A 212,300-nucleotide genomic window follows, 5' to 3' on the forward strand; every position below is an offset into this window, starting at 1 on the left:
GTCACCAACGGCGCGCAGCCCCTGGGCGGCGTGGTGGCCAGCAAGGAGATCTACGACACCTTCATGGCTGCCGGCGGCCCCGAGTACATGCTCGAATTCCCGCACGGCTACACCTACTCGGCCCACCCCGTGGCGTGCGCGGCAGGCCTTGCGGCGCTCGACATCCTGCAAAAGGAAGACATGATCGGCCGTGTGAAGGCCCTGGCGCCGTACTTCGAGCAGGCCGTGCACAGCTTGAAGGGCGCCAAGCATGTGGCCGACATCCGCAACTTCGGCCTGGCTGCTGGCTTCACCATTGCGCCGCTGCCCGGCGAACCCGCCAAACGCCCTTACGAGATCGCGATGAACTGCTGGAAGAAGGGCTTTTACGTGCGCTACGGTGGCGACACCATCCAGCTGGCGCCGCCGTTCATCAGCGAGAAGGCCGAAATCGACCGCCTGATCAACGCACTCGGTGACGCGCTGGCGGAAACGGCGTAACACACGCCTGCATCGCCCAACAATTCTCCAGCTTGCTGAAGGTTGTTTGCTATAGTAATAATAGCTATTGACGCTTTATGGGTAAGCGCTAGAGGCATTTTTTATGCGTATTGTGGCCGGTCCTGCCGAGCATCTGCCAGGCCGATGGATTTGCGCTCCCCGCAGCGCCGCTTCGATCCTTTTCGCAAACAGGTGCTTTCACCGGGCAAGCGCCCTGGCGGGTCAGGGTTTCTACCGCGCGAAGCCTACAATGCACCTCCCCCTAACAAGCTGACGGCCCGCCCGGAGCAGATCAACCGCGGACCCCGGCACTTTCTGAAAGCTGGAGACGCTTGATGCCCGAGAACACCACGGCCGATCACAACAACCTTCCCGACAAGCGCGCGCTGCTGCGCAAGGCAGCGCTGGAGTACCACGAGTTTCCCAAGCCCGGCAAGATTTCGATTGCCGCGACCAAGCAGATGGTCAACCAGCACGATCTGGCGCTGGCCTATTCGCCCGGTGTGGCCGCACCGTGCGAAGAAATCGTCAAAGACCCCAACGCCGCCTTCAAGTACACCAGCCGCGGCAACCTGGTGGGCGTGGTCACCAACGGCACCGCCGTGCTGGGCCTGGGCGACATTGGCCCGCTGGCGGGCAAGCCGGTGATGGAGGGCAAGGCGGTTCTGTTCAAGAAGTTCTCGGGCATCGATGTGTTCGACATCGAGATCAACGAGAAAGACCCTGAAAAGCTGGTCGAGATCATTGCCAGCCTGGAGCCGACCTTTGGCGGCATCAACCTCGAAGACATCAAGGCGCCCGATTGCTTTTATGTCGAGCGCAAGCTGCGCGAGCGCATGAAGATCCCGGTCTTTCACGACGACCAGCACGGCACAGCGATCACCGTGGGCGCGGCCATCCTGAACGGCCTCAAGGTGGCGGGCAAAGACCCCAAAAAGATCAAGCTCGTCACCTCGGGTGCGGGTGCCGCCGCACTGGCCTGCCTGGGCCTGCTGGTCAAGCTGGGCATTCCGCGCGAGAACATCTGGGTGACCGACCTGGCGGGCGTGGTGTACGAAGGCCGCACCGAGCTGATGGACGAGGACAAGATCCAGTTTGCGCAAAAGACCACGGCGCGCACGCTGGGCGAAGTGATTGCAGATGCCGACGTCTTCCTGGGCCTGTCGGCCGGCGGTGTGCTCAAGAAAGACATGGTGGCCAAGATGGCCGCCCGCCCGCTGATTTTTGCCCTGGCCAACCCCAACCCCGAGATCCAGCCCGAGGACGTGAAGGCCGTGCGCGATGACGCCATCATTGCCACGGGCCGCTCGGACTTCCCCAACCAGGTCAACAACGTCCTGTGCTTTCCCTACATCTTCCGGGGCGCGCTCGATTGCGGCGCCACCACCATCACGATGGAGATGGAAATCGCCGCCGTGCACGCCATCGCCGAGCTGGCGCAGGCCGAGCAGAGCGAAGTGGTGGCAGCGGCGTATGTGGGTGAGCCGCTGGCCTTCGGCCCGGAATACCTGATTCCCAAGCCGTTCGACCCGCGCCTGATGATGATGATTGCGCCGGCCGTGGCCCAGGCCGCTGCCGACAGCGGTGTGGCGCTGCGTCCGATCGCCGACATGGACGCTTACCGCGACCATCTGCAGACCTTCGTGTACGCCTCTGGCACCACCATGAAGCCCATCTTCACCGCCGCCAAGGCTGCCACCAAGAAGCGCGTGGCCTATGCCGAGGGCGAAGAAGAGCGCGTGCTGCGTGCCGCACAGATCGTGGTGGACGAAAAAATCGCCCGCCCTACGCTGATTGGCCGCCCGGCCATCATCGCGCAGCGCATCGAAAAGTTCGGCCTGCGGCTGCAGGAAGGGCGGGACTACGACATCGTCAATGTCGAGCAGGACCACCGCTACCGCGACTTCTGGCAAACCTACCACCGCATGACCGAGCGCAAGGGCGTGACCGCCCCGATCGCCAAGATCGAAATGCGCCGTCGCCTGTCGCTGATTGGTGCCATGCTGCTGCACAAGGGCGAAGTGGATGGCCTGATCGCGGGCACCTGGGGCCACACGGCGCACCACCTGAACTACATCGAACAGGTGATTGGCAAGCGCCCCGGCGTGACCACTTTTGCCTGCATGAACGGCCTGCTGTTGCCCGATCGCCAGGTGTTTCTGGTGGACACCCACGTCAACTACGACCCCACGGCTGAGCAGCTGACCGAAATCACCATGATGGCGGCCGAGGAAATGCTGCGCTTTGGCATCAAGCCCAAGGCGGCCCTGTTGTCGCACTCCAACTTTGGTTCCAGTGACCAGCCCAGCGCCGTCAAAATGCGCCGGACGCTGGAGCTGCTGCGCGTGCAGGCGCCCTGGCTCGAAGTGGATGGCGAGATGCACGGCGACGTGGCTCTGGACGGCAAGGCGCGCGCCGCGCTCATGCCCCACAGCACCCTGGCGGGCGATGCCAACTTGCTGGTGCTGCCCAACATCGATGCGGCCAACATTTCCTACAACCTGCTCAAGACAGCGGCCGGCGGCAACATTGCCATTGGCCCCGTGCTGCTGGGTGCGGCCCAGCCGGTGCATATCCTCACGGCCAGCACCACGGTGCGGCGACTCGTCAATATGACAGCCATCACCGTGGCCGACGCCAATGCAGCACGATAAGCCTCCAACAAATAGCGTGCACTAACTCTGGTGCACCACTAATGCCCTCGGCGCCTGCCCAATCTTTGTGCAGGCGCTTGCTTTTTGGGGGGCTTTGAGCGACACTAGCCCGTTGAAATTTCGGGTTAACCCGTAGTTTCTGAAAGGTGTCGTTGATGCTCAAGGCTGTAGCCACCCAAGTGCGAAAAGCAGGGGTTTTGTGTGTTGTGGGTGTTGCGTTGGTCCTGGGCCCGGTTGCCGGACATGCCCGGAAATCTCCGTCTCACGACGGTTCCATGGCTTCCATATCCGTGGCAGAGCTGCCCCCCCAGGGACGTTCGACGTATGCGCTGATCCACCATGGCGGCCCTTTTCCGTACGACAAGGACGGAACCGTGTTTGGCAACCGTGAACGGTTGTTGCCGGCCCACCAGCGCGGCTACTACCGTGAATACACCGTCAAGACCCCCGGCGCGCGCAATCGTGGCGCCCGGCGCATTGTGTGTGGAGGCAAGCCCCGGGTGCCGGACGCCTGCTATTACACCAGCGACCACTACGCCAGTTTTCGCAGGATTGTCGAATGATGTCCGAAGTGTTGTCCGCCCGCCCCAGCCGGGGCAGTGGGCAGCCAGGCCCCTTGTTTTCCCGACCCGAAACACGCATCCTGCGGTTTTGCGGTCAGCCAGAAGTTTTTGGACCTAATAAAGAAAGAGCAACGGAGATGCAGACGCCCCTTCGTAAAGACCAGGAAACGCCACTGCGTGGCGTGCGCACCAACATCGTGCAATCCATTCGCGCTTTCCGCGTGCAGGATCTGCAAGATGCGGCAGCTTCCCTCGGTCAACATTTTTTGTATGCCAACCTGGCCCATGCCCAGTCCAAACAGGATGTGCTGGACCTGATTGCCGCGCAGTTCACCTTTCCGTCGCACTTCGGCAAGAATTTCGATGCGCTTTACGACTGCATGACCGATCCCCTGCACAAATCAGGGCCGCAGCCGGGCTTCATCGTGGTGCTCGAGCAGATTCCGGCCACGGGCAAGTTCGACAAGGAAGCGCGCGAGCAGCTGCTCGATATCTTCCGCGATGCCGCAGATTTCTGGGGTGACCGCAAGATTCCGTTCCGCTGTTTCTATTCTTTTCTGTAGCCCGTTCTGCAACCACCAGCCAAGCAGAACGGGCGAACGAGGCTAAGGAAACGGTAGCGGTCCAGGGCATTGCCATCGACCCCGAAACCGCCGAGAAGATGCCCACCGACAAACTGGTCGATATCTCGCCCATGGCATTGCGCATGAGCAGCCCGTTCAATGCGGGCTACTGGCTGACCGCCGCCTGAGCCCCGCGCCGCGCAGAAAGTGCGCGCATGAAAAGCCCGCCACTCGGCGGGTTTTTTGCATCAAAACGGGCTCGGGCCCTTTTGGGGTAAGCGCTAGGTGCTATGCTTTTTGATCAAGCGACAGGGCCAGCGCCAGATATTCATGCACTGGCACTTCTTCTGCACGGCGCTGGGTGTCGAAGTTGCCGGCAAAGCCCCGGCCTTCCAGCCAGCGGCCCAGGGTGTGGCGCAGCAGTTTGCGGCGCTGGCTGAAAGCCACCTGCACCAGCTCGGACAGCAGTGCCGTGCGCACCGCCGCTGGTGCGGCATGGGGCACCATGCGCACCACGGCACTGTCCACGCGCGGCGGAGGATCAAAGCTCTCGGGTGGCACGAACAGCACGTTCTCCATGGCATAGCGCCACTGCAGCATGACCGAAAGGCGCCCGTAGTCCGAGGTGGCTGGCGACGCCACCATGCGGTCTATCACCTCTTTTTGCAGCATGAAATGCTGGTCTTCGATCACCTGCACATGCTCAAGCAGGTGGAACAGGATGGGCGTGGAGATGTTGTAAGGCAGGTTGCCGACCACCCGGATTTTGGGCACGCCCAGCGTGTGGGCCAGTTGCGTGAAATCGACCTTCAGCACGTCCGACTCGATGACATCGAGCTGCCCGTGCAGCCGCAGCCGAAAGGCCAGGTCGCGGTCGAGCTCAATTACTGTCAGGCGCCCCAGGCGCTCCACCAGTGGCTGGGTGAGGGCGGCCAGGCCAGGGCCAATTTCCACCATCGGCTGGCCGGGCAGCGGCGCGATGGCGCTCACGATGGATTCGATGATGCCGCCGTCCGCCAAAAAATGCTGGCCGAAGCGCTTGCGGGCAATGTGTTTCATGCAGTGGCCATCTTCACTGCGGTGCTTCGCGGTACTCGACGTAGGCCCGGCCCCGCAACTCCTGCATCCAGGTGGTGAGGGCTTCCTCGACCTTCTTTTCGCGCACCGTGTCGCGTGCCATGTCCCGCTGCTCGCGCTGGGTGAGCTTGGCCTCGCGGCGCTCGACCAGCTGGATCAGGTGCACGCCAAAACGCGAAACCAGGGGCTCGCTGATGTCGCCGGGCTTGAGTGCATTCACGGCCTGCTCGAACTCGGGCACGTAGCGGCCCGGATTGGCCCAGCCCAGATCGCCGCCCTGCTTGGCGCTGCCATCCTGTGAGTGCTCGCGCGCCAGTTCGGCAAAGTCTGTCTGGCCCGCAACGATGCGGCGCCGGTAATCGGCCAGCCGCGCTGCGGCGGCGCTTTCGGTGAGCTGGGGGCCCGTGCGCAGCAGGATGTGGCGCACGTGGTGTTGGGTGACCAGCGTGGGAATGCCGGTGGTGGACTTGTCTGCCAGCTTGAGCACATGAAAACCCGCCCCGGACCGCACGGGCCCGGCGATGCCGCCCACGGGCAACTGCGCCGTGGCGCTGACAAACAGTTCCGGGTAGCGGTCGGCCGGGCGCATGCCCAGCAGCCCGCCTGCCGTTTTGGCCTCGGGGGAGTCCGAGAACTCGGCGGCCACGGCCGCGAAATCCTCGCCGGCACGCACCTTGTCGGCGGCGCGCTGTGCGCGGGCCTGGCGCTCGGACACCTGGGCAGGGCTGGCGTTTTCGGGCACCGCCACCAGAATGTGGCCCAGGTTGATGTCGAGCCGGGAGGCGTCGGCACCCGATTGCTGCTCGCGCAGGTACTGGTCCACGTCCAGATCGCTCACGCGCACCCGGGACTGCACGTCGCGCTCGCGCAGGCGCTGCAGCAGCAGCTGGTTGCGCAACTCTTCGCGAAAGCGCTCCTTGCTGATGCCGTCGGCGGCCAGCCGGCGGTGCATCTCGGCCAGGCTCACGTTGTTTTGCTTGGCCACGCTCTCCTCAGCCTGGCCCACGGCAAAGTCGTCCACCTTCATGCCGACTTCGCGCGCCAGTTGCAGCTGGATTTTTTCCAGGATCAGCCGCTCCAGCACCTCGCGCGCCAGCACGTCTGCGGGCGGCAGGGCAGCGCCCTGCTGGGCCATCTGCTGTGCGATACGCGTTGCCCGGGCCCGCACCTCGTTGTTGGTGACGGGCTCTGAGTTGACCACCGCCACGATGAAATCGGCTTGGCGCAGCGCTGTGCTGGCGCCAGATGCGGGCAGGGTGAACGAAGGCGCCGCAGGCGACATGCGCGAGAGGCCAGTGCCTGCAGCCCCCGAGGGGCGCAGACCCTGCGCCGCAGCGCCCTGGGTCAAGAAAGATGCCAGGCACGCCAGGCCCAAAGCAATTGCACGGTGGTTCATGGTGTCAGGTCAGTCATAGTTGCTGAAGCGGCTGGGGGTGCTGACCTGCTCGCGCAGGTATTGGTAGCGCGGCACATTCCGCCTCAAGGTTTCCAGGGGGCTTGCGCCCAGGCTCAGGCGCGAGAAGCCCACAAATTCGATCTGGAACAGCAGCCGCGTGTTGGAGGTGGTCACGCTGCTTTGCAGGCGCTCCAGCACCACGCGGCCAATCCAGCAGCAGCTGTCGTATTCAAAGCCCACCACGGTATCGACGAGTTTGCGGTCCTGCAGGCTGTAGTTCAGGCGGCCCACGGTGTACCAGCGGCCGCTGCCTTTGCCCTGGCCTTGGGCGCGCTCAGGGCCGCTGTCTGCGCCCTGGCCGCCCCACAAGGCCGCCAGCGGCCATTGCCAGCCCACATCGATTTGCTCACTCGCACCCCGCTGCAGGCGGTAGACCGCACTCACGGTGCGATAGTCGCCAGGACTGTAGCGCGCAGCCACAGTGGAGCGGATGGAGCGCTGCGTCTTGGGGTTGTATTGCACGGTGGAATCAAAGCCCCACTGTGGCGTCCAGTTGATGCCCGCCCCCAGCAGCACATCGGACAGGCGCTCGCTGACCGGTGCACCACCGGGCAGGGTCACGTCCTGGTCCGAGAACCGCAGGCGTTGGGCGATGCCCAGGCGCACGGCCTCGGCGCCGGTTTGGGGATCGAGAAAGCGCGTGGTCACGCCCAGGGTGAGCAGGTTGTTGTCTGCCAGGCGGTCATTGCCGACGTAGGGATTTTCCGTGTAAATGGTGCCAAAGTTGAAGTCGGTGGCACCGGTGTCGTACACAGGAAGGTGGCTCTGGTCGCGAAACGGCGTGTAGGTATAGAACGCGCGCGGCTCCAGCGTCTGCGTGAATGCGCGCCCGAGCAAGCGCGCTTCGCGCTCGAATACCAGCCCGCTGTCCAGACTGAAAGTGGGCAGGGTGCGGCTGGCCGACCGCTCGCCGGTTCTGAGGGGACTGTCGAACTGGTATTGCGTGGCGTGCAGTTGCAGCTTGGGGATGACGAAGCCCCCTGGCGACAGAAAGGGGCGGCTCAGCTGCGCCTGCACATAGCTGCGCTGGCCGTCGGCCGGGTTGGGTATCGCGCGGTCCGCCTCGAAACGCGTGGTGTCGGCAGACATGCTGAAATCAATGCCCCGCCCCAGATCCTGCGGTGTATAGCGCCACAGCAGCTGGGGCATGAGGTTGTACGGCGGCACGATGGGTGACGCCACATCCTGCAGTGCCTGCCACTTGAGTGTGCGCACCTGGGCCGACATGTCGCCGGCCGCCCACGACAGGGACGCGTCGCTGGGCAGCAGGCGCTGGCGCAGCGCCAGCGCGGCACGCCCGAAATCGCGCCAGTAATTGTCATCGCTCACCCGGTTGAGGTTGAGATTCAGGCCCAGGCCACCCACCGGGGTGCTGATTTGCCCCTGGTGCTGCGCCGAATAGCCCCAGCGCATGCGGTCGCGCTGGCTGTCCGTGGGCATCAGGGTGGCATCCACCTGGCCCTGGTAGTCGTTTTCAAGATAGCGGAACTCGCCCCCGACTTCAATGCCCCGCTTGGCCATGATGGCGCCGCGCAGTGTGGCGTCCCGGTTGGGGGCGATGTTCCAGTAGTAGGGCTGGATGTATTCGAGGCCATTGCGGCTGTCCAGGCCCACCGTGGGCGGCAGCAACCCGGACTTGCGCTTGTCCGACAGCGGAAACGTGATGTGCGGGATGGGCAGCACCGACACGCCCTTGAACTCCAGCACGGCACCTTCGGCAGTGCCTACTTCTTCGACGTTGTCCAGGCGGATGGACTGGGCGCGCAGCACCCAGTCGGGTTCCCAGCTGGCGGAGTCGTCGCGCTGGCAGGTGGTGTAGGTGGCGTTGTGCACCACGGCGCGGTCGCGGTCCAGAAAATCCACCCGCGTGGCATCGCCATGGGCACCGGTCTGCAGGAAGCGGTAACGCGCGTCGCTGAAAAACCCCTTGAACGCATCCACATGCAGCGCCAGCTCCGAGCCGTCATAGGTGTTGCCGGCCCGGTTGATGTGCACCTGCCCCTGCGCCTGGGCCAGATCGTCGGGCACGGTGTACTCCAGCCGATCGGCACGGATCACGGTATCCCCGCGGCGCAGTTCGGCATTGCCGTCGATCACCGCCTTCACATCGGGCTGGCCGGTGATGCGGTCTCCCGACACAAACACCGGCAGCTGGGGGCGCACCTCTGCCGGCAGGGTCTCTTGCAGTTGCGGGCTGCGGCGCAGTGCGGGCGGGGCATCCCACGCGCTCTGTGCATCGGCCTGCGCCAGTGCAACCAGCGGCACGCCGCACCACGCCAGCGCCACGGCATACGCCAGAGGGTGCAACCCCGGCCGACGGGCGGGCGCAGCGGCTTGCGGCAACGGCCGGGAAAGGGGGTGAGATTTCTGCACGAAAGGGGGCTGGCAGCGGGGCACGTCGGGCAATATGGACAGGGCTTTGGAAACGGCCCGCGCCAGGCAGGGCGGGTTTGTAAAATGGGATTATCCATGAGCCACCCCTCCTCCCCCCCAACGCCCCTTGCCGCGGCATCGCCCGCTCCCGCCAGCCCCGTCAGCTGGCCCAATGCGGCCCGGCAAGCCGCGTTCGAACAATGGCTCGCGCCGCTGGTGCAAAGCCACCAGCTGCTGCCCGCCAGCCTGCGCCCGGCCTCGGCCGACGCCAGCTTTCGCCGCTACCTGCGCATCGACAGCGCGGTCGGCGCCAGCTGCATCGTGATGGATGCGCCGCCCGACAAGGAAAACTGCCGCCCCTTTGTGCAGGTGCAAGCGCTGATGGCAGCTGCCGGCCTGAACGTGCCACACATCCTGGCCTGGGACGAACCCGGCGGCTTCATGCTGCTGAGCGATCTGGGCAGCACCACGCTGATCGAGCTACTCACCCCCGAAAACCCCCAGGCCGCGCTGGGCTGGTATCTGCAGGCCACCGATGTGCTGCTCGATTGGCAAAAGGCCTCGAAGCCGGGCGTGCTGCCCGCCTATGACGAAGCCCTGCTGCGCCGCGAACTGGCGCTGTTCCCTGACTGGTATCTGGGCCAGCACCGCGGCATCACGCTCGATGGCAAGCAGCAGGCCACGCTGGCCAGTGCCTTCGATGCCATCGTGGCCCACAACCTGGCGGCTCCCAGCGTGTTCGTCCACCGCGATTTCATGACGCGGAACCTGATGGCCCCCACGCTCCCCGCTGCGCGTGGTTCGCTGCCCCCCGGGGGGGCGCTCGCCGCCTTGGGGCGGCCCGGCGGCGGCTCGGTGATGGCCCCCACGGTCGGCACTGGCGTGTCCTCCCTGCCCCCCGGGGGGGCGCTCGCCGCCTTGGGGCGGCCCGGCGGCGGCTCGGATGGCGCTGCCGATGCGCCCCTGGGCGTGCTGGACTTCCAGGACGCCGTATACGGCCCCATCACCTACGACATTGCCAGCCTGCTGCGCGACGCCTTCATCAGCTGGGAAGAAGAATTCATCATCGACGTGACCGTGCGCTACTGGGAAAAGGCGCGCAAGGCCGGCCTGCTGGGCGCGCACAGCGCCAGCGGCTGGGGCGACGACTTTGGCGAGTTTTACCGCGCCGTCGAATGGATGGGGCTGCAGCGCCACCTCAAGGTGGCCGGCATCTTTGCCCGCCTCACGCTGCGCGACGGCAAGCCCAAATACCTGGCCGATGCGCCGCGCTTCATGGGCTACATCCGCGCCACGGCCCACCGCTACCGGCAGCTCGGGCCGCTGCTCAAGATGCTGGACCAGATCGAAGGCACCGAACCCGTCACGGGTTTTGCCTATGGCCGCATGTAGAAGCTGAAATCGATCCCATCGCTCAATATTGAGTCAAAACAGCCATTGGCCCTTATAAATAAAGCGCTAATAGCTATATTAAAGATAGCAAATGCCCCGTTTTCATTGCCCGGCGCCCCTGGCCACCGGGGCCGAGATTGATCTGCCCCCCGGCGCCGCGCGCCATGTGCAGGTGCTGCGCCTGCAGCCGGGTGACGGCATCACGCTGTTCCATGGCGGCCAGTATGCCGACAGCCCCGGGGGCGAGTTCGATGCCACCGTGCTGCGCATGGGCCGCAGCGAGGTGCGCGTGCAGGTGGGCGCCCACCACGCCATCGAGCGCGAAGCCCCGCGCGCCGTGCACCTGCTGGCGGGCATCACCGCCAACGAGCGCATGGACTGGCTCGTGGAAAAGGCCACCGAACTGGGCGTGGCCAGCATCACGCCGCTGGTGGCCGAGCGCAGCGTGCTCAAGCTCAAGGGCGAGCGCGCCGAGAAAAAACTGGCCCACTGGCAGGCCGTGGCCGTGGCAGCGTGCGAGCAGTGCGGGCGCAACCGCGTGCCCGTGGTGCATGACGCGGTGGAACTGGCCGGCTGGCTGCGCGCCCAAGCCCCATTGCCCGCACAGGGCACACGGCTGCTGCTGTCACTGCGCACCGGCACACAAGCGCTGCGCACGGCGGCGGCGGGTGGCGGCGCGCTGATTTTTCTTTCGGGCCCCGAGGGCGGGCTGAGCAGCACCGAGGAAGACCTGGCGCTGGCCCATGGCTTCGCACCCGTCACCCTGGGCACCCGCGTGCTGCGCGCCGAAACCGCGCCACTGGCCGCGCTGGCGGCGCTCACGCTGCAATAGCTGCCGCGCCACGCGCGCTACATGCCGTAGTCGCGCTCCACACGGGCAATGCGCGTCTTGAAGCCCGCGTACCACTGCGCCCGGCCCAGGCGCTGGGCCTCCAGGTGCTCGGCATTCGCTTTCCAGGCGGCGATGGAGGCGAGGTCCGCCCAGTACGACACCGTGATGCCCAGGCCCTCGCGCGCCGACTCCACGCCCAGGAAGCCGTGTTGCTGCGCGGCCAGCTCCACCATGCGCTCGGCCATGGCGCCGTAGCCCTGGTCGCCCTCGGTGCGCAGGCTGGTGAAGATCACCGCGTAATATGGCGGCGCGGGGGTGTGGGCGAAGCCGTCCATCTCAGCGCCCAGTTCAGCGCCCACCTCATCGTCCCATCGGCACGGGCTTGATTGCGCCGCAGTTGTCCGACAGCCACTTGCCGGACTGCGCCATGTCAATCTGCTCGGGCTTGCCCTCGTTTTCGGTCTTGATCTTGAATTGACCCGTGTAGGCCGTGGGGCCCTGCATGCTGACCGTGCCCTCGCCACTGGACGGCGGCTGGCCCTGGCCGCCCTTGCAGCTGAAGGCGACTTTCATGGTGGTGGCGTTGATGCGCTGCACCTTCTGCGTGCAACCCTCCTGCTGTGGAACGGTGTCCCTGTCGGCCTGCTCCTGGGTGAGGCAGACCTTCACCGTCTGGCCCTTGGGCCCCATGCCCACGCCCTGCTGGGCCATCATCTGTTCCATCTGCTTGCGCTGTGCGGGCGGCATGCTGGCCAGGGACTTTTGCATCTCGGCCATGGCGGCTTCCATCTGGCCACTCTGGCTTTTCATCGCCATGCTGTGTTCCCACAGCCCGGGCCGCATTTTTTGCGCCTGGGCGTGGGCCAGGCCCAGGGCGCCGGGCAACAGCGCGGCAGTGGTGACGGCAATGGCAAACAGGTGCATGGCAAGGCTCTCCGGGCGGGTTGACGAAAAACCGACAGTATCCCCAAGCTGCGCAGGGCTGCCAAGGGCCGGTGCGCGGGCACACAGCGGTTTCGGCACCCCGATGCGCTGGTGTGCGGCGCTCAGGCGCTCAGGTGGGGCGGCGCGCGCAGTTGCTCGGGCGTGGTGAACCAGGCGGCCGAAGCGCCCAGGCCCGCACGCGCCTGCGCCAGCTCGTGCCGTGCCACGGTGCGCAGGTGCACCTCGTCGGGTCCGTCCATCAGCCGCAGCGCGCGACCCCAGGTCCACAAGGCCGCCAGCGGCGTGTCGGGCGACAGGCCCATGGCGCCAAAGATCTGCATGGCGCGGTCCACCACGCGCTGCTGCAGGCGCGCGGCCACCACCTTGATGGCGGCCACCTGCGCGCGCACCTGCCGGGCATCCGCCGCATCGGCTGATGCGCCCTGGTCCAGCAACCAGGCCGCCTGCAGCACCAAGAGGCGCGCCTGGTCGATCTCGATGCGCGACTCGGCAATCCACTCCTGCACGTTGGCCTGATCGGCCAGCGGCTTGCCAAACGCCGTGCGCTCCAGCGCGCGCCCAGTGGCCAGTTGCAGCGCCAGCTCGCACTGGCCGATGGTGCGCATGCAGTGGTGCACCCGCCCCGGCCCCAGGCGTGCCTGCGCCATCGCAAAGCCTGCGCCCCAGTCGCCCAGCAGGTGGCCGGCGGGCACGCGCACGCCCTGCAGCAATATCTCGCAATGCCCCTCGGGCGCATGGTGGTGCAGCACGCTGATGTTGCGCACGATCTGCACGCCCGGTGCATCCGCGGGCACCAGCACCATGCTGTGGCGGTGGTGGCTGTCGGCCCCATCCGCATCGGCGTTGCGGCACAGCACGATGAGCAACCGGCAATGCGGGTGCGCCGCGCCGGTGATGAACCACTTGCGGCCGCTGATCACCAGGTCGTCACCATCACGCCGCACCGTGGTCTGCAGGTTGGTAGGGTCGGACGAGGCCACGTCCGGCTCGCTCATGGCAAAGGCCGAGCGCATGCGCCCCTCCAGCAGCGGCGCGAGCCATGCGGTGCGCTGTGCGGGCGTGGCAAAGCGGTGCAGCAGCTCGATGTTGCCGGTGTCGGGCGCGTGGCAGTTGAACACCTCTGCCGCCCAGGGCAGCCGTCCCATGGCCTCGGCCAGCGGCGCGTAGTCGAGATTGTTCAGGCGCGTGCCCGGTTCGTCGCGCTGCAGCGTGGGCAGGAACAGGTTCCACAGTCCTTCCTCGCGCGCCAGGGCCTTGAGGTCTTGCAGAAACGGCGGCGGGTAGTCGCCCGCCTGCACCGCTGCGTGCCAGGCCGCGTTGTAGGGCAGCAGGTAGCGGTCCATGAACGCCAAGAGGCGCTCACGCAGTTGCCGGGCCAGGGGAGAAGGTGCGAAGTCCATGCAGGCATTGTGAAAAACCGCGCGGCCCGTGTCACAACGCAGGCGACATGGGGCTTGATGCACGTCACGGTTTCACGCTGGAAACGGCTGCGAAAAGGGCCCAGAAACAGGCTTCGCTCAAACCGCTTCGCTTTTCATAGCTGTCAGCGCATATCGGACAAGCGCCAGAGGCCTTTTTGACTCAAACTGCCGCGCACGCAGGTACCATGCCCCGATGAGTACCCATTACGAAACCCTGCAGCAAGCCGACACCTACCGCGAGGCGTTTGCGGTGGAGCCCCCAGCGGCCCTGGGCGAGCGCCACCTGTGGCCGCGCAAGCCAGGCTTTTTTATCGTGCATGAAGCCACGGCGGCGGCCATGGCCAATCCCTCGGCGCAGCCTTCGCAGCCGTCACAACCGCCAGAAACGCCGCCCGCGCCGCAGACCGCTCTGTCAGCGCCACCGGCGGATGCGGGCACCGAACTCACCAGCGAAGCCCCCGCGCGCCCTGCGCAGCAGCGCGTGCTGGTGCCCGCGCAGTGGGGCCTGGTGCCGCACTGGGTCAAGTCGGCGTCCGACGCCAAGCTGCGCGCGCCCAAGCTGGTCAACGCCAAGTCGGATACCGCCTCCACCGGCACCCCGTTTCGTGATGCGTGGCTCAACGGCCAGCGCTGCATCGTGCCCATGGCCGCGTTTTATGAAGACGACCTGCGCAGCGGCAAGGCCGTGCCCACCCGCGTTGCGCGCGTGGACGGCAAGCCCATGGGGGTGGCAGGCTTGTGGGCGCGCTGGCAAGGGGCCGATGGCGAAGTCATCATCAGCTATTGCCTGCTCACCGTGAACGCCAACAACCATGCCCTGTTGCACCGTTATGGTCAGCCGGGCAGCGAAAAGAGCATGCCCGCCATCCTGAACGAAGGCGCCTACGACGCCTGGCTGACGACTCGCCCCGACAAGGCCAAGGAATTCATGCGCCAGTACGCGGCCCAGTGGCTGCTGGCCAACCCCGTGGAAAAGAAGGCCGACAAGGTGCCCAAGGGGTTTCTGGGCTGAGCACGGGCTGGACGCGGGCCCGAGGACCGGGTGGCCCCGGTCGACCAAGGTGCGATGGCCGCATGAACGCCATCGAAGCCACCGGGCCTTTCACGCCTGTCAAAAGCGCAAGGCCAGGCTTGCAAAGGCTGAAAAGCGGAACGGCATGTTGCGATGCCTTACTCGGCCCGCGCCAGCCCCGCCAGACGGTGCACAAGCCAGCGCTGAAAAGCCAGGCCGGCTGCGGATCGGCTGCGCAAGGGGATGGTGTACATGGTGAACTCCTTAAACGGTTGAACGGCTGCGCACTGTTCACGCGCCCTGCAGTGCCGCAGCCTCGGCTGCATTGCGGCGGGCTGCCCGCTCCCATGCCTTTTCATGGAAGAAAAAGGCCACGGCCTGCACCGTGGGCTCCAGCAGGCTGAGCGTGAGCGATGCCCACAGGTTGCCGGTGACGGCATAAGCCACCAGAGCCGCCACACAGATGTGGATGAGGTAGTAGCTGCCCGTCTTCATCAGCATGGTCTTGTTCTGGCGGGCAGTGCGGCGGATGAGAGACATGGCGAACTCCTTGGATTCAACAGGGCCTGCAGTGAAAAGCAGGCACGGTTAAATAATAGTCATTCGCAACAAAATAGGCCAATTGATCGTGCCTAAATCGCGGATAGCCGCTGGCGCCAAGCGGTGAGGGGCCCCAAAAAAGCCCCGGTCTGCGCGGGCCGCGTTGCTATGATGGCCGCTCTTTTTGCCCTCAACCCCTCACCGCACCCTGGAGCACCGCATGGCACTCATGGACTTCATCAAGAAACAGTTCATTGACATCATCCAGTGGACCGAGGAGGGGGATGGCACCCTGGCTTGGCGCTTTCCGATGGCAGAGATGGAAATCCAGAACGGCGCCTCGCTCACGGTGCGCGAGTCGCAGATGGCGGTGTTCGTGAACGAAGGCCAGGTGGCCGACGTGTTTGGCCCCGGCACCTACAAGCTGACCACGCAGACGCTGCCGGTGCTCACCTACCTGAAGAACTGGGACAAGCTTTTTGAGTCCCCCTTCAAGAGCGATGTGTACTTCTTCAGCACGCGCCAGCAGATTGACCAGAAGTGGGGCACACCGCAGCCCATCACCATCCGCGACAAGGATTTTGGCGCCGTGCGCCTGCGCGCATTTGGCAACTACGCCTTCCGCATCGCCGACCCCAAGCTGTTCCACACCGAAATCTCGGGCACACGCGACAGCTACCCCGTGGCCGACCTCGAAGGGCAGTTGCGCGGCATGGTGCTGCAGAACATCAGCAACGCCATTGCGGGCAGCGGCCTGCCGTTTCTCGACCTGGCCGCTAACCAGGTGATGTTTGCCGAGGCGCTGGCCAAGGAGCTCGCCCCGCACTTTGCCAAGATCGGCCTAGCCATCGAGAGCCTGACGGTACAAAACGTCTCGCTGCCCGAAGAGCTGCAAAAAGTGCTCGACCAGAAGATCGGCATGGGCATGGTCGGCAACGACATGGGCAAGTTCATGCAGTACCAGACGGCGCAGGCCATCCCCAAATTCGCCGAAGGCGCGGGCAATGGCGGCAGCGGCATTGCGGGCGACGCCATGGGCTTGGGCGCGGGTGTGGCGCTGGGCCAGGTGCTGGCGCAGAACCTGCAGGCCGGCCTGCAGGGCGGCGGTGCAGCCGCACAGGCCACAGGCGCTGCTGCTGCTGCGACCGGCGTCAAACCCGAGGACGTGATGGCCACGCTGGAGAAGCTGGGCGAGCTCAAGTCCAAGGGCATCCTGACCCAGGAAGAGTTCGACGCCAAGAAGGCCGAACTGCTCAAGAAACTGGTCTGAATCCGGTCGCTATAAAAACAATAGCTGCTTGCGCTTGAGGGATAAGCGCCAGAGGCCAATTTGGCTTCAAACCGACCGTGCTGAACGGTGCAGGCAGCCCCCGCCCGATGGCCACCGACCCTACACAGCCCACCCAGCGTTATTACCGCGCGCCCTGCCCCGGCTGCGGCGCGCCGGTTGAATTCAAGAGCGCGCAGTCCACGCACGCCGTCTGCGGCTACTGCCAGAGCACCGTGGTGCGCAGCGGCGAGGTGCTCACGCGGCTGGGCAAGATGGCCGAGCTGTTCGACGACCACAGCCCGCTGCAGCTCATGGCCAGCGGGCGTATCCAGCAGGGTGGCAAGGATGTGCCCTTCACCCTGATCGGCCGCCTGCAATACAAGGGCGACGCGGGCGTCTGGACCGAATGGGCCGCCTTTTTGCAAGACGGCACGCTGGCCACGCTGGGCGAGGACAACGGCGCCTACGTCTTCACCCGGCCCATCGACCCCGGCCGCGAGATGCCCGAGGCCGCGCGCTTTCGCATCGGCACCACCACGGCCATTAACGGCAAGCCCTACAGCGTGGCCTACACGGGCCAGGCCCAGCTGATCTCGGCCCAGGGCGAGCTGCCCAAGCTGCCGCCGCTGGGGCAGCCGTTCGACATGGTCGAGCTGCGCAGCGCCGACGGCGAAGTGGTCAGCATCGACTACGGCCACACCCCGCCCAGCGTGGAGCGCGGCCGCGCCGTGCTGCTCGAAGACTTGCAGCTGCAGGGTCTGAAGGACGAATCGGCCAAGGACGAAAAAGGCCGCCAATTCAACTGCCCGCACTGCGGCGCGCCGGTGCAGGTGCAACTGGCCACCTCCAAAACCGTGACCTGCGGCTCGTGCGCCAGCATCATCAGCCTCGATAGTGGCGTGGGCGGCGAGTTGCGTTCGGCCCAGCAAGACGAGCCCGTGCAGCCCATCATCCCGCTGGGCACCAAGGGGCAACTGCAGGGCGTGCACTGGCAGGTGGTGGGCTTCCAGCACCGCATGGGCGTGGAGCCCGGCGACGACGAGCACTTTGGCTGGAGCGAATACCTGCTCTACAACCAAAAGCGCGGCTTCGCCTTTCTGGTCGATTCGGAAGAAGGCTGGAGCATGGTGCGCCCCACCACGGGCGCGCCGCAACTGGCCGCCAGCGGCCGCAGCGCCACCTATCTGGGCACCACCTACCAGCTCAAGTACCACTACGACGCCGAAACCACCTACGTGCTGGGCGAGTTTTATTGGCAGGTCGAGCGCGGCCAGAAAACCAGCAACCGCGACTTCGAAAGCAGCAAGGGTCTGCTGTCGATGGAGCAAAGCCGCAACGAGATCACCTGGTCGTCTGGCGACAAGCTGGCCAGCGACACCGTGGTCAAGGCATTCAGGCTGGAAGACAAGAAAGACGTGCTGCAGCGCGACGACCCCGGCCCCTTCGTGGCCAAGTCGGGCCTGGGCTGCGGCACCATCATCGTGATTGCGGTCATCATCCTCATCCTGCTCATCATCCTGAGCGACTGCTCGGGCTCGTCCGGCAGTGGTTACCGCAGCTCGGGCGGCTCGTTCGGCGGGTATTCATCCGGCGGCGGGCACAAATAATTTTTACCCACGGAGGTCATCATGGGAATTGAATGGCTGCGGCCTGCCGCATTTTTTGGCTCCATCCTGTTCGCCCTGGTGGGCGTGCTGGTGTTCTGGCTCAGCTTCCTCATCATCGACAAAATCACGCCCTACGACCTGTGGCGCGAAATCGTCGAAAAACAGAACAAGGCCCTGGCCATGGTGGTGGCCGCCATGAGCCTGGGTATCAGCATCATCGTGGCCGCTGCCATCCACGGCGGCTGAACCTTTTGACGGACGCGGTGCGCGGCCTTTGCCGTGGCCGCGCAGACCCGTTTGTCCTCCAGTCCATCCCCTCTTGCGCCGGCGGCCATAGCCCCCGGCGGCGCCCGCCCCATCGATATTGCCCTGCTCGCCAGCGTGTTCGTGGTGGCGGCCTGCGGCCTGCTTTACGAGCTGGCGGCGGGTGCGCTGGCGTCGTATGTGCTGGGCGACTCGGTACTGCAGTTCTCCACCATCATCGGCACCTACCTGTTTGCCATGGGCGTGGGCTCGTGGCTGTCGCGCTATTTCGAGCGGCAGTTGCCCGCGCACTTTTTGCGCATTGAGCTGCTGGTGGCGCTGATCGGCGGGCTGCTGCCGGCCACGCTGTTTCTGGCCAATGCGTATGCGCCGGGGGCGTTCCGGTTTTTGCTGTACGGCATGGTGCTGGTGGTGGGAACGCTGGTGGGGCTGGAGATTCCGCTGGTCATGCGCATCTTGAAGCGCAACGTGGCCCTGAAAGACCTGGTCTCGCAGGTGCTCACGTTCGACTACCTGGGCGCGCTGGCCGTGTCGCTGGCGTTTCCGCTGCTGCTGGTGCCTCAGCTGGGCCTCATTCGCACGGGGCTGCTGTTTGGCCTGATGAATGCGCTGGTGGCGCTGTGGGCCGTGTGGCTGTTTCGCTGGGAGCTGCGGCGCCTGCGCGCGCATGTGGCGGCCTGTGTGATGGTGCTGGGCCTGCTGCTGGCCGCGCTGGTGGGTGCCGAGAAGATCACCACCTTTGCCGAAGACAAGTTTTACCAGGACAGCATTGTTTTTACCGCGGCCTCGCCCTACCAGCGCATCGTGGTCACCAACGGCAAGCTCGGCCACCGGTTGTTCCTCAACGGCAACTTGCAGTTTGCCGAGCGCGATGAATACCGCTACCACGAGGCGCTGGTGCACCCGGCCATGGCGGCGCACGGCGCGCCCAAAAAGGTGGCGGTGCTGGGCGGCGGCGACGGCATGGCGGTGCGCGAAATTCTCAAATACCCCTCGGTCGAATCGGTCACGCTGGTCGAGCTGGACCCGGCCATGACGCAGCTGTTCAGCCAGCACGAAACGCTGACGCGCCTGAACGGCGGAGCGCTGAACAACCCCAAGGTGCACATCGTCAACACCGACGCCTTTCAGTGGCTGCAGGACGGGCAATCGAGCGCCGCCGGGCCGCCCCAAGGCGCGAGCGCCCCCCGCGCCGGTATCGCCGGGGCACCTCCCCCTGGCCCGGGCAGCGAACCACGCGCAGCGGGAAGCGTGGGGGCTCCCGATACATTTGACGTGATCGTGGTCGATTTCCCCGACCCCACCAATTTCTCCATCGGCAAGCTCTACACCAACAGCTTTTATGCCCTGCTGGAGCAGCGCCTTGCCGCCAGCGGCTACGCCGTGGTGCAGACCACTTCGCCGCTGGTGGCGCGCCAGAGCTTCTGGACGGTGGTGCAGACCATCGAATCGGTGGGCCTGCGCACCACGCCCTACCACGCGCATGTGCCCAGCTTTGGCGAGTGGGGCTTTGTCATCGCCAGCCGCCGCCCCTGGCGCCTGCCCGAGGCGCTGCCGGGCGAGCTGCGGTTTTTGAGCGCCGACACGCTGCCGCTGCTGTTCGACTTTCCGCTGGACATGGCGCGCGTGCCCGCCGAGGTGAACAGGTTGTCGAACCAGGCCTTGGTGCACACCTATGAGCGCGAATGGGGAAAACATTGAGACACCCCCCTGAGCCGCTTCGCGTCTTCCCCCCGCTCTCGCAGCGCTGCGCGCTGCGGGCAGGGGAACGCCCCCTGCGCGGCGGGGCGGCCCTTGCGCGGGGGCCGCTGGCCTGGGCCGCGCCCGTTTCATGCGTCGCGGGTGGTGCGTACACCCTGCAGAACTGACATCATGCAGCGCCGCCACTTCCTCACCGCTGCTGCCTCGGCCGCCACGGCGGTGCTTTCGTCTGGGTGCGACCCGACGCCACGCACACTGCAAGGCGGTTATGCGGGCATCGATCTGGCGCGTGGCCACCAGCTGCGCGACCTGCTGGCCCAGGGCACCCTGCCCGCGCCCGCCGTGGTGCGCCGCGCGCAGGTGGTGATTGCGGGCGGCGGTGTGGCCGGGCTGGCGGCGGCGCGCTCGCTGCGGCTGGCGGGGGTGGACGACTTCGCCCTGCTGGAGCTGGAAGACACCGCCGGTGGCAACAGCCGCGGCGGCCAGGTCAACGGCATTGCCTGCCCACTGGGCGCGCACTACCTGCCTGTGCCCGGCGACGACGCGCGCGAGGTGCAGGACCTGCTGGAAGAACTGGGCCTGCGCCAGCGTGTGGCCGGGCGCTGGCAATACGACGAGCGCCACCTGTGCCACAGCCCGCAAGAGCGCCTGTTTTTTCAGGGCGAGTGGCAAGAAGGCCTGCTGCCCGTGCAGGGCGTGGGCGAGGCCACAATGGCGCAATACCGGCGTTTTGCCGAACGGGTGCAGGCGCTGGGCAAGGCCGCGCGCTTCACCATGCCCATGCTCAAGTCTTTTGATACAAAACGGCCGCTGGCGCCCATCCATCAAGCGCTGGATGCTATGAATTTTGCTGCTTGGCTGGACCAGGATGGGCTGGATGACCCGCACCTGCGCTGGTACCTGGACTACTGCTGCCGCGACGACTACGGCGCGGGCACGGCGCGTGTGTCGGCCTGGGCCGGCATCCACTATTTCGCCAGCCGCCACGGCTTTCATGCGCCGGGCGAGGCCGCCGCCGAAGACCGCGAGGGCGTGCTCACCTGGCCCGAAGGCAATGGCTGGCTCACCCAGCGCCTGGCCGCGCCGCTGCACGACGGTGGCCAGTTGTGCACGGCCTGCAGCGTGCTGCGCATCACCGAGGGCCGCCATGGCGTGCAGGTGGACGCCTTCAACCACGCCACCGACAGCGTGGAGCGCTGGCAGGCACAGCGCTGCATCGTGGCGCTGCCGGTGTTCATGGCCGCGCGCGTGGTGCAGGGCCCGCCCGCCTTTTTGCGCGAGGCCGCGCGGCGCCTGTCGTGGGCGCCGTGGCTGGTGGCCAACATCCACATCGACGCGCCGCTGGCCGACCGCCCCGGCGCCGCGCCCGCGTGGGACAACGTGCTCTATGGCGATGCCAACCCCGGTGGCCTGGGCTATGTGGATGCCGGCCACCAGCGCCTGGACCCGCGCGCCGTGCTGGCCGGCCCCACCGTGCTGAGTTACTACCAGGCCCTGGGCGATGTGCCGCAGGCCCGCGAGCAACTGGCCACCCAGCCCTGGACGCACTGGGCCAACGCCACGCTGGCCGCCTTGAGCGTGCCCCACCCCGACCTGCCGCGCCGCGCCACCCGCGTGGACATCACCCGCTACGGCCACGCCATGTCCATCCCCACGCCGGGTGTGCTGGGGTTTTTAGGTCAAATTGGCCTCAAGCCCATATCTGATAAGCGCAAGCAGCTATCAAATGGTGAGCTAGTCGCCTGGCTTCCCACCCCCACCACCGCCCGCCTGGCGTTTGCGCACAGCGACTGGTCGGGGTATTCGGTGTTTGAAGAGGCCTTTACGCGCGGGCATGGGGCGGGACTGGCGGTGGCGCGGTAGTGCGGTAGTGCGGTAGTGCGCCACACAGCGCCAAGGCATTGCACTCTGGCGCAGGTTGGGTGCGTGGCATGCGTTGCGCATGCCACGCCGGTCTTTACCTCAGGGCAGCACCACGCCGGCCTTGGTGGTGACCCTCTGGTGCGCGTAGTCGGCTGCCTTGGGGCGGGCGATGGTGCCCTGGGCGATCACATAGTCCACGAAGCTCTGGGTGTAGAGCAGGTAGGTGTTGACGTAACGGCCTGCGGTGTAGATGGGCTTGAGCGTGGCGTAACCATCACCACCCGCGGCCACGAAGTCGTTGGTCACCAGCACATAGGTCTTGGCGGGGTCGATGGCGGTCCAGGCGCCGGTGGTCTTGTTGCGCGCCTGCACGTTGCTGAAGCGCTGGCCCTTGGCTTTGCTCATGTCCAGGTCCCAGCGCAGGCCTGCGGCGTAGGGGTGCGCGCCGTCTGATGGCACGGCCGCGTCCAGATGGGCGGCCACGCCGTCTTCCAGGGCGGCAATCACTTCCGAACCCTTGAGGTCCATCTCGACCAGCACGTTGGTGAACGGCAGCAGCGTGAAGGCCGTGTTCATGCTGAGCGAGCCGGCGGCAATCGGCGTGCGCACACCACCCGCGTTTTGCAGTGCAAAGTCGGCGCGCTTGCTGGCCCGCAGGAAGGCTTCTGCCACCACCTGGGCGGCATCGCTGCCGCGCGCCAGGGTGTTGGCGGTTTCGCAGCCTGCCACGCCGGTGTTGCGGCTGTTGGAGCCACCGGGCACGCGCATCAGGCACAGGGCTTCGCTGGCCGTACCGATGGTGATGGCCTTCTGGGCCGTGACCTGCGAGGCGTAGGTGGAAAGCGTCTGGGTTGCAGCGGCGTCGGGTGTGACGACCTTCACGTTGGCATGGGATGCCAGCTTGGCAACCAGCGCAGTGCGGTCGGCATCGGCCAGGGGTTGCCACACGCCAGCGCTGTCCTTGCGCTTGAAGCTGTCGCCAATCACCAGCTGGCTCTTGCCTGCGCAGCTGGCCACGCTGCCCTGCGCATCGAACTTCACGTTCATGAGACCGTAGGCCTTGGCGTATTCCCAGGCCTGGCCGATGCACACGGTTTCGCCCGACTTGTTCTTGACCACCGTGGGGTAGGTGCCAGTGGCAGAAGCAACCCCGACCGCCTTGAAGTCGCCCAGCAGGGTGTGCGAGTCGCCACCGATGACCACGTCCACATCGGTCAGTTGCGCGGCGATCTGCTTGTCGTTGTCGTAGCCCAGGTGCGACATCAGCACGATGTGGCGTACGCCCTTGGCCTTGAGCTCGTCGATGGCCTTCTGGGCCGCCTTTGCCTCGTCCTGGAACTGGGTGGTGGCCAGCGGGCGCGACGAGTTGGCCGTTTTGGCGGCAATGGTCACGCCCACGATGCCCACGTCCACGCCGTCGATCTTCTTGATGGTGTAGGGCTGCAGGTAGGCGGCGGCGCCGGCCGGGGCCAGCGGCGTGCCGGCCTGCGGCACGATGTTGGCCGACACGGTGGGCGTTTTGCAGTTGCCGCCGTTGGCCGGGTCGGCCAATGCATCCAGGAAGCCCTTGAAGACGCCGTCACCGTCGTCAAACTCGTGGTTGCCGGGCACGAGGGCGTCAAAGCAGATGCTGTTCATCATCTGCGCATCGGCCTTGCCCTTGAAGAAGGTGTAGTACAGCGAGCCCGTGATGGCGTCGCCCGCATGCAGCTTGAGCAGGTTGGGCGTGCCGGCAAGCGACTTGAACACCGCCGTCTGGCGTGCAAAGCCGCCCAGCTCGACCTGCGTGGCCACGCCGTCGAGCGTCAGCTCGGTGCCGGCAAACGCATCGAGCTGCGAGTGGTGGTCGTTGATGTGCGCGATGTTGAGTTCGATGGTCTTGAAGCTGGGGGCATCGTCACTGCCGCCGCAGGCCACCAGGCCCAGGGTGAGTGCGCCCATCAGGGCCAGGGCCAGCGGACGGCGGGGCAAAGAAAACGGGGCGTGCAGGTGCATGGGAGGCCTTCAGTAATGTGACGACTTGAAACAGCAAAGGCGCAGTGTTTTGCCGTTGCGTGACCGCCGTGTGACGGTGTGCCAATCCCCCTGCAAAGCCCGCACGACACTTGTGCACGGCCGGTTGCCAGTGGCGCCAGGCCACTGCGGCGCACCGCGCATGTCATCGCTGCGTCACAGCCGGTGGCTATCTTTGCGGCATTGTTTTGTTGTCTGAATGCTGTTGCCATGCCCATCCTCTCCATCCCACCCCTGAACACGACCATTGCCGCCGTGCTGACCGTGACCGCCAGTGCCTGGGGCCTGCCCGCCGCCGCGCAAGCCGCCTGATAACGCGCGTGCGTGTTGTGGGTTGGGGCCTTGCGCGCCAGGTGCATGGCGCACGGCACATGCCAAGGGCTTGAGCGCATTGCCTGACAATCCGGCGCTTGTCTATTGCAGCCTGCCGTGATGACCTTCTCTGCCACCCTCCCGCCCCCGGTTCGTTTGCGTGCGCTGGCGCACCCCGATCTGGCGGATCTTCTTGCCGTGCAGCGGGCCTGCTATGGCCCGGGCTTTGTCGAGACTGCCGAGGTGTTTGCTCGCCGTCTGGCCAGCCCGGCCAATTGCTCGCTGGTGCTGGAGGGCGATGGCCAGGTCTGCGCCTATCTGGCCGCCTACCGCTCGGCGCTGGGCAAGGTGACGCCTCTGCACGGTGATTTCGAGGCGGTGCCACAGGCCGATACCTTGTACCTGCATGACATGGCCGTGCTGCCCACCTGCGCCGGGCAGGGCTTGGCGCAGGCGCTGCTCAAATCGGTGTGGGACCATGCGGCGGCGCAAGGGCTGCGGCACACCGCGCTGGTGTCGGTGCAGGGCTCGCAAACCTATTGGGAGCGCCATGGCTACGCCCAGCAGCCGTTGGGCGACGCGGCGCAGCGCGAGCGCCTGGCCAGCTATGGGGCAGGCGCGGTGTACATGGCGCGTGCCATGGCGGTGGCAGCAAATACGCCGCCCATGCGATAAAGACATGGGTGCACCGCGCAGATCAGGCCGGGTGGCAAAATCTGCGTAACCCCTTCAGGAGTGCTGCCCGCCCCCGCAGGCCCTGCGCTCCGCAACGCACCCGGAAAGCCGCGCCACCATGTTCACAGGCATTGTTCAAGCCACCGCCACCATCGCCGCCATCCATGACCGCGCAGGCCTGCGCACCTTCACGCTCGACTTTCCCGAGGGTTTTTGCCAGGACCTGGGCCTGGGCGCCAGCGTGGCAACCGACGGCGTGTGCCTCACGGTGACGGAAATCCTCTCGCCCACGCAGGCCAACTTTGACGTGATGCTGCAGAGCCTGAGCATCACCACGCTGGGCAGCTACCAGCAGGGCGACCGCGTGAACGTGGAGCGCGCGGCCAAGGACGGCGCCGAGATCGGCGGGCACCCGCTGTCGGGCCATGTCGATTTCACCGGGACGCTGGTGCAGCGCCGCGAGTTCGACAACAACCTGGTGTGGCGCGTGGCCGTGCCGCCGGACTTTCGCAAGTATGTGTTTGCCAAGGGCTACATCGCCATTCACGGCGCCAGCCTCACGGTGGCCGAGGTCAACCGCGCCGAGGGCTGGTTTGAGGTGTGGCTGATCCCCGAAACCCGCCGCGCCACGGTGTTTGAAGACAAGAGGGCCGGCGACGTGCTCAACATCGAGATCGAGCGCAGCACCCAGGTGGTGGTGGACACCGTGCGCGAGGCCGTGCACGAAAGCCTGGGCCGCCTGCAGCCCGTGCTGGAGGCGCTGCTCAAGGAAAAAGGCCTGTCGCTGGACGACTTCGTGCAGGCCCCCGTGGTGCCGCACTGAGCGACCTGGGCGGCGCAAATACAGCGTGTTTATTCGCGCTACAGAGCGCGCCCCAGAGCGACTTCAAAGGCCCTTGCGATCCCCTGACCGGGCCCCATCAGGCGCCTGTCATGGCCCGTGGTCATAATGCGCGCCATGCCAAATCGCTGGAAACCCAACGTTACCGTGGCCGCCATCATCGAACGCGATGGCCGCTTTCTGCTGGTCGAAGAAGACACGGCCGACGGCCTGCGGCTCAACAACCCCGCCGGTCACCTGGACCCGGGCGAGTCGCCCATCGAGGCCTGCGTGCGCGAGGTGCTGGAGGAAACGGCGCACGACTTTGCGCCCGCGGCCCTGGTAGGCGTGTACCTCAATCGCTTCACGCGCACACGCACGGGTGACGACATCACCTACCTGCGTTTTGCTTTTGCGGGCACCGTGGGCACACACCACGAATGGCGCGCGCTCGACGAAGGCATTGTGCGCACCGTGTGGATGACGCTGGACGAGTTGCATGCCAGCGCTGCCCGCCACCGCAGCCCGCTGGTGCTGCAGAGCATCCAGGATTACCTGCGTGGGCAACGGGCGCCGCTGGCGCTGATCCACACCGACGCGAGCGTGCTGCAAGCAACAGCGGCCCGCTGAAGGGGCCGCTAGGTTGCTGCGAGGCCGCCGTGGCCTCGTCGGTTTGCCGTGCCGAAATCAGTCCGCCGTGAGCTTGCGCTCCTTGATGATGGCGGCCCACTGGGTCGATTCCTTCTTCATGAACGCCGTGAGCTCGGCGCGCGTGGTGGGCTGGGGGGTGAGGCCGTGCTTGTTCAGCGCATCCTTCACGCCCGGGTCGTTCAGCACCTTCACGATTTCCTGGTTCCAGCGGTCCAGCAGCGGCGCGGGGGTTTTGCCGGGCGCCACAAAGGCGTACCAGTTCAGCGCCTCAAAGCCCGGAAAACCCGACTCGGCCACGGTGGGGACGTTGGGCAGGTAGGCCGGGCGCGTCAGACCCGTGGTGGCCAGCGGGATCAGCATGCCCGACTCCACATGCGGCATGGCCGTGGGTGGCGCGGCAAAGTACGAGGTGATGCGCTCACCCAGCAGGTCTTGCAGCGCGGGCGCGCCGCCCTTGTAGGGCACATGGGTCATGTCGATGCCTGCACGCTGGTTGAACAGCTCGCCTGCCAGGTGCGATGCCGAGCCCGCGCCGGTGGAGGCAAATTCCACGCTGCCAGGTTTCTTTTTGGACAGCTGGATGAACTCGGCCAGCGTCTTGGCACCCGCAGCCTTGTGCACCACCAGCACGTTGGGGAAGTTGACGCCGCCCGAGATGGCCGCCAGGTCCTTGAACGGGTCATAGGTCAGCTTCATGAGGTGCGGCGCAATGGTCAGCGGGCCGACCGAGCCAAACAGCAGCACCGTGCCATCGGGCGCGGCATTGGCCACAAACTGGTGGGCGATATTGCCGCCCGCGCCGCCCTTGTTGTCCACCACCACGGTCTGGCCGATGTTCTCGCCCAGTTTCTTGGCGATCAGGCGCGCGGCCGCGTCGGCAGCGCCGCCTGCGGCAAAGCCCACCACCAGCGTGACGGGTTTCTTGGGCGGAAAGTCCTGCGCGCTGGCCGTGCCAGCCAGCAGCAGGGATGAAGCGACGAGCGCGGTGGCGCGCAGCAGTTGGCGTTTGTTCATGAAGGCCTCCTCGGGTTGTGGTGGTGTGGTGGGTGGGATGGGGTGGATGTCATTCCTTTTCCAAATCATTTGTGTCGAGGCGCGAAGCCGCAGGCAGTGCTGTAGCACGACAAGGCGAAGCAACAACGACACGGGTGATTTAGAAATGGAATCAGTCAGCGCCCAGACCGATGGGGTTGGGCTGGCGCTTTTCGATGGCGTGGCGCAAGAGCGATGCGGTGCGGAAAATGCCGTGCGCAAACTTGCCATAGGGCAGCGTGGCAAACAGCGCCATCACCGCGCCCAAGTGCAGGCACAGCAGCAGCGCCAGGGCGGGCGTGCTGCGCGCCAGCCAAAGCGCCAGGCCACTGGACGACACGAGGAACAGCAATGCGATGAAGCCCAGATCCATCGGCTTTTGCTGCGCGTCGCCATGCAGCGCGTGGCGCGTGCGGTTCAGGTGCCACAGGCCGGCCGTGCCCAGCATCAGCATTACGCCGCCAACGGCGCCCAGCAGCTTGGGCACGCTGGGCAGATCGTAGGGCGCCGCCCAGCCGAAGACGTAGTGGTATACCGTGGCCAGGCTGGTGGCGGCAAAGCACAGCATGAAACCGTAGAACGTGAGGTGATGAAAGCGCCGGCGCGACAGGGTGTAGGCGTCGTCCTCGTTGTGGCAGCCGTCACCGTGGCCGCCGTCCAGGTATTTGAGGCGCAGCACGGCATCGGTGGCTTCAAACGTGGCGGGCGCGGAGAGCGGCGCGCCGCTGGTGGCGGGCGTCACATCGCGCCAGAAGCGGCGCACGCCCATGGCGAGGGCAAACACCACAAACAGGAACACTGGCGCAAACAGCCCCACCAGCAAGTTGTGCGGGAACAGGTTGTAGAAGTTGGCACCCAGATTGGCGCCCCACATGGCATCCAGGCCGCCGCCTTGCAGCATGGCGCCCAGCACTAGGAACAGCGCCAGCCCCGCCGCCAGTGCCAGCGACAGCGTGAGCCCCTGGCGCTGGTACAGGGCGCCCAGCGCGGGCGGCCAGGCGTAGTCGGCATAGGTCTGGCCGCGCACCTGGGCCATGGCCTGGGGCACGTTCACCGCAAACTCGTGCGGCGGCGCATATTGGCAGGCGTGCAGGCAGGCGCCGCAGTTGTGGCACAGGTTGGCCAAAAAGTGGATGTCGGCCTTGCCGAATTCGAGCCGGCGCGTCATGGCCGGGAACACGGCGCAAAAGCCCTCGCAGTAGCGGCAGGCGTTGCAGATCTGCATCTGGCGCGCCACCTCGGATTCGGCCCCGGTGAGGGGTGCGGCGGGCACCACGTCACCGTTCGCCAGCGCCCGGGCGTCGCGCGTCAGGGCTTCAAGCGACTGCATTGTTTGCTCCTGTTTTGTCGCCGGGCCGCCCCAAGGCAAAACGCGCCCCCTCGGGGGGCAGCGCAGTACACGAAGTGACAAGCGTGGGGGTTTCATTTTTCATAGCTGTTGGCGCTTTCTGCATAAGCGCTGGAGGCCGTTTTGATGCCAAAGCCGCGTTGGTGCCCGCAATGCGGCCAAACGCCGTGCCAATGCTCATGCCCACGCCGGCCGTGTAGCCCTTGCCCAGCACGTTGCCGGCCATCATTTCGCCCGCCACAAAAAGGTTGTCGCTGGGCTGGTTGTTGAAGCGCACGGCGGCGGTGTCGTCGGTGTGCAGGCCGAGGTACGTAAAGGTCACGCCGGGTTTGAGCGCGTAGCCGTAGAACGGCGCGGTGTCGATGGGCCGCGCCCAGTGCGTCTTGGCAGGCATCACACCCTCGGTGTGGCAATCGTCCAGCGCGGTGTGGTCGAACGTGCCGACGCGGCAGGCGGCGTTGTAGCTGTCGAGCGTGCGCATAAACGTATCCACATCCAGCCCCAGCTTTTGCGCTAGCTCGGGCAGGCTGTCGGCCTTGACGCCCGGAAACACCGGCGGCATGAAGCGGCCAATGGCCTTGCTGTCGATGATCGAATAGCCAATCTGCCCCGGCTGCTGCGCCACCAGGCGCCCCCAGATGGCGTAGCGCTTGGGCCAGAAGTCCTCGCCCTCGTCGTAAAAGCGCTCGGCCTCGCGGTTGACCACCACGCCCAGCGACACGCAGTCGATGCGCGTGCAAATACCGCCGTCGTACAGCGGCGCGCGCGCGTCGATGGCCACCATGTGCGCCTGCGTCGGGTCGCCAATGCGGTCGGCGCCGTGGTCATCGAGCAGGTGTTTGAGCAGCACGCCCCGGTTGTAGGCCGTGCCCCGGATCAAAAAATTGTCTGACGGCCATTCACCGCGCTCGTTCTGGCCCCAGGCCTCGCGCAACCATTCGCGGTTCGATTCAAAACCGCCCGCGGCCAGCACGCAGCTTTTGGCGGTGATGCGTTCAGGCTTGCCGTTGACGGTGCAATGCGCGGCAATGAAACGGCCGTCCTCGATCTCGATGCGGTCCACCGGCGTTTCGTAGCGGATTTGCACGCCCAGCTTTTCCGCGCTGCGGTAATAGGCATTGACCAGCGCCTTGCCGCCCCCCATGAAGAAGGCATTGGTGCGCGCCACATGCAGCGCGCCCGACAGCGGTGGCTGAAAGTGCACACCATGGCTGCGCATCCAGTCGCGGCAGTTGCTGGAGGCGCGGATCACCAGGCGCGCCAGGTGTTCGCTGGTCAGGCCGCCCGTCACCTTGAGCAGGTCTTGCCAATATTCTTCTTCGGGGTAGGCCTCGACCAGCACATCCTGCGGCGCATCGTGCATGCAGCGCAGGTTGCGCGTGTGGGCCGAGTTGCCGCCGCGCCAGGCGCGCGGGGCCGATTCAAGCAGCAGCACGCTGGCACCGGCCTCGCGCGCCATCAGCGCGGCGCACAGGGCGGCGTTGCCACCGCCAATCACCAGGACGTCGGGGCTCATGGGCAGTTCTCTTCTTTCATGGAAGCTTGAATGTAGAAAGAATGCCCCCGCTTGCGCAGGGGTTGCGCCGGCATGGCCCCATCACAAATCGTGATGGGCTGGCCGCCAAGCCGGCTCATGCCAGTTTGCTTGCGCCCGACAACATCCGTTCGACAGGGCGCGGCCCAGGCCAGCGGCCGCCGCGCAAGGGCCGTCCCGCCGCGCTGGCGGCGTCCCCCTTAAGGGGGAAGGCGCGCAGCGCCTCAGGGGGTAGTCAAACGTGCCCCAATCCACCGGCCCGACTGCACCAGCTCGCGCACGCAGTCGCCCAGCACCACGCGCGCGGCCAGCGCGGCGGGTGAAAGCTCGTCGTCCGACAGACTGCACAGCGCAGCGGGCCGGTAGGCCGGGCCATCTTCGATTTCGGCCAGCACAAAGCGCTGCGCCGCGTCGGGGTAGCGGCCCACCGCCGCCCAGGGCTGGATGGTGCTGCCCAGGCCCATGTCCACCGCATCCATCAGCAGCGCCAGCGAATCAATTTCCATGGCCATGCGCGGCGCCACGCGCGCCTGGGCAAAGGCGGCATCCAGCCGGCTGCGCAGGCCGTGCGGGCCGGTGGGCAAAATCAGCGGCTCGTCGCCCAGCTGCGCCAGCGCCACCTTGCCCGCTGGCAGTGGCTGCTGCGCCGGGTGGTGCGCCGAGCGGATCAAAAACAGGCGCTCTTCCAGCAGCGGCAGCACGCTCCAGCGGCGCGCCGGCTGTGTGTCGAACAACACGGCCAGATCGAGCTGGCGCGCGTTGAGCATGTTCGACAGGTGCCCTGACAGGCTGCCCACCATGTGCAGGCGCACATCGGGGTAACGCTCGTGCATGGCGCGCATCAGCGGCACGCCCAGCACCGACGCCGTGGTGGGCGACAGGCCCACGCTCACGGTGCCCGTCAGGCGCGCCTGCTGCGCCGCGCGCGCGGCCTGGTCGGCATGGCGCAGCGCCAGTTGCGCCTCGCGAAAAAATGCCAGCCCCGCCTCGGTGGGCACGGCGCCCTTGGCGGTGCGCTGCAGCAGCCGGGTGCACAGCTCGCCCTCCAGGCGGCTGATCTGCTGGCTCAGCGCCGACTGCACCATGTTCAGGTCGAGCGCCGCCCGGCCCATGGAGCCGAGCTCGACGATGCGGACGAAGTAGCGGAGTTGGCGCAGTTCCATGGGGGTCCTTTTTGCCGGAGTGTTACACCCCTCGCAGCACACTGAATTCTCTGAACAGTCGCGCAGGTAGCGGAGTGTGCATTTTCCAGATGATGTTCATGGGTCGATCACCCTCGGCCGACTCCAGCGCCATGGGGCCGCAGGCGCGGTAGGCCTCACCCTTGCGCGGCCTCACGAAAAGTTGGAACTGCCAGCCATTGGTCGCACTTTCGAGGTAGCGGCGGCCAGCTGGCGTGTCCGGGCCAGCGCTGTTCTGGCTTTGCCAATGGAAGCGCTCCGCGCTGATCGCGTAGTCGTGGTACGCGATGCGGTCGTGGTAGCCCTCGCTCTTGTCGAGCGTGACGAACAACAGCTCGGTTTTGCGGATAGCAATTGGAAGCACGCCCGACACCATGGGCATACGGCGCGACGCTGTCAGCCAGCCCACTGCGGTGAGGATTTCACGCGCACCATACGCAGCGTGCAGGCACAAGGGCGTATCTTCGAGACCGGGAACCGGATGCGCGCCCAAGGTGCTGCGGGCTTGCAGTAACGCAGACAACTCCACCAGCTCGGCCGCAATGGCGGGGTGCTGCGCCACACGCGCCATGAAGGCCTCGTGCCCGCCGGCCTGCTCATGGCGCCCATCAATCTGGTAGGCCAGCATTTGCACGCCCAATGCTTCCTCTGCCGTGGGCATCTGCGAAGGATTGTGCGGCGCACCAACTGCGGCCATCACATCGAGCCGACGCGGATCATCTACGTGTAGCAGGTCGCCAAAGCGGCGGCTGAAGTAGTCCTCCTCCGGGCCAGGCTCGGCCACCATCAAGCCCGCATCGCGCTTCAGTGCCGTCCAACCACTGCGGCCTTGGCCGGTGCCAGCGCGGTAGACGTCTTCCAGCTCCAGTGCCTGGTCGTGCAGAAAATCGGCCAACTGCACGGTCGAGCGGCCACGCAGCGCGGCGTAGGTCTGCAGCTCGGTCTTCAGGCGCCGCCAGTTCTGCGATATCAAGGCCCGCAGTCCTTGCAGCACCTGCTCGCGCGTCTGGCGTTGCAGGTGAATATGGCAACCGGGCGGCAAACTGCCAAACCCGTTCTCCACACCGTCGGTCAGCTCGCGCCGCGACAAGCCGGTCAGGCTCGACAACAGGCGGTCAAACCGAAACTCCGTGCGGTGCTGGCCCACAAAGTCGAGCACCAGACAGCTTTCCTTGCCGGGAGCCAGACGCAGGCCACGGCCAATCTGCTGCTGAAACAGCACCGGGCTTTGCGTGGGCCGCAGCAACAACAGTGTGTCTACCATCGGCAGGTCAACGCCTTCGTTGTAGAGATCGACCGTCACCAGCGCGCACAACTCGCCACTCAGCAGACGCTGTGGCGCCCGGCGCCGCTCTTCACTCGCCGTCGTTCCAACCACGCAAGCAGAAGGCAGACCCGCGCGGTTGAGCCAAGCAGTCATGAACTCAGCGTGCGCCACCGAAACACAAAATACGATGGCCCTTGACTGCCTTGCGTCGGACGCCAAGCGGCGCCATTCGTTGATGACGAGTCGGGCGCGCACGTCGTTGCCGGTAACCAAGTTGTCCACCGCCTCCCGCTCTCCCGGCCGGTCCCAAGGAACTTCCGAAAAGTCGGTGGCGTCATCGCAGGCGTAGTACTCGAACGGCGCCAGCAATTGCAGGTCCAGCGCGTGCCACAGCCGCAGCTCCACCGCCGGGCTGCCGTCTGGCCGTGCATCGAAATACTGCGCGATGGGTTGGCCGTCGCTGCGCTCAGGCGTGGCTGTCAGCCCAAGCAACACGCTGGGGCGAACTGCTTTGGCAAAAGTATCAAACCGGTCAGCAGCCAAGCGGTGGCATTCATCCACCACCACCGTATGCCAATGGTTGGCGCCCACGGTGGCCACAAGATTGCGGCTGGTCAGGCTGTCGATGGTGGCGAACAGATGGTCCCAGCGTTCGGGTTGGTGGCTCCCGGTGAGCAGCTCACCGAAATCGGGGGCGCGCAGCACTTCACGGTAGGTGCGCAGGGCCTGGCGCAGGATTTCCTCGCGGTGGGCCACAAACAAAAGGCGCGGGTGCCCGCCTTCGCTGCGGCAGGTGTTGCGGTAGTCGAACGCGGCCACTACCGTCTTGCCGGTGCCGGTGGCAGCCACCAGCAGGTTGCGGGTGCGACCGTGGGCTCGTTCGTTGGCCAACTGCTCCAGCATCTCCTGCTGATAGGTCTTGGGCTGGAGGTCAAAAAAGCTGATGGCGGTCGAGGGTTCGCCACCAAACGACTCGCGGCCCAGCGCGGCGGCCAGGGCCTGCCGGTGTTCAACGTTGTCCGGGTCGTAGCGCTGAAATTCGCTGTCCGCCCATAGCGTCTCGAAATGGGCCACGGCGCGGGCAAACAACGCCTCTTGCGCGCGCTGGGTCAGTTTGACGGTCCACTCCAGCCCACCGGTCAGTGCAGCGCCCGAGAGGTTGGCGCTGCCAACATAGGCCGAACCGAAGCCGCTCTTGCGCTGGAAAAGCCAGGCCTTGGCATGCAGACGGGTGCGCCGGCCATCGAGCGACACGCGCACTTCGCACCCAGGCAGGCGTGCCAGCTCGTCCAGCGCACGCGCCTCGGTCGCGCCGGTGTAGGTGGTGGTGAGGATGCGCAGGCGGGTCTTGCGTGGCGCCTGCCCTGTTGGTTGCGCGCCCATGGCCGTGATCTGCTGCAACACGTCCTGCAACTTGCGCACGCCGGAGACGGTGATGAAGCTGACCAGAATATCTACCTGGTCGCTGGATGCCAGCTCTCGGCGGATTTCCTGCAGCAGCGAAGGCGAGCCTTTTCCGGCGGTAAAGAGCCAGGGCACCCCCAGACCAATCTCCGGCGACGCCGGGAACTGCTGGTCACGCTGGACCGCCCGCAGGACCCGCAACGGAGAGGCAATCAGGTCAATCACATCCGCGGATGGACCAGTGCCCACCTCACCAACACCACCCACGAGCCGCTGCCGCAGCATCACCAGAAGCCCGTTGACCAGCTCCAGTTGCGCTTTAACTTTGTCCGCATCCTCGCCGGGCAGGTCGTCGAGGAGTGCCCCAAGTTGCCGCGTAATGGCATCGGTTAGAAATTCAGTCGCTCCGCCCTTCAAGGGCGACACATCTGCGCGAGACGGAGTCAGCTCAGCGAGCGAACGGGCCAGACCCTCGGTCAACAGCAAGTCGTACAAACCATCGGGCAATGCCATCGTCGTCCTTGTTAGGGGGTGCGGTGGCCTGGATTGTCCTGGCAACGCACACGACCAGAAAGCAAATGAGAGATGAATTGCAAAAGCCTGTTCGGCGCCCCAGCATCGACTGCCCTCGAAGGCATGGATAAAAGGTTACTGGGTTTTTGTAAAAAATAGGGTTTGGCCTTTAATCATCAAGCGTCAATAGCTACATATTCAATAGCAGTTGTCTTGGGTAACACGGCGATAGCCGGATAATCCCGTCCATGAAAAAGCAACGCGTTGTCGTGGGCCTGAGCGGCGGGGTGGATTCCGCCGTCACCGCCCACCTATTGAAACAACAAGGCCACGAGGTGGTCGGCATCTTCATGAAAAACTGGGAAGATGACGACGACAGCGAATACTGCTCGTCCAACATCGACTTCGTGGACGCCGCCGCCGTGGCCGATGTGATCGGCATCGAGATCGAGCACGTCAACTTCGCGGCCGACTACAAGGACCGGGTGTTTGCCGAGTTTTTGCGCGAGTACCAGGCCGGGCGCACGCCCAACCCCGATGTGCTGTGCAATGCCGAGATCAAGTTCAAGGCCTTTCTCGACCACGCCATGCGTCTGGGCGCTGAGAAGATTGCCACCGGTCACTATGCGCGGGTGCGCCAGAACGCTGCCACGGGCCTGTTCGAGCTGCTCAAGGGGCTGGACCCGGGCAAGGACCAGAGCTATTTTCTGCACCGGCTGAACCAAGCGCAGCTGTCCAAAACGTTGTTCCCCGTGGGCGAGCTGCACAAGACCGAGGTGCGCCGCATTGCCGAAGAAATTGGCCTGCCCAACGCCAAGAAGAAGGATTCCACCGGCATCTGCTTCATTGGCGAGCGGCCGTTTCGCGAGTTTTTGAACCGCTACATCAGCCACGCGCCCGGCCCCATTCAGGACGACCGGGGCCGCACGCTGGGCAAGCATGTGGGCCTGAGTTTCTATACGCTGGGCCAGCGCCAGGGCCTGGGCATTGGCGGCGTGAAGGCCAAGGGCGCCGAGCTGAAGGCGGCCCAGGAGCGCGGCCAGCGCGGCGTGGGTGAGCACGAACCCTGGTTTGTGGCGCGCAAGGATCTGGAAAAAAACGTGCTGCGCGTGGTGCAGGGGCACGACCACCCCTGGCTGCTGTCGCACCGGCTCGATGCCCAGGATGCCAGCTGGTGCGCGGGCCATGCGCCCGCGCCGGGCCAATATGCCGCCAAGACGCGTTACCGCCAGCAGGATGCGGCCTGCACCGTGGTGAGCGCGGCGGGAGTCGACTTCCGTCTGGAGTTTCCCGAGGCGCAGTGGGCCGTTACGCCGGGGCAAAGCGCCGTGCTGTATGACGGCGAGCTGTGCCTGGGCGGTGGGGTGATTGCGGCGGTGGACCCGTCGGCCTGAACGTTTTGATGAAAATGGCCGCTGGCGCTTGATGGATAAGCGCTAGTAGCTATCAATTTTGATGTATTGCTCGGGACGAGGTGCTCAAAGGCTTGTGCCGCCGCAACGGTTCAGGCCACGCGCTGGTTGCCCAACAAAAAAGCCTGCCAACACGAAGTTGGCAGGCTTTTTTGTTCGCCGAATCGTTGGCTGTCAAAACGGAATGTCGTCATCCATGTCATCAAAACCCGAGGCAGCGCGTGGAGCCTGCGCTGGAGGGGCGGGCGCGGGCCGGGGGGCGGGTGCTGCGGGGCGTTGTTGCATGGGGGCGGGCGCGGGCGCTGCGCGGCGCGGGGCCTGGTCGTAGCCGCCGCCGGCGTCTCCGCCATAGCCGCCGCCGTCGTCATGGCCGCCACCCTGGCCGCCCATGCCCTGACGGCCACCCAGCATCTGCATCTGGTCGGCGCGGATTTCGGTGCTGTATTTTTCAACGCCGGCCTGATCGGTCCACTTGCGGGTGCGCAGGCTGCCTTCGACATACACCTGCGAGCCCTTGCGCAGGTACTGGCCCACGATTTCGGCCAGGCGGCCGTTAAAGACCACGCGGTGCCACTCGGTGGCTTCCTTCATTTCGCCGGTCTGCTTGTCTTTCCACTTGTCGGTGGTGGCAATGGTCACGTTGGCCACCTGGTCGCCACTGGGGAAGGTGCGCATTTCAGGGTCGCGGCCCAGGTTGCCGACGATGATGACTTTGTTGATGGATGCCATGGTGGTGTCTTTGCCTTAAAGGGATAAAAGCGCCGGATGTGAGGGAATTCCAGGCGCCAAAACGTGCATTGTGCCGCAACCGGGGGTGGCGCTCACCCCCTGCGGCAGTGCAATCTTTCAGTGCCCGCCGCCGGCGTTGCGGCCCACGGGCTGCAAGGGCCAGGTCAGCACCAGCCACAGCGCGGTCAGCACGGCGGTGGTGGCAAAAAGACCGGGGGCGCCCGCCCATTTGACCAGTGCGCCGCCCAGTGCGCCGCCGGCAAACAGCCCCAGCGACTGCAGCGTGTTGTAGCTGCCCAGCGCAGCCCCGCGCACCGGCGCCGGTGCCATGCGCGACACCAGGCTGGGCTGGCTGGCTTCAAGTGCATTGAAGCCGCAAAAGAACAAAAACATCAGCGGCCCCAGCACCCACAGCGTGGGGGCAGCGCCGCTGGCCGAGAGCAGCCCCAGGCCTACCTGCACCAGCAGCACCAGGGCAATGGCGCCCAGCAGGGCGCCGCGCAGGCGACCGCGCCGTTCCAGCGCAAACAGGCCGCCCATGGCCACAAAAGACAGCACCACGGCCGGCAGATACACCTGCCAGTGGTGGTCTTTGGTCAGGCCCGCCTGTACCAGCATGGCGGGCACGGCCACCCACATCGACAACTGCACGGTGTGCAGCACGAACACGCCCAGGTTCAGGCGCAGCAGATCGGGGTTGCGCCACACATCGGCCACGCTGCCGCGCGGGGCGTTGCGGTGCTGGGCCGACTCGGCCGGCACCCACCACAGCACCACGGCAACGCCCGCCAGCGCCAGTGCGCAGGTCAGGCCAAACAGGCCGGCCAGGCCGATATGGGCCGTCAGCAGCGGGGCGGCCACCAGCGCCACGGCAAACATCAGGCCAATGCTGCCACCCACCAGCGCCATGGCCTTGGTGCGCACGGCGTCGCGCGTCTGGTCGGCCAGCAGGGCCGTTACGGCGGCCGACACGGCCCCGGCGCCCTGCAGCGCGCGGCCCACCAGCAGCCCGGTCAGCGAATCGGCCAATGCCGCCAGCAGGCTGCCGGCCGCAAACACCAGCAGGCCCAGCACGATGACGCGTTTGCGCCCAAAGCGGTCAGAGGCCATGCCCAGGGGCAGTTGCAACACAGCCTGGGTGAGGCCATAGATGCCCATGGCCAGGCCCACCAGCGCGGGGTCGTCGCCGCCGGGGTATTTGCCCGCTTCGAGAGCAAACACCGGTAGCACGAGGAACAGGCCCAGCATGCGCAGCGCAAAGATCAGCGCCAGGCTGATGCTGGAGCGGCGCTCCAGCGGCGTCATGGCCGTAGAAGCGGGGGCAACGGTGGGTGTTGGGGTTGGGGGGGGCACGGTAGTGTCTGACACGCTCAAAAAGGGGCCGTTGGGTCTGTTGGTAGGGCCTGCTGAAACTCGAACCGTTCGCCCCGGGCTGGTCGAGGGGCTTCGACCAGCACAGTCTGAACGGTGGTGGAGACTTTAAAGGGCCGGAACAACAGGCAACTGAAGCGATAAAGCGCCTGATTGTCCGCGATCTGTGCAAGGGGTGCCCGGGCGCTTGCCCACGCGAAATGCCCTGCGTCACTATCATGGTGAGTTTTTCTGCTTTTCTGGCGTGCGCCCACTGTGAACCCTTCCTTGCCCCAACGACCTGCTGATGATCAGCCCTCTGGCCCCTCGGGTCGCTACCTGGGGCACGCCCTGGCGCAGCAGCGCATCAGCATTCGCGGCGCGCGCACGCACAACCTCAAAAACATCGACCTCGACATTCCGCGCAACCAGCTGGTGGTGATCACCGGGCTGTCGGGCTCGGGCAAATCCAGCCTGGCGTTCGACACGCTGTATGCCGAGGGCCAGCGCCGCTATGTGGAGAGCCTGTCGGCCTATGCGCGCCAGTTCCTGGGGCGGCTGGACAAGCCCGATGTCGACCTGATCGAGGGCCTGTCGCCCGCAATCAGCATCGAGCAGAAGGCCACCAGCCACAACCCGCGCTCCACCGTGGGCACGGTGACCGAGATCCACGATTACCTGCGCCTGTTGTACGCCCGCGCGGGCACCCCGTTTTGCCCCGACCACGGCCTGCCGCTGGCCGCGCAGACCGTGAGCCAGATGGTGGACGCCGTGCTGGCCTTGCCCGAAGACACCAAGCTGATGATTCTCGCCCCGGTGGCGCGCGAGAAAAAGGGCGAGTTCACCGAGCTGTTTGCCCAGATGCAGGCGCTGGGCTATGTGCGCTTTCGGGTGGATGGCCAGACTTACGAGCACGAAAATCTGCCCGCGCTGAAAAAGACCGAGAAGCACAACATCGACGTGGTGATCGACCGCGTGAAAGTGCGGGCCGACCTGCAGCAGCGCCTGGCCGAGAGCATTGAAGCCGCCCTGCGCGTGGGTGGCCACGAGGGCAACGGCCGCGTGCTGGCGCTGGAGATGGACACGGGGCAAGAGCACCTGTTCAGCAGCAAGTTCGCCTGCCCGGTGTGCAGCTATTCGCTGGCCGAGCTGGAGCCGCGCCTGTTCTCCTTCAACTCGCCCATGGGCGCGTGCCCCGCGTGCGACGGCATCGGCCAGCGCGAGGTGTTCGACCCGGCGCGCGTGGTGGCCTTCCCCACGCTCAGCCTGGCCAGTGGCGCCATCAAGGGCTGGGACCGGCGCAATGGCTACTACTTTGCCATGCTGGAAAGCCTGGCGCGGCACTACGCGTTCGACATTGATGCGCCGTTCGAGTCGCTGCCCGCGCCGGTGCAGCACGCCATCCTGCACGGCTCGGGCGAGGAAGAAATCGCCTTCAGCTACATCATGGACAGTGGCGCCTCCAAGGGCAAAGCGGTCGTCAAAAAGCATGTGTTCGAGGGCATCCTGCCCAACATGGCGCGCCGCTACCGCGAGACCGATTCGGTGGTGGTGCGCGAAGACCTGGCCCGCTACCGCAGCACCCAGCCCTGCCCCGAATGCCACGGCGTGCGCCTGCGCCGCGAGGCCCGCCATGTGAAACTGGGCGAGGGCGAACAGGCCCGCGCCATTTATGAAGTGAGCCACGCCACGCTCAGTGATGCGCACGCCTGGTTCAATGACCTCAAGCTCACCGGCGCCAAGGCCGAGATCGCCGACAAGGTGGTGCGCGAGATCGCCACACGCCTGCAGTTCCTGAACGACGTGGGCCTGAGCTATCTGAGCCTGGACCGCAGCGCAGAGACCCTCTCCGGGGGCGAGGCGCAGCGCATCCGCCTCGCGTCACAAATCGGCTCGGGCCTCACGGGCGTGATGTATGTGCTCGACGAGCCCAGCATCGGCCTGCACCAGCGCGACAACGACCGCCTGATCGCCACGCTGCAGCACCTGCGCGACATCGGCAACAGCGTGATCGTGGTCGAGCACGACGAAGACATGATGCGCGCCGCCGACCATGTGATCGACATGGGCCCCGGCGCAGGCGTGCACGGTGGGCGCGTGATGGCGCAGGGCACTTACGACGAGGTGCGCGCCAATGCGCAGTCGCTCACGGGCCAGTACCTGTCGGGCGCGCGCTCCATTGCCGTGCCCAAGCGCCGCACCCCCTGGCTGCCGGTGCTGGAGCAGGCCGCGTCGGTGGTGGAGGCCAAGGCCAAATCGCGCTTTCCGCAAACCGAAGCCAGCAAGCGCCGCGCCGAGCGCATGGCAGAGCACCACGCGCGCCAGGGCGCCGTGCAGGCGCTGCGCGTGGCGGGCGCCACGGGCAACAACCTGAAGGGCGTGACGGTGGACTTCCCCGTGGGCCTGCTGACCTGCGTGACGGGTGTTTCGGGCTCGGGCAAAAGCACGCTGGTCAACGACACGCTGTACGCCGCGGTGGCGCGCCAGCTCTACCGCGCGCACGACGAACCGGCCGCGCACGATGAGATCGTGGGCATCGAATACTTCGACAAGGTCATCAACGTGGACCAGAGCCCCATCGGCCGCACGCCGCGCAGCAACCCCGCCACCTATACCGGCCTGTTCACACCCATCCGCGAGTTGATGGCCGAGGTCAACACCGCCAAGGAACGCGGCTACGGCCCGGGGCGCTTCAGCTTCAACGTGGCCGGTGGCCGCTGCGAGGCCTGCCAGGGCGACGGCGTGGTGAAGGTGGAGATGCACTTTTTGCCCGACGTGTACGTGCCCTGCGACATCTGCCACGGCCAGCGCTACAACCGCGAGACGCTGGAAGTGCTGTGGAAGGGCAAGAACATCGCGCAGATTCTGGAGCTGACAGTGGAAGACGCTGCTGCCTTCTTCAAGGACGTGCCCACCATCGCGCGCAAGCTGCAGACGCTGCTGGATGTGGGCCTGTCGTACCTCCGCCTGGGCCAGGCTGCCACCACGCTGTCGGGCGGCGAGGCGCAGCGCGTGAAGCTGGCGCAGGAGCTTTCCAAGCGCGACACCGGCCGCACGCTCTACATCCTGGACGAGCCCACCACCGGCCTGCACTTTGCCGACATTGATTTGCTGCTCAAAGTGCTGCACCAGCTGCGCGATGCGGGCAACACCATCGTCATCATCGAACACAACCTCGACGTGATCAAAACCGCCGATTGGCTCATCGACATGGGGCCGGAGGGTGGTGCGGGCGGTGGCACCGTGGTGGGCGTGGGCACGCCCGAGGAGCTGGCGGCCAACCCGGCCAGCCACACGGGGCAATACCTCGCGCGCTATCTGGCGTAGGGGGCTCGTAGCGAGAGAGAGGTCGTTGCATCGGCCCCACCCGCAAGGCGCCAGTGGGTTGGAGTGATTTTATGGACAAAACGGCCTCAAGCGCTTATCTATTAAGCGCAAGCAGCTATTATATTGATAGCCAATCAGTGCGCACGAGCCGCCAGCTTGCGGTACAGCGTCTGCCGGCTGATACCGAGCTGGCGTGCGGCCTGCGACATGTTGCCGCGTGCAGCTTGCAGGGCCTGGTCGATGGCGGCGGTGGACAGTTGCTGCAGGCTCAGCGCTGCAGGTGCCGTGGGCGTGTCTGGAGTGTCTGGCGGGTGGCCGAATGCCGATGGCGCCACCTTCAATGCCTGCACCAGGTCGTCGGGCATGTGCTCCCAGTGCAGGGTGTCTTCGCCCTCGACCAGCATGGCGCAGGCGGTCCGCAGCACGCTGGCCAGCTGGCGCAGGTTGCCGGGCCAAGGGTAGGCGGCCAGGCGGGCCAGCAGGTCGGGGGCCACTTCCACGTCCACAGGCAGGCCTTGTTCGGTGGCCAGGTCGGACAGCAGCCGCCGCAGCAGCGCCACGAAGTCGCTGCGCTCGCGCAGCGCAGGCAGCTGCACCGTGAGGCCGTTGATGCGGTAGTACAGGTCTTGCCGAAAGCGCCCCTGCTCTGCGGCTTGCATGAGTTGGTTGTGGGTGGCGCAGACCAGTGCAAAGTCTACCGGCACGGCCTTGCTGGCGCCCACGGGTGTCACGCTGCGCTCTTGCAGCACGCGCAGCAGGCGGGTTTGCAGGGCCAGGGGCATGTCGCCGATTTCATCGAGGAACAGCGTGCCGCCATGGGCCTCGCGCAGGCGGCCGAGGTGGCCCTCCTTGCGTGCGCCGGTGAACGCACCGGCCACATGGCCAAACAGCTCGGATTCGATGAGGTTCTCGGGGATGGCGGCGCAGTTGATGGCCACAAAAGGCGCATCGCACCGGGGGCCGCTGGCGTGCAGGGCACGCGCAAACACCTCTTTGCCCACGCCTGATTCGCCCTGGATGAGCACCGGGATGGGCTTGGCCACCACACGGCGGGCCTTGTCGGCTGCGGTGCGCCAGCGGGCGTCGCCGGTGTCCAGCAGCGCCAGTGCGTCTTGCGTCGGTGCAGCGCGGGCAGCCGTGTTGGACTGCGACGGGGTCACCCACGCGGCGGCATCCATCTGCACTTGGGCAAACAGCAGCCCACTGATGCCGTTCAGGCCCAGCACCCGCAAGGCCTGGGGCTGCTGGGGGCGGCGTTTGTGGTGCGAAAGCAGGTCATCGAGCCGCACATCCAGCACACGCTCCAGCAAGGTGGCGCCCACGTCGCCCGCGTGCAGGCCCAGCTGCACCAGGCCCACGCGATTGGCGCCCACGATCCAGCCGTCGGCGGACACCGCCACGATGCCTTCGGCCACACTGCCAATGCCCTCGGGCGCGCTGTGCAGGTGCAGGCGGATGTTGCGTTTGCAGGTGGCGGCCAGCAGGCGGTTTTCGATCATGCGCGCTGCGGTGCTGACCAGGCCCAGCGTGTGGGCGTGGCCGTTGCGATAGTCGCCCGAGATGTCGAGGATGCCCAGCAGCTCGCCGGTGGCCGACAGGATGGGCGAGGCCGCGCAGGTCAGAAAACTGTTGCGCTCCAGAAAATGCTCGCCGCCATGCACCTCCACAGCACTGCATTCGGCCAACGCGGTGCCGATGGCGTTGGTTCCCCGGTGCGCCTCGTGCCACGAGGCGCCGCTGGTCAGCGCCACGCGCTCGGCCTTGTCCACAAAGTAGGGGTCGCCCAGCGTGTGCATGAGCATGCCGCGCCGGTCGGCCAGCACCACCACGCTCTGGCTGTGGCGCACCTGCTCGAACAGGTATTCCATGACGGGGCGCGAATGCGCGAGCAGCTCGGGGTTGCTGGCCAGCACATGGCGCAAGGTGCCGCTGCTGGGGTGGTCGATGGACTGGGGCCGCCCGGTGGGCATCAGGCCGGCCGCCATGCTGCGCGACCAGGAGCGGGCCAGGCGCTCGTCCACCAGGCCGCTGGGGCACTGGCCGGATTCCAGCAGGTGCTGGCGGGCCTGTCGCAGGGCGACGGGGGTGGTGAGGGGGCGCACGCTTTGTCTCCGTGCAGGGTCATGGTGCCCTGCTTTGAATGGGTTTGCGGGAGTATGGCGGGCTGCGCCGCCGGGGGCAAGGGCATGGCCACCGGGGTCGTGCCAACTGTTCCATTTCGTGACAGGTGTCGCGTTCCAGCACAGCGCGGATGTTGTCCGCTGCAACAGCAGCAACACCTGATCGGCAAAAAATCCCAATGAAATCAATGGTCCACGCGCCCTGCAACGCTGGCATGGGTCTTGAGTAGAGAGTTGGCATCGGAACGGCCCACAGGGCGGTCCGATAGCCACAACAACCTCAGGAGACAACACCATGACTGTTTACGCAGCCCCCGGCGCCGCTGGCGCCAAGATCGCCTACAAGCCCCAGTACAACAATTTCATCGGAGGCCAATTCGTGCCCCCGGTCAAGGGCCAATACTTTGATGTGGTCTCGCCGGTCAATGGCAAGGTCTACACCCAGGCCGCGCGTTCTACCGCCGAAGACATCGAGCTGGCGCTGGATGCCGCCCACGCCGCTGCCGACGCCTGGGGCAAGACCGACGCCGCCACACGCGGCAACATCTTGCTGAAGATTGCCGACCGCATCGAGCAAAACCTGGAGTTGCTGGCCTATGCTGAAACGGTGGACAACGGAAAGGCGATCCGCGAAACGCTGAACGCCGACATTCCGCTCACGGTGGACCACTTCCGCTACTTTGCGGGCTGCGTGCGCGCGCAAGAAGGCGCCCTGTCGAACATCGACGAGAACACCGTGGCGTACCACATCCAGGAGCCGCTGGGCGTGGTGGGCCAGATCATTCCTTGGAACTTCCCCATCCTGATGGCCGCGTGGAAGCTGGCGCCCGCCATTGGCGCGGGCAACTGCGTGGTGCTCAAGCCCGCAGAGTCCACGCCGATCTCCATCCTCATCCTCGCCGAGCTGATTGCCGACCTGCTGCCGCCGGGCGTGCTCAACATCGTCAACGGCTACGGCCGCGAAGCCGGCATGCCGCTGGCCACCAGCAAGCGCATTGCAAAAATCGCCTTCACCGGCTCCACCACCACCGGCCGCGTGATTGCGCAGGCGGCCGCCAACAACCTGATTCCCGCCACGCTGGAGCTGGGCGGCAAGAGCCCCAACGTGTTCTTTGCCGACATCATGGACAAGGACGACGCGTTTCTGGACAAGGCGGTGGAAGGCCTGGTGCTGTTTGCGTTCAACCAGGGCGAGGTCTGCACCTGCCCATCGCGTGCGCTGATCCAGGAAAGCATCTACGACCAATTCATGGAGCGCGTCTTGAAGCGCGTGGCCGCCATCCAGCATAAAAACCCGCTGGACACCGACAGCATGATGGGCGCGCAGGCCAGCAAAGAGCAGCTCACCAAGATCCTGTCGTACCTGGACCTGGGCAAGCAGGAGGGCGCTGAGGTGCTGGCCGGCGGTGGCCAGGCCCACCTGGGCGGCGACCTGGAAGGCGGCTACTACGTGCAGCCCACGCTGTTCAAGGGCCACAACAAGATGCGCATCTTCCAGGAAGAAATCTTCGGCCCCGTGCTGGCCGTGACCACCTTCAAGGACGAGGCCGAAGCGCTGGCCATTGCCAACGACACGCTGTATGGCCTGGGCGCCGGCGTGTGGAGCCGCAACGGCAACGTGGCCTACCGCATGGGCCGCGCCATCAAGGCCGGGCGCGTGTGGACCAACTGCTACCACGCGTACCCCGCGCACGCGGCGTTTGGGGGCTACAAGGAGTCGGGCATCGGGCGCGAGACGCACAAGATGATGCTGGACCACTATCAGCAAACGAAAAATCTGCTGGTTTCGTACTCAGAAAACAAGCTGGGTTTCTTCTGATGGGGGTGGCGGTCCACAGACCGTCCCTGGCGTCGTTGCTCCGTCTTGCCGTAGCGTTGCTACTGTCTGCGAAGGAGGCGCCTAGCCAGGAACGGTTTGTGAACCGCTGGAAACATTTCTACTGACGCGGCTCGTTGTTCCAACTTGCCGCGTTTTTTGCATCGCTCGCTGGAGACACCCCATGGTCGATAAAGTCATCGCCACCCCTGCCGCGCTGGAGCTGGTGGCCTTTCTGCAAGCCAAATACGGACCCGATCTGATGTTCCACCAGTCAGGCGGCTGCTGCGACAACAGCGCGGCCAACTGCTATCTGCCCGGCGAGATCACCATGGGTGCGGGCGATGTGTACCTGGGTGACATCGGCGGCTGCCCGTTCTACATCGGGCGCTCGCAGTACGAGACCTGGAAACACACGCAGCTCATCATCGACGTGATTGAAGGCACCGGCGGCACCTTCTCGCTGGAGGGGCCTGAGGGCAAGGCCTTCCACACCCGCTCTCGCGTGTTCACCGCGGTGGAGCTGGCGGAGCTGGCAGTGCAAGAAGACCGGGGCGCTACACCGTCACCGCTGTGAAACGGCGAAAAATAGTGCTAAAACAGCCTCAAGCGCTTACCCAGTAAGCGCAAGCAGCTATTGAATTTGTAGCGATTGGCGTGTACGCTGCAGCGATGCCTGACCCAGGTGGCTGCCGCCTTCGTCTTCTAGTTGGAACACCGACACCACCTGCACCAGGTCTTCGGCCTGGCTCTTGAGGCTGCTGGCGGCGGCGGCCATTTCTTCGACCAGCGCGGCGTTTTGCTGCGTGACCTGGTCCATCTGCGTCACGGCCTCGCCCACCTGGGCCACGCCCAGCGACTGCTCGTGGCTGGCCGCGCTGATCTCGCCGACGATGTCGGTCACGCGGCGGATGGAGGCCACCACTTCGCTCATGGTGGCGCCGGCGCGGTCTACCAGGGCGCTGCCTTGGGCCACGCGCTCCACGCTGGCGCTGATGAGCGACTTGATCTCGCGCGCTGCTTCGGCACTGCGCCCGGCCAGGCTGCGCACCTCGCTGGCCACCACCGCAAAGCCCCGGCCCTGCTCGCCCGCGCGGGCGGCTTCCACGGCGGCATTGAGCGCAAGGATGTTGGTCTGGAAGGCAATCGAATCGATCACGCCGATGATGTCGGAGATTTTTTGCGACGACGCGTTGATGCCGTGCATGGTGTCCACCACTTGCGCCACCACCTCGCCGCCCTGCACGGCCACGGTGCTGGCGCTGGCGGCCAGCTGGCTGGCCTGCTGCGCGCTGTCGGCGTTTTGCCGCACGGTGGCGTTGAGTTGCTCCATGGATGCTGCGGTTTCCTCCAGCGCGCTGGCCTGGCTTTCGGTGCGGGCCGACAGGTCGATATTGCCCTGGGCGATCTGCACGCTGGCCGTGGCCACGCTTTCAGACCCACCGCGCACATTGCGCACCACATCGGTGAGCTGCCGGCGCATCTGCAGCAAGGCCTCGAGCAACTGGCCGACCTCGTTGGTGCCGTGGGCGATGGGGCCACCGCTGAGGTCGCCCTGGGCCACGGCGCGCGACAGCTGCACGGCCTGCGCAAGCGGTTGCGTCATGGAGCGCACAAACACCAGGGCCACGCCGGTGGTGAGCGACAGTGTCGCCACCAGTGCCACCGCCACCCACAGCAGGCTTTGCTGCAGGTTGGAGACGCGGTTGTCCAGGGCCTGTGTCAGGTTGCCTGCGGCCTGGGCGTTGAGGGCGTACAGCGCTTCGATGGTGCGGGTGAAATGGTCGAAATAGTCCTTGGCCGGCAGCTTGAATTCGGTGGCGTTGATCACCTCGCTCTCCAGCAGTTGAAGCGACTGCGTGATCAGGCCCTGGATTTCCTGGGTCTTGCTGCCCATCGATTGGCGAAACTGCGGGTTGCGTTCCAGCGCCCGGTCGAAGCTGCGCAGGGTTTCTGCCTGCAACTCGGTGACGCGCTGGCGCAGCACCACCAGCTGCCCCTTGTCTTGCGGGGGCAGCTCGCCGCGCCCCAGAAACCCCGAGCCCTGCGCCCGCAAAACGCCCAATTTTTCACCCAACATCGGGGCATGGACCAGCGATGCCTGGATCAGCGCATTGGTGTCGGTGTCAGGGTCGGTTTGCAGGTCATAGGCGTGCAGCAGGCCCTCGTTGATCAACATGATCGAGGCAATCAGCTGGGTGTGCTGCGCCGTGCTTTGTGCAGTCTGCAGGCTGCGTGCGGCCACGGCCTGCTCCAGGGTCTTCCAGGTCTGCTGGGCTTGTGTCCATGCGCTGTTCTGCGCGGCGGGCACCTGCGCTGCGGCAAAGCTGGCCGCCACTTCTGCCATGGCTTTTTCCAGGGCGTCGCGGGCCGCGGGCCGGCGCGCCGCCAGCGCCTCGTCTCCGCCCAGCATGCCGGCCGACAGACCCCGATGCACCTGCATCAACTGCACCACCTTGTTCACCACCAGTGCGGGCACGGCACCCACCGATTCATGCCGCGCTGCCGCGATGGAGCGCAGTGAATCGCTCACATAAAGGTACGTGGGCAGGGCGCTCATCATCAACCCGATCGTGCCCAAGATCATGAATTTCTGAAGCAGGCCAAGGCGATGGAGGATGGACATGGCAATAAGCGCACACATGCGCAGGTCGTGGAAACACAAAGACCGAAGCGTGTTGTCGGCCACAAGAAGTCTGCAGGCCCATGGCGGGTATTGCAAGCTGTAACGTAATGTACGGAGATTGGCATCGGACCGGGTTGACGCATATCAAGTCAAGACGCTGTCGGCGGACCATGACAGGGCCCTCCAGGTCGTTGGAGGGGCGCCGTCCCCGGGTTGGGCTGGCGCAGCCGATCCGGGCGCTGGTGAATAATGTCCTGACTGTCCCAACTGCGGAGAATTCCCGGCATGCATTCCATCACCTTGCGTTTCATGGCCGCATCCGGCGAGCCATCGGCCTTGGGCCGCATTCAGGGTGGGGCCGTGTTGCTGTGGGTGGACGAAGCCGGGCTGGCCTGCGCCAGCGCCTGGGCGCACTGCGCCTGCGTGACGGCCTTTATGGGCGGTGCCAGCTTTCTGCGGCCCGTTCGCTCCGGGGATCTGGTGGAGGTGGAGGCCCGCCTGGCCTACACCGGCAGCAGCAGCATGAGCATGGCGGTGGAGGTGCGGGCGGGCAGCATCCAGGACAGGGACCTGCAGCCCGTGACCCACTGTGTGGTGGTGTATGCCGCCGTGGATGACGATGGACAGCCTCGAGCCGTGGACGCCTGGACCCCCGAAACCCCCGGCGACATCGCGCTGGCCCAGCGCGTCAAGGCCCATATCGACGCTGCGCGCGCAGCGCAGTAAGGCAGCGAATGACCACTGCGCCGGGGCCGATGCGGGCCCGCGATCTTCTGGCTGCGCTCGCGGTGGTTGTGCTGTGGGGCGTGAACTTCGTGGCCATGAAGTGGGGCCTGCGCAGCTTTACGCCATTTCAGCTGGGCGCCTTGCGCTACCTGTGCGCGGCCCTGCCCCTGGTGCTGCTGGTGCAGGCACCCCGCCTGCATTGGCGCTGGGTGCTGCTGTTTGGCGCTTTCCAGGGCGTGGGGCAGTTCGGCTTTTTGTTTGTGGCACTGCAAATGGGCATGACGGCGGCGTTGGCCAGCGTGCTGCTGCAAACCCAGGTGTTCTTTACCGCGCTGTTCGGTTTTGGTGTGCTGCACGAGCGCCCGGGCCGGCCGCTGGTGCTGGGGCTGGCGCTGGCGGGGCTGGGGCTGCTGTGTTTTGCCATGAACCATCTGCAGCCAGGCGCTGCCACGGCCGGCACCACGTTGGCGGGCCTGCTGCTGACACTGTGCGCGGCGGCTTCGTGGGCGGCATCGAACATCGTCTCGCGCCTGGCACAGCAAGCCTCGCCGGGCTACAACCCCCTGTCTTTCGTGATCTGGAGCAGCCTGGTGCCCGTGCTGCCCTTCATCCTGCTGTCGCTCTGGTTCGATCCGGACGCGGGCCGCTGGATTGATCCCGCCGCCTGGGCCGCCGTGCCGCTGGTGGCCTGGCTGTCGTTGGCCTATCTGGGCTGGGCGGCCACGGTGCTGGGCTACGGCATGTGGACCAGCCTGCTCAAGCGCTACCCGGCCAACCGCGTGGCGCCCTTCAGCCTGGGCGTGCCGCTGGTGGGCATGGCGGCGGGTCTGTGGGTGCTGAACGAAGTCGTCACCGCCTGGCAATGGGCGGGTGTGGCCTGCGTGGTGCTGGCCCTGGTGTGCGTAGTGCTGGGGCCAAGATTAGGCATGAAATAACCATGTAGCGCTTATCTGGAAAGCGCTGATAGCTATCTATTTAATAGTGGGCAGTGGCTGGCCGCACCCCGGTGCCGGGGGTGGGGGCGGGGGCATCACAGCAACCGACGGCGTGCGTAGCGCACCACGGTAACGCCAGCGCGGGCCTGGCGCGTAGAGGGCATCACCAGCACGCAGTCATCGTAGGGCGTGGCGACGGGTTCGCCATCGTTTTCGCCTATCACGGTGCCTGCCTGCGCGATCACTTCCAGTCCGGTGAAGGGTGCGTTGAAGCGGAAGGCGCTGCTGTGGGCGACTACGGGGCCCGTGACCTCAAGCGCCCACTGGCGGGGTGCATCGGCCAGGCGCCAGCCGGGCAGCCTGCGGTCCAGCTCCGCCGTTTGGACCACGCCGGCAGCTTCGAGAAAGCGCACGCACTGGTCCTGTGCGACGGCGCGGCTGGCGGGGTCGCCGTGGAAGCCGCACTCGATCAGCAGCGAACGCGAATCGCCGCCCTGCCCCGGGGCCTCGCCATCGGGCAGGCCAAAGCGCCCATAGTCGCGCATGCGTACGCCGTCTTTGTGCCCGGCATCGATCACGATGTGCTCGGGCGAGCGCATGGCGCGCGCCAGTTGCAGGTTGCGTGGCTGGACCCCGGTGAGCAGCAGCGGGGCCGAGGGCTCATGCATGGAATGGATGTCGAGCAGCCAGTCGGCCTGCGCTACCCACGGACGCAGCGCGGCGGCGCGGCGGCGCTCGTTGGTTTCCGCGGCGTCGATGCGCTCGTCCAGCCATTGGCGGTTCAGGTCTTCGTCGGTGAAGCGCGAGGCGTCGTGGTTGCCGGCGTCAAAGCGGTCGAACGCATCCAGGTTGCAAAAGGCCAGGGTCAGCCGACCTTTCTGCGGGCGCAGCGCTGCCTCCAGCAAACCCTTGAGGGCCCAGGCGCCGCACAGTTCATTGCCATGCACCAGGGCGCTGATCATCACGTGGCGCCCGGGCACACCCGAGTCGAAGTGCCACACGCCTGGCGTGCCGGTGTTGCCTGTACGCCAGGCGCTCAGGTCTGGTGCGGGCAACGTGAAGGTGAGGGCCGTTGGGGGTGGGAGGACGCTGCTCATTCTTCGATCTTGGCAAATTCAACAATCTGTTTGTACTTGGCCACTTCGGCGGCCAAAAACTTGTCGATGTTCACGCTGGGCGACGACACGGTAGAGCCGCTGCTCTCCAGCTTCTTGCGCAGTTCGGGAGCCTGCAGCGCTTCGTTCAGCGCTTTCTTGAGTTTGTCGAACACCGGTTTGGGCAGATGCGCGGGGGCCATGAGCGCGAACCAGACGCCAATGGCCACGTTCTTGTACTGGGCCGATTCAGAGATTGCCGGGATATCGGGCGTGGCGGCCGAGCGATTGGCTTCGGTGGTGCCCAGCGCGATCACCTTGCCGCTCTTGATGTGCGGCAGACCGCTGGAGAGCACGAACACCCCGTACTCGAGGTTGTTGCCCATCAGGTCGTTGGTGAGCGGCGCCACGCCGCGGTAGGGGATATGCGTCATGAACAGCTTGCCCTGTTCCTTGACCATCTCGCCCGCCAAGTGCAGCGAGGTGCCCACGCCCGAGCTGCCGTAGCTGAACTTGCCGGGGTTCTTGGAGACTTTCTGCGTGAACTCTGCCAGGTTCTTCACCCCGGAGCCGGTGGACGCCACCAGCACCAGGGGTTGCGAGGCGATCAGGCCAATGGCTGTGAAGTCCTTGATGTCGTATTTGACCTTCTTGGTCACCAGCTTGTTGATGGCGATCTCGTTGCTCGCCCCCACCAGCAGGGTGTAGCCGTCCGGTGCGGCGCTGGCCACTTTTTGCGCGCCAATGGCACCGCCGGCACCGCCAATGTTCTCTATCACCACCGGCACGCCCAGGCGGTTGCCCAGCTCGGTGGCCACCACCCGGCCCGTCAGGTCGGTGCTGCCGCCCGGCGGATAACCCACCACGATCGTGATGGGCTTGCTGGGATACGAGGCTTCCTGGGCGACTGCCGGGGCGCTGGCCAGCACGGCCAGACTGCAGGCCAGGGCGGCGCGGCGAGAGAGATGGAGGGTGTGCATGGCAGGTTGTCCTTGTGGTGGGGTTTGCCCATTGTGGGAACGCGCACAGGCTTCGTTGGTGCCGAAACGGCACCAGTTGGTGCGTAGTTGGGCCAAGTGCTGGCGCTGTTGCTGTCAGCGCAGCGTCACGGTCTGCCACAAGGCTTCGGCGAGCGGGCCCAGGCGGCGCTTGGGCCGGTACAGGCGCACGTCAAAGCGCACTTCCATTTGCTCGCTACCCGCGCGTGCGAGGCGGCCGCTCTTGCAGTCGGCATGCACCATCGACCAAGGAAGCCAGGCCACACCGAGCCCCTTTTGCACGTATTCGTAATGGGCGTCTGCCGAGTCGCATTCCACCAGGCGCTGCAGGCGCGGTGCATGGGGGTTGTGCGCCAAGTGGTCCTCGACCAGGCGCCCCAGCGCCAATTGGGGCGCGTAGGCCAAATACGGCACGGGTTGCCCTTGCGCAAAGGCGTGCAGCGCCAGCCCTTGCGGCGTGGCGCGGGATACGGGCACCAGGCGATCCGTGGCCATGGTGACATGCATGAACTGCCGAGCGTCCAGCCCAATGGCCAATGCCGGGTGGTGGTACACGAGCGAGAAGTCGGCCTCGCCGCGCTCCAGCATGGCGACGGTGTCCGCCAGTGCGCGCGTCAGGATGTGCAATTGCCCGTCTTGCAGAACCGGGCGCAGGCGCACCAGCCAGTCAGCCACCACGGTGCGTGCCAGGGTGCGGCCCGTGGTCAGCGTCACGGTGCGGCCCTGGCGCCCGGCCAGGCTTTGCAGCTCTTCGTGCGATTGCGCCAGGTTGCGCGCCAGTTCCGCGGCGGTTTCCAGAAAACTGGCACCCGCCGCGGTCAGTGTGACGGGACCGCCTCCGCGCTGTACCAAGGGTGTTCCAGCCCAGGCCTCAAGGGCGCGGATGCGACGCCCGAATGCGGGGTGGGTGACGTGGCGCAACTCGGCCGCACGCGTAAAGCTGCGCTCCTGCGCCAGCGTAATGAAATCCTCCAGCCACTTCAGCTGCATGGTCCGGCAGGCAGTGGATGCATGGGTTCACCAAACCCTCTATCCCTGCTGCCCATTCCTGTTGGCTGCACGCGGGGTTGGCACGGCGAGGCGTTGCCATGCGTGGCCTGGTCCCGGGTGGTTTCACCGCACTGCAACACAGCTGGTGTCTCCACGGTTGTCGGGCGTGTTAGCCGCACGCCGCCTGCAGCACAGCGCGGGTGCGCAGGGCCTCATGGCGGGCGGCGGCGGCAAAGTCGTCCCCGCCCGATGCATACAGAATGGCCCGCGACGAGTTCACGATGATGGGGCCGTCAGGGCGCAGACCGGCGCGCACGGTGGCCACGGCATCGCCACCCTGCGCCCCCACGCCGGGGATCAGCAAGGGCAGCGTGGGCGCAATGCTGCGCACGCGTTCAATTTCCTGGGGGTAAGTGGCGCCCACCACCAGGCCGAGCTGGCCGTTGCGGTTCCAGGGGCCTTGCGCGAGGCGCGCCAAATGTTCATACAACAGGGGCTGGCCCTCGATGCTGGCCAGACGCTGGTTTTGCAGGTCGTCGCCGCCGGGGTTGGAGGTGCGGCACAGCAAAAAGGCGCCCTTGCCGTGGTAGGCCAGGTAGGGCTCGATCGAATCAAACCCCATGAACGGCGAGAGCGTGACGGCGTCGGCGCCATAGCGCTCAAAGGCCTCTTTGGCGTACTGCTCGGCGGTGGAGCCGATGTCGCCGCGCTTGGCGTCGAGAATCACCGGCACCTGGGGCGCATTGCAGCGCATGTGCTGCATCAGCCGCTCTAGCTGGTCCTCGGCGCCGTGGGCCGCAAAGTAGGCAATCTGGGGCTTGAAGGCGCACGCCACATCCGCCGTGCTGTCCACGATGGCGGCGCAAAAGTCATAGATCTTGCGCGGATCGCCGCGCATGCCTGCGGGAAACCGGTTGGGTTCGGGGTCCAGCCCCACGCAGAGCATCGAGTTGTTCTGGGTGGAAGCACTGCGCAGCATGTCGAGAAATGTCATGGGGTGTAATTTTAGGCGGCACCATGGCGGATGTGACAAGCTTCCCGGCGGCGCAGTGTGGGCGTTTGGCACAGACCCGCCCCGGTGGGCCACTTCCCCGAAGCGCTGCGCCCATAAAAAATGGCCGTTGATCGGCCATTTTTCTTTCAAGGCCCCCTGAGGGCGAAAGCGGTCAGCGCGGTACGGTCAGCAGGCGCTGGACGTCGCGGTCATTGGGCAACGCGCAGTTCTGCCCGGGCACGATGCGGCTGTCTTCGGTGCGCACCAGTTTCATGGTCATCACCTTCATGTGATTGGCCAGCCGCCCTGCCAGGCGCCGCTCATCCCTTCACCAGTCCGCCATCCACGATCAGGTTTTGCCCGGTCACCGCGCGCGACCAGGGTGAGAGGAAGAACAGCACGGCGTCGGCAAACTCGGCCGGTGTGGTCACGCGGCGCAGCGGGGTCAGGCTGGCGATGAGTTCGAACACCGCCTCGGGCGTGGCGCTGCTGGCGTCGGTGCTGCGCAGCAGGCCGCCCGAAACCATGTTCACGGTGATGCCGTGCGGCCCCAGGTCGTTGGCCGCCGTGCGTGTGAGCGACAACAGCGCTGCCTTGGCGGCGGTGTAGTCGTGGTACGGCACCACGGGGTTCTGAAACAGGTTGGTGCCCACGTTCACGATGCGGCCAAAGCCCTGCGCACGCATTCCGGGCAACGCCGCCTGCAAGGTGTTGAGCGCACCCTTCACGGCGCCTTCGATCTGCTGGTTGAAGCGCTGCCATGCAATGTCGCCAATCTGTGGGCGCGCGTCGCCGTCGAACTGAAAGCCCACCAGTGCGTTGTTCACCACGCTGCTGATGGGCTGGCCGGTGCGCTCATGGGCCTGCGCAAACAGTGTGTGCACAGCGGCGGTATCGGTCACATCGGCCTGCAGAGCCATGGCGCGCGGGCCCAGTTCTTCGGCCAGCGCGGCGGCGGCCTTGTCGCTGTGGTGGTAGTTGATGACCACGCCCGCGCCTTCGCGCGCCAGCGCCCGTGTGATGGACTGGCCCAGACCACGGGCGCCACCGGTCACCAAAACCCATTGTTCCGCTATCAGCATGTCGATTCCCAAAATGGAGGCAAGCGCAGATTGTGGCGGCAAATAGTGCCCTGCCAGCTGCCTTGTCCCGGCGCGGTGGACGGCCAGCACGGGTCTGGGCAAGTGGCTGGATTTGCCACCGTTGCAGCGGAAAACCCGGTGGGAGAGCAGGAACCCGTGGGGGCGTTGATTGGGAGTCTGACCCCGATTTTTAGGAGTCTGACCCCGATTTTTACCCCGGCTGTTCCATGCCCCCGTTCATTCGCACAACCGTTCAACCTATGCGGCGGGGCGGTGCAGGGCGCACAGCTTGTTGCCGTCCGGGTCGCGCAGATAGGCCAGGTAGAGCTTGCCGCCAGGGCTTTCGCGCCAGCCCGGCGGGTCTTCGCAGGTGGTGCAGCCATTGGCCACGCCGGCTGCGTGGAAGGCATCGGCCTGCTCGGGCGACTGCATCGCAAAACCGATGGTGCTGCCGTTGCCAATCGTGGCGGGCTCGCCATTGATGGGCGTGGAAATGCCAAACGTGCCTTGGGGGCTGCGGAAAAAATAACGGTTCTTGTTGGCCACCGCGGGGTTGATACCCATCGTGGCAAACAGCGCGTCATAAAACTTTCTGGACTGCTCCAGGTCACTCACACCGACCATCACATGACTGAACATGGCATTTGTCTCCTTATTTGAGGCCCCCGGCGGGGCGGTTGACAGGCGACGGAATGGTACTTGTTGCCACGCCGCCCCGGGCTGCGCCGACGTAAAACACCTTGCACACCGGCGCGACCGGCCGGCGGGAGGCGCACGTCACGCCCGACATCCGCGGTGTAGTAGCAAACTTCAGGTCAAAATAGCCCCTGGCGCTTATGCTGAAAGCGCTAATAGCTATAAAAATAAGAGCAAAATAGGGGGCGGGATGGTCATCTCAACCGTGTCAGCCAAGTCCCCATCCCCTGTCCTGGCCCACTTGTCCACCCACCGTTGCGCTACCCCATGCCACCCAACCCGCACTTCACCCCCGTCCCGCTGGACAAGGCCTACCGCCTGCTCAACCACGGCCCCACCGTGCTCGTCTCGGCCAGCCATGCGGGCGAGGACAACGCCATGGCCGCCGCCTGGGCCTGCGCGCTGGACTTTGCCCCGCCCAAGGTCACGGTGGTGCTCGACAAGGCCACGCGCACGCGCCAACTGGTAGAGGCCAGCGGGCACTTTGCCTTGCAACTGCCCACCCGGGCCATGGCCGCGCTCACGGTGGGCATCGGCACCGACAGCGCCAAGACCCACCCCGACAAGCTGCAGCAGCACGGCGTGCAGCTCTTTCACGCGCCCGGCCACGCCACGCCCTTGGTGCAGGGCTGCGCCGCCTGGCTGCTGTGCCGCGTCATCCCCGAGCCGCACAACCAGCAGACGTATGACCTCTTCATCGGCGAAGTGCTGGCCGCTTGGGCCGACGAGCGGGTGTTTCGCAACGGCCACTGGGAGTTCGACACCGCACCGGACGAGCTGCGCACGCTGCACTACGTGGCGGGTGGGCAGTTCTATGCCACGGGGGCGTCGGTGACGGTGTAATTTTGGTAGCAGTGCGCGGCGCCGGGTGTTGATCCCTCGCCCCTTGCGGAAGAGGGCACATTACTCCCCATCCGAAATCTCCAACTGCTTGAGGTCCGCAAACTTGGCCGCCATCGTCGGGTTGCCGCGGGTCAGCTTCTTGATCGTCAGATCTTCGGCCTTGTCGTTGGCCAGGCGCAAATTGTTGGCCGACTTGTGCAGCGCTTCCTTGGTCTTCTCCAGGTCCTTGATCGCCTCATCAATGCGCTTGATAGCCTCCTCGAACCCGTCCGACGCCAGGCGCCAGTTGCGCCCAAACGCGCCCTTGAACTCCTCCAGTTGCGATTCGAACTTGGTGATGTCCAGGTTCTGCGCCTTCACCAGCGCCAGCTCTGACTTGTACTGCAACGACTTCATCGAGGCGTTGCGCAGCAGCGTGATGATGGGAATGAAAAACTGCGGCCGCACCACGTACATCTTGGGGTAGCGGTAGAACATGTCCACGATGCCGGTGTTGTACAGCTCGCTCTCGGGCTCCAGCAGCGACACCAGCACCGCGTATTCGCAGCCTTTTTCACTGCGGTCTTTGTCCAGCTCTTTCAAGAAGTCTTCGTTGCGCTTTTTGGTGGCGGTCTCGTCGTTTTCGTTCTTCATCTCGAACATGATCGAGACGATCTCGTTGCCCGACTCATCCAGGTCGCGAAAGATGTAGTCGCCCTTGCTGCCACTGCGCGCGTCGTTGTCCTTCTCGAAATACGCGCGCGCAAACGCGGTGGCGCGGATGCGGTTGAACTCCGTCTCGCAGTGCTGCTCCAGCGTCTCGCCCACCATCTTGGTTGACAGGCGCGCCTTCATGTCCCGCAGCCGCGCAATCTCGCCGTCGCGGTCACGCAACTGCAAGGCGTACTGCTCTTTGATGGCGGCCTCCTCCAGCTGCTTTTTCATCACCACCAGGTTCAGATCGTTCTTGAATTCATCGCGCTCGCGGGCCACCACGGTGACCGCCTCGGACACCGCCAGCCTGCGCACCACCTCGCCCGCCTCCAGTTGTGATTTGAGCTGCTGAATCTCTGCATCCTTCTTGGCAGCCACGCCCTGCAGCTCTTGCGCCAGCCGCGCTTGTGCCAACTGCTCCGCCGCCTGCTGCGCCTGCCGCGCACGCTCCAGCTCATTCGCCAACGCATCGCGCTGCTTCTCCACCGCGCTCAGAGCCTGCGCCACCGCCAGGTCGCGCTCCACACCACCCGCATCCAGCTGCGCCTTCAGGGCTTGAATCTCGGCATCTTTGGCCGCTGCCGCCTTCTGCAACTCGTTGGCCACCTGGGCCTGCGCCAGCGCCACCGCATTGCGCTTGTCCTGCTCGGCCAGTTCCAGCCGCTCATGCAACTGCGCATGGAAATCCGCATCGCGCACCTGCTTGAGGATGTCGGCGTAGCCGGATTCGTCCACCTTGAAGGCTTTGTGGCAGTGGGGGCAGATGATGTCGTGCATGGCGGTCGCTGTGTGTTGTGTTTGGTTGGGTGGGGAGCATAGCGGGCACCAAGCAAAGCAATGGGGTGCGCTGCACGCGCGCTAGGGATGTCCTGACATGGACGTCTCCAGAAGAGCAAGATTCGGCAGCGACAGTTGTGCGGCGAAAAGCACGTTTATTCACCGCATATTTTGCGGCGAATAACCCGCATAATCACCGCATGCGTCCCCACCGCCCCACCCGCACGCCCCGCTACCTCTGGCAATTGCCCGATTGGCCGAACCTGACTTTTGATGCCGCAGCCCTGGCCGCGCCACTTGCGCAGGTGCATCGCGCACAGGGCATGCTGGCCGGGCGCATGGCAGCGCTGGGGCTGGCGCAGCGCGACCAGGCCACCCTGCAGGTGCTGACGCAAGAAGTCATCACCACCAGCGCCATTGAAGGCGAGCGGCTGGACCTGGACGCCGTGCGCTCCTCCGTGGCCCGCAAGCTGGGGCTCGATATTGGAGCCCTGGCACCCAGCGACCGGCATGTGGACGGCGTGGTGGACGTGGTGCTGGACGCCACCCGCCACTTTGACCAACCCCTGACCCCCGAGCGCCTGTTTGGCTGGCACGCGGCACTGTTCCCTACCGGCTACAGCGGGCGCACGCGCATCACCGTGGCCGGGTGGCGCACCGATGCCAGCGGCCCCATGCAGGTCGTGTCTGGCCCTGTGGGGCGGGAGAAAGTGCACTTTGAAGCCCCACCCGCCGCCACCCTGCCCGCGCAAACCCAGGCTTTTTTTGACTGGTTTGAAGCCGCCCCGGTGGGCGACGCCATCATCAAAGCGGGCCTGGCCCACCTGTGGCTGGTCACCTTGCACCCTTTTGACGACGGCAACGGCCGCCTGAGCCGCGCCGTGGGCGACATGGCTCTGGCCCGGGCAGAGGGAACGCACCAGCGGTTCTACAGCTTCAGCGCCCAGATACAGCGCGAGCGCAAAGACTATTACGACCAGCTAGAGGCCACCCAAAAAGGCCCGCTGGACGTGACCCCGTGGCTGCATTGGTTTCTGGGGTGCCTGCTGCGCGCCGTGCAGGGCGCAGACGCCACACTGGCGGGCGTGCTGGACAAAGCCCAGTTCTGGCAGCGCTGGGCAGGCACGCCCATGAATGCGCGGCAAACCCTGGTGCTGAACCGCGTGCTGGACGGCATGGAAGGCAAGCTGACCAACGCCAAGTGGGCGGCGATAGCCAAGTGCTCGCCTGATACGGCGCTGCGCGACATCAACGACCTGTTGACCCTGGGCGTGCTGGCGCGGCTGGAAGGTGGCGGGCGGAATACCGCCTACATCTTGGTCAAATAAGCCGCTAGCGCTTTATCAATAAGCGCCAGCAGCTATCAAATCAGAAGCAATTCACGGCCTGGCGACGCCACAAATCCCCACCGCCCTATCCCTGCGCATACCGCGCCAGCCGCTGCGCCAGCGTGCCGGTGTGCAGTTCAAACAGGTGGTTGTCAAAGTCGTAAAAGTACAGCGACTGCCCCTCGCCCTCCACCCGTGGGCGGGGCGGCTTCACCTCCGCGCCCAGCGCCCGCAGCCGCGCCTCGCAAGCGGACAGGTCTTCGTCAGCCACGGCAAAGGCGACATGGCGGTAGGTGCGCTCTGCCGGTGGCTCGCCCTCCATGAACGCCAGCCACAGCCCACCCAGCAGCACAAACTTTTCGCGGGAGAGGGAGAAATTGCGGCCCTGGCTGTCGTACACCTCTTGCGCGCCCAGGCCTTCGCAGAAAAGGTGGGCGGTGCGGTCTACGTCGCGCACGATGAAGGTGAGGTGGCTGAGGCCGAGGATGGGAGCGGTTGCCATGGGGGAGCCTGTACTCATCAATGTGCTGAGGGGTGGGTTGTAGCGCATTCGCGCCGCCTATGGGCGCATGCAAGCTGACCCCATAGAAAAATGAACCGAAAAAATTAACTTAACTTATTGTCAATATTCACTTTTCGGTAAAAAATCTAAAAACACAAAATATACCGAAATGCTCGAACTCAGCCCTACCATCACCCGCCAGTACATAGACGCCGTTGCCGTGTTTGACGCGCTGACCGAAGCCACCGAAGAAGCCGCCCAGGTGCGCGGCGGCATGTACTGGCACGCGGGGCCTGCGTCGTCACCGCAAGCGCAATACCTGGTGCGTACCTCGCCCGCCGGGGCCGAAACCAGCCTGGGGCCCCGCACCCCCGAGACACAGGCCATCTACGACAAATTCATGCAAAGAAAGCAGGCCAGCGCCGAACGGCTCACCGGCCTGAAAGCCGCGCTGGAGCAGCAACAGCGCATGAACCGCGCCCTGCGGGTTGGCAGGGTAGACCCGCTGGTGGTGGCGCTGCTCAACCGCCTGGCCAGCACCCACCTGAGCGAGCACTTTCGGGTGGTGGGCACCCACGCCCTCTACGCCTACGAGGCCGCCGCCGGGGTGCGGCTGGAGGCCGACACACTGGCCACCCGCGACATTGATTTGCTGTGGGACACCCGCAAACGCATCATTTTTTCTACCCAGCTTGCACGGGTGGATAGCTCCATGCTGGGGGTGCTGAAAAAAGTAGACCCCACCTTTCGTATCAGGCAAAGCCAGAAGTACACCGCCGTGAACAAAGACGGTTTTGAGGTGGACATCATCCGCCGCGAGCGCACCGGCGACGACCCCCACCCCATCAAGCTCAGCGACGCCGACGAACACTTCTGGGTGGCCCAGGCCCGCCGCGCCAGCGTGCTGCTGGACTCACCGGGCTTCTCTGCCGTCATCGTCGCCACCAACGGCACCATGGCACGCATGAACACGGTGCACCCGGCTACGTTTGTAGCCTTCAAGCGGTGGATGGCGGGGCAGCCAGACCGTGACCCGCTGAAGCGACGGCGGGATGTATTGCAGGCCGATGCGGTGCAGGTGCTGTTGGAGCAGTATTTGCCGCAGGTTTGAGTATCAAATCGGCCTCTAGCGCAATCAGGATAGGCGCAAGCAGCTATCAAAAACGTAGCAAAAAACGCTTTTGCATCCGCACCTACCCCTGCGCATACTGCGCCAGCCGCTGCGCCAGCGTGCCGGTGAGGCTGCGGCACCCGAGCCCACAGAACCGACGCATACACTCGCACCATGTCTGAAAAGCCGCTCTCTACCCCCCTGTTCCACGCCCCCAGCCCCGCCGCGCACAAGCTGGAACTGCTGCGCCAACTCTTCCCCCAAGCCGTGCAAACCGACCCCGACGGCAGCGTGCGGGTGGATGCGGCGCAAATCCAGCGTGCGCTGGACCCCGCCAACGCCCAAGGCATTCGGGTGGAAGAAACCGGGTACGAGCTGCGCTGGGTGGGCAAGCAAGAGGCCTACCACACCGCCTTTGCGCGCACCGACAAAATCGTGGCCCCTGTGCCTGCCGACAGCAAAGCGTGGGACAGCACGGGCAACCTGCTCATCAAGGGCGACAACCTGGATGCCCTGAAGCTCCTGCGCCAAAGCTACTTTGGCCAAGTCAAGCTCATCTACATCGACCCGCCCTACAACACGAAGAGCGACGAGTTCATCTACCGCGACGACTTCACCGCCCGCCAGACCGATATCCTGGCCCAGCTGGGCTACAGCGCCGACAACGTGGAGTACATCCAGAACATTTATGGCGCCCGCACGCACAGCGGCTGGCTGTCGTTCATGTACCCACGCCTGCTGCTGGCCAAAGACCTGCTGCGCGACGATGGGGTGATCTTTATCAGCATTGACGACAACGAGCAAGCGCAACTGAAGATGTTGTGTGACGAGGTGTTTGGGCAGGATAACTTTGTCAACACCATCGTTTGGGAAAAGCGCTACAGCCCACAAAATGCTGTGAAATGGTTTTCTGAATCACACGACTTTGTTTTGGCAATTGCAAAGAACAAATTGAATTGGATTCCAAACCTATTAGTGCGATCAGACGAGATGAATGATCGCTACAAAAACCCTGACAACGATCCGCGCGGAGTTTGGAAACCAGTGGACTCCACTGCGCAAGGGGGTCACGGGACCCAAAGCCAGTTTTATGAATTGATTGCCCCAAATGGCAAGCGGCACAAAGTGCCAAACGGTCGCTGCTGGCTCTACACCGAGTCCGTTTTCAAAACACTGATCGCCGATAACCGAATCTGGTTTGGTGCAGACGGCAACAATGTACCGGCGATCAAACGATTTCTTACTGAAGTCAAGCAAGGAACTGCGTGCCAAACGATATGGAAATATGCAGATGTAGGGCACAGCCAAGAAGCAAAGAAGGAGGTCAATGACCTGTTCCCAGAAGGTACCGTCTTTGACACGCCAAAGCCAATCCAATTAATCAAACGCATTCTTCAAGTTGCTACCGACAAAACTAGTATCGCGTTAGACTTCTTCGCTGGCAGTGGCACCACCGGCGAAGCCGTCATGCGCCTCAATGCCGAAGACGGTGGCCAGCGCCAGTTCATCCTGGTGCAAATCCCCCAGCCCATCGACCCCAAAAAGCAGAAAGAAGCCCACAGCTTTGTGACGCAAACGCTGGGCAAGCCCGAGGCGACGATTTTCGAGATCACCGCCGAGCGCCTGCGCCGTGCGGGCGACAAGATCAACGCAGCGCAGCGCAGCCAAGGCAAGCCCGAGGTGGATGCAGGCTTTCGTGTGTACACGCTGGCCGACGACCCGCATGCCCTGGTGCACCGCACCCCGCTGGACCAGGCCACCCAGGCCGATGTGGCCGCGCTGCAAACCGCCATTGCCACGCCCCAGCCCGAACAGCGCCCCGTGGTGCTGGCCAACCTGCTGCTGACCGAGGGCCTGCCCCTGTCGGCCACGCTCACGCCGCTGACTGCGGGCGGCGTGGCCGATGCCCTGTGGCAAGCGCAAGACACCTTGCTGGTGCTGGACGCTGTGCCGCTGGACGCTTTGATTGACCTGCTGCGCCAGCGCAAGGCGGCGGGCACTCCGGTGCACCATGTCAGCGTGTATGCCCCGTGGGTGCACGACGACAACTTTTTGCAAGGCGTGCAAACCTTGCTGGAGGCCGAGGGCTTTAGCGCGGACCGCTTGCGGCTGCGGGGGTGATGAACATGGCCAAAACAACCCTCACACCCCGGTTACCCCAGCTACCCCAGTTTCAGTACACCCGGCTCGAACACCAAACCCAGGCGGTGGACAGCATTGCCAGGGTGTTTGACAACGTGCCCTTTGTGGCCGCCACCGCCAGCCACGCCAACCCCACCTGGGTGCCCGCGCGCGCGGGCGACACCATTGAGGCCAACCTGCGCAGCATCCGGGCGGGCAACCAGGTGACGGCGGGGGCGGTGATGGTGCCCTACACCGCAACGCCTGCGCTGAACCTGGATGTGCTGATGGAAACAGGCACGGGCAAGACCTTCACGTTCATCGAAACGATGCACCGGCTGCACCAGCGCTACAGGCTGTCCAAATTCATTGTGCTGGTGCCCACCAACGCCATTCGCCAAGGCACGCTCAAGAGTTTGCAGACCACGGCGGCGTTTTTTGCACGCGAGTACAACAACCAAAAGATCAATGTGTTCGACTACTCCGAACGCACGGTGGCCGGGTTTGTGAATGCGGCCAATGCGGGCATCAGCGTGCTGGTGGCAACGTTTGGCTCGTTCAACAAGCAAAAAAACGTCATCAACAAACGGGGCGTAGAGGCCAACCTTTTTGGCCAGGCCAAAAGCTACATGGAAGGGCTGGCCGCGTTGCGCCCGGTGCTCATCATTGACGAGCCGCACCGCGCGGAGGGCGAAAAAACCCAGGAGTATTTGCCCAAGTTCAATCCGCTGCTGACCATCCGGTTTGGTGCCACCTTCAAGAACAAGGAATACAAAAACCTGGTGTACGCGCTGGACAGCGTGCAGGCGTTTCGCAAGCGCTTGGTCAAGGGCATCACGGTGGACACGGTGGGCGCCGGGCAGGCCGCCATGCATGCGCTGGTGCTGAACCGGGTGAGCGGCACGGCCAGCGCCCGCGTGGCGCACCTGGCCTACCAACGGCCCGATGGCAAAGCGGCCAGTGTGGAGCTGGCCAAAGGCGACAACCTGGGCGAGAAAACGGCGCTGGGCTACTTGCGCGGCCATGTGGTGGAGGCGGTGACGGCCAAGGAGCTGCGGTTTACCAACGGCTTTTCGGTGCTGCTGGGCGAGCCGACTAACTATGGCGTGCTGGCCGATGAGGTGCAGCAGCTCATCATCCGCACCACCATTGCCAACCACTTTGAGCGCGAAGAGGCGCTGTTTAGGCGCGGTATCAAGGCGCTGAGTTTGTTTTTCATCGACTCGGTGGGCAAGTATTTGCCCGAAGGGGGCAAGCCTGCGGTGCTGCGCGATGTGTTTGAGCGTGAGTACGCAGCGCAGTTGGCGCAGGTGCTAGCAAAAGACGATCTGGACACGGACTACCGCGCCTACCTGGAGCGCACCCAAAGCCGCGTGCAGGATGTGCACAAGGGTTACTTCGCCCGCTCGCTGACCGAGAAGGGACAGGAAGAAGCGGTGCAGCTCATCTTGAAGGACAAGGAGCGGCTGCTGTCGTTTGACACGGATTTGCGCTTTATCTTTTCGATGTGGGCGCTGCAGGAGGGTTGGGACAACCCCAACATCTTCACGCTGTGCAAGCTGGCCCCCAGCGATTCGAGCATTACCAAGCTGCAGCAAATTGGGCGTGGGCTGCGCTTGGCGGTGAACCAGCAGCTAGAGCGCATTGAAAGCGACGACGCCACCTTTGACGAAGTGAATGAGCTGGTGGTGGTGGTGCCGCAGAGTGAGGGCGATTTCGTCAAGTCCATTCAGGACGAGATCAAAGAACACAGCGTGGGTAGCGTGGCCGCTGAGTTTGATGACGTGACATTGCAGGCGTTTGGGGCTGCGCCCAGCACGCGGGTGGCAGGCAAGGTGCTGGACTTGCTGGTGGAGATGAAGGCCATTGATTTGGACGAGGTGTCGGGCCAAGCCACTTTGCGATGGACCGAAGCTGAGTTTGCAGCGCGGCGGGACAAGCTCCAACACGAGTGCCTGAAGGTGGCAGGCATGACCGCAGCGCATGCCAGCAGGGTGCTGGAGTATTTCGACCAGTATTTCGGTAGCAGTGGCCGCATCAAGCACAAAACCAAGCGCCCGGTGCAGGTGCTTACGCCACGTGCTGACCAGTTCGCCAAGTTCAAGCACCTGTGGCAAGAGTTGAACCGCGAGGCGGTACTGAAGTACGAACTGAACACACCGCTCTTGATTGACAACATCGTGGCGGCGATTGCCAAAGATTTCAACGTGCGGGCGTTGACGCTGGATGTGACCCGCACTGAGCACGCGCAAGAGGTGAATCTGGCGCGCAGCACACAGGCCAGCTACACGATGAAGCCGCACACGATTTATTCGCTGAGCGAGTTTGTGCGGGAGCTGAGCCAAGGCACCAAGCTGTCTATGACCACCGTGTGCGCGGTGCTGCAGCGCATGCCCGCCGAAAAATTTGCGTTGATCGCGAAAAACGAAAACCGTGCCCTGGCTGCACTCAAAGATATTTGTCTGCACTGTGTGTACGACACCATCATCAACAAGCTGAGCTACGAGCTGCGCGAGGTACGCATCAAGACCGGGCTGACAGACGCCAAGGGCAACCTTTTGCCCGAGGTGGCTGTGAGCGAGATGGGTAAAGAGCTTTATGCCATCGCAAACCCAGCGGCGGCAGAACGATCCCTGTACGCAGAACCCCAGATACCTTTGGACAGCACGATTGAACGCACCACAGTGGACGAGAGCCACCACCGGGCTGTGCAGGTTTTTGCCAAACTGCCGCGCATTCGCATCCCCACGCCGGCGGGGGAATACAACCCCGACTTTGGCTATGTGGTGCAGCGCGATGGCAAAGCGCAGGACCTGTATCTGGTGGTGGAAACCAAGGGGTACGACCAGCAAAGCGGAATTGCGGCCCGAGAGCAGCTCAAGATTGATGCGGCCAAACGCTTCTTTCAGGCATTGGCAGATAGTGGGGTGCCTGTCACGTTTGAGACCAAGCTGAACCAGGAAAAATTGGCGGAATTGATCGAACAGCTGGGCCAACCCTGAATCAGCGAATCCCCCCCCATTTTGGGGCTGGGCCTGAGGATATGCATCACAGGCTCAGCCCCAACTCCTTGCAAGACTCAAGAGCGCTGATCAGTACCCAGCACCAACCTCTGCGTAGCCCTCGTCGCCGCCACATACAACACCCGCGCCGCATCCCTGCGCGCCTGCGCCTCGGCCTCTGACAGCGCCTGCGCACCCTCTCCCGGCTCGGTGGCCTCCGCCCCCATGTGCTCCAGCCGCTCCACCCCCGGTATCGCCACCACCGGGAATTCCAGCCCCTTGCTGACCTTCATGGTCATGATCTTCACGCTGTTGGCCAGCGGGTCATAGTCGCCCGGCCCCAGGCGGTTTTGCTCGGGCACGCCGCGTTTGGCGAGGGTGCTGGCGCACAGGTCGCGCGCCTTGGCGTCGCGGCACAGCACGGCCATGTCGCCCCAGGCAAAGCCATCCGCATGTGCGCCTTGCAGCAGCTCGGCGATCTTGGCGGCCTGTTCGGGCAGGGTGGGCAAGTTGATGACGATGGGCTCGGGGCCGTCGCGGCCGCAGCTCACGGGTTTGACGAGGGGGATGCCGTCGTCGTCGCGGTCTTCGGCGGTGAGCAGGTCGCCCGCGATGGCGTTGGCGGTTTGCAAAATCTGCCGCGTGTTGCGGTAGTTGATCTTGAGGATGGTGGTGCGGCCCTGCGCCTGGATGCCCACGCTTTTAAAGCTGAAGTTCTTTTGGCGGCCGCGCTCGTAGATGCTTTGCGCGTCGTCGTACAGCACCAGCAGGCTGTTGGTGGTGGGGTCCACCATTTGGGTGACGAGCTTGAGCCATTCGGGCGCAAAGTCGTGGCCTTCGTCGATGAGCACGGCCAGGTATTGGCCGGTGGGGATGTGGCCCCGGTCCACACCGGTGATGACGCGCTGGACCATGTCGGCGAAGAAGGCGTCTTGCGACTGGTTGTTAGCGGGCAAGGCTTGCCCGTAGGCCACCAGTTGGGCGCGGGCCCATTTGTGGAAGTGGACGCAGTGCACGCGCTCGCTCAGGCCCTTGGCGGCCATGGTGGCGGCGAGTTTGACGGCCAGCGGCTCGTTGTCGCAAAGCACCAGCACGGGCTTGCCTGCGGCGTGGGCGCGGGCCAGGTATTCGGCGCGGTAGCCCAGCACCATGGTTTTGCCGGAGCCCGCCACGCCGTGGATAACACGGTGGCCGTCGCCCAGGCTGCGGGCCAGCTGCTCTTGCTGCAGGTCCATCACACGCATGATGTCGGGCAGCTGGGCGTCGGCATCGTTGTCGTCAAACAAGGTGCCCTGGGTTTGCACGCGCACCTGGGGGAACATGATCCAGCGCACCCGGTCGAGCTGCGGCAGGGTGATGGCGCCGCCGAAGCGGTGGGCAAACATGTTCCACAGCCGCTGTTGAAATTCTTCGGGGTCGGCGTGTTCGAGCATTTCGTCCTGGCAGATGACGTAATGCGGGTCGATGGTTTCGGCCAGGCCCGAGGTTTCAAACTCTTTGCGGGTGATGCGGGTGAACACCACGCCGTGCCCCCACGGAAAGGCCAGTTTGCCTTTGTGCGGCCCTTCGGCATGCACGAGTTGCGGGTCGCGCTCTAGCGCGTTGACCACCTGGATGGCGCAGTGGCGGGCTTGGGCCAGGGGATTGATGACGACTTTGGGGCGCCCGTTGTCCAGAATGGTCCACGCCTGCCGGGTGGCGTTTTGCACGGTTTGCAGGCGCCAGTCCTTCGTCTCCAGCACCAGCAAGCCCCTGCGCGCGTGCAGCACCACAAAGTCGGGGTGGGTTTGTTTGGGGCCGATGGGCACGTTGTGCCACAGCAGGTAGTCGGCATCGAGCTTTTGCTCCAGCCGCTCGGCCAAGCGACGCTCGCCCGTGGAATCAAATGCGGACGAGCCTATCGCCGGTATCAATGTCGCCATGCTGCTGGTCGCCCCTATGTTGTGCGCTGCATATGTTTATATGCAGTTGTTAATGCACTGTAGGGGGTGTGGTGGCGAGGCGCAACCTTTGAAGATAAGCCGCATGAATAGAGCGAGCCCACGCGAGGCAATGGATTGCGGTGCATAACCCCTCGCAGGTTTAAGTCAAATTGGCCTCTAGCGCTTATGCAGAAAGCGTTAACAGCTATGAATTGGTGAGCAAACATCGAGCTGGCGCTGAAGGCCCGCTGTGTTGGGCTGGCTCAGCGCCCGCTAGCCCAAATGCCCGCACGCCGGCGATCCGCTGCGCCGCGATAAGGCAAAAGCGATGCGGCAAGGCCGTGCCAAAAACCAGTTTGGCAGTGCGTGCAGACTTGTAGTGCGCACATCGGTGCGACACGCGCCACCATCAAACGGCCACGCCATCGGCGCCCTCACCCGCGCAATCGCGTCACACCGCCTGCAGATAGCGCCCTGCCAGCTCGTTCTGCGCTGCGGCATCCACGCCCAGCACGTCCACCAGATAGGTTTGCAGGCCGCCAAAGTCGTTGTCCACCATGTGCAGGGCGGCGTCCAGAAACTCTTCTTGCACGCGCCACAGCACGCGCAGCACTTCTTCGGGCGCGTGGCTGCCCATGCCGGGCGGGCGCTGGTAGAGCGTGTTGGTGAGCAGGTAGTCGTGCATGACCACGTCGCGCGGCACGCCCAGGGCGAGCAGGATGAGGGCGGCGGCAAAGCCGGTGCGGTCTTTGCCGGCGGTGCAGTGAAACACGGTGGGCGCATCGCTGGCCAGCAGCAGGCGGAACAGCTCGGCAAAGCGCGGCGCGTTGGCGTGCACAAAGCCCCGGTAAGTTTCCTGCATCAGCGCCACGGCGTCTTGTGCGGTGAGCTGGCGGCCGGTGCGCTGCAATTCCAGCGCACGCTGCACCACGGTGGGCTCGATGGCCAGCAGGTGGTAGGCCACGCCAGGCAGTGCGTAGGCATACGCGGCGCTTTCGGCCTGTCCGCGAAAGTCCACCGCGCGGGCCACGCCCAGATCGGCCAGCAGGGCCTGGTCCTGCGGCGTGAGCGCGGCCAGGTGGTCAGAGCGGAAGATGCGCCGCCACTTCACCTGCTGCCCGCGGTGGCCGATGTAGCCGCCCAGGTCGCGGAAGTTGGTGGCCCCGGTGAGCGGGAGCGAGCGCGTGGGGCGGGCGGAAGGCGCGTGGGGTAGTTGCTGCATGGTCAGGGCGTGGTGGGCGGCGCGAATGCGCAGGGGTTCAGCTTATCCCAGGCAGGTGACATGCCGTGTCTCGCAGTGGCACAGAGCCCTCCTGCGCGCCCCGGCGGTCTGAATGTCAGCGCGGCAGCGAGGTCAACGCGCCGTCCACCGCCTGCTCCTGGCTGCCCGGGGGGCAGAGCCGGTCGGTGTAGATGGTGCGACCGTCCTTGAGGCATTTGCGCGGAGGACGGGCCACGGGCACTGAGGCGCCGGATTGCGCTGCGCCCGCCTGGGCGGGGCGCTTCTCGGGTGGCAGGGTGTCGGGGCCGGGGCGGGTGATTTTCTTCCAGGCCTGCCGGGTCCACGGCCCGGCATGGGGCACCCACTGGTCGGCGGTCCACCAGGCTGCCGCGGCAGCGGCCACGAAGGCCACTGCCAGTGCAGTGAGAAGGGCGCGTTCGGCTGGGCTGCGCATGGTGCGGGCGGATGCTTGCGACGGTTACCGCTTTTGAGTGGTGTCGTGATCAGGCAGCCGGTCAGCCCAGGTGGTTGCCCAGAATGCCCGCCAGTTCGAACATGCCCGCGCTGTCCTTGCCGAACACGGCGCGCAGCTTGTCGTCGGCGATGATGGTGCGCTTGTCCTTGGGGTCCTGCAGGTTGTGGGCCTTGATGTACTCCCACATCTTCTTCACCGCCTCGGGCCGTGCCACGGGCTCGGCGCCGATCACGGCAGCCAGGGCGGCGCTGGGGGCCTTGCCTGCGGCGGGCTTGCGTGGGGCCTTGGTGGCCGGGGCTTTCTTGGCAGCGGCCGGTTTAGCAGTTTTTTTGGCGGCGGCGGTGGTCTTGCCTGCCTTGGCAGCGGCTGTTTTGGCAGCAGCGCCCGGGCGTGGCGGGAACTTGCTCGGCGCAAATTCAAAGTTGACCTTGCCCGCCTCCTTGTCCCACGCCAGGTGGGCCTTGAAGGCGCGGCGGGTGCGCATGCTCACAAACTTGTCGAGCAGGTCGGTCTTGCCAGTGGCCAGCAGCTTTTGCATTTGCTCGCGCTCCACGGGCTGCTGCAGGATGATCTTGCCGCTCTTGAAGGTGCAGCTCGGTGTGGGCTGCGCGGCCGTGGGCACGGCCTTGCTGCACACGTAGTTGCTGCCGTGCTCGTGCACGTCTGAGCCACAGATGGGGCAGGCGCCCAGGGAGGCGTCTTCAAATTCGACGATCTCGCCGGATTCTTCGCCCTTCTTGTCGTCGCCAAAGTCGAACTCGAGCTTGTAGTTGTGCGCCTCGTCGTCGTATTTGATGACGATCTCGGACGTGAAGGGCCAGCCCGCCTTGGAGCGAAAGCCCTCCAGCGGGCCGATCTTCTTGTCGCGCAGCAGGGCATTGGCCTCGGCGGTTTCAAAGGTGCGGCCTGCGGGCGATTTGCCAAAGCTGAAGCCGCAACCTTCTGCACCGGGTTTACCGACGCAGGCAAAGCGGCGGTAGTTTTCCTTCACCACGCCGCCGCAGTTGGGGCAGGGGGATTCGAGCGTGGCGTAGTCGCCGGGGATGGTGTCGCGGTCGTATTCCTTGGCCTTTTGGACCATGCGCTCGGTCATGCTGGCAATGCCGGCCATGAAAGATTCGCGGCTGAGCAAGCCCTTTTCCATTTGCGAGAGCTTGAACTCCCATTCGCCGGTCAGGTCGGCGCGGCACAGCTCTTCCACCTCCAGGCCGCGCAGCAGCGTCATGAGCTGGAAGGCCTTGGCCGTGGGGATGATTTCACGCCCTTCGCGCAGCATGTACTTTTCGGTCAGCAGACCTTCGATGGTGGCTGCGCGCGTGGCGGGCGTGCCCAGGCCTTTTTCCTGCATGGCCGAGCGCAACTCTTCGTCGTCGATCTGCTTGCCGGCGCTTTCCATGGCGCCGAGCAGCGTGGCTTCGGAGTAGCGGGCGGGCGGCTTGGTCTTGAGGCCCTTGGGGTCCACCGCCACGGTGTTGACCATTTCGCCAGGCTTCACAGGCACCAGGTTCTGGCCCTTGTCGCCCTCTTTGCCGCCTTCCACTTCTTCAGCGGCTTCCTTGCCATAAATGGCCAGCCAGCCCGGCTTGACCAGCACCTTGCCTTCGGTCTTGAAACTGTGCGGGGCCACGGTCGAAATGCGCGTCGTCACCGTGTATTCAGCACTCGGGAAGAACACCGCCATGAAGCGATGCACCACCAGGTCGTACAGCTTCTGCTCGGCTTCAGACAGGCCCGATGGTGCCTGCAGCGTGGGGATGATGGCAAAGTGATCACTCACCTTGCTGTTGTCAAAGATGCGCTTGGACGGGCGCACGTAGTTGTTGTTCAGCGCCGTGAGCGCGTGTGGCGCGAGGTGCCGCATGCCGCTGTCGGCCAGCATCTCGAAGGTCTGCTTGGCCACGGGCACATAGTCTTCGGGCAGCGCACGCGAGTCGGTACGCGGGTAGGTCAGGGCCTTGTGGCGCTCGTACAGGCTTTGCGCCAGCGCCAGCGTGGTCTTCGCGCTAAAGCCGAACTTGCCGTTGGCTTCGCGCTGCAGGCTGGTCAGGTCGAACAGCAGCGGCGACGCTTGCGTGGTGGGCTTGCTTTCTTCGGTGACCGTGGCCTGCTTGCCGCGCACGGCGTTGGCAATCGCCGTGGCTTCAGCGGCAGACCAGACGCGGTCCGCGCGGGCTTCGACGTCTTCGGATTTCTTCCACTTCGGGTCGAACCACTTGGCGGGGTATTCACCGGCCTGCGCGCCAAAGGTGGCGTGGATTTCCCAGTAGTCGCGGCTGATGAACTTGCGGATTTTTTCCTCACGCTCCACCACCAGCGACAGCGTCGGTGTCTGCACCCGGCCCACGGTGGTCAAAAAGAAGCCGCCATCGCGCGAGTTGAACGCCGTCATGGCGCGCGTGCCGTTGATGCCCACCAGCCAGTCGGCCTCGCTGCGGCTGCGCGCGGCGCTGGCCAGGCCCGCCATCTGCTGCTCGGTGCGCAGGGCGTCAAAGCCGTCGCGGATGGCCTGCGGCGTCATGGACTGCAGCCACAGGCGCTTGACAGGCTTGCCCAGCGGCTTGCTGCCACCCGCGTATTGCTCGATCAAACGGAAGATCAGCTCGCCCTCGCGGCCCGCGTCGCAGGCGTTAATGAGGTCGGTCACGTCCTTGCGCTTGGCCTGCTTGACCACCGCGTTCAGGCGGCTCTTGGTCTTGTCCACGGGCTTGAGGTCAAAGTACGGCGGGATGACGGGCAGGTGGGCAAAGCTCCACTTGCCGCGCTTCACGTCAAACTCTTCCGGCGCCTGGATCTCCACCAGGTGGCCCACGGCGCTGGTGACTACATAGCGGTCGTTCTCGAAGTGGTCGTCGTGCTTGTCAAACTTGCCGGCCACGGGGGTCAGTGCGCGCACGATGTCTTGCGCGACGGAGGGTTTTTCTGCAATTACCAGGGTCTTGGTCATTTTGGGGCTCTCGCCAGTCATTCTGGTTGCCCGGGTTGCGGGCGCTTCTACAATTCGGGTCTCACGCGCATGCACACGCATGTACGCGCACGCACACACATGTGTGCACCATCAAGTTAACAGAGTTTTTGCCATGCCCCGCTCCGCATCGCCCGCCGCCCCCACTGTTGCACCGGGCCGCCGTATCCAGACCCGGCGCTCGGGCGTGCATGGCAAGGGCGTGTTTGCCGTGCAGGACATTGCCGAGGGCGAGGTGCTGGTGGAATACACCGGCCAGGTCATCGGCTGGCAGGAAGCGCAGGACCGGCACCCGCACGACCCCCTGCAACCCAACCACACGTTTTACTTTCATGTGGATGAAGACCGCGTGATCGATGCAAAGTTCGGCGGCAACTCCTCGCGCTGGATCAACCACAGCTGCAACCCCAACTGCTACGCCGATGAGCGGGACGGCCGCATTTTCATCACCGCGCTGCGCAACATCCAGGCGGGCGAGGAGCTCAACTACGACTACGGCCTGATCATCGAAGAGCGCTACACACCCAAGCTCAAGGCCGAATACCCCTGCTGGTGTGGCAGCAAGAACTGCCGGGGCACGCTGCTGGCCCCCAAGCGTGGCTGGGCGCCGCCCGTGCCGCTGCCGCCTTCAAAGCAAAAGGCCCAGGCCAAAACAAAGGCAAAAACGAAGGCCAAAGACGCTGCTCCCAAAAAAGCCAAGGCAGCCAACGAGGCGAAGAAAACCAGGGCGCCCGCCCCGCCTGCGGCCCCCCAACCCCGCCGCAACCGCCCGCAGTGATGCCGCAGCAGAAAAGTCCCATTCGCTGGCCCGCCGAGGCCGTCTGGGAGGCCGTGGCGCCGCTGCTGCCCGGCTTCACGGTCGAGGTGCTGCCCAGCATCGACTCCACCAACACCGAGCTCATGCGCCGCGCACGCGCCGGCCAGTGCGAGCCCACGCTGCTGGTGGCCGAGCAGCAAACAGCAGGGCGCGGGCGGCTGGGGCGCGTGTGGCAAAGCGATGCGGGGGCGTCTTTGATGATGTCCCTGGGCCTGCCACTGGCGCCTGCCGACTGGTCTGGCTTGTCATTGGCTGTGGGCGTGAGCGTGGCCGAGAGCCTGCAACCCGTGTTGCCCGCCCTGGGTGATGGCCATGCGGCGCGCATTGGCCTCAAGTGGCCCAACGACCTGTGGTTGGACGGCGCAGCGGGCGAGCGCAAGCTGGGCGGCATTTTGGTGGAGACCGCGAGTTTTGTTGCGCCCCAGGCGCCTGCTGCCACCCGCGCACCCGCCGCCCGCTATGTGGTGGTGGGCATTGGCATCAATGTGCTGCCACGCAGCCCCGAGGGCCTGAGCATGCCGCCCGGCAGCCTGCAGGATGTGGAACCCGGCCTGGACGCCCCCACCGTCCTGCTGCGCATCGCTGCGCCCCTGGTCGCCATGCTGCAGTCGTTTGAAGGCTATGGCTTTGCGCCCATGCAGGCGCGATTTGCCGCGCGCGACGTGCTGCAGGGCCGGGCCGTGACGCTGAGCGACGGGCAGGCCGGCACAGCGCATGGCGTGGCCGAGGACGGTGCGCTGCTGGTGCACACCGCGCAAGGCATGCAGGCCATCACCAGCGCTGAAATCAGCGTGCGGCCCGCAGCCGCCCGCGCCCTCTGAAAGACCTGCCCATGCTGCGACTTGCTGTCATCGTCCTGCTGCTGGCCAATGCCGGCTATTACGCGTGGTCGCACGGCTGGCTGCGCTCGTGGGGGCTGGCGCCGGTCGAACAGTCCGAGCCGCAACGCATGGCGCAGCAAATCCGCCCCGAAACGCTGCGCATTCTGCGAGCCCGCGAAACCCCGCCGGTGGCGCCATCCGTCGCCAGCGAGGCCCCGGCTTCCGCCCCACCCGCCCCCGCACCCGCACCCGCCGCGATGGCGGCTTCCGCGCCTGCCACGGTGTGCCTGCAGGCCGGCACGCTGGACCAGCGCCAGGCCGACGCCGTGCGCACCGCTGCCGCGGCCCTGCCGCAGGGCAGCTGGAGCCTCGAATCCACGCCCATTCCCGGGCGCTGGATGGTTTACATGGGCCGCTTTGCCGATGACGAGGCGCTTGACAAGAAGCGCGCCGAGCTGCGCGCCCGCAAGGTGCCCTTTGACCGCCCCAACAACCCGACGCTGGAGCCGGGCCTGTCGCTGGGCCGTTTTGCCTCGGAAGAAGCCGCCCAGCGGGCGCTGACCACGCTGGGCAACCAGGGCGTGCGCACCGCACGCGTGGTGGTAGAGCGGGCCGAGGCCCCAGGTTTCACGCTGCGCCTGCCCGCCCTCGACAGCGCCACGCGCGCGCAGGTCGAAACGCAGCTGCGTCCGGCCTTGGGCGAAAAGACACTGCGCACCTGCCCTTGATATTTGAGGCAAAAACGGCTGCAGCGCTTGATGGGTAAGCGCAACATGCTTCTGTTTTAATAGCATTCAGGCCCTGCTGTTCGTACACGACCGCAAGGGCCTGCCGTGGCGCATGCGCGCCCGGGCCGGGCTTATCCCTGTGGCGCGTCGGTGTCCGGCATGCGGGCGGCAAAGCGCACCGTGAAACGTGCGCCCGGTGGCTGCTGGCCGGGGTTGGCGTCTTCCAGCGTCACCTCGGCCTCATGCTGGCGCGCAATCTCCATCACGATGGGCAGACCCAGGCCCGAGCCGTCGGCCTCGCTTCCCAACGCCCGGTAAAAGGGTTGAAAAACCAGTTCGCGCTCGGCCTCGGGCACGCCGGGGCCCGAGTCTTCCACCTGCAGCAGCAGTACATGGCCAAAGGTGTCGGCCAGCACGCGGGCCGTAACCACGCCGGGCTTGTCGGGGGACGAGGGGGTGTAGTTGATGGCGTTGTCCACCAGGTTGCGCACCAGCTCCTTGAGCAATGTGGGGTTGCCGTCCATCCAGACGCCGGGGGTGCCCGGCTGGGCACCGTCGTAGCCCAGGTCGATGTGCTTGTCGAGCGCGCGCGGCACCGAGTCGCGCACCACCTCGATGGTGAGTTTGGCCAGATCGCACGGCACGCGCGCAATGCCCACGCCGCTGCCTTCGGCGCGCGCCAGCGCCAGCAACTGGTTGACGGTGTGCGTGGCGCGGATGCTGGAGCGGCCAATCTGTTGCAGTGAGCGCTTGAGCTCTTCGGTGCTGGTGCCTTCGCGCTGGGCCAGGTCGGCCTGCATGCGCAGGCCGGCCAGCGGCGTCTTGAGCTGGTGCGCCGCATCGGCCAGAAAGCGCTTTTGCGTGGCCAGCGAATCGCCCAGGCGCGTGAGCAGGTCATTCACGGACGACACCAGTGGCGCCACCTCCAGCGGCACGGTGCGGTCGTCCAGCGGCGAGAGGTCGTCGGGGCTGCGCTCGCGGATGCGCTGCTCCAGCTGGTTCAGTGGCTGGATGCCGCGCGCCAGCGCCAGCCACACCAGCAGAACCGCCAGCGGCAGGATGACGAACTGCGGCAGCATCACGCCCTTGATGATTTCGGTGGCCAGCACGCTGCGCTTTTCGCGCGTTTCGGCCACCTGCACCAGGGCCAGCGGCGCATCGGGCAGCGCCAGCCGCACCCAGATGTAGGCCACGCGAATCTCCACGCCGCGCAGCTCGGCATCGCGCAGGCGCACTTCGCCGGGCGCAGTGTGATCGTCATCGTCGGGCAGGGGCAAATCGCGTTCGCCCGAGAGAAATTTGCGCCCCGGCCCGGTCACCTGGTAATAAACGATGTCGGAGTCGTCGGCGCGCAGGATCTCGCTGGCAGGCTGGGGCAGGTTGAACTGCACCTTGCTGTGCTGCACCGTCACCAGCTGCGCCAGCGCATGGGCGTTGTATTCCAGGGCGCGGTCAAACGGCTTGTTGGCCAGGCCCTGCGCCACCAGCCAGGTCAGCGCCAGGCTGACGGGCCACAGCAGCAGCAGCGGCGTGAGCATCCAGTCCAGGATCTCGCCGAACAGCGAGCGCTGCTCGCGCTGGAAAATCTTCACTGCGCCCCCGGTTTGTAATGAAATAAGGCTATAGCGCTTATTGGATAAGCGCTAACAGCTATTAATTTCATAGTGAATGCAGCCTGGATGGATGCGGCTAGCCGGGGATTTTTTCCAGGCAGTAGCCCAGCCCGCGCACGGTGGCAATGCGGATCGGGCCCTTCTCGATCTTTTTGCGCAGGCGGTGGATGTACACCTCGATGGCGTTGTTGCTCACCTCTTCGCCCCACTCGCACAGGCGCTCCACCAGCTGCTCCTTGCTCACCAGGCGGCCGGCACGCTGCAGCAGCACTTCGAGCAGCCCCAGCTCGCGCGCCGATAGCTCGACCATCTTGCCGTCGATGGTGGCCACGCGGCCGGCCTGGTCGTACACCAGCGGGCCGTGCTTGATGGCGCTGCTGGTGCCGCCCATGCCCCGGCGCGTGAGGGCGCGCACACGGGCTTCCAGCTCTTGCAGTGAAAACGGCTTGGCCATGTAGTCGTCGGCGCCGTAGTCCAGGCCCTTCACGCGCTCTTCCACGCTGTCGGCGGCGGTGAGGATGAGCACCGGAAGGGCCGTTCCCCGGCTGCGCAGGCGCTTGAGCACCTCCAGGCCGTGCATCTTGGGCAGACCCAGGTCCAGGATGAGCAGGTCGAACTCGTTGTTGGTCAGCAGGGCGGCATCGGCTTCGCTGCCGCTGGCCACATGGTCCACCACCGCCCCCGAGGCGCGCAGCGTGCGCAGCAGGCCATCGGCCAGCACCTGGTCGTCTTCGGCAATAAGAATGCGCATGCGGGAGTCTCCTGGTGGGAGGCGGCGGTCTGGTGCCGCGCCTGTGCCACGATTTTAGGCGGCGCCGCGCCGCAGTGCAGGCGCTTTGCAGCGAGGGCGGGGGTGGCGGGCCCACCCCGGCGCAGCCAAGGCCCTTCAGCGTGGGTCGGTCACCAGCAGCTTGTGCACCAGCGCCTGCAGGTCGGCCTGCAGGCGGGCCATGCCCTCGGGGTGCTGCTCCAGGGTGGTTTCGTCCATGTAGAGCTTGCGGTTGATCTCGACCTGGATGCTGTGGCGGTGCTGCGCCGGGTTGCCGTAGCGGCGCACCAGCTCCACGCCCTTGTAGGGGTGGTTGTATTCCACGCTGTAGCCACAGCCGCGCAGGTGCTCGCAGATCAGGGCCGACAGCGCCGGGCTGGCGGTGCTGCCATCGCGGTCGCCCACCACGAAGTCGGCATGCACCATGCCCGGAAACTCGGTGGCATGGCTGGCGGCCACGGCGGGCATCGAATGGCAGTTGATGTGGATGCTGTAGCCATGGCGTGCATGGGCCGCGTCAATGGCCTGCGCCACGGCGCCGTGGTAGGGGCGCCAGCAGCGGTCAATGCGCGCGCGCACCTCGGCCACCGAGAGCAGGCGGTTGTAGATGGGCTCGCCTTCGTCCGTGAACTTCCAGATCAGGCCCTTGCCCAGACGCACCTTGCTCAGCACCTTGGGGTCGGTCGAGATGGGGTCGGTCCATTCACCATCGAGCAGCGTGGTGTCGAGCTCGGTGGTGTCGCGGTTGGCATCGAGGTAGATGCGCGGGAAATGCGCCTCGACCCAGGCCACGCCCAATGCGGGGGCAAAGGCGTAGATTTTTTCGACGTGGGTGTCTTCCGCACGGCGCAGCGTGGGCAGATCGCAAACCGCGCCAAAATCGTGTGGGTAGAACGTGCCGCTGTGCGGCGAGTCCAGCACCAGCGGGGTGGTGCCGGGCTGTTGCGACACCATGCTGACGGGGGGCGCGGCAACGCCGGGCGTGCCGGTGGCACCGGGATCAGGTTGTTGAAAGCGGTGGTTGATCAGTTTCAAGGCTGCATGCATAGGCAAAGTGTGCGCAATTTGGGGCGGCCGGCCTAGCCGCCCAGACCCGAAAGACCCTGTGGTTATCCCTGAGTCTTTCTGGTTGTGGCCGTCGGGCCCGCAGGCCCGCTGCTGAAATCAGTCGAGGCTGACCTTGGCGAATGCCGCCACGCCTTTCATCTTGTCGATTTCGCGGGCGATTTGGGCCGTGAATGCCTTGGGCGTGGTGCCCGAGGGGTACAGGCCCTGCCCGGCCAGCCGCTCGCGCACGGCGGGTTCCTGCAGGGCCTGGGCCACGGCCTGCTGGATGCGATCCACCGCCGCAGCCGGCGTGCCGGCAGGTGCCACCAGGCCAAACCACGACGGATCGTTGTTGGCGGCATGGCCCAGCTCGCCATAGGTGGGCACATCGGGCAGCACGTCCAGCCGCTGGGGCCACGAAACGGCCAGCGCCTTGACCTTGCCCGACTTGATGTGCGGCAGCGACGAAGCCACCTGGTCAAAGTACACCGCCACCTGTCCCGCCAGCACATCGTTGATGGCCGGGCCTGCACCACGGTAGGGGATGTGCACCATCGAGGTGCCGGTGCTGCTCTTGAACAGCTCGCCCCACATGTGGCCGATGGTGCCGTTGCCCGGCGTGGCATACGACACCTTGCCGGGGTTGGCCTTGAGGTATTTCACCAGGTCGGCAAAGTCCTTGACCGGCAGTGCCTTGGGGTTGACCACGATGACGCCCGGCGCTTTGACGATCTCGGTCACGCCCACGAAATCCTTGGTGGGGTGGTAGGGCAGTTTGCTGTACACGGCGGGGTTGACCCCGTGGGTGGACAGCGTGGCCACGCCAATGGTCAGGCCGTCTGCAGGGGCGCGGGCCACTTCGGCCATGCCGATGGAGCCACCCGCGCCGCCGCGGTTTTCCAGCACCACGGGTTGCTTGAGGATGCGGGCCATGGCGTCCTGCAGCGTGCGTGCAGTGATGTCGGTAGCGCCCCCCGGCGGGAAGGGCACGATCATGCGTAATGGCTTGCCCTCTTGGGCAAAAGACATTCCAGGCACGAAAGACACAGCAGCCAATGAGGCAAGCAGTTGACGGCGTTGCATAGGTTCATTCTCCTTTGGGATGCACTGAGGTTATCGAAGCTGACGCCTTCTACCAAGCAACGGTTATGCCTGATAACATTCCATTTTGGAATGTATTGAGTGCAACCTGCCATGTCATTGCGCCGCCTCGCCCCACCTTTGCACCTGCTGCGCGCGTTCTCCACCGTGGCCCGGTTCGGCGGTGTTTCACGCGCTGCCGAAGCGCTGCACCTCACGCAAAGTGCTGTGAGCAAGCAGATCAAGGACCTGGAAACCTGGGTGGCGGTGCCGCTGTTCGAGCGCACCCGCAAGCGCCTGGCGCTCACCCCTGCCGGGGAGCGCTATGAGAAAGCCGTGCAGGCCGTGCTGCTGCAACTGGAAGCCGCCACACTGGAGCTCATCACCAGCGACGACGGCGGCGGCGCACTGCACCTGTCGAGCCTGCCCACCTTTGGCGCCAAATGGCTCATTCCACGGCTGCCGCAGTTCCAGCTGCAGCACCCGCAGGTCACGCTGCATTTCGTGCCGTATGTGCACAGCTACAACTTCGAGCGGCCCGAGCTCGACTGCGCCATCCTCTTCGGGGACGGCCACTGGCCCGGTGCCCACGCCCACTACATCACGGGCAACGATGTGGCGCTGATCGCTCCACGTGCCAAGGTAGCCGACTGGCCCATCCACACCCCGCGCGACGTGGCGCGCCACACGTTGCTGCGCCATGTGACCGTGCCCGAGGCTTGGCTGCGTTGGAGCGAAACGCACGGCGTGCAGGGCAGCATCGACCCGTTGGCCGGCCCGCAGTTCGATCAGTTCCAGACCATGATCCGTGCCGTGATGGCGGGCATGGGCCTGGCGCTGGTGCCGCGCTGCCTGGTGCAGGACGAGATCGCCGCAGGCGTGGTGCGCGAGCCCTTGGCCGATGCCGCCCGGCGCGGCGGCTACCAAAGCGATGTGGGCTACTGGTTTTGCTACCCCGAAGGGCGCACGCAGCTGCACGCGCTGCAGTGCTTTCGGCAATGGCTGCTGGCCTGCGCGGAGCCCGTGGACGCTATGGACGCAGCAGCGGCGCTTCAACCACCCGCTGCCCCGGCATAAGCCTCCAGCCCAATGGCCACCACCGTGGCCACGTCCTGCCCCACCTCTTCACGAAACTCTGCTTCTGCCTGCGCCACGGCGTCGCGAAACGCCTGCAGCCAGGCCAGGCCCGTGGGCGTAAAGCACACGCGCCGCGCGCGCGCATCCAGCGGGTCGGCCGCGCGCGTGACCAGGCCCCAGGCCTCGCACTGGTCCACCAGGTTGGCCATGGCCTGCTTGGTCATGCCCGCGCGCTGGGCCAGGTCGGTCAGCCGGTCGCCCTGCAATGCCAAGTGCCGGGTGATGTGCACATGGGCTGCCGTGACCTGATCGCGCGCCGCCAGGTTGGACAGCGCCAGCGGCACCTCGACATTGCGCGCCATGAGCTGCAGCACCCGGGCATCGAAGCGGCGCAGCGCACTGCCCATCAGGCGGCCCAGGTGGGTCTGGCGCCAGCGGTCGTCGGGCGTCGAAATGGCCGGGATGGGGGGCGTGATGGAGAGGGTCGCAGGTGAAAAATCATCCATGCCACATTGTCAGGCAAACTGACTAAAAATTGCTTTATCTCGATTCCATTGCTCGCATAAACTACTGTTCAAGCATCCAGCCTGTGATTAACCGCAGAGCGATGCCAGCATCCAACCTGTTGTTTTTCAAGGAGTTTCTCATGGACGTCGCAGTCAAAGGCACCAACCCCGCATTGCCAGTGAACACCGAAAAGGCCAAGGCCCTGGCCGCCGCGCTCGCCCAGATCGAGAAGCAGTTTGGCAAGGGCACCATCATGCGTCTGGGCGAAGGCGAGGTGATCGAGGACATCCAGGTCGTCTCCACCGGCTCGCTGGGCCTGGATGTCGCCCTGGGCGTGGGCGGCCTGCCGCGTGGCCGTGTGGTCGAGATCTATGGCCCCGAATCGTCGGGCAAGACCACCCTCACGCTGCAGGTGATTGCCGAGATGCAAAAGCAGGGCGGCACCTGCGCATTTGTCGATGCCGAGCACGCCCTGGATGTGCAATACGCCCAGAAACTCGGCGTGCAGCTCTCCGACCTGCTCATCAGCCAGCCAGACACCGGCGAGCAGGCGCTCGAAATCGTGGACAGCCTGGTGCGCTCGGGCGCCGTGGACCTGATCGTCATCGACTCGGTGGCCGCCCTCACCCCCAAGGCCGAAATCGAAGGCGAAATGGGCGACAGCCTGCCCGGCCTGCAGGCCCGCCTGATGAGCCAGGCGCTGCGCAAGCTCACCTCCACCATCAAAAAGACCAACTGCATGGTCATCTTCATTAACCAGATCCGCATGAAGATTGGCGTGATGTTCGGCAGCCCCGAGACGACCACCGGCGGCAATGCGCTCAAGTTCTACGCCTCGGTGCGCCTGGACATTCGCCGCACCGGCACCATCAAGAAGGGTGACGAAGCCATCGGCAACGAAACCAAGGTCAAGGTGGTCAAGAACAAGGTGTCGCCCCCGTTCAAGACGGCCGAGTTCGACATCCTGTTTGGCGAGGGCATCAGCCGCGAAGGCGAGATCATCGACATGGGCGTGAACGCCAAGATCGTTGAAAAAGCCGGTGCCTGGTATGCCTACAACGGCGAGAAAATCGGCCAGGGCCGCGACAACGCCCGCGAGTTCCTGCGCGAGAACCCCGACCTCGCCCGCGAGATCGAAAACAAGGTGCGCGAAAGCCTGGGCATTGCCCTGCTGCCCGCCGCCCTGGAAGCTGCCCCCGCCACCAAGCCAGCCAAGGCCGAGAAGGGTGAGAAGGAAGACAAGTAAGCGCGGTAGCAAGAGCGGCAGCGGGCGCCTTTCATGCAAGGCGCACCGGCTACTTTTTTTTGAGGTCAAATAGGCTGCTGGCGCTTACCCAATAAGCGCCAGCAGCTATTAATAATATAGCAACAATATCGCCATGGCCTTTGGCACCCTCTCCCTCAAGGGCCGCGCGCTGCGGCTGCTGTCCCAGCGCGAACATTCGCGCACCGAGCTGGCGACCAAGCTGGCGCGGCACGTGCAGGAGGGCGACGACCTCAACGCCGTGCTCGATGACCTGCAGGCCAAGGATTTCATCAACGCCAACCGCGTGGCCGAATCGCTGGTGCACCGCCGCGCTGCGCGCCTGGGCACGCAGCGCCTGGTGCAGGAGCTGCGCAGCAAGGGGCTCGATGATGATCTGGTGCGCGCCACGGCCGAGCGCCTGCGCGCCACCGAGCACGAGCGTGCCCAGGCCGTGTGGCGCCAGCGCTTTGGCAGTGTGGCCACCGATGCACAAGAGCGTGCGCGGCAAATGCGCTTTCTGGCCGCACGCGGGTTCTCGGGCGACGTGGTGCGCCGTGTGGTGCGCGACGGCAGCCCCGACGACGAGCCCACGTGAAAGATGGGGCCACTGCCAGGGAACTGGATTGCCGGTAATTTTGGATAAAAAAGGCCCTCAGCCCTTTATCCATGAGCGCAACAAGCTATCAAATACGAAGCATTTCAACTGCCAGCCAAGCCAGTCGGCTGCGTCAGGCCCCGCTGTCGCAGGGCCTGCCCATTCACAAACCTAGCATCAACTGCAGGTTTTGCACTGCCGCACCGCTGGCGCCCTTGCCCAGGTTATCCAGGCGCGCCACCAGCACGGCGTGGCGGTAGGTTTCGTTGGCGAACACCCGCAACTCCAGCTTGTTGGTGTCGTTGAGCGCGGTGGGCTCCAACTTGCCGTCTTCGGTGGGCGGCAGCACGCTTACCCACTGCGCGGGCGTGTTGCTCTGGGCGTAGTGCGATGCCAGCGCGTCGTGCAGATCGGCCGCCTTGGGCTGGCCCGGCAACAGATCAAGGTGCAAGGGCAATTGCACCAGCATGCCCTGGCGGAAATTGCCGACGGCGGGCACAAAAATGGGCCGGCGTGTGAGCCCGGTGTATTTCAGGATCTCGGGCAGGTGCTTGTGCGACAGGCCCAGTGCATACAGCTCAAACGGTGCGGCCTGGCCTTGCTCATAAGCTTCGATCATGGTGCGGCCGCCGCCCGAATAGCCACTGACCGAAGGCAGCGCGAGCGGAAAATCCTTGGGCACCAGGCCTGCATCCACCAGCGGTCGCAGCAGGGCAATCGCGCCGGTGGCGTAGCAGCCGGGGTTGGAGACGCGCAGCGCCTCACGCACGGCCTGCGCCTGCCCTGCGGCCAGCTCGGGAAAACCAAACACCCAGCCGGGCGCCGTGCGGTGCGCGGTGCTGGCGTCAATCACCTTGACTTGGCGGCCAGTGGTCTTTTCGATGTCGTCGACCATGGCCACGGTCTCGCGTGCCGCGTCGTCGTGCAGGCACAGCACCACCAGGTCCACGCCCGCAATCAATTCGCGCTTGGCGGCAGGGTCCTTGCGCAACTCGGGCGCAATGCTCACCAGCTCGATCTGGGGCATGGCCTGCAGGCGTTCGCGGATCTGCAGACCCGTGGTGCCGGCTTCGCCATCAATAAAGATTCTGGACATGTGAATGCTCCTGCAAGGGGGATCGCGTTCTGGCCACCCCTGTAAGCTTGGCACAAGGGATGGTGCATTGCAGCATGATACATTCACAGGCTGCCATGTCCCGAGCCCGCGGCCAGACATTCTTTGTCCATGGTAAACGGGTAAATACCACCCTTCCCTGAGAGAGACCTCATGAAGATTCACGAATACCAAGGCAAGGAAATCTTGCGCAATTTTGGTGTGCCCGTTCCGCGTGGCATTCCCGCATTCACGGTGCAAGAAGCCGTGGAAGCAGCACAAAAACTTGGCGGCCCCGTGTGGGTTGTCAAGGCCCAGATCCACGCCGGTGGACGCGGCAAGGGCGGCGGCGTGAAGGTTGCCAAGACCATCGAAGACGTCAAGCGCATCGCGGGCGAAATCCTGGGCATGCAGCTCAAGACGCACCAGACCGGCCCCGAAGGCCAGAAGGTCCGCCGCCTGTACATCGAAGACGGCGCCGACATCAAGAACGAGCTGTATGTATCGCTGGTCACCGACCGCGCTACGCAGAAGGTGGCCCTGATCGCTTCGTCCGAGGGCGGCATGGACATTGAGGAAGTGGCCCACTCCACGCCCGAGAAGATCATCACCGAGATGATCGACCCCCTGACTGGCATCACCGCCGAGCAGAGCAAGAAGGTGGCCGCAGCCATCGGCCTGACTGGCGCTTCCATCGACCAAGCTGTAGACATCTTCGCCAAGATCTACAAGTGCTATATGGAAACCGACGCGTCGCTGGTGGAAATCAACCCCCTTAACTGCGACTCCAAGGGCAACCTGATGGCGCTGGACGCAAAGTTCAACTTTGATCCCAACGCGCTGTTCCGCCACCCGGAAATCGTGGCCTTCCGCGATCTGGACGAAGAAGATCCCGCCGAAGTCGAAGCCTCCAAGTTCGACCTGGCCTATATCAGCCTCGATGGCAACATCGGCTGCCTGGTGAACGGTGCCGGCCTGGCCATGGCCACCATGGACACCATCAAGCTGTTTGGCGGCGAGCCAGCCAACTTCCTGGACGTGGGCGGTGGCGCCACCGCCGAGAAGGTCACCGAAGCTTTCAAGATCATGCTGAGCAACCCCAAGGTGGAAGGCATTCTGGTCAACATCTTCGGCGGCATCATGAAATGCGACACCATCGCCAACGGCGTGATCACTGCCTGCAAGGCCGTGAACCTGTCGGTACCGCTGGTGGTGCGCATGAAGGGCACCAACGAAGAGCTGGGCAAGAAGCTGCTGGCCGAATCCGGCCTGCCCATCATCGCGGCCGACACCATGGCCGAAGCCGCGACGAAGATCGTCGCTGCCGTCAAGTAATGACCCGACCAGAACGCTAGGACACGCACATGTCGATCTACATCAACAAAGACACCAAGGTCATCACCCAGGGCATCACGGGCAAGACTGGCCAGTTCCACACCGAAAAGTGCCAGGAATACGCGAACGGCAAGAACGCCTTCGTGGCCGGCGTGAACCCCAAGAAGGCCGGCGAGTCGATCTTCAACATCCCGATCTACGCCTCCGTCAAGGAAGCCGCGCAACAGACCGGCGCCACCGTGTCCGTGATCTACGTGCCGCCTGCAGGCGCTGCTGCCGCCATCTGGGAGGCCGTGGAAGCCGACCTGGACATGGCCATCTGCATCACCGAAGGCATCCCCGTGCGCGACATGCTCGAAGTGCGCAACAAGATGAAGGCCAAGGAAGCCGCCGGTGGCAAGAAGACGCTGCTGCTGGGCCCCAACTGCCCCGGCATCATCACGCCCGACGAAATCAAGATCGGCATCATGCCCGGCCACATCCACCGCAAGGGCCGCATCGGCGTGGTGAGCCGTTCGGGCACGCTGACGTACGAAGCCGTGGCCATGCTGACCGAAGTGGGCCTGGGCCAGTCGACCGCCGTGGGCATTGGTGGCGATCCCATCAATGGCCTCAAGCACATCGACGTGATGCGCGCCTTCAACGATGACCCCGACACCGATGCCGTCATCATGATTGGCGAAATCGGCGGCCCCGATGAAGCCGAAGCCGCCCAGTGGTGCAAGGCCAACATGAAGAAGCCCATTGTTGGTTTCATCGCGGGTGTGACCGCCCCGGCCGGCAAGCGCATGGGCCATGCAGGCGCGCTGATCTCCGGCGGTGCCGACACGGCCGATGCCAAGCTCGCCATCATGGAAGAGTGCGGCTTTATCGTCACGCGCAACCCTTCGGAACTGGGCAAGCTGCTCAAGGCCCAACTGAAGTAATTCGGCCAGCGAGTGACTGGCGCCGTGGGCGCCACCGCAAGATAGCGGGAACCGTCAAAAACAGAAGCGCCCGAAACCCTGGTTTCGGGCGCTTTTTGCATCCAGGCTGTCTTGGTTGGATGCAACGGCCAGGCAGCCCAATGCAGTCAAGGCGGTGACAAAAATGACACTCTGTTGTCTCTCTGTCGCCAGCAGTGTCAGAGGCATGCCGTTGTTGAGTGGCCATGACCTGAAAACATGTGCCGAATGCGGCCCGAACGCCGCGTTCTGAGCGGGCGTAAAAATTGCTGTTCTCTGGACAGAGCAACCTGTGAGGTGGAGAGTTTTTCGATCATGCAAGCCCATCGCAATCAATGACGCCAGGCATTGCTACGCCTGCCACCGCACCAGTGCTGCCCAGCCAAGCACTCGTCTATGATGCGAGTCGCGATGCAAATGGGCCTGACATGGCAGCTTTCCCGCCAAGCGTGATAAAGCTTCCCGCTGTCCGGAACTCGGTACTTCCACCGTGTTCGGCTGCCTGACGACGCACGCGGCAACCTCCATGATCTACGAATTTTTCGCCCGCACCGACCGCGGACGGGTGCGCAACAACAACGAAGACTCCGTGGCCTTCGACCGCGATGCGCAAATTGCCGTTCTGGCGGATGGCATGGGTGGCTACAACGCCGGCGAAGTGGCCAGCGCCATGGCCACCACCTTCATTCGTACGGAAATGGCGCGCTGGCTCGCACAAGCCGGCCAGAATGCGCAGAGCGCCGATGTCCGAAGGGCGCTTGAAATCTGCGTGGAAAACGCCAACCACGCCGTGCTGGGCGCCTCACTCTCCAATCCCCAATATGCAGGCATGGGCACCACGCTGGTTGTGGGCGTCTTTCGGGGCGACCGGCTTATTCTGGGGCACATCGGCGACTCGCGCTGCTACCGACTGCGCGATGGCGTTTTGCAGCAAATCACGCGCGACCATTCCTGGCTGCAGGAACAAGTGGATGCCGGCTTGATGACCCCCCAGCAAGCCGCCGTGTCCACCAATGGCAATCTGGTCACCCGTGCCCTGGGGGTCGAGCCCCATGTGCAAATGGAAGTGAACGAATTCCAGGTGGCGCCGAACGATTTGTTCCTCCTGTGCTCCGACGGCCTGACCGACATGGTGCCCGACGCCGATGTGGCGGACATGGTGCGCGCATCCCTGTCGCTGGAAGAAAAAACCAACCTGCTCGTCGATACCGCCAACGCACAGGGCGGGCGCGACAACATCAGTGTGCTGCTGGTGCAAACGGCGGCAGCGGGCGGCAAAAAACGAGGTTTCATGTCCCGATTGATCCGGGCTGCATGATGCCGCTCAACCCCACAACAATTCAACACACCAGGAGTGGATCATGCCCAGAATGATCGTTTCGATCGACAGCGTCGTCATCAAAGAGGTCGAGTTGACCAAGGAGCGCACCACGCTGGGCCGGCGCCCCTACAACGACATCGTCATCGACAACCTTGCCGTCAGCGGTGAGCACGCCGTCATCCACATGGCCGACGATGGGGTGGAAATCGAAGACGTGGGCAGCACCAACGGCACCTATGTCAACGCCAAGGCCGTCACACGCCAAGAGCTGCGCAACGGCGACATTATCGAAGTGGGCAAATACAAGATCCGCTTCTTGCAAGAGGCCGAGGGCGAAAATTTCGAGAAAACCATGCTCTTCAAGCCCGGCATGGTTCCCCCGTCCATGGGGTTGCCCCGTGCCGCCGCCGCGGCAGCACCAACCCCGCCAGCAGCTGCGTTGCCCTCGGCGGTCATTCGCGTGATGTCGGGCGCGGCGGCCGGGCGCGAGGTGGCGCTGTCAAAGGTGGTCACCACCATCGGCAAGCCCGGTGTGGCTGTGGCCTCCATCACCAAACGCCACCAGGGCCATGTGCTGGCGCACGTCGAAGGGCCCGACAGGCCCCTGCTCAACGGCACCCCCATGGGAGAGGCCCCCGTGCCCCTCAAGCATGGCGACTGCATCACCCTGGCAGGCACCGAGATGCAGTTCGAGCAAGGCTGATTCCCCGCGGAAAATCGCTGCGCGGACAGGACGTTTGGGGTGTTACCCTTCGGGGCTCAGCGGGCGGCATTGACATAGCCTGCTTCAACTCCTGACAAGGCGGTGGCATGAAGGTTCGCGTGTTGGGATGCTCGGGTGCCATTGCGCAAGGTTGCCGCACCACCGCTTTTCTGATTGAGGGGCGTGTACTCATCGACGCAGGCACCGGCGTGGGCAACCTCACCCTCGAAGAAATGCGCCAGATCGACCATGTGTTGCTCACGCATTCGCATCTGGACCATGTGGCAGCCCTGCCCCTGATGCTGGACGCCGTGTCGTCCCTGCGCAGCACCCCGGTGCAGGTGCACGCCCTGCCCGCCACCATCGCCGCGCTGCAGGCCCATGTTTTCAACAACGTCATCTGGCCGGATTTCAGCCGCATCCCCAGTGCCGCAGCGCCTTTCCTGATCTACAAAGAGCTCGAAACCGCGCAAACGGTGCACCTCGCCGGCCTCGATATTGAGGTGCTGCCCGCCATCCACACCGTGCCCGCCGTGGGCTATGCCGTGCGCGGGCGCAGCGGCTGGTGGGTCTACAGCGGCGACACCGGGCCAAACCCCGCCTTCTGGCAACGCATCAACCAGTTGCCCGTGGCCATGCTGGTCATAGAAACCGCTTTTAGCAACCACGAAAGCGCCCTGGCGCAGCGCAGCCAGCACCTGGCACCCCACACCCTGGCGCAAGAACTGGCGCAACTCAACCCCGGCAGGCCATGCCCCATCTACATCACCCACACCAAGCCGTCCGAAACGCAATTGATTGTGGAACAAGTGCGCCGCTTCGACGCCGTCACGCACCCGGGCAGTGGTGAGCCGCATGACATTTCGTGGTTGCAGGCGGGGCAAGAGTTTGAGGTGTAGGGTGCCTTCATTCACTCTTGCGCTGTTTCATGGGGCCGGTGTTTGCGCACACCGAGAATGGTGGTTATCGTTGGTGTTTACCAGTTTCTGGAGGTGCGCCGTGGAAACCGCTCGTCTCTTTCAGTCAGGCCGCTGCCAAGCGGTGAGGCTACCCAAGGAATTCCGGTTCACCGGCACCGATGTCGGAGTGCGTCACTTTGGCAACGGTGTGTTGCTGCTGCCGCTGAACAACCCCTGGGATACCTTCGAAGCAGCCTTGTCTGCTTTTGATCCCGATTTCATTTTGGTGCGCGAACAACCGCCAGAGCAGGCGCGCCCCGAGATTTCTGGATGACCCTGCTTGATACCTACATCTACATCATCAACGCCAAACCGCCCGAAGTGCTGGTGCGGTTTCGCCAATACCGCCTTGGCGAGGTTGGCCTGTGCAGCGTGGTGGCTGCAGAGCTGGCTTATGGGGTGGCCAAAAGCCGCTCAGCGCGCAACAAGGCGGCACTGGAGATGTTTCTGGCGCCGCTGGAAATACTGCCCTTCGACACCAAAGCGCTTTGGGCATATGGCGACTTGCGTGCAAATCTTGAGCGCCAAGGCCAGCCCATCGGTGCCCTGGACACCATGATTGCTGCCCATGCACTGAGCCTCGACGCGCCTCTGGTCACGCACAACACGCGCGAGTTCGAGCGGGTGCCCGGCCTGCGGCTGGAGAACTGGGTGCAGTCGCCATAGGCCCTTGCGCCGCGGTCGCCGCAGGCAGCAAAAATTGTAGTCTGACCCCGATTGCTCTTTTGTAAAACAAGGATGCACTTTGCGACACATTCGGTTCGACAAAATTGTCATCATTGCACTGCGCAAGGAGGTTGGCGTGGCAATCCCCAGAGAATGCCCTAGCAACACGCCAAATCAAGACACGTCTTGATGCAATTAAAGCCTGGCACGAAAGCTGCTGCTACAACTGCGAACCTGGAGAATCCTTCTGCAGGTTTTTCATTGCAATTGACCTCCTAGGAGTTTTTATGAAACGTAATCTGCAAAAGGGTTTCACCCTGATCGAATTGATGATCGTTGTGGCGATCATCGGTATTTTGGCTGCTGTGGCGCTGCCTGCTTATCAAGACTACACCGTGCGTTCAAAAGTTTCGGAGGTGGTTTTAGCTGCGTCTGCTTGCCGGACGACTGTAACTGAGGCTGTGCAAAGCGCCTCTGCTACGATGACGACTGCAACATTCCCCTGCGATGGTGGCGCCGCCTCGGGTACAAATGTGTCTAAGTATGTTAAGAGCATTAGCGTTGATGCAAATGGGAAGATCACCGTTACCGCTGACGAGGTGGCACTTCCGCAACTCACTAGCACAACAAACGTTCTGACTTTGGTTCCCCAAAAGAACACTAGCAGCACAATCGCTGATCTTGCCGCTGCAGACTTTGGTAAAACGATTCACTCCTGGGTTTGCGGAAGTTCCGCAAAAAGTACGACTATTCCCTCTAAGTACCTGCCAGGTTCTTGCCGCGGTTAATGTTTGACCGCACCTGAAAAGCGCTCCTTCGGGAGCGCTTTTGTTTATGCCGAATCGTTTTTTAACTGGAGCATGGGGGAGCGTATTGCTGCTCGGCTTTCTCATGCCCAGTCACTTCCCGCCCTGGATGAGCTGGCACAGCGAAGCCTTGGCGTTTGTGGCCGCAATGGTCCTGGCGTGGCAGGCGACAGCGCTGAAAACTTTCTCGCCTTCAGAAGGAGGCTTTTTCTGTCTGCCTCTTGTGGTGCTGGCACCTGTGGCGTTTGGAGGGATTGCCGTTCTGCAGTGGTGGGTTGGGCGGTTGACCTTTGGCGGAAATGCCATGGTCATTCTTTTTTACGCATTTCTTAGTGCAGCCAGTTTGTCCTTGGGGTTTGCACAATGCTCCACGACGGCCGCGGGGGCTGCCGATCAGCAATCCCCCGATTTGCTCTTGGCGTTAGCGTGGTGCTTGCTCGCCGCAGCGGTCTGCTCTGCATTCATTGGTTTTTGCCAGGTCTTCCAACTGTGGGAAACCGCGGAGGTGATCGCGCGAATGGGGAGCTTGCGCCGGCCCGGCGGAAACCTGGGTCAGACCAACCACTTGGCAACCCTGCTTGTCATGGGCATGGCCAGCGCGGGTTACCTTCAACTGCGACAGCAATGGACTTCGGGCACCATGGCTTTCATCGCTCTGTTTCTGGGCGCAGGGCTCGCCGCCACGGAGTCGCGCACGGGGTTGCTCAGTCTATTGGCCTTGTCCGCATGGTGGCTCTGGAAGCAGCCTTTCATAGCACCCCATATGCCACGCAGCGGCGCAATAGGTTTTACCGCTGCAGTGGTGGCTATGTTTTTGGTTTGGCCGCCTCTGTTCAATGCGGTTCACATGATGGGCGACAGCGCCATCGAAAGCCGATTGAGTGCATCGAATGACGCGCGCTTGAGCATCTGGGTTCAACTGGGGGAGGCGGCACTGCTGAAGCCCTGGTGGGGTTGGGGTATCAACCAGACCGCACAGGCCCACCACGCAGTGGCCCACCTGAATGGCGCCAGCGCACCCTTTACGTTCGCCCATAACCTGCTGCTGGACCTGGCGCTGTGGGTGGGCTTGCCACTCACCGGGGTGTTTACGGCGCTGGCTGTAACTTGGGCATGGCGCCGAACTACAGCAACACGCGCCTTGACACCATGGTATGGACTGGCCGTTGCCCTGCCAGTGGCAGTGCATTCCATGCTCGAATACCCGTTTGCGTATGCCTATTTTCTGGTTCCGATGATGCTAGGTATCGGGGTTGCGGAGGGAGCCTTGGGCGGTCGTGTCTGGTTGCGTTTACGCCCCAGGACCGCTGGATGCTTGCTGCTGGTGACGACATCGCTCATGACATGGTCGGTGGCCGAATACATCAAAGCAGAAGAGGATTACCGTGTGGCCCGCTTTGAAATGTTGCGAATCGGGGCCACCCCATCTGCGTATGAGCGCCCAAACATTGTCATGCTGACCCAACTCGGCGCATTGCTGGAGGGGATTCGCTTGCCGCTGACGTCAGACATGCCCGCATCCGATCTGGAATTGCTGCGCACGGTCGCACTCAGTAACCCTCTGCCCACGGTGAAATACCGGTACGCCATGGCGTTGGCTTTGAACAAGCGCCCTGCGGAAGCCACTCGCCAACTGCAAGTGCTGCGCGCGCAGCACGGTGAAATAGATACGGCCTATTTTTGTGACCAGTTGCGCCACATCCTGCAAGCGGAAATTGCTTGGCAACCCGAGTGCGCTTTAGCTGTGCCATAGGCACTATGAAGTGGCCCACAGGGTCTAGTACTGGTGCGCCACAAAACTCCCCGACTTCCCCCCATGCTTTTCCACCACGCGCACATCGTGGATGGACATGCCCCGGTCCACGGCCTTGCACATGTCGTAGATGGTGAGCAGGGCCACCTGCACGGCGGTGAGGGCTTCCATCTCGACGCCGGTGGGGCCGACGGTTTCCACGGTTGCGGCACAAAATATGCCTGTAGCGCTTGGCTGTCGTGCGCTAGCAGCTTCAAATTCAATAGCAACGCGGGTCAGCGCCAGCGGGTGGCACAGCGGGATGAGGTCGCTGGTTTTCTTGGCCGCCATGATGCCAGCAATGCGGGCGATGCCCAGCACATCGCCTTTTTTGGCGGTGCCGGCTTCGATGAGGGTCAAAGTGGCGGGCAGCATTTCGATGCGGCCACTGGCGATGGCGATGCGGTGCGCGGAAATCACTCGGCCATGGGGTTGGGGCTGCCATGGGGTCATGGGTCCAATGGATTGCAGTGAAATGCCAGCAGTGGGCCATTGAACTACACTTGCTCTATGCAATTCGAATGGGATGAAGTGAAAAGCGAGGCGTGCTTTCGCCAGCGCGGCTTTAAAATAATTGGGGTCAAAATCCAATTAATCCATCTGCACTGCGCAACCCAATCGACTTCACGGGCCCCAAGCTTGGCAAAGAGGATTGCATTTAAGGTCCATCTCAGCTGTTGCATGTAACGGGCCTTGCAGCCAAAAAATTGGGGGCAGACTTCGATTAATTGATTGCATGCACGAGTGGGTTTTGGGCGTTATTGAAACCGTGCACAGAAACCCCGGGGCATCAGGATGCTGGATGGGCCGGGTTGATGGCCTGCGAGGGCAACAGGTGCGGCAGCATTTCTTCAACCAACTGCGCCACGGCCTGTGCTTGCAGCGCATCGCGTGATTTTTTCAGAGGGTCGCGCGTAGGGTTGGTGGCCAGGGCCTGCTTGAGTCGGCTAAAAGTGGCGGGGTGCAGTGTGGTCATAAGTGCCATGTGGCCTGATGCCGACACCACCATTTGCGCAAAGCGTTGTGCAGAGGCCATTTGCGCGCCGCTGCCCACCTGCACCACCCAGAAATCGCGCTCCGCCGAAGTGGCTTGCAGCGGATGGGGGTCACGGTGGGTGGCCATGCGCCGGATCACGTCCACTTCAAAACCATTGGCGTTGACGGCGGTGTAAAGCTGGTCGTCGCGCAGGTCGAAGGTGGCATCCACTTTCTGCAGTGTCGACAGCAGCGATTCACTGCGTTCCTCCAGGGTGGACGCCAGCAGCAGGTGCTTTTGCGTGTCCATCAGCAGGTCGATGTCCTGCGTGGTGGTTGCTTCATCGACAAAGCGCACGCCGCAAGCGCTTTCATAGGCAAAAAGAGCGTGCGTGCCTACGGTAATAAAGTGCTCGCCAATGCCCGATTTGTGCAGTTGATTGAGGATTTGCACGACGATTTCAGGCGTGCGACCCACGCGGTGCGCACGGTTGAGCTTCTGGTGCAGTTGCAATGCCTGGCGCAGGCCCGCCACGCGTTCGCTCGACATTTTTTTGCGCGCCATGAATTTGTCGTACACCGCCTCGGTGTCGGCATTGCGCGGGCCGAGTGACTTTTGCGAGTTGTCGGCATTGGTGCGGATCAGGTAAGTCTTGCCGTTTACCTGGCGCCACAGCATGGAGCCGCGCACCGCCTGGGCGGCCTTTTGGGCGTCGCGCAGGGCCATGAACACCGATTCGGCGTCGATGTATTGCTTCTTTTGCAGATCACTGAGTTCGTGCCAGTACATTTTTTCAGTATAAATTCAAAGAATTCGTTTTCATACTGAAAACTTTGTCCATGGCGTGCACTGGTGAAGGCAATTGGGGTCAGAGTCCAATTAATTTTCGTGCTTTTCAGGCTGCCCGGTCTCCCAGGCGAGGTAAGCCGGGCATTAAATTGTGGTTTGGGCCGGGGATGGTCATGGCGGCATCTCCTGGCTGGGTGTGGTCTTTTGTCGCAGGGCCGGGGGCTGGGGGCTGACGCGGGTTCATTTGAGTGAAATCAGCCTCTGGCGCTTGTGGGGTAAGCGAAAGCAGCTATCAATTGAATGATTTGCTGCCCCTTGGCAGGACTCCTGTTTCAACCCCATTCCATGTGGCTACAGGATGATCAAATGCTCCGCGGTCGCGCCGGGTACGGCTTGCAGGTTCAGCCGCGCATCAAAGCTGACAAAACGGCATTGGTGGCGCACCGCCAAGCCCAGCAGATAGCTGTCGGTAATTTGTCGATGGCCCAGCAGGTGTGGCCAATGCACCTGGTTGGCATCCAGCATGCTGTAGTCGTCGGCCAGAAAAGCGTGTGCGTGGTGCGCGGCGGCCTGGGCCAGACGGCTGGCGACTGCGGCCAGTGGCAGGGCCTGGGGGTAGGCGGGCTGGGCCATGATGCGCAAGCAGCCGTTTTGCGTCAGCGGGCAGGAGGCCCAGCCGTTGGCTATCTGTTGCTGCAGCCACTGGGTGGCTCGGGTGTGGTGCATGTGCGCCGCATCCAGCAGTGCGATCAAGACATTGACGTCCAACAGGGCACGCATGGCCTAAATACCGTCGGCATCGCGCAAGCGATTGATGAGCTCGTTGCTGACCACAACGCCGCGCGACTCAAATGGCACAAATCCCGTGGCCGTGGCGGGCAGGCTTGTGGTGGCCTGCGGTGCTGACCCCCCCGTAAGCGCCTGGCGCACCAGGCGCGAGATGACTTTGCCAAGGCTGGTGTTTTCCGCGCGGGCAATTTCCTTGGCTGCGATCAAGGTGTCGTATTCCAAATCAATGGTGGTACGCATGGTCTGCCTCTTTCTTTTGCGGTGAGGGAGTACATTGATTCTACTGCATCATGATGCGATTGCATCACCGGAAACCATCAGGAGTAATGGGGGTCAGAGCCCCATTCATTGCCTAAAACACGGCGGATTCAAAAGTGAAATGCCAGCAGTGGGCCATTGAACTACACCTGCCCCATGCTGTTCGAATAGGTTGAAGTGAAAAGCGAGGCGTGCTTTCGCCAGCGCGGCTTTGATTTCGTTTACGCGGCGCGGGCCTTTTTCGATCCAGATCGCCTGGTGCAGGCGGACCCCCGGGGTCTTGAAAATCGGGGTCAGATTCTAATCAACTTTGTAACTTTGCAACTCAGCCCATGGGAAGCGTCTTCGGGGGCCGTGCCGCAGCAGCACAGCAAACTGCACACGCAAGGTCATTGGTCGTTTGTATTTGAGTGGGCGTGGGTGCGTCATAAAATGACAAAGACTGACATAACGAAGGGCTCTCATCATGTCGCTGAACATCTCACTGCCTGCCGAGCTTGAAAACCGTGTGCGAGACCATGTTGCATCTGGCCTGTATGGCTCCGCGAGTGAAGTCATTCGTGAAGCGCTGCGTCTGTTTGAAACCTATCAGGCCGTACAGGCCGCCAGTTTTTCTGCGCTGAAAGCGGACATTGCGCAGGGTGTGGCCGATGTCCATGCCGGTCGGGTCAGTGCAATGGATATGGCGGCGATCAAGGCACAGGGGCGGGCCGCACTGCGGTCTAAAACGGGTTCCGACTGATGGCTCGCGTCATGCTCGCACAGAGTGCGCAGACCGATTTGCTGGAGGCTTGGCTGTACATCGCCGAAGAAAACCAGCCAGCGGCCGACCGCGTGTTGGACGCCATCGATGAAGAGGCCCATGCGCTTTTGCTTCAACCGCTGATGGGTCGAGCACGTCCAGAATTGGCTGATGGCGTACGCAGTTGGCCTACTTCAACACCCTACATCCTGTTCTATCTGGCAGACAATGAAGGCATCACAGTGCTGCGTGTCTTGCATCATGCCCAGGATGTGCGGCAGGTTGTCTTTTGAATAGCTGGGGTTATAGGAACCAAAGGCGCCCACTTATTACGGAGTAAATCGGGGTGGAATTCGGGGTCAGAGCCCCGTTCCGGGTGGAATGGTTTTGTGGCGCTTATGCCGCAAGCCTTGGCCACGATGGAAAGGGATGCCATCCTGGCTGCTCGTGCACTTTAGCCGCCCGGCGCCTTCCCCCCCACAAAACTCCCCGACTTCCCCCCATGCTTTTCCACCACGCGCACGTCGTGGATGGACATGCCGCGGTCCACGGCCTTGCACATGTCGTAGATGGTGAGCAGGGCAATTTGCACGGCGGTGAGGGCTTCCATTTCCACGCCGGTGGGGCCTACGGTTTCCACGGTTGCCGCGCAAAAGAACTAAATGGGGTCAGACTCCAATTAATCTATCTGAACTGCACAACCAGATCGGCGTCACGGGGCCCCAGTTTGGTAAAGATGGTCGCATTCCAGGTCCATCACAGCTGTTGCATGTCACGGACCTTGCGTGCTACAGTGCTACATGTAACGATTTTCCAGGAGAATTCATGGCTTCATCCGTTGCAGCACGGGTTCAAAAGCGGCGTTTGGCGATGCGCATGGCGGGGCTTCGCCCTGTCCAAATCTGGGTGCCTGATACGCGCCAACCAGGTTTTGCACAAGAGTGCCGCCGCCAATCGCAAATAGCCTCTCAAGTCGACGTGGCCGACGCGGACATGGAACGCTTCATGGATGCGGCCTTGGCAGATGTGGACGGCTGGACGGACTGATGCGGGGCGACTTTGTGACCATCGCCATGCAGGGCGACTTTGGCAAACCGCGGCCCGCCCTGGTGATTCAGGCCGATCCCTTCAGCGAGCATGCTACCGTGACGGTGTTACCAGTGACGAGCACCTTGGCTGTCGCGCCACTGCTGCGCGTCACCGTCCAGCCAGGCCTTGGGAGCGGCTTGCAAAAGCCTTCTCAGGTGATGGTGGACAAGGCAGTGACCGTGAAGCGCGACAAGGTGGGGCCAGCCTTTGGACGCATCGAAGCCGAGACGCTGGTGGAGGTTGAGCGTTGCCTGGCGGTGTTTCTAGGAATCGTTAAATAACAACCATGGGGGATGGAACCTATTAGGTGCTCCGTTTCAGGGCGTAATGGTGTTGTGTCAACGGCCACTCACCCCGCCGCACCCGCCACAAAACTCCCCGACTTCCCCCCATGCTTTTCCAGCACGCGCACGTCGTGGATCGACATACCGCGGTCCACGGCCTTGCACATGTCGTAGATGGTGAGCAGGGCCACCTGCACGGCGGTGAGGGCTTCCATCTCCACGCCGGTGGGGCCGACGGTTTCCACCGTTGCAGCACAAAATATGCCTGTAGCGCCTGGCTGTCGTGCGCTGGCAGCTTCAAATTCAATAGCAATCCGGGCCAGCGCCAGCTCGCGGCACAGCGGGAGGAGGTCGTTGGTTTTCTTTGCCACCATGATGCCGTCAATGTCGTCAATGCGGGCAATGCCCAGCACATCGCCTTTTTTGGCGGTGCCGGCTTCGACGAGGGCCAGGGTGGCGGGCAGCATTTCGAAGCGGCCGCTGGCGATGGGGATGCGGTGCGCGGAAATCACTCGGCCATGGGGTCGGGACTGCCATGGGGTCATGCGTCCAATGGATTGCAGTGAAATGCCAGCAGTGGGCCATTGAACTACACTTGCTCTATGCAATTCGAATGGGATGTAGTGAAAAGCGAGGCGTGCTTTCGCCAGCGCGGCTTTGATTTCGCTTACGCAGCGCGGGCCTTTTTCGATCCAGATCGCTTGGTACACGCTGACACCCGGCGTCTTTATGGCGAAGACAGGTATCAATTGCTGGGCACGATAGAGCAGCGTCTCTTCGTGGTGGTCTATACGCCACGCAAAGATGCCATGCGCATCATCTCAGCACGCAAAGCCAACCAAAGAGAGGTAGCACACTATGGAAACAAAGACAGTTCGCATCACCCTTGACCCTGGCATACCAGCATCGCAATTGCCAGGCCGGCTGGATGTTGGGCGGGTGGATGCCACGACCGATGCAGATATTGCGGCGCAGCATGCGGCAGATGAGGCCGCCGCCATGCAAGATGCGGCCCAATTCGCCCGGCGTGTGCGCAGGCGCCTGGGATTGAGCCAGGCCGAGTTGGCTGCGCGCATCCAGGTCTCGCTCGACACCATTCGTAACTGGGAACAAGGCAAGCGCAGCCCGACGGGCGCGGCCAAAGCTTTGCTCAAGGTGCTGGACAAGGCGCCGGAAGCGGCTTTGGCGGCGTTGCACTGATGCTCTGAGGTGGCCAGTGCCCCATTGATTGCCCTGCCTTCGAGTGCAGTTTGCTGCACATACAACCGCTTAGCCCGCCGCCCCCGCCACAAAACTCCCCGACTTCCCCCCGTGCTTTTCCACCACGCGCACGTCGTGGATGGACATGCCGCGGTCCACGGCCTTGCACATGTCGTAGATGGTGAGTAGGGCCACTTGCACGGCGGTGAGGGCTTCCATCTCGACGCCGGTGGGGCCGACGGTTTCGACGGTTGCAGCACAAAATATGCCTGTGGCCCCCGGCTGGCGTGCGCTGGCAGCTTCAAATTCAATAGCAACGCGGGTCAGTGCCAGCGGGTGGCACAGCGGGATGAGGTCGCTGGTTTTCTTGGCGGCCATGATGCCGGCGATGCGGGCGATGCCCAGCACGTCGCCTTTTTTGGCGGTGCCGGCTTCGATGAGGGCTAGGGTGGCGGGCAGCATTTCGATGCGGCCGCTGGCGATGGCGATGCGGTGCGTGGCGGCCTTGGCGGCCACGTCGACCATGTGGGCTTGGCCCTGGGCGTCAAAGTGGGTGAGTGCGGACATGGCGGGGTAACCAGGTGAATCGGTGGGGAACATTCGGGCAAAGGGGCATCATACGTGCATGTGGAATAGCCAATGCACCCCTTCCAGGCCGTGGGCCGATGTCTCTGCAGCAGCACAGAACATCAAGCCAAATATGCCCTTGGCGCATGCTGGACGTGCGCTAGTAGCTTCTTTATTGATAGCAATGGGCGCGGGTGCCGCGCTGCCCGCCGTAGCCCAGCCCAGCTTGCCCACCCTGGGCGATGGCAGCGCCCTCACCACGGGCGAAGAGCGCCGGCTGGGCGACCGCATCATCCGCGAGCTGTACCGCGACCCGGACTACATTGATGACCCGGTGCTGGTGGAATATGTGCAGGGGCTGTGGCAGGCGTTGCTGGCGGCTGCGCGGGCGCGCGGCGAGCTCTCGCCCGAGCTGGACGAGCGCTTTGCCTGGGAGGTGCTGCTGGGGCGCGATCGCACGGTGAATGCCTTTGCGCTGCCCGGTGGCTACCTGGGTGTGCACCTGGGCCTGATTGGCGTGGTGGCCACGCGTGACGAGCTCGCATCGGTGCTGGCACATGAGTTGAGCCATGTTACCCAGCGCCATATTTCGCGCCTGATCGCGCAGCAAAGCCGCCAGACGCCGCTGTTGGTGGGTGCCATGGTGCTGGCCGCGCTGGCCGCCAGCAAGAACCCGGGGGCCGCCCAGGCCATGATGGTGGGCGGCCAGGCGGTTGCCATCCAGAACCAGCTCAATTTTTCGCGCGACATGGAGCGCGAGGCCGACCGCATCGGTTACGGGTTGATGGAGCCGTCGGGGTTCGCGCCCCAGGGCTTTGTGAGCATGTTCGACAAGCTGCAGCAGGCCAACCGACTCAACGACAACGGCTCGTGGCCCTATTTGCGCAGCCACCCGCTGACCACCCAGCGCATGGCCGACATGCAGTCGCGGCTACCGCCCGGCGGCGCGGTGCAGCCTGTGGCACCTAGCCTGGAGCACGCCATGGTGGCCGCACGGGCCCGCGTGTTGTCAAACCCCGGGGTGGATGCATTGCGGCTGTGGATTGCCGAGCCCCAGAGCACCGGCTTTGCCAGCCAGCCCGCCGCCCGCCGTGCTGCGGCCTGGTACACCGCCGCGCTGGCCAGCAGCCAGCTGCGGGATTTTGCGGCGGCACGCACGGCCCAGGCGAAGCTGGACGAGGTGGTGCGGGGCGATGCCGTCGCCCAGCGCCAATCGCAGCGGCTGGCGGCCGAGATCGAGTTGGCCGCCGGGCTGCCCGAAGCGGCGCTTCAGCGGCTGCCCCAAGAGGCAGGCAGGCCCGAGCTGGTGCTGCGCACGCAAGCCCTGCTGCGCGTGGGCCGACCGGCCGAGGTGACGGGGGCCCTGCAGACCTGGGTGGTCACGCATCCGCACGATGCTGCCGCATGGCAGCTGCTGGCAAGTGCGTGGCAGGCGCAGGGGCAGCCACTGCGGGCCGTGCGCGCCGAGGCTGAATCGCACGCCGCTCGTTACGACTATGCGGCAGCGGTAGACCGCTTCAAGGCCGGGCAGGACCTGGCGCGCAAAAGCAGCAGTGCTGCCGACTACATCGAGGCGTCCATCATCGACACGCGATTGCGCGCGATGGAGCTACTTCTTAAAGAGCAGGCCGCCGAGCGCTGATTCGATCAGCAAACCCAGCACCGAATAGATCAGCGAGCCCAGCAGCGCGGCGCCAAAGCCCGTGACATGAAAGCCGTCCAGCACCCCCGCTGCGGCCCAGAACATGAAGGCGTTGATCACAAAGAGAAACAGGCCCACGGTGACGATGGTCACCGGCAGCGTCAGCACCACCAGCACGGGGCGCAACACGGCGTTGAACAGGCCAATGACAAACGCCGCAATCAGCGCCGAGGTGAAGCTTTGCACTTGCACGCCGCTGTAGAGGTAAGCCACCAGCAGCAGCGCCGCAGCGCTGAGCAGCCATTTGAGTAGGAGTTTCATGCGCGCAGAATAGCACCGCGCGGGCGGTGGCGGCTTTCATCTAACGCGGAGCCACAGGCTGTTCGGGAGGAGTCCTTGAGCGGGCTTTGGACAGGCCCATCGAAGCCAAGGCGACTGGATCGGGGAATGCACAGCGCCCGCACAGTGCCCAGCCGGGTCCGCAGGCCAGGTAAGGTGCCCGGATACGGCTGTCGGCATGGCGCCGTGGTCGCAGCGCCAGGAGCGGTCGGATCGGCGGCAGCATCCGGCCTTCCGGGCCGCCAACTGTCCGCCACGAGGGCAGATCTGCCGCACATGGGCTGCGTCGTCCGCCCACACAACGAAGTCCACTCCACCTTCGATATTGGAGGGGCCAATGACAAAGGGAGCGCAAGGCCCCCTTTGTGTCACTCAGTGCGCCGGATGGCGCGCAGGTTAGGTGTCAGAGATCGCCATCAGCCCTGAGCGGGCGCAGCGGCTGCGCGGCGCGCCAGAATGGCGCGGCCCGCCAGCAACACCAGCAGGGCACCTGCCACGCTGGCTGCGTAGCGGATGGTGTCGGTTTGCGCGATCTTGAACATCCACTGCCACTTGTCGGGGTTGGCAAAAACGGGGTCGGTTACCAGCATGCCGCCCGCAATCCAGCCCAGCAGCATGCCGCCCAGCGTGATGATCATGGGGAAACGCTCCATGAGCTTGATGACCAGCTGGCTGCCCCAGACGATGATCGGGATCGAGATCAGCAGGCCCAGCACCACCAGCAGGAACTGGTGCTCACCAGCGTTCTGCGCGGCACCGGCAATGGCGATCACGTTGTCCACGCTCATCACCAGGTCGGCCACGATGATGGTCTTGATGGCCGCCAGCAGCTTGTCGCTGGTCTGGATGTCGCCATGGCCGTCTTCATCGGGGGCCAGCAGCTTCACGCCAATCCACACCAGCAGCAGCGCGCCCACAAACTTGAGGAACGGCAGGGCCAGCAGCGTCATGGCAAACGCGATCAGGATCACGCGCAGCACGATGGCGCCTGCCGTGCCCCAGATGATGCCCTTGGCACGCTGGGCCGGCGGCAGTTTGCGGCAGGCCAGGGCAATGACTACCGCGTTGTCGCCACCCAGCAGGATGTCGATGATGATGATCTGGCCGAGTGCGAGCCAGAATTCGGGCGATGCCAAAAAGTCCATAAATTCCTCAATAACAATAGGCAAAAGGACGACCTGGCAGCCACTGTAGCGCCGAGACCATCCAGGGGATAGGGGGGCCGTGGTGGGCGGATCAAGGGCGCTGCGCAAACAGCAGGGTTGTGACGGGACGCCTTGATCAGCCCACGATGGGCCCATCAAAGGTCTTGCTCGGCCTCACACCCTGGTGGGTGCCAAACCCGGACCGCCGGAAGCGATGCTTCGTGATGACGACGGTTCCGATGCCATGCCCACGATCGCCATTGACTGCCACGGCCGGAACGCATGTCGGGAGCTACTCCCCTTCGAAGCGGCGATTGGAACACAGGCAGCGCCGCGCGTGCAAGCCAGAGGCCATGGCAGCGCCCGCTTTTTTTCAAGGAAAATTGGCCTCAAGTGCTTGATGGATAAGCGCAAGCAGCTATTAAAAAAGGAGTTCACAAAGCCCGGCCGGCCACCCCGCGCCGTTACTGAACTGTTGCTGCACCGTCCCTGCACCGCGCAGGGCCACCGGCGCGGCACCCTGCCCACTGCGCCCGGCGCCACTATCATCCACGCCCTGTTGCCCTTATTGCAACTGCACGCCATGGCCGCCATCCACATCACCGACATCGAAGCCGCCATCAACCACTGGCGCGAGCGCGCGCCCGCCAGTGGCGGGGCAGTGCTGGCGCCCGAGATCAGCGCACTGGGTGAGGTGTATGCGCTCATGGTGTACCGCCACCAAGACGAAACCGATGAGCAAAGCCTGCCTGCGCCAGCGCGGGCCGCCTGGCTGGCCTGGTACGACACCACGCCCGACACGCCATGCATTGCCATCTGCTCCACCAGCCAGGGCGACGACTGGTGCAAGGGCTGCGGGCGCAGCTTTGACGAAGTGCAGTTCTGGCCGGCCATGGGCCCCGCAGAAAAACGGGCGGTGTGGCGCCGCATCACGCAGGAGCACACCGCCTGGCGCTTCAACCGCTATGCCGAGCGCGCGGCAGAGGGGCGCACCGGCGCAGCGCCGGGCGCCATCGGCGCTGCCGCAACATCGTCATGATGCCGTCCTGACGCCGCATCCAGGCCTGGCGGCACCTATCGCGCACAACCCGGCCCTGTACGCCCCGCCCACAAAGCGCTATGGTGGGGCCATGCTGCGTCTTACCCAGGCCCCCAACATCGCCATTGCCACGCTGTGGGCCGACCTGCTGTGCGAGGCGGGCATGACGGCGTCGGTGCAGCGGCAATACCTGGGCGCCGCCGCCGGACACCTGCCGCCCGACCAGTGTTTGCCCGAAATCTGGCTGCAATACGACGAACACGCCACCCGCGCCCGCGCCTTGCTGCAGGATCTGCAAGACCTGCCCCAGCGCCGCTGGCATTGTCGCTGCGGCGAAATGGTGGAAGGTGGCTTCGAGCAATGCTGGCAGTGCGGCGCCCTCATGCCGCGCGAATAAGGGACACCCCCCTGAGCGGCTGCGCCGCTTCCCCCCCCCGCTCTCGCAGCGCTGCGCACTGCGGGCAGGGGGACGACGCCCTCGCTGCGGGGCGGCCCTTGCTCGGCGTCCCTGGCCTTGGGCGCGCCAGTTGCGTAAGCCGCTGCGCTATGGGCAGTGTTGTCGCGTCACTTCCAGCGCACGGGCTCCACATGCACGCTGCCCTGCGTGCTGCTCAGGGTGATGGCGCCTTCCTGCACGGTGGCCTGCAACTGCATGCTGCGCTCGGCCAGTTGCGCCAGTGCCTGCGAGGCCTCGGTGGGAATGCGCCAGACTTGCAGTTTCTCCAGCCGTGAGAGCTTGGTTTCAATGCCCTTCCACCAGATCTCGGCGGCGTGGTTGAAGCAGTACACGATCACCGAATCGGCCTTGCTGCACGCCTTGGTGAGCGGTTTGTCCTCGGGCTGGCCCACCTCGATCCACACGCGCTTGCGCCCGGTGAAATCGGTCAGCGAGGCGTCCGGATCATCCGGGTCCGACAGCCCCGCGCCAAAGGCCAGGGTGCCGTCGCCATTGCACAGGTCATTGAGCTGGTGCGCCTGGATGGCCAAGGCGGCCAGCCGCACCATCATGCGCTCGTCGGTCTCGCTGGGGTGGCGGGCCAGCGTGAGGGCGTGGTCGGCGTAGTAGCCGTGGTCGATGTCGGCGATTTGCAGGTTCGCCTTGAAGATGGTGGATTTGATGGCCATGCAGCCTCACTATGAAATAGATAGCTGCTAGCGCTGATCCTGTAAGCGCTAGAGGCCGAAAAAGTTGAGAAACTACGATACGTCCGTGTGAGCTCGTAGACGCTTGAAACCGTCGCGGCCCGGGCCGGTCCACCGGGTGCGTCCCCCTGTGGGGGAAGGCGCGAAGCGCCTCAGGGGGGGTCACACCCTTCGCGCCAGCTCGGCGGCTTTGCCGGTGTAGCTGCCCGGCGTCATGGCCAGCAGGCGGTCTTTTTCGGCCTGGGGGATTTCCAGCGAGCGGATCAGGCCGTGCAGCGCCTCGGCCGTCACCACCTGGCCGCGCGTGACTTCCTTGAGCTTTTCGTAGGCGCCCTGCACGCCATAGCGGCGCATCACGGTCTGGATGGGCTCGGCCAGCACTTCCCAGCTCGCGTCCAGGTCCACCGCCAAAGCTTCCTCGTTCAGTTCCAGCTTGTTCAGGCCAGTCAGCAGCGAGGCATAGGCCAGCGCGGCATAACCCAGGGCCACGCCCATGTTGCGCAGCACGGTGCTGTCGGTCAGGTCGCGCTGCCAGCGGCTGATGGGCAGTTTTTCAGACAGGTGCTTGAGCAGTGCGTTGGCCAGGCCCAGGTTGCCTTCGGCGTTCTCGAAGTCGATGGGGTTGACCTTGTGCGGCATGGTGCTGGAGCCAATCTCGCCGGCCTTCAGGCGCTGCTTGAAATAGCCCAGGCTCACATAGCCCCAGATGTCGCGCGAGAGGTCTACCAAAATGGTGTTGGCGCGCGCCACGGCATCAAACAGCTCGGCCATGTAGTCGTGCGGCTCGATCTGGATGCTGTAGGGCTGGAACGTGAGGCCCAGGCCCAGGGGCTCGGGCGTTTCGATGACCTTCTTGCTGAAGGCTTCCCAGTCAAAGTCGGGCCAGGCCGAGAGGTGGGCGTTGTAGTTGCCCACGGCGCCGTTCATCTTGCCCAGGATCTTGACGGCGGCAATGCGCTCGCTGGCGGCCTGCAGGCGCATGAGCACGTTGGCCATTTCCTTGCCCACGGTGGTGGGGCTGGCGGTCTGGCCGTGCGTGCGGCTGAGCATGGGCACGTCGGCAAAGGCGTGGGACATTTCGCGCAGTTTGAGGATGATGCGGTCCAGCCCCGGCAGCACCACCTGGTCGCGGCCCGAGCGCAGTTGCAGGGCGTGGCTGGTGTTGTTGATGTCTTCGCTGGTGCAGGCAAAGTGCACGAATTCCGATGCTTTTTCGAGTTCGGGGCGCGCTTCAAACTTGGCCTTGATCCAGTATTCGACGGCTTTCACGTCGTGGTTGGTGGTTTTCTCGATCTCCTTGATGGCAGCCGAATCGGCCTCGGAGAAGTTCTTGATCAAGCCCAGCAAATAGGCGCGGGCGCCGGTGGTCAGCGGCTTGAACTCGGCAAAGCCGGCATCCGACAGCGCGATGAACCAGGCCACCTCCACCTGCACACGGCGCTGCATGTAGCCGTGCTCGCTCATGATGGGCCGCAGTGCGGCAAGTTTGGTGGCGTAACGGCCGTCAAGCGGCGACAGGGCGGTGATGGTGGACAGGCTCATGGCGCAAGATTGTAGGCCGCGCACCACCGTGGGTTTCCGGGGGCGGCTGCCGATAGAATCCAACGCATATGGACCAGCCCACCCCGCGCAATGGAAGAAACATGAAACTGATCGGTTCCAACGCCAGCCCCTACGTACGCAAGGTACGCATCGTGATGGCAGAAAAGAAGCTCGACTACCAGTTCGTGCAGGAAAACGTCTGGGCTGATGACACCGGCATTTCCAAATCCAACCCGCTGGGCAAGGTGCCCTGTCTGGTGATGGAGGGCGGCGAGGCGGTGTTTGATTCCCGTGTGATCGTGGAATATCTGGACACGCTGTCGCCCGTGGGCAAGCTGATTCCTGCGCAGGGACGCGAACGCGCCGAGGTCAAGACCTGGGAAGCGCTGGCCGACGGATTGGTGGACGCAGCGATTCTTGCGCGCCTGGAGGCCACCTGGGCGGGCCGCCAGGACAGCGAGCGCAGCCAGGCGTGGATCGACCGCCAGCTGGGCAAGGTGCAGGCCAGCCTCAAGTCCATGGGCCAGGGCCTGGGCGACAAGCCGTTTTGCAGCGGCATCCACCTGAGCCTGTCGGACATCGCTGTGGGCTGCGCGCTGGGCTGGCTGGAGTTCCGGTTCCCCCAGATCGACTGGCGCAGCGAGCATCCCAACCTGGGCAAGCTGCTCGACAAGCTGATGCAGCGCGCAAGCTTTGCGGACACCAAGCCGGTCTGAGCGCCAACGGGGCTCGATGCCACCCCAAAAGATGCCGGCGCAAGCCGGCATTCTTGTTTTTGAGACTGGCGCAAAGCGCTATTGCGCCGCGCGTCGCCGCAGCCAGCGCATCAGCGCGCCCACCACGGGCAATTTTTCGTACAGCTCTTCGGCGGCATCCCAATAGTCGCGGTGCAGCACGATCAGGCCCTGAGGGTCCAGCACCAGGTGCGAGGCGCCGCGCACCGTCTGGGTTTCACCGCGGTGATAGTTCTTGAATGCAAACAAGAAATCCCAGGTCAAAAAACATTGCTGCCCCTGCACCACGCGGCCGGTGACCACAAAGCGGGGCTGGTCGAGCGCCACATACATGTGCTCAAAAATCTGCTGAATGGGCTGGACGCCGCAAACCTCGTTGAACGGGTCTTTAAAGCGTGCATCGGGCGCATAAATGCGGTCAATGGCTGCCAGGTTGGCGGGCGTGATGTGCTCAAAGAAGGCCACCACGCGGGTAACGGCGTCTTCCATGCTGGGGGAGTCGGGGTGTGGCATCAAAGTCCCGTAAAGCGGCGCACTGCCGGAAAATACCACCGGTACGGTAACACCCGCAGCAGTTTCATCACGCGCGTAAAGCGTTTGGGGAAGTGGATGTCGAAATGCCCCCGCTCCCAGCCCTGCACGATGGCGGCGGCGGCGGCCTCGGGTGAGATGAGCGCGGGCATGGTGAAGTCGTTGCCTGCCGTGAGCGGCGTGGCCACAAAGCCGGGGTTGATCACGCTCACGCCCATGCCCAGGTCGTGCAGATCCAGGTACAGTGCTTCGGCCAGGTTGATGAGCGCGGCCTTGGTGGGCCCGTAGGCCAAGCTTTTGGGCAGGCCCCGAAAGCCCGCCACGCTGCTGATCACGCTGACATGCCCGGGGCGCCCGGCCTGTGCCGCCGTCAGCATGGGCGGCAACACGGCGGCCAGCACATGCAGCACGCCGTTGTAGTTGATCTGCTCGTGGCGCAGCATCACGGCCAGATCGAAATCGGTGGCGCGCATGTCGCGGTAGTAGCCCGCGCAGTAGCACACCAGGTCGGGCGCGCCGCCGGCCAGCACCTGGGCCGCGGCGGCCTGCACCTGTTCGGGCTCTGCCGTGTCCATCGGCATGGCCATGCTGCCGGGGTGCTGGGCGACAAAGGCATTGAGCGCATCACCGTTGCGCGCTGACACGATGACCTGCGCACCGCGCGCATGCAGCGCGGCGGCCGTGGCCCGGCCAATGCCGCTGCTGGCCCCGATCAGCCAGGCACGGCGGCCACGCCAGTCGCGCAGGGGGGGGTTGAGGCTCATGCTGCGCGTTTGGTGAAGGACAGTGTGATCTCGCCCAGCCGGAATCCGAGCTTGCTCATGGTGGCGCGGTTGAGCATCACGTGGTCGTCAATGAGGTACATCCAGTCGTCCAGATCGACGTTGTAGACCTTGCCATCCACGGGCAACGCCAGCGTGTAGGTCCAGCGAAAGGCGTTGCCGCGCGTTTGCCCGTTGGCCGTGCCCACCACGTCGTCGGCGGTGCCGGTGTAGCGGCCGTCAGCGTGCTTTGTCAGGCGCCAGATGCGCCGCTGCGTGGTGCCGTCCGAGTAGGTGAAGGCCTCGTCCAGTACGCCCTGGTTGCCCTTCCACTCGCAGTCCATGACCACGGTGAAGCGTTTGACGATGCGGCCGCCACGGTCCTGGAAAATTCCATGCGCGTCGATGGTGCCGTTGAAATACTGCGCAAGGTCCAGCACCGGTTTTTCGCTGGCATAGCCGTCAATGCTCTGGCTGGCGCAGCCAGACAGGACCACGGGCGCAGCCACAGCGGCCGAAAGAAGGAGGCGTCGTTGCATCATGGTGGGGTGCCTTGGGGTCGGTTCGTACAAAGGGTTGGCGTGGCCTGCAGGGGCCGAAGGATGAGCGCATACAGTGCTGCCGCCGCCATCAGCTTGAGCAGGCAGGGCAGCACCGCATAGGCCAGGCCCAGGGTCTGCAGGCCGTCTTCGCTGCGGGTGCCGGGCGTGTAGCCCAGCCAGCCCAGCAGCGGTAGCGCCAGGCCTGCGGCCAGCGCCAGGTTGAGCTTGGTCGCAAAGTTCCACCAGCCAAAATAGGCGCCTTCGTGCTGGCCGCTATCGCCCTCGGCAGCAATCACGCCGGCCAACAGGGCGCTGGGCAGGGCCAGGTCGGTGCCAAGCGCCACGCCGGACAGCGCACAGACCACCAGGAACGGCAGGGTGTCGCCCGCCCCCAGAAAGGCGGTCCACACAAACACCGCAATCGCGAGCAACATGCCGGCCAGCCAGGTGCGCGCCAGACCAAAGCGGCCCACGGCGTGCAACCACAGCGGGATGGACAGTGCGGCGCAGACGAAATACGCCGCCAGGAACATGGGCTCTTGTGCGGGCGGGGCCTGCAGCCGGTCCTGGATGAAAAACAGCACCAGCGTGGCCGGGATGGCGCTGGCAATGCCATTGAGCATGAACACCGCCAGCAGGCGGCGGAACGCGGGGCGCCCCCACGGCCGCCACAGGCTGGCGCGTTGCGGCGGTCGATAGACCCCGGCCACGGCGCCCCCATGGGCCGCAGGGCGCGGCGCCTGCGTCCAGGCCCACCAGCCCAGCAGCAAGGTGATGGCAAACACCGCCAGCATGACCGGCAGGCCCAGCAGCGCGGGCAACACCGAGGCCAGCACCACCCCCACCAGCGCAGCGCCCTCGCGCCAGGCCACGATGCGGCCGCGCTGCAGCTCGTCGCCACCCAGGCGCGCCCCCCACGACTGGTGCGCAATGCTCAGCTGGCTGTAGGCGGTGTAAGTGATGAGCAGCGCGATGAGCGCCCAAGCCACGAGCGCATCGGGGCCGCGCACCGCCGGAAAGAACAGGCTGATCAACCCGAGCGCCAGCACCCCGGCCGACAGCGCGCCCACACCCAGCACCGCCCGCACCGAGCGACCAAACAGGTGGTCGGACAGGCGGCCCAGCAGCGGGTCGGAGATGGCATCGAACAGTCGCGCCGCCAGCAGCACCGCGCCCAGCGTGGCCAGCGGCATGCCGAACTCGCGTGCGTAGTGGTTGGGCAGCAGCACATACAGCGGCAGCGCCACAAACGCCAGCGGCAGGCCCAGCAGCCCATAGGCCAGGCCTGCGCCGGCGCGGATGGGCTGCGTGCCGGTCATGGCTTCCCTGCGGTGCGCGTCATGGCGATGAGCTGCTGGCGCAGCCCGGGCTCTGAGGTTTGGGGCGAGAGCCAGATGCCAAAGAACAGGCGGGAAAACTCGGCATCGGGCACCTCGCCCACCACCCGCCCGCCCATCTTGAACACGGCGCCCGCGCCCGGTTGGTACAAGCCCAAAAGGCGGTCGCCCGGCTTCACATCCGGCAGCGCCGCCTGCAGCGCCTGCTGCCAGCCCGTGGCTTGCTGCGGCGTGAAGCTGCCCACGCGGCGCATCTCCTCGATGGAGCGCTTGGCGATGGCCTCGGCGGTGAAGTTGCGCTGGTAGGTAAGCTCCAGCGCCAGCGGCTGGGCGGTGTAGTTGTCGGCATCAAAGCCGGGTGGCACCCACAGGCGCGCACGGTAGATCTCGAAGCCCAAAAACCGCAGAACCCCCTCGCCTGCCATGCGGGTGCCCGCCAGGGGGGACGCACTGGCCGTGGCCACCTGTGCCAAAGCAAGATTTGAATGAAAAGTGGCTGTAGCGCTTATCAATAAAGCGGTAATAGCTATTTTTTTCATAGTGAAATCACGCCTTGACCAAGGTGTACTGCACGAGGTCGATGTTGCGCATGGCAAACGCGGCTTCGCAGTAGGCCAGGTAGAACTCCCAGATGTGCATGAAGCGCTGGTCAAACCCGAGCTGCAGGATCTGCGTGCGCTGCGCCAGAAAGCGCTCGCGCCAGCGTTTGAGGGTTTCGGCGTAGTCCTGGCCAAACGCAAACTCGTCCACCACGCGCAGGCCCGCCGCCTCGGCCTCGCGCCGGAACTCGCGCGGGCAGGGCAGGCAGCCGCCCGGAAAGATGTACTGCTGGATGAAGTCGGTGGAACTGATGTAGCGCGCAAACAGGCTGTCGTCGATGACGATGCTCTGGATGCAGGCCTTGCCACCGGGCTTGAGCAGGCGGTTGACCGACTGGAAATAGGTGGGCCAGTATTCGCGGCCCACGGCCTCGACCATTTCGATGGAGCAGACCGCGTCGTAGGGGCCGTCGTCGATGTCGCGGTAGTCCTGCAGCCGCAAATCGGCCTTGTTCTCCACCCCATGCGCCGCCATGCGCTTTTGCGCAAACGCGAGCTGCTCGGTCGAAAGCGTCACGCCCGTGAGGGATGCCCCAAACTCGGTGGTCGCCATCTCGGCCAGGGCGCCCCAGCCGCAGCCGATCTCCAGCACCCGGTCACCGGCCTTTACGCCCGCCATGCGCAATGAGCGGCGCACCTTGGCGTGCTGGGCCACGCGCATGTCGCCGCCCGCATCGCCTTCGAACCAGGCGGACGAATAGTTCATCGTGTCGTCCAGCCACAGCGCGTAAAACGCGTTGCCCAGGTCGTAGTGGGCATGGATGTTTTTCTGGCTGTTGGCGCGCGTGTTGCGGTTGAGCAGGTGCTTGATGCGGTACAGCAGCCGCCCGGCCCAGGTGCCGTAGATCACGCCTTCGACCTGCTGGCGGTTGGCGATGAAAAGCTTGAGCAGGTCGGTGAGGTGCGGTGTGGTCCAGTCGCCCGCAATGTAGCTTTCGGCAAACCCGATATCGCCCGACCGGAGCGCGGCGCTGCACACGTTCCAGTTCTTGAACGTGATCGCGGCCGATGGGCCGTTGCCGTGCCCGAAATGCTGCAGCGTGCCATCGGGCAGCTGCACGGTGAGGTGGCCATGCTGCAGCCGCTGCAAAAGCCTGAGGGCCGTGCGCGCCGCAGCGGGTGTGCCCGCAGGCAGGGCCTGGGCAGAGCGGGGAGCGGTGGTGGTGTTCATGGCGGTCTCGCGGGACTGGGGCGACATGGAGATCAACGGGTCACGGTGGAGGCGGGTGCCTCGGGTTTGCGATGGAACCGCACGCGCTTGAGCCAAAGGCGCAGCGCATGCCAGTGAATACGGGCCACAACGGCCAGCGTCATGGCGGGGTAGCCCCACAGCGCATGGCGCAGGGTCTGGGCGGTGATGGCGTGCAGGGTGCCGCTCACGCTGGTCTGGATCAGCGGGCCGGTGTCGTCGTCGTGGTCGATGCGCACCACGGTGCGGCCTGCGTCGGCCGCGCTGGCGGGCGTGCGCATGAAGCGAAACCGGTAGCCCCCGCTCACCTCGCAAAACGGCGACACATGGAACACCTTGCGCGCCTGCAGTTCCACGCCGTATTGCGGCGCATCGAGCAGGTAGCAGTGGCGCTCGCCAAAGGTGTTGTTGACCTCCACCACGATGGCGCGCAGGCTGCCATCGCTGCGGTGGCAGTACCAGAAGCTCACCGGCTTGAAGGTGTAGCCCAGCACACGCGGGTAGCAGTGCAGCCAGACCTCGCCGGTGGCGTCGGTGATGCCTTCGGTGCGCAGCAGCTCGTCGAGCCAGGCCAGCGCCCCGCCCTGTGCGGCGCTGCGGCCGTCGCCATGGTCCACGTCATGAAAGCTGATGGCGCCACGCCGGTTCACCGCCAGCCTGCCGTGCGCGCTGGGTGCTCCGGCCAAGCTGCGCATCGGCAGCATGAGGAAGAACGTGCGGTAGGCAAACGCGTGTTTCTTGGGCCGCAGCCGCGTGTGACGCACCTGGCCAAAGCCGATCAGGGGCAAGGTGGGCGTGGCGGGCGCTGTCATGCGGCCTCCGCCAGCGTGGCGGGCATGGCTGCCAGCAGTTGCTGCGCCACGGTCAGGCCCGATTTGAGACCGTCTTCGTGAAAGCCATAGCCGGTCCAGGCACCGCAGTACCAGGTATGCTGCTGCCCCTGGATGTTGCCCACCTGCTGCTGTGCGCGGATGGCGGCCATGTCGAACACCGGGTGGGCGTATTCGTAGCTGCCGATCACGTGCTCGGGTGCTATGTCGCGCACCGGGTTGAGCGACACCACCACGGGCTGGGCAAAGGGCACGGGCTGCAGCTGGTTGATGAGGTAGTGCAGGCAGACGCGGGCCGACTCGCGGCTTGTCTGCTGGGCGCGCTCGTAGTTCCATGCAGCCCACGCGGCGCGGCGCCGGGGCAGCACGGACGTGTCGGTGTGCAGCACGGCGCGGTTGGCCTGGTAGCGGATGGCGCCGAGCACGGCGCGCTCCTGCGTCGTGGGCTGGGCCAGCAGCGCCAGCGACTGGTCCGAATGCGTGGCCAGCACCACCTTGTCGAAGTATTCGGTGTGGCCTGCGGTCACCACACGCACACCGGCGGCATCGCGCTCGATGCGGCGCACGGGGGTGTTCAGGCGCTTGTCGGCAATGCCCGCCACGATCTTGTCCACATAGTGGCGCGCGCCGCCAGACACCGTCCACCACTGTGGGCGGTTGCTCACCTGGATCAGGCCGTGGTTGTGGCAGAACCGGATCATGGTGGCCACGGGGAACTTCAGCATCTGGTCGGTGGGGCAGCTCCAGATGCAGCCCAGCATGGGCAAAAAGTACCAGTCGCGGAACGCATCGCCAAAGCGGTGGTCTTTGAGAAAGTCACCCAGGGGCTGCATCAGCGCGGCCTCGGCCTGTTTTTCGGCAATGCGCGTGCACAGTTGGTTGAAGCGCAGCAGGTCGCGCAGCATGCCCAGAAAGCGCGGATTGACCAGGTTGGAACGCTGGGCAAACACGGTGCTGAGGTTGGTGCCGCTCCACTCCAGCGTGCGGCCGCCGCCCGAGCCACCCAAGGCGCCCGGCACCTGCACCGAGAAGGACATGTCCGACTTGGCGGTCTCCACGCCCAGATCGGCCAGCAAACGGATCAGGTGCGGGTAGGTGCGCTCGTTGAACACCAGAAATCCGGTGTCCACGCCGTGCGTGACGGGGGCGCCCGACGCATCCGGCAGCGTGACGTCCACGGTGTGGGTGTGGCCACCGAAATAGTCGCCCGCTTCATACAGGGTGATGTCGGCCTGGCCGCGCAGCTGGTGCGCGACAGAGAGGCCGGAGATGCCAGAGCCAATGATGGCGATTTTCACGGCCGGCCCCCTCTGGCCGGCGCCTGGAATAAAAGCGTTGCGAAGCGTCCCGAAACGAATAAGAGAGGGAGGGAGGAGAAGCGCTTCAGGAGGTCAGTCGGAACCCGGAGGGCCGAAAGGCTTCGCAACGTCAAAACGGTAAGGCGCTCAATGCGTCCTTGCAATAGACAGAATGGGGTTGTACCTCCAAAGTTCCAGCCCCGGGGGTGAAAAATATCAGAAAAACGTAACGAGGTCATGGAAATCACTTGGGTTGGGTTGCTGCCAGCTGCTGTTCGATGGCGCGCACCAGGCCCTTGCTGTCGGGCGCCGTCAGGCTCGAATAGCTGTCCACCAGCTGGCCGTTGCGCCCCAAAAGGTATTTGTGGAAATTCCAGCGTGGCCCCGTGCCCGACAACTGCGCGAGCTGGCGGTACAAAGGCGAGGCCTCTGGGCCCTTGACGCTGCTTTTGGCAAACATCGGAAATTTCACGCCAAAGGTGTTCTCGCAGAAGTCGGCAATCTGCTGATTGCTGCTGCTTTCCTGGGAGAAATCGTTGGATGGGAACCCGAGCACCACCAGCCCCTTGTCCTTGTAGCGGGCATACAGATCTTCCAGCCCCTTGTACTGGCCTGTGAAGCCGCAGTAGCTGGCGGTGTTGACGATCAGCACCACCTTGCCGCTGTACTGGCACAGCGACTGCGGCTTTTCGTCCTGCAGCCGGTCAAAGGTGTGCTGCAGTGTTGCCGGGCAGGCCTGCACCTCGCCAGCGTAAGCCGCACCACCGGTCAGCATCAACCCGGCCACGCCCGCAATGCGAAGGGCCATGGAAAGGCGAGAGAGGGATTTCATAGCGGGTTTCATGGTCGATTTCCTGATGGTTTGACTATTTCATCACAAATTGCCCCGTTTGGTATTTATTTATACCAAATAGTATGCGTGGCCGGGGTGCCATTGCCGTGGATTTTTTGCCCACGCTGTTTTTGTGGGGCCTGCGCTGCCGCGCAGTGGAGTCACATCGAGACGGGATTCACGACGCCAAAGCGGCGAGGAATGCGCCAGAGGGGCGGCGTGGGCGAACCGCGGCCGTGCGCGCGCACGTGGTGTGACGTTTTCCGGTAAGGGGCTGAGAACGGGGCGCACAGGAAAGGGCCCCTGCACGGTGGGCTACACCAGTGCCAGCAAGCGGTCCAGGGGGAGTTGCACCCGGATATCCCGGTAGGCCACCACGCCGGTGATCTTCCAGGCAGCTTGCGAGGTATCGCGTGGAATCATCTCGCCCGTGGGCATTCCGTCGCGGTTCATCACCACCGCCACGCGGGGCGTTGTGGCCGTTGCGCCCCGGCGGAGCACCACCGCCACTTCCTGGGTGGCCAGCCGGACAAAGGCCCCGGGTGGATAGACGCCCAGCGTCTTCACCAGCGCGGCGCCGGCCTCGTCCACGCGGTGCTCTTCGTCGTAGTAGCTGGCCTGCATGGCGGCCGTAACTGGCATGGGCGAACGTGCCACGCGGGGCGCCAGTCGCGCACCAAAGATGTCGGCGCGCTGCACCAGCCGCGCCATTTGCTGGGCCTCGGACTTCTTCGCCAGTGGGCCGGGCGAGCGGTGGTGGTGGCATAGCACTGCCTCCAGCCACACGGGGTCGGCCACCCCCAGGCGCCGAAGCAACTGCTCTGACCGACTGGCATGGTCTTCCACGGCCACGATCTGCTGGGACGTGAGCGGCTGCGATTGCTGGGCCAGCTGGTCCTGCAACTCGGTCATCGCGATGTTCATGGTGAGCGCCGCGCTGCCCACTTGCAGTACCCGCGCATCGGGCCAGCGCAGCATTTCACGGGCCACCACCATGCAGACGCAACCCACCAACATGGCGTGGGTGGCGCTGTACATGCGGGTTTCCTGTGCCGAAAGATAGATCAGGGCCAGCAGCGTGGCATCGGGCGTTTGCTCGCAGTTGCGGGCCAGCTCGCTGTGCAAGGATTGAAAACGGCCTTCGAAATCGACAGCCAGCGGTGAGCGCAGCAACTGGGTGGCGCGCAACTGCAATTCCGACCAGTCCGGCACATACTTGCCACCGCGCTCCCGGCCTGCCTGCGCACCTGCCTGCATCGTCATCGCGGCAATCTGCCCCAGGGAGGTGTCGGACATCAGCATTTTTTGCAGCTGTGCCAGATACGCGCGGTGGCTTTCGCCCGACTCATCTGTGTCCACGCACAGCTTCAAGCCGCGCGACACCAGCGAATCCAGCTCGGCGCGGGTGCGAATGACATAGCCCTTTTGTGCCAGCAACGTTCCATCCGCACCGCGCAGCACAAATGGCAACGGGTGACCCAACTGGATGCTGTCGATGTTCAGTGCAACAAGGTTCATGGTGCTCGTTACATTATCTAACAATCATGCCCGCAGGCAAGTGGGAACAACCCCCGGTCACCGGAGCGCTGTTCAACGGGCCGATATGCGGGCCGGAGCCCTCACCCCGGTCTGCCCTCGCCTTGGCATCGCCTGCAGAAAGGCCCCCGGCGAATGCCCTGCCCGGCCTGCGCAGCGCGCGAATCCAGGGGAGCACCACCCCCGTAAATTGCCACGCGTCGCTGGCCGTCACGCGTGAGCTTCTCACGGCCCAAAGAGTGAGAAGCTCACGCCTTTGCGGAAACTGCGGAGTTCTCGCCAAAAACCGCGTGCCAGAGGTCCAGCACAGCATGTTGTTCTGCCTGCAATGCCGGTGGCGTTACCTCGGTGGGCACTTCATCGAGCCGTGCACGGTGCTGCACGCGGCGCAGCTCGCGGTAGGCGTCAGCCGCCGCGTGGCCCACACCGGCAGGCAACAAGCCCACCTGCTCGGCACGTTGCAGCAGCGCGATGTTGCCCACGTTGCCCACCAGTTCCGGATGGCTTGCGGAATTCGCCAGCACCAGGTATTGCACGGCAAATTCGGCATCCACCATGCCGCCCGGGCTGTGTTTCACATCAAACTGCCCGTCGCGTGTGCGGTGGGCAGAGCGCACGCGCTCACGCATGGCCACAATCTCCGCACGCAGCGCCGCAGGGTCTCGCGGCGAGGTGATCACAGCCTCTCGCACCGCATCAAACCGCGCCTGCAGGGCCGCACTGCCCAAAACAAAGCGCGCCCGCGTCATCGCCTGGTGTTCCCAGGTCCATGCCGTGTTGCTGCCGCGTTGCTGCTGGTAGGCCGCGTAGGCATCGAAACTGGTGACCAGCAGGCCGGAGCTGCCATTGGGGCGCAGGGCAGTGTCGATTTCGTACAGATCGCCCTCGCCGGTCTTCACGGTGAGCCAGTTGATCAGCTTGCGCACAAACGCCGCATAGATCTCGGGGGCGCGTTCATCGTCATCGTCAAACACGAAAACGATGTCGAGGTCGCTGCCATAACCCAGCTCCTTGCCCCCCAGCTTGCCGTAGCCAATGATGGCAAATTGCGGTGTTTCGCGGTGCCGGTTCTTGAGGCGGCTCCAGCACCACTGTGCAGAGATGCGCAGCACGCTGTCGGCCAGGGCGCTGAGGTCGTCGGCCACCTGTTCGACCGTGATCCGGTGCTCCACGTCGCGTGCCAGCGTGCGAAAGGTTTCCGCGTGCTGAGCGCGGCGCAGCAGGTTCAGCAGGGTTTCGTCGTCGTCCTCGCCGGTGGACCGCAGCGCGGCCAGTCGCAGGGTGAGCTCGCGTTCGAAATCGGCCACCACAAAGCGCTCGGCCAGCAGCGCGTCGCCTACCAGTTCATCGATGACGCCGGGGTGTTGCAACAGGTAGCGTGCGGGCCACCGAGCTGCGCCCAGAAGGTGCAGCAGCTGCTCGTGCACCGAGGGGCGTTCCAGCAACAAGGCCAGATAACTTTCGCGGCGCAGCAGGGGTTCGAGCCAGTTCACGAGGCGCACGGCTGCTTCTTCGGTGACGCGGCCTTCGCCCAGCCACTGCGCCGTGCGCTGGATCAGCCGGAACAGCCGAGCGCGTGCTTCGTCGCGCAGCGCCGTCACGCGGGGGTGCGTGCGCCACTCGGCCACGCGCTCGCGAAAGCCGGGAGGCAGCTGTTCTAGCAAGCCTTCCAGCTCGGGCGGAGGTGCGGCAACTGCGCGCGGCCCGCCGCATCCACCGCCGTTGCATTCCTTTTTGCCATTGCCGCCCAGCAGGGTGTCGAACTCTTGCGCCACCAGTTCACGATGGGCATCGAGCGCATGCAGAAAACCGCAGCAGTCGGTGTGGCCCATGGTGCGGGCAATCCAGGCCAGGTCGTCATCGCACGTGGGCAGCACATGGGTCTGCTGGTCGTCGAGGTACTGGATACGGTGCTCCACACGGCGCAAAAACACATACGCCCGCGCCAGTGCATCGGCCGTCTCCTGGGGCATGAGCCCCGCCTGGACGAGGCGTTGCAGCGCATCCAGCGTGGGCCGGCGACGCAATTCGGGGAACTGCCCGCCGCGCACCACCTGCAGCAGTTGCACGGTGAACTCGATTTCGCGGATGCCGCCGCGCGACAGCTTCACATCGTTAGCGCGCTCCGGATGTCCGGCGCTGCGCTTGGCGGCGTGCTCGCGGATCTGCCGGTGCAAGGTGCGCAGCGCGTCAAACACGCTGTAGTCCAGATAACGGCGGAACACGAACGGCAGCACCACGCTGCGCAGCGCCAGCACTTCTGCGCTGCCGATAGCGCTTTGCGGCGCCACCACCCGGCTCTTGAGCCAGGCAAAACGCTCCCATTCGCGGCCCTGTACCTGCAGGTATTCCTCCAGCGCCGCCAGCGACACCGCTGCGGGGCCGGAATTGCCATGGGGCCGCAGGGCCAGGTCCACCCGGAAGACAAAACCATGTTCGGTGGTGTCGCCGACCAGGCTGTAGATGATCTTCACCGCATGGGCAAAGTACTCATGGTTGGAAATGCGGCCGCGCCCCTCGGGGTTGCCGGCCGTTTCTCCGTCCTGTGCATACACATAGATCAGGTCGATGTCGCTGGACACATTGAGCTCGCGCGCACCGAGCTTGCCCATGCCGATCACCCACAGGGGCACGGGCTGTCCGTCGGGCGAGAGCGGTGCGCCGTGGCGGCTGTCCAGCTCGCGGCGGGCGTGAAGGCACGACTGGTCCAGCGCGAACTCTGCCAGTTCGGTGACCGCGCGGGTAATGTCTGACAACGGGGCCTGGGCATCGCAATCGAGCCGGATGAGCCGCTCCATGACCAGTTGGCGCAGGACGCGCAAGGCGGTGGCGGTGTCGGATCCTCGTGCCTGTAGTGCGGCAAACGCCTGCGTCATCGCCGCTTTGTCCGGCGCACCGGGCGGCAGCAAGACCAGGTCTTGCGCGTACCGGCGTTGCAGGCGCTGAAAAAACCGCGAATACCCGGCCTCACCGATCGGGGGGGCGCAAGTGCCGGAGGGCTCAGCGGGAGAATGGGTCATGGCAGAGGGAGCGGCAAGTTGCCATATACATAAGGACACCGGTTTTGACTGAACCCACCCTTTGGTCGCGGGTCATAATTCCTGCCACATTCAACCCCGTCAATGATCGAACCATTAAATCGCCCCACACGCCTGCTGCGCTTCGTCGCCGGGTTGGCGCGATGGTCGCTGGGATGCCTGCTGGCCTTGTGGCTGCTGCTGGCCGTCGCGTGGGGGGCACTGCATGGCTGGATTGTGCCGCGTATTGGTGAATTTCGCCCGCAACTGGAGGCGCAGGCCGCACGGGCGCTGGGGTTGCCTGTGCGCATCGGGGCCATCTCGGCGCGGTCTGAGGGGCTGATCCCCACCATTGAGCTTCTGGATGTCGCGCTGCTGGATGCCCAGGGGCGGGTTGCGCTGCTGCTGCCGCGCGTGGTGGTGGCACCTTCCCCGCGCTCGCTGCTGAACTGGGGTTTTGAGCAGCTTTACATCGAACACCCCGATCTGGATATCCGCAGACAGGCCGACGGCCGCATTGCGGTGGCGGGCCTCACCTTTTCTGAGACCGCGGGCGAGAACAATGCAGCAGCAGACTGGCTTTTCTCCCAGGGCGAAGTCGTCGTCAAGGGTGGCAGGCTGCGCTGGACCGACGAATTGCGCGGTGCCCCCGAACTGGCGCTGGAAAATGTTGATGTGCTGTTGCGTAATGGCAGCTGGCAACACAACATGCACTTTGCGGCCACACCGCCGCCGACTTGGGGCGACCGGTTCACGCTGACCGGGCGGTTTCGTGCGCCACTGCTGCGTGCACGCGACGGCAACTGGCAGCACTGGAGCGGCCAGCTGTTTGCCGATTTCTCGCGTGTGGATGTCTCCCGGCTGCGCCACCATGCCGACCTGGGTGTGGAGGTGGCGCAAGGCCGGGGCGCCGTGCGCGCATGGGCCGACGTGCAGCGTGGCCAGATCGTGGGCGGCACGGCCGACCTGGCACTGACGGAAGTCAACGCCACGCTGGGCCCGCAACTCAAGGCCCTGGTGCTGCCGTCCATTCAGGGGCGGATGGGTGGCCGGCGGCTGGCAGGCGGCTTCGAGTTCTACACCCAGGGGTTGCAGTTTCAAACCGACGATGGCCTGGTGTGGCCCGGCGGGAACCTGCGCCTGCAGCACACGGGTGCTGCAGGCAAGGCGCCCGCCCAGGGCGACCTGCGAGCGGACCGCCTGGACCTTGCCGCGCTGGCCCAGATCGGCAGCCGTCTGCCACTGGGGGCGGCGGCCCACAGCGCACTACAAACCTACACCCCCCAGGGCCTGGTCAATGAGGTGCATGCCACCTGGCGCGGCCCGCTGGAGACGCTGCAGCAATACCAAGTGCGCGGCAAGGTGACGGGGCTGGCCCTGGCTGCCGGGGCGCGGGAGGCGGGCAACACGCTTCCCGGCCTGAGCGGTGCGAGTGTGGACGTCGAAATGACCCAGGCCGGTGGCAAAGCCAGCCTGGCCATCGCGTCGGGGGGGCTGGTCTTGCCGGGGGTTTTTGAAGAACCTGTCCTGCCGCTGGACCAGCTGAGCGCAGAGGTGCGCTGGCAGGTGGATGGGCCACGCCTGGCGGTACAGGCCAGCAATGTCCGGTTTTCCAACGCGGATGCGCAGGGCGAATTGCGCGCCAGCTGGCGCACCAGCGACGCCGGCCAGGGCCCCCGTTTTTCGCGCTTTCCCGGTGTGATGGACCTTGCGGGAACGCTGGTGCGTGCCGACGGAACCCGCGTGCACCGTTATCTCCCACTGTCCCTTCCGGCCGAATCGCGCCACTATGTGCGCGACGCCATCCTGAGCGGCAGTGCCAGCGACGTGCAGTTTCGGGTGAAGGGTGATCTGCGCGACCTGCCCTTCAATGACCCCAGCCAGGGAGATTTCCGCATTGCAGCCCGCGTCAGGGACGTGACGTACGCCTATGTTCCGCCCCGGTTGCAGCCCACCGGCGCGCTGCCCTGGCCGGCGTTGACGCAACTGGCGGGTGAGCTGATTTTCGAGCGCTCGTCCATGCAGGTGCGCGGCGCTACCGGCGGCTTTGCCGGCACGCCGGGCGTGCGGCTGGCCAAGGTGGAGGCGCAGATTCCCGACCTGTCCCACACCGTGGTAGCGGTCAATGCCGATGCGCGCGGGCCGCTGACCGAGCTGCTGACCATCATGCGCACCTCCCCGCTTGCGCGCATGACGGGTCAGGCCCTGGACCAAGCCAGCGGCACGGGCAATGCCGATTTGCAACTGCGATTGAGCCTGCCGATCAACGATATCGAAAAATCGAAAGTGCAGGGCAGCGTGGTGCTTGCGGGCAACGATGTGCATATCACCCCGGAAACGCCCCCGCTGTCACGCGCCCGCGGCACTGTGCAATTTACCGACACCGGTTTTTCGGTGAACGGCGTGCAGGCGCGCGCGCTGGGGGGCGACCTGCGCCTGGAGGGCGGAATGCGCGCCCTGCCCTCCGGTGCCGGTCCCGTCGAGTCCGCCATACAACTGCGGGCGCAAGGCACGGCCACCGCCGAGGGGCTTCAGCAGGCACGGCAACTGGGCATGCTTTCGCAGCTGGCCCGCAGCGCCACGGGCAGCACGCCCTACACGCTGGCGCTGGCGTTTCGCAGGGGTGTCCCCGAGATCCTGGTTGCCACCAACTTGCAGGGACTGGGGCTCGCGCTGCCCGCGCCGCTGGCCAAGACCGCCGACGCACTCCTGCCGGTGCGCTTTGAAACCCGGGTCGCCCAGGAGTCCCTGGCCGCGGTGCCCGCAGGTGCGGCCCCCCCGCCCTTGCGCGACCAGATGACACTGGACCTCGGATCGCTGGGATCGGCCAGCTTTCAGCGCGAGCACCAGGGCAACCAGACGCGCGTGTTGCGCGGCGCCATCGGCATCGGTCTTGGCGTGGGGGAGGTCGCGCCCATGCCGGTGGACGGCGTGGCGGCGAACATTCGTGCAGAGCAGATGGATGTGGATGCCTGGGAAAAGGTGTTGACACAGGCCGCCATCGCCGAAGCAGCCCCTGCCGCCTCCGCCGTCGCTGTCGGGCCAGACCGCACGACGGCGGGCGTGGCGCAAGACTATCTGCCCACCGCCGTTGCCGTGCGTGCCCAGGCGCTCACCGTGCAGGGGCGCACATTGCACAACGTTGTGGTGGGGGGCTCGCGCGACGGTTCCACCTGGCGTGCCAACCTGGACGCCAGCGAACTCAATGGCTATGTCGAATACCGGCAGGCAGGTACCCGCGACAACCCGTCGGGCCGTCTGTTTGCCCGTCTGGCGCGCATGAAACTGCCCCAGAGTGCCGCCACGCAGTTTGAGACCCTGCTGGACGAGCAGCCCGGTACCCTTCCCGCACTGGACATCGTGGTGGACGATTTCGAACTGCGTGATCGCAAACTAGGGCGAGTGGAAATCGAAGCGCAAAACCGGGGCGGCGAGACGGTCCAGCGCGAGTGGCGGCTGAGCAAGTTCAACATCGTGGCCCCCGAAGCCACCTTCACCGGCACGGGCAATTGGGCGCTGCTGGCTGGCAGCGAAAAATCGATGCGCCGCCGCACGGTGATGAACTTCCAGCTGGACATCCGCGACTCGGGCGACCTGCTTGCCCGTTTTGGCATGGAAAATGTGGTGCGCCGCGGCAAAGGGCGCATGCAGGGACAGGTGGCGTGGATGGGCGCGCCCATGAGCCCGGACTACCGCTCCATGAGCGGGCAGATCAATCTGAACGTGGAATCGGGCCAGTTCCTCAAGGCAGATCCGGGGCTGGCCAAGCTGCTCGGTGTGCTGAGCCTGCAATCCCTGCCGCGGCGCCTGACCCTGGATTTCCGCGATGTGTTCAGCGCGGGGTTCGCGTTCGACTTTGTGCGCGGCGACGTGCGCATTGAGCAGGGTGTTGCCATCACCAACAATCTGCAGATGAAGGGCGTCAATGCAGCCGTGCTGATGGAAGGCAGTGCCGATATCGACCAGGAAACCCAGGATCTGCATGTGGTGGTGGTTCCGGAAATCAACGCCCTGACCGCCTCGCTGGTGGCCACGGCCATCAACCCGGTCGTTGGACTGGGCAGCTTTCTGGCCCAGGTGTTTCTGCGCGGCCCCCTGATAGAGGCCGCCACCCAGGAGTTTCACGTGGATGGCACCTGGACGGATCCGCACATCGAGCGCATTCCCCGCCGCAGCCGGGAATCGGGCAGCGCCCCTTCGCCCTCGGGGGCTGCGCAAGTGCCCGGCACACCGCCTTTGTCCGCAGGAGAGCCCTCATGAAGGTTGCAGCCTTGCAGATGGTCTCTGGCACGCAACGCAGCGACAACCTGGCCATGGCCCGCCGCCTGCTGGAGCAGGCCGCAGAGGCAGGCGCCGAGCTGGCCGTGCTGCCTGAGTACTTTTGTGCCATGGGGCTGCGAGACACCGACAAGCTGGCATTGCGCGAAACCCCCGGCGAGGGCGTTGTACAGGCGTTTCTCGCCCGCGCTGCACAGGAGCTTCAGTTGTGGGTGGTGGGCGGCACGCTGCCCATGCAAACCGCAGATCCGGCGCGCGTGCGCAACACCACACTGGTGTATGCACCGTCGGGCGAATGCGCTGCCCGTTACGACAAGATTCACCTCTTCCGGTTTGACAACGGGCGCGAACATTTTGACGAGGGCCGGGTGATCGAGGCGGGGGCTGAGCCGGTGCAGTTTGACCTGCCATCGCGCAGCGGCCACACCTGGCGCATCGGGTTGAGCGTTTGCTACGACCTGCGGTTTCCCGAGCTCTATCGCCAGCATGCCCGAGCAGGTGCCGACCTGCTGCTGGTGCCGAGCGCCTTCACCCACACCACCGGGCAGGCCCACTGGGAACTGCTGTTGCGTGCACGCGCGGTGGAAAACCTGGCCTATGTGCTGGCGCCCGCGCAGGGCGGAGTGCATGAAAACGGGCGCCAGACATGGGGGCACAGCATGCTGGTCGATCCCTGGGGCGATATCGTCAATGCACTGGCGCAAGGCCCCGGCGTGGTGCTGGGCGAACTCGATGCCGGGCGCGTGCGCCAGGTTCGCGCACAACTGCCCGCACTGGAACATCGCGTCCTGTGATGATGCCACCGCGTCATCGCACTCCCTGGCAGCGCTGGCGCAGCGCATGGCGCCGGTGGTCGCTGTGGACCTTGCTGGTGGTCCTGGTGGTGTCCATGCTGGTCACCCTGGTATGGCTGGCCGGGCGCTACGAAGCCAGCCAGGTGCAGTCCCGGCTGGAGCGGGATGCCGCCGACGCGGGCTCCGACATCCGCTCCGCGCTCTCGCGCAATGTGCAGAGTCTGCAGGCACTTCAGGCGGGCGACCCTGGTCTGCTGGCCTGGGAAGTCAATGCGGCCGAACTGCTGCGCCAGCGCCGTGAACTGGTACGCATCGAGTGGCGGGATGGCAACCTGCGTCTGCGCGCCTATGCCCAGACGCCCTACCGTCCCGTGTCGTGGGACAACGCCAGCCGGGAGGGATCGCATTCCGATGCGGCCCTGGCCTGCACCAACGCGCGCCGGCTGAGCGCACCCGCCTATTCGGGCAGCTATTTTCAGCCCCATGGCGACGGTCTGGGCTCGGAGATGATGGAGCTGTGCCTGCCCCTCACCAATGCCGGGCGCCCCGCGGGTTTTCTGGTAGCCACCTATGCCCTGCAGGAGATGCTGGTGGACCTGGTAGGGCACAACCTGACCCGCAGCCAGGAGGCCTCGTTCACCGAGGCAGATGGCACCCGGCTGGCAGTGCTGGGCGCCGCCCGGCGCGGCACGCGCATGTTCACGGCACAGCAGCTGCTCGACCTGCCGGGCACCACGCTGGTGTTGCGCATGGACCGCTGGCACGGCGCCCCCAACCTTTTCCCCAACGTGCTGACTGCGCTGGTCACCGCCATGTCGATTGCCTTGGTGACCGTGATGGTGGTGCTGGTGCGGGACAACCGCCGAAGGCTGCGCGCAGAGCGTGACCTGGCGGACGCCCTGGCCTTTCGCAAGGCCATGGAAGACTCTCTGGTGACCGGTTTGCGCGCCCGCGACCTGCAGGGGCGCATCACCTACGTCAACCCCGCGTTCTGCGCCATGGTGGGGTTCAGCCCGCAAGAACTGCTCGGGCAAAGCACGTCCGCACCCTACTGGCCGCCGGAACTCTCCGAAGAATACCGGCAGCGCCAGGCCAAGCGCTTTGCCGGTGGCATGCCCCCGCGCGAGGGCTTCGAATCGGTCTTCATGCGCAAGGACGGCACGCGGTTTCCGGTGCTGATCATCGAGGCCCCGCTGATCAATGCCTACGGGCTGCACACCGGTTGGATGAGTGCCTTCCTGGACATCAGCGAACAGCGCCGCATCGAGGAACTCTCGCGCGCCTCGCAAGAGCGCCTGCAGGCCACGGCGCGACTTGCCACCGTGGGCGAAATGGCCTCGCTGCTGAGCCACGAACTCAATCAGCCCCTGGCAGCCATATCCAGCTATGCCACCGGGTCGCTGAACCTGCTCGATTCCAACGCCCCCGGCACCGCCCATGCGGGCGACCTGCAGGATGTGCGCATGGCGATGCAGCACATTGCCCGGCAGGCCGAGCGCGCAGGGCGCGTGATCAAGAGCGTGCATGATTTTGTGCGCCGCCGCGACCAGACGCGCGAAGCCGTGCCGCCCCAGGAGCTGCTCGATGCCATCCTCCCGCTCATCAGCCTGCAGGCACGCAAGCTGGGCGTGCGCGTGCAGACCACGGTGGAAGCCCAGCTGCCTTATGCGCTGTGCGACCGCACCATGGTCGAGCAGGTGCTGCTGAACCTGGCCCGCAATGCCATGCAGGCGATGGACGACCCCGCCATCGAGCCGCGCATCCTGGACATCCGGGTGCGGCGGGGCGCGTCCAACGCCTACAGCAGCTGGCTGGAGTTTTCTGTGACGGACTGCGGCGTGGGCATTGCGCCCGAGGTGGCGCAGCAGCTGTTCACGCCGTTTTTCACCACGCGCGCCGAGGGCATGGGGCTGGGTCTGAGCATGTGTCGCACGGTGGTCGAGCAGCACGGTGGCGTGCTTGCCTACGAGCCCCACGCGCCGCGTGGTACGGTATTCACCTTCACCTTGCCCGTCTGTCAACCGGCCTCACCCTGATGGAACCCGTATCCAACGCCATTGTGTACATCGTGGACGACGACGCTGGCGTGCGCGAAGCGCTCGCCTGGTTGCTGCGCTCACGCCGACTGCTCAGCGAGTCGTTTGACAGCGCCGAAGCTTTTGACGCGATGCTGAAGGCGCAAGCCGCACCGTGCCGACCCTGCTGTCTATTGCTGGATGTGCGCATGCCGGGCATGAGCGGCCTGGCACTGTTCGACCTGCTGCTGGCGCGGGGCGAACTGGCCGCCATGCCCGTGATCTTCCTGACCGGCCATGCCGACGTTCCCACGGCGGTCGATGCGGTCAAGCGCGGGGCTTTTGACTTTTACGAAAAACCATTTTCCGACAACGCTCTGGTCGATCGCATCGAGCAGGCGCTGGCGCAGTCTGGCGCCCACCTGGAGCAATTGCGCCAGCGCAGTAGTCTGCAGGTGCGACTGCACGATCTGACCGAGCGCGATGTCATGGACCTGGTGGTGGCCGGCTTGCCCAACAAGCTGATTGCCGACCAGCTGGAGATCAGCGTGCGCACCGTCGAAGTGCACCGCGCACGCGTGTTCGACAAGATGCAGGTGAAGTCAGCGGTGGAGCTGGCCAACCTGCTGCGCGCCAGCCCCTGAAGCTGCAGGGGCGCGGTGCGCAGGGTTTACGGTTTAGCCGCGGGGGCGCTCACCTACATAAATTTCGACCCGGCGGTTGCGGCTGCGGCCTTGTGCCGTGTCGTTGGTGGCAATGGGCTGGCGTTCGCCCATGCCTTCGATTGCAATGCGGCGCCCGTCGACGCCACGGCCCGTAAGGTAATTTCGCGTGCTGGCAGCGCGCTCCAGCGACAACGGGTTGTTCACGGCATCGCTGCCGGTGTTGTCGGTGTGGCCGATGATGCGAACGTCGGTGTTCGGGTTGTTGCGCAAGCCTTCGGCAAACCGGTCAAGCACTGGCGCGAAGTTGGACTGGATGTCCGAGCGGCCCACGGCAAAGGAAATGTCGCTCGGGATGTCCAGCTTGAGCTGGTTGTCTTGCGTTTGCGTCACGGCAATGCCCGTGCCCTGGGTAGCCTGCTCCATCTCGCGCTTTTGGCGCTCCATGTTTTGCGACCAGATGTAGGTGCCCAGTGCGCCCACACCCGCACCCACCACGGCACCCGTACCTGCGCGACCGCCGGTGGCCGAACTGAGCACGGCACCTGCCAGTGCACCCACGCCCGCGCCGGTGGCGGTGCGGCGCTGGGTATCGCTCATTTCGGCACACCCGGTGGCCAGAATGACAACGGCGGCAACGCCGGTAATGAGGTATTTGCGCATGGCTAGGCTCCTTGTAAATGATGGGACGGAATGAAAATCCGATGTTGAGTCGGGAGTGTCCACTCTACGCCTTCACAAGGGTATAGGCCAGTCGGCAGGCGCCTTGTAGGACGAAACCTTGCAAACGTCGGGCCCGCCCTCAGTGCGTGGGCGGTTCGGTATTTTTGTCCGGCGGCGGCGCCTTCAGCTCGCCGCCCTTGCGCCCGGAAAACATCGTCCACCAAACGATCAACCCCAGCACCACCAGCGCCAGCAGCGCTTCAAGCAAAATCAGCCCCATGAAATTGACACTCCTGCGCCTTGTGATGACGGCGCTGATTGTAGGAACGCTGGCCGCCTGCTCCACCCCACCCACGCCAAGCCCCGCGCAGCCAGGGGCCATCGCGCCGACGCCGACCACCGCCGGAGCGGCCATGACGGGCGACACCGGGCCGCTGCCGTCCTCCATGTCGCAGCCCAAGAGCCGCTGGATTGCGGTGCGCTGGGCCGAGCTGCCGGGCTTTGCCGACGACGCGTTGCACGAGGCCTGGAATGCCTGGATCAAGGGCTGCGAGCGCCCGGCGCCTGCCTTTGCCCCCCTGTGCAGCGAAGTGCGCCAGCTCAGCATTGCCAGCGGTGACGAGCAGCGCGCCTGGATGGTGCGGCGCCTGCAGCCCTACCGCGTTGAAGCTGCCGACGGCAACGCCGAGGGCCTGCTGACCAGCTACTACGAGCCCATGATCGACGCCGCCCGGCAGCCCGGCAACGGCTACACCGTGCCGGTTTACGGCCTGCCCGCCGGGCACGGCAGCCGCAAGCCCTGGTACACGCGCCAGCAGATCGACACCCTGCCCGAGGCGCAGGCGGCGCTGCAGGGGCGGGCGATTGCCTGGCTGCGCGACCCGGTCGAATCCCTGGTGTTGCACATCCAGGGCTCGGGACGCCTGCAGATCACCGAGGCCGACGGCCGCGTTACCACCGCGCGGGTAGCCTATGCGGGCACCAACGACCAGCCCTATCAGAGCGTGGGCCGTTGGCTGCTGGACCAAGGCGCAACGCGCGATGCCACCTGGCCCGGCATCCGCGCCTGGCTGGCGCAAAACCCGCAGCGCACCAACGAGTTGCTGTGGAGCAACCCGCGCTACGTGTTCTTTCGCGAAGAGCCCTTGAGCCCGCTGGATGCTCAGTTTGGCCCGCGTGGCGCGCAGGGCGTACCGCTCACGCCTGGCCGGTCGATCGCCGTGGACCGCCAGAGCATTCCGTATGGCACGCCGGTGTGGCTGGCCTCCACGGGTCCGCAGGTGTCGATGCAGCGCCTGGTGATGGCACAGGACACCGGCAGCGCCATCGTGGGCGCGGTGCGGGCCGACTATTTCGCCGGCTGGGGTGCCGAAGCGGGCGAGCTGGCCGGGCGGCTCAAGCAGGGCCTGCGGTTGTGGGCCCTGTGGCCGCGTTGAGCGGGGTACACCGGGGCCTTGCCACTGCCTGGCATTACACGCTGTTTTTATATCAAAACAGTCTCTAGTGCTTGCTGCATAAGCGCTTATAGCTATTATTTAAGGAGCTATTCAATGGCGCGGAAACGGACGCCTCCGAAGGATCAGCGCTCCACGAGGTAGCGCACCACCGCGGGCGGCGATTCGCCTCGGTGGAAGGCCAGCTTGCGCTCGCGCAGTGCCACATCGGACGCGGTCACCCGGTCAAAGCGGCGCAGGTGCTCGGTCCATGACTCGTCCACGATCTGCTCCACATAGCGCGCCGGATCGGCCAGGTCGTGCAGCAAATCGCACGACAGCGCCCCCTGGCGCAGGCGGCTGCGGCGGCTTTCCTGCATCAGGGTGCGAAATTCTGCGGCGCGCGCCGGGTCGATGGTGTATTCGATGGTGACCACCACGCGTCCGGCCTGCGGCGGCGTGGTTGTCACCGGTGCCTTGAAGGCCTGCGAGGGGCTCAGGTCTTCTTCCATGTGGCGATCGGTCACCAGGCGCTGCACCAGTGCCATGGCCATCACGCCCGTCAGCGCGGCCAGCGCCAGGCTCAGGTGCACCGACGTCACCGTGGCCACCTGCCCCCACACGGCAGCGCCCAGCGCGGTGGCACCCATGATGGACATCTGAAAGATGGACATGCCGCGCGCGCGCACCCAGTTGGGCAACGCCAGCTGGGCCGACACGCTGAGCGAATTGGCCGTGGTGATCCAGGCCATGCCCGCCAGCACCATGGCCGGCACGGCCACATAGATATTGGGCGCAATGGCCATCACCGCCATGGCGGCCGCCTGCAGCAGCGTGCCGCGCAGCACCAGCACATCGCGCGCCATGGCCTGGCGCAGGCGCGGCAAGAACATGGCGGCAACGATGGCACCCGCCCCCATGCTGGCCAGCAGCAGCGTGAACATGCCCGCGCCGCCGCCGTCAAGCCCCCTGGCCACCAGCGGCAGCAGGGCCATCAGCGCCGTGGCGTGCAGAAAAAACACGGCAATGCGCCACAGCACGGCCCGCAGGCGTGGCGACTGGCGCACAAACTGCAGGCCCACCCGCATCGCGCTGGGCAGCTTTTCGCGCCCCAGCGGGCTGGGCACATGGGTGCGCTTCCAGCGCATGATGACGAGACCCGAGATGACCGACAGCACCGCGTTGAGCACAAACACCCAGGCGCTGCCCGCGCTGGCGATGATGGCGCCAGCTACCAGCGGGCCGATGATGCGCGAGGCGTTCATGGCCACGCCGTTGAGCGCCAGGGCCGCAGGCAACTGCGGGCGGCTGACCAGCTCGGGCACGATGGCGGCAAACACCGGCCAGCGCATGGCCAGGCCGATGCCGTTGGCAAAGGTGAGCGCCAGCAGCAGCGGCGCCGTCATGCCGCCGGCCAGGATGGCCACGCACAGCACCAGCGCCACGGCCGCCACCCAGAACTGCGTGGCAATGAAATACCTGCGGCGGTCCAGTATGTCGGCCAGCGCGCCACTGGGCAGGCCCAGCAAAAACACCGGCAGCGTGGAGGCCGACTGCACCAGCGCCACCAGAATGGGCGAGGTGGTGAGCGTGGTCATGAGCCAGGCGGCCGCCACGTCGTTCATCCACATGCAGGTGTTGGCGGCCACCCAGGTCAGCCAGAGCATGCGGAACACGGGGACAGACAAGGGGGCCAGCGGCGAGAGGGAGACGGCTGCGGTGGCTGCCGGCGCGCCTTCTTCCAGCTTTGCGGTCACGGATGTCTCTGTGCCGTGGGCGAGGGCGGCGCGGTCTGCGGCCGCATCAGACTGCGGCGGGGTGCCAGGGTTCTGCGTGGACGGGTCCTGCAAGGGCGGGGGTGCAACGCTGCGCGTGCTTTCGTGGGACGGCAATGGGGGCATGTCCGCCGATTGTGCGACGGCTTGCCGCGCGGCGCAGCGGCACCCTGGCGCGACCCGTACCCGGTCATGGCCATGACTTGCACAGTAAAAAATATGGGTAAAAACAGGCTCTAGCGCTTATCCATAAAGCGCCGAAAGCTATGAATTAAATAGCATTTACAGGCGCGGCCGTGCCAGGTGGGTGAGCGGCAGGGCGCTGCTGGCCTTCACCTCGCCCAGCGAAAAGCTGGTGTGCATGTCTTTCACATTCGGCAGGTTCAGCAGCACGTCGCGCGCAAACAGCGAAAAGCTGTCCAGGTCGCGTGCCACCACCTGCAGCTCGAAGGTGCCAGTGCCGCTGATGTAGTGGCATGTCACCACTTCCGGAATCTGGCGGATGGCCTCTTCCATGGCACGGGTCAGGTTGCCGGTGCTGCGGTCGGCGTCCAGCCGCACAAAGGCCAGTACCCCCAGGCCAATCTTGTGCCGGTCGATCTCTGCGCGGTAGCCCTTGATGAAGCCGTGCTCCTCCAGCGCACGCACACGGCGCCAGCACGGCGCAGCCGACAGGCCGACGCGCTGGGCCAGTTCGGCGTTCGTCAGGCGCGCGTCGGTTTGCAACTCGCTCAGGATGGCGATGTCGAATTTGTCCAAATCATTCATGATTTACCGATTCTAAGAAAGATCCTTTCTAAATCGAGGGTAAACGCGGCATGAAAACGCAAGCACATAGCGCGGCACAGTGCATAAACTGCCCGCAGCCACCCATGACGTTGCCCGCCACCGCCCCCCAGGCGGCGGCGATGCGCGCCCCACCACTGGAATCAGCCATGAACGCCCCATTGCCCGAACACATCCGCAAGGCCCTCGAAACCGTGAGCCTTGAAGACAAATACACCCTGGGCGAAGGCCGCGCCTTCATGAGCGGCGTGCAGGCCCTGGTGCGCCTGCCCATGCTGCAGCGCCAGCGGGACGCGGCGGCAGGTCTGAACACGGCGGGTTTCATCAGCGGCTACCGGGGCAGCCCGCTGGGCACCTACGACCAGGCGCTGTGGGCGGCCAAGAAGCACTTGGCCCAAAACCACATCGTCTTCCAGCCCGGCGTGAACGAGGAACTGGGCGCCACGGCCGTGTGGGGCACGCAGCAGCTCGACCTGTACCCCGACAAGAAGAAGTACGACGGCGTGTTTGGCATCTGGTATGGCAAGGGGCCGGGCGTGGACCGCTGCTCGGACGTGTTCAAGCACGCCAACATGGCGGGCACTGCCAAGCACGGGGGCGTGATCGCCATTGCGGGTGACGACCACATCAGCAAGAGCAGCACCGCGCCGCACCAGAGTGACCACATTTTCAAGGCCTGCGGCACGCCGGTGTTCTTTCCGAGCAGCGTGCAGGACATCCTCGACATGGGCCTGCACGCCTTCGCCATGAGCCGTTTTTCAGGCGTGTGGTCGGGCATGAAGACCATCCAGGAGGTAGTGGAGTCGTCCTGCAGTGTGAGCCTCGACCCCGACCGCGTGAAGATCGTGATGCCCGAGGACTTTGCCATGCCGCCGGGCGGCCTGCACATCCGCTGGCCCGACGCGCCGCTGGAGCAGGAGGCGCGCCTGATGGACTACAAGTGGTACGCGGCCCTGGCCTACGTGCGCGCCAACAAGCTCAACTACAACGTGATCGAGGGCCAGAACGACCGCTTCGGCATCATCGCCAGCGGCAAGGCCTATAACGACACGCGCCAGGCGCTGGTGGACCTGGGGCTCGATGACGACACTTGCCGCCAGCTGGGAATTCGGGTGCACAAGGTCAACGTGGTGTGGCCGCTCGAAGCCACCATCACGCGCAGTTTTGCCCAGGGGCTGCAGGAGATCCTGGTGGTGGAAGAGAAACGCCAGGTCATCGAATACCAGTTGAAAGAAGAGCTGTACAACTGGCGTGCCGATGTGCGCCCGCATGTGCTGGGCAAGTTCGACGAACCTGAAGGCGACATCTCGGGTGGCGAGTGGTCCATGCCCAACCCCAGCCAGAACTGGCTGCTGCGTGCCAAGGCCGACCTCACGCCCGCCCTCATCGCCAAGGCGATTGCCAAGCGGCTGAAGAAGCTCGGTGTCTCGGCAGACATCGTGGCCCGCATGGACGCGCGCCTTGCCATCATTGAAGCCAGCGAACGCGCCATGACCGAGCTCAAGGCCGACACCGGCGAGCGCGCTCCGTGGTTTTGTAGCGGCTGCCCACACAACACCAGCACGCGCGTGCCCGAGGGCTCCCGCGCCGTGGCGGGCATCGGCTGCCACTACATGACGGTGTGGATGGACCGCAGCACCTCCACCTTCACGCAGATGGGCGGTGAGGGCGTGTCGTGGGTGGGGCAGTTCCCGTTCACCGAGGACAAGCATGTGTTCGCCAACCTGGGTGATGGCACCTACTTCCACAGCGGCTTGCTGGCCATTCGCCAGAGCATTGCTGCCGGGGTGAACATCACCTACAAGATCCTCTACAACGACGCCGTGGCCATGACCGGCGGCCAGCAGATCGGCGAGCGCCCCGAGGGGCACTCGGTGCTGCAGATCATGCACAGCGTCCAATCCGAAGGCGCTGTGAAGATTGTCATCGTGACCGATGAACCCCAGAAGTACGACGGCGTGCCGCTGGCTGATGGCGTGACGGTGCACCACCGCGACGAACTTGACCGCATCCAGCGCGAGCTGCGCGAAGTCAAGGGCTGCACCGTGCTGATCTACGACCAGACCTGTGCCACCGAGAAGCGCCGCCGCAGGAAGCGCGGCAAGCTCGCCACGCCCGACAAGACGGTCATCATCAACGAACTGGTGTGCGAAGGCTGTGGCGACTGTTCGGTCAAGTCCAACTGCCTGAGCGTCGAGCCGGTCGAGACGGAATTTGGCCGCAAACGCCGCATCAACCAGAGTACCTGCAACAAGGACTACTCCTGCGTCAACGGCTTCTGCCCGAGCTTCGTCACCATCGAGGGCGGCAAGCTCAAGAAGCCAAATAAAGAGAAAAAGGGCGACCTCTCCAGCCTGCCGCCCCTTCCCGAGCCGGTGCTGCCCGTGGCCGAGCAGGCCTGGGGCATCGTGGTTGGCGGTGTGGGCGGCACGGGTGTCATCACCATCGGTTCGTTGCTGGGCATGGCCGCGCACCTGGACGGCAAGGGCGTGGTCACGCAGGACGCGGGCGGCCTGGCGCAAAAGGGTGGCGCCACCTGGAGCCATATCCAGATCGCCAACCGGCAGGAAGCCATCTACACCACCAAGGTCGATACCGCCAAGGCCGACCTGGTGATCGGCTGCGACTCCATCGTGGCCGCGAACAAGGTCACGCTGGCCGTGATGCAGCCGGGCCGCACCTTCGTGGCACTGAACACCCATGGCACGCCAACGGCCTCGTTTGTCACCAACCCCAACTGGCAGTTCCCGGGCGGCAACTGCGAGAGCGCCGTCACGGCGGCGGTGGGCGCGGAGCTGGTGGGCAGTTTTGACGCCGAACAGGTGGCCGTGCAGCTGCTGGGCGACAGCATCTACACCAACCCCTTGCTGCTGGGCTTTGCCTGGCAAAAGGGCCGCGTGCCGCTGTCACACGCCGCGCTGATGCGCGCCATGGAGCTCAACGGCGTGCAGATCGACAACAACAAGGCAGCCTTTGAGTGGGGCCGGCGCTGCGCGCACGACTTGGCGGCGGTGCAGTCACTGTTTGCCGCCGCCCAGGTCATTGAGTTCGTCAAGAAGCCCGGGTTGACCGAGATGGTGGTCAAGCGGGTGGAGTTCCTCACGGGCTACCAGGATGCCGCCTATGCGGCGCAGTACCGCGCCTTCGTCGACAAAGTGCAGGCCGCCGAGGCCCGGCTGGGCGGCAGCACGCGCCTGGCCGAGGCCGTGGCGCGCTATCTGTTCAAACTCATGGCCTACAAAGACGAATACGAAGTGGCCCGCCTGCACACCGACAAGGCCTTCACCGACAAGATCGCCGCGATGTTCGAGGGCGACTACCGAATCGTGCACCACATGGCGCCACCCCTCATGGCCAAGCGCAACGAGAAGGGCGAGCTGGTCAAGCAGTCATTCGGCCCCTGGCTGCGGCGCGCCCTGGGCGTGCTCGGCGGGCTCAAGGGCCTGCGCGGCGGCGCGCTGGACCTCTTTGGCAAGACGGCCGAGCGCCAGATGGAGCGTGCGCTGATTCAGGATTACCGCGCCTGTATCGAGGAACTGCTCGCCGGCCTGACACCCGAGCGGCTGGCGCTGGCGGTGGAGATTGCGCGCATCCCCGAAAACATCCGGGGCTATGGCCACGTGAAAGAGCGCCACCTCAAGGCCGCGCGCGCCCAATGGGACGGCCTGATGGCCCAGTGGCGTGGCAGTCCGACAGCCGAGCCCCGGCGCCAGGCGGCCTGAGCCGTGGCGCAGGTGCCACGGTTCGCCTGCAGTGCCAGCATTCGCGTGGGTGTGTTTGCTATATAAATAATAGCTATTTACGCTTACTCATAAAGCGCTAGAGGCATATTTGACCTGTTTTTTCCGGTGACCGGACGCCGATTGGTCCTGCGCGGCAAACACCCGGCGCCGGCCTGGGTCTTGGTACTTTGGCGCGGCGCAGGGGGCCGCATACAATGATCCGTTTCGCCACGGCACGGCGGGTATTGCGTGCCGGTGGTGGGTTGTGTGTGTTTTGACCATCCTTTGTGGAGTTCTGTCCGTGTTTATTTCTTCTGCTATTGCCCAGACCGCACCCGCCGCTGCCACTGGCGGCGGCGACATGATGTCCTCGCTCACGGGCATGTTGCCCCTGGTGCTGATGTTCGTGGTGCTGTATTTCGTCATGATCCGCCCTCAGATGAAGCGCCAGAAAGAACACCGCGCCATGATCGACGCCATCGCCAAGGGCGATGAGGTGGCTACGGCCGGCGGCATCATCGGCCGGGTCACGCGCCTGTCCGAAGGTTTTCTGCACGTTGAAATTGCCAGCGGTGTGGAAGTGCAGGTCCAGCGCAGCGCCGTGGCGCAGGTGCTGCCCAAGGGCACGGTCAAGTAAGTTTGCAAGTCCAATGCATGGCGGTGGCAGGCCTTGCGTCTGCCACCCGTTGAAGCTGTCTGTGAGATAAGAGCGCGATCATGAACCGTTATCCGGTCTGGAAGTATGCGATCCTGGTGATCGTGCTACTGGTGGGGGTTTTGTACACCCTGCCCAATTTTTTTGGTGAAGCGCCTGCCGTGCAGGTTTCGTCGGTCAAGACCACCGTCAAGGTCGATGCGGCCGTGCAGCAGCAGGTGGAAGAAGTGCTCAAGTCCGCCGGCCTGACGCCCGACCTCGTCACGCTGGATGGTGGCTCGGTGCGCGCGCGCCTGGACACCCCCGACAACCAGCTCAAGGCCCGGGACGCCCTCCAGAAGGCCCTGGTGCCCGACCCCGCGAATCCCTCCTACATCGTGGCCCTGAATCTGGTGTCGCGCTCGCCGGCCTGGCTTACGGCCCTGCATGCGCGCCCCATGTACCTGGGGCTGGACCTGCGTGGCGGCGTGCACTTCATGCTGCAGGTGGACATGCAGGCCGCGCTGACCAAGAAGGCCGAGTCTTATGCGGGCGACATTCGCACCGCCCTGCGTGACAAGAGCATTCGCCATGGCGGCATCAGCCGCGATGGCCAGAACATCGATATCAAGGTGCGCGACGAAGCCACGCAGACGGCGGCGCGCAACCTGATCGCCGACCAGTTCGCCGACCTGCAGACCGTCAGCACGCCCGATGGCAACGAGTTCCGGCTGCGCGCTACCATCAAGCCCGAGGCCACGCGCCGCGTGCAGGAGCAGGCGCTCAAGCAGAACATCGTGACGCTGCACAACCGTATCAACGAGCTGGGCGTGGCCGAGCCCGTCATCCAGCAGCAAGGGCTGGATCGCATCGTGGTGCAGCTGCCCGGCGTGCAGGACACCGCCAAGGCCAAGGACATTCTGGGCCGCACTGCCACGCTGGAAGTGCGACTGGTGGACGAAGGCACCGAAGCACGCGCAGCAGAATCCGGCCGGGGCCCGGTGCCGTTTGGCTCCGAGCGCTACCTGGAGCGCAGCGGCCAGCCCGTCATCGTGAAAAAGCAGGTCATCCTGACCGGCGAAAACCTCACCGATGCCCAGCCCGGCTTTGACGGTCAGACCCAGGAACCGACCGTCAACCTCACGCTCGATGCCAAGGGCTCGCGCATCTTCCGCGACATCACCCGCGAGAACATCGGCAAACGCATGGCCATCGTGTTGTTTGAAAAGGGCAAGGGCGAGGTGGTCACGGCCCCCGTGATCCGCAGTGAAATCGGCGGTGGCCGCGTGCAGATCTCCGGCCGCATGACCACGGCCGAGGCCAACGACACCGCACTGCTGCTGCGCGCCGGATCGCTGGCCGCACCGATGGAAATCATCGAAGAATTCACCATCGGCCCGAGCCTGGGCGCTGACAACATCGAGCGTGGTGTGAACAGCGTGGTGTGGGGCCTGGTCGCCATTGCGATTTTCATGTGCGCCTACTACATGCTCTTTGGCGTGTTTTCCAGCATTGCATTGGGCATGAATGTGCTGCTGCTGCTGGCCGTTTTGTCGATGCTGCAGGCCACCCTGACGCTGCCCGGCATTGCGGCCATGGCGCTGGCGATTGGTGTGGCCATTGACTCCAATGTGCTCATCAACGAACGCATCCGCGAAGAGCTGCGCGCGGGCGTCAGCCCGCAGGCAGCCATCCACACAGGCTACGAGCGCGCCTGGGCAACCATTCTGGACTCCAACGTGACCACGCTGATCGCTGGCCTGGCGCTGCTGGCGTTTGGCTCGGGTCCGGTGCGCGGGTTTGCCGTGGTGCATTGCATCGGCATCCTGACCAGCATGTTCTCGGCCGTGTTCTTCTCGCGCGGCCTGGTGAATCTGTGGTACGGGCGCCAGAAGAAACTCAAGAGTGTTTCGATCGGTACGGTCTGGAAGCCAGATGGCGGCACCGACGTGGCCAAGACGAACTAATGGACAGCGGCCATGCAATTTGTTCTTCCGGTATCCCATGCGCATTGCGCATATGCGCCTCCTCTGAAAACTCCAAATAAGGAATAGAGATCATGGAGTTTTTCCGCATCAAAAAAGACATTCCCTTCATGAAGCACGCGTTGGTCTTCAACGCGATTTCCTTCATTACCTTCGCGCTTGCCGTGTTTTTTCTGCTGACCCGCGGACTGCACCTGTCGGTGGAGTTCACGGGCGGCACGGTCATGGAAGTGGCTTACAGCCAACCTGCCGAGCTGGCCAAGGTGCGCGAGACGGTCTCTGGCCTGGGCTACGCCGACGTGCAGGTGCAAAATTTTGGCACCGCCCGCGACGTGATGATTCGCTTGCCCGTGCAAAAGGGCGTGACCTCTGCCCAGCAAAGCGAACAGGTTCTGGGTGCGCTCAAGGCGGTCGACCCCGCGGTGACGCTGCGTCGCACCGAGTTCGTTGGCCCGCAAGTCGGCGAGGAGCTGGTGCAAGGGGGCCTCATGGCCCTGGCCATGGTGGTGGTGGGTATCGTGATCTACCTTGCCATGCGGTTTGAGTGGAAGTTCGGCGTGGCCGCCATCATCGCCAACCTGCACGACGTGGTGATCATCCTGGGGTTCTTTGCGTTCTTCCAGTGGGAGTTTTCGCTGTCGGTGCTGGCTTGACCGGATCCGAGAGGCCTTCCGCAAGTACCGCAAGATGACCACCCATGAGGTGATTGACCACGCCATCACCAGCACGATGAGCCGCACGATCATCACCCATGCATCAACCGAGGCCATGGTGCTCTCGATGTTGCTGTTTGGTGGCCCCAGCCTGCATTATTTTGCGCTGGCGCTCACTATCGGCATCCTGTTCGGCATTTACTCGTCGGTGTTCGTGGCAGCCGCCATCGCCATGTGGCTCGGCGTGAAACGCGAAGACCTGGTCAAGACAGTCAAAAAAGAGGATGAGGATCCGAACGATCCCAACGCAGGGGCCACGGTCTGACCCGCTACCATTAAGGTATGCCTACACCGCCTCCTTCAGTTCCGCAGCGTCGCCTGGCTCGCCAGGCGCGTCAGAAATTTGTGGAAGGAATCTGCGCAGGACTGCCTGAGGTGGACAAGACGGTACTGGACTTTCTGTCCCAGCTGATGTCCCAGACCGGCACGCAACGCGAAATGCATTCGCGGCGCGATGCCTGGCAGTTGTACCAGCAGCACCACACCGACTGGATTGCACGCACGGACCGAAGCCTGCGTGAAGCGCTGGCGCCGCACATCAGCACCACACGCGGCACCCAGATGGGCGGCGGTCATTTCGAGTTGCTCAGCGACGATGTGGTGGAAAACAAGATCGCAGCCTCCCGCATGGCGCTCACGATCACCGAACAGGTCAGCCATCAGCTCGACACGGTGCGGCTGCGAACGCAGTCGCTCGAAGGCCAGGAGCTCGACAGCAATGACATTCTTCGCCCCGAGGCCGTCTGTCTGATCGCCGTTGAGCAGTGGGTCGAATCCGGCCTGCCGCGCACCGACCTGCTGACCGTGGTGGGCCCCCTGCAGCGCGAGTTGGCCAACCTGCTGCAAAAGCAGTACCAGGCGGTGAACGTGTTTTATGTGGAGCAGGGCATCACGCCGCAAAACGACCTGCGGTCACGCGTGCGCCGGACCGAGGGCGGTGCGGTGGCCAGCCGGGACTCTGGCGCAAGCGGACTTGCATCGCAGGCGTTGACGCAAACCCGGGAGGCCATGGCCGCCGGGCGCGCCGCACCACCGCGACAGGGCCAGCCCCAGGGGATGGCTCCAGTCTTTGCCACAGGCATGACGCCACTGTCGCGCGCACGCCAGCGCGCGCAGGGTGTCATGGGGCAGCTGCGCCGGCTGTTGACCCAGCCCGCCACCGGCTTTGATCTGGTCAACGCGCCACCCGCATCGGCGGCGCTGGCGCATGCCCTCACGGCCCACCGCGTCCAGGCCGACACCTACTACAGCGGTGTCGCCACGCTCATCGAAGACTACAGCCCCGCCGCCGTGGTGCAGCTGGCTGGCGCGGTACGGGAGCGTTTCACCGAATTGAAGAAAAAGGCCTCCACGGCTGGCGAGAAGGCCATCATCGAGGTGGTGGCGCTGATGTTCCAGAGCATTCTGGCCGAAGACCGTATTCCCCCGGCCGTGCGCGTCTGGTTTGCGCGGTTGCAGGTGCCCGTGCTGCGCGTGGCCCTGGCAGAGCCCGAGTTCTTCAGCAACATCGCCCACCCGGCCCGCCAGCTCATTGACCGCATGGGGGCGTGCGTCATGGGATTTGATGCGACGTCGATCAATGGCAGCGCCCTGGAGGCGGAGATTCGCCGCGTGGTGCAGGTGATCGAGCAATACCCTGAGACTGGGCGGCGGGTTTTTCAGCTGGTGTACGACGAGTTCGAAAAATTCCTGTCGAAGTTCCTCACCGAAAAGCAGGCCACCTCGCGCCTGGTCAGCGTGGCGCAGCAGGTGGAGCAGCGGGAAACGCTGGCCATCCAGTACACGATCGAGCTGCGCACCATGCTGCGCGACATGCCGGTGCGCGACGAAATCCGGGAGTTTCTCTTCAAGACCTGGGCCGAGGTGCTGGCCCTCTCGGCTGTGCGCGATGGCCCTCAGCATGCCGATACCATCACCTTCAAGCGCACGGCCGCCGATCTGGTGTGGGCAGCCAGCGCCAAACCCCATCGCAGCGACCGGGCACTGGTGATCCAGAGCCTGCCCGGCCTGCTGCAACGCCTGCGCCAGGGGCTGGCGCTGATGGGGATCGCCGCTGCCGCGCAGGATGCGCAGATCAAGGTGCTGACCGACACCCTGGCCGATGCCTTCCTGTCCAAGACGGCATCCATTCCGCAGGCGCATATCGAAGCCATGGCCAAGCGGCTGGCCAACCTCGAAGACTTCATCGGGGACGCCACGCTGGGAGACATGCCGCTCAATGCCGACAACATCGAGATGATGCTGGGCATTGATGCCTCGTCCATCCATGTGATTGCGGACAACGGGGCGCCGGTGGACGAAGCCATGGTGGCCTGGGCTCAAGAGCTGCAACGGGGCACGTGGTTCACCTTGGACCACAACGGATCGTCGGCCCAGGTGCAATACGCCTGGCAGAGCCAGCGCAAGCAATTGCACCTTTTTGCCGCCACGGACGGCAGCAGCTACCTCATTCAGCTGCGCCGCCTGGCGGCGTATCTGCAATCCGGGCTGCTGGTGCCGCAGGACGAAGAGGGTCTGACGTTGCGCGCCACGCGCGATGCCCTGGCCAAGCTGGACGCCAACCCCGAGCGGCTGCTGGACTGACTCATACGCCCGGCGGTGCCGGCCGCCTGGGGGGGCATTCCTGCGCGGTTGCTGTCAGCGCGATAAACAAAGCCAAGCAGCGCAGTGAGGGCTTGTTTGTGACTCTGGCTCAGGCGTTGCCCATGCGCTGAAACAGGCCCCCCGGAAGGCGTGCCACCACGCCTGCCAGCTCCAGTTCGAGCAACTCCACCTGCATGGCGGCGGTGTCCATGCCGGTGCGTGCCATCAAGGCATCCAGCCCCACAGGGTCAAATCCCATCGCCTGGAGCAGTGCGCTTTCGGGTGGAGCGGCGGGGGCGCTGTCAGTGGGGCTCAGGCCGCAGGAGGCGGGTTGCGATGCAGCGCCTGGAACGGGAAGGTGCAGTTCTTCCAGCACATCCTGTGCAGATTCCACCAGCTTGGCGCCTTGCCGTATCAGGGCATGGCATCCGCGCGACTGGGGAGCATGGATGGAGCCAGGAATGGCAAATACTTCACGCCCCTGCTCCACCGCCAGCCGGGCCGTGATCAACGAGCCGGATGCCAATGCGGCCTCCACTACCAGTGTGCCCTGCGACAGTCCCGCAATGATGCGGTTGCGCTTGGGGAAATTGGCCGCCAGGGGCGGTGTGCCGAGGGGGTATTCGCTGATCAGGATGCCGTGGGCGGCAATGCGCCGCGCAAGTCCCAGGTTCTGACGGGGGTACACCCTGTCAAGTCCCGTGCCCACCACTGCAATCGTGGCGGGAGCGTTGACATGGGCCAACGCGCTGTCCAAGGCTCCTTCGTGTGCGGCGGCGTCCACGCCCAGTGCCAGCCCGGACACGATGGTCAGACCGGCTGCATGCAATGCACGCGCAAACTGGCGCGCGTTGTCCGCGCCCTGGGCGGTGGGGTTGCGGCTGCCCACGATGGCCAGGCAACGCCCGGCGGGAAAAGGATTGGCCGCCCACATTGCTGAAGGGCCGATGCCATACAGCGCCAAGGGAGGGTCTTCCGTGTCGAGCAGTGCCTGCGGGTAACGCCCATCGCCCAGCGTCAGAAAAACCCGAGCGGGCCCGTCCGGCACCGTGTCCTGCAGCCACGCCCAGGTGGTCTCCAGTTGCTGTGCCAGACCGTCCGGAACCAATCGCAGTGCACGCGCCTGTGAGGGCGTCACGCACTGCGTCAGCGCAACCTCCGGTTGCTCGAAGATGGCCTCCGGAAGACCAAAGGCCGCCAGAAGGCGGCGGGCGGTGCCGTTGCCTACGCCCGGGGTCAGGGTCAGTCGCAACCAGCCGGCGAGTTCATCGCGGTCCATGGATGGGGTGGGGTCGAGGCGCGCTTGCAGACGAAACGACTGCGCGGCCTCCGGTTCCGTACTTAGTCGGGATTGACCAGACGGTCACCCACTCGCACGCCGGTGCTGATTTCCAGAATCAATGCGTAGGAAACACGGTCAAACGTGCGGAACACCATGACGTGGCCATTGCGCTCGCTGGGCAGTTTGATCACGGTCTTTGCCTCGTCCGTGCTGTCCTTGATGCGGTCGCCCATCGTCATGATGTGGAGAACCTGGCCGGCCTCCATGCCGTCCTGCGTGCCCCGGTTGATCGCAATGACCTGGTTCTGCGCCGCATAGGTCACCGAACTGCCGCCATAAATCGAGACCACCCGTGCATCGACTTCCATCTGGGGTGCGCGCGGTGTGTAGCTGACAAAGGCGCGCGCCGGCGCTGGCAGCAGCCGGTCGCCCGCACGAACCTCTTGTTTGGTGGCGGTCAGCTCGACCGTGGCGGGTACGTACTCGACCACTTTGCCACCTTTGCCATCGGCCGTTTCTTCCAGCGACTCGCCCCGCACCAGTTCGGCTTTTCCGACGTATTGCGCTTCGTAGCCCAGGATTTCACCCGTCACCGGATCTTTGAGTGCAATGGCGTCCCGGAAAATCCGGTAGTGGCGGGGCGCACCTGGCTCCATGCGCAGCGGAGTGGCGGCATCGCCACGGGCATAGGCCCGGTCGCCGGTCGCCATCAGAACGCGGTGATCCACCGTGGCCACGATGCGTGGCGCGCGTTCCAGCACCTCGGCATCCACCACCAGCGGCTCTACCAGGAAGGGCTCGATGAGGTGGGGCTTGAGTGTGGGCAGGGCGGTGTCGGAAAGGCTGTCGCTGCGCGTACGCGGAGACACCCGCACCGTGTCAGGCTCGCCACGGGCGCTGGTGCGAAGACGTGCATAGCCGCCATCCTTTTCCAGGTACAGCGTCTGTCCCGGAAAAATCAGATGCGGGTTGGGCAGGGCCTTGAGATTCATGCCCCACAACTCGGGCCAGCGCCAAGGGCGCTTGAGGTACATGCCGGAAATGCCCCAAAGGGTGTCACCACGTTTCACTACATAAGTGTCGGGAGCACCCGGAGCCAGCTCGGAAAGAGGAACCCCACGTTCGGCCACCTGCTGCGCCGTTGCCCGCTGGCCACTGGAAATCGGGAAGTTCTGCGCTTGGGCCGGAGCGACAAGCAAGGCGCCGGCAAATACTGTCAACGCGCCCAAGGCGTTTTGCCGCACGCGGGTGAATGCCGTCATGTTGTTCCTTTTTTGATGCATTGTGAAACGCCCCCTCACTGGCGCCGCGGTCGATTGCGTCATGCAAGCCGCCGGGCAGATACGTTACAAACGATCTGAGATTCTCTGCTCAAGCCCTTGATTGGGCAACGAATATTGCGGTCAGGGGCTGCAGCGGGCGCCAAAAGTGGCGAAAATAGCGACAGCTTTCACCTTCATTCATGGCAATTCTTCCCATTCTCTGTTACCCGGATCCTCGTCTTCACAAGGTTGCACAGCCGGTTCAGGCCGTCGATGCACGCGTCCAGACGCTGGTTGAGGACATGCTCGCCACGATGTACGACGCCCACGGCATCGGCCTGGCGGCCACGCAAATCGACGTGCACGAGCGCATCGTGGTCATCGATGTCTCCGAAGAGCGCAACGAACCGCTGGTGCTGATCAATCCCGAAATCGTCTGGGCCAGCCCGGAAAAGCATGTGGGCGACGAGGGCTGCCTGTCGGTGCCGGGCATCTACGACGGCGTCGAACGCGCTGCTGCAGTGCATGTGCGCGCCCTGGACGCCCAGGGGCAATCGCGCACCCTCGAAGCCGAGGGACTGCTGGCGGTCTGCGTCCAGCACGAGATGGACCACCTCATGGGCAAGGTGTTTGTGGAATACCTCTCCCCCCTCAAGCGCAACCGCATCAAGACCAAGCTGCTCAAGCAGCAGCGGGACGCGCGCGAGTGAGCACCTGGAGGCGACGCCTTGGTATCGGCGCTGTTGCGCTGGTCGCCGGGGTGTTGCTGTCGGCCTGCGCATCGCCCGACCTGGAAAAGCCGGGAGCCCGGCGAGCAGATGTGCTGGCGCGGCTGGGCGCACCGCACAGCACGACTGCCCTGGAGGGCAACCGGGAGCGCCTGCTGTATTCCACCCTGCCCGCAGGCCGCCGGGTATTTCATCTCGACTTTGATGGCGCCGGGCGTCTTGAACGCGTCGAGCAGGTGCTGACCTTGGCCCGCTTTTCGGGCGTTGCACTGAACACATGGACCCAGGCCGATGTCGAGCGCACCTTCGGCCCGCCGATGCTGGTCGAACGGGTTGCCCGTTTTGACGGCGACATCTGGACCTACCGGTTCATGGACGACTACGAACCGCGCATGGCGCACATCCACATCGACCGCGCCGGCACCGTGCGCCAACTGGTTTTCTCCGATGACCAGCCGCCGGGTGACGACAGGGATTTCTGACAGCCGCCACCGGGCCCTTCTTCATGAAAATCATTTTTGCCGGAACCCCTGAATTCGCCCGTGTCGCATTGCAGCGCCTGCTGAGCGCCGGGTTCACCGTGCCCCTCGTTCTCACGCAGCCCGACCGGCCCGCAGGCCGGGGCATGAAGCTGCAGGCCTCGCCCGTCAAGCAATGCGCGCTCGAGCAGGGCATTGCCGTGGCCCAGCCCCGCAGCCTGCGCCTGGACGGCAAATTCCCCGAAGACGCTGCTGCCGCCCGTTCGGCGCTGCTGGCCGCCCAGGCCGATGCCATGGTGGTGGCGGCCTACGGCCTGATCCTGCCGCAGTGGGTGCTGGACCTCCCGGCCAGGGGTTGCCTCAACATTCACGCCAGCCTGCTCCCGCGCTGGCGCGGCGCCGCACCCATCCACCGTGCCATTCAGGCGGGCGACACCGAGACGGGCGTCACCATCATGCAGATGGATGCGGGGCTGGACACGGGCGCCATGCTGCTGACCGAAAAGCTGCCCATTGGTCCCCGCGACACCACCGCCTCGCTGCACGACCGGCTGGCCGACATGGGTGGCCGCCTGATCGTGGAGGCCCTTGAGCTGGCCGCCTGCGGTGGTCTGCAGCCTGTCCCGCAACCGGAGCAGGGCGTGACCTATGCCCACAAGATCGAGAAATCCGAGAGCGCAGTGGACTGGTCGCTGCCAGCGCACGTGATTGGCCGGCAGATCCGGGCTTTCGATCCGTTTCCCGGGGCGAGCACCACGCTGGGCACCGAGACCGTCAAGCTGTGGGGCTACGAAATTAATAGCTATCAGCGCTTGTCAGATAAGCGCTGCGGGCAGATTTTATCGATAGACAGCACCGGCGTGCTCGTGGCCTGCGGTGAAGATGCCCTGCGCCTGACCACCTTGCAGCGGGCCGGAGGCAAGCGGTTGCCGGCCTCCGAGTTTCTGCGTGGCTTTCCGCTGCAGCCCGGCATGGTGCTGGGGGAGGCGCAGGCACCCGGCACCCCCGGCGCGCCGACAGCGCCATGAGCCTGCAGGCGGTCGGCCAGACCGTGCGCCACCCGGCGTTTCGCCTGGCCATCACCGACATGGCGGGCACCTCGCTGGGCATCGCCGCCTGGGGCATGGTGACCGGTGTGGCCATGGTCAAAAGCGGCATGTCGGTATCGCTGGCCATTTTCATGTCGCTGCTGGTGTATGCAGGCAGCGCCCAGCTGGCCGTGATTCCGCTGCTGGCCACCGGAGCGCCGCTGTGGGTGGTGTGGCTCACGGCGTCGTGTGTGAACCTGCGCTTCGTGATTTTCAGCAGCCTGTGGCGCAGCTACTTTGTGCACCTGCCGTTGCGCCAGCGGCTGGCCATTGGCTACTTCAGCGGCGACGTGATCTTTGTCGCCTTCATGAAGCGCTTTCCCGAGCCACGCCCCGCGCCCGAGCAGGTGCCCTACTTCTGGGGCGCCGCCACCACCAACTGGCTGGCCTGGCAGGTGCCTTCGATTGCCGGCATCCTGCTGGCCAACGCCGTGCCGCTGTCGTGGGGGCTCGGGTTTGCGGGTGTGCTGGCGCTGTTGGGGGTGTTGCTGTCGCTGCTGTTCGACCGCGCCACCTGGCTTGCTACGGGCGTGGCCGCTACGGCCGCCATTGCTGCTTTTGCCCTGCCGCTCAAGCTCAACATTCTGGTGGCCATTGCCGCCGCGATCGCGGTGGGCCTGCTGATCGAGGCCGTGGACCGGCGCCGCCACCGCCCCGAGGTGCTACTGGTGCCGGCCGACAGCATGATCCCGGCCGACGAGCTCGAACAGGTCGAGGCCGGTGACGCGGTGGCGCTGCGCGAAGAGTTGCATCCATGAGCTGGGACTGGCTCGAACCCGTCATCGTGGTGGTCGGTCTGGCCCTCATCACCGTGGTGACGCGCACTTTCTTCATGATCCCCGAGCGCGAGCTGCCCTTGCCCGACTGGCTCAAGCGCGGGCTCAAATACGCGCCCCTCGCCGCGCTCACGGCCGTCATTGCGCCCGAAATCTTCATGTCACACGGCGAGTTCATCACCACGCTGAAGGACGCGCGCCTGCCCGCCGTGCTGTGCGCCAGCGCCTACTACTTCTGGCGCCGGGGCATTCTGGGCACCATCGTGGTGGGGATGCTGGTGTACCTGCCCCTGCACATCGGCTGGGGCTGGTGAACATCGTGCTCCCCCTGAGCCGCTGCGCGGCTTCCCCCTGAGGGGGACGCCGCCAGTGGCCTGGCAAAGCCAGTTCCACGGCGCCCGCTGGCCTCGGGCACGCCAGTTCGAAAGGCTCGCTCACTAAAATGGTGGCCCTCATTCCATTCCCTCCCAACCGCTGACGCCTTCCTCCATGAACATCCTTCGTTTTTCCGATCTGTGCGCCCAGGGCAAGGCCCGCAACCAGCGCGTCTTCATCCGTGCCGACCTGAACGTCCCGCTGGACACCGCCGGTCACATTACCGAAGACACCCGCATCCGCGCCTCGATTCCGTGCATCCGCATGGCCCTAGACGCGGGCGCCGCCGTGATGGTGACCAGCCACCTGGGCCGCCCCACAGAAGGCGCGTTCAAGCCCGAAGACTCGCTCGCTCCCGTGGCCCAGCGCCTGTCCGAGCTGCTGGGCCGCGACGTGCCGCTGCTCGCCGACTGGGTGGACGGCGTTACCGTGGCCCCGGGGCAGGTGGTGCTGCTGGAAAACTGCCGCGTCAACGTCGGTGAGAAGAAGAACAAGGAAGAACTGGCCCGCAAGTTGGCCGCCCTGTGCGACATCTTCGTGAACGACGCCTTTGGCACGGCCCACCGCGCCGAAGGCACCACCTACGGCATCGCGCAATACGCCCCCATCGCGTGCGCTGGCCCGTTGCTGTCGGCCGAAATCGACGCCCTGACCAAGGCCCTGGCCCACCCCCAGCGTCCACTCGCCGCCATCGTGGCCGGCTCCAAGGTGTCCACCAAGCTCACCATCCTGCAAAGCCTGGCCGACAAGGTGGACCAGCTCATTGTGGGCGGCGGCATTGCCAACACCTTCATGCTGGCAGCAGGCCTGCCCATCGGCAAAAGCCTGGCCGAACCCGATCTGCTGGACGCGGCCAGGTCCGTGATGGCCGCCATGAAGGCGCGCGGCGCCGAGGTGCCGATTCCTACCGACGTGGTTACCGCCAAAACCTTTGCCGCCGACGCCCCCGCCACCATCAAGGCCGCCACCGATGTGGCCGAGGACGACCTCATTCTGGACATCGGCCCCGACACCGCCGCACGGCTGGCGGCGCAGCTCAAATCGGCTGGCACCATCGTCTGGAACGGGCCCGTGGGCGTTTTCGAGTTTCCTGCCTTTGAAAACGGCACGCGCGTGATTGCGGAGGCCATTGCCCAGTCGCCCGCATTCAGCATTGCCGGCGGCGGCGACACCCTGGCGGCCATTGCCAAATATGGCATCGAGCAGCAGGTGGGCTACATCTCCACCGGCGGTGGCGCGTTTCTGGAGGTGCTTGAAGGCAAGACACTGCCCGCGTTCGAGATTCTTGAAAAACGGGCTGCCGCGCAATCCTGAGTGCACGGGTTTTCGACGCCGCGGTGGCTGGCACGCCCGCCCGCGTGCCCGTTGGGGGCCAGCGCGCCGACAGCGCAAGCGCGGCATTGACTCACTCTGCTGCCCGATACTTGGGCACACACGGTAGGCGGCGCTGCCTGCACCGGCATTCCGGCGCAGGCGTAGTGCACCCCATGGTTGAAGGAATGGCGCGTGAAATCTGCAAGTGATACCTGGTTCGACGAGGCCTACTACCAGCGTTACTACTTCGACAAGAAAACCAGCGTGATTGACCCCGAACACGCCGAGCGGCTGGGCGCCTTTGTGTGCAGCTACCTGCAGTACCTGCGCGTGCCGGTGAAGCGGGTGCTGGATGTGGGCTGCGGCATCGGCCTGTGGCGTGCGGCGGTGGCGCGGCACTTTCCCGATGCCAGCTACCACGGCGTGGAGTTCAGCGACTACCTGTGCGGGCGCTTTGGCTGGGAGCGTGGCTCGGTGGTGGACTACCAGGCCCATGACCCGGCCGAGCCGTTCGATCTGGTGATCTGCCAGGGCGTTTTGCCCTACCTGAACCCGTCCGACCTGAAACTGGCCCTGCGCAACCTGGGCCGGTTGAGCCGGGGCGCGCTGTATGTCGAAGCCGTCACGCGCGAGGACTATGAGCGCGACATCCTCGACGAAGACCTGACCGACCCGCGCCTGTTTCGCCACCGGGCCGAGCTGTACCGGCGCGGCCTGCAGGAGGGCTTTACCGAGCTGGGCGGCGGCGTGTGGCTGAGCCGCCAGTCCGAGGTGCCGCTGTTCGAGCTCGAATGCGCAGGTGGCCGATGACCGTGGCTATGGCGCCTGTGATTCCCCATGCCGTCTCGCGCCAGCGCACCGAGCGCCTGGCGCGCAGTTCCAAGCCCTTTCTGGCGCGCGGTGGCCCGCGCGGCGAGCGCTGCACAGGCTGCCGCCTGCTGCCCAGCCACTGCCTGTGCGCCTTGCGCCCGGCCGTGCCCACGCGCGCGGGCGTGTGCCTGCTGATGGGCGATGTCGAGGCGCTCAAGCCCAGCAACACCGGCTGGCTGATCGCCGATGTGGTGGCCGACACCTTTGCCTTTGGCTGGGCGCGCACCGCCGTGCACCCGGATTTGCTGGCCCTGCTGGCCGACCCGCAGTGGCAGCCGGTGGTGGTGTTTCCGGGTGACGACGTGGCACCTGAGCGGGTGCTGACCGGCCTTGCCTGCAACGCAGGCCCCGTTGCCCCGCACAGCGCCAGCGGCAAGCGCCCGCTGTTTGTGTTGCTCGATGGCACCTGGCCCGAGGCGCGCCGCATGTTTCGCAAAAGCCCTTATCTGGACCGCCTGCCCGTGCTCACCCTGCAGCCGGGGCAACGCTCGCGCTACCGCCTGCGCCATGCGCTGCACGATGACCACCTGTGCACCTCCGAGGTGGCCGCCCTGTGCCTGGAACTGGCGGGCGAGACCCGCGCGGCGCAAACCCTGGAGGCTTACCTCGACGTGTTCACGCACCACTATCTGCAGGCCAAAAACCAGCTGCCCGTGGATGAAAACGATGCGCTGCACCAACGCCTGCGCGATCTGGGCGCGCAGGCCTGAGATCGTGAACACGTTCTGAGCCACGTCCCACCCGGCACCAGCACCCGGTGCCGCGCCAGGGGATTGCGCCCCGGGCGCAAAATGCACCCATGAAAGCACCCCCCCGCCTGCAGTCCCTCATTGAGGAAGGCCTGATCGACACCGTGGTTCGGCAACTCATGAGTGGCAAGGAAGCCATGGTTTTTGTGGTGCGCAGCGGCGATGAAACCCGCTGCGCCAAAATCTACAAAGAGGCCAACAACCGCAGCTTCCGCCAGGCCGTTGATTACACCGAAAACCGCAAGGTCAAAAACTCGCGCTCGGCCCGCGCCATGGCCAAGGGCAGCAAGTTTGGCCGCCAAGAACAAGAAGCCGCCTGGCAAAGCGCCGAGGTCGATGCGCTCTACCGCCTGGCCGCCGCTGGCGTGCGCGTGCCGCAGCCCTATAACTTTCACGACGGCGTGCTGCTGATGGAGCTGGTGACCGATGTCCACGGTGACGCCGCCCCGCGCCTGAACGATGTGAGCTTTACGCCCGAAGACGCCCGCACACACCATGCCACCCTGGTGGCCGAGGTGGTGCGCATGCTGTGTGCGGGTGTGGTGCACGGCGATCTGTCGGAGTTCAACATCCTGCTGGCGCACTTGCCGGGCGTGGATGGCGCAGAAGATGCGGATGGCCCCGTCATCATCGACCTGCCCCAGGCGGTGGACGCCGCAGGCAACAACCACGCCCAGCGCATGTTGCTGCGCGACGTGGCCAACCTGCGCGATTTTTTCGGCCAGTTCGCGCCCGAGCTGCGCACCACGCAATACGGCCCCGAAATCTGGAGCCTGTACCAAAGCGGCCTGCTGAGCAACGAAACCCCTTTGACCGGCCGCTACGCGCCAGACCATGTCGACGTGGACATGCAGGCCGTGCTGCGCGAGATTGACGATGCCCGCGACGAAGACGCGGCGCGCAGGCTGCGCATGGCCACCACGGTCTGAGGGCGCGGGGGCCTGCCAGCAGGCCTTTGTGCACAGGGCATCGCACCCGTGCTTTACAGTAGCCGCCCCGCAGCATGCAAACCAACACACCAGCCCACGATGGCTGCACCCTCTATGACCAAAGACCTGGCCCGACAGAACGAACTCAAACCCATGGCGCTGTGCGAGCCCTGCCAGGGCATCCAGCGCAACTGGCGCAAGGCGCCCGGCCACGCCGAGCTGGTGCAGCGCGGCAACCGCAAGGAAGACCGTGAACAGGGCCCCGTCACCATCACCCGCTATGTGTGCGACCGCTGCGGCACGGCGTGGGAGTATGAGAACGACAAGGACAACCAGAAAGCAGGCTGGTCCGTGGTGGGCCGGTAGTTGCACGGCAACGCGTTGCTATCAAAATTGATAGCTATCAGCGCTTGATGGATAAGCGCTAGAGGCCATTTTTGCCTTAACCGTTGGCCGCACAAGCCGATGGACCGTGTCCATCGCCTCGGCTAAGCGCTACGCCTGCGGCTTTGCGAGCAAGCCGGGCGCATGGTGGGTGAATGGATCAGCCCATCAAATCGCCCATGAATCAACAGCTTGCACCGTTGCGTGAATGGATACACCGCCACGGCCCGCAGATGCGGCACCTTTTCACCTGGCCCGTGTCCCACCTCCGTTCAAGGAGATATTCCCCATGCTGCATCGCAGACGATTTCTGACCACCACCTCCAGTGGCTTGGCCCTGGGCGCAGTGGCGCTGCTGCTGGGGCGTGGCGCGCTGGCGCAGCCCAGCTACACCGTGCCGTTGGCGCAGTTGCAGGAGATGGTGGCGCCCAAGTTTCCGCGCAGCGTGCCCGTGCAGGGCTTGTTTGACCTGACCCTGCAGGTGCCGCTGCTGCGCCTGCTGCCCGAGGTGAATCGCCTGGGCGCAACCATGGCGGTGGATGCCGCAGGCCCGGCCCTGCGGCGCAGCCATGCAGGCCTGTTCGACGTGGAATTTGCGCTGCGCTACGAGGCCAGCGACCGCACCCTGCGCGCCCACCAGATCCGGCTGGGGCGGCTGGATTTTCCGACCCTCAAGCCCGCTGTTGCGCAGCTCCTCAATGTCTACGCCCCCGTGCTGGCCGAGCAATCGCTGCGCGAAGTCACCCTGCACCAGCTGCGCCCGCAGGACACGGCCATGTTCGACGGCCTGGGCCTGCAGCCGGGGCCGATCACGGTGACGGCCAAGGGGCTGACGGTGGCTTTTGTGGGCAAGCCGCCTTGAGGTGGATTTTTAATCAAAAACAATAGCTGTATGCGCTTGCCGTATAAGCGCTTGAGGCTGTTTTGGCTTGAATTTCGCCGCCAGGGCTGTGCGTGAGATGGCGGGCGTTGTCACAGGGCCATGCGCCACTGTCCTGCGCCTTGCACTGCACTGTTCCACGCAGCGACCTTTTGTGCGGCGTCGCAGGCCTTATCTTTGACAGACGCGCTGCCCGATCGCGGATGGCGCAAATCCAAGGAGCCCCCCATGCCGTCCACCCCCGTGTCTTTGTCTGCCGCCCAGCCCATCGTGCAAGCCCAGGCGCTGGGCCCGCTGTGGCCCACGATGGACCCGTTTTTGTTCTGCGCCCACCACGACGATGCCTACCCCGCAGGCAACACGGCGTTCGGACCGGCCGTGCCCATCGATGATCGCCAGATCGGCAGCGACTTCAGCCGCAAAGACGGCTGGAGCATGTACCACGGCGACACCGTGCCGGGCTTTCCGGGCCACCCGCACCGCGGCTTTGAAACCGTGACGCTGGTGCGCAAGGGGCTCATCGACCACTCGGATTCGCTGGGCGCGGCCGCGCGCTTTGGTGGCGGTGATGTGCAGTGGGTCACCGCCGGCAAGGGCATCGTGCACTCCGAGATGTTCCCGCTGCTCAACGCCACCGAGCCCAATCCGCTCGAACTCTTTCAGATCTGGTTGAACCTGCCTGCCAAGAGCAAGATGGTGGAGCCCCACTTCACCATGCTCTGGAACGAGCGCATTCCGCGCCTGGTGCGGCATGACGCGGCAGGCCGCACCACCACGGTGACCGTGGTGGCCGGTGCCTTGCCGGGCGCCGCTGCACCGCTGGCGCCGCCCCCCGAATCGTGGGCTTCGCAGCCTGAGGGCGATGTGGCCATCTGGACCTTGCACATGGAGCCTGGCGCACAGTGGACGCTGCCGGCCGCACAAGGCCAGGGCACACGCCGCATGCTGTATTTCTTTGGGGGTGACAGCCTGCGTGTGGGCCCGCAGGACGTGGGACAGCACGCCGCGCTGGAGCTGGTGGCAGGGCAGGACTGGCCATTGACCAACACCGGCGCAGCGCCCGTGGAATGCCTGCTGCTGCAAGGCCAGCCCATTGGCGAATCCGTGGCGCAGTACGGCCCGTTTGTGATGAACACGCAGGCCGAAATCATACAGGCCATGAACGACTACCGCCGCACCCAGTTTGGCGGCTGGCCCTGGGCCGAGCAGGACCCGGTGCATGGCACCGAGGCGCGGCGGTTTGCGCGCTACCCGGGGCAGACGGACGAAGAACGCCCTGCTCAGTCCGTGGCTGCCGGGTAGGTCCACCTGCTTTCGGCCCCACAGTCAGCGTGTTTTGGGGCCCGGGCGGCGCCTCGTGGACAATCCACGCTTTCCATGCACGCGCGGGTGCCGGGGTTGATCCTGCTGCACCGCCGCGCCGCTTCCCCGACCGAAACCGCAAACACCACCATGGCCACCATCACCAAAGACACCGCTGTCACCATCACCTACAAAGTCACCACGCCCCAGGGCAAGCCGCTGGACGGCGGCAGCCTGTCGTACCTGCATGGTGGCTATGAAAACATTTTTCCCAAGGTGGAAGCGGCCCTCGAAGGGCAGGCTGTGGGCTTCAGCACCGCGCTGGACCTGGCCGTGGAAGACGCCTTTGGGGCCCGCGATGAAAGCCTGGTGCGCACGATCCCCAAAGCCGAGTTCCCGCCCGGCGTGAAGGTCGGCGGCCAGTTGCAGGGCGTGGGCGCTGACGGCCAGCCGGCCGTGTTCAACGTGGTCAAGATCAAGGGCCCCGAAGTGCACCTGGACGGCAACCACCCGCTGGCAGGCCAGGCGTTGAAATTCAGCTGCAAGGTGACCGAAGTGCGCGCCGCCAGCGCCGAAGAAATTGCGCACCGCCATGTGCATGGGGCGCACGGCCACCAGCACTGAAGCGCTGCGGGGTTCTCCCTGGGCCTGTCGGCGGCCGCTGCAGCAGCGCTGGAGGCCCCAGCCGGTGCCCAAGCCGTGCTGCCGCGCCGCCTGCACCTGCCCGTCGGCGTGCCCGTCGCCACCTACCCGCCCTTCGCCCGCTGTTTCCCCAACCCGGACCACCACCGTCTCGCCACCAGGAGCTTTTCATGCACCGCACCATATTGGAAGAGAACGCCATCCACCCCGCCATTCGGGCGCAAGTGGCAGCGCTCCACCGCGAGTTGATCGACGAGGTGCAGACCACCGTCCGCGCCCATGCGGTGGTGGTGATCGGCATGTCGGGCAACCCGTTTGTGGGCAAGGCGCGCAAGGCGCTGGATGCCGCCGGGGTGCCGCATGAATACCGGGAGTTTGGCAGCTACCTCTCGCAATGGCGCCGTCGCAACGCCCTCAAGATGTGGACCGGCTGGCCCACGTTTCCCATGGTGTTCGTGCGCGGCGTGCTGGTGGGCGGGTGTGACGATGTGCGGGCGCTCATCGCCTCGGGCGAGCTGGCCAAGTTGCTTGCCGCTTGAGTCCGCTGGTGTGCCCCGGCTGCCGGGTAACGGCGAACGGCGGGGCGTTTTGCCGGGCGGGCTGGTGCAGCCTAGCCTCTGCCTGGCTGATCTGTCCGAAGGTCGGGAGCGCAGCATTTCGCCCGATGAACCGTCCGCATTGACGCGTAACCCCGTCGACACGCGAAGGCACGAGGTGAAGTGGTGCCTGGGGTTTTTGTGGGGGCTGCGCACCGAATAGCCTGCGGGCTGCTCCAATCGCTCCCATGCAACTTCACGACGACATGACCCTGCGGGTGACCGCACTGCCTGCCGATGCCCAGTGGGCGCCCTCGCCCCTGGCGGGCGTCGAGCGCCGCATGCTCGACCGATCGGGTGGCGAGGTGGCGCGGGCCACCAGCATCGTGCGCTATGCACCCGGTGCGCGCTTTGACCGCCATGTTCACGGCGGCGGCGAGGAAATTCTGGTGCTGGAAGGTGTGTTCTCCGACGAGTCGGGTGACCACCCGGCGGGGACCTACCTGCGCAACCCGCCGGGCAGCGCCCATGCCCCGTTTTCGCGCGAGGGCTGTGTGTTGTTTGTGAAGCTGTGGCAGTTCACCGCGGGTGACACGGCACCGCTGCGCCTGGACACCCGCGCGGGAGAGTGGCGGCAGGGCCTGGTGCCCGGCCTGACCGTACTGCCGCTGCATTCGCATGACGGCATTGACACCGCGCTGGTGCGCTGGGCGCCCCACACCCGGTTTCAACCCCACACCCATCCGGGCGGCGAAGAGATTCTGGTGCTGCAAGGGGTTTTTTCTGACGAATGGGGCCACTACCCGCAGGGCAGCTGGCTGCGCAGCCCGCGCTGGAGCCAGCACGCGCCGTTCACCGAGGCCGAGGGCGCGCTGATTCTGGTGAAGGTGGGGCACCTGGGCGTGACGTTTCTGGCACCCTGAGGTGCGGTAGTGCATTGCCGCCGTGGTGGTGGCAACCTCTTCGCCAGTCCCCCCTCTCGTTGTTGTTGTAGAAGTCTCCGTGGCCGTCGCAACTGTGGTGGCTGGTTTGCTGCGCAGGCCTGGCGGCCGGTGCCCCTGCAATCCGCCGCTGGGGCACGGTGGTCATGGCAGCCACCATCTGGGCGCTGCGCTGGTGCGCGGTTTGGGTCAATGCGCTGATCCGGGCCGCCTCGGGCAGATTGCGCCAGTAGCGCGTGGGCATCTCTTCTTTTCACCATGTTCGGCTTGGGCCGCTCGGGGGTGAAGAGGTGGCAGTAGTCGGTGAGCCACACAGCGCGGGCCATGTGGTGCGCCTGCAGGCGGGCGGCGTGCAGCGGGTCGTGGCGCAATCAGCGGCAGTGCGCGCGCCGCGTCGGGCTTGGGCGCTTGAGGTTCAGGGCGGCCTCGGTGCTTGGCTGCGGCTTGCACGCAATGGCAGGGATGAAGTGCAATTCACTCCCACGAGGTGTGACTATCGGCGGGCGCAGTCTGCGCCGCATCGGCGCGCATTTCAGACCGGTCCGTCGGCCCGCTATGGCGCGGCCGTCTTGTCTCTGCGCAACGCACTGCGCAGCAGCCTCGTCGCCCGATCCCGTAGCCCCGCAGGCTGGTCCCGCCGCGCCAGCGGGTTCGCCTTGGCTTGTGCACACGCCGCCAGAAAGTCGTTGAGGATGGCAGTGTCGTCCAGCGTGTCCGAACCGGCCCGGTGGAACTCGGGGTGCCACTGCGTGGCCGCGATGTAGCCGCGCCCCGGCGCTGGTTTGAGGCGAATCGCTTCGGGCACGCCGTCGGGCTCGCTCAGCGCCTCCACCACAAAGTCGGGCGCCACGCGCTTGATGCCCTGGTGGTGGATGCTGTTCACGCGCGCGCGCGGTGTGTTGGGGTAAAGCTTTGCCAGATGCGAGTCGGCCACGATGTGGATATCGTGGAAGTGCTGGTCGTACGTGGTGGCATTGCGGTGCTGCAGTGCACCGGGGTGCTGGGTCTGCAGGTCCTGGTAGAGCGCGCCGCCAAACGCCACGTTGATGAGTTGCAGGCCCCGGCAGACACCGAAAATGGGTTTGCCCACTTCGGCAAACGCTTTCACCACGGCCAGGTCGTAGAGGTCGCGCACACGGTCGCCCAACCACTCCTCGCGCAGGGCCTCCTCACCGTAATTGCCGGGCCACACGTCAGCGCCACCGTGCATGACCACACCGTCCAGCCACTGGGCATAGTGCGCCAGCGTCACATCACCGCGCGCGGTCTCGCCCGTGGGGCAGGGCACCATGACCACCATGGCCCCGGCGGACATGATCCAGTGCGCAATGGACTGCTCGACATACTGCAGGGTCTTGCCAGTGAACAGCGGGCGCGCGGGGTCGGCGTGCTGGAAGCAGGCTGAAAGACCAATCTTGAGGCGGCGGGAGGCGGGCATGAAGAAGCTCCGAAGGGGACGCAGGGCGGTTTGCACCAAGTCCCGGTGGGGGAATCGTGCAATTGTCTTTGTAGCACTACCGGCCCCACCACGTCTGTAGGAAAGTGCCGCACATGCCCAGCGCAGTGCCAGCCCGGACGCTCGGTGTGGTGTTTGCCACGAAATCGCCTAGACGCGACGGCCGTTTCTCTGGCTTCGACATGCGGCGGTCAGCGCGTTGCTGCGCCATGGCGTCTTGATCCCTGTTGGCTGGTGTGCCATTGACTGTCATCAAGCTCCAGAATCCGGTTGCGTGCATGATGCACACATACCGATGGCCGTGATTGCGTTGCCATGTCGTTGCAATTTCACAAGGAGAGCTCAATGCAAGTACAAGTACACACCGATGACCATATCCATGGCGGAGAGTCCCTGGCGCAATGGATTCAAGACGAGTCTGGCACCCGGCTTGCGCGTTTTCGCGAAAACATCACGCGCCTGGAGGTGTTTCTGACCGATGTGGATGCAGGCAAGTCCGGGGCAGAAGACAAACGCTGCCGTATCGAGGCCCGCGTGGCCGGCCGCCAGCCGGTGGCCGTGACGGCCGAGGCCGACAAGATGGCCACTGCGTTCATCAGTGCGGTGGACAAACTCACGCGCGCACTGGATGCCGACCTGGGCCGGGTGAAAGATCGCCACGGGCGCGACACCATCCGTGACGCACAGGAATAAGCCACAGGCCCCTGCACGCTGAGCCCGGTCTGCCGGGGTCAGGCACAAAAAAACGCGCCCTGGGGCGCGTTTTTTTGTGGGGGATCGCCGTGCTTACTTGGCCGTCACCACGCGCACCATTTCCAGGCACTTGTTCGAATAGCCCCACTCGTTGTCGTACCAGCTCACGACTTTCAGGAAGGTGCCATCCAGGGCAATGCCGGCGTCGGCGTCAAAGATCGACGTGCGGGTGTCGCCACGGAAGTCGGTGGCCACCACCTTGTCTTCGGTATAGCCCAGCACGCCCTTCAAGGCGCCTTCGGACTGGGCCTTCATCTCGGCCTTGATTTCTTCGTAGGTGGCAGCCTTTTCCAGCTCCACCGTCAGGTCGACCACCGACACGTCCGACGTGGGCACGCGGAACGACATGCCGGTCAGCTTCTTGTTGAGGGCCGGAATCACCACGCCCACGGCCTTGGCTGCGCCAGTGCTCGAAGGGATGATGTTCTCCAGAATGCCGCGGCCACCGCGCCAGTCCTTGTTGCTGGGGCTGTCCACGGTCTTTTGCGTGGCGGTGGCTGCGTGCACGGTGGTCATCAGGCCGCGCTTGATGCCCCACTTGTCATTGAGCACCTTGGCCACGGGGGCCAGACAGTTGGTGGTGCACGAGGCGTTGGACACGATGGCCTGGCCTGCGTAGGTGTCGTGGTTCACGCCAAACACGAACATGGGGGTGTCGTCTTTGGAGGGGGCCGACAGGATGACCTTCTTGGCGCCGGCATCAATGTGCTTCTGGGCCGAAACCTTGTCCAGGAACAGGCCGGTGGATTCGATCACCACGTCGGCGCCGACTTCGTTCCACTTCAGGTTGGCCGGGTCGCGCTCTTGTGTCAGGCGGATCTTCTTGCCGTTGACGATCAGGGTGTTGCCCTCGACCGACACGGTGCCCTGGAAGCGGCCGTGCACCGAGTCGTACTGCAGCATGTACGCAAGGTACTCAGGTTCCAGCAGGTCGTTGATGCCAACGACTTCGATGTCGCTGAAGTTCTGAACAGCCGAGCGCAACACGTTGCGGCCGATGCGGCCGAAGCCGTTGATACCAATCTTGATCGTCATAGCCTGAGTTTCTCCAAAGTTGATAGCGGAACCAATATGTCTTACTTGCGCTTGAGCGCCGCGAGCACCGTGGCCGCAACGTTCTCTTCGGTGAAGCCGAAGTGTTTGAACAGCACGGGTGCGGGCGCCGACTCGCCGTAGGTGTCGATGCCCACCACGGCGGCGCAGCCGTATTTCCACCAGCCGTCGGTCACGCCCATTTCCACGGCAACGCGCGGGAGGCCCGTGGGCAGCACGGCTTTTTTGTACTTGGTGTCTTCGCGGTCGAACGTGGTGGTGCTGGGCATGGACACCACGCGCACGGCCACCTTCTTGTCGGCCAGCAGGCGCTGGGCCTTCAGGGCCAGCTGCACTTCGGAGCCGGTGGCAATGATCACGGCCACGGGCTTTTTCTTGAGGCCCACGTCCGCAGGGTCGGACAGCACATAGGCGCCGCGCGAGATGTCGCCCAGGTCGCGCTTGGGTGCATAGGGCAGGTTCTGGCGCGACAGGGCCAGCACGGTGGGCTTGTCGCGGTTGGACAGGGCCACGCTCCAGGCCACGGCGGTTTCGGCGGTGTCGGCGGGGCGCCAGACATCGAGGTTGGGGATCAGGCGCAGGCTGGCAACGTGTTCGATGGACTGGTGCGTGGGGCCGTCTTCACCGAGGCCGATGGAGTCGTGCGTGAACACATGGATCACGCGCTGCTTCATCAGCGCGGCCATGCGGATGGCGTTGCGGCTGTAGTCGCTGAAGGTCAGGAAGGTGCCGCCGTAGGGGATGAAACCGCCATGCAGCGCAATGCCGTTCATGATGGCGGCCATGCCGAACTCGCGCACGCCGTAGTTGATGTGGCGGCCACCCACGCCGGCCTCGTTCTTGACCACGGCGCCCTGCGCGTCAAAGCGCAGGTTAGGAGTGCTCTTGGTGTTGGTGAGGTTGGAGCCGGTCAGGTCGGCGCTGCCACCCAGCAGCTCGGGCAATGCGGCGGTGAAGGCTTCCAGCGCCAGCTGGCTGGCCTTGCGGCTGGCCACGGTCTCGCCCTTGGTGTGGGCGGCGACCACGGTGTCCACGGCCACCTGGGCAAAGTTGGCTGGCAGGTTGCCTTCCATGCGGCGCTTGAACTCGGCGGCCAGCTCTGGGAACGCCTTGCTGTAGGCGTCAAAGCGCTCGTTCCAGACGGACTCAAAACCTTCGCCATTGGCCTTGGCATCCCAGTCGGCGTACACGTCTTCAGGAATCACGAAAGGCTCGCTCGTCCAGCCCAAGGCTTCGCGGGTGAGTGCAATTTCTTCCGCGCCCAGCGGCTCGCCGTGGGCCTTGGCCGTGTTGGCGCGGTTGGGGCTGCCCTGGCCGATGTGCGTCTTGCAAACGATGAGGGTGGGGCGCTCGGACTGTTGTTTGGCTTCTTCGATGGCGGCGTCCACCTTGTCGGCGTCGTGGCCGTCGATGGGGCCGATCACGTTCCAGCCGCTGGCCACGAAGCGCAGGGGGGTGTTGTCGGCAAACCAGGGAGCGACCTGGCCATCGATGCTGATGCCGTTGTCGTCGTACAGCGCGATCAGCTTGTTGAGCTTCCAGGCGCCGGCCAGCGACACGGCTTCGTGGCTGATGCCTTCCATCAGGCAGCCATCGCCCAGGAAGGTGTAGGTGTGGTGGTCCACCACGGTGTGGCCTTCACGGTTGAACTCGGCCGCCAGCAGTTTTTCTGCCAGCGCAAAGCCCACTGCGTTGGTGATGCCCTGGCCCAGTGGGCCGGTGGTGGTTTCGACGCCGGGCGTGTGGCCGACTTCGGGGTGGCCCGCCGTGCGGGAGCCGAGCTGGCGGAAGTTCTTGAGCTCCTGCATGGGCAGGTCGTAGCCCGTGAGGTGCAGCAGCGCATACAGCAGCATCGAACCGTGGCCATTGCTCAGCACAAAACGGTCGCGGTCAAACCACTGGGGGTTGGCCGGGTTGTGCTTGAGGTGGCGGCCCCACAGCGCCACGGCCATGTCGGCCATGCCCATGGGGGCGCCGGGGTGACCGGAATTGGCTTGTTGAACTGCGTCCATGGCCAACGCGCGGATTGCGTTGGCCATCTGGTGGGATTGCTGGGTGTTGGCCATGGGATGGGCGGCTCCGGGTGGGAGGTTCAGGGGAAACCCGGCATTTTACCGGTGCGGCCAGCTGGGGGGCTTGCGGGCACCCGCGCACGCCGTCGCGTCGCGGCCAATGCACTACAGTTCCGGCCATGCAAGGACTGCATCTCACTGCCGATCTGCGTGGCTGCCGCTGCGCTCCCCAGCGCATGCTGGATGCCGCCGCACTGTCCCTGGCCTGTACGGATGCCGTGCGCGCTGCGGGTTTGCAGGCGGTGGACCAGCTGTTTCATACCTTCCCGTCCACAGCCCAAGGCCCGGGCGGTGTCACTGCCACGGTGCTGCTGGCCGAGTCGCACCTGTGCGTGCACACCTGGCCCGAGCAAAACGCCGTCACGCTGGATGTGTACGTGTGCAATTTCGGTGCCGATCATTCGGTAAAGGCGCAGGCCCTGATGGATGCGCTGCTGGCCCTCTTTGACCCCGCCGGGGTGCAGCGCCATGCCCTGCAGCGCGGCGCCGTGGAGTCAGCCACTGGGGCCGTGCGATGACGCCGCCCGCCTTTGTTCAGCTGCCCGTGCAGGTGCCTGCGCTGGTGCTGGCGGCAGGCCGCGGCGAGCGCATGCGGCCCCTCACCGACTCCACCCCGAAACCCCTGCTGCAGGTGCAGGGCCGGCCGCTGCTGCAGTGGCATTTGCAGGCCCTGGCCAATGCTGGAGTCTCGCGCGTGGTGATCAACACCGCCTGGCTGGGAGAGCAGATACCTGCCTATTTTTCAGATAAAAATGGCGTTAAACCAATATGGGATAAGCGCAAGCAGCTATCAATTTCATACTCGCAAGAAAGTGTGGATTTTGGTGGTGCGCTGGAAACGGCGGGAGGCATTGCCCGTGCCCTGCCGCAGTTGGGGCCCGTTTTTTGGCTGGCTGCGGGCGATGTGTTCGCGCCCGATTTTGTGTTCGACAGCGCCGCTGTGCAGGCTTTTGCCGCCAGCGACCAGCTCGCACATCTGTGGCTGGTGCCCAACCCGGCGCACAACCCGCGCGGCGACTTCGGCCTGTCGTCCCAAGGCCTGGCGCTGAACCTGCCCGCAGACGACCCCGCGCCGCGCTACACCTACAGCACCATCGCGTTGCTGCGGGCCGAGCTGTTCGCGCCGCCGTGGTGCGACATTGCGCCAGGCAACCCACTGGGCGTCAAAGCCCCTCTGGCCCCGCTGCTGCGACGTGCGATGGACGCAGGCCGTGTGTCCGCCTCACTTTATGGCGGCCGCTGGACTGACGTCGGTACGCCCGAGCGGCTTGCAGAACTCAACCGCTGAGCCTAACGGGGCGCCGCCGCAACGGGGCTTTTGCCGGGCGCCGGTTCCAGGGCGATTGCCGGACCAGCTTCGCACTTGCGAAACAGCCATTGGCTGGGCAGAAACCGTGCCTGTGGCCCATCGGGTGCGGGTTTGCCCAGTTCGGCCTGAATGTCATGCGCAATGTGCGGCACGTGGAACAAGGCGATCTGGCCCTTCTTGCAAGTCAGTGCGGACACCACGGTGTTGGGCACCCAGCTTTGGCTGGCGCTGTCGAAGCGGTAGAACGGGCCGATGCGCTGGTCATGCGCCAACTCCACACGCATGGGCACCGTCTGCATTGCGCTGGCCCAAACACCCGCCAACTGCACCGGCTGCGAGAACCTCACGGCTTCCAGCCCATGCAGCGCCAGCGGGCGGGTGGGTTCACCTTTGTCGAACGGGTCCCGGCGGTTGATGAGGCTGCCTGCAGGGATGGTGAGTTCGCCATACAGATAGTCGTGGGGCAGCACAAACCGCTCACGACCCAGACGGATGGACGCGCCGTCCTGCCAAGCCTGCTGCGCGCCGTGTGAAAGATAGAGCCGTAAACCCAGCCAGGCGTTGCACAGCACGGCCACTGCCAGCAGTATTTGCACGGTGCGCGGTGTCAGCAGCCACTTGCGGGGTATGTCTATCCAGCGCACATACACACCGTAGACGAGCAGTGAGGTCGCCAACACGAGACCGAGCAGTGGGATGAAGGTCACCAGGAGGAAATGCAGCGGTGACGTGAACAGAGCAGACATGTTTGCAAATAACGGATGGGACGAATGGGAGCCTGCCCGACGCTGCGCAGAAAGGCCGGAAAATGAAAGCAGATTCGCAGGCATGAGGGCCGTCCATCGCCAGATGGCCTCAAAATGTGCGGATGAGTCTACAGACATCCATCCATGCCCAGCGGCGTGCCCGCCTTGCCTCGATGCTCGGTGAAGGCGGTATCGCGATCATCCCCACGGCGCCAGAACGCCAGCGCAACCGGGACAGCGATTTTCTCTTTCGCCACGACAGCTATTTTTATTACCTGACCGGGTTCACCGAGCCGGGCGCCTGCCTGGTGATCACGGCTGACGGGCGCAGCACGCTGTTTTGTCAGCCCAAAGACCTGGAGCGCGAGATCTGGGATGGCTACCGCCTGGGGCCGGTGGCTGCGCCTGCCGCGCTGGCCGTGGATGCCGCACATTCGATCTCAGAGCTGGATGCCAAGCTGCCCCGCCTGCTCGAAAACAGCGGCGCGGTCTGGTACCCGTTCGCCACCCACAACGGCCTGGCTGCCCGGGTGGAAGGATGGCTGAATGCCGTGCGCGCCCGTGCGCGCTATGGCGCGCTGTGCCCCGCAGTGCAAAACGACCTGTGCACGCTGCTCGATGAAATGCGCCTGATCAAGGATGCGCACGAGCAGGCCATCATGCGCCGTGCCAGCGCCATCAGTGCGGGGGCGCACATCCGTGCCATGCAACGCTCGGCCCGCATGCTGCGTGCCGGCGAAGAGGTGCGTGAATACCACCTGGATGCCGAGCTGCTGCACGAGTTTCGCCAGCAGGGTTCGCAATACCCCGCCTACGGCTCCATCGTGGCGGCGGGCGCCAATGCCTGCGTGCTGCATTACCGCGCCGACACCGCGCCCGTGCGCGATGGCGAGCTGGTGCTGATCGATGCCGGGTGTGAGCTCGACGGCTATGCCAGCGACATCACGCGCACCTTTCCGGCCAATGGCCGTTTCACCGGGCCGCAGCGCGCGCTGTATGACCTGGTGCTCGCCAGCCAGGAAGCTGCCGTGGCCGCCACGCGGGCTGGGGCCCGCTTTACCGACCCGCACGATGCCACCGTGGCCGTGCTGGCGCAGGGCATGCTGGACTTGGGGCTGCTCGACAAAAGCAAGGCCGGTACGGCGCAGGACGTGATCGAGCAGCGCGCATATTTTCAGTTTTACATGCACCGCACCGGGCACTGGCTGGGCATGGATGTGCACGACTGCGGCAGCTACGTGGAGCCCGGTGAGGTGGGCCAGGTGAGCCAGCGCACAGACCCGCTATCGGGCGAGCTCATCACCAACCGCCCCAGCCGTGTGCTGCGCCCGGGCATGGTGCTCACCATCGAGCCGGGCATCTACGTGCGGCCCGCTCCTGGCGTGCCCGAGGCATTCCACAACATCGGTATCCGCATCGAGGACGACGCCATCGTCACAGAATCGGGCTGTGAATTGATCACGCGCGGTGTGCCGGTAGAGGCCGACGAAATTGAAGCCCTGATGCGCGCCTGAGGGGGCGACAAGCTGCACATGAAGGCCATCCACCTGTGCGCGAGGGCGGTGCCCAGCGCAACAGCGGGAAACGGTTGCGCACGGTGCGGAGGGCGTGTGCTGCGCAGGGGTCGATGGTTTTCTGGGTGTAACTGCTTCCGTGTAAAAATAGAAACTTAATTACACGTTTAGTGAAAGAGGCACACCCATGTCCACCCGCCGCGCCACCAAAATTGTTGCCACCCTGGGCCCCGCATCGAGCGACCCGGCGCTGCTGGAGGCCATGATCCGCGCTGGCGTCAATGTGGTGCGCCTCAACTTCAGCCACGGCAAGGCGCAAGACCATATCGACCGTGCCACGGCAGTGCGTGCTGCCGCCCAGCGGGCCGGGCGCGAGGTGGCGATCATGGCGGACCTGCAGGGCCCGAAGATCCGGGTCGGCAAGTTTGCCGAAGGCAAGGTGCAGCTGGTGCAGGGCGCCCCGTTTGTGCTGGATGCCTCGCGCACCGAGCCGGGCGACCTGGCCGGTGTGGGGCTGGATTACAAGGAATTGCCGCGCGATGTGAAGCCGGGCGATGTTCTGTTGCTCAACGACGGCCTCATCGTTCTCACGGTGGACGCAGTGCGCGGCGAGGCGGTGCACACCACGGTGAAAATTGGTGGCGAGCTGTCCAACAACAAGGGCATCAACAAGCAGGGCGGCGGCCTTACAGCGCCCGCCCTCACCGCCAAGGACATGGACGACATCCGCACGGCCATGGGTTTTCAGGCCGACTATGTGGCCGTGAGCTTCCCCAAGAATGCGACCGACATGGAGATGGCGCGCCAGCTGTGCAACGTGGCAGCAGCGGAATACCGCCACAAGCCGGGGCTGATTGCAAAAATCGAACGTGCGGAGGCCATTCCGCACCTGGAGGCCATCCTGCGCGTCAGCGACGGCATCATGGTGGCGCGCGGCGATCTGGCTGTGGAAGTGGGCAACGCGGCCGTGCCGGCCTTGCAGAAAAAGATGATCCGCATGGCGCGGGATCTCGACAAAGTGGTCATCACTGCCACGCAGATGATGGAAAGCATGATCACCAACCCTGTGCCCACCCGTGCCGAGGTGAGCGACGTGGCCAACGCCGTGCTCGACGGCACCGATGCGGTGATGCTCAGCGCCGAGACGGCTGCGGGCAAATACCCCCTGGAAACCGTGGAAGAGATGGCCAAGATCTGCGCCGCTGCCGAGGCGGCCGAGGACCACCGGCTGGATGCCGACTTTACGGGCCGTACCTTTGGCCGCATCGACCAGTCCATTGCCATGGGGGCGCTGTTCACGGCCCACCACCTGGAGGCCAAGGCCATCGTGGCCATGACCGACAGCGGCGCCACCGCCCTGTGGATGAGTCGCCACCGCAGCCATATCCCAATCTACGCGCTGACACCCAAGGTGGCCACGCAGCGCAAGATGGCCATGTACCGCAATGTGCGGCCCTTGCTCATGGACACCAGCGCCGACCGTGACACGGCACTGGCGCAGGCCGAAGGCCACCTCAAGAGCCGCGGCATTGTGCAAAGCGGTGATGTGTATGCCATCACCTGCGGCGAGCCCATGGGCGCGCCCGGCGGCACCAATATGCTGAAAATCTGCCGCGCCGGTTGATGTCGTTCATCGCGTAAAAGACGACCCGGTTACGTGGCTGCAGGGGGCCGTGGGGCTGGTGGCAACGGGGTGTTGGTCAACGCAAAACGCTGGCGTAGTGCACCCGCAGTCAGGTCGCACAGCCATCCGGTGGTCCAGCACAGCCAGCCTGTCCAGAGGGTGTGGCTCATGAAGTGGGCCCCGCGGACCTGCTGGGCGGCTCCCAGAATCAGGCCAGCGGCCAGCGAGGCCGCCAGCCACAGGCGCGCGGCACGCGGCTGGCGGCGGCGCAGGGCAAAGTAGCCGCCCACAAACGCAAACCCCGCCGAGGCATGGCCCGCCGGAAAGCAGCGCCCGCCTCCGCCATCAACGACGCCCAGGGCCCAGTGCGAGGCATAGCGGGCTACACCACCGAATTCGGCCAGATCCCAGGGGCAGCTGGTGGCGTTCAAGCTTTTCAGGCTGCTCACCACGCCCAGTGCCACCAGGACACTTATGGCCAGCTGCAGTCGCTCCCCCAGGTCGATGCGCCGTAGCAGGCCTATCGGCCACCACACCCCCAGTGCCACCAGCAGCATCAAAAGCCAGCCCACCCGGCGGGCGCCCTCGTGCAGAACCTGTGAGAACAGCCAATGCTCCCGCATCGGGAAGCCGCTGCCCGTGCCAAAGGCATGGGCCAGCGCCCGGTCTTGCCCCAGGGCGTCCCAGGCCAGCAGGCACACCAGGACGCCAAGGGTCCAGGCCAGGGTGGTGCGCAGGCAATGGCGAGAAAAGGAAGACGGAACATGCGAATGGGGCATGTTTGGCACCATAGGTGTCGGTGCTTAACGGCGTCTTAATCTTTTCCGTGGCGTCGGTCGCGGTGACAATGGGACGATGCGAATCCTTGTGGTCGAAGACGATGCAGGTATTGCCGACGGGCTGCGCACCAATCTGCAGCAACGCGGCTATGCCGTGGATGTGTGCGATGGCGTTGCCGCGGCCTGGGGTGCTCTGCGCGCCGAGTCTTTCGACGCCGTGCTACTGGACCTGGGGCTGGCGGACGGCGAGGGCAGCGAACTGCTGCACCGTCTGCGCACGAGCCCGCCCCGTGGGGATGCGACGGGTGCACCGGCGCTGCCCGACCCCGCCACGCCGGTGCTGATCGTGACGGCCCGCGATCAGGTCAGCCAGCGCATTGCCGGCCTCGACCAGGGCGCCGACGACTATCTGGTCAAACCCTTTGATGTCGATGAACTCGACGCACGCTTGCGTGCGCTGCTGCGCCGTGCCGCGGGACGGGCGTCTCCGACGATCCGCTACGGTGACATCGAGGTAGACCCGGCTGCGCGCACGGTGGTGCAGGGTGGCAAGCCGGTAGAGATGTCACCCCGGGAGTTTTCGGTGCTGTTGGTGCTGTTGCAGGCCCGGGGCCGCGTGCTTTCTCGCCAGCAGCTCGAAGAGCGCTTGTACAGCTGGCAATCGGCCATTGAAAGCAACGCGGTCGAAGTGCACATCCACCATCTGCGCCGCAAGCTGGGCAGCGGGTGCATCCAGACCATGCGGGGCGTGGGCTATTTCATGCCCCAGGAGGCCGCTTGATTCCGGCATCGGGCACTGCTGTCCCGCCCGCCCTGCGCATGGGACGCCATTCGCTGACCCGGCATCTGATGCTGTGGTCGTTGGGCGCGCTGGTGCTCGTGTGGGGCAGCTTTGTGTTCATGGGATACCGGACGGGCGTGCATGAAGCGGATGAACTGACCGATGGCCACCTGGCCAGTGTGGCGGCGCTGCTCATCAATCTGCGTGCTGCCCAGGCGGTGGACCCACACGTCACCACACCGCGTGCGATGGCACCTTGGCTCAAATCGCATGACTACCAGCAATCCATCAGCGTGGTGCAGTGGGATTCCACGGGGCGTGTGCTGGCGCAAAGCGGCAGCGCCCCATTGCCTGCCTTTGGTGACTCCGAGGGGTTTGCCGATCTGCGTCTTGGGCCGCAGGCTGTGGTCTGGCGCAGTTTTTCACAATGGGATGCGCCAAAAAGCCGCAAGGTCATGGTGCTGCTGGAGGTGCGCGAGCGCGACGAGCTGGCACAGGACATCGCAGAGCAGATGGTCGAGCCCGGGCTGTGGCTGCTGCCCGTCGTGGCGCTGGCCCTCGGGCTGGCCTTGCGGCGGGGCTTGCGGCCCTTGTACGCCCTGTCTGCGGACGTGGCCGCGCTGGACCCCGCCAGCACGCAGCGTCTGGCGTCGCGCCATGCCTGGAGCGAATTCGAATTGGTGGTGGCCTCCATCAACACCTTGCTGGACCGGCAGCAGGACGCACTGGTGCGCGAGCGGCGGCTGGCCAATGAAGTGGCCCACGAGTTGCGCACACCGCTGTCTTCCATTGCGTTGCAGGCCAGTGCCCTGGGAGGGGGGCTGGACCCGCAGGCGCAGGCGCAGGCTGTGACCCAGATCGGGCAGGACGCCCTGCGTGCGGGCCATGTGCTGAACCAGTTGCTGGCGTTGGCACGGGCCAGCCGCGCGCAGTTGCACGAAGCCAAGGCGCCGGTGGACCTGGCTGCCACGGCGCGCGCGGTATGCGCCGACTACGCGCAGGCAGCATGGAAGCGGGGGGGCGAGATTGCCCTGGTGGCGCCCGACACGCTGGAACTGACGGGGCACGCTGTGCTGCTGGACCTGGCGGTGCGCAATCTGGTCGAAAACGCCCTCAAGCACACCCCTCCTGGAACCCGGATTTCCGTGCAGATCGGGCAGTCCGACACCGGGGCGGCCTGGCTGCAGGTGTGTGACGACGGCCGCCGCGTCCAGGCGGCCGGGGGCAACGCGAAGGTGGCCCGCCCGGTGGACAGCCTGCACCTGGGGCACGAAATCGTGCTGCGCGTGGCGCAAATGCATGGCGGCGACTTTGGCGCAGCTGCCGCGCCAGCGCCATTCACCACCTGCTTCCGTCTGGATTTTCCGCCGCCTGTCGCTGCGCAGGCCGGGTAAAATCCGAGTTACCACGCGGTTACCACCGCAGCGGCTGCCTGTCAGCACCCCATCAACCCTGAACGGACTTCACGACCATGCCCCTCGTCTCGATGCGCGAACTGCTCGACCATGCAGCCACCAATGGCTATGGCATTCCTGCCTTCAACGTCAACAATCTGGAGCAGGTGCAGGCCGTGATGGCCGCTGCCGACGAGGTGGGCGCTCCGGTGATCCTCCAGGCCAGCGCCGGTGCCCGCAAATACGCGGGCGAGGCCTTTATCAAGCACCTGATCCAGGCCGCGGCCGAAATGTATCCCCACATCCCCCTGGTGATGCACCAGGACCACGGCACATCGCCCAAGGTGTGCCAGGGCGCCATCGACCTGGGCTTTGGCTCGGTGATGATGGACGGTTCGCTGATGGAAGACGGCAAAACCCCCTCATCGTTCGACTACAACGTCGAAGTGACCCGCAAGGTGGTGGAGATGGCGCACAAGGTGGGCGTCACCGTGGAGGGTGAACTGGGCTGCCTGGGCAACCTGGAAACCGGTGAAGCCGGCGAGGAAGACGGCATTGGCGCCGAGGGCAAGCTCGACCACAGCCAGATGCTGACCGACCCCGAGGAAGCCGCCACCTTCGTCAAGGCCACGCAGCTTGATGCGCTGGCCATTGCGATTGGCACCAGCCATGGCGCTTACAAGTTCAGCCGCAAGCCCACGGGCGATATCCTGGCCATCAGCCGTGTCAAGGAAATCCACCAGCGCATTCCCAACACCCACCTGGTGATGCATGGCTCCTCGTCGGTGCCGGCCGATTTGCTGGCCATCATCAACCAGTACGGCGGCAAGATGAAGGAAACCTACGGCGTGCCCGTTGAAGAGATCCAGGAAGCCATCAAGCACGGTGTGCGCAAGATCAACATCGACACCGACATCCGTCTGGCCATGACCGGTGCAGTGCGCAAGTTCCTGTTCGAAAACCCCGAGAAATTCGATGCCCGCGAATGGCTCAAGCCCGCGCGGGAAGCCGCCAAGGCCATTTGCAAACAGCGCTATATCGAGTTTGGCTGTGAAGGCCAGGGTGGCAAAATCAAGGGCCACAGCCTGCAGGTGGTGGCGGGTCAATACGCCTCGGGTGCGTTGGCACAACGGGTGAATTGATCTCCGATGCAGGGCCGCAGCGTGCGGCCCCGGAAAAGAGCCGGTGAACTGTGTGTCATCGGCTTTTTTTTGCGGCTGGAATGTGCAGGGGAGTCTTCCTCGTATGGTGTGAATGCGACAGGCATTCGCGTTTCTTCATGTAAGCTCGTGGTCAGTTTGCCCGGGGTGGGTGCCCTGCGAAATGTCTGATACCAAGTCGCCTTCAAAAATTGCCCGCTTGGTCATTTCGCTGTCCTGGTTTCCTGCGCCCCTTTCCAGTCACCCGCGCACGCCAGTCCCCTTGTATAGCGGCCTGGCATAACGATTACGAAATTTGAGGAGAACTCTGATGCAGACAAGCCCAGTCCAGCAGCCGCAGCGTATCGGCGTGCCGAGGGAAACCTTCCCCGGCGAAAAGCGCGTGGCCACCGTGCCCGATGTGGTGGAGAAGCTGATCAAGCTGGGCTTCACCGTCGCTGTGGAGTCTGGGGCGGGGGATGCCGCCAATTTCAGCGACGACGCCTACCGCGCCGCCGGGGCCCAGATCGTTGGGGACGCTGCCGCGCTGTGGGCTGCTTCAGACATTGTCTTCAAGGTGCGCCCCCCCAGCAGCGACGAAGTCGCGCTCATGCGCGAGGGCACGACGCTCATCGACTTCATCTGGCCCGCCCAGAACCCCGAGTTGATGCAGCAGCTGTCCGCCCGCAAGGCCACGGTGCTGGCCATAGACTGCCTGCCGCGCACCCTGAGCCGGGCCCAGAAGATGGACGCGCTGACGTCCACCGCAGGCGTTTCAGGCTACCGCGCTGTCATCGAGGCGGCCAATGCCTTCGGCCGCTTCTTTAACGGCCAGATCACGGCTGCGGGCAAGGTGCCGCCGGCGAAGGTGTTCATCGCGGGCGCTGGTGTGGCGGGTCTCGCCGCCATTGGCACGGCGGCCAACCTGGGCGCCATCGTGCGCGCCAATGACACGCGCGCCGAGGTGGCCGACCAGGTCAAGTCGCTGGGCGGCGAGTTTGTCAAGGTGGACTACGAAGAGGAAGGCTCGGGCGGCGGCGGGTACGCCAAGGTCATGAGCGAGGGTTTCCAGGCCGCGCAGCGCAAGATGTACGCCGAGCAGGCCAAGGACGCCGACATCATCATCACGACCGCGCTGATCCCCGGCAAACCAGCCCCCAAGCTGATCACCGCCGAGATGGTGCAAAGCATGAAGCCCGGCAGCGTGATCGTGGACATGGCTGCCGAGCAGGGTGGCAATTGCGAGCTGACCGTGCCTGGCCAGGCCGTAGTGCACCATGGCGTGACCATCGTCGGCTACACCGACCTGCCTTCGCGCCTGGCCAAGCAATCTTCCACCCTGTATGCCACCAACCTGCTTCGTCTCACAGAAGAACTGTGCAAGGCCAAGGACGGTGTGGCCGTGGTCAACATGGAAGACGACGCGATCCGCGGGCTCACGGTGGTGAAAGAAGGCACCATCACCTGGCCTGCGCCACCGCTCAAGCAGGCGCCGGCACCGGCGCCCAAGGCTGCGGCGGCACCCGTGGCCACCAAAAAATCCAGCCATGGCCCGGGGGCACCCATGTCGGCCAAGACGCTGACCATCGTCTTTGCCGTGCTGGCCGTGCTGTTCTGGGCCATCGGCGCCTATGCGCCCGTGGCCTTCCTGGGGCACTTCACGGTGTTCGTGCTGGCCTGCTTCATCGGCTACATGGTGGTGTGGAACGTCACGCCCGCGCTGCACACGCCGCTGATGAGTGTGACCAACGCCATCTCCAGCATCATCGCCATCGGCGCGCTGGTGCAGATCGCTCCCCCCGATGCAGGCATCAATGGGCGCCCGGATGGATTGATTCTTTGGCTGGCCTTCGCCGCACTGGTGCTCACGGCAGTCAACATGTTCGGCGGCTTTGCCGTGACGCGTCGCATGCTCGCCATGTTCCGTAAATAACAACGACAAAGACAAGGAAAGACGAACATGTCCCAAAGTCTCGCTACCGTTGCCTACCTGGGCGCGGCCATTTTGTTCATCCTCAGTCTGGGTGGCCTGTCCAATCCTGAAACCTCACGCCGCGGCAACCTGTTCGGCATGGTCGGCATGGCGCTGGCCGTGCTGGCCACGGTGTTCGGCCCGCGCGTCAGCCCCATGGGCGTCGCATGGATCGTTGGTGCATTGGTGATTGGCGGCGGCATCGGACTGTACGCCGCCAAGGTCGTCAAGATGACCCAGATGCCCGAGCTGGTCGCGCTCATGCACAGCCTGGTGGGCCTGGCGGCCTGCCTCGTGGGGTTTGCAAGTTATGTGGACACCTCGATCCAGCTGCAGGGCGTAGAGAAAACCATCCATGAGGTGGAAATCTATGTCGGTATCCTGATCGGCGCTGTCACGTTCTCGGGCTCGCTCATCGCCTTTGGCAAGCTCAACGGCAAGATCGGCGGCAAGCCGCTGTTGCTGCCTGGGCGCCACTGGCTCAACCTCGCCGGGCTGCTGATCGTGATCTGGTTTGGCCGGGAGTTTCTGCAGGCCGAAACAATAGAGCAGGGCATGCTGCCGCTGGTCGTGATGACGGTCATCGCACTGCTGTTCGGCATCCACATGGTCATGGCCATTGGTGGCGCCGACATGCCGGTGGTGGTGTCCATGCTCAACAGCTATTCGGGCTGGGCGGCGGCGGCCACGGGCTTCATGCTTTCTAACGACCTGCTCATCGTCACTGGCGCGCTGGTGGGCTCCTCGGGCGCCATCCTGTCCTACATCATGTGCAACGCGATGAATCGCAACTTCATCAGCGTGATCGCGGGTGGTTTCGGCTCGGGGTCTGGCACGCCTGCCAAGAAGGGCGAGGCTGCCGAGCCACAAGGCGAGGTGGTGCCTGTCAGCTCTGCCGAAACGGCCGATCTGCTGCGCGATGCCAAGAGCGTCATCATCGTGCCCGGCTACGGCATGGCCGTGGCCCAGGCACAGCACACGGTGTACGAGATCACCAAGACCCTGCGCGAAAAGGGCGTGAATGTGCGCTTTGCCATTCACCCGGTGGCGGGCCGCATGCCGGGCCACATGAACGTGCTGCTGGCCGAGGCCAAGGTGCCCTACGACATCGTGATGGAGATGGACGAGATCAACGAGGACTTCCCAGACACCGACGTGGCCATCGTCATTGGCGCCAACGACATCGTGAACCCCAGTGCCCTTGACGATCCATCCAGCCCCATTGCGGGCATGCCGGTGCTCGAAGTGTGGAAGGCCAAGACCTCGATCGTGATGAAGCGGTCCATGGCCTCGGGCTATGCGGGGGTGGACAACCCGCTGTTCTACAAGGAAAACAACCGCATGCTGTTCGGCGATGCCAAGAAAATGCTCGACGAAGTCCTCACCGCGCTTAAAGGCTGACGGGCATAATCCCCTCGCGGAAAAAGCACGATCGTGCTGAGAAACATCAGCGTGCTTTTGTGATCACAATGAACCTTATCAGGAGACAATGAAAATGACCGACCGCCCCTGGCTGGCCGCCTATCCGCAAGGCGTTCCCGCTGATGTTGACCTGTCCAAATACCCATCCCTCGTCGCCCTCATGGACGAGGCATTCACCAAGTACGCCGACCACATTGCCTACAGCTTCATGGGCAAGGACGTCACGTATGCCCAGACCGATTCGCTGAGCAACGCCTTCGCGGCCTACCTGCAGGGCCTGGGCCTGGTCAAGGGCGACCGCGTGGCCATCATGATGCCCAACGTGCCGCAGTACCCCGTCACGGTGGCGGCCATCCTGCGAGCCGGCTTTGTGGTGGTGAATGTGAACCCGCTGTACACACCGCGCGAGCTGGAGCACCAGCTCAAGGATTCGGGTGCCAAGGCCATCGTGATCATCGAGAACTTTGCCACCACGCTGGAGCAATGCCTGGTCCACACACCCGTCAAGCATGTGGTGCTGTGCTCCATGGGAGACCAGCTGGGCATACTCAAAGGCACGCTGGTCAACTACGTGGTGCGCAACGTCAAAAAGATGGTGCCCGCCTTCAACCTGCCAGGCGCCGTGCGTTTCAATGATGCAGTGGCGCAGGGCGCACGCGGTGCGTTCAAGAAACCCGACATCAAGCCCGACGACATTGCGCTGCTGCAATACACCGGCGGCACCACTGGCGTGAGCAAGGGCGCCATCCTGCTGCACCGCAACGTGATCGCCAATGTGCTGCAGTCAGAGGCCTGGAACGACCCGGTGATGACCAAGGTGCCCGAGGGTGAGCAACCCACCAGCATCTGCGCGCTGCCGCTGTACCACATCTTCGCGTTCACCGTGAACATGATGCTGTCCATGCGCACGGGCGGCAAAACCATCCTGATCCCCAATCCGCGCGATCTGCCTGCCGTGCTCAAAGAGCTGTCCAAGCACACCTTCCACAGCTTTCCGGCTGTGAACACGCTGTTCAACGGGCTGGCCAACCACCCCGACTTCAACACCGTCAACTGGAAGAACCTCAAGGTTTCCGTGGGCGGGGGCATGGCCGTGCAAGGTGCGGTGGCCAAACTGTGGCTCGAAAAAACGGGCTGCCCGATCTGCGAGGGCTACGGTCTGTCGGAAACCAGCCCCTCGGCCAGTTGCAACCCGGTGACCGCCAAAGAGTTCACCGGCACCATCGGTGTGCCCTTGCCCAACACCTACATGAAGCTGCTCGATGACGAAGGCCACGAGGTCACCACCCTCGGTCAGCCCGGCGAAATTGCCATCAAGGGACCCCAGGTGATGGCGGGCTACTGGCAGCGCCCCGATGAAACCGCCAAGGTCATGACCGAAGACGGCTATTTCAAGTCGGGCGACATCGGCGTTGTGGACGAGCGCGGCTACTTCAAGATCGTTGACCGCAAAAAGGACATGGTGCTGGTCAGCGGCTTCAACGTGTATCCGAACGAGGTCGAAGAGGTGGTGGCCAACTGCCCTGGCGTTCTGGAATGCGCCGTAGTGGGCGTGCCCGACGAAAAATCGGGCGAGGCCGTCAAGCTGGTGATCGTCAAGAGGTCGGAAGACCTCACCGAAGCCGATGTGCGCGAATACTGCCGCCATGAACTCACGGGCTACAAGCAGCCCAAGGTGATCGAGTTCCGTACCGAGCTGCCCAAGACTCCCGTCGGGAAAATCCTGCGGCGCGAACTGCGCGACAAGAAGTAACGCGTTTTTGCCGCCAGCCAACGCGAGGAGGTCTGCGTGATCTTCCCGCGTCGCCTGTTTGCAGGCCACCACGCTCACGGCGTGGATGGCGTGCACAACGGGAACTGAGTTTTTCTGGCCGCTTCGTGCGGCCGCCAGACCCTGGTGCCTGACAGCCCAGGGTTTTTTTATGCAGAAATAATGGGGCCTATGACCACCGCCATCCTCAGCGCTCTTCCCGAAGAACAATCCAGCCTTGTCGCCCTGTTGCAGGCGCCGCAGCGCAGGGTGCACGCGGGGCGTGTTTTCTGGGCGGGGATGCTGCACGGCAAAAGCGTGGTGCTGGCGCTCTCGGGCATCGGCAAGGTGGCGGCCGCCACCACGGCCACGGCGCTGATCGAGCGGTTTGGTGCGGCCCGCATCGTGTTCACCGGTGTGGCCGGTGGCGTGGGTGATGGTGTGCGCGTGGGCGATGTGGTGGTGGCGCAGGACTATGTGCAGCACGACATGGACGCCTCGCCGCTGTTCCCGCGCTGGGAGCTGCCGGGCTACGCGCGTGCACGGCTGGCCTGCGATGTGGCTTTGTCTGCTCTTCTTTTGGAAGCTGCTCGCGCTTGTTTGGTAAGCGCTGAGGGCCTATTTGATCCAAATAATGGCCACACTGCCCAGCAGGTGCACCATGGCCTGATGGCCAGCGGCGACCGCTTTGTCTCGGCCGCGCACGAGTCCGACCGGCTGCGCACCGCGCTGCGCGAAGCGGGCCACGACGTGCTGGCCGTAGAAATGGAGGGCGCCGCCGTGGCCCAGGTGTGCCTGGACTATGGCGTGCCGTTTGCGGCAGTGCGCACCATCTCCGACCGCGCCGACGACGCCGCGCATGGCGACTTTGCGCTGTTTGTGCAGACCGTGGCCAGCCGCTACGCCGATCACATGGTGCAGACGTTTCTACAAAAACTATGAAATTAATAGCTGTCAGCGCTTTGCTGATAAGCGCTAGCGGCCTATTTGGCTAGTATTTGACTGGCAGGCGCCTCAGATCACTGGAGCACGACCGTTGAAAGTGATGACCACCAGCGCGTGATCAATAAACGCCATCAGCAAAGCTGACTGCCCGTAAAAACTGGCGGACCCTAGGCCAGCGCCACCGCGGAACCGGCTTCGCCGGGCCGCTGGAGGCGTCCCCCCTCGGGGGGGAAGGCGCGCAGCGCCACAGGGGGGCTACTTCAACCAGCCGCGCTTGCGGAAGTACCACATGGGGCCCAGCGCGCTGGCCAGCATCAGCAGCAGCGCGTAGGGGTAGCCCCACTCCTTGGCCAGCTCGGGCATGTGCTGAAAGTTCATGCCGTACACGCTGGCAATCAGCGTGGGCGGCAGCAGCGCCACACTGGCCACCGAGAAGATCTTGATGATCTTGTTCTGGTTGATGTTGATGAAACCGACCGTGGCGTCCATCAAAAAGTTGATCTTGTCGAACAAAAAGGCCGTGTGGCTGTCCAGCGACTCGATGTCGCGCAGAATCTGCCGCGCTTCCTCGAACTGGTTGGAGTTGAGCATCTTGCTGCGCATCATGAAGCTGACGGCGCGGCGCGTGTCCATCACGTTGCGGCGGATGCGGCCGTTCAAGTCTTCCTGGCGGGCGATGGCGCCCAGCACTTCACCGGCGCGGGTGTCGGTCACGTCACCGGCCAGCACCTGCTTGCTCACCTTTTCCAGTTCGTCGTAGATGTTTTCCAGCGTGTCGGCTGAATATTCTGCGTCGGCATCGAACAGCGCGAGCAGCACTTCCTTGGCATCCTCGATCAGGCCCGGCGCCCGGCGTGCGCGCATGCGCAGCAGGCGGAACACGGGCACGTCTTCATCGTGAATGGAGAACAGGACGCCCTTGCTTTTCAGGTCCGAGTTGGTCAGGTTCAGGATGAAGGCCACGCGCACCGAGCGCGGCTGCTCGTTGTCGTCGATCAGAAAGTCGCTGCGGATGTGCAGGTCGCCGTTGTCTTCTTCGTAGAAGCGGGCGGATTCCTCAATGTCCTCGTCCATCGCGTCTTCGGGGATGGACAGGCCGTAGTGCTGTTTGATCCAGCGCTTTTCTTCGACCGTGGGGTTTTCCAGATCCACCCAGATGGGCTGGAAGCGGGTCAGCTCCTCCAGCGATTCGATCTCTTCCTGAAACAGCCGGCCATTGGCAAGCGTGAAGATGTTGAGCATGGGCTCACTCCCTTGTTATGTGGCGTCTGCAATGGGTATGGGGTGCTTTCACCCCCACGGCAGGCCGGGAGCTGAAAGCTACCAACTCGGGTAGGTTTCCAAGGAACTGTCTCCGTCAAAAGTTCACGCCGCGGATTATGCATTGCGTTGAAGACACCCGCGCGCTGCGGGCCATGGCGCCGGGCGGGCGTCAGGGGCGGGCGGTGGCGGCGTGCGCCAGTGACAGCGCGCGGCACAGATCGGCCCAGGCGGCCCCCTTGTAGCCCTGGGAGCGCAGCAAAAAGGCAGGGTCGTAGGTGACGATGGCCGGGCAGCCCGCCAGTTGGTGCAGCTCGGCGCGCAGGCGACCCAGGGGTTCGGTGCGCCCCAGCGCCGCACGGGCCGCCACATGGCCCAGCACCAGCACCATGGTGGGGCGCAGGATGGCCACCATCTCATTCAATGCGGGGGCGATCTCGAGGGCATCGGTTGCGTTGCCGGCCTGCGGGCGCTCCAGCGCTGCCAGAAACACGCGGGGGTGGCGGTGCAGTTGCATCGCCCGCAGCATGTTGTCCAGCAGGCGGCCCGCTTCGCCCGCCAGGGGCTCCGTGGGCGAGAGGCTCTCGGCAACCACCAGCCAGCCGGCGCCCAGCCCGGCAGGCGTCTGGGCGGGATCGGCCGTGGGGTACAGCGCCTGCGCTGCGTGCAGGACCAATGCGGGCGTGGGGCTGCCGTCCTGGGGTGCTGGCGGCCTGGGTGCGGGGGCGCCGCCCGGAGCGGCTGCGCGTTGTTCCCGCACGGCACGCGGTGTCGCCGCATTGTCGGCCCCCGCAGCCGCCAAGGCGGGGGCGGGCGTGGGGGGCTCGGCTGCTGTCCCCTGGCTGCGGGCGGCATCGTTCACGGGCGCTGGGGCCGCAGACACTTGGGCGGGCGCCCAGATGGTGACGCCCATCTCTTGCAGCATGGCGCGCTGGCGCGCATCGAGGTGAAGGCTCATAAAGACAGGTTCATAACGGCAGGCACAGGGCGGTCGGTGGGTTCACAGGGGCAGGCTCATGACGACGGCGTCTTCGCGCTGGCCTGCGGGGGCCGGGTAGTAGCGCTTGCGTTCTCCCACGCGACGAAAGCCATGGGCCTGGTAGACATGCAGGGCGCGCTCGTTGCTCACGCGCACTTCAAGCCAGAGCCACTGGGCGCCCCGCCCACGCGCCCACAGCGCCAGGGCGTCCAGCAGCACGCGGGCCCAGCCCTGCTTCTGGTAGGCCGGGGCTACGGTGATATTGAGCAAATGCACCTCGTCCACACCCATCATGGCCACGAAGTAGCCCAACAAGTGGTCGCCCGCCACCAGCAACTGGGTCTGGTAACCCGAGGCCATGGCGTCGGTGAAATTGCCCCGCGTCCAGGGGTGGGAATACGCGGTGAATTCGACGTCCAGCACGTCGTCCAGCCGCGCCAGCGTGAGCGGCTCAAAGCGTGCCTCGGGGGCGCTGGCGAGGGGCGAGACGACGGCGTTCATGGTGCAAGTGGGTGGCTTATGTGGCTTGTGCAGCGGATGCGGCCTGGGCTGCACGCAGGGCGGCCCGCTCGGCGGTGGTTTGCGCCACTTTATCGCGGATGTAGCGGGGCAGCGCCTCGCTGGCAGGCACGGCGCCGCCTGCGGCGAGCAAGGCCGGTGCCAGGCGCAACAGGGCCGTGGCGGTGGGCAGCGCGCTGGCGTGCAGGGCGCTGGGGGCCAGGCGTTCTGCATAGGCGGCCTGGGCGTTGCCGGCCAGTGTCCAGCCTGTGGGCACCTGCACGGCCTCAGGGGCGCACAGGCCGAAATCCCCGTCGGTGCGCCAATGGCCGGCAGTGCCGCCCTGGGCCGGCAGCCATTCGCAGTGCGCCACGTACACCTCGTCCATGCGTGCATCCAGCACCGCCACCACCTGCGTGCAGCCATGCTGGTGACGGGCTTCTTCGGCCACCGCGAGCAGGGTGTCTACCGGTAGCACCGGCACGCCCGCGCCGCCGCGCGCACCAAAGGCCAATCCCTGGGCCACCGCGCAGGCCGTGCGCAAGCCGGTAAATGACCCCGGGCCGCGGCCAAAAACAATGGCATCCAGTGTGGAAAACGACATCCCGGCCTGCGCCAGCAGGCTGCGAATGGCCGGAATCAGCGTGGCCGAGGCCTGCGAGCCACCCGGCCCGGTGTGTTGCCACACGGCGTCTCCCGCCTGTACGGCAATGGAGACGGTGTCGGTGCTGGTGTCAAAGGCAAGCAGGTTCATGGGGCCGGGAGGGTCTGGGTTCGGAGGGCAATTATCAGGGGCACGCTGCTGCGGGCGCCAGGCTTGCCACCAGGCGAGAGTGCCCCGGCGATAGACTTGGCCGATGATGTTTGTTCCTGTGGGCTGCCGCGCAGCCGTTGTGCGCTGGTGTTTTGGGTGCCTACTCCTCGTTGGCGGTGCAGTCCCGGCGCAAGTGCTGGTGCCACTGCCCCCCGAGGTGGAGGCCGCACTGGCGCGAGCCCGCTTGCCCCGTGACGCCCTGTCGGTGCTGGTGGTGGACGCGCAGGGCGGCCGCCAGGCGCCCAGGCTGGCGCACCGCGCGCAGGTGGCCATGAACCCCGCCTCGGTCATGAAGCTTGTGACCACCTATGCAGCGCTCGACCTGCTGGGCCCCGCCCACACCTGGAGCACACCGGTGTATGTGGACGGCGTGGTGCAGGGCGGCAGCCTCAAGGGCAACGTCCATATCCAGGGGCAGGGTGACCCCAAGCTGGTCATGGAGCGCCTGTGGCTGTTGCTGCGTCGCCTGCAGGGCCAGGGTATCCAGGTCATCGTGGGCGATATCGTGCTGGACCGCACCGCCTTTGACGTGCCCGAGCACGATGCAGCCCGCTTCGATGGCGAACCGCTGCGCCCCTACAACGCGGCGCCCGACGCTTTGCTGATGAACTACAACGCGGTGGCCATGACTTTGGTGCCCGATGTGGCCGCCGGGCTGGCGCGCATCCAGTACGACCCGCCGCTTGCCGGTGTGCAGCGCCAGGCCACGGTGCCGCTGGCGACGCCTGGCACCGCGTGCGGTGACTGGCGCGCCGCCCTGCGGGCCGAGCTGTCCGATCCGGCGCGCGTCGCATTTCAGGGTGTCTATCCGGCCAGTTGTGGCGAGCGCGTGTGGGCGGCGGCGTACCCTGATGCCAAGAGCTTTGCCGCACGCGCCGTAGAGGGCATGTGGCGCGAGTTGGGCGGCAAGCTCACGGGCAGCGTGCGTGATGGCAAGGTGCCTGCGGGGCTCAAGCCCGTGTTTGTGGCCACATCGCCCGCTCTGGCCGAGGTGGTGCGCGACGTGAACAAATACAGCAACAACGTGATGGCGCAGCAACTCTTTCTCACACTGGCACTGCGCCAAAATGGCGTGGCCACGTTCGACGGTGCGCGCGCTGCATTGCGCCAGTGGTGGCAGGCCCGGCTGGGCGATGCCGAACCGCCAGCGCCCGAAAACGGCGCGGGCCTGAGCCGCGACGCACGCATCAGCGCCCAGGCCTTGGCGCGCATGTTGCAGCTGGCCTGGCAGTCGCCGGTGATGCCCGAACTGGTGTCGTCCTTGCCGATTGCCGGCGTGGACGGCACGCTGCGCCGCAGCCAGAGCCGTGCAGGCACTGCCCACCTCAAAACCGGCAGCCTGCGCGACGTGATGGCCGTTGCGGGCTATGTGCATGCCGCCAGCGGCCGCCGCTATGTGCTGGTGGCCATCGTCAACCACCCCCAGGCGGGCGGCGCGCGGCCAGTGCTTGATGCGCTGGTGGACTGGACTGCGCGCGATCAATAGCCCCGGATGCCCACACCACCATGCCCCTCCACGACCTCATCGGCTACCTGGCTGCGGCCCTGACCACCTGCAGCTTTTTGCCGCAGGCGCTGCACACGTTCCGCACCCGCGATGTCAGCGGTATCTCGCTGGGCATGTACAGCACCTTCACGCTGGGGGTGGCGTTGTGGCTGGCTTACGGGGTGGCGCTGGCTGCCTGGCCCATCGTGGTGGCCAATGCCATCACACTGGCGCTGGCGGGTGCCATCCTTGGCATGAAGCTGCGCTACGGCGCGCGCCGCCGGGCCTGAAGCTCCCCCCCCAGGGTGTCGCCCAGGCGTCTTTGCAAGGGTGCGGTCGGCGTAATTCCCTAAGGATGCTGCAGTGCAGGTGCGCGCACGATGCGTCGCTGTTCTTACTCCAAGGGATTTCTTCATGACGTATTTCCGCCTCACTGTGTTGCCACCGCTGCGGTGTTGCTTGTTGCCTGCGGGGGCTCGGACGGCCCCCAGCGTGGGGATCTGGTGGATGCGCCCGCCACGTTGGCCACGCTGACTGCCGCGCAGATCGATGCCGCGACCGCAGGCAGCGGCCTGCAGGCCATCAGCGGCAAGGCCAAATGCGATGTCAAGGTGGTGGGGTTGAACTACTCCACGGTGGGCGAACGGGCCGGTGAACAAACCAATTCATCGGGCGTCGTGCTGGTGCCCGCGGGCAGCTGCACGGGCGCTGCGGCCCTGGTGGCCTATGCCAAGGGCACCGATGTGCAAAAGACCCGCACCCTGGCCAATCCGCAAGACAGCGAAACCTTTCTGCTGGCGGCCATGTATGCCGCCCAGGGCTATGCGGTGGTGGCCACGGATTACCTTGGTTTTGCCAAGTCCACCTACAGTTACCACCCCTATCTGCACGCAGACTCCGAAGCCACGACGGTGCTGGACTCGGTTCGCGCCGCGCGGGCGGCCGCGTCCAGTGTGGGTGCCAACCTGTCGGGCAAAGTGATGTTCACCGGCTATTCGCAAGGCGGGCACGCGTCCATGGCGGCGCAGCGCGCAGCCGAGCGGGACTACGGCACCGAATTCAACGTGGTGGCCGGTGCCCATCTGGCAGGGCCTTACAACTTGTCGGGCTCGTTGCGCGTGCCCGACGCGATTGCCGGGGTGCAGTTCTTCGTGCCTTACCTGGTGACCTCATGGCAAAAGGTGTACGGCACGGTGTACACGGGTGTGAAGACGGCTTTCAAGACGCCATATTCCGACTACATCGAGAGCCTGCTGCCCAACCCCACGCTGAACTACACCACGCTGGTCACCACCGGCAAGCTGCCCGGCGGCCCCGGTGTCACGCCCAACCAGGCCCGGGACCTCGTGTTCCAGCCCGAATTCCTGGCTGCAGCCCAGGCGGGTGGCTCCAACCCGTTGTTCGTGGCGGCCCAAAAGAACGACCTGCTGGGCTGGAACCCCAAGGCCCGGGTGCTCCTGTGCGGAGGCGCGGGTGATCCCACCGTGCCGCCTGCCATCCACCAGCGGGCCATGAAGGCCGACTTTGACAGCCGGGGACTGACCAATGTGGCCTCGGTGGATGTCGATGCTCTGGTTCAGGCCACGTATGGACCAGGCGGCAAAGCGCCCACCGACCCCGCATCGGCGGCCTTTGCCACGTATTACGGCAATTACCACGGCACCTACGAGCCGCCGTTCTGTCACGCCCAGGCGCGCGCAGTGTTTGATGCCGTCAAATAAGCGGCTTGCGCTTTGGGCATGAAAAAAGCCGACCTCAGGGTCGGCTTTTTTGTGTGCGGTGTGGCTGCGGCTTACCAGCGGGCCCGCAGGCGGTCGTACGCGTAGTCGCCCAGCTGGCGGTGGGCTGATGGCGTCAGGTAGACCGCGTCGGCAAACACATACTTGTTCTGGTTGGCACTGGGGAGCAAGGTGGCGGTGGTGCACAAGGCCGAGTTGACCTGGCCGGTGCCGATGCCAATGCCGTTGCCGGCATCCACCGAGGTGCATACCGGGGTGGTGGCGTTGTCAAAACTGTACGAACCGGGCGAGCTGGTGTACAGATTGACGTAGTAGGCCGCATCGACATACAGCACATTCGCGCCCAGATCGACGATGTTCACCAGCAGCCCCTCGTTGAATCGGCTGCTGGCATCGTTGAGCAGGCTGGTCTGGCTGATGGCCGTGGCCCATGGCGTCTTGCCCAGGTCGTAGGTGCCGGTCACCACCACATGCTTGGCCCCGGCGTTGACGAGGCGGCGCACCTGCGTGGCCAGTTCCTGGCCTGCCTTGCGTGCTGACGCCACCATGTCGGCGGGGGTGGTGGTGCCGGCGCGCACGGCAGCCATGCCTGCGATCAGGTCACTGGCACCGGCGTTGATGAACACCACGTCGTTGGCGCCAAAGGCGCCGCCGGCCAGAAAGCGGTCAATCTGTTCGGTGACAGTGAGGGTGGTCGCATCGCCAGCCACGTCGGGCTTGGCGGTGATGCGTGCGTTGCCCGCTGCGTAGCTCAGGCCACCCGATGCCACGGGCGTGATCGTCTTGCCGTAGCGCGAGGCGAGCTGCTGCGTCCAGTTGCTGACGGAGCCATCGTTGACGGTGTAGCGCGATCCCTTTTGCCCCACATCGGTGAAGGCATCGCCAAAGGCAATGAAGCGGTCGGGCGTGAGTTCCGAATCCGTGGTGCTGGAACCACAGGCCGCGAGCAATGCTGCCGACGCACATGCGGCGACCATCACGGTGCGGCGCATCCAATTTGTTGCCATGTATTTCTCCAGATAAGTGGGGGTTAGTTTAACGACGCACAGCCAGCGCATGTAAAGCAAACAGGCAGGCAAGCCGGCTCAGGCCGCGGCCGCGCGCTGCAGCCGGTCGCTCACGCCTTCCCAGTCGGGGGTGGCGGGGGGGATCTCGATCCAGATCAGTTTCACGGCCTGGTCATCAAAGCCACGCAGCACGGCAAAAAGTTGCTGGGCGGTGGCGCTGGCGTCATCGGGCATGCGCCGCACGACCAGCTTTGACGAGCGGGTGCGCAGTGCGCTTCGGGCATAGACGGCGATGTGGGCAGCGTCAGCGCCCAGCAGGTCCAGCGCGGTTTGCAGCGCCTTGGCGTCCATCAGGCGCACCTTGGCAGCGGGGGCGTAATGGGCCTCCAGCGTGCCCGACGCGCGCGGGGTCAGCGCGGGAAGCTCTTCTTTCGATAGCGGTTGCATGCCGCAAACCGCGGCAATCTGTTCCCGCGAGATGGCCCCCGGGCGCAGCAGCACCGGCACGCCGCGCGTGCAGTCCACGATGGTGGATTCAATGCCCACATCGCAGGGCCCGCCATCGAGCACCAGCAGATCGGCGCCCAGTTCGTCCTGCACATGCTGTGCCGTGGTGGGGCTCACGCGGCCGAAGCGGTTGGCGCTGGGCGCGGCCAGCCCCCACACCGGCGGCCCGCCGAGTTCGGGGCCATCACCAGTTGCGGAGCAGGCCTGCAGCACCGCATGGGCCACCGGGTGGGCGGGGCAGCGCAGGCCCACGCTGTCCTGGCCGCCGGTGGCGGCCGTGGCCACACCGGGCCGGCGCGGCAGGATGAGGGTGAGCGGGCCGGGCCAGTAGGCATCGACCAGCTTTTGCGCAAAGCCGGGCACTTCACGAGCGAAGTGCCCGATGCCCGTGGCATCGGCTACATGCACGATGAGCGGATGGTCGCTGGGGCGGCCCTTGGCGGCAAAGATCTGCGCCACGGCGGCGTCGCTGCTGGCGTCGGCGGCCAGGCCATAAACGGTTTCGGTGGGCAGGCCCAGCAGCGCGCCGCTGCGCACGGCCCGCGCTGCGGCAGCGATGGATTCGGGCAGGGTGCCGTCAAGAATCATGGTCAGAATGGCGCGATGCCTAGCAGGGCCGCCGCCTTCAGTGCCGTTGCGCGTGCCGTTTCGGGGGTGGCTGCGGTGATGTTGAGGTGCCCCATCTTGCGGCCCCGTTTGGCTTCGCGCTTGCCATACAGGTGCAGGTGCGCGCCGGGCAGGGCCAGCACGGCAGCCCACGGGGGCGTCTGCTCGGCATCGCCCTGCGCAAACCACAAGTCGCCCAGCAGGTTGAGCATGACGGCAGCGCTGTGCTGGCGCGGCTGCACCAGAGGCAGGCCCGCCATGGTGCGCACCTGCAGCTCAAACTGCGACACGTCGCAGGCGTTCTGGCTGTAGTGGCCGCTGTTGTGCGGGCGCGGGGCGATTTCGTTCACCACCAGGCTGCCGTCTTGCAGCACAAAGAACTCCACACACAGCACGCCCACATACCGCAAGCCGTTTGCTATCGAAATTGCAGCTGCTACCGCTTGCTGGATAAGCGCTTGAGGCATATTTTGCTCATAAACCTCGGTCACGGCCAGAATGCCGTCGCGGTGCAGGTTGCGCTGTACGGGCAGGTGCACGGTGGCGCCGTCGGCACCGCGCGCCACGATCACGGAGCATTCCAGCGCCAGCGGCAGCATTTTTTCGAGCACGCAAGGCACGGAGCCGACCGACGCCCAGGCAGCGGCCAACTCGGCGGCGGTTTTCACGCGCACCTGGCCCTTGCCGTCGTAGCCCATGCGGGCGGTTTTCAGAATCCCCGGCAGCAGATCGGGCGCCACGGCGGCCAGTTGCGCTGCCGTCTCGATCACGGCATAGGGCGCACAGGGCACGCCGCAGGCGACGAAGTGGGCTTTCTCCTGCGCACGGTCCTGCGCCACAGCCACTGCGCTGGCAGCGGGCGACACGGGGCGCAGCGCGGCCAGGGTGGCCAGGGCGGCCGCAGGCACGTTCTCGAATTCGGTGGTCACCGCATCCGACAGGCGGGCGAGCTCGGCCAGCCCGGCAGCGTCTTCATAACCCGTCTGAATGTGGTGATGGCTCACCAGCCCGGCGGGGCTGGTCGGGTCGGCGTCAAGCACGGCGGTGAAGTAGCCCATGGCCTGCGCCTGGTGCACAAACATGCGGCCCAGCTGGCCGCCGCCGAGCACGCCCAGGGTCGAGCCGGGCAGCAATGGTGCCCCCACGCTTGCCACTGCGTGTGCGGCGCTGCCCCCCAGGGGGGCCTTCGCGCCTTCGGGCGGCCGTGCGGCGCTCAATGGCTTGTCAGAGTCGTTCATGCGGTGGGCGGCAAGGTCATGTTGCGGGCGACTTCGGTCTGCTCGGCGCGGAAGGCTTCGAGGCGCTGGCGCAGCTCGGGGCTCTCGTTGGCGAGCAGGGCCACGGCAAACAGGGCGGCATTGGCCGCGCCCGCCGTGCCAATGGCGAATGTGGCCACGGGGATGCCCTTGGGCATCTGCACGATGGAATGCAGTGAATCCACGCCCTGCAGGTGGCGGCTGGCCACCGGCACGCCCAGCACGGGCACGGGGGTCTTGGCCGCGATCATGCCCGGCAGATGGGCAGCGCCCCCGGCCCCGGCGATGATGGCCTTGAGGCCCCGGCCTGCGGCGGCCTCGGCATACGCAAACATGTCGTCGGGCATGCGGTGGGCCGAGACCACGCGGGCCTCATGTCCGATGCCGAACTGTTCAAGAATCTGCACTGCATGCTGCATGGTGTCCCAGTCGCTGCTGGAACCCATGACCACGCCGATCTGGATGGGTTTCATGGTGTTGGGGTGCTGGGTGGGGCAGGCTGCGCCTGCTGCACCGCTGTAGGTGGAACCCGTGATTTTACTTTTTGCGCTTCCCTTGCTGGCGTGGGGCTGTTTCGTTGGGCCAAAATAGCGCGAAATCGCTTCACAGGCCCATGGCCCACACCATCATGATTGACGTCACCGTAGAGAACTTTGAAGCCGAGGTGGTTGCCGCCTCGATGAACGTGCCCGTGCTGGTGGACTTCTGGGCGCCCTGGTGCGGCCCCTGCAAGTCGCTGGGCCCGATCCTCGAAAAGCTCGAAACCGACTACGCGGGCCGCTTCAAGCTGGTCAAGATCGACTCCGATCAGGAGCAGCAACTGGCGGGCATGTTCGGCATCCGCAGCATCCCCACCTGCGTGCTGCTGATGAACGGCCAGCCGGTAGATGGCTTCATGGGCGCGCTGCCCGAGGGCCAGGTGCGCGAATTTCTCGACAAGCATGTGCCATCAGCAGAAGAAGTGGTGGCAGAGGCCGAGGAAGAAGAGGCGCTGGATGCGCTGGCCGAAGGCGACACCGACACCGCCCTGGAAAAGCTGCAGCACGCCGTGGCCACCGACCCTGCCAACGACGACGCACGGTTTGATTACGTCAAGCTGCTGCTGCAACTGGGCCGCGACGACGACGCCAAGGTGGCCTTTGCCCCCGTGATTGCCAAGGCCGCAACCTCGCGCAAGCTCGGGGCCCTCAAGTGCTGGATGGATGCTATTGATTATGTAGCTGTAAGCGCTTATGGGGAAAGCGTTGGAGCCGAATTTGATGAAAAAATCACCGCCAACAAGCGCGACTTTGACACCCGCTTTGCCCGCGCTCGCTGGCTCATGGCGCAGCAGCGTTGGACCGACGCCATGGACGAGCTGCTCGAAATCCTCATGCGTGACAAGGCCTGGAACGACGAGACTGCCCGCAAGACCTATGTGGCCATCCTGGAAATCATTGAGCAGCCCAAGGTAAAGGTGGCGGAAGGCCAGATTCCCCCTGAAGACCCCGTGGTGGCCACCTACCGCCGACGGCTGTCGAGTGTGGTGCTGAGCTGAAGAGCAGCCACCAAGAATCCCAGGAGCCGAGATGGCCGGGATCAGGCCGCCTGGCGCGGACAGGGGTGCGTGGCTGACCGCGCATGCTCCGTGGCCAGCACGCGGCCGGGGTTGAGGCTGCGGATCGGGATCGAACGGTCCTGCGGAATGCCGCCCGACAGCTGCAGCGCCAGGTAGCGCCCGCAGCACACGCGCAGAAACGATGCAAAGTTGTCCACGCTGCCCCGTTCGGCCAGCAATTCATCGTGCAGGCGGGCGCAAAGCTGCGGCACGCTCATGCCGTCGCGCGCGGCAATTTCTTCCAGCACCTGCCAGAACAGGTTCTCCAGCCGAATGCTGGTGGCCACCCCATGCAGACGCACCGAGCGGGCGCGGCAGGTGTAGAGGGCGGGGTCGGCACTGATAAAGACATGGCACATGGCGGGCGTCTCCGGGGTGGGCAGAAAACAGGCCCCATGGTGCGCGCCCGCACAGGGGCGCGCAAGCGGGCAAGCCCGGGGGCGCCTCGCTCAGTGCGTGATGCGCGTGCCCAGCACCGCCAGAAACTGCGCGATCCAGTCCGGGTGTGCGGGCCAGGCCGGGGCGCTGACCAGGTTGCCGTCGGTGTGGGCTTTGTCCACGGCAATGTCGGCATACCGGCCGCCGGCCAGCTCCACCTCGGCGCGGCAGGCCGGGTAGGCCGAACAGCTGCGCCCCTTGAGCACGCCTGCGCCCGCCAGCAATTGCGCGGCATGGCAGATGGCAGCCACGGGTTTGTTGGCCTCGAAGAAGTGCTGCACCGCCGCGACGACAGCCGGGTTGGTGCGCAGGTATTCGGGTCCGCGCCCGCCGGGCAGCACCAGGGCGTCGTAGTCCTGGGGTTTGACGTCGGCAAAGCTTGCGTTGAGCGCGAAGTTGTGCCCCGGCTTCTCGCTGTAGGTCTGGGCGCCTTCAAAGTCGTGGATCGCGGTCTTGATGTGCTCGCCCGCCTTCTTGTCGGGGCACACGGCGTGTACCTGGTGGCCTACGGCCAGCAGCGCCTGAAAGGGCACCATGGTCTCGTAGTCCTCGCAGTAGTCGCCACAGATCATCAGAATCTTTTTTCCGGCCATGCGTGTCTCCTGGGTTGTGAATCGGCAGCACCCATTCTTCCGGCAGACGGGCCGGGCGTGGTGTTAGCCGGTTACTACAGCCAGGATTCAGGCTTTCAGCGCACGATGCTGCGCTGCCGCAAGCGATCAGCCCGTCAGCCGCTCCAGCGCCTCGCGGTACTTGGCGGCGGTTTTCTCGATCACGGCCTGGGGCAGGCGCGGGGAGGGCGGCGTTTTGTCCCAGGGCTTGCCGTTGACCTGGGCCTGCTCCAGCCAGTCGCGCACAAACTGCTTGTCGTAGCTGGGCGGGTTTTCGCCCTTGGCAAGGGCTTCGGCATAGCCTTCCACCGGCCAGTAGCGCGAGCTGTCGGGCGTGAGCACTTCGTCCATCAGTACCAGTGTCCCATCCGGGGCCAGGCCGAATTCGAACTTGGTGTCGGCAATGATCATGCCTTTGGTGAGCGCGATCTCTGCGGCGGCCTTGTAGATGGCGATGCTCAGGTCGCGGATTTTGGTGGCCAGCTCCAGGCCGATCATCTCGACCGTGCGCTCGAAGGTGATGTTTTCGTCGTGCTCACCCGCTGCCGCCTTTGCTGCAGGGGTGTAGATGGGTTCGGGCAGCTTGGCGGCGTTGGTCAGGCCGGCGGGCAGCGGCACGCCACACACCGATTGCGATTCCTGGTATTCCTTCCAGCCGCTGCCGGCCAGGTAGCCACGCACCACAGCTTCGACCGGGATGGGCTGCAGGCGCTGCACCAGCATCGAGCGGCCGCGCACCTGCGGCACCTCGGCGGCGCTCACCACGCTTTCGGGCGCTTCGCCCGTGAGGTGGTTGGGGCAGATGTGGCCGAGCTTGTCGAACCAGAACAGTGCCATCTGCGTAAGCAGCTCGCCCTTGCCGGGGATGGGCTCGCCCATGATCACGTCAAACGCCGACAGGCGGTCGCTGGCCACCATCAGGATGCGGTCATCTCCCACGGCGTAGTTGTCGCGCACCTTGCCACGGGCCAGCAGGGGCAGGGAGGTGAGGGCCGAAGTGTGCAGGGCTTGGGGGCTGGGCTGGGTCATGGTGGTAGTGCGGGCAGGCGGAGCGTGAAGAGGGTTCCGTGCCAGGAAAGTGTTAAGGATTGCGGGCGATCAGGGCTGCTTCGAACCGTTTGATTTTACGCAGCAGCGCACCGGGTGGGGCCCCGGCTCTGGGCGGCTGCGCGCAAGGCCGTGGCAATGCAGGGGGTGCCTTGCAAGGCGGGCAACTGCCGCGTTGGTGGGGCACGCACTGGGGGGCGTTTTGGGGACTTTGCCCACAGCCGACCCATTGTGCGCGTTTTTTTTCGCCGTGGCACCTTCACCGACATAACCCGCCCGCCGAGGGCGGTATGGGATTGCTTTTGGCATTGCGCGGGGGCATAGTGAATTAGCGTCGACGCATGTATCCGAGTTAGCCGGGCCGTTCCTTTGATCCAGAGCGGCATTTTTGTCAAAGAGCCACAGGAGACTTACTTATGAACTTGACGATCAGCGGTCACCACCTCGAAGTTACCCCCGCCTTGCGCAATTACGTCACGACCAAGCTCGACCGGATCACGCGCCATTTCGATCAGGTAGTGGACGTCAAGGTGCTGCTGACAGTAGAGAAACAGAAGGAAAAAGAGAAACGGCAGCGAGCGGAATGCAACATCCACGTCAAGGGAAGCGACCTGTTTGCAGAAAGCTCCCATTTCGACCTGTATGCCGCTGTGGACGAGCTCGTGGACAAGATGGATCGCCAGGTCGTGCGCCATAAAGACCGCATCCAGGACCACTACGACGCATCCAAACGCGAGATGCTCGCGTAAGCCATGCAGATGCGCTGCCTGTCGGCCGCAGCCGCCCCCCCGGGGCGGTTTTTTTGTGGCTTGCGGGTTTTGATCAGGGTTTCTGCCAATGTGTGCATAATTGTTTCCTTGACCATGAACCGACTCGCATCCATCCTGCCCTCCGCTCAAGTGCTCGTGAGCGTTGACGCCACCAGCAAGAAGCGTGCTTTCGAAGAAGCGGGTCTCCTGTTTGAAGGCCAGCACGGTCTTTCGCGGGCGCTGATCACCGACAGCCTCTTTGCGCGTGAGCGACTAGGCTCCACGGGCCTGGGACACGGCGTGGCCATTCCGCATGGCCGCATCAAGGGCCTCAAGGCGCCGATGGCGGCGGTGTTTCAACTCGCGCAGCCGATTGGTTTCGATGCGCCCGACGAAATGCCGGTTGGGTTGCTCATTTTTCTGCTCGTACCCGAAGCCGCGACCCAGAAGCACCTGGAAATCCTCTCCGAAATTGCCGAGCTGCTGAGCGACTCGGTGCTGCGCGAGAGGCTCAAGGCGTGTGACGACGCCGCGGTGCTGCACGGCATGATCGCCGGTTGGCAGTCCACCCAGGCCGCCTGATTTTTTCTTCGCCTTCGCGGGACTGTCTTGAAGCCCAACGTCGTCAGTGCCGATGTCCTGTTTGAGGAATTCCGGGGCACCCTGAAATGGGAATGGGTGGCCGGCCTTGGTGCTTCCGAGCGGCGCTTTGACGAAGTGGCTGTGCGTGCGGCACGCTCGGGCGCCGATCTGGTGGGGTATCTCAACTACATCCACCCCTATCGGGTGCAGATTATGGGCGAGCGAGAAATCGCCTACCTCGTCAATGCCACCCCCGAAGACTGCCAGCGCCGCATCGCGCGCATTGTGACGCTGGAGCCGCCCGTGCTGGTGCTGGCCGATGGCCAGGTTGCGCCGGATGCGCTGCTGTCCATGTGCGAGCGGGCGCAGATTCCGATGTTCGCCACGCACGAGTCGTCGGCGTTCGTCATTGATGTGCTGCGTGCCTACCTGTCCAAGCACTTTGCCGACCGCACCACGATGCACGGCGTGTTCATGGACATTCTGGGCCTGGGGGTGATGATCACGGGTGAATCCGGCCTGGGCAAAAGTGAGCTGGGGCTGGAGCTAATCTCGCGCGGCAACGGTCTGGTGGCCGACGATGCTGTTGACCTGTTTCGCATCAACCAGACCACCATTGAGGGCAAGTGCCCCGAGCTGCTGCAGAACCTGCTGGAAGTGCGCGGCATTGGCCTCCTGGACATCCGCGCCATCTTTGGTGAAACCGCCGTGCGCCGCAAGATGCGCCTCAAGCTCATCGTGCACCTGGTGCGCAAGGAAACGCTGGAGCGCGAATACGAGCGCCTGCCCTACGAGCCGCTCACGCAGGACGTGCTGGGCGTGCCGGTGCTCAAGGTGGTGATCCAGGTGGTGGCGGGGCGCAATATTGCCGTGCTCGTGGAGGCGGCCGTGCGCAACACCATCTTGCAGTTGCGCGGCATCGACACTTATCAGGAATTTGTGGAGCGGCATCGCCGCGCCATGGAACGCGACACCGGGGGCTGATCCGCAGGTCGGGCAACAGGCTCGGCAACCGTTCCAGGCAATTGTGTGCGCGCTGTCCGCAGGCCCAAGAGCCCGTCGCGGCCAAGCCGGCGGCCGCCGCGCAAGGGCCGCCCCGCCGCGCTGGCGGCGCCCCCCTTCAGGGGGAAGGCGCGCAGCGCCTCAGGGGGGGGGCTTCATTTGGCGGCGCAGTGGGCGCACTGGCCATACAGGGCCATCGTGTGGTCCTGCACCACCCAGCCCTTGGCCTTGGCAATGATCTGCTGGCGCTTTTCGATCTCGGGGTCGTAGAACTCTTCCACCTTGCCGCACGACGTGCACACGAAATGGTCGTGGTGTTGGCCTTCGTCGAGTTCGTAAACCGCCTTGCCGCTTTCGAAGTTGCTGCGGATCAGAATGCCCGCCTGCTCGAACTGCGTGAGCACGCGATAGACCGTGGCCAGCCCTATGTCCGAGCGTTCTTCCAGCAGGACGCGAAAGACATCTTCGGCCGTCATGTGGCGCTGTGCGCCCTTCTGGAAAATCTCCAGAATCTTCAGGCGCGGCAAGGTTGCTTTGAGGCCTGTGCTTTTGAGTTCGTCGATATTCGTCATGACCCTGTCTTTCGTGCGTCGGCGGGCTCGACCAGGCCCGCAGGACCAGCCGCTACAATGGATCGATCATAGCCTTACGACTCTTTTCCATGCCCGCCAAAGCCCATCGCAGTGCCCGTCTGGGCGTGACATTGTTCATCGGTGCCTGCCTCACTGCCGTGGCCGGCTGCAGCAGCCTGGACAGTGCCAGCAATCGCCTGGCCAGCGTGGTGACGCCTTACCGACTCGATGTGGTGCAGGGCAATTTCGTGTCGCGCGAGCAGGTCGAAGCGCTTGCGCCGGGCATGAGCCGCCAGCAGGTGCGCGACATTCTCGGCACGCCCCTGGTCACCAGCCTGTTCCACGCAGAGCGCTGGGAATACGTGTTCACCATCAAACGCCCCGATGAAGACATCCAGACGCGCAAACTCACCGTGTTCTTCCAGGGAGACCTGCTGCAGCGTTTCGAGGGCGACCCCATGCCCTCCGAAACCGAGTTTGTGGCTACTCTCGGGTCGCGCTCCACCAAGGGCAAGGTGCCCGTGCTGGAAGCCACCGATGCCCAGTTGGCGCGTTTCCCGGCACCCGAGCGCGCGGCCAGGACACCGGCGGCGGTGCCTGCCCAGCCGGTTACCACCACCTCTTACCCTCCGCTCGAAGCGCCTGCGCGCTAAGGCCTGCGATTGGGGGTGCCGGCACCCGGCATGGCCCTCCGCATTCATAGAAACAGGAACGACATGACAGGCAACTCTTTGCCCTCCCAACCCGCCTCCAGAGTCCTGCGCGTCGCGGTGGCTGGGGCATCTGGCCGCATGGGCCGCATGCTGATCGAAGCCCTGCGCGCCAGCGACGACATGGTGCTGGCTGGTGCGCTGGATGTTGCGGCCAGCCCCGCCATCGGCTCGGACGCCACGGCTTTTTTGGGCCACGCAAGTGGCGTGGCCATCACGGCAGACCTGCGCACGGGCCTGAAAGATGCTGATGTGCTGATTGATTTCACCCGCCCCGAAGGCACGCTGGCCCATCTGGCCCTGTGCTGCGAGCTGGGCGTGAAAGCCGTCATCGGCACCACGGGGTTCACTGAACCGCAGAAGGCCGAGATTGCGGCCTGCGCCCAGCGCACGGCGATCGTGATGGCGCCCAACATGAGCGTGGGCGTCAACGTCACGCTCAAGCTGCTGCAGATGGCCGCCAAGGCCATGGCCACTGGCTACGACATCGAGATCATCGAAGCCCACCACCGCCACAAGGTCGATGCGCCCTCCGGCACCGCACTGAAGATGGGAGAAGTGATTGCCGATGCGCTGGGGCGTGACCTCAAGGACTGCGCCGTGTATGCGCGTGAAGGCGTCACGGGGGAACGCGATCCGTCGAGCATCGGCTTTGCCACTATCCGAGGTGGCGACATCGTGGGCGACCACACCGTGCTGTTTGCCGGCATTGGCGAGCGCATCGAGATTACGCACAAATCGTCCAGCCGCGCCACCTATGCCCAGGGCAGCCTGCGCGCCGTGCGCTTTCTCGCAGACCGCAAGACCGGCATGTTCGACATGTTCGACGTGCTGGGTCTGAACTAGCGCCCCCGGCGAGCCGCCATGGACGCACTTCACTGGTGGCGCCAAGGGGATGCCGTGACGCAGGGCACGGCCCTGCTGCTGCTCGCCATGTCAGTGGCCAGCTGGGTGGTGATTTTGTGGAAGGCGCGCGTCATGCGCCGGGCCTTGGCCGACGTGGCGCGGTGCACAGCGGCTTTCTGGCAGGCGCCATCGCTGGACGTTGCGGTGCAGCGTTTGCAGTCTTTTGATCGCGAGGCGCTTGTTCTGTCTATGGTTGTTGCTACAAAATCAATAGCGACACGTCCTGATTCAGCTGAGCAGGCCACGCTGGCGACTTCCGGCAGCCTGTCGCAGCAACTCACCCGCGTGCTGCGGGACGCCCTGCACGGCGCGCTGGGCAGGCTGCAATGGGGCCAGGTGCTTCTGGCAACAGTCGGGTCCACCGCCCCTTTCGTTGGCTTGCTCGGCACAGTCTGGGGCATCTACCACGCCCTCAGCGCCATGGCGGGAGCCGGGCAGATCACCATCGACCGCGTGGCCGGTCCCGTGGGCGAGGCCCTGGTGATGACGGCTGCGGGTCTGGCGGTGGCCATTCCGGCGGTGCTGGCTTACAACGTGTTCGGGCGCTTCATTGGCCGCATCGAGGCTGACCTGGAAGGTTTTGCGCGCGACCTGCGCGAACTCCTTGTCGACACCGCGCCCCCCAAGGTCGTGTCGGCATGACGGAGCGCGTGGAAACATGAGTTTCGGCCGGCTGGAGCGCACCCCCGGGCCGCAGCCCATGAGCGACATCAACATGACGCCGCTGGTGGATGTGATGCTGGTGCTGGTGGTCATCTTCATTCTCACGGCGCCATTGATGGCCAGTTCGATCCGGCTGGATCTGCCGCGCACCGAGGGTGCCACGCCGGGCGCCGCACCGCAGTCCATCACGCTGGTGGTGGATGCGACGGGCCAGGCCTTTCTGGAGGACCAGCCGCTTTCGCAGGCAGCCCTGGCCGAGCGGCTGCAGCGCATCGGTGCGGCCCGTCCCGATACGGAAGTGCAGTTGCGTGCCGATGCCGCCGTGCCATACGGCCGCGTGGTCGAAGTCATGGGTGCGGCCCACAGCGCCGGGCTCCAGCGCATCGGGTTTGTTGCCGAACAGCCCGCTGCGGCGCGCTGAGCCCCTGACGGCAAGCCCAGACCCCGCACCGGGTGCGGCGCACGGCCGGGCGCGTTCCCCGTGACCGCCTAAAATCTGGCAAAGCAGCAGCCCAGCGGCTGCATTCCTCTCATCCAGCAGAGCTCCCATGCAAGAAAAATACTCCCACCAAGACGTCGAGCGCGCCGCGCACGACCACTGGACCGCCACCGACGCCTACCGCGTGACGGAAGACACGAGCAAGAAAAAGTTCTACGCCTGCTCGATGCTGCCTTACCCCAGCGGCAAGTTGCACATGGGCCATGTGCGCAACTACACCATCAACGACATGCTCACGCGCCAGCTGCGCATGAACGGCTACAACGTGCTCATGCCCATGGGCTGGGACGCTTTCGGCCTGCCTGCCGAGAATGCCGCCCTGAAGAACGGAGTGCCACCGGCGAAGTGGACCTACGAAAACATCGCCTACATGAAAAAGCAGATGCAGGCGATGGGACTGGCCATCGACTGGAGCCGCGAGGTCGCCACCTGCGACCCCGAGTACTACAAGTGGAACCAGTGGCTGTTCCTGAAGATGCTGGAAAAGGGCATCGCCTACCGCAAGACCCAGGTGGTGAACTGGGACCCGGTGGACCAGACCGTGCTGGCCAACGAGCAAGTGATCGACGGCAAGGGCTGGCGCACGGGCGCCACCGTGGAAAAGCGCGAGATTCCGGGCTACTACCTCAAGATCACCGACTACGCCGAAGAGCTGCTCGACTTTGTGACCGGTGACAAGCTGCCCGGTTGGCCCGAGCGTGTGAAGCTGATGCAGGAGAACTGGATTGGCAAATCGGAGGGCGTGCGTTTTGCCTTCACACACGAGATTGCAGGGGATGACGGTGCGCTGATTGGCGACGGCAAGATGTACGTGTTCACCACGCGCGCCGACACCATCATGGGCGTGACCTTCTGCGCCGTGGCGCCCGAGCACCCGCTGGCCGCGCACGCTGCCAAGACCAACCCCACGCTCAAGGCCTTCATTGAAGAATGCAAGAGCGGCGGCACCACCGAAGCCGAGCTGGCCACGCAAGAGAAGAAGGGCGTGCCCACGGGCCTGTTCGTCGCGCACCCGCTCACGGGCCTGCCGGTGGAGGTGTGGGTGGGCAACTACGTGCTCATCGGCTATGGCGACGGCGCCGTGATGGGCGTGCCCGCCCACGACGAGCGCGACTTTGCGTTTGCCCTCAAATACGGCATCGAGATCAAGCAGGTGGTGCTGGTGGATGGCGAGCACTTCGACTACCACCAGTGGCATGACTGGTACGCTGACAAACAGCGCGGCGTCACCATCAACTCTGACAACTTCAGCGGCCTCTCTTACAAGGACGCCGTGGCCGCCGTGGCCCATGCGCTGGCGCAAAAAGGCCTGGGCGAACTCAAAACCACCTGGCGCCTGCGCGACTGGGGCGTGAGCCGCCAGCGCTACTGGGGCACGCCGATCCCAATCATTCACTGCGACGAACACGGCGCCGTGCCGGTGCCCGAAAAAGACCTGCCCGTGGTGCTGCCTGCCGACTGCGTGCCCGATGGCTCGGGCAACCCGCTGCATAAGCACGAGGGCTTTCATGCCGGCGTGACCTGCCCCGTGTGCGGCAAGGCCGCCCGCCGCGAGACCGACACCATGGACACCTTCGTGGACAGTTCGTGGTACTTCATGCGGTATTGCGACCCGAAGAATGCCGACGCCATGGTTGCCGAGGGCGCCGATTACTGGATGCCGATGGACCAGTACATCGGCGGTATTGAGCACGCCATCCTGCACCTTCTGTACGCGCGCTTCTGGACCAAGGTCATGCGCGACCTGGGCCTCGTGAAAGTGGACGAGCCCTTCACCAAGCTGCTCACACAGGGCATGGTGCTCAACCACATCTACAGCCGCCGCACCGCCAAGGGTGGCAAGGACTATTTCTGGCCGCACGATGTGGAGCATGTGCTGGGCGATGACGGCAAGATCATCGGTGCCAAGCTCAAGAACGAAGCCACCAGTGGTGACGGCCTGCTGCCTGTGGGCACGCCCATCGACTACGAGGGCGTGGGCACCATGTCCAAGTCCAAGAACAACGGTGTCGATCCGCAGGACCTGATCGAGAAGTACGGCGCCGACACCGCCCGCCTGTACACCATGTTCACCGCCCCGCCCGAAGCCACGCTGGAGTGGAACGACGCGGCCGTGGAAGGCAGCTACCGGTTCCTGCGCCGCGTGTGGAACTTTGGCGTCAAACTTTCTGCTATGGATATGGGAGCTGCTACCGCAAGCGTGGCAAGCGCCAGCAGCCTGAAAGACGTTGAATTTGGCAAGGAAGCCAAGACACTGCGCCTGGAGATCCACACCGTGCTCAAGCAGGTGGACTACGACTACCAGCGCATGCAGTACAACACGGTGGTCTCGGGCGCGATGAAGATGATCAACGCGCTCGAAGACTTCAAGGCGCTGGAGTGCGCGGGCGCCCAGGTGGCACTGATCGAAGGCTTTGGCATTTTGCTGCGCTGCCTGTACCCCGCCACGCCGCATGTGGCGCACAGCCTGTGGTCGCAACTGGGTTACGCCGGGCACCTGGGCGATCTGCTCGATGCCCCCTGGCCTCAGGTCGACCCCGATGCGCTGGTGCAGGACGAGATCGAGCTCATGCTGCAGGTCAACGGCAAGCTGCGCGGCTCCATCCATGTGCCCGCCCAGGCCGACAAGGCCGAGATCGAGCGCATCGCGCTGGCCAGCGAGGCCTTCATTGCCCAGGCCGCTGGCGCAGCACCCAAGCGGGTGATCGTGGTGCCCGGCCGCCTGGTGAACGTGGTGGTCTGACCATGATGAACAAGCGCACGCTGCTCTCCCTTGCCCCTGTGGCCCTGCTGACCGCCTGCGGTTTTCGCCTGCGGGGGGTGCCCGAATTTTCCTTTGCATCGTTGTATGTGGCGGCCCCCCAAGGCTCGCCACTGGCGCGGGAGCTGACGCGTACACTGGAGGGATCGGGCAGCAAGCTGCAGGTGCTGCGCGACCCGGCCGCGCTGCCAACGGCACAGGCCGTGCTCGATCTGCTGTCGGAGCAGCACGAACGCGCGGTGGTGGGCCTCAACGCCTCGGGGCAGGTGCGTGAACTGGAGCTGCGCCTGCGTGTGCGTTTCAAGCTGCGCACGCCGGCAGGCGATGAGCTGATTCCCGACACCGAGCTGCTCCAGCAGCGCGAGATCAGCTACAACGAAGCCATCGCCCTGGCCAAGGAGGCGGAAGAGGCCCTGCTGTTTCGCAACATGCAGACCGACATCGTGCAGCAGTTGCTGCGCCGGCTGGCGGTGGCCAGGCGCTGAGGCCGCTGCAGCGGCCTGGTCTTCAGGCAGGCACCCGCATCAGCGTGCTTTTGCCAAAGAGCGATTCCACCAGGTCCACGGCCAGCAGCGCGGTCTGGTTGCGCACATCGAGCGCCGGATTGAGTTCCACCACGTCGAGCGAGGCCAGCCGTCCGCTGTCGGCAATCATCTCCATGCACAGCTGCGCTTCGCGGTAGGTGGGGCCACCGGGCACCGTGGTGCCCACGCCGGGCGCAATGTCGGGGTCCAGAAAATCGACATCGAAGCTCACATGCAGGTGCGTTTCGTCGTCCAGCCCCGCCAGCGCCTGCTGCATGGTCTGGCGCATGCCCACTTCGTCGATGAAACGCATGTCGAACACCTCCAGCCCCTGTTCGTGCACAAAGCGCTTTTCGCCCGCGTCCACGCTGCGAATGCCGATCTGCCGAATCTGATCTGCCTGCAATGCCGGCCCCCCGCCGGGCATGCGGGCCAGCCCCGTCAGCTCTTTTGGGCCAAAGCCGCACAGGCAGGCCACTGGCATGCCATGCACATTGCCGCTGGGCGTGAGCGCGCTGGTGTTGAAGTCGGCGTGGGCATCGAGCCACAGCACGCGCAGTTTTTTGCCCGCCTCCACACAATGGCGCGCCACCGCGCTGATGCTGCCCAGGCCCAGGCTGTGGTCGCCGCCCAGCAAGATGGGCAGGTGGCCCTGCTGCAATTGGGCCAACACCGCATCGAACACGCGCTGGTTCCACTGCACCACCTCCGGCAGGTGGCGGTAGCCGTGCACAGGTGGCAGCCAGGGGTTGGCTGGGCCGCTCAGGTTGCCCAGGTCGCACACCTGCAGGCCCCGGCTTTCCAGGGCCTGCTGCAGCCCCGCCACGCGCAGCGCCTCGGGGCCCATGGAGGCGCCGCGTGCGCCGGCACCGATGTCGGTGGGCGCGCCAATCAGGCGGACTGAGCGGGTGGGTGCAGCGGGATGGGCGGTGGTGGTGTTCATGCGGTGGGGGTCTGGCAAGGCAAAGGGTGCGGCCGCCGGGCGGTGCGGCATTCTCTTGCGCCACGGCTGCAACGAAAAGGCGGGCAACGCCGTGATCTTAGTGCGCCAACCATCTGCCCCCCGCCCATGTGCTCAATCTGAGCAGCACATGGCGCCCGTGAGAGAGGGCTGGTGCAGGAGCCCTCGACAGGCGCCAAGCTCCGCGGCCCCCAGGCGCGCTGCCCCGGGGCGATAAACTTTGCCCATGCAAGTCGCCCTGGCCCAACTTTCCCAACATCTTCAACGTGGCCTGTCGGCGCTGTACGTGCTGCACGGCGACGAGCCGCTGCTGCAGCAGGAGGCGGCCGATGCGATTCGCACCACGGCCCGCGCCCAGGGCTATGCCGAGCGCAGCTCGTACACCGTGGCGGGCGCCCACTTCGACTGGAGCGCGGTGCTGGCCGCAGGCGGCAGTTTGAGCCTGTTTGCCGACAAGCAGATCGTCGAAATCCGCATCCCCTCGGGCAAGCCAGGCAAAGAAGGCAGCGTGGCACTGCAGCAGTTGGCTGAATCGGCGCGGGGCAACGACAGCACGCTCACGCTGGTGATGCTGCCGCGCCTGGATAAAGCCACGCGCACCGGCGCATGGTTTGCGGCGCTCGAATCCTGCGGCACCTCGATCCAGATCGACCCCATCGAGCGCGGCGCACTGCCGCAGTGGATTGCCCAGCGCCTGGCCGCACAGGGCCAGCGCGTGGCAGCGGGCGAGGAGGGGCAGCGCACCTTGCAGTTTTTTGCCGACCGGGTGGAGGGCAACTTGCTGGCCGCCCACCAGGAGATCCAGAAGCTGGCACTGCTGCACCCGGCGGGCGAACTGTCGCTGGCCCAGGTGGAGGCCGCCGTGCTCAACGTGGCACGTTACGACGTGTTCAAGCTGTCCGAGGCGGTGCTGGCCGGGCAAATGGCACGCGTGCAGCGCATGCTCGACGGCCTGCAGGCCGAGGGCGAAGCAGAGGTGCTGGTGCACTGGGCGCTGTCCGAAGATATTCGGGCGCTCAAGCGGGTGAAAGACGCCATGAATGCGGGGCGCCCGCTGCCCATGGCTTTGCGCGAAAACCGCGTGTGGGGGGCCAAGGAGCGACTGTTCGAACGCATCCTGCCCAAGGCCAGCGACGCCGCACTGGCCCAGCTGCTGCAATCGGCCCACACGGTGGATGGCATCGTCAAGGGCCTGAAAGTGCCCGACTGGCCCACCAATGGCTGGCAGGCCCTGCAGCGGCTGGCGCTGCAGTTGGGTCGCGTCTGCGCGGGCCTGCCCCGGCGCGGATAAGGCGCGCCCAGGGGCTGCTTTTGCGCAGCGCGGGCAGATTATTTGTCGTCGAGGACGAAGGTGACCTGCATGTTCACCCGGTAACTGACGATGCGGCCGCCCTCGATGGACACCTTCTGTTCCTTGATCCATGCGCCGCGCACGTTGGCGATGGTGTCGCAGGCGCGGGCAATGCCCTGGTTGATGGCATCTTCAAAGCTGGTGGTGCTGGAAGCACTGACTTCAATGACTTTTGCGACGCTCATGGCGGTCTCCGGTAGGTGGGGAAGCGCTCATGCTAGGAGGGGTGCTAGCACGCCGGTGTCGGACAAACGCGCCTGCTGCCGTAGTCGGCGGGTCGGTTTGGCGCTCTCCGTGGCAAGGGCAGCAGGGCGCTGGGGATTCGGCAGGGGCGCATCTGCGGCAAAATCGCGCCATGAATGCCCTCAACGTCACCGAATACACCCACACCCTCGGTTTACAGGCAAAAACGGCCTCAGCCCTTATGGCGCGTGCGCCAGCAGCTATTAAAAACAAAGCACTCAAGGCGCTTGCCCGGCTGCTGCGTGAAAGCACGGCCGCCCTGCAGATCGACAACGCCCGCGATCTGGAGCGCGCCCGCGCCGCCGGCCTGGCCGAGCCCATGGTGGATCGCCTGCAGCTCAGCCCCAAGGTGCTGGAAACCTGCGCCCAGGGCTGCGAGCAGCTGGCCGCCATGCCCGACGTCATTGGCGAAATCATGGGCATGAAGCAGCAACCCAGCGGTATTCGCGTGGGCCAGATGCGCGTGCCCATCGGCGTGTTCGGCATGATCTACGAGAGCCGGCCCAATGTGACCATCGAGGCCGCCAGCCTCAGCATCAAGAGCGGCAACGCCTGCATCCTGCGCGGCGGCTCCGAGGCGATCGAATCGAACAAGGCACTGGCCAGGCTGGTGCAGCAAGCGCTGGCCGAGGCCGGTCTGCCGCAAGATGCGGTGCAACTGGTGCAGACCACCGACCGCGAGGCCGTGGGCCAGCTCATTGCCATGCCGCAGTATGTGGATGTGATCATTCCGCGCGGCGGCAAGGGCCTCATCGAGCGCATCAGCCGCGATGCCAAGGTGCCCGTCATCAAGCACCTCGATGGCAACTGCCACACCTATGTGGACGACCCCTGCGACATCGCCATGGCGGTGAAGGTGGCCGACAACGCCAAGACCAGCAAATACAGCCCCTGCAACGCGAGCGAAGGCCTGCTGGTGGCGCGCGGTGTGGCGGCACAGTTCTTGCCCAGGATTGGCGCGGTGTATGCCGCCAAGGGCGTGGAGATGCGCGGCTGCCCCGAGTCGCTGGCGATTCTGCAATCGGTGGCGGGTGCCAAGCTGGTGCCTGCGACTGAGCAGGATTGGTCCGAGGAATACCTGGCCCCCATCATCAGCGTGAAGGTGGTGGCAGATGTGGACGAGGCCATCGCCCACATCAACCGTTATTCCAGCCACCACACCGACGCCATCCTCACCACCAACCACCTGCACGCCCAGCGCTTTTTGCGCGAGGTGGACTCGGCCAGCGTGATGGTGAACGCCAGCACGCGGTTTGCCGATGGTTTCGAGTTTGGCCTGGGGGCAGAAATCGGCATCAGCACCGACAAGTTCCACGCCCGCGGGCCTGTAGGGCTTGAAGGACTCACCTCGCTCAAGTACGTGGTGCTGGGCGAAGGCGAGGTTCGGGTCTGATTCGCTCCTGTATTCATAGCTGGTAGCGCTTGATAGTATTGCTCTGAAGGCCAATACCACATGAAAATCATCATCCTCGGAGCGGGCCGCGTGGGCCAAAGCGTGGCCGACAGCCTGGTGTCGGAGCGCAACGACATCACCGTCATCGACACCGACGCTGAACGCCTGCGCGATCTGGAGTCGCGGTTCGATTTGCGCGGCGTGGTCGGCAACGGTATCGAGCCGGCCGTTCTGGCCGAGGCGGGCGCGCAAGACACCGACCTGCTGATCGCCTGTGCCGCGCAGGACGAAACCAACCTGGTGTGCTGCAAGGTGGCGCAGCTGATGTTCAACATCCCCAAGCGCATTGCCCGCGTGCGCTCCACCGGGTTTCAGCGCGATGAACGTCTGGTAGGCCCCGAGGGCTTTGCGGTGGACCGCATCATCTGCCCCGAGGAATCCCTCACCCACTACATCGGCAAGCTCATCGACTACCCCGAGGCCATGCAGGTGCGTGAGTTTGCGGGCGGCCGGGCCTGCCTGGTGTCGGTGCGGGCGCGGGCTGGCGCGCCCATGGTGGGCCACACCGTGGCCGAGATGCGCAACAGCACGCCCGATGTGGCGGTGCGCCTGGTGGCGATTTACCGCCGTTTTCCGGAAGAGCCCGACCGCTTTGTGGCCTGCGCTGGCGAAACCCGCATCGAGCCCGGTGACGAGGTTTTTGTGCTGGCCGCGCGCGAGCACATCGCCCATGTGCTGGCCACCTTGCACCGCCGCGACGCCACACCGGTGCGGCCGGTGCGCCGCATCATGATCGCCGGAGGTGGCCGCGTGGGCCTGCACCTGGCGCTGGAACTGGGCAAGGAGCCGGGGCGCTTTCTTGTGAAGATCATCGAGGACGACAGCGCGCGCTGCATCGAGCTGGCCTCGCGCCTGCCGTCGGATGTGCTGGTGCTGCAGGGTGATACCACGGACGAAAACCTGCTCGGGGACGAGAGCATCGACGAGATCGATCTTTTTCTGGCCCTCACCGACGACGACGAGGACAACATCATGTCCTGCCTGCTGGCCAAGCGCCTGGGCGCGCGCCGCGTGCTGGCGCTCATCAACCGCCGCAGCTATGCCGACCTGATGCATGGCACGCAGATCGACATTGCCCTGTCGCCTGCACAGGCCATGCTGGGCGAGTTGCTGGCTTACGTGCGCCAGGGTGACGTGCAGGCCGTGCACAGCTTGCGCCGTGGCGTGGCCGAGGCGCTGGAGATCGTGGTGCGCGGGGACCGTAAAACGTCGCGCGTGGTGGGCCGCAAGGTCAGCGATCTGGCCCTGCCGCGCGATGTGCACATTGGCCTGATCGTGCGGGGCCTGCCCGATTCGCCCGACGTGTCGGCCGATGAGTTGCGCGAGCCGCAGGTGATCATTCCACGCAGCGCCACGGCGCTGGAGAGCGGCGACCATGTGGTGTTTTTCCTGCCGCACAAGCGGCTGGTGCGCGATGTGGAAAAGCTCTTCCGCGTGAGCCCCACCTTCTTCTGACACGAAACCCGCAAGAACACCATGGTGGACATGTTTCCCGTCCTGCGTGTGCTGGGCATCCTCGTCATGATCTTTTCGCTGTCCATGGGGCTGCCGCTGGCGGTATCTCTGTGGACCGGAGACGGGGTGTGGCATGTCTACCCGCTGGCCATGGCAGGCACGCTGGCGGCGGGCGCCTGGCTCTGGTGGCGCCTGCGCCTGTTCCGGCAAGAACTGCAGCCGCGCCATGGCGTGATGCTGGTGTCGCTGGTGTGGATGCTGCTGCCGCTGTTCTCCACCGTGCCATTGATGCTGGCGGCGCACCACATCGGGCGGCCCATGTCGTTCACGCATGCCTACTTTGAGGCCGTGTCGGGCCTTACCACCACGGGCTCCACAGTGCTGGTGGGCCTGGATACGCTGCCTGTCTCGGTGAACGTGTGGCGCACCTTTTTGCAGTGGATGGGTGGCATGGGCATTCTGATTCTGGCGGTGGCCGTGCTGCCACTGCTCGGGGTGGGCGGCAGCCAGCTGTTCAAGGCCGAGGCGGCGGGGCCACTGAAGGACACCAAGCTCACGCCGCGCATGACCGGCACCGCCAAAGGGCTGTGGGGCGTGTATGCCCTGTTTTCCACGTTGTGCGGCGTGGCCTACTGGGCGGCTGGGATGGCGCCGCTTGATGCGCTGATGCACATGTTCTCCACCGTGAGCCTGGGCGGGCTGTCGTCGCATGACCAGAGCTTCGGGTATTTTCAGTCGCCCTTGCTGGAAGCCATCTGCATCGTCTTCATGCTGGTGGCCAGTTGCAACTTTGCACTGTATTTCGTGGCCATTCGCAAGGGCCACTGGCATGGTTTCTGGCACGACCCGGAGCTGCGCGCCACCTTGTTCACCCTGGTGGGTGGGGGGCTGCTGGTGGCCGTGCTGCTGTGGGTGAAGGGCGTGTATGCGCCACTCGATGCCCTGCGCCACGGCATGTTCAACCTGGTGTCGCTGGCCTCCACCACGGGCTATGCCACGGTGGACTACCTGGCCTGGCCGGTGTTTGCGCCGGTGTTCATGCTGCTGCTGTCGGGTGTGGCCACCAGTGCGGGGTCGACGGGCTGCGGCATCAAGATGGTGCGCATGCTGATCTTGCTCAAGCAGGCGCGCCGGGAGATGAACCGCTTGGTGCACCCGCGCGCCGTGCAGCCGGTGCGGCTGGGCGATGCGGTGGTAGACAACCGCGTGATCTTCTCGGTGCTGGCCTTCATGCTGGTGTATGGCGCCACCATCTTCGGGCTGAGCATGGTGTTGCTGCTGACCGATCTGGACCCGGTGACGGCGTTCTCGGCGGTGCTCGCCAGTGTCAACTGCGCCGGGCCTGGCCTGGGTGCGGTGGGCCCCTCCTCCAATTTTGCGGTCCTGACCGATTTTCAGATATGGGTGTGCACGCTGGCCATGCTGCTGGGGCGACTTGAAATCTTGAGCTTCATGGCCTTGCTCACCCCGGCATTCTGGCGACGCTAGCGGGCGGATGGCTGCCCACGCCGCTGCCTTGCGAATCCCGGGCCCGATCCCAAATCCCTACAATCCATCGCAATCGCTTCCAGAGGGCATCTATGGTTCCGCATCTCATCACGGCCCTCACGGGGCCTATCAACGAACTCGAACAGCGCATTCTCGACTCGATGCCCGCCATCGAACGCTGGTTCCGGCTGGAATGGATGGAGCACACGCCGCCGTTCTACACCTCGGTCGATATTCGCAACGCGGGCTTCAAGCTGGCGCCGGTGGACACCAACCTGTTCCCCGGTGGCTGGAACAATCTCACCAAAGAGATGCTGCCGCTGGCCGTGCAGGCCGCCATGGCCGCCATCGAGAAGATCTGCCCCGAGGCGCGCAACCTGCTGATCATTCCCGAGAACCACACGCGCAACACGTTTTATCTGGCCAACGTGGTGCAGTTGCAGCGCATCTTCAACATGGCGGGTCTGAATGTGCGGGTGGGCTCCATCAGTCCCGAGATCAAAAAATCCACCCTGATCGAGTTGCCTAACGGCGATTCGGTCATGCTCGAACCCGTGATCCGCACCAAGGGGCGGCTGGGGCTCAAGGATTTTGACCCCTGCACCATCCTGCTCAACAACGACCTGTCTGCGGGCGCGCCCGGCATTCTGGAAGACATCCACGAGCAACACCTGCTGCCGCCGCTGCATGCCGGCTGGAGCGTGCGTCGCAAGAGCACGCATTTCAAGAACTATGAAGAGGTGGCCAAGCGCTTCGGCAAGATGCTGGGCATCGCCCCTTGGCTGATCAACCCGATGTTCAGCCAGTGTGGCGACGTGGATTTTGCCGAAGACAAGGGCATGGACGCCTTGCAAACTTCAGTGGACGCGCTGCTGGGCAAGGTGCGGCGCAAGTACAAGGAATATGGCATCCACGAAAAGCCCTTCGTGATCGTCAAGGCCAACAACGGCACCTACGGCATGGGCATCATGACCGTGCGCGACGCCAAGGAGCTCGATGCCCTGAACCGCAAGACCAAGAACAAGATGGCCGTCATCAAGGACGGCCAGCCGGTCAGCGATGTGATCATCCAGGAGGGGGTGCTCACGCAGGAGCGCGTGCACGAGGCCGTGGCCGAGCCCGTGGTCTACATGATGGACCGCTATGTGGTGGGCGGCTTTTACCGCATGCATGCCGAGCGCGGCGTGGATGAAAACCTCAATGCCCCCGGTGCCAGCTTTGTGCCGCTGGCGTTCGAGCACAGCACCCACCTGCCCCAGCCAGGCGTGCGCCCTGGCGTGAGTGCGCCGAACCGCTTTTACATGTATGGCGTGGTGGCGCGCCTGGCCATGCTGGCCGCCAGCTACGAGCTGGAAGCCACCAACCCCGACGCAGAGATCTACGACTGACCGGTTTGATTCTCCTGCCACGCCCTGAGCACCGAGGCCAGAGGGTAGTTGCTGCACTGCAACAGGCTCTCTGGCGCAACGGCGCGAACCAGGGGGCAGGGGCACAATAGCGTTCCCAAAAGTTACGGAACCCTGTCTTGCCCAGTGCAGCGGGGGGTGTCAGTGCAAAGCTCCAAATCATCGCTCGCAGCGCTCACGCTGGGCGCCATCGGTGTTGTCTATGGCGATATCGGCACCAGCGTGCTGTACGCGGTCAAGGAGGTGTTTGGCTCGGGCCACGTGCCGTTCACGCCAGACAATATCTACGGCATCCTGTCCATTTTCTTCTGGACCCTCACGGTCATCGTCTCCCTCAAATACGTGGTGCTGGTACTGCGCGCCGACAACAATGGCGAGGGCGGGCTCATTGCCATGCTGGCGCTGGCCTCGCAGGCGGTGAAAGACAAGCCCCGGCTGCGCAAGGTGCTGCTGGCGGTGGGCATTTTCGGCACCTCGCTGTTTTATGGCGACGGCGTCATTACCCCGGCCATCTCGGTGCTGTCCGCGGTGGAGGGGCTGGAGGTGGTTTCGCCCCATTTCAAGCAGTACGTGATTCCGCTCACGCTGGTGGTGCTGTTTTGCCTGTTTGCCGTGCAAAAGCGGGGCACCAGCGGCATTGGCAAGTTCTTCGGCCCGGTCACGCTCATCTGGTTTTTGACGATTGCCGTGCTGGGCGTTTCGCACATCGTCACCCACCCTGAAATCCTCTGGGCCATGAGCCCGCACCACGCGGTGGGGTTCATGTGGGCCCATCCGGGCATCAGCTTCATCATCCTGGGCGCCGTGGTGCTGTGCGTCACCGGGGCCGAGGCGCTGTATGCCGACCTGGGGCATTTTGGCAAACGCCCCATTCGTCTGGCCTGGTTTGGTGTGGCCATGCCGGCGCTCACGCTCAATTATTTTGGCCAGGGAGCGCTGCTGCTGGCCGAACCCGAGGCGGTGAAGAATCCATTTTTCATGATGGCACCCGATTGGGCCCTGGTGCCGCTGGTGGTCATGGCGACGCTGGCCACGGTCATTGCGTCGCAGGCGCTCATCACGGGCGCCTTCAGCGTCACCAAGCAGGTCATCCAGCTCGGTTATCTGCCGCGCCTGAACATCCTGCACACCAGCGTGCGGGACACGGGGCAGATCTACATTCCGCTGGTCAACTGGGGGCTGTTCGTGGCCATTGTGCTGGCGGTGGTGATGTTCCGCTCGTCCAGCAACTTGGCAGCGGCTTACGGTATCGCCGTCACGCTGGACATGCTGATCACCACCATCTTGACGTTCTTTGTCATCCGCTTTGGCTGGGGCTATCCGCTGGCGCTGTGTGTTGCGGCCACTGGCTTTTTCTTTGTGGTGGACCTGGCTTTCTTCGCATCCAATCTGCTCAAGTTGTTCCAGGGTGGCTGGTTCCCGCTCATGATTGGCGGGGGCGTGTTCATGCTGATGATGACCTGGAAGCAAGGGCGCAGCCTGCTCAATGACAAGCTGCGGGCCGATGCCATCGACCTCAAGGATTTCCTGGAGTCGGTGTTCTTGAGCCCGCCCACGCGCGTGGATGGTACGGCCGTGTTTCTGACGGCCGAGCCGGGAGCCGTGCCCAACGCACTGCTGCACAATCTGAAGCACAACAAGGTGCTGCACCGCCAGAACCTGTTCGTCACCGTCCGCAACCATGAGGTGCCCTGGATCGGACGGGACAAGCGCCTGCAGGTGGAGCCCCTGGGCCACGATTGCTGGCAGGTGGTGGTGCAATACGGCTTCAAGGACGATCCCGACATCCCCAGTGCCTTGCACCAGTTGCGGGTGCAGGGCTGTGATGTGGAACCCATGACCACCAGTTACTTCCTTTCGCGGGACACCATCATCCCCACCATCGGCAGCGGCATGGCGCCCTGGCGCGAAAAGCTGTTTGCCCAGATGCACCACAACGCCAGTGGCGCCGCCGATTTCCTGCACCTGCCCAGCAACGCCGTGGTCGAGCTGGGTTCCAAGATCGAAATTTAATCTATTTATAGTGTTTTAGGCCTCTAGCCCTTATGGATTAAGCGCCATAAGCTATTAAAATTATAGTAAATTGGCTCGCGCAGGGGGCGTGTCAGGCAGACAGGCCTGGCCGGATGCGGTGCCAGAATGCCCCACATGCAATTCTTCAAAGACTTGAGCCTGTCGGCCTTTACGGCCGGCTTTGTCGCGGTGCTGGTGGGCTTCACGAGTTCCGTGGCCATTGTTTTCCAGGCGGCGCAAGCCTTTCAGGCCACACCGGCGCAAATCACCTCTTGGATGTGGGCTCTCGGGCTGGGCATGGGGCTGTGTTCCCTGGTGCCATCGTTGTTGCTGCGCAAGCCGGTGATGGTGGCCTGGTCCACACCGGGGGCCGCCGTGCTGGCGAGCGCCGGGCTGTCCGGGGGCTTCAGCATGGCCGAGGCCGTGGGCGCCTTCATGGTGTGCGCTGTGCTGATCACGCTGGCGGGCGTCACGCGCTGGTTCGAGCGGGTCATGAACCGCATTCCCACGGAGATTGCCGCTGCGCTGCTGGCGGGGGTGCTGGCGCGCTTTGGCATGCAGGCCTTTGCGGCGGCAGAAACTGCGCTGCCCCTGGTCTTGCTGATGCTGGGGGCTTATCTGGTGGCACGCCGGTTGATCCCGCGCTATGCCGTGGTCATCACGCTGGCGCTGGCGATAGCATTTGTCGCGCTGCGTGGGGAGATGTCCTGGTCGGCCATTCGCTTCGAGTTGGCCATGCCCGTGTTTACGGCGCCGCAGTTCACCTGGTCTGCAGCCATCAGCCTAGCGCTTCCCCTGTTTGTCGTCACCATGGCTTCGCAAAACCTGCCGGGCGTGGCGGTGATCCGCGCCACGGGGTATGACCTGCCGGTCTCCCGTCTCATCACCATGACCGGGCTCGCGACGTTGGTGCTCGCACCTTTTGGTGGCTATGCGCTGAATTTCAGCGCCATCACCGCCGCCATCTGCATGGGCCCGGAAGCCCACCCGGACCGCGACAAACGCTACACGGCGGCGGTGTCCTGCGGTTTGCTGTATGTGGTGATCGGTATTTTTGGCGCGGTCGTCACCGGCCTGCTGACAGCGTTCCCCAAAGAACTGGTGGTGGCCATTGCAGGCCTTGCGCTGCTGGGCACCATCGGCAGTGGCCTGGCCGCCGCGCTGCGCGACGAGCCGCACCGCGAGGCGGCACTGATCACTTTCCTGGTCACCCTGAGCGGCGTGGTGGTGGCGGGCGTGGGATCTGCCTTCTGGGGCGTGGTCGCCGGCAGCCTTGCGCTATTTGTGCAACAGTACAGGCGTTCCCACGTCGGCAGTGTCTGACTTGGATCCGATGCATCGAATACGGCAATGCCCCCCAAGGCGGCCACCTGTTCGCCCTGTCGACCTACTCGGCGCGGCCCTTTTTCCTGAGAAACCATGAAACTACTGTTCATCACCGATCCGCTGGAAAGCTTCAAGATCTACAAAGACACCACCTTTGCCATGATGCGCGAAGCACAGCGGCGAGGCCACACAGTGGCGGTCTGCCTGCCGCAGGATCTGGTCTGGCAGCGCGGCAGCCAAGTGACTGCACGGGTGCGGGACATTGTCCTCACGGGTGATTCCACCAACTGGTTTCAGGCGCAGCCCCTGCGCAGTGCAGCGCTCACGGCGTTCGATGCCGTGCTCATGCGCAAAGACCCGCCCTTCGACAGCGAATATTTTTATGCCACCCACTTGCTTGAACAGGCCGAACGGGAGGGTGCCCGCGTCTTCAACAAGCCGCGCGCCCTGCGCGATCACCCGGAAAAGCTGGCGATCATGGAATTTTCGCAGTTCATCGGTCCCACGCTGGTGACGCGTGATCCGCGCGACATCCAGCGTTTCCATGCCGAACACGGGGACATCATCCTCAAACCGCTCGATGGCATGGGCGGCATGGGCATTTTCCGGGTTGGCCCAGACGGCCTCAATCTCGGCAGCATCACGGAGACCCTCAATCGTCATGGGGCCCAAAGCGTGATGGTTCAGAAATTCCTTCCCGAGATCACAGAGGGCGACAAGCGCGTCCTCGTCATCGGCGGCAAGCCCGTGCCTTTCTGTCTGGCGCGAATCCCACAAGGCAGTGAAGTCCGGGGCAATCTTGCGGCCGGGGGCAAGGGGGTGGCGCGCCCGCTGTCTGCGCGCGACTGGGAGATCGCCGAAGCGCTGGGCCCCGTCTTGCACAGCCGTGGGTTGCTGCTGGCAGGGGTGGACGTCATCGGAGATTGCGTTACCGAGATCAATGTCACCAGCCCCACCTGTTTCCAGGAGATCTATGACCAGACCGGCTGCAACGTGGCCTTCCTGTTCGTGGACGCACTGGAGGAGGCGGTGGCAGCGCGCGCTTGAAGTTCTGTACAACCCGTCTTGAATGCCATCAAATTTCCATGCTATAGTCACAGGCTTCGCTGTTCAGAGGCGTCCCTGTTGGGAAGATCTGGGTGGTGGAGAAGAAGGTTTGCAAAAAGGTGTGATTTTGGGTTTGATTGGGTAAAAACCCGGTATATAATTCAAGGCTG

General features: G+C 64.9%; 188 protein-coding genes and 3 pseudogenes (1 of these 191 running past the window's edge). 109 read left to right on the plus strand and 82 right to left on the minus strand.

Annotated features, from left to right (window positions below; all coding sequences use genetic code 11):
* The 4 genes from B7Y64_RS01315 to B7Y64_RS01330 form a co-directional block, all read left to right on the plus strand.
* Window positions 1-480 carry the 3' portion of an aspartate aminotransferase family protein gene (locus B7Y64_RS01315; RefSeq protein WP_291324483.1) on the plus strand. The gene continues 879 nt to the left of window position 1, outside the view, so 480 of the gene's 1,359 nt are visible here — the last part of the coding sequence; its start codon lies off the left edge, out of view; the stop codon is at window positions 478-480.
* 335 nt (window positions 481-815) lie between these two features.
* Window positions 816-3,134 carry an NADP-dependent malic enzyme gene (locus tag B7Y64_RS01320; protein ID WP_114655775.1) on the plus strand — a complete coding sequence of 773 codons (2,319 nt, stop codon included), beginning with the start codon at window positions 816-818 and terminating at the stop codon, window positions 3,132-3,134.
* 155 nt (window positions 3,135-3,289) lie between these two features.
* A complete protein-coding gene (locus B7Y64_RS01325; RefSeq protein ID WP_024813458.1) occupies window positions 3,290-3,697 on the plus strand; it encodes a ribonuclease domain-containing protein in 408 nt (135 codons plus the stop codon).
* Window positions 3,698-3,834: 137 nt separating this feature from the next.
* Entirely contained in the window at window positions 3,835-4,260 is a 426-nt protein-coding gene (locus B7Y64_RS01330; RefSeq protein ID WP_024813457.1) for a barstar family protein, read from the plus strand.
* A 288-nt stretch (window positions 4,261-4,548) separates the two neighbouring features.
* Here the strand turns inward: B7Y64_RS01330 and rsmA are convergent, their stop codons facing one another.
* Genes rsmA through B7Y64_RS01345 form a run of 3 tightly spaced genes read right to left on the minus strand, consistent with a single transcriptional unit; the run spans window position 4,549 to window position 9,100 of the window.
* Window positions 4,549-5,319: a 16S rRNA (adenine(1518)-N(6)/adenine(1519)-N(6))-dimethyltransferase RsmA gene (gene rsmA, locus B7Y64_RS01335; protein ID WP_291324482.1), complete on the minus strand. Its 771-nt coding sequence runs from the start codon at window positions 5,317-5,319 to the stop codon at window positions 4,549-4,551.
* A gap of 13 nt (window positions 5,320-5,332) precedes the next feature.
* Window positions 5,333-6,733, minus strand: a complete 1,401-nt coding sequence (locus B7Y64_RS01340) for a peptidylprolyl isomerase (RefSeq protein WP_291324481.1) — start codon at window positions 6,731-6,733, stop codon at window positions 5,333-5,335.
* Between the two features lie 9 nt (window positions 6,734-6,742).
* Window positions 6,743-9,100 (minus strand): LPS-assembly protein LptD, encoded by a 2,358-nt coding sequence (locus B7Y64_RS01345; RefSeq protein WP_366444392.1) that lies wholly within the window; start codon window positions 9,098-9,100, stop codon window positions 6,743-6,745.
* A 162-nt stretch (window positions 9,101-9,262) separates the two neighbouring features.
* Between B7Y64_RS01345 and B7Y64_RS01350 the strand changes: the two genes are divergently transcribed.
* A complete protein-coding gene (locus B7Y64_RS01350) occupies window positions 9,263-10,558 on the plus strand; it encodes a phosphotransferase (RefSeq protein WP_291324480.1) in 1,296 nt (431 codons plus the stop codon).
* 91 nt (window positions 10,559-10,649) lie between these two features.
* On the plus strand, window positions 10,650-11,390 hold the full coding sequence (locus tag B7Y64_RS01355; RefSeq protein WP_291324479.1) for a 16S rRNA (uracil(1498)-N(3))-methyltransferase: 741 nt from the start codon (window positions 10,650-10,652) through the stop codon (window positions 11,388-11,390).
* A 17-nt stretch (window positions 11,391-11,407) separates the two neighbouring features.
* Here B7Y64_RS01355 and B7Y64_RS01360 read toward each other — a convergent pair whose 3' ends face one another.
* The 3 genes from B7Y64_RS01360 to B7Y64_RS01370 all read right to left on the minus strand — a co-directional run bounded on the left by B7Y64_RS01360 (window position 11,408) and on the right by B7Y64_RS01370 (window position 13,735).
* Window positions 11,408-11,725 (minus strand): antibiotic biosynthesis monooxygenase, encoded by a 318-nt coding sequence (locus tag B7Y64_RS01360; protein WP_291324478.1) that lies wholly within the window; start codon window positions 11,723-11,725, stop codon window positions 11,408-11,410.
* A gap of 25 nt (window positions 11,726-11,750) precedes the next feature.
* Window positions 11,751-12,314: a DUF3617 domain-containing protein gene (locus tag B7Y64_RS01365; RefSeq protein ID WP_291328204.1), complete on the minus strand. Its 564-nt coding sequence runs from the start codon at window positions 12,312-12,314 to the stop codon at window positions 11,751-11,753.
* 122 nt (window positions 12,315-12,436) lie between these two features.
* Window positions 12,437-13,735 carry an acyl-CoA dehydrogenase family protein gene (locus B7Y64_RS01370; RefSeq protein WP_291328207.1) on the minus strand — a complete coding sequence of 433 codons (1,299 nt, stop codon included), beginning with the start codon at window positions 13,733-13,735 and terminating at the stop codon, window positions 12,437-12,439.
* Window positions 13,736-13,949: 214 nt separating this feature from the next.
* On the opposite strand from B7Y64_RS01370, the gene B7Y64_RS01375 reads away from it, so the two are divergent.
* Window positions 13,950-14,768 (plus strand): SOS response-associated peptidase family protein, encoded by an 819-nt coding sequence (locus B7Y64_RS01375; protein ID WP_291325680.1) that lies wholly within the window; start codon window positions 13,950-13,952, stop codon window positions 14,766-14,768.
* A 291-nt stretch (window positions 14,769-15,059) separates the two neighbouring features.
* On the opposite strand, the gene B7Y64_RS01380 is transcribed toward B7Y64_RS01375, so the two are convergent.
* Window positions 15,060-15,308 (minus strand): DUF2061 domain-containing protein, encoded by a 249-nt coding sequence (locus B7Y64_RS01380; RefSeq protein WP_291325678.1) that lies wholly within the window; start codon window positions 15,306-15,308, stop codon window positions 15,060-15,062.
* A 220-nt stretch (window positions 15,309-15,528) separates the two neighbouring features.
* On the opposite strand from B7Y64_RS01380, the gene B7Y64_RS01385 reads away from it, so the two are divergent.
* The 5 genes from B7Y64_RS01385 to B7Y64_RS01405 all read left to right on the plus strand — a co-directional run bounded on the left by B7Y64_RS01385 (window position 15,529) and on the right by B7Y64_RS01405 (window position 22,013).
* Window positions 15,529-16,578 (plus strand): SPFH domain-containing protein, encoded by a 1,050-nt coding sequence (locus tag B7Y64_RS01385; protein ID WP_291325677.1) that lies wholly within the window; start codon window positions 15,529-15,531, stop codon window positions 16,576-16,578.
* A 107-nt stretch (window positions 16,579-16,685) separates the two neighbouring features.
* Complete coding sequence (locus B7Y64_RS01390) at window positions 16,686-18,185, plus strand: DUF4178 domain-containing protein (protein ID WP_291325686.1); 1,500 nt, start codon at window positions 16,686-16,688, stop codon at window positions 18,183-18,185.
* 21 nt (window positions 18,186-18,206) lie between these two features.
* Entirely contained in the window at window positions 18,207-18,431 is a 225-nt protein-coding gene (locus B7Y64_RS01395; protein ID WP_087747989.1) for a DUF350 domain-containing protein, read from the plus strand.
* Between the two features lie 51 nt (window positions 18,432-18,482).
* Entirely contained in the window at window positions 18,483-20,150 is a 1,668-nt protein-coding gene (locus B7Y64_RS01400; RefSeq protein ID WP_291325684.1) for a polyamine aminopropyltransferase, read from the plus strand.
* 171 nt (window positions 20,151-20,321) lie between these two features.
* The gene (locus B7Y64_RS01405) at window positions 20,322-22,013 is read left to right on the plus strand and encodes an FAD-dependent oxidoreductase (protein WP_291325675.1); all 1,692 of its coding nucleotides are present in this window, start codon (window positions 20,322-20,324) and stop codon (window positions 22,011-22,013) included.
* A gap of 99 nt (window positions 22,014-22,112) precedes the next feature.
* Here B7Y64_RS01405 and B7Y64_RS01410 read toward each other — a convergent pair whose 3' ends face one another.
* Window positions 22,113-24,008, minus strand: coding sequence for a 5'-nucleotidase C-terminal domain-containing protein (locus tag B7Y64_RS01410; RefSeq protein ID WP_291325673.1), 1,896 nt, complete (start codon window positions 24,006-24,008; stop codon window positions 22,113-22,115).
* 450 nt (window positions 24,009-24,458) lie between these two features.
* On the opposite strand from B7Y64_RS01410, the gene B7Y64_RS01415 reads away from it, so the two are divergent.
* The 3 genes from B7Y64_RS01415 (at window position 24,459) to B7Y64_RS01425 (ending at window position 26,463) form a co-directional block, all read left to right on the plus strand.
* Entirely contained in the window at window positions 24,459-25,013 is a 555-nt protein-coding gene (locus B7Y64_RS01415; RefSeq protein ID WP_291325682.1) for a GNAT family N-acetyltransferase, read from the plus strand.
* A gap of 118 nt (window positions 25,014-25,131) precedes the next feature.
* Window positions 25,132-25,836, plus strand: a complete 705-nt coding sequence (locus B7Y64_RS01420) for a riboflavin synthase subunit alpha (protein ID WP_291325672.1) — start codon at window positions 25,132-25,134, stop codon at window positions 25,834-25,836.
* Between the two features lie 135 nt (window positions 25,837-25,971).
* Window positions 25,972-26,463, plus strand: coding sequence for an NUDIX hydrolase (locus B7Y64_RS01425; RefSeq protein ID WP_291328209.1), 492 nt, complete (start codon window positions 25,972-25,974; stop codon window positions 26,461-26,463).
* A 57-nt stretch (window positions 26,464-26,520) separates the two neighbouring features.
* Here the strand turns inward: B7Y64_RS01425 and B7Y64_RS01430 are convergent, their stop codons facing one another.
* The 5 genes and pseudogenes from B7Y64_RS01430 to B7Y64_RS01450 all read right to left on the minus strand — a co-directional run bounded on the left by B7Y64_RS01430 (window position 26,521) and on the right by B7Y64_RS01450 (window position 34,763).
* Window positions 26,521-27,498: a tripartite tricarboxylate transporter substrate binding protein gene (locus B7Y64_RS01430; RefSeq protein WP_291328211.1), complete on the minus strand. Its 978-nt coding sequence runs from the start codon at window positions 27,496-27,498 to the stop codon at window positions 26,521-26,523.
* Between the two features lie 151 nt (window positions 27,499-27,649).
* Window positions 27,650-28,846, minus strand: coding sequence for a tricarballylate utilization 4Fe-4S protein TcuB (gene tcuB, locus B7Y64_RS01435; protein WP_291324060.1), 1,197 nt, complete (start codon window positions 28,844-28,846; stop codon window positions 27,650-27,652).
* Between the two features lie 142 nt (window positions 28,847-28,988).
* Window positions 28,989-30,380 (minus strand): annotated as a pseudogene (gene tcuA / locus B7Y64_RS01440) (FAD-dependent tricarballylate dehydrogenase TcuA); the annotation flags it as partial.
* A gap of 242 nt (window positions 30,381-30,622) precedes the next feature.
* Entirely contained in the window at window positions 30,623-31,561 is a 939-nt protein-coding gene (locus B7Y64_RS01445) for a LysR substrate-binding domain-containing protein (RefSeq protein WP_291324062.1), read from the minus strand.
* Window positions 31,562-31,583: 22 nt separating this feature from the next.
* A complete protein-coding gene (locus B7Y64_RS01450) occupies window positions 31,584-34,763 on the minus strand; it encodes a DEAD/DEAH box helicase (protein ID WP_291324063.1) in 3,180 nt (1,059 codons plus the stop codon).
* A gap of 248 nt (window positions 34,764-35,011) precedes the next feature.
* On the opposite strand from B7Y64_RS01450, the gene mnmA reads away from it, so the two are divergent.
* Window positions 35,012-36,157 carry a tRNA 2-thiouridine(34) synthase MnmA gene (mnmA, locus tag B7Y64_RS01455; RefSeq protein ID WP_291324064.1) on the plus strand — a complete coding sequence of 382 codons (1,146 nt, stop codon included), beginning with the start codon at window positions 35,012-35,014 and terminating at the stop codon, window positions 36,155-36,157.
* Window positions 36,158-36,349: 192 nt separating this feature from the next.
* Here mnmA and ssb read toward each other — a convergent pair whose 3' ends face one another.
* Together ssb and B7Y64_RS01465 are read right to left on the minus strand one after the other, a co-directional pair.
* Window positions 36,350-36,904: a single-stranded DNA-binding protein gene (gene ssb, locus B7Y64_RS01460; protein ID WP_291324065.1), complete on the minus strand. Its 555-nt coding sequence runs from the start codon at window positions 36,902-36,904 to the stop codon at window positions 36,350-36,352.
* Between the two features lie 117 nt (window positions 36,905-37,021).
* On the minus strand, window positions 37,022-38,209 hold the full coding sequence (locus tag B7Y64_RS01465) for an MFS transporter (RefSeq protein WP_291324073.1): 1,188 nt from the start codon (window positions 38,207-38,209) through the stop codon (window positions 37,022-37,024).
* A gap of 384 nt (window positions 38,210-38,593) precedes the next feature.
* On the opposite strand from B7Y64_RS01465, the gene uvrA reads away from it, so the two are divergent.
* A complete protein-coding gene (gene uvrA / locus B7Y64_RS01470) occupies window positions 38,594-41,581 on the plus strand; it encodes an excinuclease ABC subunit UvrA (RefSeq protein ID WP_291324074.1) in 2,988 nt (995 codons plus the stop codon).
* A 134-nt stretch (window positions 41,582-41,715) separates the two neighbouring features.
* Here the strand turns inward: uvrA and B7Y64_RS01475 are convergent, their stop codons facing one another.
* The gene (locus tag B7Y64_RS01475; protein ID WP_291328213.1) at window positions 41,716-43,683 is read right to left on the minus strand and encodes a sigma-54-dependent Fis family transcriptional regulator; all 1,968 of its coding nucleotides are present in this window, start codon (window positions 43,681-43,683) and stop codon (window positions 41,716-41,718) included.
* A gap of 313 nt (window positions 43,684-43,996) precedes the next feature.
* Here B7Y64_RS01475 and B7Y64_RS01480 point away from each other — a divergent pair, with 313 nt between their 5' ends.
* Window positions 43,997-45,520, plus strand: coding sequence for an aldehyde dehydrogenase family protein (locus tag B7Y64_RS01480; RefSeq protein ID WP_024813424.1), 1,524 nt, complete (start codon window positions 43,997-43,999; stop codon window positions 45,518-45,520).
* Window positions 45,521-45,701: 181 nt separating this feature from the next.
* The gene (locus B7Y64_RS01485; protein WP_291324067.1) at window positions 45,702-46,094 is read left to right on the plus strand and encodes a DUF779 domain-containing protein; all 393 of its coding nucleotides are present in this window, start codon (window positions 45,702-45,704) and stop codon (window positions 46,092-46,094) included.
* 57 nt (window positions 46,095-46,151) lie between these two features.
* On the opposite strand, the gene B7Y64_RS01490 is transcribed toward B7Y64_RS01485, so the two are convergent.
* Complete coding sequence (locus B7Y64_RS01490; protein ID WP_291324068.1) at window positions 46,152-48,143, minus strand: methyl-accepting chemotaxis protein; 1,992 nt, start codon at window positions 48,141-48,143, stop codon at window positions 46,152-46,154.
* Between the two features lie 285 nt (window positions 48,144-48,428).
* On the opposite strand from B7Y64_RS01490, the gene B7Y64_RS01495 reads away from it, so the two are divergent.
* Entirely contained in the window at window positions 48,429-48,869 is a 441-nt protein-coding gene (locus B7Y64_RS01495) for a hotdog domain-containing protein (RefSeq protein ID WP_291324069.1), read from the plus strand.
* Window positions 48,870-48,877: 8 nt separating this feature from the next.
* On the plus strand, window positions 48,878-49,804 hold the full coding sequence (locus B7Y64_RS01500) for an EamA family transporter (protein WP_291324070.1): 927 nt from the start codon (window positions 48,878-48,880) through the stop codon (window positions 49,802-49,804).
* Between the two features lie 95 nt (window positions 49,805-49,899).
* On the opposite strand, the gene B7Y64_RS01505 is transcribed toward B7Y64_RS01500, so the two are convergent.
* The 6 genes from B7Y64_RS01505 to B7Y64_RS01530 all read right to left on the minus strand — a co-directional run bounded on the left by B7Y64_RS01505 (window position 49,900) and on the right by B7Y64_RS01530 (window position 55,601).
* Complete coding sequence (locus tag B7Y64_RS01505) at window positions 49,900-50,901, minus strand: succinylglutamate desuccinylase/aspartoacylase family protein (protein WP_291324071.1); 1,002 nt, start codon at window positions 50,899-50,901, stop codon at window positions 49,900-49,902.
* Window positions 50,898-51,878, minus strand: a complete 981-nt coding sequence (locus B7Y64_RS01510; RefSeq protein ID WP_291324072.1) for a tripartite tricarboxylate transporter substrate-binding protein — start codon at window positions 51,876-51,878, stop codon at window positions 50,898-50,900. Before B7Y64_RS01510 ends, B7Y64_RS01505 begins: the two co-directional genes overlap by 4 nt.
* A 114-nt stretch (window positions 51,879-51,992) precedes the next feature.
* Complete coding sequence (locus B7Y64_RS01515; RefSeq protein ID WP_291328215.1) at window positions 51,993-52,886, minus strand: LysR family transcriptional regulator; 894 nt, start codon at window positions 52,884-52,886, stop codon at window positions 51,993-51,995.
* A 169-nt stretch (window positions 52,887-53,055) separates the two neighbouring features.
* Window positions 53,056-53,880 carry an orotidine-5'-phosphate decarboxylase gene (gene pyrF, locus B7Y64_RS01520; RefSeq protein ID WP_291326065.1) on the minus strand — a complete coding sequence of 275 codons (825 nt, stop codon included), beginning with the start codon at window positions 53,878-53,880 and terminating at the stop codon, window positions 53,056-53,058.
* A 320-nt stretch (window positions 53,881-54,200) separates the two neighbouring features.
* Entirely contained in the window at window positions 54,201-54,962 is a 762-nt protein-coding gene (locus B7Y64_RS01525; protein ID WP_291326067.1) for a 3-oxoacyl-ACP reductase, read from the minus strand.
* Between the two features lie 258 nt (window positions 54,963-55,220).
* Window positions 55,221-55,601, minus strand: coding sequence for a VOC family protein (locus tag B7Y64_RS01530; protein ID WP_291326069.1), 381 nt, complete (start codon window positions 55,599-55,601; stop codon window positions 55,221-55,223).
* A 324-nt stretch (window positions 55,602-55,925) separates the two neighbouring features.
* Here B7Y64_RS01530 and B7Y64_RS01535 point away from each other — a divergent pair, with 324 nt between their 5' ends.
* Complete coding sequence (locus tag B7Y64_RS01535; RefSeq protein ID WP_114656086.1) at window positions 55,926-56,501, plus strand: flavin reductase family protein; 576 nt, start codon at window positions 55,926-55,928, stop codon at window positions 56,499-56,501.
* Window positions 56,502-56,561: 60 nt separating this feature from the next.
* On the opposite strand, the gene B7Y64_RS01540 is transcribed toward B7Y64_RS01535, so the two are convergent.
* Window positions 56,562-57,971, minus strand: a complete 1,410-nt coding sequence (locus B7Y64_RS01540) for a DUF2130 domain-containing protein (protein ID WP_291328217.1) — start codon at window positions 57,969-57,971, stop codon at window positions 56,562-56,564.
* Window positions 57,972-58,171: 200 nt separating this feature from the next.
* Here B7Y64_RS01540 and B7Y64_RS01545 point away from each other — a divergent pair, with 200 nt between their 5' ends.
* Window positions 58,172-59,299, plus strand: a complete 1,128-nt coding sequence (locus B7Y64_RS01545) for a Fic family protein (protein WP_291328219.1) — start codon at window positions 58,172-58,174, stop codon at window positions 59,297-59,299.
* 85 nt (window positions 59,300-59,384) lie between these two features.
* Here the strand turns inward: B7Y64_RS01545 and fosX are convergent, their stop codons facing one another.
* Window positions 59,385-59,801 (minus strand): FosX/FosE/FosI family fosfomycin resistance hydrolase, encoded by a 417-nt coding sequence (fosX, locus tag B7Y64_RS01550; RefSeq protein WP_291326071.1) that lies wholly within the window; start codon window positions 59,799-59,801, stop codon window positions 59,385-59,387.
* Window positions 59,802-59,970: 169 nt separating this feature from the next.
* Between fosX and B7Y64_RS01555 the strand changes: the two genes are divergently transcribed.
* The 3 genes from B7Y64_RS01555 (at window position 59,971) to B7Y64_RS01565 (ending at window position 66,035) form a co-directional block, all read left to right on the plus strand.
* Window positions 59,971-60,912, plus strand: a complete 942-nt coding sequence (locus B7Y64_RS01555) for a GSU2403 family nucleotidyltransferase fold protein (RefSeq protein ID WP_291326073.1) — start codon at window positions 59,971-59,973, stop codon at window positions 60,910-60,912.
* Between the two features lie 174 nt (window positions 60,913-61,086).
* Complete coding sequence (locus B7Y64_RS01560; protein ID WP_291326075.1) at window positions 61,087-63,033, plus strand: site-specific DNA-methyltransferase; 1,947 nt, start codon at window positions 61,087-61,089, stop codon at window positions 63,031-63,033.
* Between the two features lie 5 nt (window positions 63,034-63,038).
* Window positions 63,039-66,035 (plus strand): DEAD/DEAH box helicase family protein, encoded by a 2,997-nt coding sequence (locus B7Y64_RS01565; RefSeq protein WP_291326077.1) that lies wholly within the window; start codon window positions 63,039-63,041, stop codon window positions 66,033-66,035.
* 77 nt (window positions 66,036-66,112) lie between these two features.
* Here B7Y64_RS01565 and B7Y64_RS01570 read toward each other — a convergent pair whose 3' ends face one another.
* The 4 genes from B7Y64_RS01570 to B7Y64_RS01585 all read right to left on the minus strand — a co-directional run bounded on the left by B7Y64_RS01570 (window position 66,113) and on the right by B7Y64_RS01585 (window position 72,598).
* Entirely contained in the window at window positions 66,113-67,957 is a 1,845-nt protein-coding gene (locus B7Y64_RS01570; protein WP_291326079.1) for a 3'-5' exonuclease, read from the minus strand.
* 451 nt (window positions 67,958-68,408) lie between these two features.
* Window positions 68,409-69,179 (minus strand): tyrosine-protein phosphatase, encoded by a 771-nt coding sequence (locus B7Y64_RS01575; RefSeq protein WP_291326081.1) that lies wholly within the window; start codon window positions 69,177-69,179, stop codon window positions 68,409-68,411.
* 115 nt (window positions 69,180-69,294) lie between these two features.
* On the minus strand, window positions 69,295-69,633 hold the full coding sequence (locus B7Y64_RS01580) for a DUF4124 domain-containing protein (RefSeq protein ID WP_291326083.1): 339 nt from the start codon (window positions 69,631-69,633) through the stop codon (window positions 69,295-69,297).
* A gap of 61 nt (window positions 69,634-69,694) precedes the next feature.
* Entirely contained in the window at window positions 69,695-72,598 is a 2,904-nt protein-coding gene (locus B7Y64_RS01585) for a DNA topoisomerase III (RefSeq protein ID WP_291328222.1), read from the minus strand.
* A gap of 133 nt (window positions 72,599-72,731) precedes the next feature.
* Between B7Y64_RS01585 and B7Y64_RS01590 the strand changes: the two genes are divergently transcribed.
* Genes B7Y64_RS01590 through B7Y64_RS01600 form a run of 3 tightly spaced genes read left to right on the plus strand, consistent with a single transcriptional unit; the run spans window position 72,732 to window position 74,982 of the window.
* On the plus strand, window positions 72,732-73,394 hold the full coding sequence (locus B7Y64_RS01590) for an SET domain-containing protein-lysine N-methyltransferase (protein WP_024813404.1): 663 nt from the start codon (window positions 72,732-72,734) through the stop codon (window positions 73,392-73,394).
* On the plus strand, window positions 73,394-74,254 hold the full coding sequence (locus B7Y64_RS01595; protein ID WP_291325772.1) for a biotin--[acetyl-CoA-carboxylase] ligase: 861 nt from the start codon (window positions 73,394-73,396) through the stop codon (window positions 74,252-74,254). Before B7Y64_RS01590 ends, B7Y64_RS01595 begins: the two co-directional genes overlap by 1 nt.
* An 11-nt stretch (window positions 74,255-74,265) precedes the next feature.
* Window positions 74,266-74,982 carry an SPOR domain-containing protein gene (locus B7Y64_RS01600; protein ID WP_291325774.1) on the plus strand — a complete coding sequence of 239 codons (717 nt, stop codon included), beginning with the start codon at window positions 74,266-74,268 and terminating at the stop codon, window positions 74,980-74,982.
* Between the two features lie 131 nt (window positions 74,983-75,113).
* On the opposite strand, the gene B7Y64_RS01605 is transcribed toward B7Y64_RS01600, so the two are convergent.
* The 4 genes from B7Y64_RS01605 to B7Y64_RS01620 all read right to left on the minus strand — a co-directional run bounded on the left by B7Y64_RS01605 (window position 75,114) and on the right by B7Y64_RS01620 (window position 79,494).
* Window positions 75,114-76,574 carry a sensor histidine kinase gene (locus tag B7Y64_RS01605; protein WP_291325776.1) on the minus strand — a complete coding sequence of 487 codons (1,461 nt, stop codon included), beginning with the start codon at window positions 76,572-76,574 and terminating at the stop codon, window positions 75,114-75,116.
* Between the two features lie 97 nt (window positions 76,575-76,671).
* Window positions 76,672-77,346, minus strand: a complete 675-nt coding sequence (locus B7Y64_RS01610) for a response regulator transcription factor (protein WP_024813400.1) — start codon at window positions 77,344-77,346, stop codon at window positions 76,672-76,674.
* A gap of 135 nt (window positions 77,347-77,481) precedes the next feature.
* Window positions 77,482-78,411 carry an N-formylglutamate amidohydrolase gene (locus tag B7Y64_RS01615; RefSeq protein ID WP_111865268.1) on the minus strand — a complete coding sequence of 310 codons (930 nt, stop codon included), beginning with the start codon at window positions 78,409-78,411 and terminating at the stop codon, window positions 77,482-77,484.
* A 117-nt stretch (window positions 78,412-78,528) separates the two neighbouring features.
* Entirely contained in the window at window positions 78,529-79,494 is a 966-nt protein-coding gene (locus B7Y64_RS01620) for a tripartite tricarboxylate transporter substrate binding protein BugE (RefSeq protein WP_291325778.1), read from the minus strand.
* A 111-nt stretch (window positions 79,495-79,605) separates the two neighbouring features.
* Between B7Y64_RS01620 and B7Y64_RS01625 the strand changes: the two genes are divergently transcribed.
* Window positions 79,606-80,568 carry a LysR substrate-binding domain-containing protein gene (locus tag B7Y64_RS01625; RefSeq protein ID WP_291325780.1) on the plus strand — a complete coding sequence of 321 codons (963 nt, stop codon included), beginning with the start codon at window positions 79,606-79,608 and terminating at the stop codon, window positions 80,566-80,568.
* Here the strand turns inward: B7Y64_RS01625 and B7Y64_RS01630 are convergent.
* Complete coding sequence (locus tag B7Y64_RS01630; RefSeq protein ID WP_291325782.1) at window positions 80,544-81,074, minus strand: MarR family winged helix-turn-helix transcriptional regulator; 531 nt, start codon at window positions 81,072-81,074, stop codon at window positions 80,544-80,546. The two genes, B7Y64_RS01625 and B7Y64_RS01630, sit on opposite strands and share 25 nt — an antisense overlap.
* A gap of 140 nt (window positions 81,075-81,214) precedes the next feature.
* Here B7Y64_RS01630 and recA point away from each other — a divergent pair, with 140 nt between their 5' ends.
* Window positions 81,215-82,321 (plus strand): recombinase RecA, encoded by a 1,107-nt coding sequence (gene recA / locus B7Y64_RS01635; protein ID WP_024813395.1) that lies wholly within the window; start codon window positions 81,215-81,217, stop codon window positions 82,319-82,321.
* A 133-nt stretch (window positions 82,322-82,454) separates the two neighbouring features.
* Window positions 82,455-82,916, plus strand: a complete 462-nt coding sequence (gene recX / locus B7Y64_RS01640) for a recombination regulator RecX (RefSeq protein ID WP_291325784.1) — start codon at window positions 82,455-82,457, stop codon at window positions 82,914-82,916.
* Between the two features lie 163 nt (window positions 82,917-83,079).
* Here recX and argC read toward each other — a convergent pair whose 3' ends face one another.
* Window positions 83,080-84,012, minus strand: a complete 933-nt coding sequence (argC, locus tag B7Y64_RS01645; RefSeq protein ID WP_114656220.1) for an N-acetyl-gamma-glutamyl-phosphate reductase — start codon at window positions 84,010-84,012, stop codon at window positions 83,080-83,082.
* Between the two features lie 171 nt (window positions 84,013-84,183).
* On the opposite strand from argC, the gene sucC reads away from it, so the two are divergent.
* From sucC to B7Y64_RS01690, 9 genes are all read left to right on the plus strand, one after another.
* A complete protein-coding gene (gene sucC / locus B7Y64_RS01650) occupies window positions 84,184-85,344 on the plus strand; it encodes an ADP-forming succinate--CoA ligase subunit beta (protein ID WP_024813392.1) in 1,161 nt (386 codons plus the stop codon).
* A 29-nt stretch (window positions 85,345-85,373) separates the two neighbouring features.
* Complete coding sequence (gene sucD, locus B7Y64_RS01655; protein WP_291328224.1) at window positions 85,374-86,270, plus strand: succinate--CoA ligase subunit alpha; 897 nt, start codon at window positions 85,374-85,376, stop codon at window positions 86,268-86,270.
* A 544-nt stretch (window positions 86,271-86,814) separates the two neighbouring features.
* Complete coding sequence (locus B7Y64_RS01660) at window positions 86,815-87,606, plus strand: Stp1/IreP family PP2C-type Ser/Thr phosphatase (RefSeq protein WP_291325786.1); 792 nt, start codon at window positions 86,815-86,817, stop codon at window positions 87,604-87,606.
* A 43-nt stretch (window positions 87,607-87,649) separates the two neighbouring features.
* Window positions 87,650-88,312 (plus strand): FHA domain-containing protein, encoded by a 663-nt coding sequence (locus tag B7Y64_RS01665; RefSeq protein ID WP_291325788.1) that lies wholly within the window; start codon window positions 87,650-87,652, stop codon window positions 88,310-88,312.
* Between the two features lie 107 nt (window positions 88,313-88,419).
* Entirely contained in the window at window positions 88,420-89,211 is a 792-nt protein-coding gene (locus B7Y64_RS01670; protein ID WP_291325790.1) for a 3',5'-cyclic-nucleotide phosphodiesterase, read from the plus strand.
* 100 nt (window positions 89,212-89,311) lie between these two features.
* Window positions 89,312-89,545 (plus strand): antitoxin, encoded by a 234-nt coding sequence (vapB, locus tag B7Y64_RS01675; RefSeq protein WP_291325791.1) that lies wholly within the window; start codon window positions 89,312-89,314, stop codon window positions 89,543-89,545.
* Complete coding sequence (locus tag B7Y64_RS01680) at window positions 89,542-89,937, plus strand: type II toxin-antitoxin system VapC family toxin (RefSeq protein WP_291328226.1); 396 nt, start codon at window positions 89,542-89,544, stop codon at window positions 89,935-89,937. Before vapB ends, B7Y64_RS01680 begins: the two co-directional genes overlap by 4 nt.
* A gap of 287 nt (window positions 89,938-90,224) precedes the next feature.
* Window positions 90,225-90,725 (plus strand): pilin, encoded by a 501-nt coding sequence (locus tag B7Y64_RS01685; protein WP_291325795.1) that lies wholly within the window; start codon window positions 90,225-90,227, stop codon window positions 90,723-90,725.
* Between the two features lie 46 nt (window positions 90,726-90,771).
* The gene (locus B7Y64_RS01690) at window positions 90,772-92,496 is read left to right on the plus strand and encodes an O-antigen ligase family protein (RefSeq protein ID WP_291328228.1); all 1,725 of its coding nucleotides are present in this window, start codon (window positions 90,772-90,774) and stop codon (window positions 92,494-92,496) included.
* 24 nt (window positions 92,497-92,520) lie between these two features.
* On the opposite strand, the gene moaC (B7Y64_RS01695) is transcribed toward B7Y64_RS01690, so the two are convergent.
* The 4 genes from moaC (B7Y64_RS01695) to B7Y64_RS01710 form a co-directional block, all read right to left on the minus strand.
* Window positions 92,521-92,988, minus strand: a complete 468-nt coding sequence (moaC, locus tag B7Y64_RS01695; RefSeq protein ID WP_291328230.1) for a cyclic pyranopterin monophosphate synthase MoaC — start codon at window positions 92,986-92,988, stop codon at window positions 92,521-92,523.
* 337 nt (window positions 92,989-93,325) lie between these two features.
* Window positions 93,326-94,300, minus strand: coding sequence for a GSU2403 family nucleotidyltransferase fold protein (locus tag B7Y64_RS01700; protein ID WP_291326372.1), 975 nt, complete (start codon window positions 94,298-94,300; stop codon window positions 93,326-93,328).
* Window positions 94,301-94,651: 351 nt separating this feature from the next.
* Window positions 94,652-95,080, minus strand: a complete 429-nt coding sequence (locus B7Y64_RS01705; RefSeq protein WP_291326374.1) for a TA system VapC family ribonuclease toxin — start codon at window positions 95,078-95,080, stop codon at window positions 94,652-94,654.
* A gap of 3 nt (window positions 95,081-95,083) precedes the next feature.
* Complete coding sequence (locus B7Y64_RS01710) at window positions 95,084-95,329, minus strand: hypothetical protein (RefSeq protein ID WP_291326376.1); 246 nt, start codon at window positions 95,327-95,329, stop codon at window positions 95,084-95,086.
* A gap of 484 nt (window positions 95,330-95,813) precedes the next feature.
* Here B7Y64_RS01710 and B7Y64_RS01715 point away from each other — a divergent pair, with 484 nt between their 5' ends.
* Window positions 95,814-96,089, plus strand: coding sequence for a type II toxin-antitoxin system ParD family antitoxin (locus tag B7Y64_RS01715; RefSeq protein WP_291326378.1), 276 nt, complete (start codon window positions 95,814-95,816; stop codon window positions 96,087-96,089).
* 11 nt (window positions 96,090-96,100) lie between these two features.
* Window positions 96,101-96,382, plus strand: a complete 282-nt coding sequence (locus B7Y64_RS01720; RefSeq protein WP_291326380.1) for a type II toxin-antitoxin system RelE/ParE family toxin — start codon at window positions 96,101-96,103, stop codon at window positions 96,380-96,382.
* Between the two features lie 161 nt (window positions 96,383-96,543).
* Here B7Y64_RS01720 and B7Y64_RS01725 read toward each other — a convergent pair.
* Window positions 96,544-96,735, minus strand: a pseudogene (locus tag B7Y64_RS01725) (cyclic pyranopterin monophosphate synthase MoaC); the annotation flags it as partial.
* A 179-nt stretch (window positions 96,736-96,914) separates the two neighbouring features.
* Between B7Y64_RS01725 and B7Y64_RS01730 the strand changes: the two are divergent.
* Window positions 96,915-97,136 (plus strand): antitoxin MazE family protein, encoded by a 222-nt coding sequence (locus B7Y64_RS01730; RefSeq protein ID WP_291326382.1) that lies wholly within the window; start codon window positions 96,915-96,917, stop codon window positions 97,134-97,136.
* Window positions 97,133-97,459, plus strand: a complete 327-nt coding sequence (locus B7Y64_RS01735) for a type II toxin-antitoxin system PemK/MazF family toxin (RefSeq protein WP_291326390.1) — start codon at window positions 97,133-97,135, stop codon at window positions 97,457-97,459. The genes B7Y64_RS01730 and B7Y64_RS01735 overlap by 4 nt, the downstream gene beginning before the upstream one ends.
* Before the next feature lie 68 nt (window positions 97,460-97,527).
* Here the strand turns inward: B7Y64_RS01735 and B7Y64_RS01740 are convergent, their stop codons facing one another.
* Window positions 97,528-97,974: a cyclic pyranopterin monophosphate synthase MoaC gene (locus B7Y64_RS01740; RefSeq protein WP_291328232.1), complete on the minus strand. Its 447-nt coding sequence runs from the start codon at window positions 97,972-97,974 to the stop codon at window positions 97,528-97,530.
* Between the two features lie 90 nt (window positions 97,975-98,064).
* On the opposite strand from B7Y64_RS01740, the gene B7Y64_RS01745 reads away from it, so the two are divergent.
* Together B7Y64_RS01745 and B7Y64_RS01750 are read left to right on the plus strand one after the other, a co-directional pair.
* On the plus strand, window positions 98,065-98,352 hold the full coding sequence (locus tag B7Y64_RS01745; RefSeq protein ID WP_291326386.1) for a BrnT family toxin: 288 nt from the start codon (window positions 98,065-98,067) through the stop codon (window positions 98,350-98,352).
* Window positions 98,321-98,662 (plus strand): helix-turn-helix domain-containing protein, encoded by a 342-nt coding sequence (locus B7Y64_RS01750; protein WP_114656209.1) that lies wholly within the window; start codon window positions 98,321-98,323, stop codon window positions 98,660-98,662. The genes B7Y64_RS01745 and B7Y64_RS01750 overlap by 32 nt, the downstream gene beginning before the upstream one ends.
* A 69-nt stretch (window positions 98,663-98,731) precedes the next feature.
* Here B7Y64_RS01750 and moaC (B7Y64_RS01755) read toward each other — a convergent pair whose 3' ends face one another.
* The gene (gene moaC / locus B7Y64_RS01755; protein ID WP_291328234.1) at window positions 98,732-99,229 is read right to left on the minus strand and encodes a cyclic pyranopterin monophosphate synthase MoaC; all 498 of its coding nucleotides are present in this window, start codon (window positions 99,227-99,229) and stop codon (window positions 98,732-98,734) included.
* A 184-nt stretch (window positions 99,230-99,413) separates the two neighbouring features.
* On the opposite strand from moaC (B7Y64_RS01755), the gene B7Y64_RS01760 reads away from it, so the two are divergent.
* Window positions 99,414-100,871: a M48 family metalloprotease gene (locus tag B7Y64_RS01760; protein WP_291328236.1), complete on the plus strand. Its 1,458-nt coding sequence runs from the start codon at window positions 99,414-99,416 to the stop codon at window positions 100,869-100,871.
* On the opposite strand, the gene B7Y64_RS01765 is transcribed toward B7Y64_RS01760, so the two are convergent.
* Complete coding sequence (locus B7Y64_RS01765) at window positions 100,839-101,192, minus strand: phage holin family protein (RefSeq protein WP_024813380.1); 354 nt, start codon at window positions 101,190-101,192, stop codon at window positions 100,839-100,841. The genes B7Y64_RS01760 and B7Y64_RS01765 overlap by 33 nt on opposite strands.
* A gap of 434 nt (window positions 101,193-101,626) precedes the next feature.
* Window positions 101,627-102,355 (minus strand): TerC family protein, encoded by a 729-nt coding sequence (locus B7Y64_RS01770; RefSeq protein WP_024813379.1) that lies wholly within the window; start codon window positions 102,353-102,355, stop codon window positions 101,627-101,629.
* Window positions 102,356-102,938: 583 nt separating this feature from the next.
* Here B7Y64_RS01770 and B7Y64_RS01775 point away from each other — a divergent pair.
* Both B7Y64_RS01775 and B7Y64_RS01780 read left to right on the plus strand, forming a co-directional pair.
* Window positions 102,939-103,394 (plus strand): DUF3717 domain-containing protein, encoded by a 456-nt coding sequence (locus B7Y64_RS01775; RefSeq protein WP_291326391.1) that lies wholly within the window; start codon window positions 102,939-102,941, stop codon window positions 103,392-103,394.
* A 91-nt stretch (window positions 103,395-103,485) separates the two neighbouring features.
* Window positions 103,486-103,791, plus strand: coding sequence for a hypothetical protein (locus B7Y64_RS01780; protein WP_024813376.1), 306 nt, complete (start codon window positions 103,486-103,488; stop codon window positions 103,789-103,791).
* A 167-nt stretch (window positions 103,792-103,958) separates the two neighbouring features.
* On the opposite strand, the gene B7Y64_RS01785 is transcribed toward B7Y64_RS01780, so the two are convergent.
* A complete protein-coding gene (locus tag B7Y64_RS01785) occupies window positions 103,959-104,519 on the minus strand; it encodes a YaeQ family protein (RefSeq protein WP_024813375.1) in 561 nt (186 codons plus the stop codon).
* Window positions 104,520-104,699: 180 nt separating this feature from the next.
* Window positions 104,700-106,079, minus strand: coding sequence for an adenylosuccinate lyase (gene purB, locus B7Y64_RS01790; protein ID WP_291326041.1), 1,380 nt, complete (start codon window positions 106,077-106,079; stop codon window positions 104,700-104,702).
* A gap of 101 nt (window positions 106,080-106,180) precedes the next feature.
* Here purB and B7Y64_RS01795 point away from each other — a divergent pair, with 101 nt between their 5' ends.
* On the plus strand, window positions 106,181-106,795 hold the full coding sequence (locus B7Y64_RS01795) for a glutathione S-transferase N-terminal domain-containing protein (protein WP_291328238.1): 615 nt from the start codon (window positions 106,181-106,183) through the stop codon (window positions 106,793-106,795).
* Window positions 106,796-106,873: 78 nt separating this feature from the next.
* On the opposite strand, the gene B7Y64_RS01800 is transcribed toward B7Y64_RS01795, so the two are convergent.
* From B7Y64_RS01800 to glnE, 11 genes are all read right to left on the minus strand, one after another.
* Window positions 106,874-107,302, minus strand: coding sequence for a nuclear transport factor 2 family protein (locus tag B7Y64_RS01800; RefSeq protein ID WP_291328240.1), 429 nt, complete (start codon window positions 107,300-107,302; stop codon window positions 106,874-106,876).
* 23 nt (window positions 107,303-107,325) lie between these two features.
* A complete protein-coding gene (locus B7Y64_RS01805) occupies window positions 107,326-108,108 on the minus strand; it encodes an SDR family NAD(P)-dependent oxidoreductase (RefSeq protein WP_111867616.1) in 783 nt (260 codons plus the stop codon).
* Window positions 108,105-108,647 carry a DUF3833 domain-containing protein gene (locus B7Y64_RS01810; RefSeq protein ID WP_291326035.1) on the minus strand — a complete coding sequence of 181 codons (543 nt, stop codon included), beginning with the start codon at window positions 108,645-108,647 and terminating at the stop codon, window positions 108,105-108,107. Before B7Y64_RS01810 ends, B7Y64_RS01805 begins: the two co-directional genes overlap by 4 nt.
* Window positions 108,644-109,966, minus strand: a complete 1,323-nt coding sequence (locus tag B7Y64_RS01815) for an MFS transporter (RefSeq protein WP_291326033.1) — start codon at window positions 109,964-109,966, stop codon at window positions 108,644-108,646. Before B7Y64_RS01815 ends, B7Y64_RS01810 begins: the two co-directional genes overlap by 4 nt.
* Window positions 109,963-110,523 carry a chalcone isomerase family protein gene (locus B7Y64_RS01820; RefSeq protein WP_291328242.1) on the minus strand — a complete coding sequence of 187 codons (561 nt, stop codon included), beginning with the start codon at window positions 110,521-110,523 and terminating at the stop codon, window positions 109,963-109,965. Before B7Y64_RS01820 ends, B7Y64_RS01815 begins: the two co-directional genes overlap by 4 nt.
* A gap of 7 nt (window positions 110,524-110,530) precedes the next feature.
* The gene (locus tag B7Y64_RS01825) at window positions 110,531-111,754 is read right to left on the minus strand and encodes a cyclopropane-fatty-acyl-phospholipid synthase family protein (RefSeq protein ID WP_291326045.1); all 1,224 of its coding nucleotides are present in this window, start codon (window positions 111,752-111,754) and stop codon (window positions 110,531-110,533) included.
* Between the two features lie 32 nt (window positions 111,755-111,786).
* On the minus strand, window positions 111,787-112,584 hold the full coding sequence (locus B7Y64_RS01830) for a DUF1365 domain-containing protein (protein ID WP_291326011.1): 798 nt from the start codon (window positions 112,582-112,584) through the stop codon (window positions 111,787-111,789).
* Window positions 112,581-113,900, minus strand: coding sequence for an FAD-dependent oxidoreductase (locus B7Y64_RS01835; RefSeq protein WP_291326009.1), 1,320 nt, complete (start codon window positions 113,898-113,900; stop codon window positions 112,581-112,583). The genes B7Y64_RS01830 and B7Y64_RS01835 overlap by 4 nt, the downstream gene beginning before the upstream one ends.
* A gap of 244 nt (window positions 113,901-114,144) precedes the next feature.
* The gene (locus B7Y64_RS01840; protein ID WP_291326043.1) at window positions 114,145-114,675 is read right to left on the minus strand and encodes a glutathione peroxidase; all 531 of its coding nucleotides are present in this window, start codon (window positions 114,673-114,675) and stop codon (window positions 114,145-114,147) included.
* Window positions 114,676-115,047: 372 nt separating this feature from the next.
* Window positions 115,048-116,250 (minus strand): HD-GYP domain-containing protein, encoded by a 1,203-nt coding sequence (locus B7Y64_RS01845; protein WP_111867628.1) that lies wholly within the window; start codon window positions 116,248-116,250, stop codon window positions 115,048-115,050.
* A 266-nt stretch (window positions 116,251-116,516) separates the two neighbouring features.
* Window positions 116,517-119,288, minus strand: a complete 2,772-nt coding sequence (gene glnE / locus B7Y64_RS01850; protein WP_291328246.1) for a bifunctional [glutamate--ammonia ligase]-adenylyl-L-tyrosine phosphorylase/[glutamate--ammonia-ligase] adenylyltransferase — start codon at window positions 119,286-119,288, stop codon at window positions 116,517-116,519.
* A 102-nt stretch (window positions 119,289-119,390) separates the two neighbouring features.
* On the opposite strand from glnE, the gene B7Y64_RS01855 reads away from it, so the two are divergent.
* The 4 genes from B7Y64_RS01855 to B7Y64_RS01870 are packed head-to-tail and all read left to right on the plus strand — an operon-like array spanning window position 119,391 to window position 127,016.
* Window positions 119,391-123,545: a YhdP family protein gene (locus B7Y64_RS01855; protein ID WP_291324335.1), complete on the plus strand. Its 4,155-nt coding sequence runs from the start codon at window positions 119,391-119,393 to the stop codon at window positions 123,543-123,545.
* The gene (locus tag B7Y64_RS01860) at window positions 123,542-124,357 is read left to right on the plus strand and encodes a carbon-nitrogen hydrolase family protein (RefSeq protein WP_024813360.1); all 816 of its coding nucleotides are present in this window, start codon (window positions 123,542-123,544) and stop codon (window positions 124,355-124,357) included. Before B7Y64_RS01855 ends, B7Y64_RS01860 begins: the two co-directional genes overlap by 4 nt.
* Entirely contained in the window at window positions 124,357-126,393 is a 2,037-nt protein-coding gene (locus B7Y64_RS01865) for an ATP-binding protein (RefSeq protein ID WP_291324336.1), read from the plus strand. The genes B7Y64_RS01860 and B7Y64_RS01865 overlap by 1 nt, the downstream gene beginning before the upstream one ends.
* Complete coding sequence (locus B7Y64_RS01870; RefSeq protein ID WP_291324337.1) at window positions 126,393-127,016, plus strand: response regulator; 624 nt, start codon at window positions 126,393-126,395, stop codon at window positions 127,014-127,016. The genes B7Y64_RS01865 and B7Y64_RS01870 overlap by 1 nt, the downstream gene beginning before the upstream one ends.
* A 33-nt stretch (window positions 127,017-127,049) precedes the next feature.
* On the opposite strand, the gene B7Y64_RS01875 is transcribed toward B7Y64_RS01870, so the two are convergent.
* Both B7Y64_RS01875 and B7Y64_RS01880 read right to left on the minus strand, forming a co-directional pair.
* Window positions 127,050-127,697 carry an OmpA family protein gene (locus B7Y64_RS01875; protein WP_024813357.1) on the minus strand — a complete coding sequence of 216 codons (648 nt, stop codon included), beginning with the start codon at window positions 127,695-127,697 and terminating at the stop codon, window positions 127,050-127,052.
* A gap of 139 nt (window positions 127,698-127,836) precedes the next feature.
* Window positions 127,837-127,977, minus strand: a complete 141-nt coding sequence (locus B7Y64_RS01880; protein ID WP_162150969.1) for a hypothetical protein — start codon at window positions 127,975-127,977, stop codon at window positions 127,837-127,839.
* Between B7Y64_RS01880 and B7Y64_RS01885 the strand changes: the two genes are divergently transcribed.
* Entirely contained in the window at window positions 127,910-129,133 is a 1,224-nt protein-coding gene (locus B7Y64_RS01885) for an MltA domain-containing protein (RefSeq protein WP_111867690.1), read from the plus strand. The genes B7Y64_RS01880 and B7Y64_RS01885 overlap by 68 nt on opposite strands.
* 143 nt (window positions 129,134-129,276) lie before the next feature.
* Here B7Y64_RS01885 and B7Y64_RS01890 read toward each other — a convergent pair whose 3' ends face one another.
* Complete coding sequence (locus B7Y64_RS01890) at window positions 129,277-131,031, minus strand: MFS transporter (protein WP_024813355.1); 1,755 nt, start codon at window positions 131,029-131,031, stop codon at window positions 129,277-129,279.
* A 156-nt stretch (window positions 131,032-131,187) separates the two neighbouring features.
* Window positions 131,188-131,673 (minus strand): Lrp/AsnC family transcriptional regulator, encoded by a 486-nt coding sequence (locus B7Y64_RS01895; protein ID WP_024813354.1) that lies wholly within the window; start codon window positions 131,671-131,673, stop codon window positions 131,188-131,190.
* A 167-nt stretch (window positions 131,674-131,840) separates the two neighbouring features.
* Here B7Y64_RS01895 and B7Y64_RS01900 point away from each other — a divergent pair, with 167 nt between their 5' ends.
* From B7Y64_RS01900 to B7Y64_RS01920, 5 genes and pseudogenes are all read left to right on the plus strand, one after another.
* A complete protein-coding gene (locus tag B7Y64_RS01900) occupies window positions 131,841-135,413 on the plus strand; it encodes an indolepyruvate ferredoxin oxidoreductase family protein (protein WP_291324338.1) in 3,573 nt (1,190 codons plus the stop codon).
* A 301-nt stretch (window positions 135,414-135,714) separates the two neighbouring features.
* Entirely contained in the window at window positions 135,715-136,050 is a 336-nt protein-coding gene (yajC, locus tag B7Y64_RS01905) for a preprotein translocase subunit YajC (protein ID WP_024813352.1), read from the plus strand.
* Window positions 136,051-136,130: 80 nt separating this feature from the next.
* Window positions 136,131-138,014 (plus strand): protein translocase subunit SecD, encoded by a 1,884-nt coding sequence (gene secD / locus B7Y64_RS01910; protein ID WP_291324339.1) that lies wholly within the window; start codon window positions 136,131-136,133, stop codon window positions 138,012-138,014.
* A gap of 92 nt (window positions 138,015-138,106) precedes the next feature.
* Window positions 138,107-139,010: pseudogene (gene secF / locus B7Y64_RS01915) on the plus strand (protein translocase subunit SecF).
* A gap of 17 nt (window positions 139,011-139,027) precedes the next feature.
* Window positions 139,028-141,328, plus strand: a complete 2,301-nt coding sequence (locus B7Y64_RS01920) for a DUF1631 domain-containing protein (RefSeq protein ID WP_291324341.1) — start codon at window positions 139,028-139,030, stop codon at window positions 141,326-141,328.
* A gap of 109 nt (window positions 141,329-141,437) precedes the next feature.
* Here B7Y64_RS01920 and dprA read toward each other — a convergent pair whose 3' ends face one another.
* Together dprA and B7Y64_RS01930 are read right to left on the minus strand one after the other, a co-directional pair.
* On the minus strand, window positions 141,438-142,607 hold the full coding sequence (gene dprA, locus B7Y64_RS01925) for a DNA-processing protein DprA (protein ID WP_291324342.1): 1,170 nt from the start codon (window positions 142,605-142,607) through the stop codon (window positions 141,438-141,440).
* A gap of 62 nt (window positions 142,608-142,669) precedes the next feature.
* Entirely contained in the window at window positions 142,670-143,872 is a 1,203-nt protein-coding gene (locus tag B7Y64_RS01930; protein WP_291324343.1) for a LysM domain-containing protein, read from the minus strand.
* Between the two features lie 200 nt (window positions 143,873-144,072).
* Between B7Y64_RS01930 and def the strand changes: the two genes are divergently transcribed.
* The 15 genes from def to B7Y64_RS02005 all read left to right on the plus strand — a co-directional run bounded on the left by def (window position 144,073) and on the right by B7Y64_RS02005 (window position 155,847).
* Window positions 144,073-144,582, plus strand: a complete 510-nt coding sequence (gene def, locus B7Y64_RS01935) for a peptide deformylase (RefSeq protein ID WP_111867650.1) — start codon at window positions 144,073-144,075, stop codon at window positions 144,580-144,582.
* Window positions 144,579-145,082 (plus strand): hypothetical protein, encoded by a 504-nt coding sequence (locus B7Y64_RS01940; protein ID WP_291324344.1) that lies wholly within the window; start codon window positions 144,579-144,581, stop codon window positions 145,080-145,082. The genes def and B7Y64_RS01940 overlap by 4 nt, the downstream gene beginning before the upstream one ends.
* A 23-nt stretch (window positions 145,083-145,105) precedes the next feature.
* Entirely contained in the window at window positions 145,106-146,107 is a 1,002-nt protein-coding gene (fmt, locus tag B7Y64_RS01945; RefSeq protein WP_114655212.1) for a methionyl-tRNA formyltransferase, read from the plus strand.
* Window positions 146,104-146,925, plus strand: coding sequence for an AzlC family ABC transporter permease (locus tag B7Y64_RS01950; protein WP_291324345.1), 822 nt, complete (start codon window positions 146,104-146,106; stop codon window positions 146,923-146,925). Before fmt ends, B7Y64_RS01950 begins: the two co-directional genes overlap by 4 nt.
* Complete coding sequence (locus B7Y64_RS01955) at window positions 146,922-147,257, plus strand: AzlD domain-containing protein (protein ID WP_291324346.1); 336 nt, start codon at window positions 146,922-146,924, stop codon at window positions 147,255-147,257. The genes B7Y64_RS01950 and B7Y64_RS01955 overlap by 4 nt, the downstream gene beginning before the upstream one ends.
* 175 nt (window positions 147,258-147,432) lie before the next feature.
* Window positions 147,433-148,632 carry a phosphoglycerate kinase gene (locus B7Y64_RS01960; protein WP_291324347.1) on the plus strand — a complete coding sequence of 400 codons (1,200 nt, stop codon included), beginning with the start codon at window positions 147,433-147,435 and terminating at the stop codon, window positions 148,630-148,632.
* Between the two features lie 192 nt (window positions 148,633-148,824).
* Window positions 148,825-149,442 carry a class I SAM-dependent methyltransferase gene (locus B7Y64_RS01965; RefSeq protein ID WP_024813340.1) on the plus strand — a complete coding sequence of 206 codons (618 nt, stop codon included), beginning with the start codon at window positions 148,825-148,827 and terminating at the stop codon, window positions 149,440-149,442.
* 8 nt (window positions 149,443-149,450) lie between these two features.
* A complete protein-coding gene (locus B7Y64_RS01970) occupies window positions 149,451-150,212 on the plus strand; it encodes a tRNA-uridine aminocarboxypropyltransferase (protein WP_291328250.1) in 762 nt (253 codons plus the stop codon).
* Window positions 150,213-150,301: 89 nt separating this feature from the next.
* Window positions 150,302-151,180 carry a PA4780 family RIO1-like protein kinase gene (locus B7Y64_RS01975; RefSeq protein WP_291324349.1) on the plus strand — a complete coding sequence of 293 codons (879 nt, stop codon included), beginning with the start codon at window positions 150,302-150,304 and terminating at the stop codon, window positions 151,178-151,180.
* A 114-nt stretch (window positions 151,181-151,294) separates the two neighbouring features.
* Window positions 151,295-151,546, plus strand: coding sequence for a hypothetical protein (locus B7Y64_RS01980; RefSeq protein ID WP_111867660.1), 252 nt, complete (start codon window positions 151,295-151,297; stop codon window positions 151,544-151,546).
* A gap of 307 nt (window positions 151,547-151,853) precedes the next feature.
* A complete protein-coding gene (locus B7Y64_RS01985) occupies window positions 151,854-152,426 on the plus strand; it encodes a DUF1439 domain-containing protein (protein WP_111867661.1) in 573 nt (190 codons plus the stop codon).
* A 246-nt stretch (window positions 152,427-152,672) separates the two neighbouring features.
* On the plus strand, window positions 152,673-153,746 hold the full coding sequence (locus tag B7Y64_RS01990) for a pirin family protein (protein ID WP_291324350.1): 1,074 nt from the start codon (window positions 152,673-152,675) through the stop codon (window positions 153,744-153,746).
* 150 nt (window positions 153,747-153,896) lie between these two features.
* Window positions 153,897-154,370 carry a peptidylprolyl isomerase gene (locus B7Y64_RS01995; RefSeq protein ID WP_024813334.1) on the plus strand — a complete coding sequence of 158 codons (474 nt, stop codon included), beginning with the start codon at window positions 153,897-153,899 and terminating at the stop codon, window positions 154,368-154,370.
* Window positions 154,371-154,558: 188 nt separating this feature from the next.
* Window positions 154,559-154,927 carry a glutaredoxin domain-containing protein gene (locus B7Y64_RS02000; protein ID WP_114655205.1) on the plus strand — a complete coding sequence of 123 codons (369 nt, stop codon included), beginning with the start codon at window positions 154,559-154,561 and terminating at the stop codon, window positions 154,925-154,927.
* 245 nt (window positions 154,928-155,172) lie between these two features.
* Entirely contained in the window at window positions 155,173-155,847 is a 675-nt protein-coding gene (locus B7Y64_RS02005) for a cupin domain-containing protein (RefSeq protein WP_114655204.1), read from the plus strand.
* Window positions 155,848-156,418: 571 nt separating this feature from the next.
* Here B7Y64_RS02005 and B7Y64_RS02015 read toward each other — a convergent pair.
* Complete coding sequence (locus B7Y64_RS02015) at window positions 156,419-157,303, minus strand: gamma-glutamyl-gamma-aminobutyrate hydrolase family protein (protein ID WP_291324351.1); 885 nt, start codon at window positions 157,301-157,303, stop codon at window positions 156,419-156,421.
* A 363-nt stretch (window positions 157,304-157,666) separates the two neighbouring features.
* Between B7Y64_RS02015 and B7Y64_RS02020 the strand changes: the two genes are divergently transcribed.
* A complete protein-coding gene (locus B7Y64_RS02020) occupies window positions 157,667-158,014 on the plus strand; it encodes an HPF/RaiA family ribosome-associated protein (RefSeq protein WP_024813330.1) in 348 nt (115 codons plus the stop codon).
* 93 nt (window positions 158,015-158,107) lie between these two features.
* Here B7Y64_RS02020 and gap read toward each other — a convergent pair whose 3' ends face one another.
* A complete protein-coding gene (gap, locus tag B7Y64_RS02025) occupies window positions 158,108-159,109 on the minus strand; it encodes a type I glyceraldehyde-3-phosphate dehydrogenase (protein ID WP_024813329.1) in 1,002 nt (333 codons plus the stop codon).
* A gap of 41 nt (window positions 159,110-159,150) precedes the next feature.
* Window positions 159,151-161,193: a transketolase gene (gene tkt / locus B7Y64_RS02030; protein ID WP_291328252.1), complete on the minus strand. Its 2,043-nt coding sequence runs from the start codon at window positions 161,191-161,193 to the stop codon at window positions 159,151-159,153.
* A gap of 125 nt (window positions 161,194-161,318) precedes the next feature.
* Here tkt and speD point away from each other — a divergent pair, with 125 nt between their 5' ends.
* Together speD and B7Y64_RS02040 are read left to right on the plus strand one after the other, a co-directional pair.
* Complete coding sequence (gene speD / locus B7Y64_RS02035) at window positions 161,319-161,717, plus strand: adenosylmethionine decarboxylase (protein ID WP_111867695.1); 399 nt, start codon at window positions 161,319-161,321, stop codon at window positions 161,715-161,717.
* Window positions 161,714-162,487, plus strand: a complete 774-nt coding sequence (locus tag B7Y64_RS02040) for a nucleotidyltransferase family protein (protein ID WP_291324352.1) — start codon at window positions 161,714-161,716, stop codon at window positions 162,485-162,487. The genes speD and B7Y64_RS02040 overlap by 4 nt, the downstream gene beginning before the upstream one ends.
* Window positions 162,488-162,489: 2 nt before the next feature.
* Here B7Y64_RS02040 and B7Y64_RS02045 read toward each other — a convergent pair whose 3' ends face one another.
* Window positions 162,490-163,254, minus strand: coding sequence for a hypothetical protein (locus tag B7Y64_RS02045; RefSeq protein WP_291324353.1), 765 nt, complete (start codon window positions 163,252-163,254; stop codon window positions 162,490-162,492).
* 122 nt (window positions 163,255-163,376) lie between these two features.
* Between B7Y64_RS02045 and B7Y64_RS02050 the strand changes: the two genes are divergently transcribed.
* Both B7Y64_RS02050 and pyk read left to right on the plus strand, forming a co-directional pair.
* A complete protein-coding gene (locus B7Y64_RS02050) occupies window positions 163,377-164,768 on the plus strand; it encodes an aminopeptidase P N-terminal domain-containing protein (RefSeq protein ID WP_291324354.1) in 1,392 nt (463 codons plus the stop codon).
* Between the two features lie 187 nt (window positions 164,769-164,955).
* Window positions 164,956-166,392 carry a pyruvate kinase gene (gene pyk, locus B7Y64_RS02055; RefSeq protein WP_111867671.1) on the plus strand — a complete coding sequence of 479 codons (1,437 nt, stop codon included), beginning with the start codon at window positions 164,956-164,958 and terminating at the stop codon, window positions 166,390-166,392.
* 29 nt (window positions 166,393-166,421) lie between these two features.
* Here the strand turns inward: pyk and B7Y64_RS02060 are convergent, their stop codons facing one another.
* Window positions 166,422-167,171, minus strand: a complete 750-nt coding sequence (locus B7Y64_RS02060; RefSeq protein WP_291328254.1) for a phosphatase PAP2 family protein — start codon at window positions 167,169-167,171, stop codon at window positions 166,422-166,424.
* A gap of 76 nt (window positions 167,172-167,247) precedes the next feature.
* Between B7Y64_RS02060 and B7Y64_RS02065 the strand changes: the two genes are divergently transcribed.
* From B7Y64_RS02065 to B7Y64_RS02095, 7 genes are all read left to right on the plus strand, one after another.
* A complete protein-coding gene (locus B7Y64_RS02065) occupies window positions 167,248-167,952 on the plus strand; it encodes a response regulator transcription factor (RefSeq protein WP_291328256.1) in 705 nt (234 codons plus the stop codon).
* Window positions 167,953-167,990: 38 nt separating this feature from the next.
* Window positions 167,991-169,346: a histidine kinase dimerization/phospho-acceptor domain-containing protein gene (locus B7Y64_RS02070; protein ID WP_291325005.1), complete on the plus strand. Its 1,356-nt coding sequence runs from the start codon at window positions 167,991-167,993 to the stop codon at window positions 169,344-169,346.
* A gap of 77 nt (window positions 169,347-169,423) precedes the next feature.
* The gene (fba, locus tag B7Y64_RS02075; RefSeq protein ID WP_114656592.1) at window positions 169,424-170,488 is read left to right on the plus strand and encodes a class II fructose-bisphosphate aldolase; all 1,065 of its coding nucleotides are present in this window, start codon (window positions 169,424-169,426) and stop codon (window positions 170,486-170,488) included.
* 328 nt (window positions 170,489-170,816) lie between these two features.
* On the plus strand, window positions 170,817-172,418 hold the full coding sequence (locus B7Y64_RS02080) for a Re/Si-specific NAD(P)(+) transhydrogenase subunit alpha (RefSeq protein ID WP_291328258.1): 1,602 nt from the start codon (window positions 170,817-170,819) through the stop codon (window positions 172,416-172,418).
* A 27-nt stretch (window positions 172,419-172,445) separates the two neighbouring features.
* Window positions 172,446-173,858, plus strand: a complete 1,413-nt coding sequence (gene pntB / locus B7Y64_RS02085; protein ID WP_024813317.1) for a Re/Si-specific NAD(P)(+) transhydrogenase subunit beta — start codon at window positions 172,446-172,448, stop codon at window positions 173,856-173,858.
* A gap of 94 nt (window positions 173,859-173,952) precedes the next feature.
* Window positions 173,953-175,632, plus strand: coding sequence for a long-chain-fatty-acid--CoA ligase (locus B7Y64_RS02090; protein ID WP_291324997.1), 1,680 nt, complete (start codon window positions 173,953-173,955; stop codon window positions 175,630-175,632).
* Between the two features lie 189 nt (window positions 175,633-175,821).
* Window positions 175,822-176,571 carry a 5'-methylthioadenosine/adenosylhomocysteine nucleosidase gene (locus tag B7Y64_RS02095; RefSeq protein WP_291324995.1) on the plus strand — a complete coding sequence of 250 codons (750 nt, stop codon included), beginning with the start codon at window positions 175,822-175,824 and terminating at the stop codon, window positions 176,569-176,571.
* Window positions 176,572-176,829: 258 nt separating this feature from the next.
* On the opposite strand, the gene corA is transcribed toward B7Y64_RS02095, so the two are convergent.
* The 4 genes from corA to tsaB all read right to left on the minus strand — a co-directional run bounded on the left by corA (window position 176,830) and on the right by tsaB (window position 180,065).
* Entirely contained in the window at window positions 176,830-177,816 is a 987-nt protein-coding gene (gene corA / locus B7Y64_RS02100) for a magnesium/cobalt transporter CorA (protein WP_024813314.1), read from the minus strand.
* Window positions 177,817-178,006: 190 nt separating this feature from the next.
* Complete coding sequence (locus B7Y64_RS02105) at window positions 178,007-178,792, minus strand: uracil-DNA glycosylase family protein (protein WP_291324994.1); 786 nt, start codon at window positions 178,790-178,792, stop codon at window positions 178,007-178,009.
* Window positions 178,793-178,834: 42 nt separating this feature from the next.
* Entirely contained in the window at window positions 178,835-179,314 is a 480-nt protein-coding gene (gene rimI / locus B7Y64_RS02110) for a ribosomal protein S18-alanine N-acetyltransferase (RefSeq protein ID WP_024813312.1), read from the minus strand.
* A 16-nt stretch (window positions 179,315-179,330) separates the two neighbouring features.
* Window positions 179,331-180,065, minus strand: a complete 735-nt coding sequence (gene tsaB / locus B7Y64_RS02115) for a tRNA (adenosine(37)-N6)-threonylcarbamoyltransferase complex dimerization subunit type 1 TsaB (RefSeq protein ID WP_291324993.1) — start codon at window positions 180,063-180,065, stop codon at window positions 179,331-179,333.
* A 106-nt stretch (window positions 180,066-180,171) separates the two neighbouring features.
* Here tsaB and dacB point away from each other — a divergent pair, with 106 nt between their 5' ends.
* From dacB to B7Y64_RS02130, 3 genes are all read left to right on the plus strand, one after another.
* Complete coding sequence (gene dacB, locus B7Y64_RS02120; protein WP_291325003.1) at window positions 180,172-181,611, plus strand: D-alanyl-D-alanine carboxypeptidase/D-alanyl-D-alanine-endopeptidase; 1,440 nt, start codon at window positions 180,172-180,174, stop codon at window positions 181,609-181,611.
* 20 nt (window positions 181,612-181,631) lie between these two features.
* A complete protein-coding gene (locus B7Y64_RS02125; protein WP_111868369.1) occupies window positions 181,632-181,901 on the plus strand; it encodes a SemiSWEET transporter in 270 nt (89 codons plus the stop codon).
* Window positions 181,902-182,063: 162 nt separating this feature from the next.
* Entirely contained in the window at window positions 182,064-183,332 is a 1,269-nt protein-coding gene (locus tag B7Y64_RS02130; protein ID WP_291324992.1) for a lipase family protein, read from the plus strand.
* Between the two features lie 71 nt (window positions 183,333-183,403).
* Here the strand turns inward: B7Y64_RS02130 and B7Y64_RS02135 are convergent, their stop codons facing one another.
* The 4 genes from B7Y64_RS02135 to purE form a co-directional block, all read right to left on the minus strand.
* Window positions 183,404-184,357 carry an SGNH/GDSL hydrolase family protein gene (locus B7Y64_RS02135; protein WP_291328261.1) on the minus strand — a complete coding sequence of 318 codons (954 nt, stop codon included), beginning with the start codon at window positions 184,355-184,357 and terminating at the stop codon, window positions 183,404-183,406.
* 78 nt (window positions 184,358-184,435) lie between these two features.
* Window positions 184,436-185,452, minus strand: a complete 1,017-nt coding sequence (locus B7Y64_RS02140) for an L-threonylcarbamoyladenylate synthase (RefSeq protein WP_291324990.1) — start codon at window positions 185,450-185,452, stop codon at window positions 184,436-184,438.
* A gap of 2 nt (window positions 185,453-185,454) precedes the next feature.
* Window positions 185,455-186,708, minus strand: coding sequence for a 5-(carboxyamino)imidazole ribonucleotide synthase (locus B7Y64_RS02145; protein ID WP_291324988.1), 1,254 nt, complete (start codon window positions 186,706-186,708; stop codon window positions 185,455-185,457).
* Window positions 186,705-187,199 (minus strand): 5-(carboxyamino)imidazole ribonucleotide mutase, encoded by a 495-nt coding sequence (gene purE, locus B7Y64_RS02150; protein WP_114656780.1) that lies wholly within the window; start codon window positions 187,197-187,199, stop codon window positions 186,705-186,707. The genes B7Y64_RS02145 and purE overlap by 4 nt, the downstream gene beginning before the upstream one ends.
* A gap of 155 nt (window positions 187,200-187,354) precedes the next feature.
* Here purE and trxA point away from each other — a divergent pair, with 155 nt between their 5' ends.
* Window positions 187,355-188,263 carry a thioredoxin gene (gene trxA / locus B7Y64_RS02155; protein ID WP_291324987.1) on the plus strand — a complete coding sequence of 303 codons (909 nt, stop codon included), beginning with the start codon at window positions 187,355-187,357 and terminating at the stop codon, window positions 188,261-188,263.
* Between the two features lie 41 nt (window positions 188,264-188,304).
* On the opposite strand, the gene B7Y64_RS02160 is transcribed toward trxA, so the two are convergent.
* The 3 genes from B7Y64_RS02160 to B7Y64_RS02170 form a co-directional block, all read right to left on the minus strand.
* Window positions 188,305-188,682: a ribbon-helix-helix domain-containing protein gene (locus B7Y64_RS02160; RefSeq protein ID WP_291324985.1), complete on the minus strand. Its 378-nt coding sequence runs from the start codon at window positions 188,680-188,682 to the stop codon at window positions 188,305-188,307.
* Between the two features lie 90 nt (window positions 188,683-188,772).
* Window positions 188,773-189,354 carry a DJ-1/PfpI family protein gene (locus tag B7Y64_RS02165; RefSeq protein WP_291324983.1) on the minus strand — a complete coding sequence of 194 codons (582 nt, stop codon included), beginning with the start codon at window positions 189,352-189,354 and terminating at the stop codon, window positions 188,773-188,775.
* A 126-nt stretch (window positions 189,355-189,480) separates the two neighbouring features.
* The gene (locus B7Y64_RS02170; RefSeq protein WP_291328263.1) at window positions 189,481-190,401 is read right to left on the minus strand and encodes a phosphoribosylaminoimidazolesuccinocarboxamide synthase; all 921 of its coding nucleotides are present in this window, start codon (window positions 190,399-190,401) and stop codon (window positions 189,481-189,483) included.
* 434 nt (window positions 190,402-190,835) lie between these two features.
* Between B7Y64_RS02170 and raiA the strand changes: the two genes are divergently transcribed.
* The 3 genes from raiA to hprK all read left to right on the plus strand — a co-directional run bounded on the left by raiA (window position 190,836) and on the right by hprK (window position 192,734).
* The gene (raiA, locus tag B7Y64_RS02175) at window positions 190,836-191,168 is read left to right on the plus strand and encodes a ribosome-associated translation inhibitor RaiA (RefSeq protein ID WP_024813299.1); all 333 of its coding nucleotides are present in this window, start codon (window positions 190,836-190,838) and stop codon (window positions 191,166-191,168) included.
* Between the two features lie 114 nt (window positions 191,169-191,282).
* Window positions 191,283-191,750 carry a PTS sugar transporter subunit IIA gene (locus B7Y64_RS02180; RefSeq protein WP_024813298.1) on the plus strand — a complete coding sequence of 156 codons (468 nt, stop codon included), beginning with the start codon at window positions 191,283-191,285 and terminating at the stop codon, window positions 191,748-191,750.
* Between the two features lie 27 nt (window positions 191,751-191,777).
* Window positions 191,778-192,734, plus strand: a complete 957-nt coding sequence (gene hprK / locus B7Y64_RS02185) for an HPr(Ser) kinase/phosphatase (RefSeq protein WP_291324981.1) — start codon at window positions 191,778-191,780, stop codon at window positions 192,732-192,734.
* Between the two features lie 173 nt (window positions 192,735-192,907).
* On the opposite strand, the gene fur is transcribed toward hprK, so the two are convergent.
* Window positions 192,908-193,324, minus strand: coding sequence for a ferric iron uptake transcriptional regulator (gene fur, locus B7Y64_RS02190; RefSeq protein WP_024813296.1), 417 nt, complete (start codon window positions 193,322-193,324; stop codon window positions 192,908-192,910).
* Window positions 193,325-193,413: 89 nt separating this feature from the next.
* Here fur and B7Y64_RS02195 point away from each other — a divergent pair, with 89 nt between their 5' ends.
* The 6 genes from B7Y64_RS02195 to lptE all read left to right on the plus strand — a co-directional run bounded on the left by B7Y64_RS02195 (window position 193,414) and on the right by lptE (window position 199,348).
* Window positions 193,414-193,977: an outer membrane protein assembly factor BamE gene (locus tag B7Y64_RS02195; protein WP_291324980.1), complete on the plus strand. Its 564-nt coding sequence runs from the start codon at window positions 193,414-193,416 to the stop codon at window positions 193,975-193,977.
* A 63-nt stretch (window positions 193,978-194,040) separates the two neighbouring features.
* Window positions 194,041-194,880: a 4-hydroxy-tetrahydrodipicolinate reductase gene (gene dapB / locus B7Y64_RS02200; protein ID WP_024813294.1), complete on the plus strand. Its 840-nt coding sequence runs from the start codon at window positions 194,041-194,043 to the stop codon at window positions 194,878-194,880.
* A gap of 18 nt (window positions 194,881-194,898) precedes the next feature.
* A complete protein-coding gene (locus B7Y64_RS02205) occupies window positions 194,899-195,582 on the plus strand; it encodes a MotA/TolQ/ExbB proton channel family protein (RefSeq protein ID WP_114656866.1) in 684 nt (227 codons plus the stop codon).
* 16 nt (window positions 195,583-195,598) lie between these two features.
* Window positions 195,599-196,024, plus strand: a complete 426-nt coding sequence (locus tag B7Y64_RS02210) for a biopolymer transporter ExbD (RefSeq protein WP_114656867.1) — start codon at window positions 195,599-195,601, stop codon at window positions 196,022-196,024.
* Between the two features lie 127 nt (window positions 196,025-196,151).
* Complete coding sequence (gene leuS, locus B7Y64_RS02215) at window positions 196,152-198,845, plus strand: leucine--tRNA ligase (protein WP_291324979.1); 2,694 nt, start codon at window positions 196,152-196,154, stop codon at window positions 198,843-198,845.
* A gap of 5 nt (window positions 198,846-198,850) precedes the next feature.
* A complete protein-coding gene (lptE, locus tag B7Y64_RS02220) occupies window positions 198,851-199,348 on the plus strand; it encodes an LPS assembly lipoprotein LptE (RefSeq protein WP_024813290.1) in 498 nt (165 codons plus the stop codon).
* A gap of 22 nt (window positions 199,349-199,370) precedes the next feature.
* Here lptE and rocF read toward each other — a convergent pair whose 3' ends face one another.
* Complete coding sequence (rocF, locus tag B7Y64_RS02225) at window positions 199,371-200,330, minus strand: arginase (RefSeq protein ID WP_291324978.1); 960 nt, start codon at window positions 200,328-200,330, stop codon at window positions 199,371-199,373.
* A gap of 244 nt (window positions 200,331-200,574) precedes the next feature.
* On the opposite strand from rocF, the gene holA reads away from it, so the two are divergent.
* Complete coding sequence (gene holA, locus B7Y64_RS02230; RefSeq protein WP_291324977.1) at window positions 200,575-201,639, plus strand: DNA polymerase III subunit delta; 1,065 nt, start codon at window positions 200,575-200,577, stop codon at window positions 201,637-201,639.
* A gap of 38 nt (window positions 201,640-201,677) precedes the next feature.
* Here holA and B7Y64_RS02235 read toward each other — a convergent pair whose 3' ends face one another.
* Window positions 201,678-201,884, minus strand: a complete 207-nt coding sequence (locus tag B7Y64_RS02235; RefSeq protein ID WP_024813287.1) for a dodecin family protein — start codon at window positions 201,882-201,884, stop codon at window positions 201,678-201,680.
* 170 nt (window positions 201,885-202,054) lie between these two features.
* Between B7Y64_RS02235 and B7Y64_RS02240 the strand changes: the two genes are divergently transcribed.
* The 7 genes from B7Y64_RS02240 (at window position 202,055) to gshB (ending at window position 212,130) form a co-directional block, all read left to right on the plus strand.
* Window positions 202,055-203,335: a glutamate-5-semialdehyde dehydrogenase gene (locus B7Y64_RS02240; protein ID WP_291324975.1), complete on the plus strand. Its 1,281-nt coding sequence runs from the start codon at window positions 202,055-202,057 to the stop codon at window positions 203,333-203,335.
* A 60-nt stretch (window positions 203,336-203,395) separates the two neighbouring features.
* Window positions 203,396-204,850 (plus strand): Trk system potassium transporter TrkA, encoded by a 1,455-nt coding sequence (gene trkA, locus B7Y64_RS02245; protein ID WP_291324974.1) that lies wholly within the window; start codon window positions 203,396-203,398, stop codon window positions 204,848-204,850.
* A gap of 21 nt (window positions 204,851-204,871) precedes the next feature.
* Complete coding sequence (locus tag B7Y64_RS02250) at window positions 204,872-206,338, plus strand: potassium transporter TrkG (RefSeq protein WP_291324973.1); 1,467 nt, start codon at window positions 204,872-204,874, stop codon at window positions 206,336-206,338.
* A 92-nt stretch (window positions 206,339-206,430) separates the two neighbouring features.
* Window positions 206,431-207,726: a glutamate--cysteine ligase gene (gene gshA / locus B7Y64_RS02255; RefSeq protein ID WP_291324972.1), complete on the plus strand. Its 1,296-nt coding sequence runs from the start codon at window positions 206,431-206,433 to the stop codon at window positions 207,724-207,726.
* A 162-nt stretch (window positions 207,727-207,888) separates the two neighbouring features.
* Window positions 207,889-209,757 carry a potassium transporter Kup gene (locus B7Y64_RS02260; RefSeq protein WP_291324970.1) on the plus strand — a complete coding sequence of 623 codons (1,869 nt, stop codon included), beginning with the start codon at window positions 207,889-207,891 and terminating at the stop codon, window positions 209,755-209,757.
* Window positions 209,758-209,892: 135 nt separating this feature from the next.
* Window positions 209,893-211,080: a benzoate/H(+) symporter BenE family transporter gene (locus B7Y64_RS02265; protein WP_291328266.1), complete on the plus strand. Its 1,188-nt coding sequence runs from the start codon at window positions 209,893-209,895 to the stop codon at window positions 211,078-211,080.
* A 96-nt stretch (window positions 211,081-211,176) separates the two neighbouring features.
* Window positions 211,177-212,130, plus strand: coding sequence for a glutathione synthase (gshB, locus tag B7Y64_RS02270; RefSeq protein WP_291328268.1), 954 nt, complete (start codon window positions 211,177-211,179; stop codon window positions 212,128-212,130).
* Window positions 212,131-212,300 lie beyond the last annotated feature (170 nt).

Source organism: Acidovorax sp. 35-64-16, assembly GCF_002281195.1.
Classification (GTDB): domain Bacteria; phylum Pseudomonadota; class Gammaproteobacteria; order Burkholderiales; family Burkholderiaceae_C; genus Acidovorax; species Acidovorax defluvii.

Bases quoted from the DNA above. Each gene is read 5' to 3' on its own strand.
- B7Y64_RS01425 (WP_291328209.1), top strand. From the start codon at position 25,972: ATGCCAAATCGCTGGAAACCCAACGTTACCGTGGCCGCCATCATCGAA.
- B7Y64_RS01370 (WP_291328207.1), bottom strand. From the start codon at position 13,735: ATGGACTTCGCACCTTCTCCCCTGGCCCGGCAACTGCGTGAGCGCCTC.
- B7Y64_RS01485 (WP_291324067.1), top strand. From the start codon at position 45,702: ATGGTCGATAAAGTCATCGCCACCCCTGCCGCGCTGGAGCTGGTGGCC.
- B7Y64_RS02145 (WP_291324988.1), bottom strand. From the start codon at position 186,708: ATGAACGACTCTGACAAGCCATTGAGCGCCGCACGGCCGCCCGAAGGC.
- B7Y64_RS01855 (WP_291324335.1), top strand. From the start codon at position 119,391: ATGATCGAACCATTAAATCGCCCCACACGCCTGCTGCGCTTCGTCGCC.
- B7Y64_RS01795 (WP_291328238.1), top strand. From the start codon at position 106,181: ATGAAACTGATCGGTTCCAACGCCAGCCCCTACGTACGCAAGGTACGC.
- B7Y64_RS02205 (WP_114656866.1), top strand. From the start codon at position 194,899: ATGGACGCACTTCACTGGTGGCGCCAAGGGGATGCCGTGACGCAGGGC.
- B7Y64_RS01615 (WP_111865268.1), bottom strand. From the start codon at position 78,411: ATGCATGCAGCCTTGAAACTGATCAACCACCGCTTTCAACAACCTGAT.
- B7Y64_RS01390 (WP_291325686.1), top strand. From the start codon at position 16,686: ATGGCCACCGACCCTACACAGCCCACCCAGCGTTATTACCGCGCGCCC.
- B7Y64_RS01380 (WP_291325678.1), bottom strand. From the start codon at position 15,308: ATGTCTCTCATCCGCCGCACTGCCCGCCAGAACAAGACCATGCTGATG.
- B7Y64_RS01880 (WP_162150969.1), bottom strand. From the start codon at position 127,977: ATGGGGCTGATTTTGCTTGAAGCGCTGCTGGCGCTGGTGGTGCTGGGG.
- fba (WP_114656592.1), top strand. From the start codon at position 169,424: ATGCCCCTCGTCTCGATGCGCGAACTGCTCGACCATGCAGCCACCAAT.
- fmt (WP_114655212.1), top strand. From the start codon at position 145,106: ATGAAAATCATTTTTGCCGGAACCCCTGAATTCGCCCGTGTCGCATTG.
- B7Y64_RS01480 (WP_024813424.1), top strand. From the start codon at position 43,997: ATGACTGTTTACGCAGCCCCCGGCGCCGCTGGCGCCAAGATCGCCTAC.
- B7Y64_RS01765 (WP_024813380.1), bottom strand. From the start codon at position 101,192: ATGAAACTCCTACTCAAATGGCTGCTCAGCGCTGCGGCGCTGCTGCTG.
- dprA (WP_291324342.1), bottom strand. From the start codon at position 142,607: ATGGACCGCGATGAACTCGCCGGCTGGTTGCGACTGACCCTGACCCCG.
- B7Y64_RS02105 (WP_291324994.1), bottom strand. From the start codon at position 178,792: ATGAGCCTTCACCTCGATGCGCGCCAGCGCGCCATGCTGCAAGAGATG.
- B7Y64_RS01545 (WP_291328219.1), top strand. From the start codon at position 58,172: ATGCGTCCCCACCGCCCCACCCGCACGCCCCGCTACCTCTGGCAATTG.
- recX (WP_291325784.1), top strand. From the start codon at position 82,455: ATGGCCTTTGGCACCCTCTCCCTCAAGGGCCGCGCGCTGCGGCTGCTG.
- B7Y64_RS01845 (WP_111867628.1), bottom strand. From the start codon at position 116,250: ATGAACCTTGTTGCACTGAACATCGACAGCATCCAGTTGGGTCACCCG.
- glnE (WP_291328246.1), bottom strand. From the start codon at position 119,288: ATGACCCATTCTCCCGCTGAGCCCTCCGGCACTTGCGCCCCCCCGATC.
- B7Y64_RS01450 (WP_291324063.1), bottom strand. From the start codon at position 34,763: ATGGCATTGCCCGATGGTTTGTACGACTTGCTGTTGACCGAGGGTCTG.
- B7Y64_RS01595 (WP_291325772.1), top strand. From the start codon at position 73,394: ATGCCGCAGCAGAAAAGTCCCATTCGCTGGCCCGCCGAGGCCGTCTGG.
- B7Y64_RS01995 (WP_024813334.1), top strand. From the start codon at position 153,897: ATGGCCACCATCACCAAAGACACCGCTGTCACCATCACCTACAAAGTC.
- B7Y64_RS01840 (WP_291326043.1), bottom strand. From the start codon at position 114,675: ATGCTGACCGGTGGTGCGGCTTACGCTGGCGAGGTGCAGGCCTGCCCG.
- B7Y64_RS01555 (WP_291326073.1), top strand. From the start codon at position 59,971: ATGCTCGAACTCAGCCCTACCATCACCCGCCAGTACATAGACGCCGTT.
- B7Y64_RS02015 (WP_291324351.1), bottom strand. From the start codon at position 157,303: ATGCCCGCCTCCCGCCGCCTCAAGATTGGTCTTTCAGCCTGCTTCCAG.
- B7Y64_RS01375 (WP_291325680.1), top strand. From the start codon at position 13,950: ATGAGTACCCATTACGAAACCCTGCAGCAAGCCGACACCTACCGCGAG.
- B7Y64_RS01715 (WP_291326378.1), top strand. From the start codon at position 95,814: ATGTCGCTGAACATCTCACTGCCTGCCGAGCTTGAAAACCGTGTGCGA.
- B7Y64_RS01690 (WP_291328228.1), top strand. From the start codon at position 90,772: ATGCCGAATCGTTTTTTAACTGGAGCATGGGGGAGCGTATTGCTGCTC.
- B7Y64_RS01525 (WP_291326067.1), bottom strand. From the start codon at position 54,962: ATGCTGATAGCGGAACAATGGGTTTTGGTGACCGGTGGCGCCCGTGGT.
- B7Y64_RS01700 (WP_291326372.1), bottom strand. From the start codon at position 94,300: ATGTACTGGCACGAACTCAGTGATCTGCAAAAGAAGCAATACATCGAC.
- fur (WP_024813296.1), bottom strand. From the start codon at position 193,324: ATGACGAATATCGACGAACTCAAAAGCACAGGCCTCAAAGCAACCTTG.
- B7Y64_RS02070 (WP_291325005.1), top strand. From the start codon at position 167,991: ATGGGACGCCATTCGCTGACCCGGCATCTGATGCTGTGGTCGTTGGGC.
- B7Y64_RS02135 (WP_291328261.1), bottom strand. From the start codon at position 184,357: ATGGCAACAAATTGGATGCGCCGCACCGTGATGGTCGCCGCATGTGCG.
- B7Y64_RS01420 (WP_291325672.1), top strand. From the start codon at position 25,132: ATGTTCACAGGCATTGTTCAAGCCACCGCCACCATCGCCGCCATCCAT.
- B7Y64_RS01405 (WP_291325675.1), top strand. From the start codon at position 20,322: ATGCAGCGCCGCCACTTCCTCACCGCTGCTGCCTCGGCCGCCACGGCG.
- B7Y64_RS02020 (WP_024813330.1), top strand. From the start codon at position 157,667: ATGCAAGTACAAGTACACACCGATGACCATATCCATGGCGGAGAGTCC.
- B7Y64_RS01410 (WP_291325673.1), bottom strand. From the start codon at position 24,008: ATGCACCTGCACGCCCCGTTTTCTTTGCCCCGCCGTCCGCTGGCCCTG.
- recA (WP_024813395.1), top strand. From the start codon at position 81,215: ATGGACGTCGCAGTCAAAGGCACCAACCCCGCATTGCCAGTGAACACC.
- B7Y64_RS01730 (WP_291326382.1), top strand. From the start codon at position 96,915: ATGGCTTCATCCGTTGCAGCACGGGTTCAAAAGCGGCGTTTGGCGATG.
- B7Y64_RS01360 (WP_291324478.1), bottom strand. From the start codon at position 11,725: ATGGACGGCTTCGCCCACACCCCCGCGCCGCCATATTACGCGGTGATC.
- moaC (WP_291328230.1), bottom strand. From the start codon at position 92,988: ATGACCCCATGGCAGCCCCAACCCCATGGCCGAGTGATTTCCGCGCAC.
- B7Y64_RS01580 (WP_291326083.1), bottom strand. From the start codon at position 69,633: ATGCGCAGCCCAGCCGAACGCGCCCTTCTCACTGCACTGGCAGTGGCC.
- B7Y64_RS01510 (WP_291324072.1), bottom strand. From the start codon at position 51,878: ATGCACACCCTCCATCTCTCTCGCCGCGCCGCCCTGGCCTGCAGTCTG.
- B7Y64_RS02080 (WP_291328258.1), top strand. From the start codon at position 170,817: ATGCAGACAAGCCCAGTCCAGCAGCCGCAGCGTATCGGCGTGCCGAGG.
- tsaB (WP_291324993.1), bottom strand. From the start codon at position 180,065: ATGAACCTGCTTGCCTTTGACACCAGCACCGACACCGTCTCCATTGCC.
- B7Y64_RS01445 (WP_291324062.1), bottom strand. From the start codon at position 31,561: ATGGAACTGCGCCAACTCCGCTACTTCGTCCGCATCGTCGAGCTCGGC.
- B7Y64_RS01775 (WP_291326391.1), top strand. From the start codon at position 102,939: ATGGCCGCCATCCACATCACCGACATCGAAGCCGCCATCAACCACTGG.
- moaC (WP_291328234.1), bottom strand. From the start codon at position 99,229: ATGTCCGCACTCACCCACTTTGACGCCCAGGGCCAAGCCCACATGGTC.
- B7Y64_RS01330 (WP_024813457.1), top strand. From the start codon at position 3,835: ATGCAGACGCCCCTTCGTAAAGACCAGGAAACGCCACTGCGTGGCGTG.
- B7Y64_RS01585 (WP_291328222.1), bottom strand. From the start codon at position 72,598: ATGACCAAGACCCTGGTAATTGCAGAAAAACCCTCCGTCGCGCAAGAC.
- B7Y64_RS01955 (WP_291324346.1), top strand. From the start codon at position 146,922: ATGAGCTGGGACTGGCTCGAACCCGTCATCGTGGTGGTCGGTCTGGCC.
- sucC (WP_024813392.1), top strand. From the start codon at position 84,184: ATGAAGATTCACGAATACCAAGGCAAGGAAATCTTGCGCAATTTTGGT.
- pntB (WP_024813317.1), top strand. From the start codon at position 172,446: ATGTCCCAAAGTCTCGCTACCGTTGCCTACCTGGGCGCGGCCATTTTG.
- sucD (WP_291328224.1), top strand. From the start codon at position 85,374: ATGTCGATCTACATCAACAAAGACACCAAGGTCATCACCCAGGGCATC.
- B7Y64_RS01610 (WP_024813400.1), bottom strand. From the start codon at position 77,346: ATGCGCATTCTTATTGCCGAAGACGACCAGGTGCTGGCCGATGGCCTG.
- B7Y64_RS02050 (WP_291324354.1), top strand. From the start codon at position 163,377: ATGAGTCTACAGACATCCATCCATGCCCAGCGGCGTGCCCGCCTTGCC.
- B7Y64_RS01540 (WP_291328217.1), bottom strand. From the start codon at position 57,971: ATGCACGACATCATCTGCCCCCACTGCCACAAAGCCTTCAAGGTGGAC.
- B7Y64_RS01415 (WP_291325682.1), top strand. From the start codon at position 24,459: ATGACCTTCTCTGCCACCCTCCCGCCCCCGGTTCGTTTGCGTGCGCTG.
- B7Y64_RS01430 (WP_291328211.1), bottom strand. From the start codon at position 27,498: ATGAACAAACGCCAACTGCTGCGCGCCACCGCGCTCGTCGCTTCATCC.
- B7Y64_RS01490 (WP_291324068.1), bottom strand. From the start codon at position 48,143: ATGTCCATCCTCCATCGCCTTGGCCTGCTTCAGAAATTCATGATCTTG.
- B7Y64_RS01785 (WP_024813375.1), bottom strand. From the start codon at position 104,519: ATGGCCATCAAATCCACCATCTTCAAGGCGAACCTGCAAATCGCCGAC.
- B7Y64_RS01970 (WP_291328250.1), top strand. From the start codon at position 149,451: ATGGCGCCTGTGATTCCCCATGCCGTCTCGCGCCAGCGCACCGAGCGC.
- B7Y64_RS02210 (WP_114656867.1), top strand. From the start codon at position 195,599: ATGAGTTTCGGCCGGCTGGAGCGCACCCCCGGGCCGCAGCCCATGAGC.
- B7Y64_RS01505 (WP_291324071.1), bottom strand. From the start codon at position 50,901: ATGAGCAGCGTCCTCCCACCCCCAACGGCCCTCACCTTCACGTTGCCC.
- B7Y64_RS01560 (WP_291326075.1), top strand. From the start codon at position 61,087: ATGTCTGAAAAGCCGCTCTCTACCCCCCTGTTCCACGCCCCCAGCCCC.
- B7Y64_RS01570 (WP_291326079.1), bottom strand. From the start codon at position 67,957: ATGGCGACATTGATACCGGCGATAGGCTCGTCCGCATTTGATTCCACG.
- B7Y64_RS01385 (WP_291325677.1), top strand. From the start codon at position 15,529: ATGGCACTCATGGACTTCATCAAGAAACAGTTCATTGACATCATCCAG.
- B7Y64_RS01875 (WP_024813357.1), bottom strand. From the start codon at position 127,697: ATGCGCAAATACCTCATTACCGGCGTTGCCGCCGTTGTCATTCTGGCC.
- B7Y64_RS01760 (WP_291328236.1), top strand. From the start codon at position 99,414: ATGGGCGCGGGTGCCGCGCTGCCCGCCGTAGCCCAGCCCAGCTTGCCC.
- B7Y64_RS01575 (WP_291326081.1), bottom strand. From the start codon at position 69,179: ATGCAGCAACTACCCCACGCGCCTTCCGCCCGCCCCACGCGCTCGCTC.
- holA (WP_291324977.1), top strand. From the start codon at position 200,575: ATGCAAGTCGCCCTGGCCCAACTTTCCCAACATCTTCAACGTGGCCTG.
- rsmA (WP_291324482.1), bottom strand. From the start codon at position 5,319: ATGAAACACATTGCCCGCAAGCGCTTCGGCCAGCATTTTTTGGCGGAC.
- B7Y64_RS01720 (WP_291326380.1), top strand. From the start codon at position 96,101: ATGCTCGCACAGAGTGCGCAGACCGATTTGCTGGAGGCTTGGCTGTAC.
- B7Y64_RS01465 (WP_291324073.1), bottom strand. From the start codon at position 38,209: ATGACGCCGCTGGAGCGCCGCTCCAGCATCAGCCTGGCGCTGATCTTT.
- B7Y64_RS02125 (WP_111868369.1), top strand. From the start codon at position 181,632: ATGCCCCTCCACGACCTCATCGGCTACCTGGCTGCGGCCCTGACCACC.
- B7Y64_RS01930 (WP_291324343.1), bottom strand. From the start codon at position 143,872: ATGACGGCATTCACCCGCGTGCGGCAAAACGCCTTGGGCGCGTTGACA.
- B7Y64_RS02040 (WP_291324352.1), top strand. From the start codon at position 161,714: ATGACGCCGCCCGCCTTTGTTCAGCTGCCCGTGCAGGTGCCTGCGCTG.
- B7Y64_RS01950 (WP_291324345.1), top strand. From the start codon at position 146,104: ATGAGCCTGCAGGCGGTCGGCCAGACCGTGCGCCACCCGGCGTTTCGC.
- mnmA (WP_291324064.1), top strand. From the start codon at position 35,012: ATGAAAAAGCAACGCGTTGTCGTGGGCCTGAGCGGCGGGGTGGATTCC.
- trxA (WP_291324987.1), top strand. From the start codon at position 187,355: ATGATTGACGTCACCGTAGAGAACTTTGAAGCCGAGGTGGTTGCCGCC.
- argC (WP_114656220.1), bottom strand. From the start codon at position 84,012: ATGTCCAGAATCTTTATTGATGGCGAAGCCGGCACCACGGGTCTGCAG.
- dacB (WP_291325003.1), top strand. From the start codon at position 180,172: ATGTTTGTTCCTGTGGGCTGCCGCGCAGCCGTTGTGCGCTGGTGTTTT.
- B7Y64_RS01865 (WP_291324336.1), top strand. From the start codon at position 124,357: ATGATGCCACCGCGTCATCGCACTCCCTGGCAGCGCTGGCGCAGCGCA.
- raiA (WP_024813299.1), top strand. From the start codon at position 190,836: ATGAACTTGACGATCAGCGGTCACCACCTCGAAGTTACCCCCGCCTTG.
- secD (WP_291324339.1), top strand. From the start codon at position 136,131: ATGAACCGTTATCCGGTCTGGAAGTATGCGATCCTGGTGATCGTGCTA.
- rimI (WP_024813312.1), bottom strand. From the start codon at position 179,314: ATGAACGCCGTCGTCTCGCCCCTCGCCAGCGCCCCCGAGGCACGCTTT.
- B7Y64_RS01830 (WP_291326011.1), bottom strand. From the start codon at position 112,584: ATGACAGCGCCCGCCACGCCCACCTTGCCCCTGATCGGCTTTGGCCAG.
- B7Y64_RS01630 (WP_291325782.1), bottom strand. From the start codon at position 81,074: ATGGATGATTTTTCACCTGCGACCCTCTCCATCACGCCCCCCATCCCG.
- def (WP_111867650.1), top strand. From the start codon at position 144,073: ATGGCAATTCTTCCCATTCTCTGTTACCCGGATCCTCGTCTTCACAAG.
- B7Y64_RS02170 (WP_291328263.1), bottom strand. From the start codon at position 190,401: ATGACCCAGCCCAGCCCCCAAGCCCTGCACACTTCGGCCCTCACCTCC.
- rocF (WP_291324978.1), bottom strand. From the start codon at position 200,330: ATGAACACCACCACCGCCCATCCCGCTGCACCCACCCGCTCAGTCCGC.
- B7Y64_RS01750 (WP_114656209.1), top strand. From the start codon at position 98,321: ATGGAAACAAAGACAGTTCGCATCACCCTTGACCCTGGCATACCAGCA.
- B7Y64_RS01960 (WP_291324347.1), top strand. From the start codon at position 147,433: ATGAACATCCTTCGTTTTTCCGATCTGTGCGCCCAGGGCAAGGCCCGC.
- speD (WP_111867695.1), top strand. From the start codon at position 161,319: ATGCAAGGACTGCATCTCACTGCCGATCTGCGTGGCTGCCGCTGCGCT.
- B7Y64_RS01680 (WP_291328226.1), top strand. From the start codon at position 89,542: ATGACCCTGCTTGATACCTACATCTACATCATCAACGCCAAACCGCCC.
- B7Y64_RS01770 (WP_024813379.1), bottom strand. From the start codon at position 102,355: ATGGACTTTTTGGCATCGCCCGAATTCTGGCTCGCACTCGGCCAGATC.
- purE (WP_114656780.1), bottom strand. From the start codon at position 187,199: ATGAAACCCATCCAGATCGGCGTGGTCATGGGTTCCAGCAGCGACTGG.
- B7Y64_RS01805 (WP_111867616.1), bottom strand. From the start codon at position 108,108: ATGAGCCTCAACCCCCCCCTGCGCGACTGGCGTGGCCGCCGTGCCTGG.
- B7Y64_RS01500 (WP_291324070.1), top strand. From the start codon at position 48,878: ATGACCACTGCGCCGGGGCCGATGCGGGCCCGCGATCTTCTGGCTGCG.
- B7Y64_RS01710 (WP_291326376.1), bottom strand. From the start codon at position 95,329: ATGCGTACCACCATTGATTTGGAATACGACACCTTGATCGCAGCCAAG.
- B7Y64_RS02045 (WP_291324353.1), bottom strand. From the start codon at position 163,254: ATGTCTGCTCTGTTCACGTCACCGCTGCATTTCCTCCTGGTGACCTTC.
- B7Y64_RS01320 (WP_114655775.1), top strand. From the start codon at position 816: ATGCCCGAGAACACCACGGCCGATCACAACAACCTTCCCGACAAGCGC.
- B7Y64_RS01565 (WP_291326077.1), top strand. From the start codon at position 63,039: ATGGCCAAAACAACCCTCACACCCCGGTTACCCCAGCTACCCCAGTTT.
- B7Y64_RS02095 (WP_291324995.1), top strand. From the start codon at position 175,822: ATGACCACCGCCATCCTCAGCGCTCTTCCCGAAGAACAATCCAGCCTT.
- B7Y64_RS01705 (WP_291326374.1), bottom strand. From the start codon at position 95,080: ATGCGTGCCCTGTTGGACGTCAATGTCTTGATCGCACTGCTGGATGCG.
- B7Y64_RS01815 (WP_291326033.1), bottom strand. From the start codon at position 109,966: ATGACCGGCACGCAGCCCATCCGCGCCGGCGCAGGCCTGGCCTATGGG.
- B7Y64_RS01745 (WP_291326386.1), top strand. From the start codon at position 98,065: ATGCAATTCGAATGGGATGTAGTGAAAAGCGAGGCGTGCTTTCGCCAG.
- B7Y64_RS02240 (WP_291324975.1), top strand. From the start codon at position 202,055: ATGAATGCCCTCAACGTCACCGAATACACCCACACCCTCGGTTTACAG.
- B7Y64_RS01665 (WP_291325788.1), top strand. From the start codon at position 87,650: ATGCCCAGAATGATCGTTTCGATCGACAGCGTCGTCATCAAAGAGGTC.
- pyk (WP_111867671.1), top strand. From the start codon at position 164,956: ATGTCCACCCGCCGCGCCACCAAAATTGTTGCCACCCTGGGCCCCGCA.
- B7Y64_RS02195 (WP_291324980.1), top strand. From the start codon at position 193,414: ATGCCCGCCAAAGCCCATCGCAGTGCCCGTCTGGGCGTGACATTGTTC.
- B7Y64_RS01820 (WP_291328242.1), bottom strand. From the start codon at position 110,523: ATGAAAAAAATAGCTATTACCGCTTTATTGATAAGCGCTACAGCCACT.
- trkA (WP_291324974.1), top strand. From the start codon at position 203,396: ATGAAAATCATCATCCTCGGAGCGGGCCGCGTGGGCCAAAGCGTGGCC.
- B7Y64_RS01600 (WP_291325774.1), top strand. From the start codon at position 74,266: ATGCTGCGACTTGCTGTCATCGTCCTGCTGCTGGCCAATGCCGGCTAT.
- B7Y64_RS01990 (WP_291324350.1), top strand. From the start codon at position 152,673: ATGCCGTCCACCCCCGTGTCTTTGTCTGCCGCCCAGCCCATCGTGCAA.
- B7Y64_RS01975 (WP_291324349.1), top strand. From the start codon at position 150,302: ATGAAAGCACCCCCCCGCCTGCAGTCCCTCATTGAGGAAGGCCTGATC.
- B7Y64_RS01495 (WP_291324069.1), top strand. From the start codon at position 48,429: ATGCATTCCATCACCTTGCGTTTCATGGCCGCATCCGGCGAGCCATCG.
- gshA (WP_291324972.1), top strand. From the start codon at position 206,431: ATGGTTCCGCATCTCATCACGGCCCTCACGGGGCCTATCAACGAACTC.
- B7Y64_RS02250 (WP_291324973.1), top strand. From the start codon at position 204,872: ATGGTGGACATGTTTCCCGTCCTGCGTGTGCTGGGCATCCTCGTCATG.
- B7Y64_RS02065 (WP_291328256.1), top strand. From the start codon at position 167,248: ATGCGAATCCTTGTGGTCGAAGACGATGCAGGTATTGCCGACGGGCTG.
- B7Y64_RS01625 (WP_291325780.1), top strand. From the start codon at position 79,606: ATGTCATTGCGCCGCCTCGCCCCACCTTTGCACCTGCTGCGCGCGTTC.
- B7Y64_RS01780 (WP_024813376.1), top strand. From the start codon at position 103,486: ATGCTGCGTCTTACCCAGGCCCCCAACATCGCCATTGCCACGCTGTGG.
- B7Y64_RS02000 (WP_114655205.1), top strand. From the start codon at position 154,559: ATGCACCGCACCATATTGGAAGAGAACGCCATCCACCCCGCCATTCGG.
- ssb (WP_291324065.1), bottom strand. From the start codon at position 36,904: ATGGCATCCATCAACAAAGTCATCATCGTCGGCAACCTGGGCCGCGAC.
- B7Y64_RS02060 (WP_291328254.1), bottom strand. From the start codon at position 167,171: ATGCCCCATTCGCATGTTCCGTCTTCCTTTTCTCGCCATTGCCTGCGC.
- fosX (WP_291326071.1), bottom strand. From the start codon at position 59,801: ATGGCAACCGCTCCCATCCTCGGCCTCAGCCACCTCACCTTCATCGTG.
- B7Y64_RS01395 (WP_087747989.1), top strand. From the start codon at position 18,207: ATGGGAATTGAATGGCTGCGGCCTGCCGCATTTTTTGGCTCCATCCTG.
- B7Y64_RS01620 (WP_291325778.1), bottom strand. From the start codon at position 79,494: ATGCAACGCCGTCAACTGCTTGCCTCATTGGCTGCTGTGTCTTTCGTG.
- B7Y64_RS01810 (WP_291326035.1), bottom strand. From the start codon at position 108,647: ATGATGCAACGACGCCTCCTTCTTTCGGCCGCTGTGGCTGCGCCCGTG.
- B7Y64_RS01985 (WP_111867661.1), top strand. From the start codon at position 151,854: ATGCTGCATCGCAGACGATTTCTGACCACCACCTCCAGTGGCTTGGCC.
- tkt (WP_291328252.1), bottom strand. From the start codon at position 161,193: ATGGCCAACACCCAGCAATCCCACCAGATGGCCAACGCAATCCGCGCG.
- B7Y64_RS01355 (WP_291324479.1), top strand. From the start codon at position 10,650: ATGCCCCGTTTTCATTGCCCGGCGCCCCTGGCCACCGGGGCCGAGATT.
- B7Y64_RS01350 (WP_291324480.1), top strand. From the start codon at position 9,263: ATGAGCCACCCCTCCTCCCCCCCAACGCCCCTTGCCGCGGCATCGCCC.
- tcuB (WP_291324060.1), bottom strand. From the start codon at position 28,846: ATGCAGTCGCTTGAAGCCCTGACGCGCGACGCCCGGGCGCTGGCGAAC.
- B7Y64_RS02235 (WP_024813287.1), bottom strand. From the start codon at position 201,884: ATGAGCGTCGCAAAAGTCATTGAAGTCAGTGCTTCCAGCACCACCAGC.
- B7Y64_RS02165 (WP_291324983.1), bottom strand. From the start codon at position 189,354: ATGGCCGGAAAAAAGATTCTGATGATCTGTGGCGACTACTGCGAGGAC.
- B7Y64_RS02005 (WP_114655204.1), top strand. From the start codon at position 155,173: ATGCAACTTCACGACGACATGACCCTGCGGGTGACCGCACTGCCTGCC.
- pyrF (WP_291326065.1), bottom strand. From the start codon at position 53,880: ATGACATTTCTCGACATGCTGCGCAGTGCTTCCACCCAGAACAACTCG.
- B7Y64_RS01590 (WP_024813404.1), top strand. From the start codon at position 72,732: ATGCCCCGCTCCGCATCGCCCGCCGCCCCCACTGTTGCACCGGGCCGC.
- lptE (WP_024813290.1), top strand. From the start codon at position 198,851: ATGAACAAGCGCACGCTGCTCTCCCTTGCCCCTGTGGCCCTGCTGACC.
- B7Y64_RS01535 (WP_114656086.1), top strand. From the start codon at position 55,926: ATGCCACCCAACCCGCACTTCACCCCCGTCCCGCTGGACAAGGCCTAC.
- B7Y64_RS01365 (WP_291328204.1), bottom strand. From the start codon at position 12,314: ATGCACCTGTTTGCCATTGCCGTCACCACTGCCGCGCTGTTGCCCGGC.
- B7Y64_RS01340 (WP_291324481.1), bottom strand. From the start codon at position 6,733: ATGAACCACCGTGCAATTGCTTTGGGCCTGGCGTGCCTGGCATCTTTC.
- B7Y64_RS01920 (WP_291324341.1), top strand. From the start codon at position 139,028: ATGCCTACACCGCCTCCTTCAGTTCCGCAGCGTCGCCTGGCTCGCCAG.
- gap (WP_024813329.1), bottom strand. From the start codon at position 159,109: ATGACGATCAAGATTGGTATCAACGGCTTCGGCCGCATCGGCCGCAAC.
- B7Y64_RS02160 (WP_291324985.1), bottom strand. From the start codon at position 188,682: ATGTGCCATGTCTTTATCAGTGCCGACCCCGCCCTCTACACCTGCCGC.
- B7Y64_RS02265 (WP_291328266.1), top strand. From the start codon at position 209,893: ATGCAATTCTTCAAAGACTTGAGCCTGTCGGCCTTTACGGCCGGCTTT.
- B7Y64_RS01670 (WP_291325790.1), top strand. From the start codon at position 88,420: ATGAAGGTTCGCGTGTTGGGATGCTCGGGTGCCATTGCGCAAGGTTGC.
- purB (WP_291326041.1), bottom strand. From the start codon at position 106,079: ATGAGCCTGTCCACCATCACCGCCCTGTCGCCGCTTGACGGCCGTTAC.
- B7Y64_RS01530 (WP_291326069.1), bottom strand. From the start codon at position 55,601: ATGTTCAGTCATGTGATGGTCGGTGTGAGTGACCTGGAGCAGTCCAGA.
- corA (WP_024813314.1), bottom strand. From the start codon at position 177,816: ATGCTCAACATCTTCACGCTTGCCAATGGCCGGCTGTTTCAGGAAGAG.
- B7Y64_RS02090 (WP_291324997.1), top strand. From the start codon at position 173,953: ATGACCGACCGCCCCTGGCTGGCCGCCTATCCGCAAGGCGTTCCCGCT.
- B7Y64_RS01900 (WP_291324338.1), top strand. From the start codon at position 131,841: ATGAACGCCCCATTGCCCGAACACATCCGCAAGGCCCTCGAAACCGTG.
- B7Y64_RS01685 (WP_291325795.1), top strand. From the start codon at position 90,225: ATGAAACGTAATCTGCAAAAGGGTTTCACCCTGATCGAATTGATGATC.
- B7Y64_RS01800 (WP_291328240.1), bottom strand. From the start codon at position 107,302: ATGGAAGACGCCGTTACCCGCGTGGTGGCCTTCTTTGAGCACATCACG.
- B7Y64_RS01980 (WP_111867660.1), top strand. From the start codon at position 151,295: ATGACCAAAGACCTGGCCCGACAGAACGAACTCAAACCCATGGCGCTG.
- B7Y64_RS01325 (WP_024813458.1), top strand. From the start codon at position 3,290: ATGCTCAAGGCTGTAGCCACCCAAGTGCGAAAAGCAGGGGTTTTGTGT.
- B7Y64_RS02140 (WP_291324990.1), bottom strand. From the start codon at position 185,452: ATGATTCTTGACGGCACCCTGCCCGAATCCATCGCTGCCGCAGCGCGG.
- dapB (WP_024813294.1), top strand. From the start codon at position 194,041: ATGACAGGCAACTCTTTGCCCTCCCAACCCGCCTCCAGAGTCCTGCGC.
- B7Y64_RS01660 (WP_291325786.1), top strand. From the start codon at position 86,815: ATGATCTACGAATTTTTCGCCCGCACCGACCGCGGACGGGTGCGCAAC.
- B7Y64_RS01870 (WP_291324337.1), top strand. From the start codon at position 126,393: ATGGAACCCGTATCCAACGCCATTGTGTACATCGTGGACGACGACGCT.
- B7Y64_RS01515 (WP_291328215.1), bottom strand. From the start codon at position 52,886: ATGCAGCTGAAGTGGCTGGAGGATTTCATTACGCTGGCGCAGGAGCGC.
- B7Y64_RS01860 (WP_024813360.1), top strand. From the start codon at position 123,542: ATGAAGGTTGCAGCCTTGCAGATGGTCTCTGGCACGCAACGCAGCGAC.
- B7Y64_RS01890 (WP_024813355.1), bottom strand. From the start codon at position 131,031: ATGCCCCCATTGCCGTCCCACGAAAGCACGCGCAGCGTTGCACCCCCG.
- leuS (WP_291324979.1), top strand. From the start codon at position 196,152: ATGCAAGAAAAATACTCCCACCAAGACGTCGAGCGCGCCGCGCACGAC.
- B7Y64_RS02180 (WP_024813298.1), top strand. From the start codon at position 191,283: ATGAACCGACTCGCATCCATCCTGCCCTCCGCTCAAGTGCTCGTGAGC.
- B7Y64_RS01825 (WP_291326045.1), bottom strand. From the start codon at position 111,754: ATGAACACCACCACCGCTCCCCGCTCTGCCCAGGCCCTGCCTGCGGGC.
- B7Y64_RS01895 (WP_024813354.1), bottom strand. From the start codon at position 131,673: ATGAATGATTTGGACAAATTCGACATCGCCATCCTGAGCGAGTTGCAA.
- gshB (WP_291328268.1), top strand. From the start codon at position 211,177: ATGAAACTACTGTTCATCACCGATCCGCTGGAAAGCTTCAAGATCTAC.